General features: G+C 46.5%; 200 protein-coding genes, 7 pseudogenes and 2 riboswitches. Of the genes and pseudogenes, 37 read left to right on the top strand and 170 right to left on the bottom strand.

Annotation, left to right across the window (positions count from 1 at the left end; translation table 11 throughout):
* The first annotated feature begins 173 nt into the window (after window positions 1–173).
* Entirely contained in the window at window positions 174–554 is a 381-nt protein-coding gene (locus IEW11_RS17335) for an SET domain-containing protein (RefSeq protein WP_188532318.1), read from the top strand.
* A gap of 865 nt (window positions 555–1,419) precedes the next feature.
* Here the strand turns inward: IEW11_RS17335 and IEW11_RS17330 are convergent.
* The 7 genes and pseudogenes from IEW11_RS17330 to IEW11_RS17300 all read right to left on the bottom strand — a co-directional run bounded on the left by IEW11_RS17330 (window position 1,420) and on the right by IEW11_RS17300 (window position 9,536).
* On the bottom strand, window positions 1,420–1,755 hold the full coding sequence (locus IEW11_RS17330) for an ATP-binding cassette domain-containing protein (RefSeq protein WP_188532317.1): 336 nt from the start codon (window positions 1,753–1,755) through the stop codon (window positions 1,420–1,422).
* A 64-nt stretch (window positions 1,756–1,819) separates the two neighbouring features.
* Window positions 1,820–2,134: pseudogene (locus IEW11_RS17325) on the bottom strand (ABC transporter substrate-binding protein); the annotation flags it as partial.
* Window positions 2,135–2,157: 23 nt separating this feature from the next.
* On the bottom strand, window positions 2,158–4,446 hold the full coding sequence (locus tag IEW11_RS17320) for a helix-turn-helix domain-containing protein (RefSeq protein WP_188532315.1): 2,289 nt from the start codon (window positions 4,444–4,446) through the stop codon (window positions 2,158–2,160).
* A 6-nt stretch (window positions 4,447–4,452) separates the two neighbouring features.
* Window positions 4,453–5,928 carry an extracellular solute-binding protein gene (locus tag IEW11_RS17315; protein ID WP_188532314.1) on the bottom strand — a complete coding sequence of 492 codons (1,476 nt, stop codon included), beginning with the start codon at window positions 5,926–5,928 and terminating at the stop codon, window positions 4,453–4,455.
* 174 nt (window positions 5,929–6,102) lie between these two features.
* Window positions 6,103–7,635: an extracellular solute-binding protein gene (locus IEW11_RS17310; RefSeq protein ID WP_188532313.1), complete on the bottom strand. Its 1,533-nt coding sequence runs from the start codon at window positions 7,633–7,635 to the stop codon at window positions 6,103–6,105.
* A 55-nt stretch (window positions 7,636–7,690) separates the two neighbouring features.
* The gene (locus IEW11_RS17305) at window positions 7,691–8,548 is read right to left on the bottom strand and encodes a carbohydrate ABC transporter permease (RefSeq protein WP_188532312.1); all 858 of its coding nucleotides are present in this window, start codon (window positions 8,546–8,548) and stop codon (window positions 7,691–7,693) included.
* Window positions 8,549–8,573: 25 nt separating this feature from the next.
* Complete coding sequence (locus IEW11_RS17300) at window positions 8,574–9,536, bottom strand: ABC transporter permease (RefSeq protein WP_188532339.1); 963 nt, start codon at window positions 9,534–9,536, stop codon at window positions 8,574–8,576.
* 632 nt (window positions 9,537–10,168) lie between these two features.
* On the opposite strand from IEW11_RS17300, the pseudogene IEW11_RS25470 reads away from it, so the two are divergent.
* Window positions 10,169–10,324 (top strand): annotated as a pseudogene (locus IEW11_RS25470) (IS110 family RNA-guided transposase); the annotation flags it as partial.
* Between the two features lie 12 nt (window positions 10,325–10,336).
* On the opposite strand, the pseudogene IEW11_RS25360 reads toward IEW11_RS25470, so the two are convergent.
* From IEW11_RS25360 to IEW11_RS17285, 3 genes and pseudogenes are all read right to left on the bottom strand, one after another.
* Window positions 10,337–10,645: pseudogene (locus IEW11_RS25360) on the bottom strand (L-dopachrome tautomerase-related protein); the annotation flags it as partial.
* A 372-nt stretch (window positions 10,646–11,017) separates the two neighbouring features.
* Complete coding sequence (locus tag IEW11_RS17290; RefSeq protein WP_188532311.1) at window positions 11,018–11,296, bottom strand: DUF2277 domain-containing protein; 279 nt, start codon at window positions 11,294–11,296, stop codon at window positions 11,018–11,020.
* 182 nt (window positions 11,297–11,478) lie between these two features.
* Window positions 11,479–12,198, bottom strand: coding sequence for a YebC/PmpR family DNA-binding transcriptional regulator (locus tag IEW11_RS17285; RefSeq protein WP_188532310.1), 720 nt, complete (start codon window positions 12,196–12,198; stop codon window positions 11,479–11,481).
* A gap of 372 nt (window positions 12,199–12,570) precedes the next feature.
* Here IEW11_RS17285 and IEW11_RS24965 point away from each other — a divergent pair, with 372 nt between their 5' ends.
* Together IEW11_RS24965 and IEW11_RS17280 are read left to right on the top strand one after the other, a co-directional pair.
* The gene (locus tag IEW11_RS24965; protein WP_229725382.1) at window positions 12,571–12,672 is read left to right on the top strand and encodes a YjcZ family sporulation protein; all 102 of its coding nucleotides are present in this window, start codon (window positions 12,571–12,573) and stop codon (window positions 12,670–12,672) included.
* A 105-nt stretch (window positions 12,673–12,777) separates the two neighbouring features.
* Window positions 12,778–13,002 carry a hypothetical protein gene (locus IEW11_RS17280; RefSeq protein WP_188532309.1) on the top strand — a complete coding sequence of 75 codons (225 nt, stop codon included), beginning with the start codon at window positions 12,778–12,780 and terminating at the stop codon, window positions 13,000–13,002.
* A gap of 322 nt (window positions 13,003–13,324) precedes the next feature.
* Here the strand turns inward: IEW11_RS17280 and IEW11_RS17275 are convergent, their stop codons facing one another.
* Window positions 13,325–13,516 (bottom strand): hypothetical protein, encoded by a 192-nt coding sequence (locus tag IEW11_RS17275; protein WP_188532308.1) that lies wholly within the window; start codon window positions 13,514–13,516, stop codon window positions 13,325–13,327.
* Between the two features lie 182 nt (window positions 13,517–13,698).
* Here IEW11_RS17275 and IEW11_RS17270 point away from each other — a divergent pair, with 182 nt between their 5' ends.
* Window positions 13,699–14,100, top strand: a complete 402-nt coding sequence (locus tag IEW11_RS17270) for an HIT family protein (RefSeq protein WP_188532307.1) — start codon at window positions 13,699–13,701, stop codon at window positions 14,098–14,100.
* Here IEW11_RS17270 and IEW11_RS24960 read toward each other — a convergent pair.
* The 7 genes and pseudogenes from IEW11_RS24960 to aroC all read right to left on the bottom strand — a co-directional run bounded on the left by IEW11_RS24960 (window position 14,083) and on the right by aroC (window position 22,028).
* Window positions 14,083–14,376, bottom strand: a complete 294-nt coding sequence (locus IEW11_RS24960) for a hypothetical protein (protein ID WP_229725395.1) — start codon at window positions 14,374–14,376, stop codon at window positions 14,083–14,085. The genes IEW11_RS17270 and IEW11_RS24960 overlap by 18 nt on opposite strands.
* Window positions 14,267–14,575 carry a transposase-like zinc-binding domain-containing protein gene (locus IEW11_RS25465; RefSeq protein ID WP_444544002.1) on the bottom strand — a complete coding sequence of 103 codons (309 nt, stop codon included), beginning with the start codon at window positions 14,573–14,575 and terminating at the stop codon, window positions 14,267–14,269. The genes IEW11_RS24960 and IEW11_RS25465 overlap by 110 nt, the downstream gene beginning before the upstream one ends.
* 104 nt (window positions 14,576–14,679) lie before the next feature.
* Entirely contained in the window at window positions 14,680–17,913 is a 3,234-nt protein-coding gene (locus IEW11_RS17260; RefSeq protein ID WP_188532306.1) for a DEAD/DEAH box helicase, read from the bottom strand.
* Between the two features lie 29 nt (window positions 17,914–17,942).
* Window positions 17,943–19,457, bottom strand: coding sequence for a phospholipase D-like domain-containing protein (locus IEW11_RS17255; protein WP_188532305.1), 1,515 nt, complete (start codon window positions 19,455–19,457; stop codon window positions 17,943–17,945).
* Between the two features lie 79 nt (window positions 19,458–19,536).
* Window positions 19,537–19,716: pseudogene (locus IEW11_RS17250) on the bottom strand (bifunctional 5,10-methylene-tetrahydrofolate dehydrogenase/5,10-methylene-tetrahydrofolate cyclohydrolase); the annotation flags it as partial.
* Between the two features lie 195 nt (window positions 19,717–19,911).
* Window positions 19,912–20,874 (bottom strand): D-2-hydroxyacid dehydrogenase family protein, encoded by a 963-nt coding sequence (locus tag IEW11_RS17245; protein ID WP_188532303.1) that lies wholly within the window; start codon window positions 20,872–20,874, stop codon window positions 19,912–19,914.
* Between the two features lie 98 nt (window positions 20,875–20,972).
* Window positions 20,973–22,028: a chorismate synthase gene (gene aroC / locus IEW11_RS17240; protein ID WP_188532302.1), complete on the bottom strand. Its 1,056-nt coding sequence runs from the start codon at window positions 22,026–22,028 to the stop codon at window positions 20,973–20,975.
* 119 nt (window positions 22,029–22,147) lie between these two features.
* Between aroC and IEW11_RS17235 the strand changes: the two genes are divergently transcribed.
* Entirely contained in the window at window positions 22,148–23,044 is an 897-nt protein-coding gene (locus tag IEW11_RS17235; RefSeq protein WP_188532301.1) for a LysR family transcriptional regulator, read from the top strand.
* A 677-nt stretch (window positions 23,045–23,721) separates the two neighbouring features.
* On the opposite strand, the gene IEW11_RS17230 is transcribed toward IEW11_RS17235, so the two are convergent.
* The 3 genes from IEW11_RS17230 to IEW11_RS17220 form a co-directional block, all read right to left on the bottom strand.
* Window positions 23,722–24,630, bottom strand: coding sequence for an aldo/keto reductase (locus tag IEW11_RS17230; RefSeq protein WP_188532300.1), 909 nt, complete (start codon window positions 24,628–24,630; stop codon window positions 23,722–23,724).
* 90 nt (window positions 24,631–24,720) lie between these two features.
* Window positions 24,721–25,503 carry an SDR family NAD(P)-dependent oxidoreductase gene (locus IEW11_RS17225; RefSeq protein ID WP_188532299.1) on the bottom strand — a complete coding sequence of 261 codons (783 nt, stop codon included), beginning with the start codon at window positions 25,501–25,503 and terminating at the stop codon, window positions 24,721–24,723.
* Window positions 25,504–25,669: 166 nt separating this feature from the next.
* Window positions 25,670–27,226 carry an ABC-F family ATP-binding cassette domain-containing protein gene (locus IEW11_RS17220; protein ID WP_188532298.1) on the bottom strand — a complete coding sequence of 519 codons (1,557 nt, stop codon included), beginning with the start codon at window positions 27,224–27,226 and terminating at the stop codon, window positions 25,670–25,672.
* Window positions 27,227–27,431: 205 nt separating this feature from the next.
* Between IEW11_RS17220 and IEW11_RS17215 the strand changes: the two genes are divergently transcribed.
* Window positions 27,432–28,199 carry a hypothetical protein gene (locus IEW11_RS17215; RefSeq protein ID WP_188532297.1) on the top strand — a complete coding sequence of 256 codons (768 nt, stop codon included), beginning with the start codon at window positions 27,432–27,434 and terminating at the stop codon, window positions 28,197–28,199.
* Between the two features lie 132 nt (window positions 28,200–28,331).
* Here the strand turns inward: IEW11_RS17215 and IEW11_RS17210 are convergent.
* From IEW11_RS17210 to IEW11_RS17160, 11 genes and pseudogenes are all read right to left on the bottom strand, one after another.
* Window positions 28,332–28,613, bottom strand: a pseudogene (locus tag IEW11_RS17210) (transposase); the annotation flags it as partial.
* Window positions 28,529–28,753: a hypothetical protein gene (locus IEW11_RS17205; protein WP_188532341.1), complete on the bottom strand. Its 225-nt coding sequence runs from the start codon at window positions 28,751–28,753 to the stop codon at window positions 28,529–28,531. The pseudogene IEW11_RS17210 and the gene IEW11_RS17205, both read right to left, overlap by 85 nt.
* Before the next feature lie 250 nt (window positions 28,754–29,003).
* Window positions 29,004–30,458: a nicotinate phosphoribosyltransferase gene (locus IEW11_RS17200; RefSeq protein WP_188532295.1), complete on the bottom strand. Its 1,455-nt coding sequence runs from the start codon at window positions 30,456–30,458 to the stop codon at window positions 29,004–29,006.
* 38 nt (window positions 30,459–30,496) lie between these two features.
* Complete coding sequence (locus IEW11_RS17195; protein ID WP_188532294.1) at window positions 30,497–31,078, bottom strand: cysteine hydrolase family protein; 582 nt, start codon at window positions 31,076–31,078, stop codon at window positions 30,497–30,499.
* Window positions 31,079–31,273: 195 nt separating this feature from the next.
* The gene (locus IEW11_RS17190) at window positions 31,274–31,468 is read right to left on the bottom strand and encodes a hypothetical protein (RefSeq protein ID WP_188532293.1); all 195 of its coding nucleotides are present in this window, start codon (window positions 31,466–31,468) and stop codon (window positions 31,274–31,276) included.
* Window positions 31,469–31,595: 127 nt separating this feature from the next.
* Complete coding sequence (locus tag IEW11_RS17185) at window positions 31,596–32,813, bottom strand: hypothetical protein (RefSeq protein WP_188532292.1); 1,218 nt, start codon at window positions 32,811–32,813, stop codon at window positions 31,596–31,598.
* Complete coding sequence (locus IEW11_RS17180; RefSeq protein ID WP_229725380.1) at window positions 32,806–33,345, bottom strand: RNA polymerase sigma factor; 540 nt, start codon at window positions 33,343–33,345, stop codon at window positions 32,806–32,808. The genes IEW11_RS17185 and IEW11_RS17180 overlap by 8 nt, the downstream gene beginning before the upstream one ends.
* Window positions 33,346–33,487: 142 nt before the next feature.
* Entirely contained in the window at window positions 33,488–34,387 is a 900-nt protein-coding gene (locus IEW11_RS17175) for a DMT family transporter (protein WP_188532291.1), read from the bottom strand.
* A 6-nt stretch (window positions 34,388–34,393) separates the two neighbouring features.
* A complete protein-coding gene (locus tag IEW11_RS17170; protein WP_229725378.1) occupies window positions 34,394–34,660 on the bottom strand; it encodes an ATP-binding protein in 267 nt (88 codons plus the stop codon).
* 57 nt (window positions 34,661–34,717) lie between these two features.
* Window positions 34,718–35,770, bottom strand: a complete 1,053-nt coding sequence (locus IEW11_RS17165; protein ID WP_188532290.1) for a M42 family metallopeptidase — start codon at window positions 35,768–35,770, stop codon at window positions 34,718–34,720.
* A gap of 196 nt (window positions 35,771–35,966) precedes the next feature.
* Window positions 35,967–36,344 (bottom strand): VOC family protein, encoded by a 378-nt coding sequence (locus IEW11_RS17160; protein ID WP_188532289.1) that lies wholly within the window; start codon window positions 36,342–36,344, stop codon window positions 35,967–35,969.
* A gap of 569 nt (window positions 36,345–36,913) precedes the next feature.
* On the opposite strand from IEW11_RS17160, the gene IEW11_RS17155 reads away from it, so the two are divergent.
* Window positions 36,914–37,573 (top strand): CAP domain-containing protein, encoded by a 660-nt coding sequence (locus tag IEW11_RS17155; RefSeq protein ID WP_229725376.1) that lies wholly within the window; start codon window positions 36,914–36,916, stop codon window positions 37,571–37,573.
* 334 nt (window positions 37,574–37,907) lie between these two features.
* Here the strand turns inward: IEW11_RS17155 and IEW11_RS17150 are convergent, their stop codons facing one another.
* The 9 genes from IEW11_RS17150 to IEW11_RS17110 form a co-directional block, all read right to left on the bottom strand.
* A complete protein-coding gene (locus IEW11_RS17150; RefSeq protein ID WP_188532288.1) occupies window positions 37,908–38,057 on the bottom strand; it encodes a hypothetical protein in 150 nt (49 codons plus the stop codon).
* Window positions 38,058–38,138: 81 nt separating this feature from the next.
* Window positions 38,139–38,861 (bottom strand): metallophosphoesterase family protein, encoded by a 723-nt coding sequence (locus IEW11_RS17145; protein WP_188532287.1) that lies wholly within the window; start codon window positions 38,859–38,861, stop codon window positions 38,139–38,141.
* Window positions 38,862–38,939: 78 nt separating this feature from the next.
* Window positions 38,940–39,695, bottom strand: a complete 756-nt coding sequence (locus tag IEW11_RS17140) for an NRDE family protein (RefSeq protein ID WP_188532286.1) — start codon at window positions 39,693–39,695, stop codon at window positions 38,940–38,942.
* A gap of 114 nt (window positions 39,696–39,809) precedes the next feature.
* Complete coding sequence (locus IEW11_RS17135) at window positions 39,810–40,217, bottom strand: tellurite resistance TerB family protein (RefSeq protein ID WP_188532285.1); 408 nt, start codon at window positions 40,215–40,217, stop codon at window positions 39,810–39,812.
* 122 nt (window positions 40,218–40,339) lie between these two features.
* The gene (glpK, locus tag IEW11_RS17130) at window positions 40,340–41,878 is read right to left on the bottom strand and encodes a glycerol kinase GlpK (RefSeq protein ID WP_188532284.1); all 1,539 of its coding nucleotides are present in this window, start codon (window positions 41,876–41,878) and stop codon (window positions 40,340–40,342) included.
* 44 nt (window positions 41,879–41,922) lie between these two features.
* Window positions 41,923–43,584, bottom strand: coding sequence for a glycerol-3-phosphate dehydrogenase/oxidase (locus IEW11_RS17125; RefSeq protein WP_188532283.1), 1,662 nt, complete (start codon window positions 43,582–43,584; stop codon window positions 41,923–41,925).
* Between the two features lie 198 nt (window positions 43,585–43,782).
* Window positions 43,783–44,340, bottom strand: coding sequence for a glycerol-3-phosphate responsive antiterminator (locus IEW11_RS17120; protein ID WP_188532282.1), 558 nt, complete (start codon window positions 44,338–44,340; stop codon window positions 43,783–43,785).
* A 127-nt stretch (window positions 44,341–44,467) separates the two neighbouring features.
* Window positions 44,468–45,739: a S1C family serine protease gene (locus IEW11_RS17115; RefSeq protein WP_188532281.1), complete on the bottom strand. Its 1,272-nt coding sequence runs from the start codon at window positions 45,737–45,739 to the stop codon at window positions 44,468–44,470.
* Between the two features lie 252 nt (window positions 45,740–45,991).
* Window positions 45,992–46,492, bottom strand: a complete 501-nt coding sequence (locus tag IEW11_RS17110; protein WP_188532280.1) for a hypothetical protein — start codon at window positions 46,490–46,492, stop codon at window positions 45,992–45,994.
* 264 nt (window positions 46,493–46,756) lie between these two features.
* Here IEW11_RS17110 and IEW11_RS17105 point away from each other — a divergent pair, with 264 nt between their 5' ends.
* Window positions 46,757–47,860, top strand: coding sequence for a metallophosphoesterase (locus tag IEW11_RS17105; RefSeq protein ID WP_188532279.1), 1,104 nt, complete (start codon window positions 46,757–46,759; stop codon window positions 47,858–47,860).
* A 44-nt stretch (window positions 47,861–47,904) separates the two neighbouring features.
* Here the strand turns inward: IEW11_RS17105 and IEW11_RS17100 are convergent, their stop codons facing one another.
* Window positions 47,905–48,801: a LysR family transcriptional regulator gene (locus tag IEW11_RS17100; RefSeq protein WP_188532278.1), complete on the bottom strand. Its 897-nt coding sequence runs from the start codon at window positions 48,799–48,801 to the stop codon at window positions 47,905–47,907.
* A 126-nt stretch (window positions 48,802–48,927) separates the two neighbouring features.
* Here IEW11_RS17100 and IEW11_RS17095 point away from each other — a divergent pair, with 126 nt between their 5' ends.
* Together IEW11_RS17095 and IEW11_RS17090 are read left to right on the top strand one after the other, a co-directional pair.
* Window positions 48,928–50,004, top strand: a complete 1,077-nt coding sequence (locus IEW11_RS17095) for a branched-chain amino acid aminotransferase (protein WP_188532277.1) — start codon at window positions 48,928–48,930, stop codon at window positions 50,002–50,004.
* Window positions 50,005–50,224: 220 nt separating this feature from the next.
* Window positions 50,225–50,536, top strand: a complete 312-nt coding sequence (locus IEW11_RS17090; protein ID WP_188532276.1) for a hypothetical protein — start codon at window positions 50,225–50,227, stop codon at window positions 50,534–50,536.
* A gap of 49 nt (window positions 50,537–50,585) precedes the next feature.
* On the opposite strand, the gene IEW11_RS17085 is transcribed toward IEW11_RS17090, so the two are convergent.
* Window positions 50,586–50,813 carry a group-specific protein gene (locus tag IEW11_RS17085; RefSeq protein WP_188532275.1) on the bottom strand — a complete coding sequence of 76 codons (228 nt, stop codon included), beginning with the start codon at window positions 50,811–50,813 and terminating at the stop codon, window positions 50,586–50,588.
* A 180-nt stretch (window positions 50,814–50,993) separates the two neighbouring features.
* Between IEW11_RS17085 and IEW11_RS17080 the strand changes: the two genes are divergently transcribed.
* A complete protein-coding gene (locus IEW11_RS17080; RefSeq protein WP_188532340.1) occupies window positions 50,994–51,149 on the top strand; it encodes a hypothetical protein in 156 nt (51 codons plus the stop codon).
* 52 nt (window positions 51,150–51,201) lie between these two features.
* Here IEW11_RS17080 and murI read toward each other — a convergent pair whose 3' ends face one another.
* From murI to IEW11_RS17065, 3 genes are all read right to left on the bottom strand, one after another.
* Entirely contained in the window at window positions 51,202–52,002 is an 801-nt protein-coding gene (gene murI / locus IEW11_RS17075; protein WP_188532274.1) for a glutamate racemase, read from the bottom strand.
* Between the two features lie 159 nt (window positions 52,003–52,161).
* A complete protein-coding gene (locus IEW11_RS17070; protein ID WP_188532273.1) occupies window positions 52,162–52,572 on the bottom strand; it encodes a DUF2203 domain-containing protein in 411 nt (136 codons plus the stop codon).
* 159 nt (window positions 52,573–52,731) lie between these two features.
* On the bottom strand, window positions 52,732–54,294 hold the full coding sequence (locus IEW11_RS17065; RefSeq protein WP_188532272.1) for an NAD(P)H-hydrate dehydratase: 1,563 nt from the start codon (window positions 54,292–54,294) through the stop codon (window positions 52,732–52,734).
* Window positions 54,295–54,454: 160 nt separating this feature from the next.
* Between IEW11_RS17065 and IEW11_RS17060 the strand changes: the two genes are divergently transcribed.
* Window positions 54,455–55,048: a P-loop nucleotide/nucleoside kinase family protein gene (locus IEW11_RS17060; protein WP_188532271.1), complete on the top strand. Its 594-nt coding sequence runs from the start codon at window positions 54,455–54,457 to the stop codon at window positions 55,046–55,048.
* Between the two features lie 68 nt (window positions 55,049–55,116).
* Here IEW11_RS17060 and IEW11_RS17055 read toward each other — a convergent pair whose 3' ends face one another.
* The 4 genes from IEW11_RS17055 to IEW11_RS17040 all read right to left on the bottom strand — a co-directional run bounded on the left by IEW11_RS17055 (window position 55,117) and on the right by IEW11_RS17040 (window position 58,361).
* Window positions 55,117–55,758 carry a copper resistance CopC family protein gene (locus tag IEW11_RS17055; protein WP_188532270.1) on the bottom strand — a complete coding sequence of 214 codons (642 nt, stop codon included), beginning with the start codon at window positions 55,756–55,758 and terminating at the stop codon, window positions 55,117–55,119.
* A 150-nt stretch (window positions 55,759–55,908) separates the two neighbouring features.
* Window positions 55,909–56,715: an MOSC domain-containing protein gene (locus IEW11_RS17050; protein WP_188532269.1), complete on the bottom strand. Its 807-nt coding sequence runs from the start codon at window positions 56,713–56,715 to the stop codon at window positions 55,909–55,911.
* Between the two features lie 201 nt (window positions 56,716–56,916).
* Window positions 56,917–57,861, bottom strand: a complete 945-nt coding sequence (locus IEW11_RS17045) for a hypothetical protein (protein WP_188532268.1) — start codon at window positions 57,859–57,861, stop codon at window positions 56,917–56,919.
* Window positions 57,862–57,977: 116 nt separating this feature from the next.
* Window positions 57,978–58,361: a hypothetical protein gene (locus tag IEW11_RS17040; RefSeq protein ID WP_188532267.1), complete on the bottom strand. Its 384-nt coding sequence runs from the start codon at window positions 58,359–58,361 to the stop codon at window positions 57,978–57,980.
* A gap of 182 nt (window positions 58,362–58,543) precedes the next feature.
* Between IEW11_RS17040 and IEW11_RS17035 the strand changes: the two genes are divergently transcribed.
* A complete protein-coding gene (locus tag IEW11_RS17035) occupies window positions 58,544–58,750 on the top strand; it encodes a hypothetical protein (RefSeq protein ID WP_188532266.1) in 207 nt (68 codons plus the stop codon).
* A gap of 342 nt (window positions 58,751–59,092) precedes the next feature.
* Here the strand turns inward: IEW11_RS17035 and IEW11_RS17030 are convergent, their stop codons facing one another.
* Window positions 59,093–60,325 carry an aminopeptidase gene (locus IEW11_RS17030; protein ID WP_188532265.1) on the bottom strand — a complete coding sequence of 411 codons (1,233 nt, stop codon included), beginning with the start codon at window positions 60,323–60,325 and terminating at the stop codon, window positions 59,093–59,095.
* A 145-nt stretch (window positions 60,326–60,470) separates the two neighbouring features.
* Here IEW11_RS17030 and IEW11_RS17025 point away from each other — a divergent pair, with 145 nt between their 5' ends.
* The gene (locus IEW11_RS17025; protein WP_188532264.1) at window positions 60,471–60,644 is read left to right on the top strand and encodes a hypothetical protein; all 174 of its coding nucleotides are present in this window, start codon (window positions 60,471–60,473) and stop codon (window positions 60,642–60,644) included.
* 414 nt (window positions 60,645–61,058) lie between these two features.
* Here IEW11_RS17025 and IEW11_RS17020 read toward each other — a convergent pair whose 3' ends face one another.
* The 8 genes from IEW11_RS17020 to IEW11_RS16985 form a co-directional block, all read right to left on the bottom strand.
* Complete coding sequence (locus IEW11_RS17020) at window positions 61,059–61,460, bottom strand: rhodanese-like domain-containing protein (RefSeq protein WP_188532263.1); 402 nt, start codon at window positions 61,458–61,460, stop codon at window positions 61,059–61,061.
* A 21-nt stretch (window positions 61,461–61,481) separates the two neighbouring features.
* Complete coding sequence (locus IEW11_RS17015; RefSeq protein ID WP_188532262.1) at window positions 61,482–62,627, bottom strand: S1C family serine protease; 1,146 nt, start codon at window positions 62,625–62,627, stop codon at window positions 61,482–61,484.
* Window positions 62,628–62,650: 23 nt separating this feature from the next.
* Window positions 62,651–63,907, bottom strand: a complete 1,257-nt coding sequence (locus IEW11_RS17010) for an FxLYD domain-containing protein (RefSeq protein WP_188532261.1) — start codon at window positions 63,905–63,907, stop codon at window positions 62,651–62,653.
* Window positions 63,908–64,082: 175 nt separating this feature from the next.
* A complete protein-coding gene (locus tag IEW11_RS17005; RefSeq protein ID WP_188532260.1) occupies window positions 64,083–64,451 on the bottom strand; it encodes a hypothetical protein in 369 nt (122 codons plus the stop codon).
* Window positions 64,452–64,474: 23 nt separating this feature from the next.
* Window positions 64,475–65,959 (bottom strand): FTR1 family iron permease, encoded by a 1,485-nt coding sequence (locus IEW11_RS17000; protein ID WP_188532335.1) that lies wholly within the window; start codon window positions 65,957–65,959, stop codon window positions 64,475–64,477.
* Window positions 65,960–66,242: 283 nt separating this feature from the next.
* Entirely contained in the window at window positions 66,243–67,748 is a 1,506-nt protein-coding gene (locus IEW11_RS16995) for a LysM peptidoglycan-binding domain-containing protein (RefSeq protein WP_229725392.1), read from the bottom strand.
* 272 nt (window positions 67,749–68,020) lie between these two features.
* Window positions 68,021–69,505, bottom strand: coding sequence for a LysM peptidoglycan-binding domain-containing protein (locus IEW11_RS16990; protein ID WP_188532333.1), 1,485 nt, complete (start codon window positions 69,503–69,505; stop codon window positions 68,021–68,023).
* Between the two features lie 324 nt (window positions 69,506–69,829).
* The gene (locus IEW11_RS16985) at window positions 69,830–71,083 is read right to left on the bottom strand and encodes an MFS transporter (RefSeq protein ID WP_188532259.1); all 1,254 of its coding nucleotides are present in this window, start codon (window positions 71,081–71,083) and stop codon (window positions 69,830–69,832) included.
* Window positions 71,084–71,268: 185 nt separating this feature from the next.
* On the opposite strand from IEW11_RS16985, the gene IEW11_RS16980 reads away from it, so the two are divergent.
* Complete coding sequence (locus tag IEW11_RS16980) at window positions 71,269–72,111, top strand: AraC family transcriptional regulator (RefSeq protein ID WP_188532258.1); 843 nt, start codon at window positions 71,269–71,271, stop codon at window positions 72,109–72,111.
* Window positions 72,112–72,157: 46 nt separating this feature from the next.
* Here the strand turns inward: IEW11_RS16980 and IEW11_RS16975 are convergent, their stop codons facing one another.
* Window positions 72,158–72,682, bottom strand: coding sequence for a hypothetical protein (locus IEW11_RS16975; RefSeq protein WP_188532257.1), 525 nt, complete (start codon window positions 72,680–72,682; stop codon window positions 72,158–72,160).
* Window positions 72,683–72,883: 201 nt separating this feature from the next.
* On the opposite strand from IEW11_RS16975, the gene IEW11_RS16970 reads away from it, so the two are divergent.
* Window positions 72,884–73,945, top strand: coding sequence for a ParB/RepB/Spo0J family partition protein (locus IEW11_RS16970; RefSeq protein ID WP_188532256.1), 1,062 nt, complete (start codon window positions 72,884–72,886; stop codon window positions 73,943–73,945).
* Between the two features lie 194 nt (window positions 73,946–74,139).
* Here IEW11_RS16970 and IEW11_RS16965 read toward each other — a convergent pair whose 3' ends face one another.
* The 15 genes from IEW11_RS16965 to IEW11_RS16895 all read right to left on the bottom strand — a co-directional run bounded on the left by IEW11_RS16965 (window position 74,140) and on the right by IEW11_RS16895 (window position 94,581).
* A complete protein-coding gene (locus IEW11_RS16965) occupies window positions 74,140–74,505 on the bottom strand; it encodes a hypothetical protein (protein WP_188532255.1) in 366 nt (121 codons plus the stop codon).
* Window positions 74,506–74,610: 105 nt separating this feature from the next.
* Window positions 74,611–75,642, bottom strand: a complete 1,032-nt coding sequence (locus tag IEW11_RS16960) for an HD-GYP domain-containing protein (protein WP_188532254.1) — start codon at window positions 75,640–75,642, stop codon at window positions 74,611–74,613.
* A gap of 130 nt (window positions 75,643–75,772) precedes the next feature.
* Window positions 75,773–77,032, bottom strand: a complete 1,260-nt coding sequence (locus tag IEW11_RS16955) for an ATP-binding protein (protein ID WP_188532253.1) — start codon at window positions 77,030–77,032, stop codon at window positions 75,773–75,775.
* Window positions 77,033–77,320: 288 nt separating this feature from the next.
* On the bottom strand, window positions 77,321–78,949 hold the full coding sequence (locus tag IEW11_RS16950; protein ID WP_188532252.1) for a stalk domain-containing protein: 1,629 nt from the start codon (window positions 78,947–78,949) through the stop codon (window positions 77,321–77,323).
* Window positions 78,950–79,108: 159 nt separating this feature from the next.
* The gene (locus tag IEW11_RS16945) at window positions 79,109–79,648 is read right to left on the bottom strand and encodes a GNAT family N-acetyltransferase (RefSeq protein WP_229725390.1); all 540 of its coding nucleotides are present in this window, start codon (window positions 79,646–79,648) and stop codon (window positions 79,109–79,111) included.
* Between the two features lie 149 nt (window positions 79,649–79,797).
* Entirely contained in the window at window positions 79,798–81,045 is a 1,248-nt protein-coding gene (locus IEW11_RS16940) for an NAD(P)/FAD-dependent oxidoreductase (protein ID WP_188532250.1), read from the bottom strand.
* 123 nt (window positions 81,046–81,168) lie between these two features.
* Window positions 81,169–82,110, bottom strand: a complete 942-nt coding sequence (locus tag IEW11_RS16935; RefSeq protein WP_188532249.1) for an alpha/beta hydrolase — start codon at window positions 82,108–82,110, stop codon at window positions 81,169–81,171.
* A gap of 194 nt (window positions 82,111–82,304) precedes the next feature.
* Window positions 82,305–82,907: a DsbA family oxidoreductase gene (locus IEW11_RS16930; protein ID WP_188532248.1), complete on the bottom strand. Its 603-nt coding sequence runs from the start codon at window positions 82,905–82,907 to the stop codon at window positions 82,305–82,307.
* Window positions 82,908–83,002: 95 nt separating this feature from the next.
* Window positions 83,003–83,470 (bottom strand): NUDIX hydrolase, encoded by a 468-nt coding sequence (locus tag IEW11_RS16925; protein ID WP_188532247.1) that lies wholly within the window; start codon window positions 83,468–83,470, stop codon window positions 83,003–83,005.
* Window positions 83,471–83,619: 149 nt separating this feature from the next.
* Window positions 83,620–85,206 carry a family 10 glycosylhydrolase gene (locus IEW11_RS16920; protein ID WP_188532332.1) on the bottom strand — a complete coding sequence of 529 codons (1,587 nt, stop codon included), beginning with the start codon at window positions 85,204–85,206 and terminating at the stop codon, window positions 83,620–83,622.
* A gap of 356 nt (window positions 85,207–85,562) precedes the next feature.
* Complete coding sequence (gene rpmG / locus IEW11_RS16915) at window positions 85,563–85,712, bottom strand: 50S ribosomal protein L33 (RefSeq protein WP_188532246.1); 150 nt, start codon at window positions 85,710–85,712, stop codon at window positions 85,563–85,565.
* Between the two features lie 212 nt (window positions 85,713–85,924).
* Window positions 85,925–90,505, bottom strand: a complete 4,581-nt coding sequence (locus IEW11_RS16910; RefSeq protein ID WP_188532245.1) for an S-layer homology domain-containing protein — start codon at window positions 90,503–90,505, stop codon at window positions 85,925–85,927.
* 369 nt (window positions 90,506–90,874) lie between these two features.
* On the bottom strand, window positions 90,875–91,870 hold the full coding sequence (locus IEW11_RS16905) for an ABC transporter permease (RefSeq protein ID WP_188532244.1): 996 nt from the start codon (window positions 91,868–91,870) through the stop codon (window positions 90,875–90,877).
* Entirely contained in the window at window positions 91,867–93,387 is a 1,521-nt protein-coding gene (locus tag IEW11_RS16900) for a sugar ABC transporter ATP-binding protein (protein WP_229725374.1), read from the bottom strand. The genes IEW11_RS16905 and IEW11_RS16900 overlap by 4 nt, the downstream gene beginning before the upstream one ends.
* Before the next feature lie 69 nt (window positions 93,388–93,456).
* The gene (locus IEW11_RS16895; protein WP_188532243.1) at window positions 93,457–94,581 is read right to left on the bottom strand and encodes a sugar ABC transporter substrate-binding protein; all 1,125 of its coding nucleotides are present in this window, start codon (window positions 94,579–94,581) and stop codon (window positions 93,457–93,459) included.
* A 378-nt stretch (window positions 94,582–94,959) separates the two neighbouring features.
* On the opposite strand from IEW11_RS16895, the gene IEW11_RS16890 reads away from it, so the two are divergent.
* Window positions 94,960–95,634, top strand: a complete 675-nt coding sequence (locus IEW11_RS16890) for an AzlC family ABC transporter permease (RefSeq protein WP_188532242.1) — start codon at window positions 94,960–94,962, stop codon at window positions 95,632–95,634.
* The gene (locus tag IEW11_RS16885) at window positions 95,631–95,954 is read left to right on the top strand and encodes an AzlD domain-containing protein (RefSeq protein ID WP_188532241.1); all 324 of its coding nucleotides are present in this window, start codon (window positions 95,631–95,633) and stop codon (window positions 95,952–95,954) included. The genes IEW11_RS16890 and IEW11_RS16885 overlap by 4 nt, the downstream gene beginning before the upstream one ends.
* Window positions 95,955–96,007: 53 nt before the next feature.
* Here IEW11_RS16885 and IEW11_RS16880 read toward each other — a convergent pair whose 3' ends face one another.
* From IEW11_RS16880 to IEW11_RS16865, 4 genes are all read right to left on the bottom strand, one after another.
* Complete coding sequence (locus tag IEW11_RS16880) at window positions 96,008–96,796, bottom strand: arylamine N-acetyltransferase family protein (protein ID WP_373289337.1); 789 nt, start codon at window positions 96,794–96,796, stop codon at window positions 96,008–96,010.
* Window positions 96,797–97,169: 373 nt separating this feature from the next.
* Window positions 97,170–97,898, bottom strand: a complete 729-nt coding sequence (locus IEW11_RS16875) for a WbqC family protein (RefSeq protein ID WP_188532239.1) — start codon at window positions 97,896–97,898, stop codon at window positions 97,170–97,172.
* 29 nt (window positions 97,899–97,927) lie between these two features.
* Window positions 97,928–98,473, bottom strand: a complete 546-nt coding sequence (locus IEW11_RS16870; RefSeq protein ID WP_188532238.1) for a GNAT family N-acetyltransferase — start codon at window positions 98,471–98,473, stop codon at window positions 97,928–97,930.
* 23 nt (window positions 98,474–98,496) lie between these two features.
* Window positions 98,497–99,696, bottom strand: coding sequence for a glycosyltransferase family 4 protein (locus tag IEW11_RS16865; protein ID WP_188532237.1), 1,200 nt, complete (start codon window positions 99,694–99,696; stop codon window positions 98,497–98,499).
* A gap of 171 nt (window positions 99,697–99,867) precedes the next feature.
* Between IEW11_RS16865 and IEW11_RS16860 the strand changes: the two genes are divergently transcribed.
* Window positions 99,868–100,350: a DUF2306 domain-containing protein gene (locus IEW11_RS16860; RefSeq protein ID WP_229725372.1), complete on the top strand. Its 483-nt coding sequence runs from the start codon at window positions 99,868–99,870 to the stop codon at window positions 100,348–100,350.
* Window positions 100,351–100,808: 458 nt separating this feature from the next.
* On the opposite strand, the gene IEW11_RS16855 is transcribed toward IEW11_RS16860, so the two are convergent.
* The 5 genes from IEW11_RS16855 to IEW11_RS16835 all read right to left on the bottom strand — a co-directional run bounded on the left by IEW11_RS16855 (window position 100,809) and on the right by IEW11_RS16835 (window position 105,228).
* Window positions 100,809–101,501 carry a phosphatase PAP2 family protein gene (locus tag IEW11_RS16855; RefSeq protein ID WP_188532236.1) on the bottom strand — a complete coding sequence of 231 codons (693 nt, stop codon included), beginning with the start codon at window positions 101,499–101,501 and terminating at the stop codon, window positions 100,809–100,811.
* Window positions 101,502–101,614: 113 nt separating this feature from the next.
* Window positions 101,615–102,547, bottom strand: coding sequence for an LLM class flavin-dependent oxidoreductase (locus tag IEW11_RS16850; protein WP_188532329.1), 933 nt, complete (start codon window positions 102,545–102,547; stop codon window positions 101,615–101,617).
* A 150-nt stretch (window positions 102,548–102,697) separates the two neighbouring features.
* Window positions 102,698–103,855, bottom strand: coding sequence for a DUF418 domain-containing protein (locus tag IEW11_RS16845; protein WP_229725370.1), 1,158 nt, complete (start codon window positions 103,853–103,855; stop codon window positions 102,698–102,700).
* A gap of 84 nt (window positions 103,856–103,939) precedes the next feature.
* Window positions 103,940–104,836 (bottom strand): DMT family transporter, encoded by an 897-nt coding sequence (locus tag IEW11_RS16840; protein ID WP_188532235.1) that lies wholly within the window; start codon window positions 104,834–104,836, stop codon window positions 103,940–103,942.
* Window positions 104,837–105,006: 170 nt separating this feature from the next.
* Window positions 105,007–105,228 (bottom strand): helix-turn-helix domain-containing protein, encoded by a 222-nt coding sequence (locus IEW11_RS16835; protein ID WP_188532234.1) that lies wholly within the window; start codon window positions 105,226–105,228, stop codon window positions 105,007–105,009.
* Between the two features lie 88 nt (window positions 105,229–105,316).
* Here IEW11_RS16835 and IEW11_RS16830 point away from each other — a divergent pair, with 88 nt between their 5' ends.
* Window positions 105,317–105,490 (top strand): hypothetical protein, encoded by a 174-nt coding sequence (locus IEW11_RS16830; RefSeq protein ID WP_188532233.1) that lies wholly within the window; start codon window positions 105,317–105,319, stop codon window positions 105,488–105,490.
* 540 nt (window positions 105,491–106,030) lie between these two features.
* On the opposite strand, the gene IEW11_RS16825 is transcribed toward IEW11_RS16830, so the two are convergent.
* From IEW11_RS16825 to IEW11_RS16760, 15 genes and pseudogenes are all read right to left on the bottom strand, one after another.
* Entirely contained in the window at window positions 106,031–106,381 is a 351-nt protein-coding gene (locus tag IEW11_RS16825) for a c-type cytochrome (protein WP_188532232.1), read from the bottom strand.
* A 126-nt stretch (window positions 106,382–106,507) separates the two neighbouring features.
* Window positions 106,508–107,065, bottom strand: coding sequence for a cob(I)yrinic acid a,c-diamide adenosyltransferase (cobO, locus tag IEW11_RS16820; protein ID WP_188532231.1), 558 nt, complete (start codon window positions 107,063–107,065; stop codon window positions 106,508–106,510).
* A 92-nt stretch (window positions 107,066–107,157) separates the two neighbouring features.
* The gene (locus tag IEW11_RS16815; RefSeq protein ID WP_188532230.1) at window positions 107,158–108,564 is read right to left on the bottom strand and encodes a cobyrinic acid a,c-diamide synthase CobB; all 1,407 of its coding nucleotides are present in this window, start codon (window positions 108,562–108,564) and stop codon (window positions 107,158–107,160) included.
* Window positions 108,561–109,682, bottom strand: a complete 1,122-nt coding sequence (locus IEW11_RS16810) for a cobalt-precorrin 5A hydrolase (protein WP_188532229.1) — start codon at window positions 109,680–109,682, stop codon at window positions 108,561–108,563. The genes IEW11_RS16815 and IEW11_RS16810 overlap by 4 nt, the downstream gene beginning before the upstream one ends.
* Entirely contained in the window at window positions 109,675–110,472 is a 798-nt protein-coding gene (cobM, locus tag IEW11_RS16805; protein ID WP_188532228.1) for a precorrin-4 C(11)-methyltransferase, read from the bottom strand. Before cobM ends, IEW11_RS16810 begins: the two co-directional genes overlap by 8 nt.
* Window positions 110,469–111,188 carry a precorrin-2 C(20)-methyltransferase gene (gene cobI / locus IEW11_RS16800; protein WP_229725368.1) on the bottom strand — a complete coding sequence of 240 codons (720 nt, stop codon included), beginning with the start codon at window positions 111,186–111,188 and terminating at the stop codon, window positions 110,469–110,471. Before cobI ends, cobM begins: the two co-directional genes overlap by 4 nt.
* Window positions 111,189–111,238: 50 nt before the next feature.
* Window positions 111,239–112,462 (bottom strand): precorrin-6y C5,15-methyltransferase (decarboxylating) subunit CbiE, encoded by a 1,224-nt coding sequence (gene cbiE, locus IEW11_RS16795; RefSeq protein WP_188532227.1) that lies wholly within the window; start codon window positions 112,460–112,462, stop codon window positions 111,239–111,241.
* Entirely contained in the window at window positions 112,455–113,558 is a 1,104-nt protein-coding gene (locus IEW11_RS16790) for a cobalt-precorrin-5B (C(1))-methyltransferase (protein ID WP_188532226.1), read from the bottom strand. The genes cbiE and IEW11_RS16790 overlap by 8 nt, the downstream gene beginning before the upstream one ends.
* Window positions 113,559–113,576: 18 nt before the next feature.
* Window positions 113,577–114,227, bottom strand: coding sequence for a precorrin-8X methylmutase (locus tag IEW11_RS16785; RefSeq protein ID WP_188532225.1), 651 nt, complete (start codon window positions 114,225–114,227; stop codon window positions 113,577–113,579).
* Between the two features lie 15 nt (window positions 114,228–114,242).
* A complete protein-coding gene (gene cobK / locus IEW11_RS16780) occupies window positions 114,243–115,010 on the bottom strand; it encodes a precorrin-6A reductase (RefSeq protein ID WP_188532224.1) in 768 nt (255 codons plus the stop codon).
* Window positions 115,007–115,984 (bottom strand): sirohydrochlorin chelatase, encoded by a 978-nt coding sequence (locus tag IEW11_RS16775; RefSeq protein WP_188532223.1) that lies wholly within the window; start codon window positions 115,982–115,984, stop codon window positions 115,007–115,009. Before IEW11_RS16775 ends, cobK begins: the two co-directional genes overlap by 4 nt.
* Window positions 115,985–115,997: 13 nt before the next feature.
* The gene (cobJ, locus tag IEW11_RS16770) at window positions 115,998–117,632 is read right to left on the bottom strand and encodes a precorrin-3B C(17)-methyltransferase (RefSeq protein ID WP_188532222.1); all 1,635 of its coding nucleotides are present in this window, start codon (window positions 117,630–117,632) and stop codon (window positions 115,998–116,000) included.
* Between the two features lie 179 nt (window positions 117,633–117,811).
* Window positions 117,812–118,020: riboswitch (cobalamin riboswitch) on the bottom strand.
* Between the two features lie 15 nt (window positions 118,021–118,035).
* Window positions 118,036–118,737, bottom strand: a complete 702-nt coding sequence (gene bluB, locus IEW11_RS24955; RefSeq protein WP_229725388.1) for a 5,6-dimethylbenzimidazole synthase — start codon at window positions 118,735–118,737, stop codon at window positions 118,036–118,038.
* Between the two features lie 87 nt (window positions 118,738–118,824).
* Window positions 118,825–119,847, bottom strand: a pseudogene (cobT, locus tag IEW11_RS24950) (nicotinate-nucleotide--dimethylbenzimidazole phosphoribosyltransferase); the annotation flags it as partial.
* A 164-nt stretch (window positions 119,848–120,011) separates the two neighbouring features.
* Window positions 120,012–120,222: riboswitch (cobalamin riboswitch) on the bottom strand.
* 57 nt (window positions 120,223–120,279) lie between these two features.
* Window positions 120,280–120,567: a HesB/YadR/YfhF family protein gene (locus IEW11_RS16760; protein ID WP_188532220.1), complete on the bottom strand. Its 288-nt coding sequence runs from the start codon at window positions 120,565–120,567 to the stop codon at window positions 120,280–120,282.
* Between the two features lie 276 nt (window positions 120,568–120,843).
* Between IEW11_RS16760 and IEW11_RS16755 the strand changes: the two genes are divergently transcribed.
* On the top strand, window positions 120,844–121,545 hold the full coding sequence (locus IEW11_RS16755; RefSeq protein ID WP_188532219.1) for a PIG-L deacetylase family protein: 702 nt from the start codon (window positions 120,844–120,846) through the stop codon (window positions 121,543–121,545).
* A gap of 66 nt (window positions 121,546–121,611) precedes the next feature.
* On the opposite strand, the gene IEW11_RS16750 is transcribed toward IEW11_RS16755, so the two are convergent.
* Window positions 121,612–121,929 (bottom strand): NIPSNAP family protein, encoded by a 318-nt coding sequence (locus IEW11_RS16750; protein ID WP_188532218.1) that lies wholly within the window; start codon window positions 121,927–121,929, stop codon window positions 121,612–121,614.
* A 203-nt stretch (window positions 121,930–122,132) separates the two neighbouring features.
* Between IEW11_RS16750 and IEW11_RS16745 the strand changes: the two genes are divergently transcribed.
* Window positions 122,133–122,633 carry a hypothetical protein gene (locus tag IEW11_RS16745; protein WP_188532217.1) on the top strand — a complete coding sequence of 167 codons (501 nt, stop codon included), beginning with the start codon at window positions 122,133–122,135 and terminating at the stop codon, window positions 122,631–122,633.
* A 44-nt stretch (window positions 122,634–122,677) separates the two neighbouring features.
* Here IEW11_RS16745 and IEW11_RS16740 read toward each other — a convergent pair whose 3' ends face one another.
* From IEW11_RS16740 to rpoN, 5 genes are all read right to left on the bottom strand, one after another.
* The gene (locus IEW11_RS16740; RefSeq protein WP_188532216.1) at window positions 122,678–123,868 is read right to left on the bottom strand and encodes an iron-containing alcohol dehydrogenase; all 1,191 of its coding nucleotides are present in this window, start codon (window positions 123,866–123,868) and stop codon (window positions 122,678–122,680) included.
* A gap of 14 nt (window positions 123,869–123,882) precedes the next feature.
* Window positions 123,883–124,731 carry an AhlS family quorum-quenching N-acyl homoserine lactonase gene (ahlS, locus tag IEW11_RS16735; protein ID WP_188532215.1) on the bottom strand — a complete coding sequence of 283 codons (849 nt, stop codon included), beginning with the start codon at window positions 124,729–124,731 and terminating at the stop codon, window positions 123,883–123,885.
* A 19-nt stretch (window positions 124,732–124,750) separates the two neighbouring features.
* A complete protein-coding gene (locus IEW11_RS16730) occupies window positions 124,751–126,184 on the bottom strand; it encodes an aldehyde dehydrogenase family protein (protein ID WP_188532214.1) in 1,434 nt (477 codons plus the stop codon).
* A gap of 201 nt (window positions 126,185–126,385) precedes the next feature.
* Window positions 126,386–128,077 carry a sigma-54 interaction domain-containing protein gene (locus tag IEW11_RS16725; RefSeq protein ID WP_188532213.1) on the bottom strand — a complete coding sequence of 564 codons (1,692 nt, stop codon included), beginning with the start codon at window positions 128,075–128,077 and terminating at the stop codon, window positions 126,386–126,388.
* A gap of 41 nt (window positions 128,078–128,118) precedes the next feature.
* A complete protein-coding gene (rpoN, locus tag IEW11_RS16720; RefSeq protein WP_188532212.1) occupies window positions 128,119–129,426 on the bottom strand; it encodes an RNA polymerase factor sigma-54 in 1,308 nt (435 codons plus the stop codon).
* A gap of 487 nt (window positions 129,427–129,913) precedes the next feature.
* Here rpoN and IEW11_RS16715 point away from each other — a divergent pair, with 487 nt between their 5' ends.
* Window positions 129,914–131,224, top strand: a complete 1,311-nt coding sequence (locus IEW11_RS16715; protein ID WP_188532211.1) for a hemolysin family protein — start codon at window positions 129,914–129,916, stop codon at window positions 131,222–131,224.
* 189 nt (window positions 131,225–131,413) lie between these two features.
* Here IEW11_RS16715 and IEW11_RS16710 read toward each other — a convergent pair whose 3' ends face one another.
* The 28 genes and pseudogenes from IEW11_RS16710 to IEW11_RS16580 form a co-directional block, all read right to left on the bottom strand.
* Window positions 131,414–132,145 (bottom strand): YjjG family noncanonical pyrimidine nucleotidase, encoded by a 732-nt coding sequence (locus IEW11_RS16710; protein WP_188532210.1) that lies wholly within the window; start codon window positions 132,143–132,145, stop codon window positions 131,414–131,416.
* Between the two features lie 53 nt (window positions 132,146–132,198).
* Entirely contained in the window at window positions 132,199–132,816 is a 618-nt protein-coding gene (locus IEW11_RS16705) for an NUDIX hydrolase (protein ID WP_188532209.1), read from the bottom strand.
* A 27-nt stretch (window positions 132,817–132,843) separates the two neighbouring features.
* Window positions 132,844–133,518, bottom strand: coding sequence for a ribose-5-phosphate isomerase RpiA (gene rpiA, locus IEW11_RS16700; protein ID WP_188532326.1), 675 nt, complete (start codon window positions 133,516–133,518; stop codon window positions 132,844–132,846).
* 35 nt (window positions 133,519–133,553) lie between these two features.
* Window positions 133,554–134,072 (bottom strand): DUF6141 family protein, encoded by a 519-nt coding sequence (locus tag IEW11_RS16695; RefSeq protein ID WP_229725386.1) that lies wholly within the window; start codon window positions 134,070–134,072, stop codon window positions 133,554–133,556.
* Window positions 134,073–134,099: 27 nt separating this feature from the next.
* Window positions 134,100–134,273 (bottom strand): annotated as a pseudogene (locus IEW11_RS25355) (DUF4184 family protein); the annotation flags it as partial.
* Between the two features lie 156 nt (window positions 134,274–134,429).
* Window positions 134,430–135,170 (bottom strand): spermidine synthase, encoded by a 741-nt coding sequence (locus IEW11_RS16690; RefSeq protein WP_229725366.1) that lies wholly within the window; start codon window positions 135,168–135,170, stop codon window positions 134,430–134,432.
* 115 nt (window positions 135,171–135,285) lie between these two features.
* Window positions 135,286–135,744 (bottom strand): GNAT family N-acetyltransferase, encoded by a 459-nt coding sequence (locus IEW11_RS16685; protein WP_188532206.1) that lies wholly within the window; start codon window positions 135,742–135,744, stop codon window positions 135,286–135,288.
* 180 nt (window positions 135,745–135,924) lie between these two features.
* Entirely contained in the window at window positions 135,925–136,197 is a 273-nt protein-coding gene (locus IEW11_RS24940) for a hypothetical protein (RefSeq protein WP_229725364.1), read from the bottom strand.
* 1,003 nt (window positions 136,198–137,200) lie between these two features.
* Window positions 137,201–137,704: a hypothetical protein gene (locus IEW11_RS16680; RefSeq protein ID WP_188532205.1), complete on the bottom strand. Its 504-nt coding sequence runs from the start codon at window positions 137,702–137,704 to the stop codon at window positions 137,201–137,203.
* 124 nt (window positions 137,705–137,828) lie between these two features.
* Window positions 137,829–139,379 (bottom strand): sensor domain-containing diguanylate cyclase, encoded by a 1,551-nt coding sequence (locus IEW11_RS16675; RefSeq protein WP_229725360.1) that lies wholly within the window; start codon window positions 139,377–139,379, stop codon window positions 137,829–137,831.
* 232 nt (window positions 139,380–139,611) lie between these two features.
* Window positions 139,612–141,606, bottom strand: coding sequence for a methyl-accepting chemotaxis protein (locus IEW11_RS16670; protein WP_188532204.1), 1,995 nt, complete (start codon window positions 141,604–141,606; stop codon window positions 139,612–139,614).
* A 391-nt stretch (window positions 141,607–141,997) separates the two neighbouring features.
* Window positions 141,998–142,639 carry a nucleotidyltransferase family protein gene (locus IEW11_RS16665; protein ID WP_188532203.1) on the bottom strand — a complete coding sequence of 214 codons (642 nt, stop codon included), beginning with the start codon at window positions 142,637–142,639 and terminating at the stop codon, window positions 141,998–142,000.
* A complete protein-coding gene (locus IEW11_RS16660) occupies window positions 142,636–143,913 on the bottom strand; it encodes a molybdopterin molybdotransferase MoeA (RefSeq protein ID WP_188532202.1) in 1,278 nt (425 codons plus the stop codon). The genes IEW11_RS16665 and IEW11_RS16660 overlap by 4 nt, the downstream gene beginning before the upstream one ends.
* Window positions 143,914–143,973: 60 nt before the next feature.
* On the bottom strand, window positions 143,974–144,225 hold the full coding sequence (moaD, locus tag IEW11_RS16655; RefSeq protein ID WP_188532201.1) for a molybdopterin converting factor subunit 1: 252 nt from the start codon (window positions 144,223–144,225) through the stop codon (window positions 143,974–143,976).
* A gap of 73 nt (window positions 144,226–144,298) precedes the next feature.
* Entirely contained in the window at window positions 144,299–145,825 is a 1,527-nt protein-coding gene (locus IEW11_RS16650; protein WP_229725358.1) for a ThiF family adenylyltransferase, read from the bottom strand.
* Between the two features lie 3 nt (window positions 145,826–145,828).
* Window positions 145,829–146,836, bottom strand: a complete 1,008-nt coding sequence (gene moaA / locus IEW11_RS16640; RefSeq protein ID WP_188532323.1) for a GTP 3',8-cyclase MoaA — start codon at window positions 146,834–146,836, stop codon at window positions 145,829–145,831.
* A gap of 37 nt (window positions 146,837–146,873) precedes the next feature.
* Window positions 146,874–147,917, bottom strand: coding sequence for an XdhC family protein (locus tag IEW11_RS16635; protein WP_188532200.1), 1,044 nt, complete (start codon window positions 147,915–147,917; stop codon window positions 146,874–146,876).
* Window positions 147,918–148,006: 89 nt separating this feature from the next.
* Window positions 148,007–149,119 (bottom strand): acyl-CoA dehydrogenase family protein, encoded by a 1,113-nt coding sequence (locus IEW11_RS16630; protein WP_188532199.1) that lies wholly within the window; start codon window positions 149,117–149,119, stop codon window positions 148,007–148,009.
* A 108-nt stretch (window positions 149,120–149,227) separates the two neighbouring features.
* A complete protein-coding gene (locus IEW11_RS16625; protein WP_188532198.1) occupies window positions 149,228–149,683 on the bottom strand; it encodes an SRPBCC family protein in 456 nt (151 codons plus the stop codon).
* Between the two features lie 114 nt (window positions 149,684–149,797).
* Window positions 149,798–152,173: a xanthine dehydrogenase family protein molybdopterin-binding subunit gene (locus tag IEW11_RS16620; RefSeq protein ID WP_188532197.1), complete on the bottom strand. Its 2,376-nt coding sequence runs from the start codon at window positions 152,171–152,173 to the stop codon at window positions 149,798–149,800.
* A 40-nt stretch (window positions 152,174–152,213) separates the two neighbouring features.
* Window positions 152,214–152,762 carry a (2Fe-2S)-binding protein gene (locus tag IEW11_RS16615; RefSeq protein ID WP_308422749.1) on the bottom strand — a complete coding sequence of 183 codons (549 nt, stop codon included), beginning with the start codon at window positions 152,760–152,762 and terminating at the stop codon, window positions 152,214–152,216.
* Window positions 152,762–153,652: an FAD binding domain-containing protein gene (locus tag IEW11_RS16610; protein WP_188532196.1), complete on the bottom strand. Its 891-nt coding sequence runs from the start codon at window positions 153,650–153,652 to the stop codon at window positions 152,762–152,764. The genes IEW11_RS16615 and IEW11_RS16610 overlap by 1 nt, the downstream gene beginning before the upstream one ends.
* A 105-nt stretch (window positions 153,653–153,757) precedes the next feature.
* The gene (locus IEW11_RS16605) at window positions 153,758–154,522 is read right to left on the bottom strand and encodes an IclR family transcriptional regulator (RefSeq protein WP_188532195.1); all 765 of its coding nucleotides are present in this window, start codon (window positions 154,520–154,522) and stop codon (window positions 153,758–153,760) included.
* 95 nt (window positions 154,523–154,617) lie between these two features.
* Window positions 154,618–156,027 (bottom strand): dihydrolipoyl dehydrogenase, encoded by a 1,410-nt coding sequence (gene lpdA, locus IEW11_RS16600; RefSeq protein ID WP_188532194.1) that lies wholly within the window; start codon window positions 156,025–156,027, stop codon window positions 154,618–154,620.
* Between the two features lie 56 nt (window positions 156,028–156,083).
* Window positions 156,084–157,289: a dihydrolipoamide acetyltransferase family protein gene (locus IEW11_RS16595; RefSeq protein ID WP_188532193.1), complete on the bottom strand. Its 1,206-nt coding sequence runs from the start codon at window positions 157,287–157,289 to the stop codon at window positions 156,084–156,086.
* A 28-nt stretch (window positions 157,290–157,317) separates the two neighbouring features.
* A complete protein-coding gene (locus IEW11_RS16590; RefSeq protein WP_188532192.1) occupies window positions 157,318–158,292 on the bottom strand; it encodes an alpha-ketoacid dehydrogenase subunit beta in 975 nt (324 codons plus the stop codon).
* A gap of 13 nt (window positions 158,293–158,305) precedes the next feature.
* Window positions 158,306–159,253 carry a thiamine pyrophosphate-dependent dehydrogenase E1 component subunit alpha gene (locus IEW11_RS16585; protein ID WP_188532191.1) on the bottom strand — a complete coding sequence of 316 codons (948 nt, stop codon included), beginning with the start codon at window positions 159,251–159,253 and terminating at the stop codon, window positions 158,306–158,308.
* Between the two features lie 70 nt (window positions 159,254–159,323).
* A complete protein-coding gene (locus tag IEW11_RS16580; RefSeq protein ID WP_188532190.1) occupies window positions 159,324–159,794 on the bottom strand; it encodes a cupin domain-containing protein in 471 nt (156 codons plus the stop codon).
* Window positions 159,795–160,336: 542 nt separating this feature from the next.
* Between IEW11_RS16580 and IEW11_RS16575 the strand changes: the two genes are divergently transcribed.
* A complete protein-coding gene (locus IEW11_RS16575; protein WP_188532189.1) occupies window positions 160,337–160,864 on the top strand; it encodes a hypothetical protein in 528 nt (175 codons plus the stop codon).
* 29 nt (window positions 160,865–160,893) lie between these two features.
* On the opposite strand, the gene IEW11_RS16570 is transcribed toward IEW11_RS16575, so the two are convergent.
* The 21 genes from IEW11_RS16570 to IEW11_RS16470 form a co-directional block, all read right to left on the bottom strand.
* On the bottom strand, window positions 160,894–161,790 hold the full coding sequence (locus IEW11_RS16570) for a hypothetical protein (protein ID WP_188532188.1): 897 nt from the start codon (window positions 161,788–161,790) through the stop codon (window positions 160,894–160,896).
* Window positions 161,791–161,885: 95 nt separating this feature from the next.
* On the bottom strand, window positions 161,886–162,584 hold the full coding sequence (locus tag IEW11_RS16565; protein WP_188532187.1) for a PIG-L deacetylase family protein: 699 nt from the start codon (window positions 162,582–162,584) through the stop codon (window positions 161,886–161,888).
* A gap of 101 nt (window positions 162,585–162,685) precedes the next feature.
* A complete protein-coding gene (gene secD / locus IEW11_RS16560) occupies window positions 162,686–164,893 on the bottom strand; it encodes a protein translocase subunit SecD (RefSeq protein ID WP_188532186.1) in 2,208 nt (735 codons plus the stop codon).
* 43 nt (window positions 164,894–164,936) lie between these two features.
* On the bottom strand, window positions 164,937–165,302 hold the full coding sequence (locus IEW11_RS16555) for a hypothetical protein (protein WP_188532185.1): 366 nt from the start codon (window positions 165,300–165,302) through the stop codon (window positions 164,937–164,939).
* A gap of 207 nt (window positions 165,303–165,509) precedes the next feature.
* Complete coding sequence (locus IEW11_RS16550) at window positions 165,510–167,642, bottom strand: MMPL family transporter (RefSeq protein ID WP_188532184.1); 2,133 nt, start codon at window positions 167,640–167,642, stop codon at window positions 165,510–165,512.
* 22 nt (window positions 167,643–167,664) lie between these two features.
* Window positions 167,665–168,804, bottom strand: coding sequence for an NAD(P)/FAD-dependent oxidoreductase (locus IEW11_RS16545; protein WP_188532183.1), 1,140 nt, complete (start codon window positions 168,802–168,804; stop codon window positions 167,665–167,667).
* Entirely contained in the window at window positions 168,801–169,541 is a 741-nt protein-coding gene (locus IEW11_RS16540) for a methyltransferase domain-containing protein (RefSeq protein ID WP_229725356.1), read from the bottom strand. The genes IEW11_RS16545 and IEW11_RS16540 overlap by 4 nt, the downstream gene beginning before the upstream one ends.
* Window positions 169,534–170,688 (bottom strand): type III polyketide synthase, encoded by a 1,155-nt coding sequence (locus IEW11_RS16535; RefSeq protein WP_188532182.1) that lies wholly within the window; start codon window positions 170,686–170,688, stop codon window positions 169,534–169,536. The genes IEW11_RS16540 and IEW11_RS16535 overlap by 8 nt, the downstream gene beginning before the upstream one ends.
* Window positions 170,689–170,882: 194 nt before the next feature.
* A complete protein-coding gene (locus IEW11_RS16530; RefSeq protein WP_188532181.1) occupies window positions 170,883–172,451 on the bottom strand; it encodes an FAD-dependent oxidoreductase in 1,569 nt (522 codons plus the stop codon).
* 41 nt (window positions 172,452–172,492) lie between these two features.
* Window positions 172,493–174,310, bottom strand: a complete 1,818-nt coding sequence (gene kimA, locus IEW11_RS16525) for a potassium transporter KimA (protein ID WP_188532180.1) — start codon at window positions 174,308–174,310, stop codon at window positions 172,493–172,495.
* Window positions 174,311–174,397: 87 nt separating this feature from the next.
* On the bottom strand, window positions 174,398–175,327 hold the full coding sequence (locus IEW11_RS16520) for a VanW family protein (protein ID WP_188532179.1): 930 nt from the start codon (window positions 175,325–175,327) through the stop codon (window positions 174,398–174,400).
* Window positions 175,328–175,431: 104 nt separating this feature from the next.
* On the bottom strand, window positions 175,432–175,722 hold the full coding sequence (locus IEW11_RS16515) for a 4a-hydroxytetrahydrobiopterin dehydratase (protein WP_188532178.1): 291 nt from the start codon (window positions 175,720–175,722) through the stop codon (window positions 175,432–175,434).
* Window positions 175,723–175,753: 31 nt separating this feature from the next.
* A complete protein-coding gene (locus tag IEW11_RS16510; protein ID WP_188532177.1) occupies window positions 175,754–175,969 on the bottom strand; it encodes a hypothetical protein in 216 nt (71 codons plus the stop codon).
* 48 nt (window positions 175,970–176,017) lie between these two features.
* Entirely contained in the window at window positions 176,018–176,932 is a 915-nt protein-coding gene (locus IEW11_RS16505) for a DMT family transporter (protein WP_188532176.1), read from the bottom strand.
* 114 nt (window positions 176,933–177,046) lie between these two features.
* Complete coding sequence (locus tag IEW11_RS16500) at window positions 177,047–178,378, bottom strand: hypothetical protein (protein WP_188532175.1); 1,332 nt, start codon at window positions 178,376–178,378, stop codon at window positions 177,047–177,049.
* A gap of 573 nt (window positions 178,379–178,951) precedes the next feature.
* The gene (locus tag IEW11_RS16495) at window positions 178,952–180,259 is read right to left on the bottom strand and encodes a Ger(x)C family spore germination protein (RefSeq protein ID WP_188532174.1); all 1,308 of its coding nucleotides are present in this window, start codon (window positions 180,257–180,259) and stop codon (window positions 178,952–178,954) included.
* On the bottom strand, window positions 180,256–181,350 hold the full coding sequence (locus IEW11_RS16490; protein WP_188532173.1) for a GerAB/ArcD/ProY family transporter: 1,095 nt from the start codon (window positions 181,348–181,350) through the stop codon (window positions 180,256–180,258). The genes IEW11_RS16495 and IEW11_RS16490 overlap by 4 nt, the downstream gene beginning before the upstream one ends.
* Window positions 181,347–183,029, bottom strand: a complete 1,683-nt coding sequence (locus tag IEW11_RS16485) for a spore germination protein (protein WP_188532172.1) — start codon at window positions 183,027–183,029, stop codon at window positions 181,347–181,349. Before IEW11_RS16485 ends, IEW11_RS16490 begins: the two co-directional genes overlap by 4 nt.
* Before the next feature lie 301 nt (window positions 183,030–183,330).
* A complete protein-coding gene (locus IEW11_RS16480; RefSeq protein WP_308422748.1) occupies window positions 183,331–183,996 on the bottom strand; it encodes an HD domain-containing protein in 666 nt (221 codons plus the stop codon).
* Window positions 183,997–184,074: 78 nt separating this feature from the next.
* Complete coding sequence (locus IEW11_RS16475) at window positions 184,075–184,350, bottom strand: GNAT family N-acetyltransferase (protein WP_188532171.1); 276 nt, start codon at window positions 184,348–184,350, stop codon at window positions 184,075–184,077.
* 106 nt (window positions 184,351–184,456) lie between these two features.
* Window positions 184,457–185,119, bottom strand: a complete 663-nt coding sequence (locus IEW11_RS16470) for a carboxylesterase family protein (protein ID WP_188532170.1) — start codon at window positions 185,117–185,119, stop codon at window positions 184,457–184,459.
* A gap of 347 nt (window positions 185,120–185,466) precedes the next feature.
* Here IEW11_RS16470 and IEW11_RS16465 point away from each other — a divergent pair, with 347 nt between their 5' ends.
* From IEW11_RS16465 to IEW11_RS16455, 3 genes are all read left to right on the top strand, one after another.
* Window positions 185,467–185,886 (top strand): EamA family transporter, encoded by a 420-nt coding sequence (locus tag IEW11_RS16465; protein ID WP_188532169.1) that lies wholly within the window; start codon window positions 185,467–185,469, stop codon window positions 185,884–185,886.
* Window positions 185,887–186,009: 123 nt separating this feature from the next.
* Window positions 186,010–187,131, top strand: a complete 1,122-nt coding sequence (ytvI, locus tag IEW11_RS16460; RefSeq protein ID WP_229725354.1) for a sporulation integral membrane protein YtvI — start codon at window positions 186,010–186,012, stop codon at window positions 187,129–187,131.
* Between the two features lie 54 nt (window positions 187,132–187,185).
* The gene (locus IEW11_RS16455; protein ID WP_188532167.1) at window positions 187,186–187,383 is read left to right on the top strand and encodes a hypothetical protein; all 198 of its coding nucleotides are present in this window, start codon (window positions 187,186–187,188) and stop codon (window positions 187,381–187,383) included.
* On the opposite strand, the gene IEW11_RS16450 is transcribed toward IEW11_RS16455, so the two are convergent.
* On the bottom strand, window positions 187,378–188,706 hold the full coding sequence (locus tag IEW11_RS16450) for a hemolysin family protein (protein WP_188532166.1): 1,329 nt from the start codon (window positions 188,704–188,706) through the stop codon (window positions 187,378–187,380). The two genes, IEW11_RS16455 and IEW11_RS16450, sit on opposite strands and share 6 nt — an antisense overlap.
* 248 nt (window positions 188,707–188,954) lie before the next feature.
* Here IEW11_RS16450 and IEW11_RS16445 point away from each other — a divergent pair, with 248 nt between their 5' ends.
* Both IEW11_RS16445 and IEW11_RS16440 read left to right on the top strand, forming a co-directional pair.
* Window positions 188,955–189,713 (top strand): DUF1836 domain-containing protein, encoded by a 759-nt coding sequence (locus IEW11_RS16445; protein ID WP_188532165.1) that lies wholly within the window; start codon window positions 188,955–188,957, stop codon window positions 189,711–189,713.
* 17 nt (window positions 189,714–189,730) lie between these two features.
* On the top strand, window positions 189,731–190,546 hold the full coding sequence (locus IEW11_RS16440) for an undecaprenyl-diphosphate phosphatase (protein ID WP_188532164.1): 816 nt from the start codon (window positions 189,731–189,733) through the stop codon (window positions 190,544–190,546).
* A 148-nt stretch (window positions 190,547–190,694) separates the two neighbouring features.
* Here IEW11_RS16440 and IEW11_RS16435 read toward each other — a convergent pair whose 3' ends face one another.
* From IEW11_RS16435 to IEW11_RS16425, 3 genes are all read right to left on the bottom strand, one after another.
* Window positions 190,695–191,909, bottom strand: a complete 1,215-nt coding sequence (locus tag IEW11_RS16435; protein ID WP_188532163.1) for a GTP-binding protein — start codon at window positions 191,907–191,909, stop codon at window positions 190,695–190,697.
* Between the two features lie 157 nt (window positions 191,910–192,066).
* Window positions 192,067–192,426, bottom strand: coding sequence for a Lin0512 family protein (locus IEW11_RS16430; protein ID WP_188532162.1), 360 nt, complete (start codon window positions 192,424–192,426; stop codon window positions 192,067–192,069).
* Window positions 192,427–192,448: 22 nt separating this feature from the next.
* The gene (locus IEW11_RS16425) at window positions 192,449–192,757 is read right to left on the bottom strand and encodes a thioredoxin family protein (protein WP_188532161.1); all 309 of its coding nucleotides are present in this window, start codon (window positions 192,755–192,757) and stop codon (window positions 192,449–192,451) included.
* A 101-nt stretch (window positions 192,758–192,858) separates the two neighbouring features.
* Between IEW11_RS16425 and yxiS the strand changes: the two genes are divergently transcribed.
* On the top strand, window positions 192,859–193,161 hold the full coding sequence (yxiS, locus tag IEW11_RS16420; RefSeq protein WP_188532160.1) for a protein YxiS: 303 nt from the start codon (window positions 192,859–192,861) through the stop codon (window positions 193,159–193,161).
* Window positions 193,162–193,222: 61 nt separating this feature from the next.
* On the opposite strand, the gene IEW11_RS16415 is transcribed toward yxiS, so the two are convergent.
* Together IEW11_RS16415 and IEW11_RS16410 are read right to left on the bottom strand one after the other, a co-directional pair.
* Window positions 193,223–195,175 carry an ATP-dependent DNA helicase gene (locus IEW11_RS16415; RefSeq protein WP_188532159.1) on the bottom strand — a complete coding sequence of 651 codons (1,953 nt, stop codon included), beginning with the start codon at window positions 195,173–195,175 and terminating at the stop codon, window positions 193,223–193,225.
* Window positions 195,176–195,304: 129 nt separating this feature from the next.
* Complete coding sequence (locus tag IEW11_RS16410; RefSeq protein ID WP_188532158.1) at window positions 195,305–197,746, bottom strand: heavy metal translocating P-type ATPase; 2,442 nt, start codon at window positions 197,744–197,746, stop codon at window positions 195,305–195,307.
* A gap of 313 nt (window positions 197,747–198,059) precedes the next feature.
* On the opposite strand from IEW11_RS16410, the gene IEW11_RS16405 reads away from it, so the two are divergent.
* Together IEW11_RS16405 and IEW11_RS16400 are read left to right on the top strand one after the other, a co-directional pair.
* Window positions 198,060–198,818: a YheC/YheD family protein gene (locus tag IEW11_RS16405; RefSeq protein WP_188532157.1), complete on the top strand. Its 759-nt coding sequence runs from the start codon at window positions 198,060–198,062 to the stop codon at window positions 198,816–198,818.
* 29 nt (window positions 198,819–198,847) lie between these two features.
* The gene (locus IEW11_RS16400) at window positions 198,848–199,624 is read left to right on the top strand and encodes a YheC/YheD family protein (RefSeq protein WP_188532156.1); all 777 of its coding nucleotides are present in this window, start codon (window positions 198,848–198,850) and stop codon (window positions 199,622–199,624) included.
* An 11-nt stretch (window positions 199,625–199,635) separates the two neighbouring features.
* Here the strand turns inward: IEW11_RS16400 and IEW11_RS16395 are convergent, their stop codons facing one another.
* Complete coding sequence (locus tag IEW11_RS16395) at window positions 199,636–201,111, bottom strand: phospholipase D family protein (RefSeq protein WP_229725352.1); 1,476 nt, start codon at window positions 201,109–201,111, stop codon at window positions 199,636–199,638.
* 140 nt (window positions 201,112–201,251) lie between these two features.
* The gene (locus tag IEW11_RS16390; RefSeq protein WP_188532155.1) at window positions 201,252–201,881 is read right to left on the bottom strand and encodes a guanylate kinase; all 630 of its coding nucleotides are present in this window, start codon (window positions 201,879–201,881) and stop codon (window positions 201,252–201,254) included.
* Between the two features lie 180 nt (window positions 201,882–202,061).
* Here IEW11_RS16390 and IEW11_RS16385 point away from each other — a divergent pair, with 180 nt between their 5' ends.
* Window positions 202,062–203,000 carry a coiled-coil domain-containing protein gene (locus IEW11_RS16385; RefSeq protein WP_188532154.1) on the top strand — a complete coding sequence of 313 codons (939 nt, stop codon included), beginning with the start codon at window positions 202,062–202,064 and terminating at the stop codon, window positions 202,998–203,000.
* Between the two features lie 54 nt (window positions 203,001–203,054).
* On the opposite strand, the gene IEW11_RS16380 is transcribed toward IEW11_RS16385, so the two are convergent.
* The 3 genes from IEW11_RS16380 to IEW11_RS16370 all read right to left on the bottom strand — a co-directional run bounded on the left by IEW11_RS16380 (window position 203,055) and on the right by IEW11_RS16370 (window position 203,897).
* Complete coding sequence (locus IEW11_RS16380) at window positions 203,055–203,258, bottom strand: hypothetical protein (protein WP_188532153.1); 204 nt, start codon at window positions 203,256–203,258, stop codon at window positions 203,055–203,057.
* Between the two features lie 22 nt (window positions 203,259–203,280).
* Window positions 203,281–203,511 carry a YczO family protein gene (locus IEW11_RS16375; RefSeq protein WP_188532152.1) on the bottom strand — a complete coding sequence of 77 codons (231 nt, stop codon included), beginning with the start codon at window positions 203,509–203,511 and terminating at the stop codon, window positions 203,281–203,283.
* 125 nt (window positions 203,512–203,636) lie between these two features.
* Window positions 203,637–203,897 (bottom strand): YqkE family protein, encoded by a 261-nt coding sequence (locus IEW11_RS16370; protein ID WP_188532151.1) that lies wholly within the window; start codon window positions 203,895–203,897, stop codon window positions 203,637–203,639.
* A gap of 127 nt (window positions 203,898–204,024) precedes the next feature.
* On the opposite strand from IEW11_RS16370, the gene IEW11_RS16365 reads away from it, so the two are divergent.
* A complete protein-coding gene (locus IEW11_RS16365; protein WP_188532150.1) occupies window positions 204,025–204,240 on the top strand; it encodes a hypothetical protein in 216 nt (71 codons plus the stop codon).
* A gap of 37 nt (window positions 204,241–204,277) precedes the next feature.
* Here the strand turns inward: IEW11_RS16365 and rnz are convergent, their stop codons facing one another.
* Window positions 204,278–205,207 (bottom strand): ribonuclease Z, encoded by a 930-nt coding sequence (gene rnz / locus IEW11_RS16360; RefSeq protein WP_188532149.1) that lies wholly within the window; start codon window positions 205,205–205,207, stop codon window positions 204,278–204,280.
* A 108-nt stretch (window positions 205,208–205,315) separates the two neighbouring features.
* Window positions 205,316–206,116, bottom strand: a complete 801-nt coding sequence (locus IEW11_RS16355; RefSeq protein ID WP_188532148.1) for a polysaccharide deacetylase family protein — start codon at window positions 206,114–206,116, stop codon at window positions 205,316–205,318.
* A 159-nt stretch (window positions 206,117–206,275) separates the two neighbouring features.
* Here IEW11_RS16355 and IEW11_RS16350 point away from each other — a divergent pair, with 159 nt between their 5' ends.
* Window positions 206,276–206,881 (top strand): YitT family protein, encoded by a 606-nt coding sequence (locus IEW11_RS16350; RefSeq protein ID WP_188532147.1) that lies wholly within the window; start codon window positions 206,276–206,278, stop codon window positions 206,879–206,881.
* A 68-nt stretch (window positions 206,882–206,949) separates the two neighbouring features.
* Here the strand turns inward: IEW11_RS16350 and IEW11_RS16345 are convergent, their stop codons facing one another.
* Window positions 206,950–207,507 (bottom strand): NUDIX hydrolase, encoded by a 558-nt coding sequence (locus tag IEW11_RS16345; RefSeq protein WP_188532146.1) that lies wholly within the window; start codon window positions 207,505–207,507, stop codon window positions 206,950–206,952.
* A gap of 212 nt (window positions 207,508–207,719) precedes the next feature.
* Between IEW11_RS16345 and IEW11_RS16340 the strand changes: the two genes are divergently transcribed.
* The gene (locus tag IEW11_RS16340) at window positions 207,720–207,848 is read left to right on the top strand and encodes a DUF4023 domain-containing protein (RefSeq protein ID WP_188532145.1); all 129 of its coding nucleotides are present in this window, start codon (window positions 207,720–207,722) and stop codon (window positions 207,846–207,848) included.
* Between the two features lie 165 nt (window positions 207,849–208,013).
* Here the strand turns inward: IEW11_RS16340 and IEW11_RS16335 are convergent, their stop codons facing one another.
* Complete coding sequence (locus IEW11_RS16335; protein ID WP_188532144.1) at window positions 208,014–208,388, bottom strand: hypothetical protein; 375 nt, start codon at window positions 208,386–208,388, stop codon at window positions 208,014–208,016.
* 48 nt (window positions 208,389–208,436) lie between these two features.
* Window positions 208,437–208,670 (bottom strand): hypothetical protein, encoded by a 234-nt coding sequence (locus IEW11_RS16330; RefSeq protein ID WP_188532143.1) that lies wholly within the window; start codon window positions 208,668–208,670, stop codon window positions 208,437–208,439.
* Between the last annotated feature and the right edge of the window lie 381 nt (window positions 208,671–209,051).

Genomic DNA, 209,051 nt, shown 5'->3' with positions numbered 1-209,051 from the left:
GTCCCATGGTGACATTATCTCAGAACAGTTATGGGGTGACATTATCACAGAACAACGACAGTTAACTGATTGTTTCGCTTGCCGTTTTACCGGGAATGCGTTAAAATTATAATTTCAAATGTTATCAAACGAGTAAGAAGAATCCATAGACTAAAGAGTGCGCAGGTGACCAGATGATTGAGATAAAGATTTCTAAACTTAGCAATGGGGAGTTCAATAGAGGGGTATTTGCGACACGCGATATAGCAAAAGGTGAGCTTATTCATGAAGCACCGGTCATTCCTTATCTTAATGAAGACCATGTTTTCATAGAGAAGACAATACTTGCAGATTATGTGTATGAGTATGGTGCTAACCACACGGCCATCCTCTTGGGATATGGCAGCTTATTTAACCATTCCTATACGCCTAATGCCACGTATGAAATTAACTTTGAGAATCACACCTTTGACTTCTATGCCTATACAGATATAAATGCAGGAGATGAGATTCTGATCAACTATAATGGTGAAGTTGATTGCAACGATCCACTATGGTTTATTAAAGAAGATTGAACATGCTTTTAGCCATGCTCCCCAATAGCTCAACAGGCTGCCGACCCAATACTTTCGGTAGCCTTTTTCTGATGTCTGTCGAGTTCTCGTTACGGGCATCACGTAAACCTTCGAAATAACCCTGTATCTCGTTAGTCACCAGTAGAGCCTCCACGCACTCTCGGAATACCTGGGTATGCGCTTCAATGACCGCCGTAGACGTATGGAGGAAATCAGCACCATGTTGTGAAACGGCGTCATGAGGATCCCACGGTTCAGCGCAGTCAGATGCATGTACCAGTCCAATTCATAGTCGACGGCAGCGGCGACTTCCCCGCCATTGCGAGGGGATGTGTCTCGGAACCAGTATTCGGACCGGCAGCCTAATCGTTTAACGATCCATGGTAATTCATATTCCCGGATCACTGACAGGACCCCGTCGGCAAACCGCTCCGCCATCTACGTGCTGCGGTCGGTCCAGTCTGCTCATCCTACCTGCAATAAATCACAAGAAAAACATCACATGAATGAATGGTGAGGTTCTAAGCCAAAATAAAGATGTTCCACATCATTCATAAGGCGGTGAGCTCTCATGCAGATGTTTCAGACACTAATGGGAAGACTGAATAATCGAAGAACCATCATGTCTATATTGGCGGTGGGGCTTGGAGCAACTGCCCTTGGATTAACGCGGAACCGTCCAAACAGAAATGTGACTAACAATATGTTCCGTGCATTTCAAAGGATGTTTCGAGCAAGGTAACTGTATCTGCTGAGAATCAACAGCCGGACAGATCGCTGCCCGGCTGTTGATCGTTTCAGAAGGATACAGGGTTTCAGCCGCAAATTCCAATGTTGCAGGGATCGAGATTTTTAAACCCCACGTTCATCCATTGACAGTGACGTGCTGCCTAAAATTTATAATCCTGGCGCATAGTCTTTTCAATAGACCAGACTCATGGCTCCCCACCCCATCCCTCATAATGTCCCGTATACGCCAACGCGGATTAACTGCCTTCTCCGGATGCTGCGATACGAGCTGGACAGGATGATATCCCTTCCCTTGCAAGGTTATGGCTCCCTCCTGCAGCTTTAAAAACCCTGACAAAATGCGCGATAATGTTGTTTTGCCGCTGCCGCTCGAACCAAATAAGCCGACAATTTCTCCAGGTTCTATAGTCCGCCTCGAACCTGCTGTTTCTTCGGCTGTCTTGCTGCGCATTCGGGAGCAGCTAGGTGGCAGAAGGGCTCAAACAAACAACCGGTTGGTAAGGCATTGGGAGAAGGTTATGGTAAAAACCAGGGTTGTAAAATTCTACTCCCGCATTTTTGCTGCTGTATATACTATACATTTCAAGTGGATCATGGCTGCCCCAGCCCAAAAGGACTGCGCTGGAGTTCATCATTTTGCCGATATCGTCCCAGCTTTTTCCTACAACAATCATATTGATCCCTAAGGGTCTAATCATGTCGGCTGCCGCAATCGCCAAGGATTGACGGGTCACGTCACTTGACGGATATATCAAGATAAATTCGGCTTTTAAGGAGCTCTTCTCTACAATACCATCTCCATCCCGATCTTCCCAGCCAGCATCCTTGAGCTGCCTTTGTGTCTTAGACATTTTTAGCCCTTAATTGATGCATGACTTTTCTTGTATTGACCTGGTGTCATGCCTTCCATATTGCGGAAATAGCGGATGAATGAAGCTGAGCTGTTGTAATGAAGCCTTTCGGCAATTTCAGAAACCTTCATGTCCGTCTCTCTCAACCACTTCTTGGTCATCTCGAGCCGGTATTGTGCCAGATAGTCACTGAAGCTCAGATTCATGTCTTTTTTGAATACGCGGCTGATATAGCTCGGATGAAAGTTCATCCTGGCCGCGCAGCTCTCAAGCGATAAATCGGTCTCAAACTCATGTTTTATCATCTCTTTTATATGCTCGGTGATGTTGAAATTTTGGGATTCCTTTCTTTGTTCCAGAAAGTCTATAATCGGTTCCACGATCGAACGCTTGAAAAAAGCTTCAATATCATCATTGGAATTCAGTTCAAGCAGTTGCTCTACTATTGATTTTTCACCGAATAAGGAAGTAACCGATTCCCCGCTCTCCTGAACAATTTCCAGTAATTTCGCGAGCAAATGGATGATAATGAATTGATATTCATGATAGTTTGGCTTTTTCTTAAGCGTTTCTGCAAAACACTGCTTGACATTTTCTTCCGCTTTACTCCGATCCATCCTTCTGATCGATTCGATAAGCTCTTGGATTGTATGTTTGGAGAGATAAGACGGATCCGGACGCTGCGAAGTAATATTTTCGATGCTCAGTATAATGCTGTCACCTAAGCGAAAGCGATATTTAAGCGCATCTTTACTTTCTTCATAGGCGTTAACAATATCTTCCAAGTCCTTAAATGGACGGCTGATTCCGATACTCACCTTGATTTTCAAATAATGAAATACCGAATTCCTTATCGTTTCTGCGAGATGCTCAATATACTTCTTGTATTCCTGTTCATGTTCAATTGAGCTGACATGCAGCGTGATTTGGTCATTGTTAATCAGTATCGGACTAAACCGTTCTTTGGAAGGGATTAATTCGTTTACAATATTATTGATTGAAAAGAGCAGAAGCGCCTTATCCTGCTTCCGGAATTTCGTGCCTTCCAAAGAATCGATTTGCAGCGTCAGCACACTCAGCCATTTCCAGGTGGACGGATACCCGAAATACCGGATCTTCCCGTAGGCCTCTTTGATCGTAATTTGTCCCAAGAACAGCTTCAGAACAAACAGTTCTTTCATCAGCTTAACCTGGCTTTGAAGCTCGTGCTCCAGCTGGGTTCCATTGTTCACTAAGGCCTGTATACGTTCCGCAATATATGAAAGCTCGCAATTCTTGGCGGAGGAGCCATCTTTGCGGGCGTCTTTAGATACCGCGCTGGCAGACAGTTGAATCGATTGATATAGCTTGCGAATGGGATAATAGATTCGATTGGCACCCAAATAGGCAATGATACTTACGATACCGAATATCACAATACAGGAAAAGACGGTTACTAATCCGATCGCTCTTGATTCTTTTGTAATTTCATTAATGGAGACGGCCGATATATAGGTCCAGTTATTATAAGAAGATTTGCGGTAGGTGATCCCTGCCTTCATCTTGTTGATATCCATCGTAAAGTGTCCCTGATCGGCTGCGGAATCCGCGAGCTGTTCAGCAATCCGGGTTAATAATAAATCATCGTCGGCGTATGATGGGTAACGTCCGGACACAATGCGATGCTTTTCGTCCAGGATCAAGACATCTCCCAAGCGTTGGTTCTGGGATAAGAGCTCATTGATGTTGTTTTTGTTAATATTCAAGACGATCATGCCCTTGGGATGGGTGGAAAAGGTGAGGATGGGTAATTTTTTGACAAGACGGATCCATGGGCTGTTTTCTTCGTTTACCCAGGCTGAGGTTGATGACAGCAGCGCATACTGCTGAAATAATGAATGCAACTTAAAATTACTATATTTTTCTACGCTTTCGGTACGGATGATCCAGTCTTTGTCGATATTGACTAAATAAATCTCATCAATGCCTAATTTTTTCAGCTGCAGCTTTCGCAGACTGTTCCCCAGCTCCCGGTACATTACAAAATCCTCAGGTGAAATGGATTGTTCCATGGCAGCTTGAAGGATCGAGGAACTGATAAACTGCGTAACCGAGTAATCAATGGTTTCAAACACCTGTTCAACCCTCATTTGCGTCTGCAGGAGGATTTGCATATTGCTTTCATTGACTTTCTCACGGATTATTTCTGAAGATTTGATATAAGAATAGCTGCCCAGAATGATAAGGGGCAATGCGCCGATTATTAGGCTAAAAAGCAGCAGTCTTTTAAAATACTGTGGAAAATGAGACATCAAAGTTCATCCTCCTGCCTCCGTGGATTGCCCGTTTAATTTGACATACTCCTCCGCGTACTCTTTGGCCATTCGATCTCCGCCGATCCTTCTCCATCTCTCAATCTCACTGCGCCAGCCTTGTTCATCCAGCAATCCCATAATAAACCGGGTATTAGCATCCGAGATAAGCGTGTTCAACTGGGAACCAATCTTTATCTCGGTTTCAGAAGTTAATGGCAGAGCCGGATTTTTCACAGCATAGGGTTCATTCTCGATCGATATTTGAATTTCTTGTAACTCTAAGAGGGATGCATGTCCAACAAGCGCATTCTCTTGGACGGGAATAATACTGAGCGGAAGCTGGTAAGGCAGGAACACCTCATTATGAAGATCAGCACCAGCGATCGGTACAGGCTTCCCGTTTACCAATTCGTAATGTTTGCCCTCAATGCCCCATTTCAACAAGGTTGCCATCGGCTCTTCACTTAATTTCTCAAAAAAATCCAGCATTTCTTTTAACTCTTCCTCCGTTTGGAGGGATGATTTCGGAAACACGAAGATTCCATTATGCCCGTTGCCAGCCGCTAATTGAGTTCCTCCCGGCCCTTCCAGCAAGGAAAACATGCCAATCTCCGCATCAGGAAAATTTCGTTTAATACGTTTGTACATCCGAGCCGCTGCATTGCTTGTATCCGGCCATACCCCTGCTTTTCCCGTCGAGAAAGCTTCCTCCCACTTCGGACGCCCGATCAAGGCAAAATCCTGAGAAATTAGTTTTTCGTCATACAAAGCTTTGAAAAATTCCAATGCCTCGAAATAGACTTCCGTTGTAACGGATGCCATGAATGCTTCGTCGCCGGCTTTCCATTCATTAGGTGCTCCAAACATGGTCGCGAATCTTGTCTGGATTCCAACGCCCGAGACCGTCATTCCGAATGTATCATCCTGTCCGTTACGGTCGGGATCATCGTACGTAAACGCTTGCAACATTTTATAAAATTCTTCCAGCGTGTCGGGCTCTTTCATGCCCAGGTTGTCCAACCAATCCTTCCGGTAAATGTACACATCCCTGGCCAGAGGCCGAACCTTCGGCAGCCCGTAAATTTTGCCGTCGATTGAGGTATTGGCATAGGTGTCGGCGGGAACACGGGACAAGTTCGGATAATCCTTCAAAAAGGGGCCGATCTCCCAAAAGACATCACCGCGGAAGGCATTAATCATATAGGCTTCCTTGAACCACGAGCTGGAAATCACGTCAGGCGTATCCTCGGAGGCGATCATAACAGGCATAATCTCCTCCATCGTAGATGCCGGTATTGCCTCAAAAGTGAGCCGCTTTCCGGTATAAGCTTCGATCGCCCGCTCGATTTCATTGCCCGGAGGCGGGAATTCGATTCCGTCAAAATGCGTATAGATCGTGTATTCCCGGTCTTCTGGTGTTGTTGGGACATGTTCCTTCTCAACATAAATCGCGTTTCTTGTGAGCTGCCAGTACCCCAAGCATAATGCAATCAGAAACAGAATGATTAACGTTATGAAAGGCCTTTCAAAAAAATTTTTGAAGTCGACACCCCCTTCTTTATCTTTATCTATTCTATCGCAATTACACGGGGAAAAAGAATAAAAAAATAGAGTAACCTTTAGAAAAGTTACTCTATTATATCTTGAGCTAGATTATTTCTGGACTTTGCCGGCTTCCTCACTATACTCCTGAGCGACGAGGTCACCGCCAGCGGAACGCCATTTTTCGATCTCTTCCAGCCAGCCTGCCTCATCGAGCTCACCCATGATATATTTGGTGTTGACATCGGTGATCATCGTATTTAGCTGCGCCCCCCGTTCCGACTGTGTCGGTGAGATCAGATTAATTGCCGCATCGTGAATGGCATACGGTTCATTCTCTATCGGAAGCCTTTCTTCCAATATCTCCAGCTCTGTTATATCACCTTGCAGAGCGTTTACTTCCGCAGGTATAATCCCCAAAGGCAAACGGTAAGGAAGTATGACGTCATTATGAATATCCGATCCTTCGATTGGAACAGGCTTGCCGTCCACCAGCTCATAGTGAGTGCCTTCAACTCCCCATTTGAACAAGGTATGCATCTGTTCTTCCTGAAGCTTCTCGAAGAAGCCTAAAATTTGCCTCAGCTCTTCTTCCGTTTTTATCGACGATTTAGGGAATACGAAGATGCCGTTATGACCTCCCCCTGCAGGCACCCTATTCCCATATGGACCTTCGAATAAGCTGAAGGCGCCCAGTTCCACGCCGGGTGTACTTTCTTTCATACGGTTGTACATCCGAACAATCGCATTGCTTGTATCCGGCCATACGCCTGCTTTGCCGGAGGTGAACGCTTCCTCCCACTGCGCCCGCTGAAGCACGGCAAAATCCCGAGATATAAGCTTATCGTCATACAGCTTTTTGAAGAAATTCAGTCCATCCAAATATTCTGGCGTGGTCACTGCATGCACGAACTGTCCGTCGCGCTCTTCCCAGTTATTCGGGGAACCGTAGAGCGGGCCAAACCGGTTTTGCATCCCTACGCCGGAGACAGCCATGCCGTACGTATCGTCTTGGCCGTTGTTATCCGGATCATCGTAGGTGAACGCCCGCAGCATTTCATAAAAATCTTCGACAGTTTTTGGTTCTTCCAAGCCTAGATGATCAAGCCAATCCTTCCGGTAGATATATACATCGCGCGCTAACGGACGGACCCTTGGAAGACCATAAATTTTTCCGTCAATCGATATATTGTTGTAAATAATCGGGTTGATGGAAGCCAGGTTCGGGAAATCCTCCAAGTAAGGGCCGATCTCCCAAAACACATCACCCCTGAATGCATTGATCATATAAGGATCCTTGAACCAGGAAGATCCTATCACCTGCGGCATATCGCCGGAAGCTACAATAGCCGGAAGCTTCTCAGCCGTTACCGAGCCTGGAGCGGCTTCGATCGTCAATTCGGTATTTGTGTACTCTTCCATCGCTGTTTCAACGGGATTGCCCGCTTGAGGAAATTCAATGCCGTCAAAATGCATGATGATTTTGATGTCGAGCGGCCCGGCCGGCGCATTTCCTTCCACGCCGTCCTGACCAGCTTGGCCTGGTTGATCACCCGCATCATTGGAGCAGGCAGCCGTAATCAATAATAGGAACAGCGACAGTGCAATCAGCTTGGTGACAGTACTCCAGTGTAACTTTTTCATTCTTCGACCTCCTGGTTATATAAAATGGATTGCTGTCGATCACATGAATCGAGGTTCAGCCTTTGACCGAGCCGAGTAATACGCCTTTGGCGAAATGCTTCTGCAGAAACGGATACACGAGCAGAATTGGAACAGTGGAGATCACGATCACCGCCATTTTGATGCCTTCCCCGTACAACACGGTATCCGAGGCAATCTCGCCCGAATCCCCGATGGAACCCTGGGATAGAATGACCACCTGCCGCAGCAACACCTGCACTGGCCATTTCTCCGGACTATTGATATATAAGACGGCACTGAAATACTGATTCCAGAGGCCAACCGCATAAAACAAGCCGAAGGCCGCCATCGCCGGCAAGGACAGCGGAATCACGATGCGTAACAGAATGCCCAGCTCGTGGGCGCCGTCCATCCGCGCCGACTCCTTCAATTCATCGGGAATGCTCTGGAAGAAGTTCTTTAATATGATCAGATAAAAAGCGCTTATTGCATTGGGAATCATTAATGCCCACATCGTATTCATTAGGCCGGTCGCTTTCACGATGAAATAAGTCGGGATCATCCCTCCGTTGAACAGCATCGTAAAGACTACCATCAGCAGGATCACGCGACGGCCTGCCAAATGCTTATGCGCTAGGGAATATGCCATTAAGGACGTGAATACCAGGTTGATCATGGTACCGAACAGCGTAATATACACCGAAACACCCAGGCTTCGAACAAATGTACTCGTCGTAAAAATATAATTGTAGGCAGCTGTTGTGAATTGGGTCGGAATCAGGGCCGCCTCTGTAGAGAATGAGGATATGACTACATACATAAAGGGCAAGATCGCAGCGAGGGATACGAGAAATAAAAACAGGTAATTGGCGTAATCGAAGATTCGGCTGCCTATGGTATTATCCTGATGCATGGTTACACCTCCCTAGTCGATGTCATTAGAAAATTCCTTCTTCGCCATATTTTTTGGCCATCATATTTGCAAAGAAGACGAGGATGAGGCCCACTACGGATTTGAACAGGCCTACGGCAGCGCTGTAACTGAATTGCCCCTGCCGGATTCCAACCGTATATACGTAGGTGTCAAACACTTCCCCGACTTCCCGATTCATTGCATTCACCATCAGGAAGATTTGCTCAAAGCCCAAATCCAGGAAGTTGCCTAGGCGCAGGATAAGCAGAATGACGATAACACTGCGGATTGTCGGCAGCGTAATGTGCCATAAAAGCCGCCAGCGATTCGCGCCGTCGATACGTGCTGCCTCATATAATTGCGGATTTACGCCTGCTAATGCGGCAAGAAAGATGATCGTTCCCCATCCGGCATCCTTCCAGAGCATCTGCAGTATGATCAAAGGCCGGAACCAGTCGGAGCTCATCAAAAACGGAATTTTCTCAAACCCGAGCCAAGCGATCAACTCATTGACTACTCCCCCTTCCGTGGTCAGCAGAATATACGATATCCCAACAACGACTACCCATGATAAGAAATGAGGAACATAAACCAACGTCTGAACCCAGCGTTTAAACATCTCTCTTCTGATCTCATTCAATAGGAGGGCCAAGATAATAGTTGCGGGGAAGAAAACGACCAAATCCAGTAACGCGATGTACAATGTATTTCGTGAAAGCATCCAAAATGTGGGTTCACTGAAAAAACGCTCAAAATGCTGCGTGCCCACCCAAGAGCTGTTCCAAAACCCCAAATGAGGCTGATAGTTCTGGAAGGACATTAACACCCCCCACATGGGAAAATACTTAAAGACAATAAAGTAAAGCAGGCCCGGCAACAGGAATAAATACAGCCATCGATCTTTCCAAAGTTGTAATGTAAGCGGTTTCCTTTTTAGTGTCAGGTTCGGCAGTTTTTTCTCAGTTTTTGCCTGGGCAAGTGAACTCATGGACAATTGAAAACCTCCTTTAGTTAGGATCAGGGCCCGTGGTAGTCTCTGCCCTGCCGGCTTGGTTGCTTTTTTTGTTTATTGTAAATGAGCGCTGCACCCCCGTATACATCCACCTCCGTACTACTTCTCCGGGCGTTTGAAGCCTCGGTTTTACTGGAAAATTGACCTTCTTATATCCATTTCATAACCTCGATGCATCCATTGCTTAACCTGATGAACAACCATCGTATTACTTCACACTGGAATAACTAAAACTCGAGGAGGTGGGAATCCGGGATCAAAGGCGACCGCTGACGCTTCTCCAGAATCATTCAATCTGCTTCGTTTAGGCATAAACTTTTCTTATAAAATTAAAACGGGGTGTCCCTTAGGTCATATTCTGATGACCTTTTGGGACAGCCCCTTCGTATTATTAGGTCAACCAGATTTACTGGTTGGCCTTCTTTTTCGGTTGTTTTTACGATGGACGTAGCCGGGAGAACGTGACAGCCCCTGGGGTTTTACCCCGTACTCAAAACAGTTCTCCCACTGCCCCCGACCATCACGTTGGAGCTGGTTGAGGCTTTTGACCTCGTATCACAAGCGAAGCTGTGGAGTTGGAACTTGCCGCATTCTTGGCAGTTACTTGAGGTTTGCGCGGGGGAACAAACTTCCGTCTAAGGGAGTATTATGAAAAGAAAAAAAGTGAGGGCAAGCCCCATAAAGTGGCCGTGATCGATTGTGCCAACAAGTTATTACACCACGTCTACGCTATGCTCAAGAAAAGGCAGCCCTACACTTTTTAATCAAATCCAATAAATCCACATTCGATTGTATTCATCAATTTCATACCCAAGTACGGATTGGAGAACATTTGCATTTCCTGGTTCGTTCCATTCCCAACTTGGAAATGCTTCCAAAACGGCGACGCCATTTTTATTTACAATTCGATTCATTGTGGATGGGACTCCGAGGGCCCATCGCGGAACCGAGACATAAAAATTACCTCGTTGATCTACCTTAATTCCGGCAGGCATACATTTTTTCCAATACTGATTCGCCTCAAATTCCCGTTTCATTTCCACGTTGGGGAAGTTCCAATCCAAGCGTTTGCAATGAAATAACATTTGATATTAAGCCACACCAGGTTCCTCCTGCTTCCGAACAGAGGTTTTCCTCTCGCTATTCTGTCCAATGTTAGATATCAAATGTATATGCGATGGAAAATTGAGAAATCACTGGATAGCGGCGCAAGCGTAGTTTACTTCTTCCATACAATTTTTAAATCGTTCAGTAAGGCCATCTAATATGATTTCTCTTTGCTGCTTGCCTGCCATGCCGATTTTCCATAAAGACTGAAGGCAGTGTCATGCGGTAACGAACTGCTTGTTCTTTGTCAATTTCATTATTGCAGGAGAATCATTGTGGACCTCTGTCAAGATAGTAGACATGAAAGCCACCGTTTCCGGATTGGCTTTTGGGTTACATCAATGAAGCCCCTAATTTTCACCAACTCCGAATCTTTTCGCAGACCTGGCTCGAGCGCGTTCGATTTCGACTTCGCGATTGCGGGGATGGGCACTGGTTACCAGCGAGTCCATCAGTTGCCGGGCAGCCGTTGCAACCTCATCGACGGCGCGATTAAACGCTGCCTCATTGGCCTTCGACGGCTCGTTGAATCCCGAAATCTTTCTCACGAATTGGAGCGAAGCCGCCTGTATTTCATTATCTGTAGCTGAAGGTTCGAAATTGAATAATGTCTTAATGTTTCTGCACATAATATTCTCCTTTTAATTACCAATAATATATAATCTTACTACACATCAAATTCCTCATCCAGCCAAAGTATGACACCGGCCAGAGCCTGCGCAAGCACTTCTACAGCAGGGCTGTTACAATAAAAAAACCGCGCAAAGCGCGGCTTAGACAGACTTATGCTGTTTTTCGAAATGAATCCCGATTAATCTTCAAAATCCACATTGTGGTATACTTGCTGGACATCTTCCTGATCCTCTAATGCATCTATCATTTTATCAAATTGTGCCTGCGCATCTTCCGGAAGGGTGACGTAATTTTGTGCAAGCATGGTTAGCTCAGCAACCGTAAAATCAGTTACGCCCGCATTCTTGAATGCTTCTTGTACTGCGTGAAATTGATCAGGATCGGCATACACGATAACGGATTCTTCTTCTTCAAGAATGTCCCTTACGTCTACATCTGCTTCCATTAATATCTCTAAAACTTCATCCGGTGTTTTACCTACTAGACCAATGACAGCCGTTGCATCAAACATATAGGTCACTGATCCGCTAACTCCCATGCTTCCGCCGTTTTTGCTAAAAGCAGCGCGTACTGCTGAAGCAGTGCGGTTCACGTTATTTGTCAGTGCATCTACGATGACCATGGAGCCATTTGGCCCAAAGCCTTCATATCGAAGCTCTTCATAGTGATCATCAGAACTTCCTTTTGCCTTCTCTAGCGCCCGGTCAATGATCGCTTTCGGTACATTGTAAGTTTTTGCCCGTTCGAGCACGACTTTTAAGGCTCTGTTAGATTCTGGATCCGGCTCGCCCTTCTTAGCTGCTACATAGATTTCTACTCCAAATTTTGCATAAATGCGACTCGTATTTGCATCTTTTGAGGCTTTTTTTTCTTTAATATTATTCCACTTACGACCCATGCTCTTCCCGCTTTCTTATTTTTCTTGATTTTTTCACTTTGTTCATTATACCCCTTAAATCAGTACTTGAACAAGTTTCAACTTCATAAATATAGCGGCGGATTGCTAAATGTTATTGCAGATATTGCCATGCGAATAAAAGAAACCTATCACGCTCATGCCGAAATGGAGCAGCATTGACCGGCCTGAGTCCCCATCAGTTCCTACACTTGCCCTTTTTTTGACAGTCACTGTTTCCCCAGGAAGCGCAATAACCCTTGCGATATCGAACGTATAGTCAGGTGGATTTGAGCGAGTAGAGACAAGCGTACAGGCAACATCACTTTATCCGAAATATACTGTTGGTATTCCAGTTGAAGGAGGGAAACGCAAATGAGCGCATCTTGTGGATTCGGAAGACACTTTACTTCTGTCGGTGTGATCCTTGTATTGTTTATCTTGTTGGTCATTATATCCCGGGCAATTGTTTTGTAATGAACACGACAGCAATAGCATGAATGCCCCTCCTTGCAGAGGCCAATCAGTTATTCTGATTTGGCCTTTCTTTATACTCAAACATGGATAAAGGAGGTTATCGCCGTGGTAGAACATTATTATTTCTGCAGAAGCTGCCTGCATCGTAAAGTTATTGTTCATACGATCTGTGGTCAAGCTTACCAAGGGATTATCACTAATGTAGACTTCAACAATGTTTACTTGCAGGTTGGAGGCGGTGAAGTTCAGACAAGTGCATTTTTTGGCGCAAGAAATCAAATCTTAACCCTTTCTTTGTTTACTTTACTTGCCATAGCTCTTATCGCCTAAGTTGCTAACGAATAATGGTACAGTACGTGTTACTATTCGTTCAGCGGAGATACTTTTCTTATTTTCATTATTCGGATTTTAAGTTTCACAATAAAATGCACAAGATCCGATCTTTGGACTCCTGTGCATTTTTTCATCATTTGTACTTCTCCAGTTCGGATTCATTCAGAATTTCCACAAAATCAAGATCAATGCTGCCCCGACTATAACTGCCCCCGTTAACGGAGTTACTGGGGAACGATTCCCCTTCTCGATTATATGGGATCCATCCAATATACATAGAGCTATACGGATTATCATTTAAGAACATGCCACCAGATTGCTAGGTTTTAGCCAATCGATGGTTCTCGCTCATGATGTGAACCCAATCCTTGGGAAATTGGAGCACCCCGTAAGATTGCTCTTCCAGCTGTTTCATGAACTGACGGAATACAAGAACTAAAACTACATTCCAGCCCAGGATAGAGAATAAGATCGAAATGATGTCTACCGGCATTTCCCAATTAAACTGCATGATTCACCTCCTCAAACTGATAACGAGCCAGTTTAGCTTGGGACATTTGTTGCATTTACAACATTCATCCCTAAGCTCCCCCTGTTCCATTACTCTTAATATTTGGCTGTTTTCTTGAAAATTGTTGCTACTAAGAGTGGAAAATGTAAAAATGATACTAAAACATTAAGGTGGTTGTCTGAATGAAGGAATGTCCTTTTTGCAATCTTGATTTAGTTGAACAACAACAAGTGATAATTCAGAATGAACATTGTCTTTTCCTACAAACTCCACAAGAAGTTTTAATTGGTTCAGGACTAATAGTTCCAATTAAACATCGAGAAACAGTTTTCGATTTAACGGAAGAAGAATGGTCTGCAACATATTCTTTATTACAAGAAGTAAAATCTATCTTGGATAAAAAACATCAAGCCGATGGGTATAACATTGGTTGGAACTGTAATGCTGTTGGTGGTCAGCATATCATGCATTCACACCTACATGTTATCCCTCGATTTAGTGACGAACCCTATGCTGGAAAAGGGATTAGACACTGGCTAAAAAGCACAGATAACAAGCGAAATACATCAGCCCGTTTTAAATGACAATATTGTATTGAAATTCGGTTTCTGGCACGATGCCAATAGAATAGCATTTGAAACTGTCTTTTCATCCTGGTTTTTATTCAGTTCAAGAATTCCAAACCAAAACAAGTAATTATCCAAATAGCGAGTTGCTACACCGTCAAACCGTTTCAACCAATATTTCAGTTCACCATGATAACGAATTGTGTGTGCCACAGAGAGAAGTACCGCTAATATCATTGAAGCTTCTTCCGCAATTTTTGCAAAGGTAACGTTGTCTTTCTCGATACGTTCCATTTCGCTTCACACGAAGATTGCCACAATGGACACACGCTAAATCGTTTCTAAAACGAGATTGGCGAATCCCCTCATCTATTCCAATGATTTTCTTAGGTTCAGTATTCACATCGTTCTTTATCGCTTCGAACAACTGCCTTTTATCTTCATCACTCAAATCCGTAAACTGTGCGTAAAGGTTTAACCATGCCTTTGCCATGTGAAATCAGCCCCTATCTGAAAGCTATTTGTATATTATAGCAACTTTCGGACTACTTTCTCACAATAGCAACAATTTTCTAGAAAACCACCTTATATTTTTGTTTAAATCATCAGAAGCTCGCGAATTTCGTCCTCGGACAAGGCCGACAAACCGTCTTGGCCCGGCCCGATCACTTCATCAATCAAGTCCATTTTTCGCTGCTGGAGCTCATACATTTTGTCCTCGACAGTGCCCTGGCTAACTAAACGGATGACTTGAACTATGTTCTTTTGCCCAATCCGATGGGCTCGGTCCGCTGCCTGTTGCTCCACTGCTGGATTCCACCAAAGATCGTACAAGATCACGGTGTCCGCCCCGGTCAGGTTCAGCCCGGTGCCCCCGGCCTTTAATGATAGAAGAAATAAATCCCTCTCACCTTCGTTAAATCTGTTACACAACTCAACCCGTTCGGGAGCAGGAGTTTGCCCATCCAAGTAGAAATACGGCACACCCAGATAACCAAGTTCGCGGCCGATAAGGCCAAGCATTTCAGTGAATTGCGAGAAGACGAGTGCCCGTTTCCCCGTACTTCGGCACTCCGCCAGCATCTCCATCAGCTGATTGAATTTGGCCGAGCTTCCAGCATAGTCTTTCATGAACAAGGCCGGGTGGCAGCACAACTGGCGCAGTCGGGTTATACCGGCCAATATTTTAATTCGGTTCTTGTTAAAGCCCTCCGTGTTCAAATGTTTCAATGTATCTTGCTGCAGTTTAGCCAAATAGGCCACATACAGCTTCTTCTGGTCTGGCAGCAGCCGGGAAGTTTGCAACGATTCAATCTTCTCCGGCAGCTCCTTTAATACATCGGTTTTGAGTCGGCGAAGCAGAAATGGACGGATTCGTCTGGCTACCGCTTCCCTGGATAATTCGCCAAAAGCTTTTCTGTCCGGAAAGAGTTTAGGCAGCACGACATCGAAAATAGACCACAGTTCCTCAAGAGAGTTTTCCACTGGCGTTCCTGTGAGGGCAAATCGGTGCCGGGCTCTCAATGCCTTTACCGCTTGTGCCGTTTGCGTGTAATGGTTCTTGAATGCCTGGGCCTCATCCAGGATGAGTGTATGTAAGGAAAAACCGGCATAATGTGCAAAATCTCTCCGCAATAGTGGGTATGAGGTGATGATCACGTCTGCCTGAGATACATCACGCAGAGCACTGCCTCGCTCCTTCCTACTGCCATCGGCTATCATAACCCGAATTTCCGGTGCGAATCTCTTAATTTCATTGTGCCAGTTATACATGAGAGAGGAAGGCGAGACGATCATGGACGGCATTCCAGTATCTCGAATTTCAGGCAGCACAGAAACCAGAAAAGCAATGCTTTGGATCGTCTTGCCTAGACCCATCTCATCTGCCAAAATGCCGCCAAATCGGTAGTGGGCAAGCGTCTTCAGCCACTGGAAACCGTACTTCTGATAATCCCGGAGAGTTCGGTCGAGATCATCAGGGATCGGGAATTCCAGGTGATCCGGATTCCGCATGTTTTCTAAGAGTCGGCGGAATGACTTGCCTAAACTGACGGTGTTGCCCGTTTGAATGGTATCTATCAACTGGAGTCCGTAAACCACCGGAAGACGATATTCCGTCCCTTTTACATCACTTTTGTGTATACCCATATCGTTTAGAAAGCCAATAATTTCCTGAAAATCGGAACTTTCCAGTGGTAATAATGCACCGTTTGCCAGCCGGTGATATTTACGTTTCTCTTCGAGTGATTTAATGAGATAACGTATCTCTGATTCGGGTATCCCTTCCATCTCAAACTGAAATTCCAACCAATCGGTTCGTTCATCTACTTCAACCTTTACCTTCGGGTAGACATGTCCAATGTGCAGCTTGGATTTCACAGCTGATGTGGCATATACCTGCACAAGCTTCTCCAGCTGTGGAACTACATGATACAGAAAATAGTATTCCTCATCTTCGCCAGACATGGAATACCCGCCTTCCGTCTTCACGAAGCCGCTTTGCTCTATTAGTTCCAGAATTTGACGCTCCTGATCCCCATCCCGCAAGAGTAAGCGGTCCTCATCCTGTCTTTGTCCACTTGCTTCTAATGGATTGATGACAATGTCGCCGTATTGGAACTCCAATCCGGCAAGCAGCCGATCCTTCACGCGGTCCAAGAATAGACTGGCCTTTAATGGTGCTTGCACCATTCGATCTGAAACGGCTTGAGCGATGCGGACTCTGCCCAGATTCATCAGGCCGGGGATTACCTTTGCGATAAAAGATTCTGCTTGCTCCGGCATGACGTGTACTTGGTGTTTGTGAGACCCTTCGAATATTTGCTTTAATTCCAACAGGCGCTTGTACTGATCCTTTGTTGGTTTCAGCAGCTTCCCTTCAGTGATGACAACACCGTATGACTCCATAATCGTAATTTTATCCAGGCCTGCTACGTCCAATTGATAGCCTTCTGCCTTACCCTGTGATTGGCCGAAAGCAAAGACGAGCGGGATAGGCTCGTCCGATAAAGTGATCCCATGAAATGTGCTTTCTCTGTACACAAGTTTTACCGATGGAGCGTTAGTCAGCAAAGATAGAAGGTCTTCCCATGAAGCAGGGGGAATCAGAAGCAACCGGTCGGAATTGTGGCTTTCTACATCATTGTAAAAGGGTTCGTTGTCAGCAATATGGATTAATAATTGAATGATCGCATCATTTTCTTTTTGAAAGCTGTGGAGCTCCGGGTCGTAAGTGAAATGCTTGGAGATCATACAAGCTTCTCTCTTATCGATTCGACTGAGAAACTCCCTTATATTCTGAACGATATATAATCGTTTAGCTCCAATCTTTATCTCAATTCCGAACATGTACTTCTTATTATGGCAGTGATAGGGTTTGCAGATGAATTCCACATCTAGGATCTCCCTTGAGTCGAAGAAAGGCCTGACACTGGTAGGGCGCAGTGGTTTGTCGTCAAATAGCTTCAGTATTCTGCTTGTCAGTCCCATCTCTTCCGGTAACCAGGAAGTTCCGGAATTGGAACCCCTCGGTGATCCATCAATAAACCATGAATCTTTGATGTTGAAAAGAACAGCGGCGATATGTTTACAGTATTGGTCATCAGGATGAAACACGGGACAGGAACAAATGGCAGCAAGTTCCTCCCGCGAGTAATCGACGGAAACTTGAATGTTTGTTTTTTCTCCATCGATCGTCGCTTCGAATAGCGATATTTCGGGTTCTTCCCTCGTAAATGTAACTTTACCAGCACGGTAGATGGCTTCGCCATCCTCATAAGAGAATCTGCCGCACAACAATCTAACAACCTGATCATTCAACTGAAAGCTCATTACTTCCTCCCTTCCTTTACCTTAACGGCCTACAATAATGGAGAAAATAGGCGTGCTGCTTGCTCGAGTATGCGCTGTGAACGGGAGCGTTGCAGTAATTCTTCCATGCGTAAAGGTGTGGAATGAGTGAGATCACGCTCGAACTGCACTGTGAGTTCCTGCGCCACGCCTGCACTGTACAAGAGTTGGCACACCTCGTAATTCAGGCGGTAACTTCTTATATCGTAGTTTGCGGAACCCACCTCGGAAATTTCCGAATCGATAACCATTATTTTCGCATGCAGCATACCTTTGTCGTACATGTAGATATGAACCCCGGCTTCCAGCAATTCTCCGTAATAGGTGCGGCTTGCAGGGCCGACGATTTTGGGAATTACATGGCGAGGAACGAGCAATCTTACGATCACACCGCGTGCCACAGCTGTCTTTATTGCCATGATGATATCTGCATCCGGGACAAAGTAAGGGGTTGTTATGTCAATGGTCCGGTTCGCTTGTGTCAGGCAAATGAAGTAGGTCTCCCGGATAACTTGAGTAGGAATGCCTGGATTACCTTCGAACGTCTGAATGTACGCTTTGTGCAGCGTCTTTGTATTCGGCGCGCTGTTAACGTCATTGTAATCTTTTGTGCCGAGCTCCTCTCCCCATTCTGTCGATAATCCGGGTAGAGTAACTGCGCTGTTTTGTGACATATGCCTTGTATCCTGTAGTGATTTTCGTGTATCTTCACTTATTGTGCTCCTGCGTACCCTTGTCTTCGCCCTCTCGGGTGAAGACATTTTCCAATGGATATCGAAAACAGCCTGCAAATCGATTGCGGCTTCACCTGCAATTCGCATATGGGTATCGCGCCAAAAACCTATGTCCGACAATCCGGTATACTCATCCCCGACATTAATACCGCCTGTAAAAGCCTCCGTTCCGTCAACCACAACGATCTTACAATGATCACGGTAAGTTAAAGTGGACAGAATCCATGGGAAGCGCAACGGAAATATCGTTCGGCATTCAATTCCGGCATCAGTCATCCGGGTAATTTGTGATCGAGGAAATTTTCGGCTGCCCCAACCGTCTCTCAAAAAGCGGATTCGTACACCGGCATCGGCCCGTTCAATCAGCAAATCTGTAATGCGCCTTCCAATTTGGTCATCTCTGTATATGTAGTATTCAAGATCAATTGTTTTTTGTGCGTTCTCTAAGGATACAATAAGTTTCTTGTAAGTTTCAATTCCGTTCGTAAGCATTTGGACATTTCCGATCCGAAGCCCCTGCACGGTCAAATGCCGTAAAGATTGAGCAATAACCGATGCTGAACGGCTGAATGAATCAGGCAGCGTATCTGAATCATTTTTCGGAGAAGCCAGCCTTTCTTGACGAATGCGCACGGGATTCGAAGTTATGAGATATAATCCGAAACCAATAATAGGAAAAATGATCCCTATGGCCAGCCAATTTAAAGCCTTTGCCGGACGCCGCACCTCACGAAGCGCTACGATCAGCATGAAGATTGTATTCAGTATGTAGAGCCCAAGAATCCACTTCATAATGCACACCTCCTTTAGTGATACTAAATAAGATGTGCGTTCTGTTACGGGCTTATCCGCTTGGAATTAACGATTAGACCTATTTTTCAGCTGCTTCAACCGTATGTTTTAGCAATGTAGCAATGGTCACTGGACATACCCCTGCTGGCACCGGTGTAATAGAGGAAGCATTAATGCAGCAAGCTTCAAAATCGACCTCCCCAATATTGCCCTCATTGTAACCGGCTTCTAATATAACGGTACCAGGTTTAATCCAATCAGTAAAAACATAAAGAGGCAAGGGGAAATCCCCTTACCTCTGCCCAGGCGTACGGCTAATTATCTATGTGTTTTTTTCAACAACTTCACTGGTGAAATCAGCGTCCATCTTGATACGGTCAAGGCTGGGATCTACAAAATGAATGTTCCACGTCAAATGCACTCTGACCCCCTACTGTAACGAAAAAGACATGGTCTAGTTTTTCAATTCCCGGATGGGAGAACCGCCAAGGAAAGCTGCAATGTCTTCCACGATGCCCCGGTAAAAAGCCCGATAGCTCGCCTCCGTCACATAGCCGATGTGCGGTGTGGCGAGTACGCTCGGCAGCGTGCGAAAGCTGTCCTGCTCGGGCAAAGGTTCGCGTTCGAATACGTCGAGACCTGCTCCCGCGATCCGGCCGCTGCGGAGCGCTTCAAGCAATGCCGATTGGTCTACGATGGGAGCGCGCGAGGTATTGATCAAAAAGGCGGTTGGCTTCATGAGAGCCAATTCCGCTTCTCCGAGGAGGCCGCGCGTTCGATCGCTTAGTACCAGGTGGACCGAGACGAAGTCACTTTCAGCCAGCAGTTCTTCTTTTGATGCTGCAAGCCGCACCCCCAGTGAGCATGCTCTGTCTTCCTTCAAATTCTGACTCCATGCCATCACTTCCATATCGAAGGCTTGCCCGATCCGGGCGATCCGACTTCCGATTCGTCCCAAGCCCAGCAATCCCAGCTTTTTACCGTACAGATCTACTCCGATACTGCTTTGCCAAGGTCCGCCCGTGCGCAGTGCGGCATTTTCAGCTGTCAGATTCCTTGCCAACCCGAGAATAAGGGCCCATGTCAATTCCGCAGTCCCTTCTCCGGCGCCTTCCGTACCGCAGACGACGACACCATATCTGGCTGCCGCGGCCAAATCGATGGAAGCATTTCGCATCCCGGTTGTGATTAAAAGCTTAAGCTTCGGCAGACGAGCAAACATAGACGCGGGGAATGGCGTTCGCTCACGCATGATAACGATGATGTCGCAATCACCGACGGCCGAGGCTGCTTCTTCCTCCGTCTCGAAATGTCTGTTAAACACGGTCACATCCACCCGATCGGTCACTGTAGACCAATCAGCCATGGAAAGAGCAACATTCTGATAATCGTCGAGTACCGCACATTTATAAGTCATCAGATCCGGATCTCCTTGTTCTTATTAAGTCAATAAAATCATTTTGATAATAATTATAAGTATTCAATAAGCAAATTGTGATATCCTTTTTTGAATAACTATCCATGCATAGCTGCTTGACGTTTATATTGATCCTCTAAGACAATACAGGCCATGGCTTCCACGACGGGCACAATTCTCGGGCAAATACACGGATCATGTCGGCCCTTAGTCACGATAACTCGTTCATTTCCTGTTGTATCCATCGTTTTTTGGGGAACGGAAATCGAGGAGGTAGGTTTTACAACGACTCTAAATACAATCTCTTCTCCCGTGCTAATCCCTCCCACAATGCCTCCTGCATGATTGCTCAAAAACCCATGATTCCCCATCTGATCATTATGCTCACTACCCAGCATTTCGGAGGCGGCAAAGCCTGCACCAAACTCAATTCCTTTTATCGCCCCAATGGATAGCATTGCCTTAGCCAACTCAGCATCCAGCTTATCAAATACAGGCTCTCCAAGACCTGGACTTACCCCTCTTATTCTGCACTCCACGATGCCCCCGACGCTATCGCCAATGGATGCCAAATGCTCTATTTTCTCAATCATCGCAGCGGCCGCATTCGGATCGCAGGCCCGTACGGCATTTTTCTCAATTGTGGATTCATCCAATGTTGTGCACTTGATGCCGCCAATCTCGGTTGTATAGGCGACCACACTAACGCCTCTATTGTCCAGCAATTTTCGTGCGACTGCCCCAGCTGCCACTCTGCCTGCCGTTTCTCTTCCTGAGGCCCTGCCGCTGCCTCGATGATCGCGAATGCCGTATTTCTGTAAGTACGTAAAGTCAGCATGTCCTGGCCTGAATGCAGATTTAATGTCATCATACGCTTCGGGTCTCATGTCTTTGTTGTGCAGCATAATGAACAGCGGCGTTCCGGTTGTCCTTCCTTCAAATATACCGGATAAAATCTGGATGACATCATACTCTTTCCTGGGAGAGGTTACGGATGATTGTCCGGGTTTTCTCCGGTCCATCTGTACTTGAATATACTGCTCGTCAATGTCAATCCCTGGAGTAACCCCATCCACAATGACACCCACTGCCTCACCATGCGATTCCCCAAAAGTGGTTATTTTAAATACGTCCCCAAAAGAATTTCCTGCCATAATTGATGCCCTCCTGTTAAGTTGTTTTGCGTATACACTGTATTTCAATTATAATTTTGAAAGTGCGATAAATGAAATCAGAATAATAGCAGACTTCCATAGAGAGGATCTATATCATTATGATGAATATGGAATGGTATCGTATATTTCTTCATACCGCTAAATTAGGAAATCTAACGAAAGCTGCGCATGAGCTTCATATTACACAGCCTTCAGTAAGCTATGCCATCAAACAGTTAGAAGCGGAACTTGGGGTGAAGCTGTTTGACCGGATGTCCAAAGGAGTTGCCTTGACGACCGAGGGTTCGGCGCTGCTTGAATATGTGGAGAAATCCTTCTCCTTCATTGATGCGGGCGAGAACAAAATTCGTTCATTAAGGGAACTGACAGCCGGGGAGCTGCGAATCGGAGCAAACGGGCCGGTTATTAAACATCTCTTATTGCCGGTCTTGGATCAATTCCATGCGGAACACCCGGATGTCCGGATCCGTCTTACCCAAGGAAAAACCTCTGACATTAGAAACCGATTAAAAGAAGGCCGGATTGATCTTGGACTTGTTCATCTTCCGCTGCTTGATGACGACCTCAATGTTGATCACCTGCTTGCGATTCAAGATTGTTTTGTCGTCGGTCAAGCTTATCGTTCGTTAACAAAGCAATCAATCTCTACTGAAGACATGATAAAGATACCGCTCCTGCTGTTGTCTCAAGAGAGCAGCACGAGAGCGTTCGTTGAACAATGGTTATCCTCCCAGGGCTTGCATTCGGAAGTGGATATCGAACTAAGCAGCCTAGACATGTTAACGGAGTTTGCTCAGCGAGGCTATGGGGCGGCTTTTGTAACCCACTCTTTTGTACAAGATTTGCTCGAACAAGGAAAGCTCTTTGCATTGCAGACAAGAGAGCCGATTCCTACACGTTCCGTTGGAATCGCAACAAGGAGAGTAGGTTCTTTAACGCTTATTGCAAATCGGTTTAAGGAAATGCTGACTGCAGATCTCAATACTAACTTATAATAGACAAAGGAGCAGACCCGCGGCGTCTGCTCCGAGTTATAACATTTTTTGTTTAGCCGCAAACGAATTTCTATGATTACTTTTTTCATGATTTCTTTCTGATCCAGGAGCGGCTTGTGGAAAAAGCTATTCTCCTCGAACAGTACGAGTAACGTTTTCTTGGTTGCCGCGATGGCCAGATTCTCATCCTGCAGCACGTAAAATGCGATCTGATAACCGATTGTTTCGAGTTTTCTTAACGTTTCAATCTTTTTATATAATAACACTGATTCATGCATGTTTATTACCTCGCCTGTTCATTATAACGACGATACACAGAGATTTTATTTAATGTTATTAATATTTAATATTATTAATTAATTCATCTGTTCTTCCTTTTCCGATGCTGGACCCTCAAATCTCACTGCAAAATGTACGCCAGGTTCCCTTCAATTAACGCCGAGTTAACCGCATCAGCTCCAAGCTGCTCCAGACCTAATGAACGTATCCCCTCTTCTGTCTGGTTTGTAGCCAGATTATAACGTGATAACTTTATCGTCTCCGAATCTAGATTATTGTCAACAATTTCCATTAAGAAAGTAACAGATACAGTTCGGATAGGTGAGCAAAATAAAAAAATCCACGCTGAGCGCGGAAATAAAAATGTTTGTCGATTGCATCATCTTCACTGGTTCTAGTTACCGGTGCAGCGTATATTGATTCGGTCGGCTAATCTGCCGAATTTTTTCGTACTCATCCATCGTGAGCCGCTCTGAACCGAATGATGCAATGTTATGTAAGAGCTGATTCAAGGAACTCGCTCCTGGAATAGCTGCAGCAACTGCAGGATGATACAGCGGGTAGCGCAGTGCGAAATGAGCAATATCCCTGGTGCTGCCAGTCAGATTATGCAGTTGATCAAGCAGTGCCAGCAGTTCTTCCCTACTGTACTCCAAGTAGCCTTTTTCAGCTTTCATGCGTCCTTTATCTGTTAGGATACCGTTCGCTAATGGCCCTCGTTCGATCACACTGATCCCATGCTCTTGCAGCAGCGGCAGTATTTCCTCCTCAGGCCGTCTATCCAAAATACTATACTGGCTCATTACACTGACAATATTCGAACGCTTCACATATTCCCGAATGACATTGGGACGAATCGAGGAGATCCCGTAGTAACGAATCAAACCTTCTTCTTTAAGCTCTTCAAAAGCCTCAATCGTTTCGTCTATTGGATCATCCAAAGTGCCTCCGTGCAGCTGATACAAATCGATGTAATCCGTTTGCAGCCTTCTAAGGCTTTCCTTAACCGCCGTTTTAATGTATTGCTTTGATGGATCCCATGACCATCCTTCCACTCCTGCCTCTCTGCGGTTACCGACCTTTGTAGCCAAAATGACATCCGCACGCCGATTGTGAATGGCTTTACCTACAATCTCTTCATTTATACCGGCATCATACAAATCAGCTGTGTCCAAGAAATTGATACCTTGCTCCAAAGCTTCTTGGATGATCGGGATCGCTTTTGATTCATCTGTCCCTAAGGACATACACCCTAATCCCATTTCACTGATGTATAGTTCAGATAATCCCAAACGATTTTTGTTCAATGTTCTTCACCCTTCCTAAGCGCAGCCCATACTCTATGCACCATATTGAACATGTAATGCTCCATGAGATTATTCGTTCTCCTATAGCATTCACAGAGCCCCAGATGCGCCCCCGTCTATATTAATGGAGGTTCCTGTAACATAAGAAGCCGCTGAGGACACGAGAAATGTGATGACATTAGCTGCTTCATCCGTGTCCCCAATACGGCCTAAGGGAATCTGCTTGCCCATCTTGCTTGAGTATTGCTCCCATGTAAGTTCGGACGAGGTTTCTTGCCAGCCTCTTTCGATCTGATCACTCCGAATCAATCCGATGCAAACTGTATTTACGCGAATATTATCGGGACCCAGATCTTTACTCATTGCTTTGGTGAGAGCCATCCCTGCAGCTCTGCTGACTGTGGTGGGCAGTGATGAAGCAGATGGGGTTTTGGCACCGGATGCCGTAACATTCACGATCGCCCCGCCTCCGGCTTGACGCATATAAGGAACCGCATAACGGGAACAATGAATGGCACCGAATAATTTGAGATCCAGATCGTGCTGCCATGTCTCAGTCTCCACTTGTTCAAAAGGCTTAGCGGAGGAGGTGCCGGCATTATTGACTAGAATGTCTAGCCCGCCGTAAGTTTCAACCGTCTGCAATACGATTCGTTCACAGTTCTCTTCCTTCGAGACATCCGCCTTGATGCAAAGCACCTGTTTACCTGTCCGTTCTAATATTCGTCCAGCCGCTGCTGTAAGATCATCTTCATTTCTTGCACAGATTGCTACATTAGCTCCTTCGATAACTAATCGGAGAGCAGTTTCAAACCCGATCCCTTTGCTGGCTCCTGTAATTAAAGCAGTCTTTCCTTGTAAATTCAGATCCATGTTAACGCCTCCTGACTTCAATCACTATGAGAAAAACCACCCCATATAGGAGGAGGTTATCATTCATCATTTGTTAAAGCAACTCAAAAATGTATCGGAGGATCGTTCAGACAAAAAAAGCCTACCTAATCACTAAGGATTAGATAGGCTTTTTGTAGTTTATACTTTAAAACACCTTCGTCGTCCAAGATTCGCAGTTCCAAGTATCTGTAACGACGTCGCGATAAAATTCCGGTTCATGGGAAATCAGCAGAATGCTGCCTTTGTACGCCTTCAGGGCACGCTTAAGCTCATCCTTAGCATCTACATCCAAGTGGTTGGTCGGCTCATCAAGCACGAGCAGGTTCGTTTCGCGGTTGATCAGCTTGCACAGGCGTACCTTCGCCTTCTCGCCGCCGCTGAGTACAGCTATCTTACTCTCGATATGCTTGGTTGTGAGGCCGCACTTGGCCAGTGCGGCGCGCACTTCGAATTGCGAGTAAGAAGGGAATTCCTTCCATACTTCCTCGATGCATGTATTGTAATTCGCATCCTTCATTTCCTGTTCGAAATAGCCGATGTATTGGTTTTCTCCACGCTCAACGGTTCCGGACAGAGCTTGAATCTCGCCTAAAATACTCCGCAGCAGTGTCGTTTTACCGATCCCGTTCGCACCGACAAGCGCAATCTTCTGACCGCGTTCCATACGGAGATCGAGCGGTCTGGACAAGGGGCTGTCATAACCGATGACGAGATCTTTCGTCTCGAAAATAAGCTTACCGGAAGCTCTGGCATCTTTGAAGTTGAACTGTGGCTTCGGTTTTTCCTTGGCCAGCTCGATGACTTCCATCTTGTCGAGCTTCTTTTGTCTGGACATCGCCATGTTCCGCGTGGCAACACTGGCTTTATTGCGTGCTACGAAGTCTTTCAAATCGGCGATTTCCTGCTGCTGCCGCTTAAAGGCCGATTCAAGCTGCTGCTTTTTCATTTCATGGACCTGCAGGAAGTGATCGTAATCACCGACATAACGGGTTAATTCTTGATTCTCCATATGATAAATCAGGTTAATGACGCTGTTCAGGAAGGGTATGTCGTGTGAGATAAGAATGAATGCACTCTCGTACTCTTGCAGGTAACGCTTCAACCATTCAATATGCTGTTCATCGAGATAGTTCGTAGGCTCGTCGAGAAGCAGAATATCAGGCTTTTCAAGCAGCAGTTTTGCCAGCAATACCTTCGTCCGCTGTCCGCCGCTTAGGTCGTTGACGTCCTTATCCAGCCCAATATCGGTAAGTCCAAGACCGCGGGCGGTTTCTTCAATCTTGGCATCGATCATGTAAAAATCTTGATTCGTTAATGTATCCTGAATCGTCCCTACATCCTCGAGCAGCTGTTCAAGCTCCTCCGGAGATACATCGCCCATCTTGGCGTACATGTCGTTCATCTCTTGTTCCATATCGAACAGATACTGGAAAGCTCCCTTTAAAACATCGCGGATTGTCATGCCCTTGTTAAGCACTGCATGCTGATCGAGGTATCCGACACGCATACGTTTGGACCATTCGATCTTGCCATCATCCGGCTGGAGTTTGCCTGTAATAATGTTCATGAAAGTGGACTTGCCCTCGCCGTTAGCCCCGATGAGACCGATATGCTCGCCTTTGAGCAGGCGGAATGATACGTCGTTGAAGATCGCGCGATCTCCAAAACCATGACTAAGTCGTTCTACGTTTAATATGCTCATGAATGACACCTTTTCTTCTAAAATATTCTCGTACCATTATAAACGTAAGGAGAGAACAACTCAACATGGGATTCAGAGGTTCTCACGTCTTGCGCTTCTCTTATACATGCTTTTATGAATCACCATGCCCGGGCGATTTCAAAATAATGATCAAACGAGCCAAAAATGATACAATATCTCTGAACAACAGAAAGGCGGAGTATAGATGGAATATACATTCATTATCGAGCCGGGCATGTATAACACCTTTGAAAACGAAGCAGAGCAAATAGCAAAATGTAAAGAATGGGGCTTGCTATCTGAGAAAGCCAGCAAAACAAAAGAATTTTTCTACAAAGGATATGGCATGAATCTCTCCTGCAGTATTATCGGTTTTGCTGATAAAATAACTGCTGTCATTGAATTCGATAACAAACAACGTCATTGTATCCACCCCTCATTCCTGAAGGAGATGCAGGCATCGAATTACGGCCAGAAGCTATCGGCTGCAGCAAAGGAAACAGCAGATCCAGAAGAAGTAAAAGAAGAAGCGGTTAAGGTTGCAAGGCAAGAAGAAACCGAACCTATTGAGGAAACCAAGATCGAGGAGCCTAAAGTCGAAGCGGCTAAGGTTGAAGAACCAAAGGTTGAAACGTCCCCAAAGAACAAAACAAAAAAAGAAAAGGCACAAAAAGTTCAGCTTCCTGAAGACAAGGTTGAAATGACCGCTACCGTAAAGGAGTTTACAACGGTACCGAATCATTTCTCCGATAATGATGACGAAGTGGTCATCTATGAATTGGTTTCGATTACAGATCCTCTAACTGAAATCGGAACAGCCTGGTCGAGCCATAGCGCCACACTTAAGAAAATGGAACTGGAAATCGGGGACATGATCAGCTTTGTAGGGAAAATTGTAGCAAAAAAGCTCACTAAACATCCTGTCCCATACAAAATCAACAATCCTGCAAAAATCAAAAAGATGGATTCATAACTGTAAAGAAGAGGCTGTCCCAATAGGGATCTTCAATGAGATATTGAAGCTTGATAGGTACCTCTAAAACGGTAAAAATGGCGTCACAGGTCTCCTATCCGTGGCGCCATTTCTCGTCTTCGGTCAACTGCGGCCTTCTTCACTCTTCAAACGCTCTCTTGCCATTTGTTTATGGCGGAGATACTCCATGCTAGCCTTGATCTCCCGATTGCCTGCCGCTTTGGTGCAGCTAGGTTTCAGCGGGCATCCTTGGCAAACGCTGCTCCGGTAATGACGTTGGCGGATTTCATAACCGCGCTCGGTCCACTCTTGACTTACTCTTCGGAAGGTCAGTCGCTGACCCGCCGGGCAAACCCAGCTGTCTTCCTCAGCCATGTAGGTCCAGTTGTCGATCTTGCTAATAGCTGTCTTCCAAAGCGCGTGTGTGTTCCTTGGATCTTCATAGGTAGGCGATTGACGTCATCATTGATGACGCGGACGAGATGATTATCGGGGATATCTTCCTGCAATTCCATGGGCAAAGTAAGCTGGTCCATGGTATATTCGATGTACATAGGAAGCCTCTCCTTTGTTCATGTTTGGTTGTACTTACATGTTAACAAGGAAAGGCTTCTTTGGTTTGTTTGTAGGAAAGAAACGGTTACGCCTAAACGAAGCAGATCGAATGATTCTGGAGAAGCGTCAGCGGTCGCCTTTGTTCCCGGATTCCCACCTCGGCCTATTTATTCAAGGGAATCCGGGAACAACAGCGATCGGAAGAACATTCGACTGCGCAGTGATTGCGGTAAAACCAAAGCTTTTACCTCACCGGTCTACCCTCTCTTGAATCATTTTTTGCTTGGTGGAATAAAGTTTATCGCTCAAGCTTACGCGGTAGCGCGCCGGATTAATCGTGCGAAGGTATTCGCTCCAAAACTTTAGTTTCTCCTGTGCATGATACTGACGGCTGTCCGTTAACGATGGCAGCGTAATGAGTTGTTGACCACTCTTAAAAATAGGCTGAAGCATTGGCTGTACTTCATAGTGGTGCGGTTTCATGACTTTGGCAAACGTATGCTGCGGATCATAGAGAGTTAGGGGCTCAGACGGGTCAATGATTTCATCGTGAAGTGTTATATAATCGCCAGCATACTTACCCGTTTCCTTTTCGAATATGCGATAATAAGCTTTGTTGCCTGGGGTGGACACTTTCTCCGGCGTGCCAGATATTTTAATCGTTGGAATCCATACGCCGTCTTCTTCTTTTGCGACTAATTTATACACGCCGCCAAGTGATGGCTGATCATAAGCTGTGCTCAGCTTCGTACCGATCCCGAACTTGTCGTATTTAACGCCTTGATTTTTAAGGGATACGATTAATTGCTCATCCAGATCACCCGAAGCGATCATGCCCGAGTATCCAAGGCCTGCATCATCGAGCATCGCGCGCCCATTGAAATATTGATAAGCCAGATCCCCCGAGTCGATGCGCACATCTTTCATCCGATGCCCCAAGCCTTCAAGCTCTTTCGCTACAATGATGGCGTTCGGAATACCGCTCCGGAGCGTATCATAGGTATCGACAAGCGGTGTGAAGTTATCGCGATGTACTTGTGCATATTTACGGAATTGCTCCAGCTCGTCCCCATCTTGAACCCAGGCGTGGCTCATTGTGCCTTTTGTCGGGATTCCAAACCATTTTCCCGCGCGCATATTGCTTGTCGCATCAAACCCTGTGAGATAGGCCGCTCTTGCGCCCCATATGCTGGCATCAGCCTCATGAGCGCGGCGCAGCCCCATCTCCAGCAGCGTTTCGGTTTGTGCAACATGGCGAATACGGGCTGCTTTAGTCCCAATTAAGGTTTGAAAATTAATAAATCCTAATAGGGCGGCTTCGATGAGGTAGACCTGTAGCTTTGACCCTATGACTTTCATCAGCGGCACATTGGGAAAAACATAACTGCCTTCTTTCACCGCGTAAACATCCCCGGTAAACCGAAAAGCGCGAAGCACATCATAGAAACCCGCTTCGTATCCCTCCTCCTGTTCTTTTAAATACGCGATATCCTCTTCGGAAAACGTCAAGCTGCTTAGATACCGTACGACCCGCTCCAAACCAATAAAAACGCCGTACCCGTTTTGAAATGGATTATGGCGGTAATACAGGTCGAAGGCGCGTATTTGATCTCCTTCTCTCATTTTCCAGGCCGCATAGGCCATATTTATGGCATATTTGTCTGCATGCAGGCCGAAATCCTCGTATTCAGATACGTGAAACATGATGACAACTCCTCTGTTTAGTGGTTCGCTCGCCCTGATTATTCAATCACGGCAGTATGAAACGACATTCTCATCAGCTCAATCAGTAGATCTGCAGGAACATAACCATCTTTTAGCATGCCTGCAAGAGCGGGCACGTTATGAGTGAAAGTGGCAACACCGCGTTTATGTAATACCGTTCTAAAGCCGTGCGCATCCGCCCCGGCAATCGTGGCAAAATCGCAAATTTCCGTAACCACGCCTACGACATGAACTTCTTGGATGCCGCGCGCCATTAATTCTTCCGCCAGATCTGTTTTGAAAAAGGCGTTATAATTTATTTTTGGAATATAAAGTACATTGTCCTTGTGTTCATTTGCTACATACCATTCCTTCAGTCCGCCATATAATTGCTGCCCCCAAGTCCCGATGACGTTGTGTACAGGCCATAATTTAAAGTGATCGTCATTTTCCTGATGGGCGTCCATCGCGACAGCGACAACATCGTCATTAGCAAGAAAGGAATCGGCCAGATCAATAATATAAGGAACAAGCTCCTGAGCCGGTTTACCCGCGGTCAAGCCTCCGTCTTCATGCACGAAATCGTTGGACATATCCACGATAATTAATGCCTTATTCATTGTAACCCTCTCCTTTTTATTATAAAAGTATTTAAGCTTCGGTTGCGTTCCTACTGTCGAGTATTAACCATAGGAACGACATTATATCTCCTGATATTATATTTCGGGAAAAATAAACGGAAAAAGCTGCCGGCATCGAACGTCAGGCAGCCAAGTTAAAATGGATCCAGCTAACTATGGGGATAAATGTATGATTTATTTCACTCGAAATTCGCATTCAGCTTTCACATAGTTTACACCGTTTATTTTAACGGTTGCTTCGTTCTGGCTCTCGATCATACCACTGTCTTCGGTAAGCTTGCCTTCTATCCAGGCGGTGATTGTTGTCCTTTCATGAATAGCCGCTGCGATGTGGGCATCTGTTGAAAGAATAAAACCCGGTTTAAACATGGCAATCTCCCATTCATAACCATAGCCGTCGCTGCATTTGAAACACAAGTATTATCACTCTCCTAGTTTAAGTTACCTTACTTTCAATATTCGACACTAAGAATAGAAAAACCTTCACAGCAATCTGTCACGCGGGCTGACTGAGCGCCATCATTTTAACAAAACCCGCTTCGAAGTACAGATGAAATGTCAGATAATCGCCGGTTGCATAACTCCAGCATGTCTGTGTACGGTGATTCGGCATACCCAGCAGCTGTAATACCTCCTCCTCGCTGAGACCTACACCCACGCCATCGGTCGTTTTATAGTCACTGTTCAGAAAGACGATCAAACGGCTAAGCTGTATGATGCGGCCTTGCCCGTATTCCCGGACGCCGTCAACCCGCTCAATCACCGAATCATAATAAAGAGTCTCACTGTCGAATGCCATGCCTTTAAGTTCCATCTCCCAACTGTTATAATCTTTTCCGTCTATCTTCAGCTTCTCCCAATCAGGCAGCTTGCTCTCATCGGAGGAGCCGTCCTCAGCTGGCACGCGTGCTTGTTCCAATGTTTGATCCAACACAGCCAGTCTGCTATTAGGATCCATGAGCGACTTGATCAACAGCAAAGTTCGATCATCAGCGTAATACTGGCCCCCGCCCAGATCAAGTGCGTTATTATCAGGATTATAAGGTATTGCATACACATGGTTCTTCAAGTGGAAGCGCAGCTTCAGATCCGGCTCAGAACCAGCTGCTTCTTCCACGCGGGCCTTCGCAATATCCAGCCAATTCAAAGCTTGCGTAATCACATATTCACGCTCATCTGGAATGATGATCTCTTCGCCGATACGATTATTCCACAGCGAAATACTCTGCACTTCTTCGGTGTTAAATGGCAGATACTCCATTAGAAGTCCGTCCATCCTCTTCACATGCACACGGCCATCCGTTTGAGTTGGATCAGGCTTTTGCGTTTGGTTATCAGTCTCCGTTTGATCCGGATCAAACGGTTCTGGCTCAGCAGTATCTGGCCCAATCGTATCCGGCGGAACAGCATCCGGACCGGGCTTTCCAGCCGGCGGCGTGATAGAGCCCGGCTCGGTGGACCAGGTCGAACCGATATCTGACACCCATTTCCCAAGACGGTCATGCTCCAGGGAAATACCAAGCAGCAGAACGAGCAGTATAGATGCCGCGCACATGACGAATACACGGCGGATATGATTTGTCCTTGCTTTTCCGCGTTTTTCCCATTCCGCCCTTTTTTGTTCAATCCGGCGAATGCTGTCCACCGTAAATGTCTTTTCAACAAGTGGTTCGCCCTTCAATTTTTGGTACCAATCCGGCGTCTTGTCACTCATATGCGGCACTCTCCTTCCAGCTTATAGACATTTTGCGCCTGGCACGTGCCAGGCGGGATTTGACTGTACCCTCCGAAATGCGGAGAGCGTCCGCGATTTCTTTGGTCGTCATCTCGTATTTCACATGCAGCACCAGCACTTCCCGCAGTTTCAAGGGCAACCGTAGTACAGCCTCCCAAATTTCGTCCGACAAAGCGTGCGCCAGCACCACTTTCTCGGCTGACGGACTCGTTTCTCTAACGGATAATCGTTCGGTCAGCATCACTTTTCGGACGAATGCCGTGCGTAAATAATTAATGGAAATGTTCCGGGTAATCGATAACAGCCAGGTTCGAATACTGGATGCTCCCCGGAACGTACCGATCGCTTTATAGGCTCTCAGAAATACATCCTGTGTGATATCATCAGCAAGATGATGCCGTTTGGTCATTAAAAACGCCAAGTTCCATACATCCTGACCGTATGTCACCATGAGCTGCCGGAAACTTTCAGAATCCATGTGCTCAAGATATTTCCAATAGGCTTCTTCCACCGCGTTCACCTCCATAGATTAGACAATGCAAACCGGCAATTGGTTCTATTTTCCTTTGCTTTATTTTCCAGACAAAAAAGCAGGCCGCCGCGGCGCCTGCTCCTGTTGTCTTTATACAGCTAGCAATTCTCAAACAATTGTTCTAATTGATACGTGGTTTTAATGCTAAGGATTTCAGATAAAAATACATTCCCATCCCCATTATTGTGAGAACTCCTCCAAAAGCCTGCGAAAGCCCGATCGTTTCATGCAGGACGATGTATGCCATAATAATCGCAAGTATAGGCTCTCCAATAATCCCCATCGAGACAGTCGTGGCGCCGATGTGCTTCAGCAGCAGATTAAATATCAACTGCCCGAAAATCGTTGGGATAATCGCTAATAACAGAAAATACATCCATTCCGATGACGGATATCCGGTAAGTGGTACCTGGATCGCCAGATTGTAGAGAAACATAACGAATCCGCCAATAAAAAATACAAGCACGCTGTAGAGATAGGCAGGGATTTTATCGCTAATCTTTTGCCCGGCAAGCATATAAGCCGCTACGGCGATCGTACCGAGTAAGGATAAAATATCCCCCCAGATCGCTTCTTGTGAAAGGCCGATGTCGCCCCATGCAATCACAACCGAACCCGCGACAGCAATCGCCATACATATGCTAATCCCTAACGTTATTCGCTCTTTAAAAAGGAAATAGGCTCCGATCATGACGAAAAAGGGCTGTAAGCTTAGAATCACCATGGAGCTGGCAACGGAAGTATACCGGAGCGATTCCATCCACAACAGAAAATGTAATCCCAAAAAAAATCCCGCTGACAATAAAATCATCCATTCCTTGCCGCTGAGACGAATGGTTTTGATCAGCTTCCATGGTACAATGGGCAGCATAATCACTACAGTCATGAACAGCCGGTACATACCTGCAACTGAAGTAGGTGAAGAAGAAGCTTTAATCATAATTGAAGAAACGGCTACGGCAAGCACAGCGATAAGCAGTAAAATATATGGATGTACGATTAACTTTTTTGTACCTGACATAAGTTGTTAGTAGTTGTCTCCTATCCAAGCCGTTTGTTGTTGGCAAATCGAGCTCAATGATTGTTCCTTTATTTTTCCGACTATTGATCGTGATTTGACCATTTGGTCTTTGATGATATTATAACTGATCGTTAATCCAAGGCCCGTCCCCTTTTCCTTCGTTGTATAGAATGGATTGCCAAATATTTTGGAGATGCCCATTCCTTCGTCCTTTATTCTAATATGAATGGAATGGTTTGTCTCTTGCTTTTTTCTTAATTTGATTCTCGCCACAGTAATTAAAGGAATCTCCTGCGTATTTAGGATGCGCGAAGCGGCTTTTAATGGATATTAGGGCTCCAGGACATAAGCCAGCAGCAATGCGGCTGTGTTGACGATCGCATCCGCATGCGTGCGTTCCATCCCATGTGAAGCATGGACCCCTGGCCCGATTAAAGCCGCCCGAATATTGCTGCCACCCAGTAACGCTGCAGAGGCATCGGAGCCATAATGAGGGTAAATATCGACCGCATGAGGAAGTTTTTCTCGCTTGGCGAGCGCTATAAGCTTGGAGGTCATATTGTAATCGTACGGCCCTGTCGAATCTTTAGCACATATGGAAACATCCCGCTCTGTTGCTGAAAGATCATCTCCGATTGCACCCATATCCACAGCAATCAATTCGGTAATATCCGCCGGTATATAGGAACTCCCGTGGCCCACTTCTTCATAGGTTGACAATATTAGCTTGACCGTGTGAACAGGCTTCCTGCCCTCACGCTTCATCCATTCCAGGAGACCGAACAATGCAGCTATGCCGGCTTTATCGTCCAGGTGCCGCGATTTGATCCAACCATTGGTTAAGATTCGGGTACGCGGCTCCCAGGATATAAAATCACCAACCGCGATTCCCAGCTTCTCAACCTCTTCTTTCGATTTTACGATCTCATCGATGCGAATTTCCATATTCGCCTCTTCACGCTTCCAATCTCTTGCATCAGGATATACATGTACGGATGGTTTCGTAGACAATACGGTCCCCTCATATGTTCTGCCGTCTCGTGTATGAATGAGACAGTATTCGCCCTCCACTGTATGCATCGCATACCCCCCGACCGGTGTAAAGCGTATCATGCCGTTCGGCTTAATCGAGCGTACCATGGCGCCAAGTGTATCGAGATGCGCGGATAATCCAATTACTTTATCAGCATGTTGTCCCTGAATCGTAATGATTCCATTTCCTTTGGGCGTTATTTCTAATGAATATCCGAGCTTGTCAGCTTCATTCTGAATCAATTGCATGATGTCCATGCAGTAACCACTTGGACTTGGCGTTTTGAGCAGCCGTTCCAATAAGGTTACAATATATTCTTGATTAGGCTGTGGTTCTAATGGCGAAGGCATTGTTAAGTTTCCCCTTTCATAAAGACGCTGTAACGGACCCTTGTTCTGAGCTCTATTTTATACCCAATGTCCAATAAAGTGAAATTAAATCCCATTCCGCTCCTCCGGATTGGCGAGTTCCGAGCACAAAAAACCCGACCTATTGGGTCGGGTGAATCCGTCTGAGAAACAGTACTATCGTTGACGAGAACCTTGATTAGACTTGATAAAGCTGTATTAGATTGCCGCAAGTATCTTCAAATATCGCCTCTATGCCTACTTCCGTTTTCGTCGGCTGCTTTCTAAAAACGACACCGAGTTCACTCAGTCGCTCATATTCGCTTTGAATGTCCTTAACACCGAATACGATGACAGGATACCCGGCATTAAATAGAGCTTCTTGGTATGTCTTTGCAATCGGATTGTTGTTAGGTTCAAGAAGCAGCCCGGTACCATCCGGTTCTTCAGGTGAAGCAACTATGGCCAAATAAGCTTCCGGAATGTAGAGCCTTGAGATGAAGCCCAGCACTTCTGTGTAAAATTTAAAGGCTTCCAATGGATGATTTACATATACACTTGTGAGTTGAATTTTCATCTTAAACCCCCATTAAATTTAGTTGTAACCTCATAATCGGGACTCTCCTATAAATAAGTGAAAATGGGCATTGAACCCATATCTAATGATAACACATCTAACTATTCTAAGTTAAAGCTCGTATGACAAAGATGTTGGCTGATTCACCACCCTATAACAGCTGGATGCTTCAAAATGCCCAATTCGGTTTAAATAAAATGTGGCCAGGCAAATTGAAGGAGAGATTTTTAACAATGAATAAACGAAAAACTACATCCACAGCAAACTTTACGAGCATTGATGACATCATTAACTTTTATTCTAATTCCACGCAAGATCAGGATGAACACAAAAATGATGAGAAAGAGAAAACGACATCGCTCTCATCCGGCTTCGGTTTGTCCTGTTTTAAATAATTATAAATTCGCAGGTACTCATCGTAATATTCCCCTTTAACTGAAGTCCCCATTCAAGTTCTCTTGCCAATACATGGGCTGTTCATGCTAATAGAAATATGGGATAAGCGCTGCTCCGTTGGGCAAATATATTCTTTATAAATCACCATATTAACATACTGAGGTGTTGATTCTATGAAGAGACCCATGAAGAGTTATATTGCATTAGCCGCCGTTTTAGTGCTGGTCACAGGCTGTACGGTCAATGATAATGCAATACAGAAGCAATCCGTTCCTAAGCATGTAAATATGGATCATCCAGCACATGCTAAAGCGCCTGCATCTACAGTAACTCAATCATCGTCAACAGCTACGGCGGGAGCGCGGAAACCATCGATGTCGATGAAACAAGCTCCCAATACACTCCCGGATTGGTTAATAGGCCAACCTGGAACGACAGAAAACCCTGCGGATAAGAATCAGTCGACCTCTCAATTTGAGCAGCAGGTTCTGTCATTGGTCAACGCACAAAGAACAAATGCAGGCTTGAGTACACTGAGTATGGACGAGAATTTATCCAAAGTGGCTATGGTCAAGGCAAAGGACATGTATGATAATAATTACTTTGATCATACGTCTCCGACATACGGATCTCCGTTCGATATGATGCGAAACTTCCAGATCCCTTTCAATGCGGCTGGGGAAAACATCGCTAAAGGCCAACCCACCCCAGAACAGGTCATGAACGATTGGATGAACAGTGAAGGCCACCGAGCCAACATCATGAACAGCGGTTTTACCAAAATCGGGATTGCATATTACAATGGCACATGGGTTCAAGAGTTTACAGGTTAGGCGATCCGCCTAACTGCTCCTGTAATCGGTGCTGCATGCTCGAAGAAGCATAAAACATTTGCAGCTTTTCGTTTCTTCGAGCTATAATAATACAATGAAAAAACTACACATCCACCGTGCCGTTACGGTTATCGTAATCTTGATCATGTCGATCCTCTTATATACAAAGACGATATCGACTTCACTTTACTCGATGAGTGTTGCTGTTGTAGCGCTTTACTACTTTTGGACGCTGACGAAAAAGTAATTGTATCTTCAGGTGGAAACCTGCATGAAGAAGCCCGCCGGGCAAAAGGCGGGCTTTCTTGACGTTTCACATTTCATCCAGACACATTTAAATTCGTTCAGGAACAATATTTTTCATCCATACCAGATACTGCTCATAAACCGGGCGATCCAAGCTTAGGTTGGCTCTCATCTGATCCATTTCTTCCTGCGTCATCATATCCTGCAACAGACATTTTCGCAGCGTAATTGGAGACATAGTCGTTCCCCGTGCCGCTGCCTTGTTCGTGGATCCGATATTTCCGCTGCTGGAATCATTTATGCGGAGCTTCTACCCCATTTACTTCACACTCGCATGGTGGAGAATTCTTGCCATCATGTCCGAATTAGGATACCTCGCATCCTCATATTGCCGGATTACTTCTTCTATATCAAATGAAACTCGCTCTATCGATGTGCTAATTCTCCCCTGGTCTACTTCGACGATCGCATATGACGCTTTGTTCATACCGTCAAAAGGAAGGCCTACGCTGCCGATATTCATAATTATTCTACCGTTAATATAGCGAATGTACGGCCTATGGATATGAGCATATATGTACAGGTCGGCATGACTGGCTGACATCAGCTTTGTCTCCAGCAGTTCATCGTCTGCACTCCCAAGCACAACCTCGAACAAGCTCTCCGGGGTAGCATGAAATGCGCTGATTGACATGCCTTCCAGGTCAAGATTAAGCTCGGTCGGTAAACCTGCTAAATAATCAATGTCTTGTTGATCCAGCTGCGATACAGTCCAGTCACGTTCCCGGTTCATGATGTCGAGCACCGGATCTGGAACCTCTCCTTGTCGTACGCCTCGAACAACCCACTCATCCGCATTGCCCTTAATGACTTTCGTATGCAATGCTTGTATTCTCCGGAGAGAACCTTTCGGATCGGGTCCGCGATAACAAAGGTCGCCAAGCACATAGATTTGATTAACAGCCTTCTTGCTTATGTCCTCCAGAACGGCTTCAAGTGCGATGGAATTGCCATGAATATCCGAGATGAATGCTGCTCTCATCAGATCTCCCCCTTACCTCTACATTATGTCATGTTTACATCATATATATTATGTAAACTAATAATCAAAATCATGAACCTACAGTCTAATTGTATATTGTTGGTCGTTCAGCCCTTCCGTTGAAAAGACCCGCTCCCTTAAATGAATTTCATCCTCGGACATCAGCAGAACTGTAGAGCTTCTTGTTCCATAGCCATTACTTTGAATGAATATAGGAGAAAGAATCCGCTCCCACTCCAAGGAAACACCTGTTTTAGGCAGCATGTCATCGGATGCCGGGTCCGCATGCTGCAGAAGTGTCAGCAATTGTTCTGTTAGATCGCCTCTGTTTTCCGCGATGAGGTTTGACAGCCCCTCTTTGCCGCGTCTGACCTTTGGCCAATCGGTATTTAAGAGATGATTGCTGACTCCATATATGCCAGGCTCCAGCCTTTGAACCTCGTCCTGAATATTCGAATAGTAGTACAGCTCTTTTGTATCCCCTGCCAATAGATTGTAGCCCGGATATTGGGTGCGTTTTTTTGCAGCTTCGTGCATAAACGTCTCCGGAGACACATGATCCTTTAAAAAATCGGCAACCAGTTCTCCCCGGGAACGCTTTCCTTCAGATTGCTCCTCTGGATTACGGTAATTGGTTAACGATGCGAAGCGTCCCGTTGTTGTCATGCCCATCCATGTGCCCATTTTGGCTAAATCCCTGCCGGCAAGTATATAGGGATGGTCCTTCCAATAATGAACGGGTGCGGTCGGTCTTTCATAGAATTCATCGCGATTGGCAGCAACGATAAGCTTGTAGGTTTCATGGGCTTGGTATGCAAACAAGATTAAACACAAATTATAATCCCAGCTTTCTTTGAATGATGGATTCTCCTGCATTATCTTATAAAAAACGGAATAACTCAAAGGTTATTCCGCGTAAAATGCGCTCTTCATTGTTATCATACCCAACTATAAGTCCAAAATGAGCTTGATGCCCTCGATTTTCAGCTTGTCCATGCGGATCACCCAGTTTTTAAACGATTCGTAGGTTTCATCCGAAAAACCGAATAGCCGTTTTAATTCCCACACGATCTTCTTTTCTTCATCGTTGTAATCGCCGTCGGCGAATATGAGAAGCAGTATCTCGGCAAAAAAGATGTGCTTCACCTGTTCATCCTTCAGATCGCAGACGATGTCCGAGAGTTCCCTGCCTGATGAGAATTGATGCTCGGTCCCTTGCATATCCATCTCGGCCATAAAAGACTGTAAATATCCTTGTTCCTTCCGGTTTATGAACCCGTCAGCATTAGCGACGATATGCGCCAATTCCAAAAATGCCACTTTGTGTTCCTTCGTTTGTAGAAAATGCAAAAACAATGCTGTCGGCCTCCTGATTGAATAAAATATTTGCATCTTCCTATATTCGACAATTCGTGTTCATTTCCTACTGCTCCATACTTGTTTAACGATTTTTTAATAAATGATATAAGAATATCTCCCTACCCGAACTTTGTTTGGGCGTTAAATTCTGATTTGCCGTTGGTGAGCGGTTTATAGCCCATAGTAGATTGGACAGCGCATCTCCAGCCGTTATACAGCGAGCTCCGCTGCTCTTCCAGTATAGCAGAAGTGAACGTCCGCTCAATCACTTTATTGGCAAGGATTTCTTCTTTGCTTGACCAATATCCCACTGCAAGTCCCGCTAGATAGGCGGCTCCGAGCGCCGTCGTTTCCAACACGCGTGGACGGTCGACTGCAGTGCCGAGCAAATCCGCCTGGAATTGCATAAGGAAGTTATTCGCCACAGCACCGCCATCAACAGCCAGCTTTTGCAGCTTCATGCCTGAATCCGCTTCCATCGCTTTCAATACGTCTTTGGTTTGATAAGCAAGTGATTCCACTGCAGCGCGAATAATGTGATCCTGTGTTGTCCCGCGGGTCAAGCCTAGAATCGCGCCCCTTGCTTCCATATCCCAATAAGGCGCTCCCAGCCCGACGAAAGCCGGGACCATATATACGCCATCTGTACTTTGAATAGCGAAAGAATGCTTTTCCGAGTCAGCTGCTTTAGTGATTACTTTAAGGCCATCGCGAAGCCATTGGATCGCAGCCCCTGCTATAAAGATACTGCCTTCGAGCGCATACTCCACTTTTCCGTCTAAGCCCCATGCGATCGTTGTAAGCAGGCCGTTATCGGAAACGACGGCTTTCCCGCCTGTATTCATCAGCATAAAACATCCGGTACCGTATGTGGTTTTAACCATTCCTTCTTCAAAGCAAGCTTGTCCGAACAATGCCGCCTGTTGGTCGCCTGCGATCCCTGAGATGGGAATCCCGGTTTCCAAAATCGCGCTGGAGGTTTCCCCATATACTTCGCTTGATGACCTGACCTCAGGCAGCATTGATGCCGGAATCGATAATATATTCAGCAATTCAGCATCCCACTTAAGGGTATGGATATTAAACATCAATGTTCTCGAGGCATTGGAGTAATCCGTTACATGCACTTTTCCCTCCGTTAGCTTCCAGATGATCCATGTGTCGATCGTCCCGAACAGCAGATTGCCATGCTCCGCACGTTCCCTTGCGCCATCGACATGATCAAGAATCCATTTCACCTTTGTACCCGAGAAGTAAGCGTCGATCAACAATCCCGTTTTTTCATGGATCATACTCTCATAACCCTGCCGCTTCAATTCATGGCAAATGTCCATCGTTTGGCGGCTTTGCCATACGAGCGCGTTATATACCGGTTTACCGGTATACTTGTCCCAAACGACTGCTGTTTCTCTCTGATTCGTAATTCCGATGGCAGCGATTTGATCCGGACGAACATGATGCTGTAATAAAACTGCCTTTAGAACATCAAGCTGCGTCTCCCAGATTTCTTCGGCATTATGTTCAACCCATCCCGGATTTGGATACATTTGTGTAAACTCTTTTTGAGAGGTCCCGATTATCGAACCTGATTTATCAAATAAGATGGCGCGGGAGCTCGTAGTTCCTTGATCTAAAGAAAGGATATATTGTTTTTTCATTTGAAATCCTCCACTATCCGCTGTTTTACATAATTCCCCAGACCCTATTCGCTTGCCGGTGTTACCGCAGTCTTGAGTGCATGATCCAAATCCGCTTCGTACATGCGCAGCTCGGTCTCCGAATACCCTAACCGTTCGGCCATCGCCTGTATAATGCTGGTTTTATAACGTTTCACCCAATCCAGATCAAAAAACAGCGCGCCGGTTCTGCGGATCAAATAGTCGGCAGGCTTCACAACCATTTCATGCTCGATCCCATAGATCAAAGAGGCATACACTTCTACAGGCAGATCATAATGCGCTGACTCCCGGCGAAGCTCAGGGATCTGTTCGAATATCGCTTGAACATTCGTGCCGTAACGTCTGGCAAGCTGTTCCGCTGCATCCGGCGACAAGCCAATTCGAGCACCCTGTTCCTTCCTGCGGCGAATAAAAGACGGAAATTGCGCTGAGCCGCCCAGATCGCCTCCTGAAATCGGCATCCCCTTCGTCGAGCATGATTTATACGGCCCTTGCCCCTCAGAAGTTAGCTCGCGTACTAACAGATCCGTGACGGTCTCCGCCATCTTGCGGTAACCGGTCAGCTTACCGCCTGCAATCGTGAGCATCCCTGAAGGAGAGTGGAAAATTTCGTCTCTTCGAGACACTTCAGAGGGAGACTTCCCTTCTTCATAGATCAATGGACGAAGCCCTGCCCAACTCGATTCCACATCGGAAGCAGTTAAATTCAGTTCAGGAAACATAAAATTGCTTGCTTTCAAGATATAATCTCGGTCATCTTCCGTCATACCCGGATTAATCATATCGCCTGTATAATCCGTGTCCGTCGTGCCGACATACGTTTTCCCGTCACGAGGAATCGCAAATATCATGCGTCCGTCTGGCGTATCGAAATATATCGCTTGCTGCAGCGGGAATCGGCTGCCGTCAAAAACAAGATGGATCCCCTTCGTTAGCCGCAGCGTCTTGCCACGCTTGGAGTTGTCCAGCTCGCGCAGCGAGTCTACCCATGGTCCTGTCGCATTAACAATACGTCGCGCCATAATTGTACGTGTTGCGCCGCTGATTAAATCCTGCGTTTCCACGCCAACGAGCTTCCCATTATTGTGAATCAGCTGTTTTGCCATCGTATAATTCACGGCATTTGCCCCGGCTTCGACCGCTTTCTTAATGACTTCAATCGTTAATCGCGCATCATCCGTCCGATATTCGACATAATAACCGCTTCCTTTTAGCCCTTCCTTCTTCAACAGCGGTTCTTTGGTTAGCGTTTCATCACGCCCCAGCATCTTACGGCGTTCGCTCCATTTGACACCAGCAAGGAAATCATATAATCGCAGGCCAAGCGAGGTCGAGAACTTACCAAAGGTACCGCCTTGATATAACGGCAGCATCATCCACTCCGGGTTCGTCACATGCGGTCCGTTCTCATATACGATTGCCCGCTCTTTACCCACCTCAGCCACCATCTTGACCTCATACTGCTTTAAATACCGCAATCCCCCATGCACAAGCTTGGTAGAACGACTCGAGGTACCCGCGGCAAAATCCTGCATTTCAATTACCGCCGTCTTCATTCCTCGCGTCTGTGCATCCAAAGCGATCCCCGCACCGGTTATGCCCCCGCCAATAACAAGCACATCAAACATTTCATTTTGCATGTTGTTTAATCGATTGTTGCGCTCTTTACCTGAGAATGCAGCCATGTCATTCAATCCCTCCATATGAAAATGCAAAAAAACCACAATCATCCCTCGGCACCTGAATAGTCCCAAAGGAGTTGCGGTTTCTCACTGATCTCCAACCTTAGTATTAACTTATTTTTCACTATAACATAACATCCATGTTTTTAATAGTACAATATTCATTGCATTTTATTTGCAATGAACCCATCTATTCTTCGTTTATTTCTCAAAATGCTTCCACAGGCCTGAATTTGATGTGGTTACCGCGGTTGCTCCTGCATTCAGTGCCTGCTCCACATCATTAACCGTACGGATCAACCCTCCGGCAAAAATCGGTATGCCCGCCCGTTGATGAACCTCTGTAATAATATGCGGCATCACGCCCGGCAGCACCTCGATAAAATCGGGTTTTGTCCTTTCAAGCAGTGCATAGCTTTTCTCCAATGCATTCGTATCAAGCAGAAACAATCGTTGAATGGCCAGCAGCCCGTTCTGTTTAGTCTTGGCGATCACACCGGAACGGGTCGATATCAAACCCGCCGGCCTTACGACCTGGCACAGATATTCCGCCGCATATTCGTCGTTCTTTAAACCTTCTATGAGATCCGCATGCAGCAAGGGCTTCTTCCCGTGTGCCTTCGTCAGGTCAACGATCGATTTGATCTGGCTGATATGTGTATCCAATATAACGATATACTCATAGGACAACTTCATCAGACGCTCTACATCTTTTATTTTGCGGGCAGCCGGTAAAATGCGCTGATTATTAAAATCCATTCTTCTCTCACCGCCTTACTTGTTGATGTTAATAGTAGAATATGAACTGATTTTACTTTAATATTAGCTTGCAGTCATCAATAAAACAGGCTGCCTGTATTGACAGCCTGTTCTGTACTCTTTTCGTTTAACCGTTCCTCGTTCCATTCTTATCGCCTACTGTAACGGTTACTTCCTGTTTGACTCCATCGCGGATGATTGACAGCGCAAGCTGATCTCCCACCTTTGAAGACTGAATGATTGCGGTAAATTGCTCTGCGTTAGCGATTTCCTTATTGTTCACGGCCACAATCACATCATATTGGCGAAGACTGGAACTGTATGCTGGAGAGTTTGCCTGTACTCCTGCCACCAGTACCCCATCCGTGTTATCCAGCTTCAACTCGCCCAGCATGTTATCTGATATATCCTGGAGCCCTATCCCAATATAGGGGGATGGGATGGTTTCATTATTCATTAGTGCTTCCATTACAGCTTTAACAGTACTGCTCGGAATAGCAAAGCCAATGCCTTGTGTATCACTGCTGACGGCAGTGTTGATGCCGATCACTTCTCCATTCATATTCAGCAGCGGTCCGCCGGAATTACCCGGGTTAATCGCCGTATCGGTCTGGAATAAATGCTGATAGTTTCTGGTCCCCTGCTCGTCTGGAATGCTGATCGAGCGTTCATTGGCGCTTACAACACCCGTTGTAACCGTATAATCCAGATCGTAAGGATTACCGATCGCGATGACCCACTCTCCAATCTGCGTATTATCCGAATCTCCCAACGCGATTGCTGGAAAAGGACTGTCTCCTTCAATTTTCAGCACGGCCAAGTCCATATCATAGCTGCTCCCTACGAGTGTTGCTATGAATGGTTCATCATAGCCTTGAATCGTCACATCGATCTGATCCGCGCCATGAATGACATGCTCGTTCGTCAAAATGTATCCTGAGGCGTCATATATAAATCCCGTGCCGATTCCGCTGTCTTGCAGCTCTCCCGATTGTCCGTTATCAGAAGGCTGGCCGAAGAATGGTGATGACATTGCATTGCCCGAGGCTTTGATCTTTGTTTCGATCTTTACAACGGCCGGACTCGTTTGTTTTACAATATCGGATATCGAAGAAGTTCCATCTGATGATAGATTAAGCGAAGCCGTTTTCATCGCATCAGCTCCCGATTGGTCATAGACAACCGGCTCAGAACCGAATACATTCATTTTATCCGAGGCCATCATCAATCCCCCCACTACGAGTGCTCCTGCAAGAAAGGCCGGCAACAAGCCTCTAGGCAGACCCCGTTTCTGCTTTTGATACCTGATTTCATTTCCGGGCTGTGTTTCATGGATATCGCCGGAGCGGGCAGAAATCACATCAATCTCACGATTCGTTTCATAGTTGTCTTTCGTCATAATAACCTCCGAATGATTAATAGGGTCTGTTTATACGTAACATCAGCTTCCTGATGTATTGAAGTATAGGCCCTCAACCTGAAACGATTCTGAGCTAAAGCTTATAGCAGCTTAAATGTTTCCTGAATATAAGCTGAAAATACTGGAGCGATCAAACTCGTGGAGACCTCCGAATGCGGTTCGCAGCTGTACTATAAAACAAGCCGGCGCTGCAGCGCCGGCTTGTTTGTATGTATCGTTTCGAAGTTTTCCTCAACTCTCATCTTTGTCTGTATGGTTTTGCAACTGGTAATATTCCCGGTACAACTGCAGCAGATCCGCTTCCTTCTCTTGAATCATGGATGAAAGCTCTTCAAGCCTCGCTCTTGCATCATTGGAAACATACTCAGAGGCATCCTCAGAAGCATCAACCGGCACAACATTTGACAACTCGTTTAATTCATCGACTTGCAGCACGGGTACTTCGCAGCCCAAAGTATCACTCGCCCACTGATGGGCTGACTCTCTACCTTCCTGCCGGTAGATCTCAGAGAAAACCTCAAAAATAGCATTAATGTTTTGCCGCCGCTCGTAGCTTAGTACACCCAACCCGTTTTTTGCATAAGAAACTGCACGCATGAGCTGAAAGTCATTAAGTTTGCCCCGGACATGTTCAACACGGTCGATCTCCCCGATCAAATCCGGATATATGGATTGAAACAATTCTGATTCGGTCATCATCTCTTCCAATGATATGATAGGTGCATTCTGCATAACGCCACTTCCTTTATGATCCTAGTTTTATTATCTGATAAGCTAATCAATACCCTTAATTATAGTAAACTTTTCTCAGCATAAACGAAGTTCTGATAAATTCGCACATTAATTTTCTCTAAGTAACGAGGCCGGCCGATCATCCTTTCGGAGGCCTTGTCTCTTATCTTGACATAATTGCTAAAGCGTTCACAAATTCACTTGAAATACCGAAGTTTTCTCCTTTCTCAGTTGCTATAATTAAGTTAGTGAAAGGAGAATGACATGTTTATAATAATCGGGATTGGCATTATTTTGTTGTATGCTTTACTTGTCTTTTATGTCGGCTGGAGCGGTTGGAGCTGGATGAAACCTAAGGTTTCATTTCGGTTTAAGCTTCTCTATATAATCACTTTGATTATTGTATCTATATCATTTATTCTGGGACGCGTATTTGGCAATATTACGATTTTGAATGTGATCGGCGCCTATTGGATGGCTGTTTTTTATTTATTAATTCTGCTTTTGCCGGTTGCGCATCTCAGCGTTTGGTTATTCCGTTTGACCCCGCTTCCAAGACATCGGGTGGAGAAATGGTTCGGATTCATTACCATGTTCACGCTTATCGCATTAATCGCCTATGGTTCCTTCAACGCATATACCCCTAATGTTCGAACCTATGACGTTCATATTAACAAGGAAGTTCACGATATTGAATCGCTCAATATTGTAATGGCATCGGATATGCATTTTGGGCTGCTCTCCGGGAAAAATCATGCGATTCGAATGGTCGAACAGATCAATGCGCTGCAGCCTGATCTTGTTTTATTTCCAGGCGATATCCTTGACGATGATATTGATCTATATCTGGACAAAGGGATTGATCAGATCCTGTCCCAAATCCAATCCACCTACGGCGTATATGCTTCTTTAGGCAATCACGACCGCCATGATGGCAAGATGGAAGAACTGATTGGCGTACTCGAAAACAGCAATATGCAAGTGTTATACGACGATACAATGACGATTAATGACAGCTTCACTCTCATCGGGAGAAAAGATTACAGTGACACTGAAAGAACCGAACTCTCTGCTTTAGTGAAGGATCTGGATCCATCGAAGCCATTAATCCTGCTTGATCATCAGCCTTATCATTTGGATACTGCGCAGCAGAATGGAATCGATCTTATGGTCTCCGGCCATACCCATCGCGGTCAGATCGCTCCCGCGCACCTCATTACGGGATGGATGTACGAGAATGATTGGGGACATCTGCAGAAGGAACAATTCCATTCCATCGTTTCCTCTGGATACGGATTCTGGGGCCCGCCGATTCGAATCGGATCCCGCTCGGAGATCGTACAGATTCAGGTCACCTTTGGAGAGTAACCTATACCAGCAAAAAAGTCGCCTTGACGCGACTTTTTGTTTTTTCACTGCATCATCTGAAACCGTTCAATAAAATGCTGGGCACTCCTGGACAAATAACGATCCTTCAGCCACAAAATACCTACTTCTGATTGGAAGTCCGCATCTTTAATGTCGAGCATCTTCACAACGGTGGTCGGAAAAGAAGACATAACAGATTTGGGGAACACCGTAGCGCCGATCCCCTCCGCGATAAGTGACATGATGATCGCAACACTGGAGCATTCACAAATAATATTAGGCTCAAACCCGTGGCGTTTACATTCGTTAACAACCTGCTCATGCATCCGTGTTGTTTTATCCGTCTTTAAAGTAAGCAAAGGAAAGCTTGCCAGTTCTTTCATATTTATCGACTGATTTGCGGAATATTGCGTCCACGAGCTTGGGATTACGGTTACGAAGGGATCCGACGGCAGCGGTAGAATGGAATATTGCTGAGAATGAGTTTGCGCTTCAAACGGCAACCTCGCGATAACAAGCTCAATCGCCCTCTTCTCCAGCTGTTCCCCTAAATAAAAATGATCACCCTCTGAGATTTTAAACGTGACTTGAGGGAATTGTTTTCTGAACTGCTCTATCTGCTTCGGTAAGAGCGAGATGCAAGATACAACTGAACCGATGGATAAGACGCCCCTCACTCCGACCTCGATTTCCTTGACCTCTTTTATGGTTTCGTCAAATTGAAGAAGCAGCGATTCCGCTTTTTGTTTGAGCAGTGCCCCGGCATCTGTCAGTTTTAAACGCATTTTATCCCGATCAAACAGCTTCACGCCAAGCTCCTCTTCCATTTGTTTGAGCTGTCGGCTTAAAGGCGGCTGTTCAATATTCAGCCGTTTGGCCGCTCTTGTAACCTGCCCTTCTTGCGCTATGGCCAAGAAATATTTTAATTGACGCAGATCCAAGTCCAACACCTTCCTCTATCATACCTAAAAAGTATGAAGTATAAATGAAATAGATATTTTTAATATATCTGATGTAATGGTAACATTCAATTATCGATCACTATGGGCGAAGGAGAGATGGTCAGGATGGTTCAATCTTTGAAGATAGAAATCGAACGCAGTACAGCGAAGAAGGAAAAGCCGCCACAGGATCAGCTTGGCTTCGGCATTCATTTTACCGATCATATGTTTATCATTGACTATGCTGAGGATAAAGGCTGGCACCAACCTCGCATTGTGCCTTATCAGCCGATTGTCTTGGATCCTGCAGCAAAAGTGTTTCATTATGGACAAACCATTTTTGAAGGGCTGAAGGCTTACAGAACAGAGAATGGACGAATCCTCTTATTCAGGCCTCGGAAAAATATTCAACGCTTGAACCGTTCGAACGAGCGATTGAGTGTTCCTCAGCTTGAAGAAGGTATCGCACTTGATGCTTTGCAGCAATTAATAACAGTGGATGAGGATTGGATCCCAACCGAACCCGGGACTTCTCTTTATATCCGCCCTTTTGTCATAGCTACACAACCTGCACTCGGCGTGTCCCCTTCCACCCATTATCAGTTTATCATTATTATGTCACCAGTCGGGGCCTATTACACGGAAGGTGTAAATCCGGTTAAGATTTTCGTAGAATCCGAGTATGTCCGTGCCGTAACGGGCGGAGTCGGCGAAGCCAAAACAGCCGGAAATTACGCGGCAGGGCTAAAAGCGCAAGAAGGCGCTAAGGATAAAGGGTATTCCCAAGTGTTATGGCTGGATGGTGTGCATCGAAAATATATTGAAGAGGTCGGCAGCATGAATGTCTTCTTCAAAATCAATGGAACGGTTCATACACCGGCATTAAACGGCAGCATTCTGGCAGGGATCACCCGGGACTCCATTATTCAACTGTTAAAACATTGGAACATTCCGGTTGAAGAAAGAATTATATCCATTGAGGAATTGTACGAAGCCGGTAAAAACGGTTCTCTGGAGGAAGCGTTCGGTACGGGTACCGCCGCTGTCATTTCTCCGATTGGCGAACTGAACTGGCGCGCTGAAAAGCTTGTCATACGTGATGGGCAAACTGGGGAGCTCTCAAGGAAACTATACGAAACGTTAACAGGTATACAGACTGGAACGATCCCCGATCCGTTTGATTGGATGGTCGAAGTTAGATAACAAGTTCATCCCATGAAGTGAAATTGTCATTAAAGGGACCATCCCTAATGCTGAAACCGGCAGAAGGATGGTCCCTTATATCATTCCAGCTTCAATGATTCCATGGACAATTTCCCCATTTATATATAGTCAGGGATCATTTTGAAAATAATATTTAATTTATTCTATTAATATTTAATAGCATTAATTGGTTTAGAATAATATCTCAGGAGGGAATTGGATGAATGTGCAGGTTGGGCAGGCGTTAGACGTCACTTTAAACAATTGGGATGCCATGTCGGGATCGGAAGGCGATGAAGCAGAAGAAGCCGCGAATGCATTTGAAGCTTCATTTTACATTTTTATTGATACTTTAAGTGATTGGGTACTTGAGTTAGAGCAGCCGCCGCAAACGCTGGAGGAATTTTTAGAATTACCTATGATTCAAAGTATAGTCGAACGGCTGCCAGCCCCGCTCTATTTGAATTTTGAGACTGAAGCTGAACTCATTATCGAGAATAAAACCCGAATCGAAGAAGATAAGTATGATTAAGCCTTACATAAAAAAACGGGAGCCATTAACCACGCTCTCGTTCTTTTTTTTAGCCTATAAGCTGCAATAATTTTTCATTTCGTGCTTCTTGTTCTTCTTTGGAAGCCAGATCATATTTCTTTAAAAGGTGAAATAGCTCGTTTAATGTGTGCTGATCGTGTACATTCTTCAAAAAACGAAGTACATTCTCACCTAAAGGCTGCGGCATAAATTCCTTTTGGCTTTCGAGCTTTTGAATCACATCTTCCTGCGAATGATCGATATTGCAAGTTCCCATATGATATCACCTCTTATTGTTTTATTGTAGGCATTGAAAGCGATACTTCTATTTTACAGTAATCGTTTCGAATTAGACAAGAAAAAGGTTTATACAAGATGTCAACAATTTTTTGCGTGAATATAAATTTGGCGCAGTGAAAACATAACAATAAATATGAATCAGGAGGTGATGAACAACATGGCCAAATCAGGAAAACAAGCATCTAAAGCCGATGTACAAACTACAGAGTTGAACAAAATGCCTGTCTCAGGTGAAGCAGAAACAGAGTTTTCTGCGGAAGAAGCGGCGGAAGCCTTTAAAAACAAACAGTCCAATGTGCGTACATCGGAATGAAGCCGGCACAGCAGTAATGCAATATTACAATAAGAAGATCCTAAACCTAGGTTTAGGATCTAAGCATTTCCTCTCTCTGAATGTCTGTCTCCCTGATGTATGCCAATGCGGTCTGCATTTTATCGATATAAGCGGGATCTCCCCCGGAACACATGAACCTTACTTTCGCGCTTCCTCCGCCTTCCGGTATTCCATAACGATTCAGCAAAGCGGATAACCGTCTGACCGTACCTGCATTTCCGTCGACGATCTGGATGTGCGGCGGTAGTATCTCGCGAAGAATGTCCTTGTAAAAAGGATAATGTGTGCAGCCCAGCACGACGATCCCGTAATCGTTCAGATCGTATCGGGAAAGCTTGTCACGGAAGTATGCGCCCATAATCTGTTTGTCGAACTGCAATGCCTCACAATACACAACAAGCTCAGGCAGCGGCAGCGAGTCCACGATTCCCTGATCATCCACACGGGATACAAGGGCATAATACTTGGGCAGCTGCAGTGTTAATGGAGTAGCGAATACGAGTATTCGCTTCCCTGTCGCACGATTCATTTCCACTGCAGGTTTGACAGCCGGCTCCATCCCAACAATAGGCAGAGAATAAAGCTCTCTTAGTTCTGCTACGGCAATGCTGGTCGCCGTATTGCAAGCCACGACCAAGGCATCTATGCCTTCTCGCATCATTACGCCTACTGTCTCTAGAATGTAGGCTCTCACCTCATCCTTCGATTTGGTACCGTAGGGGACATGGAGCGTATCTGCCATATAGAGATAATCTTTGGCAGGGAGCCGCTGAAGTGATTCCGCTAGAACGGAAAGCCCGCCGATCCCTGAGTCAAAAAAACCGATTGTCATCTGTCATCGATTCCTTACATATGTAGTGTGTAGTAATTAGATATATCCAGCATATCGCGACATGCGCCTTTCGGCAATGTCAGTCTCTTCCAGTTACATTTCTTAGTGTGTATTCGTATAATCTATTAATAACTTGCATAAAATATACTCAAAACTAAATCATAAGTCAGGATGAATTTTTCGACCTTTGAACCCATCGTGCCAATCGTGATAGTGGGTGATGCGCTCTTCCCCTTGCTTCCAGCATAACAGGACGTCCTTCCCGTCTAATACCGCAGGAAAATCAAGCAAACCTGGATTAATCATCTTCAGGAGCACCCCTTTTCGAGTGAAGTTTTCTATTAGTAGATCAGCTTCGACCCGCATAAAATCAAGCTGTCCTTCAGCCTCGAAATACGGATCAGTACCACGATCCGTTGAGTAGACCGACTGCCCCTTCGCTTTTTTCTTCTGCAGCTCCAGATACTGATCCTCAAACTCGCTGATCAATGTCTGCAGCTTTAACAAATCCTCTGTTAATTGAGGCAGCAGTGCATTGGCTTCACTTAGTGTAAATGTTTTATTGTCCATTAGTATATTCACTCCTTACTCCAAAGTGTACTAAAAACCACCTACCATTGCTATCTGCAAAATGAATCAAGCTGTCTATGCTGTTTGCCCTTTGAGACAAAGCAATTGGTCGAAATCGAGTTCATACCTATTAGCTGATGATCGCATGAACGAGCATTTTCATAAGAAGTCAATGATATCGCTCGCGATGAGCGACGCGACGGAATTTCTCGCGGATGCTGCCCGGTCCCCTGTCAGGCCGTGCCAGTAAACGCCGAGTGCAGCAGCTTGAGTCGTCTCCATCCCTTGACCAAGCAGGCTTCCGATTATACCGGCAAGCACATCTCCTGTTCCACCCGTCGACATTCCCGGGTTCCCCGTCGTATTCACGTAGATCTCCCCATCCGGTGAAGCCACTATGCTATGGGCTCCTTTCAGAACAACGACAACATGATGCTGACTTGCATAACTGCTGGCAACGCCGATCCGATCTCGCTGCACTTGCTCGGTAGACATGCCGCACAACCGGGCCATCTCGCCGGGGTGCGGCGTAAGCACGGTGGCTGCGCTGCGGCGCGGCCAAGGGGTCGCAAGTCTGTCCTCGGCCATCATATTAAGCGCATCGGCATCGACTACAACCGGTATCGTGACATTCTCCCAAAGCTCGAGAAGCCACTCCGAATCCCCGTTCCATCTGCCCAAGCCTGGGCCGATAATAACCGCTTTTTTGCCTTCAGCTGCATCTATTAATGCTTTGGCTGTTGTTCCGCTCCACTGTCCATCACCTGCATCCGCGATGCCCCGAATCATGACCTCCGGTATCAATCCCATTAGTTTGACAGCCAATTGTTCGGGTACGGCCCAACTGACAAGACCGCTTCCTCCCCTCAGAGCGGCTTTGGCGCTTAATAAACCGGCGCCGCTCATGGAAGAAGAGCCGGCTGCGACAAGTACATGGCCGTAAGTTCCTTTATGGGTATCCGACTTTCTGTTCAGGGGGAATGAGATTCCAAAACGCCGTGATAACGTTGCTTCATCTAATTGATAGGTCTTAACCCCCATACTCCTTGCTAGATCTGCCGGGATACCGATTGACCGAACGACAATCTCACCTGCAGCTTCGCTGCCCGGATAGATCATTACACCTCGCTTGCAATAAGACAGCGCCACTGTGAGCGCTGCCTTGATGCATGTACCGGGAATTTCCCCGGTATCCGCATTTAGACCGCTTGGGATATCCGCCGATACAATTGGCAGATCGCTTGCATTCGCCTGCCGGATGATCGAAGCGTACGGTTCACGCGGCTCGCCTGACGTTCCGGTTCCTAAGAGCGCATCAATGATGCCGTCCCAGCGGCTCCATTGAGGCTCTTGCGCATTCGATTCTTCATTCGAATATAGGCTGGTTGTTATACCTAGCTTTTTTATAATATCGCGTTGTATTGCGGCTTCTCCGCGCAATTGGTCCGGATGCACTGCATACAGGATTTCGACGCCAAATCCCATCTCTGCCAGATGCCTTGCACTGACGAGCCCGTCACCGCCGTTATTTCCTTTACCGACGATAATGAGCCAGCGGAATCCGCGCTCGCTGCCCCTCGTATTACCCCTATGTGAGAACTGCGCCGCCTCTTCCGCGATTGCCCGGCCTGCATTCTCCATCAATACTAATGCCGAAATTCCGATTTCATGAAACATATGCTCTTCCATCGCTCTCATTTCTTGCGCCGTCACAATGTACATATAGACCTCCTGAGATCACATGAAATGTTATTGATCAATGGTTAGATTATACTGAGATTCTCTCTAATAAAATAATACACCATTTCCCAGATTGGAAACCCCATTTACTTTGGCTTTCATTTAAAATATAGTTACGATAACTCAGCAATGGAGGTTTACCATGCGGAAACTGATCTTTTTCATAGGCCCTGCAGCCGCAGGAAAGACAACGCTCGCAAAGGCATTCGCGAAGAAGCACCGAACGGCTTTACTCGATATGGATACATTGTTACGCCCTGCGGCAGAGACGATTATGACACTGTCCGGCCATGACCCGAATGACCGCGACTCGCCCGTTTACAAACAACACTGCCGGGATTTGGGATACCGGATTACGATGGATGCTGCGCTGGAAAACCTGGATCTTCATCTGGATGCTTATGTTGTCGGTCCCTTCACCAAAGAAATTAATGATCCGCAGTGGCTGGAGAATGAACTCGCAAAAATAGGGGCGTCATTAAATGATGTAGATATCAAAGCGGTTTTCGTATATCTTCCTGACGATCAGCACTATCATCAACGCATCACGCTTAGAGGCTCCTTATTGGATGTGTGGAAGCTGGAAAACTGGGACAGCTTCAGCCCGTCTCTGAAACGCCACGAAATAAAATGGAAGCTACCCCGCCATTCCATTCTTTATTTTGATAACTCAGGCCCGCTATCAGAATCGAAGTTATCCATTATTGAGCAGTTTCTAAATGGAAAATTGCAGTAAAAGCACATCAAAAAAACTCCCGAGTTGGTATCCAACTTCGGGAGTTTTTATCAGATGAGAAGCAAGTATCAGGTTCTACGTATATTCCATACCATGTAGAACAATAAGAGAACGCAAACCACAATTGCCGCAACCTTCCACCATGTCCCACTGTCCACGGCTGCTGTTGCCGTTAGTTGTTCCTGGCTTACAACCGGTTCAGCAGATACCGTCTCCGAGCCGTCTGAAACCTCATTTGAAAGCTGTTCAGCATCGTTTGCTGCAGGCTCATCTGAGGGATTCGAATTCTCTTCGGGCTCTTCAGCGGCTGAATAATTGATGTGGTTATTCGTTTCTTCCAGTGCTTGTTCTGTTGCTTGCACGATAAATGAATACGTTCCGTTAATTGCATGCCCGTCTTCACCAATAATTCTCCAGTTCACAGTATAGGTACCGTTCTGGAGGGGTGCTTCTGTTAACCCAACAATCGAATTTTTGCCTGTTTCGATCTTTTTAAGCTGAATCTCTTCCCCATTCCCGTCTTGAACGGTTATCCCGCTGAGCGGCTCTATCTTGGTATTAAACGTCAATTCAATCCGATCCACTTCACTAGTGACAACTTCAGCATTTGCCGGCGATGAGCTCTGTAGCCCCGTATGTGCCCATGCCGTATTGGGAAATAAAAAAATTAAGAACATAACGATAGCCAGCCGTGCTATATATTTATTCATGCGGTCCTCTCCTCTTTGCTAGGAAATTCATTGTGCACGATTATACCAGATTAGTCGGCTGTTGTGATGACGCTTAGGGGCTAGAATTTGTACATTTTAAAAATTATTGAAAGGGATGGCTCTCATGTGTTTACCATAATAATTATTTTTTTATTCAAATACAAGAGCGTCGCACCTGTGAATGCGCCCGCCTTGAAGAACTGCAGCGTAGACGCCAACAGCTCCCTCATTATGCTTAACCGCAGTACGAAGCACGTTTGGATCTTGAGGAAGATCGGCCTGTTCTAGCGTTGTCATGACACAGCGAACGGTAGGCTGCACAATCTGCAGCCTCACTTCGTTACCGAATCGCAAGGTTTTGCCGATCCAATCATTTTCGACAAACCCGTTTCCGTCAGGAACATCGATAACGATATTGGGCCGAAAGCGCCTGGCTTCAATTCGACTCTCAGGTGCCAACGCGCGTAATTGGTTGATTGTGGCTGTAGTCAGTATATGTATATAACCGATATCAAAAAAAGTGCCTTCGGGCGAGGTTCGGGTAAAGACGGTCTCGCGGTTTTGAAGCCCTTCGATATCAGGGATATATCCTTCGAACTGTGATTCTTGAGACAAGTCAGCAGTCAGCTTCACGGGTCTGTTAAAGCTCCCAGAAAGTCTTTCCCCTATATCGCTCTCTAAACTTGTACCGGACGAACCGTCGGGAAATGTGATACGTACTGGCGATTGTCCAGTGGCAACAGAGGCCGGATCAACATATGCAGCGCGATATTCGAACATTCGAGGCCATTTCAAAGGATTCTTTGCATTTGCCAATTTACCGGTCGAGATATCCAACAATGCATAGGTACGATCTCCCAACAATCCCTTAGGAGTGACATCGCACGCATTCATCTCTTCTCCCATCATCGATTTGACCGGATATCTCCACAGTGATACGACTCTCGATTGTTTCATCTTCGCATTCCCCCGCTTTTCTAAATGATAATTTAATATTGCTATATGTTTATATTATCAAACTTACGTGGCTTATGGCGAACCGGTTAAGTTTCAATACTAATTTGTGAACTCGGGCTTTCCATCGCCCACACCGGCAACCTATCGCTCCACACGAAAAAACCGCGATTAATCGCGGTTTTTAGACTGTTTATAAATGATTTATTCTATCGGCACATTCGTATCCCGGAATTTGCTTACTTCTGCCGTAAGCTTGTAATTGTTAGCGGCTACTACATCCATAAATTCTCTTAGTGTACCCAGAAATTCACTCGAATCTGTTTGATTCCACTTCAAGATCGCGGTATAGCCTCTTTTTGCATTTGGACGCATCTCATCATTCGGATAGTCAAACAGAGATGTATTGCTTGTTCCATAGAATGTAATATATTTGTAGTTCGTAAATAATTCGTTCATTTGGGCTGACCGGTTAGATGTTCGATACTGGGTAATGAATCGCTCCTGTGTTATAGCACGATTGAGAAGCTCCTGATACCCGATATAGATCGCAGCATCCTTAAGAGCGGCTTTTCTTGATTCCTCCGCCATAATATCGATATAAGCTTTAATATCGGCTTTTACATACGGCTGGTATTTCTTGAAAATCGAATAATTGATAATCGGGAAATACATCCCTTCTGCCGAGTCGAGCTTATAACCGCTTGCCGATGCCAGATTCATTAATGATTTCAGCGAGCTGTCTTTTGTAAGGTTTCTAATATGCGAAAAGTTATAACCCTCTTTGTATACTTGATAAATACCCGTTTGAACCGATGTTATAAAGAATCGTTCCTCCATCGAGGGGAGCGCCTTTTTAATCGCATTCTCCAAATGCAATACCATTAATGTCGCTTGATGCGTATTGGCTTTCTCAATATTGGCATTCAGATAAACGATGGCTCTTGGGAGATGGCTGGGGTTTTTGAGAAAACTTTGGAATTGGTAATACACCTGGTTGGACGAAGCGGAAGCGACAAACGTAGTTGGAGTCGCAGTTGTCCCCACAGAATTCACTGCCGTTGAAGCGGTACCTGCTTGAGCAGTTAGAGTCAGCGCGACAAGAGCTGCCAAGGTTAAGGACATTGTGTTAAGGATTCGTTTATTCATTTGTTATCACCTTTTCTTTCGTTATGATTGAGTTCATAATCGTCAGAATTACCTTGCTCACCTATAACGATTGTCCTGAAGGTATTTTCCTGAGAGGCCAGCAATCCTGCTCTACCCTACATTTCTTCTTTACTCATCGAAAGAATAAGAAGCTTATCCGGCGTTCCGCTCCCACCCTCCATGACAGGAATAATCTGTACTTTATGACCATTCTCCAGCTCCTTCCATGTGAACGTTTTTCCATCCTCATCCTCAATAATCGTGCTTGGGGTAATTTGTGCAGTAAACTCTGCCCCCCAATCGTTTATGTCTGGACCCTTCATGTCCCGCTTCATCCATTCGGTAATATCAAAAGTGATGGTTTGTTCTTGTTCATTCATATGGCTTATAAAGCCGATCATTTCATCGTCCGAATAGTGACCGTACGGTTTACTCGCACATCCGGCAATGACTAAGCTCAAAGCGATAAAGAAACAGAGAACGATCTTCATGCTTTTCATTCGATCAGCCTCCTCCTTTACTAATGTAAACGAGGGATAGCCGCTAGAAGTTACCGATTATAGAAAATATTCAAGATAATGGTTTCGATGCAAGCAGCAGCAGTTCTTTCTTCTTTCATGTTACAGTAAGAAGGAATAATCGGATTGTTATCGAATGCTCTTTAAGAATAGGAGGTGAAAGCATGTTGGAGAGCTTACAAGGCAAAGAAGTTATAATTACCTTTCTAGACGGAGCACACATAAGTGGGGGGGTCCTGGAGCAGGTGGACGACAAATTCGTTAAATACCGTACGGAATACCAAGAAGTTTATATTCCTATCTCTTCCATCCGAACCTTGGCTATCGATACCAAAGAACGTCAACGTCCCCGCGTAGGATTTGCCATATAAGGATTAGAGAGGGTTAATCACCCCTATGAGGCTGTCCCAAAAGGATCTTCATTGAGATATTGAAACTTGATAGGTGCCACTAAAACGGTAAAAATGGCGTCACAGGTCTCCTATCTGTGGCGCCATTTCTGCTGTTTTCAATTTCGTTTACTTCGATTTTTTCTTTGCTGCGGATCTACCCTGCTTTTTCGGGTCGTTCGACGGCGGTGCAACATGCTGAGAACCGTTGGGCTTTATAGAATCAGACATCTTCGGCGGGTGCTCCTTTCCTTTGGCTTCGTGTTCATTATTTGCCAATCGGAAAAAAACTATTAATCCCGCACACCCTTCATTAACGTCTGGCTAAAATGCCCAGTTGCCCTTCTTAAATACCGGCTCTTCCGTACCGTCCGCTGTCACGCCGTAAATATCCATCTGACCGGAACCGATCATAAAGTCTACATGCGTGATGCTCGTATTGAGGCCTTTCTCTTTCAGCTCATCCTGAGACATCCCTTTTCCTCCTTCAAGGCAGAAAGCATAGGCACTGCCGATTGCCAGATGATTGGAGGCATTCTCATCAAAAAGTGTATTGTAATAAAGAATGTTCGACTCCGAGATTGGTGATTGGTGTGGAACCAGCGCTATTTCTCCCAGATAATGCGAGCCTTCATCCATCTCGATCAAGCCCTTCAGCGTTTCCTCGCCTTGCTCGGCGGAGAAATCGATAATGCGCCCATTCTCAAAGGTCAGCGAGAAGCCGTCAATAATATGGCCTCCATAGCTGAGAGGTTTAGTGCTGGACACTTTACCGTTCACACCTCCTGCCAAAGGAGCGGTGAAAACCTCCTCCGTCGGCATGTTCGCTACAAAAGCAGTACCTTGCTCATTGATGCTGTCGGCTGCCACCCAGATATGGCCTTCTGGAAGTTCAATTGTCAGGTCGGTGCCCGGCGCAACATAATGCAGCTTTTTGTATTTCTTAGCATTAAGGTAATCGGATTTTTGGTTCAGGCTGCTGATATGCTCTTCCCATTTCTTGATCGGATCTGCTTGATCCACGCGCACGCTCTTAAATATTGCATCCCACAGCTTATTCACTTGCTCTTCCTCAGGAAGCTCAGGGAATACTTTCGCCGCCCATTCCTTTGAAGGAGCTGCAACCACACACCAGCTGAATTTATCAGACTGCACATACTGCCGATATTTGGCCATCGCTTTACCGTATGTTTTTTGATGATTAACAATCCGTTCTTTAGCCACGCCCTTGAGCAGGTCCGGATCCGAGGATACGATACTGACGACCGCCGCGCCTTTCTCGACAAGCTCCAGCATTTCTCCGGCGTACCACTTCGGCTCTTCCAAAAAAGCTTCATCGGCCGCTAGATCGTATCGTAAACGGGCGACTGTATCATCGCTCCAATTTACCTTTACCAGATAAGCGCCGGATTCATAAGATTTCTTCACGATTAAGCGAACCAACTCGGCCGAATCAATCGTGCCATTTACGACCAACGTCTGACCTTTTTGAATATTTACACCGACTTTAACGATCAGATCAGCATAACTGCTCAGTTGCTGCTGGAATTCAGGCATCGTCTTCCCTCCAATGGATTCATGGTTTCCATTTTATTGTATAGCAAAATATTCAAATTGCAAAAGCAGTCCTCAGAGTAAAACGCATCTGCTGCTGACACTATGTTATAATGCTAATTATCAAATTGCTGGAGGATTGTTCAAAATGAAACTTTACGTCATTCTCTCGTTCAACGAAGACGGGATGGAAAATGTTTATGTAGGAGAAGACGAAGAAAAGGCATTATCTCTCAAACCATCTGATTTTGAACAATGTGATGCCTTGTTCGTGGAAGTTTGGGAAGACGGGGAGAAAATTGACGATTATCGTCTGGAATAAGACTGGGTATACTCAAACAAAGCCGATCATCCTTGGGTGATCGGCTTGTTTGTTTATGAAAATGAATGAAAATGAAAGGAAAATGATGAAAAACTGGGAATATCAATCATGATGCACGCTTTCATTGATTTTTTATGGAAATGATTTACGTTTTCATGAGTGAATATCGACTTTGTGAATAATTGTCAAAAGTACGATAATAAAGATATAAGATTTAAGGGAGGGCATATAAAATGTTAAAAAAAATTATCGATGGTTTCAATACACTTCTGGATGCTTATGAAATCGCAGAACAAAAAAATAAAGCACGCCTCGTGAAGCATTAATCCAGCTTGTCTGTGCTCCTAATAAAAAACCTGCCGCCCGGCAGGTTTTTTTCTCAATAGAAAAGCAGGTTTAAATTACACCTCTATATTATTGCGAGACAACAGGCCCATGCCAGTTAATCATTCCACCTTCTACATTCACTAACCTTTCATATCCGTTCTCTTTTAACAAGTTAGCCGCTTGCATGCTTCGACTTCCACTGCGGCAAATAAGAACAATCTCTTTGTCTTTCGGCAGTTGAGCGTAAGTTTCATGTAGAGTGCTAAGTGGCATATTTTTCATTCCATTGATGTGGCCCGAATTAAATTCTTCCTCCTCACGGACATCAACAAAGATAACATCATCAGCATTTGAGTTCTTTAGCCGCTCTTCCAGCTCATCATTCGTAATTTGTTGGATTTCCGGTTCCGGCGCTGGCATTAGATTATACCCTAATAAAACTAATCCGATCGCGGCAATGACAATAATGCCCCAGCTTTTCTTGCTCATCTTATACCTCCCTTTCGCCTCTCATAGTTTTTTGCCTTTTCCGCTTATGATTTTCAGTGTGTCGTTCTCGGGCCTGATCGTGTAATCCAAGCTGTAGGAGCTCAATATATAGTCATCATTTTTGTTTTCCCAGGCTTCGATGACGACCTTGACTTCAGCGGAATCTTCAGTTACTGAAGTGACGGATATATTTTTTATGGCAACGCTCGAAGTGTATAGATAACCTTTCCGGAAATGCCCGTAATCCGTTTTAGTCTGCCAATTGCTGCCGAGCAGGCTGTAGGCCGTCACATAATCCCCCGCATTAATGTTTTCGTAGAAATATTCCAGAAGGTACATAGCCCCTTCCGACATCATTTCTTTGGTGTAATGATCTGCGGACAACTCATCATCAGTGCTTGACGTCAAAGCGATCAGCTCCTGATCGGGATTATTACTCCATTCCTCAAGCATTTCCGCTACTTGGTAGAATGGAATGCTGAAGCCGATGCTGCCTTGCTCGCTTCCGGCGGAATTGATGCCGATGACTTTGCCGCTGCTTTCCATGACGAGCGGTCCTCCGCTGTTGCCGTTTGTGATCGGTGCAGAGATTTGATAGACATTCCTATATTTTATATGATCCAGGTCAATATCGCGATCAATCCCGCTAATGATCCCTGTCGTGACCGTATTATCCAATCCGAGCGGACTGCCGAAAGCGACCACCTCATCGCCAATTTCAGCCTTTGTCTCTTTGTCCATAAGCAGCGGCTCTTTGCCGGCCAGAGCGTCTACCCGTATAACCGCTATATCATGCTCCTCATTCATGCCGATCACTATACCTGCGTGCAAGCTGGTATCGCTTGCTTTTACTTTTACCTGAGCAGCTCCGGAGATGACGTGCGCGTTGGTAACCACATCTCCTTTGTCATTGTACAGAAACCCCGAGCCTTGGCCGGAGCCGTCCGGAAACACCGCTTCGATGGACACTACGCGTTTTTGATGCTCACGGATCATTTCCTTTAGATCGGGTGTGGCCTCATCAGGATCGGCGGTGCTTCCGGGTGGGCCGAGTTTTGATTCTGCGGTGACAACAGGATTGTTCCAGATATCATTCAAGTAATAAATCGATACTCCGCCTGCTGCCAAAATACCGGCTGAAATGAGGATCGTCATCCATGTTTTCATAATAAATGCTCCCAGACCTTTCGCTAATTAATTTGCCATTCCATATAGGTTACATTGACCGTGTGCATCGTTTCATCATTGTAATAGTAAGTGTTAAAGCTGCCCGTCTTCCCGACATCCAAGTAGTAGGGCGAAAGATATATGGAACCCTGCTGCACTATATTTCCTGATTCATCTAAAATATCAAAGTAAACCATCACGTAGCTGATTGGCCGTGTTGCTTTGTTTTTTACGGTTCCTTCGATATTAAAGAAGCCATAGTAGTCCGTATAAACATCCAGGGAGAGAAGTTCAACCGCTTCGGTACGATTCAAGATATCTTCGCGTGTCGCCGCTTCGATCGCAAGCTGTATCCGCTGCTGCTCGGCTTCTTCAAACTCTTTCTTCTGCTGTTCGATTGTCGTTTTCAAGGAAACGAGTTTTTCATTACCCTCATCATGCTTCAACACTTCATCTACAGTAAGCAAAGCATCGGAGAAATCTTTATCAGCAAGCTCAGCAGAGGCTTTTTCATAAGCGAGCTCTACCATTCGCTGTTTGATCTGCTGCGTTGTCTTTTTTGCTTCTTCCCCTTCATAATCTTTCAGTGTATTAAGTAGAGGCATTAATTCCGGTATTGTTGTTTTGTTCGGGAAATCGTCGTTAACCTGATTAATGACGATACCTTCCTCTTTCACTCCAGCCAGATCCGAGAGCTGGTTATAGACGGGGCCTGTACGGGTTTTCAGGTCATCCTTAACACCTTTGACCACTTCCATAGCCTCATCAAATTTCTTTTCCTCGATCAGCGAGCTTGTTGCTGATAATTCATCCTGAAGCTCAATCGCGTCTAGAAGAAGCTGCCGGTTATTGACCAGTACCGGATGGTCCGGCCGTTTTTGTAAGGCTATATCGAATTTTCCCAAGCCCGCTGCCAGCTCTCCCTCAAGCGCCAGTGTCTCCCCATCGGCAAGCAACTGGTCTACGTCCTGGTTTATACCCATTTGAACCATATAAAGCACCCCAATAGCTGCTGTTGTAAAAATAAAGCTGCAGAGCGGCAGCAGCCAATGAATTTTACGGTGTTTCGTTTTTCCCCCTTGCATCTCAACAGAGGAATTCGAGACCTCTTCGCGGGCAATCTCGGTCCGCTGCCCACTTTCTTGTTCAATTTCCGTGTCATCGTTATTACGCCCTAATTCATCCTTTTCTTCATCGGACGCGCTGACTACCGGTGCCCCGCAATGATTGCAAAACTTGCTTTCTGACTGAAGCTTAGATCCGCATTGTGAACAAAACATGTTAGTGTCCCCTTTTACTGAACAATCTTAAAAATAGTACTACAGACACTAGAATTTCGACAAGAATCAACGAATCCCTTCAATTTTCCAATCGAGCTATTCCCATAGCAAAAAAAGCCCCGCTAACGGAGCTTTGTCACCGATCTGAACCTGCGCTATGGACGGGTTCTATTTATTATTTTGCGATCTCGCCGAGCACTTGATCCAATTCTTTGATTGATTTGTTTAACGCTTCCTGGTCTAGTGGTTCGATGCCTACGCCTGCTTCGATGGCATGCAGAGGCGTTTCCGCTTTATCATAAAGCTCTTTCGACTGCTCTTTCACATCGTCCTCGAATGATTCCCAAGCCTCTTCCAGTTTGCTCGTTTCTTCTTTGGCTTTTGCGGGATCGCCGGCATCAACGGACGCTTTCACGTCAGCCAGAACGTCTTTCATATTGTTGGCGCCGTCACCGATGTTATTTCCCCCGCCGCATGCCGACAACAAGAGCATTAACATCATCACAACTACTGTCATCCCCATCCACTTTGTCTTCTGTTGCATTTCTGAGACCTCTTTTCTGAATATTATTTATTTATCTCCAATTGCTTTTGCAATTTAAGATCCTTGTATTTATTCCACAACACAATGGCGCAAGCAGCCGCAATTAGCAGCAGCTGAGGGATTAATCCTTCCCATGTTGGATACATGGCCAAAATATCGATCGATTTCATGCCTTCAAATTGTGTGGCCGGGATTAATCCGGCTAATTGAAGGCCATGCACTCCCATCCCCATAAACTTGAAGCATAAATAAAACACCAGTATGCTGGAGATCAAGAAAAATGGCCTGATCGGGATTTTGATTCCTACTCGAAGCACGAGATAAGAGACAGCTAGCAATATAACAAGCGCAATTCCAATTCCGGCCAGCAGATCCGTGATGCGAATGGAGGAAGCCATGCCGATTAAGAACAGGACGGTCTCTGTACCCTCCCGAAACACTGCCAGGAAAGCAAGAATGGCTAACGACCATAAGCTGCCTTTTTGAAGTGCTTTCGTGCTTTGGCTCTTAATATAATAATTCCACTGCGTAATGCTTGCATTGCTGTGAAGCCAGTATGTCATGTAGAGAAGCATTGCCGCCGCAAAAATTCCCGTAAAGCCCGCAATCATAAAATTGTTATTTCCAAAAGCTCCTGACGAGAACAATACTTGAACGGTTACACCAAGTAAAACACTTAGACCGATTCCAGCTACAATGCCGCTCCATATCCACTTTTTCTTTTCTTCGTGACCTGATTTCTTCAAAAAAGCAAGCAGCGCAACGACGACCAGCAGTGCCTCCAACCCTTCTCTGAGCAAAATGGTCGTGGCATCCAGCATATTGTAGCTCGTTTTGCCAGCCAGCGGCTCGAGATATCCGATCATCGTATCAATTGCTTGTTGGGCCTCGATTGTTTTTGGAGGGGTGTTCGATAAGTAAGCATAGGTCAATACCATATCTCTTTCGGCGTCAGCGTAAACGTTTGCCGACTGTGTTAATACAATCCCTTCGATATCAAGCCAAGATTGCCGAAACGCTTCAATTTTCACCTTCGCCTGATCGGTATTATTTTGCTCTAGATCTTGATTAGCCTCTTTCAATAATCTGACTAGCGTTCCTATGTCGCTTGCTTCAGAAGCTATCTCCTCTTTGTCCTTTGTATAATTCCCGTCAATAAACCGCTGGTTAATATTCACCTGCTCGGATAATACTTCCGTTAAACTGGATCGCTTGACCGGATTTTGCAAAAAAGCAAACTCGATTCGCCCCATCGCATCTTCGATTTCTTTATAAGTATCTCTAGATTTTCCCTTTATCCCGTCTTCGATTTCAAACCATTGCGATTTGAAGGCTTCATATTCCTGCTTCGCACCATTGATATCGTTTTTCTTTACCAGCTCAATCGCGTGTAAGATGGATTGATTCGCTTGTTCAAGTTCCATTTCAGCTGTCAAATCTACTGCAAAAACAGAGGGGATATAGATACAGAAGAACAAACAAAAGATCATGCAAAGCTGTTTCGACATTTTAACCACTAAAAGCACCTCTTGAGCAATTTTAATTTTAGAATCAATATAAATAGTGAGAATGATTATCAATTAACTCGAATAGAATCATAACCTACTTATTAAAGCGACGTCAATAGGTAATTTATTACAGTTCTTTCATGCACTAATCGTCACATTTATCCATAAAAAAATCCCGTACTGTATACGGGATGAGCTTGTCGATACTCCCTTAAAATGATGAGTTAGAACAAATCACCGTCACGGAATCGGATACCCCGCCCAAAAAAAGTTCTAATTCTCATCAGGACTTGAATACACTCCAGACGTCTTGTGTCTCTGAACCCAGGTACCATGCTGAAATGCCGCGAAGCCGATACTGCTGGACCAGCGCATACCTCGCTTTAACGCTGTCCTTATCTTCCACCCAGATTTGATGTAACTTACCATTTACCGTGAATTGGACATAGTTTTGAGAAGCGGCCGAATGCCATGTTTTGGACAGGCGCCTGGCTTTAATGACAGCAGCCACCTCAGCCATTGTACAGTCATGACTGGTTATCTTTTGTGTGTCTATATCCGTCACCCACTCTCTTGCAAAAAACGGAATCGCCAGAATAATTTTATGAGAAGGCACTTCCTTCATCAGCTCAACGATCCCGCCCTTTACCCAGGAAAGGGATGCAACGGATCCCGTCTTGCCCCCGCCGGACCAATGCTCCTCATACCCCATCATAACGATGAAATCCGCTGCTTGGCCAAGGCCGGCACGATCGTAGCTTCCTGACCAATAGGGATCCTCGCTTGCTCTTGTCACGTCGACGGATACCAGCAGGCCATGCGGCTTCAGCGAATTTGTCAGCTCCTGTATGAAAACGACAAAATCTTGTTTGTTTTTTGGATTGAGATTTTGAAAATCCACATTGACACCATCGGCATCCGTTCGGATCAGCGATTCGCGAATTTGGAAAACTGCCTTCCTGCGTTTACCAGGGTCTGATAACATGATATCGGTTAATTCGGCATTAAACCGGTTACCCAGCAGCGGCCATACCCGCTTTCCCAGGTTGTGCGCGGTTCGCACAAATTCGGAATTTTCTTTGATTGTTATTACACTGGACTTATCGTTTAGCTCGAACCAACGGGGAGAAACAACATTAAGATTCGGGTTTTTGCTTTGCGTGAGATTCTGATTGACAGTGCCGCCAAAATTCCAGCCCATAATAATCCTATTCACTTTTCTGGATTGAACGAGTGATTTCTTGATCCAGCCCTTCTTTCCTTCCAACAACTGAATTTGGATATAGTAGTCCGGAATTTTCAGCTTTTGTCCGACCTGAATTTGCGTGGAATTCAAACGGTTGATTTGTATGAGTTCCGTTACCGTCACATCGTAAGCAGCGGCGATTTTCTTTAGATGATCTCCATCGGTCACCGTGTGTACCACTGTTTTCTGAGGGATTCTCAGCGTTTGTCCGATTTGGAGATCGGTGTTATGAAGAGTATTCGCTTGCTGCAATTCTTCGACTGTTAACCCGTAATGACTAGCGATTATAGCCAGTGTATCACCAGATACGACCGAATGAACCGCCTGGGATGCCGAATCTCCAGCAGCTGAGGCAATACGGGGATATTCATCCCCTTTATTTAATACAGTCAGTACAGCTGATTTTACATCTGGCGCCATATAGACATTGGCTTTCGCAGCAATGACCTTGGTTACATACAACGTAGTGTTGGCCGCTGCTTTTCCATGACCGCCTACACAAATAAAACTTAACGTGAACATCATCATGAAAAGTGAGAACATTTTCACGAATCCCCCACCCTTCTTTCTGAAGATTGTTCCGGTAGATCCGGGCAATGACGTTATTCTTCCCAAATAAATCAATTTTTATTGTTGACTCTCACGCTGAAAATTAAAGAAATTATCAGCAATCCATCATTCAATCGACAACAACAAGAAGGCCGATAATACCGGCCTCCCCTGCTAGAGTAACTCACCAAACACGGTGCCTTCAATACGCTCCGAGATGGAAAACATGAGATTTCCGAGCCTCCCTTTTCCGAAAGCTCGGTTATTCAATTGAAAACAGACCAAATATCATTCGTTTCAGAACCCAAATACCAAGCCGCTATACCTCTTAGACGATATTGATTAACCAGATCATAGCGCAGCTTCATGGATTGTTTATCCTCTAACCAGATTTCATGTTTGTTTCCATCAGCGGTATAACGAACGAGATTTTGTGAGACGGTTTTTACCCACGATTTTGTAAGTTTTTTTGTTTTTATGATTTGTTCAACCTCAGTCATAGACCGATCATAACTAGAAACCTTGCCAGTAGCAAGATTCGTCACCCATTCTCTCGTGAAAAATGGCACGCCAAGAATAATTTTGTGGGAAGGAACTTCCCTCATGAGTTCTTTGAGCCCCTGCCGCACCCATGGCAAAGAACCCACTGAACCCGGCTTGCCGCTGCCGCCCCAGTGCTCCTCATATCCCATCATGACGATATAATCCGCTGCTTTGCCAAGTTCCGACCGATCCAAACTGCCGGACCAAAATGGATCTTCATTCGTTCTTGTCACATCCACAGAGATGAGTAAACCATGCGGCTTCAGCGCAGCTTTCAATTCCTTAATAAAATCAACGAAATCCTGCTTATTTCTCATCTTTATGTTTTCAAAATCAACATTAATCCCGTCTGCGTCTGTTCTCAGCAATGAATCCCGTAGCAAGCTCACTGCCTGCTGGCGTTTGACCGGGTTTGATAGAAACAAATCCGTGAGTTCAGGATCAAATCGGTTGCCAATTAGGGGCCACACCCGTTTGCCCAGATTATGCGCCGTTTTTACAAAACGGGCATCCTCTTGAACCGTTAGATTATGGTCTGTATTTATATAATACCACCGAGGGGATATGACATTCAGGTTCGGCTTATTACTTTGTTTAAGGTTCGACTGGGTATTTCCGCCATGGTTCCAGCCCATAATAATCCGGTTGAGTTTTCTGGTTTGTAGATTAGATTTTCGAGCCCATCCCTTTTTCCCGTCCAACAACTGAAGCTGCACAAAGGAATCCGGAATTTTCAGTTTTTGGCCAATGGTCAGCTGTGTCGATTTTAAGGCATTGATCTGCATGAGATCTGATGTTGTCATCTTCAATGAAGCAGCAATCTTCCACAATGTGTCCCCTTTTACAACGGTATGTATACCGGTTTTTTGGGGTATACTCAGCTCTTGGCCAATTTCAAGGAAAGATGAGGAAAGTTTATTTCGCTTCTTCAGTTCACTGATGGAGACCTCATATTGACTGGAGATCGACCACAATGATTGGCCTGCAGCTACTTTATGAATGATAAGTGAAGAGTCTCCTGCCTTGGCAGTAATGACAGGATATTCTTCACCTCTACTTAATACAGTTAATACAGCCGAGCCTGAGTTCGGAGTTGTATATACGTTCGCGCTTGTCGTGTTGACTGTAGCGGCGGATAACTCAGATGCTGCCGCATCTCCTATACGCGTAAAAAAAATGAAGCTTAGTGTGTCAACAACAAGAAACATTGCAAACCATTTTCTCAAGGATAACCTCCCGCACTTTCCGACATGTTGATCATTTTACTCCTTTAATCCATTAATGCGACAGCGGGAGTTGTTGGAAACGAGGGATTTTTCCTCCCTTGAATAACAGGAATTCCTTTTTTCTATCGTTATGAAATCGCTTAATAAGGATAAGTAAATGCTCTATTAACACAAAATAGCAGTCTGGCTTTGAGTGCAGACTGCATACAGAGGATTATCCATATCACCGCCCATCTCGATTGCCCTTTTCTGAACAGCTTGGATCGCCTCAAAAATAACAACCTTACCGGACCGATCATACGTTATTCATATTTCGCTCGATGTGCCGAACGGTTCTTTGATCTTCGTATTTAGCCTATTAAAGTTGAAAAGAATGATTCCGCTCACCAATCCCGAGACACCGGCAACGATGAATACCGATTCGAAAGAAATGATATCGATTAAAAAACTGCTTCCCAGCGTCACTACTGCGGATACGATCAAGGTTAGCACGCTGTTCACGCTGACATACATCGCCAATCTTTCATGCTTTACATTTTCGATAATAAGAACTCCGCTGCTCAGAAAGAACCCGCAAAAACCTAATGTACTAAGAGCAAAAGCTGCATACACCGCGAATAGCTCATAGATGCTGACGATTAAAACGCCTGCAGCGACGGCGCAAAGCGACGAGACCAAAAGGACTAAGCGGTGGCTGTATTTGTCCGCGATGATGCCAAACACGATATTGCCGATAATGTTTATCAAACCCGTTATCGCCGTAAACAATACAGCTTGTGATGCGGAGATCTCATAGACGCGCACCGCGTAGAGTGCATAATAGGCCAGGCTCACTTGTGATATCATCATAAAACAAAAACTGATCACGATTGTTTTAAATGTTCGGTTCTCGCGAAAAGTGACAGGAATGGACTTGAAATATTGAAAGAAATTCATATCGATCGGTGTCACCTGATCAGGCTCTTCCTTCATTAGTGCGAAGCACAGCACATCAAACAATAAAATAATGGCTCCGATACCGAAGATGATCGTATAGTTGTAAGGATAAGCCACCTCATTAAGAATGACGCTGGCCGCATAAGCTGATCCGAGCGCCAGCAGATTACCGAGGCCTCCCGAGTACCCTCTTAACCTTCCGCGCTGCTGAACACCGACCATTTTGGCAAACAGGGTCATATAGAACGGGCCGTACGCTCCGACGAAGAAATTGAATAGCGCCCAGAAAACAAAAAATAACAGGATCATCAACTGAGGATTGGATACCGAAAAAACAGGAATCGTAAGCACAAATAGCAAAAATAATGTTCTCTGAATGAAAAGATATTTAACAAATGTATGAAGCTTGTAGGACAGATTCATTACCTTTTGGGCGAAGAAAGGCTGAGAAGCAATGGCTCCAATAGATACAAGGGCATTGGCCAAGCCAATCTCGAACGTAGCGGCTCCCAGTTCATTCAGAAAATAGGTCATGATCGCATTGATCGATAAAAAAGTCATGGCATTATGAAAAAAAATGCCGTCCATAAAAATTAAAAAATAGTTTCTTTTGTGAGAATCCATTCCGTGCGCCTGCTCTCTTCATGATTTCGAATCGTGTCTGCCGCAGCAATCCCCTTTCTTGTATAGACGCTTGCAGTTCATTCGAAAAGTTGTATGATATGGTTATAGAATAAGAATATTCTCGTATAAAATCCATAGTATAAATCACTTTCTACATCAACTATATTGCTATTGGGGTGTCATTTATGGAATCTGAGGTACTGGCATGCGGATATTCTTATCATACAAAACCTTTCACGACCACGACCACGAATACGACGACTTTTATTAACGGTCTGCCTACCTTTCTCTTTCGATTACAAACAGAAGGAAGCTGCCATGTTTTAATCAATGGGAAGATGAGGAAGATCAGTACGGGTGATTTACTCCTCTTGCGACCTGGAGACAATTATGAGCTAAGAATTGGCGGTTCAGAAGAGGACGACAGCATATCGAGCGGGGATTATTTTCTGTTCTGTGATGGGCCATGGGTCAGGCAATGGTGGGAGCGTTCGGCAAAACCTACGTTTACGACAATTAATAGCAATGAAAGAATGCTCTCCCTGTGGAAGCTGCTTTATCTGGAAAAGCAAAATGTAGAGGAAGAAAATACAGAGCTGCTTCATTACTTAATGCGCTCATTATGCCTAACTTTAGAGCGAGGAGTAACGGGAACTCACACGCTGCAAAGCCACCCGAATAAGTATCTAGTCATGACATGCAGTAAAATGAAAAATTATATTGAGGAACATGCAATCATTGGCTTCAAAATTGAAGAAGTGGCCCAACATGTCGGACTTAGCGTCTCCCGTGCAGTGCATTTGTTTAAAGAGGTGTCCGGCTTTACAATGATTCAATATGCGCTTGAGATCAAGCTTTCCAACGCCTTGGAGCTTATCAATTATAGTCATTTGAACCTCGAGCAAATTGCGCAGAACTGCGGATTTGGCACCTACGCATATTTTCATAAAACATTCAAAGCTAAATACCGGATCTCGCCCAAGCAATATCGGCTTCGCACAAAGGAAGAAATCCAACTTTTTGTTTAGAAAGCGTGTTATATTAAGACTCGATAAAATGAAGCTTAATCGTTCCTCAATGATCCGCTACTTGCCAACGATGCCGATATTTCTCAAGCAGGGGATGCAATAATCGTGGCTCCGATGACAGAATAAGCCGGATCTTTACAATCCACTCTTTGAAGGATGTATAGGAAGCGAACTGATTTGCCGTCTCCGGTGTGACATACAAGAAGTGAGGGCCGCTGTACTTTTCAGTCAAATGTCGAAGCGCATAATCCATCGGTGTGTATTTCTTTCGTTTTCCTTCCCAGCTTTCAATGACTGCAATCGAGCGTCCCCGATCCCGCTTCCACTCGTGCAGCCGATCCTCCCGCTTGTAAAATGAACTGACCGGCTCTTTCGACATCCGCTTAACCGTCTGCTCGTGGAGAGGATACAGTACGAGCTTGGCGAACGACAGTGACTCCGCAACCTCCACCGTAAGGTCCAAGTCTTGATCCGTCACCTGTTCAAATGCGTCGTAGAAAATTAACGTACCTTTTTGTTTTTCTTCCGGCGGTTCATAGCCATAGGTTACTTTTTGGATATCCCGGCTCAAGCGTTTCCCTCCTCACCTGCTTTAATAAGGTCTACATGTAGTTTACCCTATCATGGATGAAATTACCTAACGAATCTAACAGTTGTTAGCTTCATTCGTACAGCAAAAATATTTCCACAATCCCGACCTTGATATATAATACGTATGTCCCCAAAAGGCTGCTTTCGTTCAGCGGCCTTATTGCAAATTAGGAGGAATATAATGGAGATTACAGAAATCCCTATACATTTAATCGATGAAGATACCGATCAACCCAGATATCAATTTGATGATGAGCCCCTGCAGGAGCTAATGAATAGTATCGAGGAACTCGGCCTCTTATCTCCGATCAAGGTAAGGACGACGAATGAGGGGCGATACAAAATTATATACGGGAACCGGCGGTATAAAGCAAGCAAAATGCTGGGCCGCCCTACCCTTCCATGTATTGTGTCCACTACTTCGGATGAGAAGGAAATCTATCTGGAGCAAATAGCGGAAAATCTTACGAGAGAAGGTTTTTCCCCTATTGAAGAAGCGGAAGCCTTCAACAAGCTTTTGAATGATCCGAAGTTCAGCAGCTCGATCAAGTATCTCTCCAGTAAGCTCGGCAAGCCGGAAGCTTATATCAAAAATAAATGTGATCTGCTGAAGTTCAGCAATAGCGTTAAAAAGCTGGTCGTTAGCGGTACCGAAATTAAAAAAGACAAGCTGACGGAAGAGCAGCTAATGCCCATTAAGGATCTGCCGATCGAGCATCGCGACTCGTTGGCCTTGATCATCGCCAAAGATGAGCTGCCCGTTAGCGATGTCAAAAAAATCGCTCGCCTATTCAAAGAAAAAGGAATATCTGCCGGCACGAAAGACAAGTTATTATTCAAATCAGGCCGGGAATTGCTCGACACATGGTTTGTCTATCAACAAAACAAAGCCGAAAGAGAAAAGCTTGCGGCTGCGCAGAAAGAGGCTGAGGAAGCAAGCAAGCAACAGGTTGATCTGTCCGGGACTGGAGACGCAAGCAGAGATCAATCCGGTGCTGAGCCTGCGACACCAGCGGCAGCGGCAGCACCCATCGAGGTTAAGCTAAACAAGTTACTGTCATCGGTTCCCGCTTACATACCTTTATCGACAAAAGTGATCAACTCTCTAGATGAGATTAAACCTGCCGATAGCGAAAACTTTTTAGTTGGCGCGGACAAGCTTATTGAGAACCTTGAGAAGCATCTTGAGGAATGGAAAAGGGTCAGAGAACTTGTAAAGCGATCAAATGGAATAGATCAGTAGTTCTTGAAGCATGCCCGGCGCGGTAAATCTGGGTCAACCAGGCCTCGTGAAACTTCACGTATAATCTCAATAGCTCGTCAATCGCGCCCATATCGATTTCTTCGGCATTGCCCCAAAGCTGATAGGCTGCTATTTTGAATACAAAAAAACCGCGTCTCTATACTATAGAGACGCGAGCCGTAAGGAAAGATTAGTTATATTTGATATCCGCGCCAGCCAATCCCGGTTTGTACGCCAACGCCTTGGCCGCTCAGATGACCGCCGGCATGAACACCGACCCCTTTACCGCTAAAATGGCTTCCGGCATGGACCCCTAACCCATGACTGCCGAGATTGCCGCCTGCGTGAACACCGGCACCATGTCCACTGAGATGACCGCCGGCATGAACGCCAAGCCCATAGCCCCCAAAATGACCGTCGGCGTGAACGCCTATTCCATGAACGCCTTGATATCCGCCAGCCGGATATACCCATGGGTAATGCATCGGATAAGGATAGAAATAAGGATAGATGGACTGAGGAAACCGATTGTAACTGTACATGTTAGGATGAATCGCCATACAAAAAACCTCCGTTAGGTTGAATGTGAATGATATAACCTATTCACGATTCATTCAAACGTGATACTTGCCTTGTTGATTTGGCCACGCACTCAATGTATTCTGTTATGCCAGCACCGCTTCAATAAATACCGTTGTTTGCTTAGCCAGATCGATCTCCGTTACATCCAGCTGATCATCGTTCGTGCGTACAACGCGCACAACCGGTCTTCCGGGAAGTCCTCTATGCTGTCGCACGACAACTCCGGTTTCCTTCGTGGAAAGGCGCACAGCCATCCCATTGGGATAAACAGAGATAATTCGTGTGAACTGGACAAGCACCTCATGATCCAATTGCTTCTCCGACATGGCCATCAGTTCTTCACAGGCTTCATGCGGGAGCATGCCTCTATGATCCAATGGATTAATTAAGTTGTCATACGTATTAGCCACCGCTACGATTTTGGCAAAGGTATGTATTTTTTCCGCCTCCAGCCCGCGGGGAATGCCAGTTCCGTCGATCCGTTCATGATGCTGCAAGGCGGTATGAGCGATCAGCAGATTGAATTCGCGCTTGGATTTTATTAACTCAAAGCCGCGCCACGTATGATGCTCCTTCAAATCGACCTGCTGTTCCTCATCGCTTATAGTCATCCCATTCTTGCCTACGTCATGCAGCAATGCACCGATCGCCAAATCCTTCAATTGATTAATATTCAAGCCCATATTTACCCCGATCAGCGTAGAGATAAGACACACATTCATCGCGTGAACATACTGCGCATTGTCTTCCGTACGAATATCTGTCAGCTGGATCAACAGCTCTTTGTTGCTGAGCACATCCTCCATAATCCGGTTGACACTGACCCCGATCTTTTTCGTGCTCCATTCTTTGCCGGAACGAATTGCCTCAAACGTGCCGTTCATTTCATTAATTACGGTCTGTTTGGTAGCTTCGCTGAGGATATCTTCCGTTTCGACATCATCGAAGTCCGGATCTTGTATATACAGCATCGTTACTCCAATGCGGTTAAGTGTATTAATCATGAATACTGTTAATTGGACACCTGCCGACAGCAATGCCGTTCCATTTCCGGAATATACGGTTTTGCCAAGAAATTGTCCCGGCTCGACGCTCTCGATACTTACATATTTCATGAAACTTCCTCCACTATCAACTGACTGACTAACTTGGTAAGGTTATGAAATCATTGTACCACAGAATGGACAAGATGCCCCTATACATAAATTTCCACAAAAAAATCCCGCGATGCTCGCGGAATTCAGTTTAATAATCATGCTTTAAACTCGGTAAAAGAATGATAAATTTAGTACCGATATTCTTCTCACTATGGACCAGCACTTTCCCCTTAAAAGACCGAATAATTTGATAGCTAACCATCATCCCTAGCCCCGTTCCGCTTTCCTTCAAGGAGTAGAATGGCGATCCAAGCCGTTCAATTTGCTCTCTCGTCATGCCAACACCTTGATCCTTGATCATGATTTCAATATATCCATCTTCAGTTGAAGTACATGTGGCATGAATAACTCCACCGGTGGGCATCGATTCGATCGCATTTTTTATAATATTAATCAGACATTGATTTAATTTTTGGGCATTAGCAAGCACCCAACAGTTCTTATCTATGGAAGAGATGATTGTAACATCTTGAAAAGCGGCGTATGTTTCAAGAATTTGGATTACACGCCCTAACTGATGACCTGCATCAACGCCTTGCATGTCGTTAGTAGGCGGCTTACCAAGGGACAATAAATCGTTAATAATATCATTAGCCCGATCCAATTCCTCAATGGAAATATGGATATACTCCCTTTTCTTCTCAGATAAACCAGGTTCATTGAGAAGCTGAAGGAAGCCCCGTGTCACCTGCATCGGATTTCTTATCTCATGGGCGAATACACTGGTCAAATCACTAACAATTCGTTGTTTCTCCGAATTCTGTATCTCGATCCGAAGCTGATGAATCTCTCTTATATTTTCGTTGAGCACGGTAAAGAACCAAGTTATGACGGCGACAAATACGAGATGGATCATTTGTATTTTAAACGTTTCTATTGAAAACCCTCTTAAGATTAATGTCCACACGAGGCCAATTAAAATATAATACGAAACAAGCAGCACAGCGATTTTCACTCGTTTTCTTTTTTTCGCGCTGTCGAATGTTCTCTGGAAATACATGAACACAGGTACACCGCATAATACAGTAAAAATAGTCGTATATAATCCCAGATCGATTCCAATATACATACGATATAAGATCAACACAGCCGAAATAAACAGTGCTGTACTTACTCCTCCATACATTGTCCCAAGCAATAATGGAATAATCCGAATATCGAGGCGATAATCCGGACCAAAGCTCGCCGGGAATGTCATGCACAGCAGAGTCGAGATTCCCCACAAGCCAATCATAATGACTCTTTCATATTTGACATTGATTAAGCGGTCTGTAAAAAACGTATGATAGAAAAACAGGGGAATGGCAACAAACATAAGCTGAAGCACAAAATCTTTTATGACATCCATTTTCAATACCTTTCGTTAATTTACCTTGTTTTTATCCGTAAGAAACGTACTTGTTATCTTTCGCCTCATCCATCTGTCATTCCTTCTTTTTCTTAAAAAAAGGCCATCATCTATCTTATGCAATCAGGCAAACGCTTTCAACTGCTTTTGGCTCGATTCCGAATAAGATACGCATGATCAGAATAAAAGACACTTGCTAAGTGTGAGCGGATAAATCCGCCTGAGATAAATACATAAAAACAAGGGCGTACTCTCGGATTGAGATTACGCCCTCACTGTGTTGGTTATTTAACCCCTTATTCGTATCGTTTTCAGTTCCTTAATCCACTTCACATCCGCGCCCAATGACTCACTAACAAATCGTAAAGGCACCATCGTTTTCCCATTGATCACCACTGGTTCTGTCTGCAGCGATTTTTTCGTTCCATTCACAATTCCTTCTGTATGATCCAACCGCAGTTGGATATGTTCCTTATCCGTTTGCGCAGTTATCGTTCGTGTACTTGCATTCCAAGTTACGTCAGCGCCTAAGGCTTCAAAAATATCTCTCATCGGAACCATTGTCACTCCGTTTATCATTACCGGCTCCTGTTCAAAGCGCTGTTTATTTCCGTTGATGAAAACTTGAATTTCGTCAGGTATTCCAGCTTCTTCCTTCTCTCCTACAGCAATAAGCCCCATAACATGTGACAAAACATACACGACGCCGTCTTCGTCGACCATGATTTCGTTGAAGGAAGGCCCGTATCTATCCCATACCAGAATTAAGAACATTTCATTCCCGTTTTTGTCGATCGCATAGGTGTTCTGTGCATTATCCGAGAAATATACATTTCCATTATGGTCTGTCACTAATTCATAGGTGTAAGTATAATCCCACTTCATTTTGTATTCCCAGAGCACTTCACCGTCCTTGTTTACCTTTTGGACGCCTTTTTCTAATTGTATGTAGTAATTTTGTTCACCGTCATGAGGCAAGTAAGCATCTAAAATCTGCGGATCGGGTTCCTCTAATCGTTGTTTTTCCCCCGTTCTTGTATCAATCGTCGAAACGGTAAATACTTTTTCATACATGATATCATAAAGCGTTTCCCCATCCTTGGACAGGTACAGCTCCCCATTCGATAATGTGCTTTGCCATAAGAGATTCCCGTTCAAATCAAGCGCGTATACTTTATCGTCAAATGTAAGGGCATAAATATGGTTTTGGTCCGTAACAAGCTTGTAGATATTACTGGTTTTATTAATGAATGCATTGGGACTTTTTTCACACAAATAAAAAGTTTCTTGATCCCAGCAGTATTGTTCTTCTCTATATTCCGAGAATTCCCGGTTTGCCCAATTGATCTCGCCGTTGGAATTCACGGAAATGATCCCTTCATTCGATACGGTAATCAGGTTCCCTTCAGCATCTCCGGCAAAAATCGTGAAGTCAGGAAATTGAAGATCCGTCCGTTTGAGCGTTGTTTTCCAAACCAGATCTCCTTGAAGATTGAAAGTATAGATGTCTCCTACGAAATTACCGAAGAGATCCGAATCTTCAAAAGCAAATAACAGTTGATTCGGGCTCATTTCGGTGTACAGCAGCCCTACCGAGTCGTCATATTCATGTTCCCAAGTGATCCCGCCCGTTTTATTGACCTCAAAAAGCTTGTTCGTATCATTTACGATCATTCCGTTATCGTTTCGGTACAGCTCCAATGGGATTGACGAATCAACCTGCCATTTCAATTCATATTGATCCGCACCCCGTAATTCGACATATTTGCCATAACCATTATCAAAGGGTAAATCGATCCCTTGATCTGATGGCAATCTAGTGATCCCCTTTGCTGCAATGTCTGCGTGTGTCTGGAACAACATGATAAAAAATAACAAGATGATCGTTGCTTGTCTAACGAAGCGTGAATAATACATCGGTTTTCCTCCTGAGCTGTTCGGTGTTATTTGTTCAAATACTTCTGTCATTTGTATCCTTTTTAAGATTCTCCTCCCGCTCCGCTTTTACCTTTTTTTTCTTGCGCGGGTAAAATTAAAGGACAGTCGATGCGTCGACTGTCCGATTCATAGGTATTGTTATCTCCTGTTATAAGCTTGCCGATGAAAGGAAGAAATCATTTCGAACAGCTTCTCGCCGGACCTGGGCAGCTTGCTATTCGGTTGAAACCAATAATACATCGCCAGGTAAGGTTCAGGCACCCATATGTATTGATGAATATAATCCGTTCTTGTAAATCCACCCTTTTCCCAATAACGGATTCGTTGTTCGTTCTCCCTGGTAGGTTCCGCTTCGACTTCCACAAGCATTCCTTCCAGCCCAATGACACGGGCCCACTGCTCGATCTTCTGCAGAAATCGCTGTCCAACCCCCTCTCGCCTCCTTTGTGGAGACACAGCTAAATAATCAATCAGCAGCACCTTCCGGCCGGCGACGAGTCCGGATATCGCCATGGCGACCATTCCGTATTCATCGACTCCGACATGGAGATAACATATTCCTCTGTCAAGCATGCTGCGCAGCAGCTTTTCCGGTTTCCTTCCTTCCTCCGCAAAGCCTTGCTTATAAATATCCATCGCGTAAGGCCAGAGCGCTTCATCCAGCTTGTCATACGTCATGAACTCCACTTAAATACCCCCTAATTCATCCTTATTATGTGCTCCCTTTGACTATGTCATCTTGGATAACCCAATCATACTACCTCACGTTACCAAAACAAAAAAGACTCCCTCAGCCATCTGTCTGAGAGAGTCCCTAAGATACACCGTTAGATGATAATCGATATTTGTTCTGCAGCCGAGCGGCCAGGAGCCAGTAACGAAGTTAAAGGATGCTTTCTCCCATTCACATAATCTTTCAACATTTCTGCAGCGATCATGCCGTAGACGGTTCCGTTGCCGCCGCAGCCTAAAGCGTGGAATATTCCAGGCTGCTCCACATCCTCCCCAAGATAAGGAAGTCCATCTTCAGATTCACCGAACGTACCGCACCAAGCATATTCCGCTTCGAATCTCGAATCTGGAAACAGTTTTTGAAGCTCTGTTATCAATAGATCTGTTCTAACCTTTAATTCGTGTTCAGCCGTTACCGGATCCTGCCGCTCTTCATCTAACCCTCCTGCAATCACCCTTCCATCAGGCGTCGTCCGGAAATAAAAGTAAGGGCGGGCTGTCTCCCACATCATGTAATCACCTGGCCAAGACTCGGGTACAGCATTCGCTGCGGTAGTCATAGCATAGGAGCGTTGCAAGATCGGCTTTATTCTTGAAGGATTGTTGATTCCGGGAAGATACCCACTGGCACGGACGATATAATGGGCTGAGATCTCGCCACTTTCAGTATGAATGATGAATGCCCCATTTTTCCTTTGAATCTCCTGCACCCGCGTATGCTCAAATACTCTTACCTGATTCCAGGCCGCTTGTGCGATCAAGCCGTGAGCAAAGCGGACAGGATTGATCTCCGCATCTCCTCTTGTAACCAATGCTGCCTCTTTACGAAAGGGTATGCGACGCGCAAGCGCCTCCGGCAAGTCCCATCCGACAGGGAAAGCATACTTGCTCAGCAGCATATATTCCTTATACAGCTTGGCAGCGTCAATCACGTCATTTGCATAATAGAGGCTCTTGCGCACATGAAATCCGGTATCAAACGGAATGGAGGACGCGAGCTCTGCCAAGGCTTTTAATGCTCTTTGACATTCTTTGTAAAATTGCACGGCCTTCAGCTCGCCGATTTGCTCAGCTAATTCATATAACATGATGTCATTTGAAAATTGAAGAAGGCCGGTATTGGCGGCTGTACTGGCTGATGCGACCTTCCCCCCTTCAACCAGCACGGTAGAAATGCCTGTCTTAGCAAGCACGGCGGCGCATAGCGCACCCGTCATTCCCCCGCCGATAATCGCAACTTGAGTAGAGATCCGTTTATTTAAAGTGGGATAAGAAGGAACTTTCGAAATGGTATGAGGCCAATATAAGCTGCCGCTGTGCAATTGTTTTGATCTGGTTTCCATAGTCGATTCTCCCCTTTGCCGGTTAATGTTGTTATGGATGATTACACCGGCGTAGAGAGGATTGAAACGGAAAAATCCAGGATGCTGCGAAGCAAATTATTCTATGCCAAACATGACGTGATATTAATTCCGCAGCCACGCAATTGCAAGTGCCATCGCCCCACGGGCAGCATTCGTCTCCGCTAAAGCGTTAAGCATCACGAAGTCATGAATTATACCTTGGAATCGAGCGGCAGTAACAGGAACGCCTGCAGTCCGAAGCTTATTCGCATAAGCTTCCCCTTCATCCCGCAGCACGTCGGCTTCAGCTGTAATAATCAATGCAGGTGGAAGACCTTCAAGCTGATCTGTGCTTGCCCGCAGAGGCGAGGCCGTAATCTCCGCCCGCTCCTTCGGATCAGTCGTGTACTGATCCCAGAACCACATCATCGCATCGCGGCGAAGAAAATAGCCTGTAGCAAACTGATGATACGAATCCGTATCAAACGACGCATCGGTAACGGGATAGAATAACAGCTGCTTATGAATATCCGGACCGCCCCGTTGCTTGGCCATAAGGGTGACCGCTGCCGTCATATTGCCCCCGACACTGTCGCCGGCTACGGTGAGCTTATCCGTATCCATCCCATGATTCCGGCCATGCTCAGCCACCCACTTAACGACGGCATATATTTCTTCAATCGCTGTCGGATACTTCGCTTCAGGCGAAAGGCTGTAATTAGGAAATACGACCGCTGCTTGCGCACCGACCGCCAACTCGCGTATAAGGCGGTCATGGGTATGGGCATTGCCAAACACCCAACCGGCTCCATGGATATACACGATAACAGGAAGCTCATTCGGCGTATTTTGCGGCCTTACTATTTTTACGGAAATTTTCCCTCCCGGGCTGACCTCTATCGTCTTGTCCTCCACCCAGACCGGCAATTTATGGACCGGACTTGATTGAACCTCATCAACGGTCTCACGTCCCTTCTCGGGACCGAGATCGAACAAAAACGGCGGATTTGCAGTGTCTTGGGCGAACTTTCGGGCTTCCGGTTCAAGCTTCACTTGATTGGACATTATTCATTCTCCCTTTCTGTTTTGGTGTAATCGTGATCGCATGATTGCGATGACATCCACTCCTACAGCCGATCAGAAAAAAAGTAAGGCTGTTATTCCCCTTTTTACACTTTTTTCCTGACATATAAACATAAGGTCGATCATTCTTATTTGTACATGCCCTGTTACTGCGTTCTAACCAGATACCCGCTCTTTTATTGATGCCGCGCCAATTCTTTCTCAATAACAGATTCCAGCGCTTCTTTACTGCGCACACCTTGTACAACGGTATTTCCAATAATAAACGTCGGAACCGCGGAAATATTGGCTTCGTTATAAGCATGCTCCAGTGCTCTTTCATGGACTTCTTTGTACTTCCTTGTCTTCAGCGCCTCCCGATATTCCATGACATTCAGGCCCACTTTTTCGGCAAGTTTACATAGAACATCAATATTTCCGATATCTAATTCTTCCTGGAAAAAGGCTCTTAACATCCGGTCGTTATATTCATTGCCCTTCCCGTGTTCTTTGGCATATTGATACCCTTCGAAAGCTAAATGTGTATAAGGCTGCGGAGAAACCCTGGGCAGCACGATATGAATGCCCATCTTCTCTGCCATTGGATACACCGATTGCTTCCAAGTGGTCTGCAAATAACTTTCTTCCGGCAGAAGCGTTTTGTTCGGATAGGGGCGAAGCTCATAAGGCATCCATTCTACCTCAACATCCTTTCCCTGAATCGCTTCCTCCAGCGGTTGTTCAGCCAAGAAACAAAACGGACACACATAATCGGAATATACTTTAATCGTTAATGACATACAACTGCCTCCTTCCGCATCTCATGATGACTCACTTTAATCCCACATTATATCGAATACTGCCTAAAATACCAGACTTCAGTGCTGCACCCGTTTTACAGTATATCTTTATAGTCTCTCCCGATAAACTCCTCCAGTATTTTCTTATGGCTCTTTACAATATCCGCAGGCAGTCTGTCCGGATGAAAGTAGTCAAGCTTTAAAGCCTCTGCATGATCGTTGATAAGCTCTCCGGCAGCTTCCTTCGTATAATAAGCGGTTACGACAACATAAAACTGATCACCGTTAGCAGCGACGACAAAATTGTCAGGCCCGGAATATACATTGATTAAGTGGAGATGCCCGATTTTAAGGTTAGTCTCTTCAAATATCTCTCTTCTTGCGGTAATCTCGGTTGATTCTCCCAGCTCCATTAATCCCCCTGGAATCCCCCATTTTCCATAGGGATGCTTTCTTTGCTGCAGTAATATCCTTCCCTCGTTATCTACGATAATGACTACCGCGCCGACCAATATTAAGGGCCTGTGGCCGACAATCGCTCGCAACTCCTCTACATATCCCACTCGTAAACCTCCCGATCAATCGTTTCTTTATCATCCCTTTTAACGATTATACCCGCTAGTCCCTATTATAAAAAACACCTTAATCATAAGTAAACGCCTGCAGCTCAGACATTCACTTACAATATAAGGTGAATTTGATACGAATCTTTTTACTTTACTTCATAATAGGTACGGAGCGCTTCAATGAGGCCGAGCGGATTGCTTCTCAGGTTCTCTGCCCGGAAGAAGATATCCCCTTTTATTTCAGGATGAATCTGGTTATACCTTAGCTGATTAATAATTTCCTGCGAAGATTCCCATCCTGCTTCCTTACCGAGCTTATAAGGGGAGTGGCCGATATACAGATCAACACTTGTTCCCTTCACTTCGTTTGCCCACCAATCCGCAAGCTTGTCATACCGTGCCGGCGAGAAGGTCATGCTCCAATATAGTTGCGGTGCCACATAATCGATCCAGCCATTCCGAATCCAAGTACGGACATCAGCATGCATAGAGTCATAAGCCGTTACGCTTGCTCTCGTATCCGAGCCTGTCGGATCTACCGAGCTGTTGCGCCATACGCCGAATGGGCTGATGCCGTATTCCACATTCGGCTTCGCTTTATGAATCGATTCACCGAGCTGGCGTACGAACTGATTGATATTGTCACGGCGCCATTCATTGCGGTCAAGTACATTTCTGTTGTTGTACAACAGAAATGCCGCATCATCATTGAAAATCATATTCGAAGGATAGAAGTAATCATCCAAGTGGACGCCATCGATGTTGTAATTGTTCACAACCTCCATGATCGTGTCAATAATATGCTGTCTAGCCTCGGGAATACCGGGGTTAATGTAAGGCATCTTCTTTCTTTCCTTGTCTTCTCCCATAACAATCCAATCCGGATGCTGAAGCGCCACATGATTCTCGGCCAGCTTCGACGTATCCGCATTCACTCCCGCCCGGAACGGATTGAACCAGGCATGGAATTCCATCCCGCGGCGATGCGTTTCCTCAATCATAAATGCCAGCGGATCATAGCTTGGCGCTTGTCCCTGCACGCCAGTCAAATAAGCGGACCATGGAACTAATAACGATGGATAGAGCGCATCAGCGGCCGGGCGAATCTGCACAAATACCGCATTGATTCCCATCCCCTGCAAATCATCAAGCAGCCGTTTATAATCCTCTTTCTGCTGTTCTTCATTCCCGTATGATTTCGAAGTCGGCCAATCCAGGTTATAAACCGCGGAGACCCATGCGCCTCTCATCCCGGATACATCCGCATCCGGTACAGTAGGAACGGCTGTTTTCGATTTCAGTGAAATGGATCGTTCTTTCTGATTCCATATGACTTGGAGCCCCAGATGCACACTGACAAAACGAATCGGTACCATAACACGGCCTTGCCTAATTTGAACGCTGTTATCCAGCTTCACGCGGCTGCCGTTTACAACCGCCTCCGTTTGTCCATTTGTCATGGAAATCGTAGAGCCTTTGCCGGAGATCGTCACAGTTCTCGTCGTTTGAGACCAGGTGACGATCGCTCCTAGACCTTCGCTGATAACCCGCAGAGGAACCATTGTCACATTCACTTTAGGGATGATATACGGGGAGACATCGCTGTTAATCCTCTGTCCATCCAATGAAATCATGATGTCCTGGGCGGCATTGGCACGTATTGGCGATAGGATCGATAATAAGCACAGACTCATGATCAATATCGGCAATACCAGCTTCTTGCTGACCTTCATGTTCATTACTTCTCTCCTCTCTCTGATTAAAAACACTCAAGAGGTTAGACGACTTAAAGGATCGGTTTGTTGCGCTATATTTCAACCTTCCTGCATTTTCATCCAATACTTGTGTGGTTAAGGTTGGATACAACAGTGCTACTGCAATGCCATTGAATACCGCGGATACGTAAATGAATGGCCCCACCGCTTGCAGTGCACCCAATAATAATGAAATCTTCTACTTCAGAGAACGCATACAAGCTATTTTCTGAGGTTAAAAGTAAACATACGGTGACGATAGAATACCTTTTAGACGCTTCAACAGAAAAAACCGAACGCAAAGGTTCGGTTTATAATATAAGTGATAATGCCCATTATCTGGTTTCCCGGTGCAGTGTATGCCTTTTAAGCCGCGGGCTGTATTTTCGCATTTCCAACCGGCCGGTCTGCGTTTTTTTGTTCTTCGTCGTCGTATAATTACGATCCCCTGTTTCTGTACATGCCAGGGTAACGATAACTCTCATCTTGTTCACCTCCTTTTCTGCTGTTGTTTGATTAGTTATTCGCGGATTAAAAGTAACTATTACGATTTACTGATATCTTACAGCCGATTAATCGTAATGTCAACTATTAAGGTGACCACCCAAGTAATATAAACGGCCTCAGTCCAATGAAATACAGGGCCAAGGCCAGCTCAGATTCGTCCGGACACACCGGCTGCGGCGTTTTTAGCTGATTAATTCATAAATCCTGCGAGCTGCAGCAGTCTTTTCAAGACTACTACGCCTTCAGCCCGTGTTGTCGAGGCTTGCGGATCGAAGCTGTTGTTCGGGCGTCCTTCCATCAGCCCTGATTCTACGATCAGACTTACCGCCTCTTCGGACCAGGAGGCAATGGTATCACGGTCCCCGAAGCCTTGCAATGCATCATCTAGACTCGTATCAGACGATTCCGCCCCGGCAATATTCATCGCACGGAGCAGCATCACACTGATCTGTTCCCTCGTAATCTCTTCATCCGGCCGGAAATCCCCGTTTCCGAAGCCTTGGATCAGACCCTTGTCAGCCGCTGTACCGACCGCTCCGGCAAACCAATCTCCTGCATTCACATCGTTAAATACCGGAATTTGCGATTGTTCTTTCAATCCGAGCGACCGCACAAGCAGTGCTGCAAATTGTGCACGGGTCAGCGGCTCATTTGGCGCAAATCTGGATTCGCTCATTCCATCCACTAGCCATTTGGATGCGAGCAGCGACACATCATCATTCGCCCAATGCCCGCTCAGATCGGCGAATGTCTTATGGGCGGCTGCAATTATAAACATCCCCCCGTCTGCAAGCATCAATTCAGCCTGGTAACCTTCATCACCTGCTGTAAAGATTGCCGGTACAAAGGCTAGTTCACCGGTATCCGCATCATATGAGAGCGCCGTCGTGCGTGCCGGGTCTACATATAGCGGATTCGGCAGCGTAAATGTCAAATAACCGCCGCTCAGCTGGGCAAGCTCTCTCACCGTTCCGCCGTCCTGCAGCACAAGCCCGATTTCAAACATTTCGCCGATCTTCGAAGCCCCTTCCGCAGATAAGCTGCCGCCTGCCTCATCTTCCTGTTCGGCGTTTGTTTTGGCGATTCTTACTTCCAGTATACTGGCCTCCATATCCTCGGAGATCGCATCCTGCAGCACACGAATCGGGATATCAAGATTTCCCAGTGGCGTCTCGATCACAATCGTACCGTCAGTCAGAAGCTCTGCAGCTTTGCTAATACCGCTGACCGGCAGGTTTAATGTCAGTCCGTCACCAGTATCTTCCACGGAATACGTCAAAACTTTAGTGGAAGCGGCTAACAATTGCTCAATTTCCTCCAGCATCCGATCAAGATCAACGTCAACAACTGTCGATAATCTGCCATCCTCCCCGATCTCCGTACGAATAATTTCCCGCTCAGGTTCTGGAGGCGTAACAGGAGTCACTGGAGGAATATAACCGCCGCTTGACTCTATTCTTGTTATTTCCACCGTCTTGCTGTTCGTTTTCAATCCATCCACAATAACATCGACGGTAACCGTATTCTTGCCCATGGAAAGCGGCACATTAGCCGTAAACACGCCTCTCGCGTCTACCGCTGCCGGCTCCCCGTTCACTAACACACTGGCTTGGCCCGGTCCGAGCACTTCGATCTGTCCTTGCAATGAATAAGAGCCAGAGCTCGTCTCGCGTCCTTCATCGTCGAGTAAACCGCTTAGTACAGCTGCCCGAGCTTGATCTCCGATATTATAGGCATTTGCTACGAGCTGCCGCAAGGTACGGGTACCCGAACGATCCAGCGTGGAAATGACAAAGCCTCCTTGGGGGATGACGCTGTTATTTTCCTCAGGCGCTCCCCAGCTCCAATTGATGGCTTGATTCCGGTTAGCTACTCTCGTTACGTTACCTGCCGCATCCACCACAACCTCAACGCCGAACCGGTTTGTACCCGTGGAGTAGGCGAAGGCATCCGTCATCACGTTAAGATTGTCTTCGACCAGATTGACATTGTAATAATTGCCTTCCAGAAAACTGTCCGGATTGCCCGGCAAGCTCATACCCAGCTGATAATCCTTCACATACAACTCATCCCGCAGCGCCGCTGCTGCGATCGGCCAATTGATCTGGGATGCATCAAACAGCATCAAGCCATTGGTCGTATTCAGGCCTGCCTGGAATACTTCCCGCTGCATCGCCGGGGTCTGCACATTATTTAAAGCAATTCCGGCGTATAACGGTATTTCGCCATTGGTGACGACATTGCCAAGTGTAATATATTTTTCAATTTCCCTGGCCGTCGTCTGATAAGCGCCGATCATCAAGAAATCGAGGTATTCGATATAGCCGGTTTGATAATATCCCGGTGTATAAACGGCTTCATTATTCAGTCCCAATCTTGCGTCATAGCGGAAATTCGTGCTGCCCCAATGCACACCGTTCAAATAATACGTCTCAAACCAAGAGCCCACATAAGAAGAAACTTGAATAATTCTTCCCGTTGACACTTCATAGCTGTCAACAAGCTGTTTTACTTCTCCGAAAAAACTCTTTATCGTCGCAGAACGGAATTCCCACCAATCATTGATGAGCGGACCATCAACGCGTACGTTATTGACATAGCTATAAATGTCCGTGGGCCAATTCTGTAATGTTTTATTTCGGGCCTGGAGGAATGCTTCGAATTTCACCCGGGTCTCATTACTGAAATCAGCGCCTTCATTGTCATACCGTCCCCGGTCATGAATGACCCCATCGACGTTATAGTTTTTGATGATTTCCTCGAAGGTTTTAAGCTGATAATCCCTCACTCCGTCATTGGCAGGGTTCACGAACGCCACTAAGCCCTTTCTAGCGCTCTCACGAAGCCGCTTAATCTCGCCGTTATTCTCTGCATAATAGACTCTCTCTTCCCAATCAAGATGCTGGTCCAGAACGGCAAATTCATTATTGGCGATAGAGCCTTCGGCAAATACATTGATCGCCGCATGGATTTTCATGCCAAGCGCGTGTCCATGTTTGACAAATTCCTCGAGAAGGTCCAGATTCGGATTGGAGCCGGCCCTTGACGGCGTCTTAATCTCACTGATATAAGGTCGTCCGGTTAAATCACTCTTCTTATAGGAAGCAAATCCTTCGACTCCCTTCACGTCAATTGCAATGTCTGTAACTCCGCTGTCCTTCGCTTTCTTCAAGAAATCGTACACCTGTTCACTGGTTTGAAACTTCCTCGCGTTGGCTGCCTGATCGACCCACAGAATGACTTCCTTCTGCGGAGAGAACCCCGGCCTGCTGAAGATGACAAGATGGCGTACATCCTGTTCGATTCCATTCTTGGTCAATTTTACATCGACGTAATTCGTACCGTTCGAGAGTGGATACATATGCGAGAACGTCCCGTCTGCAGCGATTGATACCGCAGTATTATTCAGCGTCAAAGAGAGTGCGTTCAGATCATCAATATTCAAGATCATTCCCGAAATGACAGTCTGGTTGCTCGTGACCGTATAGAATGAATTATTATTCAGGGCAAGCCTCGCGATCAAGCCATTGCCGCTCATTAAGTCCTTAATCGAAACGACTTCATTGTTCTTGCGCAGCTTGATAATGTCGTTCACTTTAAAACTGGTTGCCAAAAACCGTTTAATATTGTTATTGGCATAGCTGGTGTCTTGGGCATAAAGTACGTAACCGCCCTCGGGTATTTCAAGCACCGTCGGTCCCGCCCAGTTAGGTGTTTTTCCGTCAATCGATGGATTAACAACGCTCAGCACCTGATTGTTCGCATCGACTTGAACAGCTACATTGAATTGCGGCACAATAATTGTATTTCCGTAATCTCGCGTAAAGAGTGCAATCACATTGGGGATCCCCGTGACATCTTTATCGATGACATCGATCTTTTGACGGGGGCCGCTGACACCGATGCTGATATCCTTCGGAGCCGCCTCTACCTCGATGTAATCACCGGATTGCCCGGAATTGTCATAGGTCACTGTTATTGCCGTTGTAGCTACCTGCTTATGCCCGATCCAAAGCTCGAGTGTTAATGTATTTGCTCCCGGAGCTAAAAAAACTGTCGGCATAAAGCTTCCGTTTGCCGTTATATTGGCCGCCTGCTGATTGACGGTAAGGCGTAGTCCAATTTCATCCGCGTAATTTGTCACATATCCATTCATCGAAAAAACTGGTGACGTAACCGTAGTTCCCGATGGCGTATTCACTGTCAATCCGGGCTTTGGATTCAAATAATCAACAGCGGTTACCGGCATGCCTCCTTTCTCCAGACTGACAGAATGTCCTTTCTGGTAATGAAGAAATAAAGGTTTCCTGTGAGTGGATGTATCCCATGAGCTGTCCCCCGCGAGCACCACATAACCGCCGGGCGGGATCTTCACATTCTGGTCAACGGCCCATTCTGTCGGCGGATCCGCATCGGGACCATATGCCTCAAGAACATTCCCGTAAGCATCCACTTGGATCGCCACATCATATTGTTTAACCAAGACTTCATCGTTGTACACCGTATTCGTGACATTTGCACCGCTTGTAAATAATGCGGCATAATCTGTAGTTGTAGTATCGATAGCCGTATTAATATAGTTCATTTCAAGCTTTTGCGTGCTGTCCTGTGATACAAGATAAACGCTCTCCGTTACTGTCGACTGCACAGTAGCACCGTTATCTGATACGATATCTTCCGCCGATACTCCCGCAGTAAACGGCGGAAGCAAAGAGACGATCAAGATGAATACAAGAAATGCGGATATGGGTCTCACGAACTGTTTTATCATCACTATAACCACCTTTCATTCCTTCAATTATTAGAAGCTTCAACCTGAGGTTGCTTCTTGCGATAGCAGTTATTCCGGCCATTTCTATTAGATTTTTCCGGCAGCATCACCGCCTTTCATGAAATTAGGGTTCACCATTGTCCATCCGCTAAACCACTTTCAAGCAAACGATTACTAACCTATAAATAAAATTGTAGTGTCAGACTGCTTTTATTAGTAGGCGAGAGTCATTACCATTTATGGTAGTTTGATGCTTGTTTTCTTAAAAACCAATCATTTTATCAAATAAAAAATTCGCCGCCCTGCTTCCGTAAACGGAAGTGGGCGGCGAATCTAACAACAAAGGCAGCTTTAGGAGACCTTAAGATATTAACGGCTTCTTTTGTAATAAGTGAGCGCCAAGGCTAACGCCAGCACGGAGCCTTTCACAATATCCATCGCATAATACGGTACAGACAGCATAATGAGACCATTCTGCAGGATACCGATCAGTACCGCTCCAACAAATGTACCCAGGGCGTTCGGCTTGCCTGCCCCCAATACGGAATAACCGATGAAAGCCGCTGCTACAGCATCCATAAGGTATGGGCTTCCAGCATTTACCTCAGCGCTCATTACGCGCGCGCCGAGAATAATGCCGCCGATTGCGGCGAATAAGGCCGATACCAAATAAGCGATCAACCGGTATCTGCTCACTGCAATTCCTGAAAGCTCTGCCGCTTCCCGGTTACCGCCGATCATATACATGTACCGGCCATGCTTGGTATACGTCAAGAACATATGCACTGCTGCCACAACGAACAGCATAATAAGAATGATCCATGGCACTTGGCCGATTTTCCCGAACAATACCGGAATCTGCCCGGTCGCAAAGCTTCCATCAGGCATGATCATGTTCTGTGAGACGGTAGCTCCTCTCGTATACGTAAGAGCAACGCCCTGAAACACAAACATGGTAGCCAAGGTCATCAGCATATCCTGAATTTTAAAGTTGATAACCAAAAACGCATTGATTAATCCAATGATCAAACAGAATAATACCGTTACAGCAATGCCGACGCCTACGCTCTGCCCATGCCATACAAATAGCGAGATGATGACTGCATTGGCAACGGAGGCGATGGAGCCGACTGATAGATCGAAGCCTCCGACAGTCAGCGAAACCGTGAGCCCGATTGCGATAATCGTGACAATCGAGATGGAACGCAATATATTAATGATATTGGTTGTACTCAGAAAACTATCTGTAATGGTGCCGAATACGGCGACTAACAGCAGAATCGTGATGATCGTTCCATACTTGTATAAAAAATCGAACAAATTAAAAGCAGCCTTATTCCTAACGGGTCCGGATGCCGTTGTCATGTCAACCCGCCTCCTGTGCTGTACAACAATATCTCCTCCTCATCGGTTTGCCGCGTTTCCAATTCCTTTTTGATCCCTCCGTCGTACATCACATACACTCTGTCCGTAATGCCGATGATCTCCGATAATTCACTGGAGGCGTACAAGATGCATTTCCCTCTACGCGCCAGTTCCGTTACAAGTTCAAAAATATCCCGCTTGGCCCCGACATCGACACCTTTGGTAGGTTCATCGAAGATATATACATCCGCATCCGCCAGGAGCCACTTGCCGATCGCTACTTTTTGCTGGTTTCCGCCTGAGAGATTTTGCACCTTTGTTTTTTCGCTTGGGGTTTTGATTCCTAGACTTCGGATGATGGCTTCGGACGCTTCCTTTTCTTTACGCAAGCTTAGCCAAGAACCCCAGCTGCAGAACCGGGAAAGCACGGCTGCGGTCAGATTAGCGGAAACAGGCTCTTCCACGAAAACGCCCTCCTTACGCCGTTCTTCCGGCACAAGTGCAAGTCCCTGCCGGACAGCTTGGTGCGGTGATCCGACGTGAAGCTTCCGTCCTTGAAGCCATATCTCTCCCGAGGCTGTCGGCGAAGCTCCAAATAACGCTCTGCACAGCTCGGTTTTGCCCGCTCCTACCAGTCCGGCAATTCCGACAATCTCTCCCTGGTGAATATGGAAATCGACATGGTTGACTTTGCCCGGATCATGAATACCGCGCGCCTCGAACCATTTGTCGCCAATTGATCGCTCTGTCTGAGGAAACTGCGCTTCCAGCTTCTCCCCAAGCATATACTCGACAACTTTAGGCTGATCCAATTCTGCGATCTTATCTCTGGTCACAAGCCGACCATCCCGCATAATCGTGATATCATCACAGATCTCAAATAACTCCGGGAGACGATGAGAGATGAAGATAATGCCGACCCCTTCCGATCTCAACGATCTGATCAGGCGGAACAATTGCTCCGTTTCATTGTGGCTTAGCGGGGCCGTCGGTTCGTCGAGCACAAGATAACGGCACTGCTTGGAAACGGCTCTGGCAATGAGTACCATTTGTTTCTCTGCAAGCGATAGCTCGTTAACCAGCTTTTTGGAGGATACCCTGACATTCATCTTATCCAGAATACCTTGTGCCGTTTGATGCAGCTGTTTCCAGCGAATGATATGCTTTCCCCGCATGTCGTGCACTGTTTGCTCAATCATAATGTTTTCCCCGACGGTCAAGCCTGATATAAGCGCTGTATCAACCTCTTGGTAAACAATCTGAATACCGTGATCCTTCGCGTCTTTAGGTGAACGGATGTCAACTTGCTTATCGCCAATCCAGATCTCACCGGTGTAATGGTGATACGCCCCGGACAGCACTTTCATGAGAGTGGACTTTCCTGCCCCGTTCGCGCCGATCAGGGCATGCGTCCTTCCGGGGTCCGTGTAAAAATCGACGTCGGTTAAAGCCTGAACGCCCGGAAAGGCGATCGAGATATTTTTCATATGTAAGCGGTATGCCTCCGAGCCATTCATCAAGTCCGCCATCCCTTCCAAACAGGATACGGCGCCCTTATCTGGATGCGATAAGAGCGCCTGAATTCATTATTTGCTGTTAGCTTCCTTCAAAGCTTTCATCCAATCTTCCTCGAATGCATCTGTTGTTCCCCAGCCAGGGATTACGTTAGCCAGATTAACCATATTCACAGCTTCGCCTGATTTTGCCAAGGTATCGCGGTCGATCAGAGCCGCTTCAAGATTGTAAGTTGCCGGCGTTTCTTCTCCAGCGATTTTTTTCGCAAGCAGCCGCACATTGACAGCGCCGATCATTTTCGGATCAACAGCTGCCGTAGCTACCCATGGGCTGTTCTCTTCTTGCATGATCTGCAAATCGGCATTCGAAACGTCGATACCGTAAATTTTGATTTCATCGCGGCCCGCTTCCTTTACAGCTCTAGCTGCACCGATCGCAAATGCATCCCATGTCGCGAAGATCGCGTCAATCTCACCCTTTGGATGTTTGGTCAGCATAGCGGCAACCGCATTTTGCGTTTGAACGGAGGTATCGCTTGCGGCAACACCGAAACGTTCAATTTCTTTCAGGCCGGGATGCTGCTGCAGCATATCCTGATATACTGCATTACGGCGTACCATTGGCGGAAATCCGTCTACCCATAGATAAATAATGTTTGCTTCTCCGCTCTGTTCCTCGACCAGACGATCCAGCGCAAATTGCGCCAATGCTTCGTCATCCTGGGAAGTAAGCGTCACGCCAGGAATGTTCGCCAATTCCGGAACCGAATCAAAGGCAACGACTGGAATTCCTTTGTCGTTAAGCTTTTGAACATCTTCTACAGTAGCCGGGTCATCACCATGTGAAATGATGAAGCCGTCATAGCCGCTTTCCATCGCTTGAGCAATCGCATCATGGAACTTGGCTGTATCGCCGTCTGCGGAGAACGTGTCCACCTGGAATCCAAGTGCTTCACCCTCCTGCTTAGCGCCGGCTAAAAATTGTGCCGTATGGTCATCGCCGCCGATTTTACGGACGACCATTAATTTGATCTGATCTTTTTCAGCAATCGCTGCAGGCAGCTGATCTACCACTTCAGATGGCAGATTCGCTGTTCCGCCCGCATTACCACCGGTGGAAGCTTGTCCGCATCCGGTAACGATCAGCACGACCGCCATCAGCAGTCCAGCCAGTGCACGCAAGTTTTTGTTACGCATTGTTTTCTCCCCTTTTACACTTCATATAATGATGTTTTTTAATATTAGTAATCCTATAGGATATTAAAAGAACAGTCAATAGAATCAAGGTCGAAAGAAAGAGAAAATTAGCGAGAATCCACATAAATTCGAATTTCTTAACATTATATCATAATATCACCCGATTGCAGCGATTGCAGTCCTATTCAGCAAAAGCTAGTAACGTTTTATGGAAATCGATGGTTTTGGTTTCGCCGATAAATGAGATAAAATATAATGTGTTAGTCAAAAATCACCTTCAGGAGGCCTGCCCAATGATTAAACAAATCGCAACCGTGGCGGTGTATGTTGAAGGGCTGATCTGTCTTGGATAGGAACCGGGAAGCATCACCCACATTCATGCAAGGAATCAAAGATTGCGTCCCCACTCTCTTGGGATACATCAGCATCGGTTTTGCAGCAGGGATTGTCGGTACCTCCGCTCACCTCAGCATATTGGAGATCGGGCTGTTATCTGCTCTGGTATATGCCGGCGCATCCCAGTTTATCATCTGCGCTATGCTGATCTCGGCCAGCCCGGTATCCGCGATCATTGCAACTACATTTATTGTGAATCTACGCCATTTTTTGATGAGTGCGGCGCTTGCGCCCCATTTTTCAGCTTATCCGCTGCTCAAAAACATCGGAATCGGTTCACTGTTAACGGATGAATCGTTCGGAGTTGCTTCCAATCGAATAGCCAGAGGTTTTAAGGTGAACGACCGCTGGATGAACGGACTAAATGTCGCGGCTTATCTGACCTGGATCGTCTCTTGCATGGCGGGAGGCTGGCTTGGGAGCTGGATCACCGATCCAGTCGTTTATGGCTTGGATTTTTCTTTGACGGCCATGTTCGTGGCGCTGCTCCTGCTTCAGATCTCAGCCATGCCTTCCTCCAAGCTGAGGTTCTATTTAACCTTAATTATATATGTCATTATTGCGATGTTCGTACTATCTTTCTTTTTCACTACTTATATGGCTGTACTTCTGTCTACCTTGATCGTGGCCACTATCGGGGTGGTGATGGATAAATGAAAGTCGATCTTTCCATACTGCTGATCATATTGGGCTGCGCGCTCGTTACATTTCTCCCCCGGATTCTGCCCTTTGTGCTTGTCCGGAATGTGAATTTGCCCAAGCCCTTCCTGAAGTGGCTTTCGTTTATCCCTGTTTGCCTGTTAACCGCGCTGATTGTGCAAGGGGTCATCAACAATACCGCATCCACTCCAACGATCGATTGGTTGAATCTTGCGGTGATCGTCCCCACCTTGCTTACTGCCTTACGGACGAAGAGCTTGCTGGCCACAGTGCTTGTGGGCATCGCGGCTGCCGCTCTGCTGCGTTGGATCTTTTAACTGATAAAGCACACTATCCTCTAAAAGGACAGCGTGCTTTTATTGAATGATTATTAATTCATATCAATGCCGAAATAAGTACGTAATGCTTCATTATACTCCTCTTGCGTTTCGGGAGTAAAAACGTTGGACCCTTCCGCTGTAAAAATGCGGAATTCCTTGCCGGCAATCGTGTTACGTCCGTCCTTCGTGCGCAGTGCGACCATGGCATCACGGTTGAAAATAGAGTCAGGCGCGTTCTCACACCAGTAGGTAGCCATTATGTAGTCTTTAGGCAGTTGAGGTTCCTCCGTAAAGGAGTATAATCGCCTCCATTCTCCGTGACTTAGCTCGCACAGCAACCATCCGAAATAAGGATCGCGTTCCATACGATAACACTCATCGCCCTGCCGATGTTCAAGCTTCTCTGCCATTTTAATCGGCCGACGCGGTACGATTCCACCGACACCGACATCACAGAGGTAGAAAATATCGCCCACTTTGACTTTCAGTACATGATGGCGGCGTTTTGGAGGAAGATTCGGTTCATCACGCCAGAAGCGGGCCATATAATCCGAGACGGAATACCCAAGCTCCCGCAGCAGCCATCCGAAAAGCGCATTAAGCTCGAAGCAATAGCCGCCGCGGCGCCGGACGACGATTTTCTCGAGGAGGACATCAATCTCCAGTGACAATGGAATACGCTGCAGGATATCCAGGTTTTCATACGGCACGGTATGGAGATGACACTCTTGCAGCTCGGCAAGGGTCGCGGCACTGCCGTCGATCGGCCCGTCATATCCTATGCGGTCCAAGTAAGCAAGAACTTCCGGTTTCAACTGACTACGATAATGGTTCATCATATCGATCCCTTTCCCATAGAATAACCAACTGGCATGATTAAGATAAGGATTTTAGTCTATTTATTTATATTAATTCGCGAGCTATTATCATTTACCTTTTTTAATCTGCATTACCACCTTTATTAATATTGTTTTTCTTCCGCTAAAGAAGGGTATTAATGTAGTAAGGCAACCTACCATACTATAGAGGAGGAATACACGATGAGAAAAATGCTGTGGACTGCAATTAGCATGGGAGCTGCATATCTAATGAGAAACAAAAAAGCCCGCGACAAATTGTTTACTCAGGTCCGTTCGTTTACTAAATCCAGACAAAGATAACAAGAAGAGAACCTCCATGGCCGGAGGTTCTCTTCTTGTTTCTTTATCCTATTCAGCTTAATCCATATTCCTTCCACTCTTTCATTCCATCTGAAACCAGTAATTTCCTCGCCTCTTCCAGATCCACGTTTGTCAGCAAATCCAAAATAGACAGATTCGCTATAAAATCTCCCTTCCCTTGAGGATAAACCGGGCTTTTCCATTCTTGTACATATATTGACAGTTTCCGGCTCCGGAAGTCTTGTAGATTCAAATAGTTCTGGTACCCTTCCTTTCCGCACACATAGTGCGTTCCTCTCAGCTGAAGCGTAATCTCTGCCATGCGTTCGGATGCCTTGACGCTGCCGGCCAGGCCGGAAGAGCTCATCACAACCCCCTGCCACCCAAACTTTCGCAGCATGTCCAGCGTAAATTGCTCGCAGAACAACCGGAAATCCGCGCCGTTCCAACGATGATGGTTGAAATAGGATGCGGTTAGCGCTCGAATACGTTCAAAATAGGGTCTTTTACCGTATGCATGCTCCATCGTCTTTTGTGCCTTGGCTATCCATTTCAAGTCATACGAGATAACTGCATCCTTGATATTGACTCGATTACCTCCGAATACCGGTACGACAATGGTATGCTTGCGGCCGTTTAGCTTCACTGCAAAGCAGGTTTGTCCGACTCTTCGATTCAACTGGACATCATCCAGCATGACCCATACGTCACTGTTCAAAATCCGGTTAAAGTAGTGAAGCCGCGGAAAAACATTGGGTTGGTAGATACATATTTTTTTCACCAATCGGATCGCTTCCTCTCCCCCACCTCTTATTTTTGAATAAAAATCAGGACGTAACGAACGCCATATTCATCTTCGAAATGTTCATCGAATAGCTGTACGTTCTTTCTGCCCAATCCCTCAAAGAATCGCGACATGAACGCCTTGTCGGCGATCCGGGCACCGAGCAGCCTTGCGAAGGGCATTGATAATCTATGATCTTCTCGAATGATCGCCGTAATCGTTTTATACTGCCGCATATTCTTCCATTCCAGATAAGCCTTAATCATCAGCTTTCTGCCTATTTTCCTTCCAGCGTACAGCGGATGCACCGCAACGCGGTGTACATGATTCATCTCCGGGTACGGAGTAGAGCAGATCAAAAAAGCAATAAGCTTATCCCCTTTAACCACAGCCCAACTTGTCTCGAATTTACCCGGGATATCAAGCAAGAACTGACTCTCATCCCATTTTTCAGTTGAATACAAACGACCTCTCTTCTCATAGACGAGCTGCTCCACTTCAATGAGATCGGATAAATAATAGAGTGTGGCATCCCGATCCAATCGAATAACGGTTAATCCATTTCCTAACATATTAACCTCACCTCCAATCCGTCTTATGATGTTTTCAAAACCTCATGATAGACCTCCAATACTTGCCTCATCATATGATCAAGTGAGAGATATTTCCTTCCCCACTCCTTCGTTTCTCTGCTAAGTCGTTGCTGCAAATCGGGGTGATCCAGCAGTTTCTTTAACTGATTGCAAAGCTCATTGCTGTCACCTGGTGGAAATAGAAGCCCGGTTTTTTCATCCATGACCATCTCTGTAATGCCGCCGACCCGTGAGGCGACAATCGATTTCCCGGCGATCTGCGCTTCTGCCAATGAATACGGATAATTATCCTGAATACTCGGAATGACAAAAATATGAGTTTGCTTCAATAAAGCAGGAATATCTTCGCGCCTACCCAAAAATTTGACCGATTCGCCAAGCTTAAGCTGCTCATGCTGCTTCTTTAGCGCTCTTTCTGTTTTGCCGTTACCTGCAATCCAACATACCCAGCCTTTTCGCTGCTTCTTCAGCTTAGCCAGTGCATCCAACAAACAATGTTGTCCCTTTGATTCTACCAACCGGCCGGTGCAGATGATAATCTTCTCGTTTGACGGACTCTTCAAGTCGGTTTTTTGGTTCATTTGCGCTTGAAAGGATGGGATATCAATGCCATTATGGATCACCTTCATATTTCCCGTCGGTATGCCGCATTTTTTATAAATTTCCAAAAGCCAATTCGACGGGACAATAATCCGGTCACACTGTCTGATGACATCTGATTCAAAGGCGGATATGAGCTTCCAACCCGCCGTTTCGGGGCTTATCAACCCATAATAATAATACTCAGCCGTCACGCAACCGTGCACGGTAATAACAAGCGGAACTAGACTAGGCTTGAAATGCTTTAATACCCTGGCAGAAATAATATCCTGGGCATGAATAACCTCATATTGCTTAAGATCCAACGATTGAATGGCATCCAAAAAATTCATTGTATTTTCCTGCATTTTCTCAATGTGTGCTTGCAGCAGCTTGCTTCCCATTCCATTTGACACGAATGACGACAGACCATTGGTACCTTTTTTTTTAATTTTCATAGGTATACGCCGGTTCTCTCTTGTAATATAGTAATGATCATTGTACCTGCCCAAAATATCCACTTGATGCCCTTGCTGCTTAAGCCCTTTAGCCAGATGTTCCATATAGACGCCTAAACCGCCTCTGGGGGGATAGGAAAAGATGGTAGCAATCAATACTCTCATAATAGTCTCCCTCCTTTTCGATTCAAGAATGTGTTATATCGTATGCTGCAGTTGATAGCTTTGAAAGGTATAAAGAACCCCTCTCTACCAATTTTTAGCTAAAATTTAGCAATACTTTTCTAAGCGATCATATATAATAAATTTATTCAATGAGAGGATGACGACTCGTAAATGAAAGATACAATCGACATGATCATGCTTATTATGCACATCATTTCAGGCTATCTTGCGCTGGGCATAGGAATTGCGGCTATGCTTGCCCCCAAAAAGCGGGGACGGCACACCACATCGGGCAGTATATACTTCTGGCTGGTAACGGTGGTTTGCGCTTCTGCCATTGTCATGTCCATTATGAATTGGGAGGTAAGCAGCTACCTGTTCTATGTGGCAATCTTTAGTTATGTATTTGCACTTTTTGGATACATAGCATATAAGATGAAATGGAAGAATTGGATGGTATCCCACATCGCGGGAATGGGCGGATCATATATTGCTATCGTAACGGGATTTATTGTCGTAAATCAGAGCAACGCTCCCTTTTTGGCTGAAGTCCCTTCGCTGGTATTGTGGCTGCTGCCGACCATTGTCGGCACACCAATTCTTAGAATGGTGGGCAATAAATATGATACAAGAATGAAAAAGAGGCATCCCTAAGTCATTATCGACTTTTGGGATTGCCTCATTATTTGCGATGACCATTATCTATAGAGCCACACCTTTAACAACGAAAACGATTGGTCCGAAAGGATCGGCTTGTCCATCAGCCAACTTATCGATAATCGAAGAAATGCTATGAACGCCATTAGCCATGCCTTTTAGAATCCAGCCCAGAAAAACAAGTCCGACTATCAGGCCGGATGTGATTGATTGACAAACCTAAAGGTCTGCGGGCAACATCCGTTCAACATTATTTCGAATATTTCGATTTTATTTTTTCTAACAAATTCAAAGCACCTACAAATAACACAAACAATATGAACAACGGTACCGTTTTCTCAAAATGAGAAAGGTTCAGAAGCGGTGCTGCAACTGCCACTATCCCGACAATAAGAATTCCGATCAATGAAAATCTCCAGCCCTTAAACATGCACTTCATCCCTTCAAAGTCCAGATTAATTCGATCCTGGATATTTGACTTTTCTTTTCTTAATATAACGGTAAAGTTTTATCATCAGAATTAACCAAACTCCGCTAATCAAATATGCTCCTGCAATGTCACTGGGATAATGTACACCCAAGTAAACCCTGCTAATTCCAATAAGCACAATCATGAGGGAACTGAATCCGAGAAGAAGGCTTTTTGCCCGCTTACTCTGAATACGCCGCCAAAACAAATAGGATACAATACCATAAAAAGTAAATGCGTTCATGGAATGCCCGCTGGGAAAGCTATATCCGGTCTCTGTTATAAGGGTATGAAGATCCGGCCTTTCCCGTTGAAAATATAATTTAAGCAAAATATTTAAAAGGGCCGAACCGATTACGGTAACCAAGAAAAACAGCGCTTCAGTACGGCGCTTATACAGGTTAATCAGGAGAAGCGCTGCAATTCCCGAGAAGACAGTAACGATCTGGCCTGACCCAATAAAAGAAAGCAGCTTCATGAACCCGGTCCAAAACGGAGCTTCTTGCTGTTGGATGCTCTGAATGATCCATCCGTCGATCACACCAACGGCATCCAGCTGGAATGTCATAGCAATTGCACAAAATCCGATAAAGCTAAACAATCCTATCAGCGTAAGCCGTGTTATCCTTCTTTCTTTGTCTATCGGCATTGCTTCTCTAACAGGTACGTTCTGTGCCACTTACATCACCCCTAAACAAAATGAAAATATTCAATTGTTCTTCGTTACCCGATAAAGACATAAAAAAATCAAAAATACTGCCGCCATGACATGGCGACAGTACCCGGATTCCTCTACGCTTCCCAAAAAGCCTGTGCCAGCAATTCATAAGAACGAAGCCGCTTCCGGTAATCCTGGATCATCGTGACAATGATAAATTCATCAACGCCGTATAGAAGCGACAACTGTTCCAGGCGCGACTTTATCTGCTTCGGCGTACCGACAAGAAATTTGCGGTCCGAGAGCTCGGATCGTTCTTCTGCGGCAGCTTCCGAATGAGACAAGTCAGCGCTGGTTGACGCTAGACGCTTGGCCTCTTCTTCGGTGTCTGCACACACCACGCCTATGGCGACGATGACGTGCGGCGATGGGCAAAGTGCCGAGGCATTGAATGCTTCACTGTAAGCGGGCAAAATCTCCTCTGCGCCTACATCACTCATGAATTGCCCGAAAACATAACCTGTCCCAAATTCCGCGGCATACGCCGCGCTTTTGCGATTCGTGCCCAGCATCCAGAGCTGGGGCGTTACAGGGGGAGCTGGCCGGGCGGATACCGGTTCTCCTTCCCATTCATAATTCCCTTGCAGCAATGCGGTTACCCCTCGCAATGATTCCGGCAGCTGCCGGATGTTTTCCAGAAAGTTACCGCTTAGTGCCATGCTCACATGAGCCGAGCCGCCCGGGGCACGGCCAATGCCGAGATCAACGCGCCCCGGATACAGGGTGGCGAGCATATGATACGACTCTACCACCTTAAGCGGTTTATAATGAGGCAGCAAGAGAGCGCCGGAGCCGATCCGGATACGCTGCGTCCGCGCTCCCACATGCGCCAGCAGCACCTCCGGCGATGTGCATGCCAAGCCTGGCATATCATGATGCTCGGCAACCCAATAACGGTTGTAGCCGAGCCGTTCAGCAGTTTGGGCCAGCTCTACAGCATGCCCTAAGGCGATGGTATCCTCCACGCCGTTTATGACAGGAACCAAGTCCAATACGCTTAGTTTCATAGATGGTTCGATCTTGACCCCTCCTGTATAGTCGGCCGCTCTCATATGTCTTAAGACTGACTCCAAGTAATGAGTTAACCATACCAAAAATACGAGCTTTCCTCAAATAGCATAAGGGACAGTATCGAACTGTCCCCCTTTGTTGATCGTCTAGTCTTGTGATACGGCCGCTTTCTTGCGCAGCGGCGGCAGCTGCAAATACGTAACCGTACGCCATGCCCATTCCAGCGGTCCCAGGTTGTAATGGCGAAGCCATAACAGGCTCCACCCGGCCTGCAGCATGAACAGCAGCAGCGCATAGTTGAGGTTGGCCCACAGCGGCCACGAGCCCGCATCATGCCAGACAAGATTAAAGAGCAGCATCGTGATGAGGGTCTGGGTCAAGTAATTGGTGTAAGCCATTTGTCCGCAAGCCGCAAAGCTGTTGAAGCGCAACGCTCCGAACACACGGATAAGCCGCAGCAGCGTACATAAATAGAATATTGCCATTGTCTTACCGGTTAAAAACGTATAATGATATACATATCGGGAATAGTATTCCGAACCGGAAAGGTATTGATTCACCATCGGTATGAACAACAAGATCGATAGGAATATTGAGCCCCACTGCAATCGTCGCAGAATCGTATCCGAAAGACCTTTACTCGTAAACCATCCTCTCTTGCCTGCGTAAAGGCCCAATAGAAATAAGCCTAAAATCTCCGGACCTATCCATAATAAGTTCAAGCTGCTGTAGTTTAATAAGTAGCCGGCACGCTCTTCCCACTCCGGTATACCATGAAAGATCGGTTCATTAAGCGCTTCTGGAGCAACCATAAGCGCAAGCAAACTTGATGTTACAACAATGAGCACGGAAAAACTAAGTAGACTCAAACTCCAGATTAGAATGGCCTTCCCGGTTCTTTTATAGAACAGCAGCAGGAAAAAACCTAATATAGCATATGTGTGAAGAATATCCCCGAACCAAAACAGTACACCATGAGCCACTCCAATAACGAGCAGCAGCAGCAGCAGCAGCCTTCTGCTCATTGCCCGCTTGGCGCTTAAGCCGCGCCGCTCTGCGCTTTGCATAAACAGATAAAAGCTGATCCCGAACAAAAAGGCAAACAACGTATAAAACTTGGTCTGTACGAACATATCATACAGCAGCCGTATGAATGCATCGGAACCGGTAAACACGGACTGAAAAGCAAGGCCTTTGCCAAACATCTCCGGTACATTGACCAAGCAAATGCCCAGTAAGGCAAACCCCCTTAGAATATCTACCTCCCTTATTCGCTCCTTGTGATCCATTTGCAAATCATTCATGTGTGGTTTCCCCTGTCGATTCGTTCCTAAAATAATGAAACATTCCTGTAATTCTTTCGGATTTGAATAATAAATTTTCATGAATTAAGCTTTATTAGCTTGTTTACGATTGGTAATGTAAATACCGGCAAGGATTAAGGCTGCACCTATTACATGATACAAACGGATCGACTCTCCAGTAAAGCTTGTTGCAAAAATAGCACTGAACAGAGGAATCAGATTAAGAAATCCGGCGCAGCGTTGTGGGCCGATTAATTCGATCGCCCGATTCCACGATAGAAATGCGACAATGGATGCAAAAATTCCAATATACATTACACCCAGCACAAGCGGCGGGGTCCAATCCATCTCTGGGGAATCAATGATCAACTCAATCGCAGATAGAGGAAGAAGCAGCAGTAAAGCTACTACTACCTGTACGAGCAAAAATGGACTGGCGGGGAACATCCCTGCCATCCTTTTCATCCCGACTGAATATAAAGACCAACAGAAAATAGCGAGCAGCATCCAAAGATCGCCTTTGTTAAAGGAGAGACTCAATAAGGCATCCAGGCTGCCATTGCCGATAATCCAAAGAACACCTGCCATGGAAACCAAGATGCCTGGAATCGCCGACCAAGCGATGCGTTCTTTGATCATCAGCCAAGTAAGGATAACAACCATAATCGGGGTGGCCGAATTCATCAGCGAGGCATTAATGGAACCTGTATATTGGACGGCAATATATGTTAACGTATTAAAGCCTGCCACGCCCGTTACAGAAAGGAATAGGATCATTTTCCAATGCCGGAGAAAATCAGCCCCCAGACGCCAACCCTCCTTCCCGAAAAAAGGAAGCAGACATACAAAGGCGATGCTCCATCTTAATGCAGCAAGCGTCAACGGCGGTATGTGCGTTACAAGCGCCTTCCCTGCCACAAAATTGCCGCCCCAGATACAAGCGGCTAACACAAGCAATATGTAAGGCGAATTTCGAATCACTGGACAACAAGCTCCTTTTCAACCATTTCATTACCGCATCATCAAACAAAGTATATCCTGTTAAGTAAAGATATTGAACCATTTTGTTTTGAACAGTTAGGTTCGGCTTACTGCAATCGAAAGCCGGTCTTCGCGATGAAGGCCGGCTTTTTCACTGGGGAGATGAGGTATCATGAAGTCTCTGCCATAAATAATTCATATAGATCCTCCACGCGGCACCCGATCGTATCCGCAATGGATATGGCTGTCTTAAGGGGCATGACCCGTTTGTTTTCCATATAATCGGTTAGGCGCTCCGGTTTATAAAATAACAACTTAGCAAGTTCTTCAACGGTCTTGCCGGATTCGAGCAGCCGTTCGTTAAGCAAGCACCTTCCAAGCTCTATTTTCATCCTGTATTAGACCTCCTCATGAGGAATATTGTATGAAATTATAGCAATAATAATCATGTGAATTTATCCCTGTAAAAGGAGTGGACTTATGTCAGATCACAAACCGAAGGGACATGTTGAATTCAGTCAATCTCGTGTGAAGCTTGTCGCAGACATGCCTGGAGATGAGGAGCTGCGGGAAAATTTAGATGAAATGATCCATAGTGACGGATATCCCGGAAGCTGTGCAGTGTTCAATTCTCAAAAAAAGGATGATAAGTAACATCAAGAGGCTGTGCGCAGCTGAAACAAAATCCGTCCGCGTCCGTGGTGCTTCTCGCTCCGCGGCTTCGCCGCGTCAAAAATGCTTTACAAGTGAGCTAACAAGCGGGGTGATTCAGGAAATTAACAAGGATTTGAGGCGCAGACCCAGTTGCTTGAAGCAGGCTCTCCTGGAAAACCTCCGGCTAATTTATCCTTTAAGGCTTCCTGAAGTAGTAGAGATGGAAATCCTCACGCTAAATTTTATCGGTTGAGCTCATCTTATCGCTCAAGCGCCGAATTAGAAGGAGGAATTCCAGTTTGATGGGTCAATTCGTACGTCTGCAAATAAATTTAACGGGAGGAATTCCCGCTAGTTTGACCCCTCACGATTACAAACCATTATAAGGCTCGTCTGCCCATACCTAAATCGGATGAGTCAGCTATTTTCTTTATGAAGACGAAATTCAAGAAAACAAAGCCGTCCTGCGTAGTTAAAAACTACTTTTGGGACGGCCCCATCGTATTATTATTTTCATTTTCCTTACATTGTCAGCTGCAGCTACTTTTTCGAAGCAAGCCAGGCCGCGAGCTCGTGTATCTCTTCGTCCGTGAGCACTGTTTTAAAAGGAGGCATTCCACCGCGTCCGTTCGAAATATAACCTGCTATTTGCTCCTCATTCAACGAACTTCCGATCTTCTGCAGATTTGGACCCCTTTGCCCTTGAAGATCCGCTCCGTGACAGGTCATGCAGTTTTGTTTATAGATTTTTTGTGCTGCGGCAAATTGCCCGGTTTCCACTGCATCCGTTCCGGTCTGCGGCTCAGATTTATCAGTGCTGGCTCCGCATCCTGACAGCAGCATTGCTGCTGTCATCACAATTGCTGCTTTCTGTTTCATATGGTTCAACATAAACACGACACCCCTTTATAAGGTTTGTCTTTATCTTACCCAATTCATTTGTTATTAATATAACAAAATGAATACGATTACGGGCGCCAAGCTTTTTAATTTCATCCCGGATCGCCCGGGTGATCTCTAAAATTCAATACCTAAGACCGCAGGAACGCCTTCATTGTAATAATGCTTAATGACTTGAACTTCAGACACCAAGTCTGCTTTATCCGTGATCTCTTGTTTTGCACCACGCCCGGTTAAAACAAGGTGAAGATGGTTCGGCTTGCGATCGATAACCTCCAGCACTTCATTCAACGGCAAAACATCATCAACAGGGAACTTCTCGATCGCTAAAGCATTATTGATCTCATCCAGGATGACCACATCCCAATCGCCGTTCAATACTTCTTCTTTGGCAATCGCCCAGGCCTCTTGAAGTGCCGTGCGATGCTCTTCAGGCGTTTTTGTCCAGGTGAAGCCAATCCCCAACTGGCGCATCTCGACGCCTAACTTGCGCAGGGCAATCTGCTCGCCATAGGTGCGCTGCGGGGATTTGATAAATTGAAGAATTAATACCTTATAGCCCCTTCCGACCGCCCGTACAGCCAAACCGATGGATGCCGTCGTTTTCCCTTTTCCGTCGCCCGTATATACAAGCGTATAACCCTTCCGGTTCGCTCTTCGATCCTTCTGTTCCACGATCGGCACCTCTTCTCTTCGAATGATTTACTTCTATAACCGGGTGACTAACCGGGTGACTAACCGGGTGACTAATCGTCCGATACTTAAAACTACGAATTTTCTCTAGCAAGACGCACGTTGCGATATTCGCTGCATTTTTCAATCCATCGTGACGCCGATTCCGGGTTGGAGGAGAAGTGTACATGCGTGTATCCGGCCAGTACATTGCCGCTGCAGTAGCCTTCTTTTTTTATGCCGCGCAATCCCTTTGTCTCGTAAGCATAAGGATAGGTATCTTCGTTATCCGCGGTAAGCGACGAATAATGAAACTCATGTCCCCGGATGATAGAATCACTAGGTAACAGCAGGCCATCCCGGATCGCCCTAGCCTCCCGGTACCCAAGAGCTGCAAGCTTCGGTTGCATTTCCACCTTCGCCGGTATGATTCCCGCCATCTCAAATGTCTGTCCGGAACGGTCCTTGATTGAACGGCACAAATACATATAGCCACCGCATTCTGCGTAAACCGGCATCCCTTCCAGAACGAGCGCACGCAGGTCTTCCTTTAAGCGAATGTTATTTGCCAGGGTGGATGCATACTCCTCTGGAAACCCTCCGCCGATATAGATGCCATCGGTACCCGCTGGGACAGTATCCCCGGCCAGCGGGCTGAAGGTTATTATGTTTGCACCTAAACCTTTCAGCAGCTCCAGGTTCTCCTCATAGTAAAAATTGAAAGCCGCATCGCGTGCAACTGCAATCGTAGGTCCCGATAATTCTCTGGAAACAAATAACCGCTCCACCGGTAATGGTGCAGAAGGCGTATCATTTGCGATGGCTAGGATACGGTCCAGATCAACGGTGGCTTCCACGCGCTCAGCGGCATGGTCAAACAACGGGTTCAATTCTCCCCTCTCAATCGCAGGCACAAGCCCAAGATGACGTTCAGGGATCTCCAAAGAATCATCGCGGCCCAGCCATCCGACAACGGGAATGCCGCATTCTTGCTCTATGGCGGATTTTACGATCCGGTAATGGCCTTCACTGCCGCATTTGTTGACGATAACACCTGCGATGCGAACATGTTCATCGAGCTTTTGATAACCTAATACGACAGCAGCGCTGCTGCGGGCCATGCTCTGAACGTTAACGACCAGAATGACGGGACAATCGAGCAGTGTGGCGATATGCGCGGTTGAACCTGCGTTGCTTAGAGGGTCTTTGCCATCATAGAGGCCCATCACCCCTTCGATCACCGATACATCCGCTCCGTCAGAGCCGCGCTGGAATACTTCCAGCATCGCATCGTGGGGCATCATCCACGTATCGAGGTTTCGCGATACCCGTCCTGTGACCGCACTGTGATAAGTTGGATCGATGTAATCCGGGCCGCATTTAAATCCCTGGACGTTCAACCCTCTCTTTCCCATTGCACGCATGATGCCGATCGTGACGGTTGTCTTCCCTGCGCCGCTGCTGGTTCCCGCGATGGCAATACGCGGCCGCTGGTTATTCATACCGCTGCCTCCCCGTCATTTCCGGCATCGTTATCAAACCGAACGCGCGTGACGGATATTGTGCAGTTGCCGCTCTTCTTTTTCTCGAGCAGCCAATCAGCTGCACCGGAGGAGAGCAGCGCTGCCGGCTCGCTTACGCCGTACGCGCCTGTATATCGATAGACCGTCTCTGACGGATTTTTAAGCGGGATGGTATTCAATTGCTCCGGTGTATAGGTTATGAGCTCCCAGCCGTATTTTGTACATACGTCTATCAATCCCTGCTCATCTTTTTTCAGATCAATGGTTGCGATATTGCGTACGCTTTTGACGGATAAACGAAGCTCAGTGAGCGTATCCAAGATGAAGGCTTCAATCTCATCCGCCGCTGTGCCCCGATTGCATCCGATCCCAAGAACAAGGCTTTTGGGGCGGTAGAGCACGCCATTGCGAAGCAGTGCCGCTTCCTCGTCAGCCTCTAATAGCCGATCCGCGATGACGAGTGCAGCGTCATAATCCGTATTCATCGCTTCGGCTGCGGATCCGTATACCTTGATATGCGAAGGAAGAGGCTTGTCATACATCCACCAGTTGGACTCCCCTGTCTCCTGCACGACAGCCACACGCTCCTCATTCACAACCGACGCACTGACCGGCGTCGCTTTTTCAAAGCTCTCAATGACCCAGCCGAATGCGCGGCCGAACATATCCACGGGAATCGTCTGCTGCACATCCGATGCGGTTGTGATAACCGGACGTGCACCGATGGCCGAAGCTACCTCCCGTGTCAATTCATTGGCGCCTCCGAGATGTCCGGACAATACGCTGATGACATGTTCGCCGCGATCATCGATAACAATAACTGCCGGATCTTTCTTTTTATCTTCCAAGATCGGTGCGATCATCCGTACAACGGCCCCTAAGGAAATAAAAAGAATGATGCCTTTGTACGCCTTAAACAGATCCGGCAGTATGAGCTTCACCGAGCCTTCAAAAAGGCGATAATCCTTAACCGCTTCATCCCCGCGCGCGAACTTGCTCATGTAATACAAATCCGCAGCCGGAAAGGTCTCCGCCAGGCTCCGTGCCATCTCCACCCCATGCTTCGTTATGGCTACGGCAGCAAACGGTTTATTCACCGGCCTTCACTCCCTTTCGATACCCGTGTGTGAATGCTTTATCATACAGCTTGGAGCGGTACGCGTCCCGCTGCGTAATCGTCGGATCCAGCGCCCATCCGGTCAAGATCATGGCATGCATCCGGATACCCGCTTTTCGCAAGTCCTCATCCAAATGTTTCAAGGTGGTACGGACGATCTTTTGGTCCGGCCAGGTTGCCCGCTGCACGACGGCAACAGGCGTTTCTTCGGACCACCCGGCTTCGAGAAATTCCCTGACAACCTTTTTAGCTAAAGTTGCACTTAAGAACAGCGCAACCGTACAGTGATGGGATGCCAGATCTTTAAGCTTCTCGCGCTCCGGCACCGGCGTCCGTCCTTCGGCTCGCGTCAGGATCACGGTCTGTGTCAGATCGGGAACGGTTAGCTCCGCGCCAATAACTGCTGCCGCTGCAAATACGGAACTTACACCCGGTATTATTTCATAGGTTACACCGTTTTGTTTCAGCAGAACCAGCTGCTCCAGCACAGCGCCATACATCGCAGGGTCGCCGGTGTGGACTCTCGCAACACTTTTACCAGCCTTAACCGCTTGCACCATGACCTCAACCATCTGTTCCAGATCCATGCCGGAACTCTGCATCACCTGTGTATGCTCTCCCGCTTGGGCGATCAAATCATCATTAACAAGAGAATCGGTATAGAGCACCAGATCCGCTTGTTTCAATATATTTAACCCTTTAACGGTAATCAGCTCGGGATCCCCGGGTCCGGCACCAACGATATAAACTTTCGGTTCCAATACTTTCATTTTCTCACCGCCATCAACGTCAAATATTCAAGCTCTTGGCCCTTTAATGCGCGAACGTCGCGCCAGATCGTCTCATACGGGGAAGTCGCTTTCGTAATGACGGAGGCTTTACCGGCCAGATCAAGCTCTTCTAGCAGATCAACCATCATATCGATTACTTTTGCAACTTTAATGAAAATCACCGTATCATGCTCTTCAATTGCTTTCTTCATCGCCGCGCGATTGTCGGTTGCCGGTATGATCGCAACCTGCTCATCGCCGTCCGCAAGCGTTATGCCAAGCTGTGCGGCCGCTCCGAGTACGGACGAGATGCCTGGTACCGTGCGGACCGGCACTTCAGGATGCAGCTCGTTCATGAGACGGGCCATATGAATAAAGGTGCTGTACAGATTCGGGTCGCCTTCAGTTACGAATGCGATATCCCGGCCCTCTTTCAGGTGCTCCCAGCATAAAGCCACCGTCTTGTTCCATTCTTTCTCCAGTACGGCCGGATCTTTGGTCATCGGAAAGATAAGGCCAAGCATCTCTTTCTCGGCCGGATCCACATAAAGCTCAACGATCTCAAGCGCATACGACTTGCCGCCCATCCGCTTCTTGGGATAAGCGATGACCGGACATTCTTTCATCATGCGAAACGCCCTTACGGTAATCAGCTCGGGATCCCCTGGCCCTACGCCGATGCCGTGCAGCGTTCCTATCTTCACAGTAGTTGTCACTAATTTGTTCTCCTCCCCGGTGCTCTCTCATTTTACAAATAGATATATTGCTAGGCTTTGAAGCCGGTTATAATATAGATTGGGTTCAGCCCTTCGAATCTTGTCATATCCAGGATTGGTTTGCTTCGCGATACTTGAACGAGCGTCACACGCGTCTCGTAGCCTTCTTCCTTCAGGGCACGGCAGCTATCCGAGAGCGTCTCGATCGTCGCCGCGTTGATGACGATGCGGCCTGCAGGCTGCAGCCGCCTGCAGCAGATCCGAATCAGTTCACGAAGCTCTCCGCCGCTTCCTCCGATAAAGACCGCATCCGGGTCAGGCCATTCTTCGAGGCCTTCAGGCGCTTTACCGTGCCTGATCGTGAAATCCGTCCGGAATTTGATGCGGTTCTGCTGTACGTTCTCAAGATCGCCTTCATTTTTCTCGATCGCAAACACTTGTCCGTTCGGGGCGAGCCGGGTACACTCAACGGCCACGGAACCCGAACCCGCGCCAATGTCCCATACAACGCTGCGCGGGTGAAGATTTAATTCGGAGAGACTAAGAACGCGAACCTCTTTCTTCGTAATAAGTCCCTTCTCCGGTTTACGCTGATGGAACTCCTCGTCTTCAAAGCCGAATCCGCTTCGCTTCACATACACTGCCTCTTCACGCTGCCGTAGGATGATCACATTTAAAGGAGAAAAGACGGTATCCGCCATCGCCTCCAAGGAATAAAAACCGCAGCGCTCCTGATCGCTCCCTAAATTCTCCGCCACGAACGCTTCGTATTCTGTCATACCGAATTGCAGCAGGTACGCTGCGATCGCAGAGGGTGTATTCGTATCATCCGTAAGCAGCGCCACCTTCGGCCTGCCGTCAATGCGCTGTGCCAGCCCTTGCAGCGGCCTTCCATGCACACTCTCTAATGCGGCGTCCTGCCAGCTATCGCCCATCCGCGCAAATGCAAGCTGCAATGAGCTCAGGTTAGGATAAATATCGACCGCATCACGGCCAAGCTTTTTGGCGATATAACCAGCGATGCCATAGAACATCGGATCGCCTGATGCAAGCACGACGATACGCTTATCGGCACGCAGCTTTCCTAGCTGTGCTGCCGTTTCCGCTAAACCGCCCTTTATGACAATCAAATCCCCATGGAACTCCGGAAAAAATGCAAGATGCCTCTCTCCCCCGGCCAACACATCCGCATCCTTTACCAAAGCCAAACATGCAGCAGCAAGACCGGCTGCCCCTTCGTCGCCAATACCAATAATAGAAATTCGATTACCCAACGATTTCCGCCCTCCCCAATACGTCGCCTTTCATCGTTACCAATACCGTCTCCACACGAATCCCGCCCCCGACATGGTCGACAGCATGCTGCGATGCGTAACGGCATAATCGTTCAAAATAAGTATGCAATCCGGCTTCAGCCGCCAGATCGGCCGCCTGCGATGCCGTATTTGCTTCCAAGATCGATTGTCTTACCGATTCCGCTCCTCCGGCTTCCTCCGCCACATCGGCTAGAAACTGAAAATCAACCGGCGCACTCTTGGAATGCACCATCATCACGCCTTGCGCCACCTTCGAGAATTTCCCCATCATGCCCACCAGGCTAACCCTCTCAGCGCCCAGCCGTTTTGCATGCTGCAAAGAAAACCCAACAAAATCGCCCATCTGCACGAACGCCTCTTCAGACAGCTCCGGAAGCAGCTTCATCGCGTATTTCTCGCTGCTGCCCCCGGTTGTAAGCACGATATGTTTGCAGCCGGAGGCCTTGGCCACCTGAATCGCTTGAATGACGCTCGCCTTATAGGCTGCCGTAGAGAATGGCACGACAATGCCTCGGGTTCCGAGAATCGAGATGCCGCCTATAATCCCAAGCCGTGAATTGAGTGTTTTCTTGGCGATCTCCTCGCCATCAGGAACTGAAATGACAACACGGACGCCGCGATCCACCGCATATTCGTCTAATACCTCCTGCACCGCACGCAATATCATCCGCCTCGGCACAGGATTGATCGCCGCTTCCCCGACCTGGACGGGCAGTCCGGGCTTGGTTACCCTGCCTACGCCGACTCCTCCGTCCAGATCAATTCCGCTTTCGTCCCTCCAAGTGACCGTTGCAACGATTTTCGCCTTGTGCGTAGCATCAGGATCGTCTCCGCCATCCTTGATCGTCGCACACTGCGCCATATCGCGCGTCAGTTCGCACTCGATCAAATCAAAGGTATGAAAAAAACCGGCAGGAAGCCATATTTCCGAATGCTCAAGCTTTTGCTGCGTGATGAGCATCGTTACGGCAGCCTTGGCCGTTGCAGTTGCACATGCACCGGTGGTATATCCATGGCGAAGCGGTTTGTTTTCCGTATCGACAACGTCGCTCATGCTGTCATCTCCTATTCGTTATTCCTGGTTGGCCGCCATAATGGAAAGTGCGTTGATGGCTGAAACAACGATCGTGCTGCCGCCCTTGCGGCCGATGTTCGTAATAAACGGGATATCCAGCTTTCTCAGCTCATCCTTCGATTCCGCCGCCGACACGAACCCGACAGGCATCCCGATCACGAGACCAGGTTTTGCCTGACCTTCCTTCACAAGACGGATTAACTCAAGCAGTGCAGTCGGTGCGTTACCTATCGCATAAATGCCGCCTTCCACTTCACGAATCGCTTTGCGCATGGAGATAATCGCTCTCGTCGTGTTAAGGCGCTTCGCTTCTTCCATTACATCCGGATCAGAGATATATACCTTGAGGCCGCCGCCGAACCGCTCCAATCTTTCCTTGCTCACGCCGGCTTGAATCATTTGCACATCCGCTACGACGCTTTTCCCTGCACGAATCGCTTTAATGCCCGCCTGAATGGCGTCGGGGTGAAAGACTAAGCTTCGCCCCAGCTCGAAATCGGCGGAAGCATGAATGATCCGCTGTACGATCGGATACTGCTCCGGCGTAAACGGATGCTCCCCCAGCTCTTCGGTAATGATCTCAAAGCTTTTCCCTTCAATTTCTTGCGGTTGTACAGTTAACGGTTTAAATTCTGTTTTGAAATCCATCCATATACCCCTCTCTTAATAAAGAAGCTCTTTGAGCCGGCCCATTACACCGTCAAAATCGGTAAACACATCGCCGAATTCCAGCTCCGGGCGAGAAATGAGAATGACATCGATATCCATCTCCAACGCTGCGTTTACTTTCTCGTCAACGGCGCCGATCTTCCCGCTTTCTTTCGTAATCATCACGGTCGTGCCGAACTGCCGATACAGCGCTTCATTCATCTCGCGCGTAAACGGCCCCTGCAAGGCAATGATGTTCTTTTGTTCTACACCAAGCTGTTCACACAGCTCCATATTATCTTTACGCGGCAGCATTCTTGCGACGAGCCGGGTCGCCGGATCACCGACTAGATGTTTGGCGAAAATAGGCAGCGTCTTGCTTCCTGTCGTCAGCATGACCGAGCCTTTACGTTCCTTGGCTTCAAGTGCGGCTTCCTCATAAGAGGAAACGACTGTCAGCTTCGGATGATCGTCGTACACCAAGGATGCGCGTTCAAACCGTATGTAAGGCAGACCGGCTTCCTGCGCCGCTTTCATGGCATTTTTATGCGCCTCTTCAGCAAAAGGATGGCTTGCGTCAACCACGGCTTTGCAAGACATTTCATGCAGTAATGCCGCCATCTCTTCAGCCGTCAACCGGCCGGTTCGAACTGTGATGTCGGCTTCCTGCAGGCTTTTTGCCGCATTGTCCGTAACGACCGAAGCAAGCAGCGGGTAACCTGACTTTTGCATCCGAACCGCCAGCTCCCGCGCATCGCTTGTCCCGCATAACATAAATATCACAGTTTCACCTCCTGATTTCTCTTCGGGCTGACGTGATCATGGCCGTGATGTTCATGATCATGGTCATGGTCATGGTCATCATGAGTGTGATGCTGCTCAGAATGGTTATGTCCGTGATCATGATGTTCATGGTGATCATGATCGTGATGGTGATGATGGTGGGCATCTGCTGCCTCCAACCGGTATTTACACATATCGCAATTCATCAAAGCACGGCCTTCCAGCGCCTCATCCACACGGTCCAGCAGCAGCTGCACCAGGCTCGGATGAAAACCGAAATAACCGGCCAGCTCCACGTTAATATCCGGATGTGCCTCCGCAAACTCTGCGGTCATGATTTCAATGCGTTTAATTAACACGCCGGTAAATAAAAAATAAGGCAGCACATATATATTTTTCGCGCCAAGCAGCTTGCAGCGCTCCAGCCCTTCTGAATAAGAAGGCTCCGTGACACCGATAAAGCTGCTCTCCACCCATTTGACGGGCAGCTGTTCCCACAAAAGGCGCGCCATTTTAAGAAAATTACTGTTAGCATCCGCATCGCTGCTTCCTCTGCCAAGGAGCAGCACTGCCGTATCAGGATTGCGTTCGCTTGCCTGCATATTATCGCTGTATCCCGCTTCCGTCAAGCGGGATGTTAAAATGTCCAGCACCTTCTGGTGAATGCCAATGGGCTGACCGTAAGCAAAGATGACGTGAGGATATTTTGCCTTGGCGCGATCGATCTCTAGCGGAATATGAATTTTTGAATGGCCTGCCGCAAATAAAATGATCGGAATCAGCACAATACGCGTAGCGCCGGCTTCAACGCAGTGTGCGATTCCTTGCGGGATATTCGGGCTAGCCAACTCCAAAAAGCAGGTCTCCACCCATTTCCCATTCGCATGAGCCTTTACCGACTCCGCAAAACGGAGCATCTCTTCGTTTCCTTCCTGATCCCGGCTGCCATGGCCGATTAACAATATCGCTTCCATACTAACTCCCCCTTTAATCTCCGCATACAGCATCAACAGCTACAGGCGCAATATATTCCTTGTAATTAAAGCCGGCAACATGTCCGACGCGTTTGAAAAATTTATGGAATCGTTCTCCTGGATGTCCTTTTTCAGTGAACTCCTGCAAAACCGCCTCTACTGTCTCCACGATCCGCTCGGCCGGGATTCCCTCCGCTGCGCTCTGGCCCGCATGGGCATTGCGGCCAATTTGTTTTCCACCCAGGAATAGATCATATCCGCCCTTGCGGTACACGATGCCGATGTCCTCCATAACGGCTCCGTAACATGCCATGCCGCAGCCGTTCACACCGACTTTGATTTCTTTAGGCGCTTGTCTTCCGCCAAACATCAGGTTTAACTGCTCGGCTACCGGAATCGCTTCGTCCTTCTCCAAATTGCAAAAATCGCACGCTTTGATCTGCACGGTATCGCCGATCGGAAAGACGAGCAAGCTGTGCTGCTTCAAGCGGGCCACAATCGTCTGCGCATCATCCGTCGGAACGCGCAAAATCACTTGATGATGGGGCGTATATTCCAGCTCTCCCTGCTCGCCAGCCAGCTCGGCTAACAACCCCATTTGCCGCGCTGAAAATTTCTTGTTCGCGATTCCCGGCGATACGCCGATTTCAAATATGGATACGGTTTTGCTGCGCACTGCCGGCTGCTGCGGCAGCGCTTGCTGCGTTGCCGATGCCAGCCCTTTCACGCTCAGCAGCTGCAATGCCTCTGCAGCAAGCTCCGCCGGATTCGTAGCTTGCGCTTCCACTTCTTCGCTTTCAAGCCCTTCCTCCTGGGCATTCAAAGACCATGGCTCCGCTTCGTTTCGCAGCCGCTCATGCGGTTTCAACGCTTGTTCGTCCGTGTGCAGCGTGTATTTGCGCTGGTAACCGCGAGGCGTGATCATTTTCCCGTCATACAGGAAGGTTGTTGAATTGCCGATGATGACAGTTGTCAGCATGCCGATATCATGCTCCAGCATACTTGCAAGCGTTGTTAACACGACATGCTCGCGGTCCCGATAGGCGCTTTTCACTAATCCGACCGGTGTATCCGGTGACCTGTACTTAAGCAAAATACGCTGTGTCTCAACGATTTGCCGAGTACGTCGGCCGCTTCTGGGATTGTACAATGCGATAACAAAATCGGCGGAAGCTGCAGCTTCAACCCGCTTTTCTATCACCGTCCATGGAGTAAGATGATCGCTAAGCGAGATCGTGCAGGCATCATGCATGACAGGTGCTCCGAGCAATGATGCACATGAATTGATTGCGGATATGCCCGGTATGACCTCAATTTCGACGCCCGCTGCTTCGGTCCACCCCTTTTCGATTAATACCTCGTACACAAGGCCTGCCATACCATACACGCCGGCATCACCGCTTGAGATGACCGCGACTTTTTTCCCCAGCTCCGCTTGTCTCACCGCTTCACGCGCCCGGCTTACCTCCTCGGTCATGCCCGTCCGAACGATCTCCTGATTCGTAAGCAGGCCGCGTATCAAGTCTACATAGGTGTTGTAACCGATAATGACGTCGCTCTCCTGTATGGCTTCCCGGGCCCGCTGCGTAATATGTTCAAATGAACCGGGGCCAAAGCCGATCACCAACAGCTTTCCTTTCATGCTCATCGGCGTTTCTCCTCCTTCTCCATTTTGCTTTCTCATTTTTTAACATAAAAAAAGCATTTCCAGCCCAAGAGGCTGGAAATGCTCACGAATGCACATCGATGTCTCTAGAATGCCTTACGCATTCCAGTCTACGTGTGACGCTGGCCTAATTCCAACACTCTCCTATTCCTCGTAGGATTTCGTGTGATATGAAATAGGCAGGTCTCCTGACTAAGGGCTCTTGTTTTCTCGTCTTCCCAGGGTTAACCCAGTGACTACAATAGCTGAAAACAAGGCTAAATGCCCATTACAGTGGCGGGACCGTGTCGGATTTTCACCGAGCTTCCCTTTTTAAGTCTGCTTCTTCTGTTCATCCTCCGAAGCAAACACCCATTTCATCGCTATTTAATTCATCTTCCAGCTTTCACTTGCTCTGCGTACCCCATTCTTCTGTGTAGATCAGTTCCTCTAAGCTCAATCTTTTCCGCCATCCGGATGATTCCAATATCGGCTGCTTAGGAAAATGATCCGTATAGCCGATCGACAGAAGCGCTACGGGATCCACATGAGGCGGGATTTGGAGAATCTGACGGACGTCCTGCTTCTTATAAAAGCTCACCCAGCCAACCGCCAGACCTTCCGCCCGGGCCGCAAGCCAGATGTTCTGGATTGCACAGGAAACGGATGCCAGATCGGTCTCGGGAATCGAATTACGTCCCAAAACATGCAGTCCCCCTCGCGTAGGGTCCAACGTAATGCATAACGTAACCGGCGCCTCCGTCAATGCCTCAATCTTCAGCTTGGAGAACTTCTCCGCTTTCTCTCCTTCATAATGAATCAACAAAGCGCGCCGTTCCTTATCTGCCGCCTGTTTGAGCTGAAGCTTCGTTTCCTCCGAACGGATGACAATGAAGTTCCACGGCTGCATAAAACCAACTGAAGGGGCATGATGACCCGCTCTCAGCAGCCGCATCAAAAGCTCGTCAGGCAGCGGGTCCTTTTTGAATGAACGAATATCCCGGCGCTCCTCGATGGCCCTGTAGACAGCCGCCTTTTCTTCTGCCGTAAAAGCGTGATGGGCAGCGGATTCCGCAGCACTCCCATCGTTCGACGATGCTGCAGAGATGACGGTCGTTCGTTTGTCTGTTAACGCTAAGGAAGGCAGTGTATACGTTTCAAGCTCAGGCGCAGGACTAGGCAATCCCAGCTCTGAGAAGGTTGCCATTTCCCTCGTAAGCCGGAGTGCCGACTCGATCATTGGAAATGCAAGCGCCGCACCGGTCCCTTCACCAAGACGCATGCCCGCATGCAGCAGCGGCGTCAGGCCCAATTCATCCAGGATGAATCGGTGTGCAGGCTCAGCGGATAAATGAGAAGCGATCATATAGTCTCGGCAGCGCGGTTCGATCTGATAAGCAACCAGAGCGGCCGCCCCGGTAATCACGCCATCGATAACAATTGCAACTTTGCGGGAAGCGGCGCCAAGAATGACACCGACTAGGCCGGCTATCTCCATGCCGCCTAATTTGGATAATACATCGACCACATCATTAGGATCCGGCCTGTTCGTCCGTATAGCCTGTTTAATCACTTCAACCTTTTTATCCACTCCATTATGCTCCAGACCGGTTCCTCTGCCCGTCAATTCTTGAACCGGCTTGCTGAGCAATACCGCCGCTATAGCGCTGCTGGCCGTTGTATTTCCAATCCCCATCTCGCCAAGTCCGATGACATGCGTGCCTTCTTCGGCTAGCGAAACGGCTGTTTCGATTCCAATATGGATCGCTTCGACGGCTTCCTGCTTTGTCATGGCCGGACCTTTGGCCATATTATTTGTACCGCTGCGGATTTTCCGATCGATAACCCCTTCGGGTAATTCCTGCAAATAACTTCCGATGTCCACAACAATTACTTTGGCGCCGCACTGCTTGGCCAGTACATTTACGGCAGCACGTCCTCTGGAGAAATTGCCCATCATCAGCCCTGTAACGGCTGATGGATAGGCACTGACTCCTTCCTCGGTCACGCCATGATCGCCGCACATGACAACAATCGCTTTTGCATCTATCTTAGGCTCCGGGACGGCTTGAATGCCTGCCATCCGAACAGCAAGCTCTTCCAGCGCTCCTAAGCTGCCCACCGGTTTGGTCAGATTATGGATACGCTCCTGCATTTTCCGCATGGACACAAGATCAGGCCGGGCAATCCGGTTAATCACTTCCAACAATTTTTCCATTGATGTCTTCCTCTCCACACTTGCGGCTATGGACACGTCCAAAACAAAAAAACATCTCTGAACTGTGTCAGAAATGCTCGCCTCAAAATTAAAGGACAAAACAGTCTGCCTTACAGACCGTTTATATTCTCGCTTTCTAACACCACTCTAATTCCTCGTAGACGCCAGTGTTAATCAAATAGGCAGGTATCCTGACTTGGAGCTTGGCCGCTGCGCCTTCCCGGAAATCTCCAGTGGCATACTGCAGCAGCATGTTCGATCTCTGTATCCATCGAAACTCATTACAGTGGCGGGTCCGTGCCGGCTTTTACCGGGCTTCCCTATTAAGCCGAATGACATGAAATGTTATGCGGCACCTATTTAATGTTATTCAGTTATCAGTAACTATAGCACTCTCTTATAAGAATTGTCTATATAGACAGCCCTAAAGCCCTAAATCACCTCGAACTGGATATCATCCAGCTGCTCGTCAAAGCGGATATGAAGCGCTCTACCATCCAAATACCATAGATTATCTTCTTCCATATAAAAGACAATGCCTTCAACCTCTTGGCTAAGCCCCGGATTTCTTGGCGTTTCTTTCATAACGCCGAGCGAAAACCCGGGCTGTACGCTGCCGCACCCTCCAAGCCGCACAAATACTCTAAGGCTGTCACCATCGGATAACGACATTTCCTGCTTATACCAGCGTGCCGCCGGCTGCTCTACTATGATGTTCATGATCTCAACTCTCCTTTACCTCTCAACCATTGATTGAAAGCCAGCCAACTGCCAGTGTTTTGTCCGTCTTGCATTGCCTTGCACTTATTATATCGCACCATGCAGCAGATTTACACTCACCGGGAAGCACATGTAGAGATACCCATAAAAGAATTACTCCGCTTGCACGGCAGAATGCTCAGCAAAAAAATAGCTAATAACATAGGAGAATGAAAGCCCTAATTCATAGAATATGAAAAGAAACTTTTAATGAAGGCAAAAAGGAAGGTGAATAAAATGAATTCGATTGATTATAACAACCAACGCGTGCTGGTGCTTGCTCCTCATGCCGATGATGAGACATTGGGTTGTGGAGGTGTTCTTCAGAAATATCTTGGCTGCAAAAGCCCGGTTCGAGTCGTAATCGCCTGCTTTACCTTAACTTTCTCCAAACGATACAAAAAAGAGATTGGTGCTTACAGCTCCTATCAAGGGAATAAACGTATAAAAGAATTGCAGAAAGCCATGCAAATTCTGGGCGTGGACGATTACCACATCTTATATCAAGACCAATCTGTCAAACCTCGTTATGATAGCAAATTAGATACTATTTCACGCGCAGAATTGGTAGACCACATTGAAAGGCATATAACAGACTTTTGCCCTACAGTTATCTTCATTCCGTCCATAACAAAACATCAGGACCATGAAGCCCTCCATCAAGCAGCTGTTGCTGCTGCTCGTCCCTATTTTTGGAATGGCTCTGTATACATCTATGAGACAGATGGGGAGCTCTCTTTTACCCCAAACCTATATGTCTCGCTGACCAAAGAGGAAATCACCCGCAAGCTGGATGCGTTAAAGGCGTATGTTACACAATTAGGCTCGAACAAACATCCTGTGAATGAGGAAAGCATCTATTATAAAGCGAAATTTCGGGGCAATCAAATCTATGAGGAATTCGCGGAAGCATTTCAAATTCTTCGTCTTCGCGGCTAATAAGGGACCACGCAATTGGATATCCGAATCCTTTTGCATGGCCCCTTTTGCTCGTAACCTATTACACTAACGCCTAAAAAAATCTGCCCGATGCATAAAGATTTCTTCAATCTGCTTGACAATCGGACCGTTTTCTTCCGACTTTTGTTTCACTTCTTTCCATTCTTTATCTTCCCTGAATAGATCCCACTGGCGGTTTCTTTCCGCGAGATCATTGTATTCCATAATGTAGTACAGCTTAGGTTCATCGTTTGCATCTATCCAAAAATCGTTCACCTTCATCCCTAACCGTTCAAAGATGCCGAGGGTGTGGTTCGAGAACCGTTCATGTATGGCGCTTAATTTTTCCGGATGCATCGTGTAGATCCTAAGTTCGAATAGCATGACAATTCACTCCCGTTACGTTTTTTGGATCTTCCCTCGTTTGTTTGCGAGCGGAGGAAATTTCACCCATGTTATCACAAAAAAAGAACCTCAGCAAGAGCAAATGACCATCCCTACTAATCACAGGATACAAGGTGTGCATTAGCCGGGACGATGGGTTTCCTCTCTACATATCCTAATAGAGTAGATTGGAGGTGCCGGGATTGAAAAGCCTATATTTAACGATTGATGATTTGATATCCATAAGGTACTGGGTTTCAGAAATGCTTAAGTATCGAACACGCTCGGCAGAAAAGAGGGTTAAACGAGCCGTCAAGTCTTTGCAGCTTCCTTATAAATTACTCGGTTCCGGCAAGAGCAGGATTGTCTATGATCTGTTGAACGGGTATGTCCTCAAAATTCCAATAACAAAGGATGGCTTGCAATGCAACCAGATGGAATACGATATTTATGCCCATTGTTCAAGTAAGCTGCGAAAGTATCTTTGTCCGGTCATGGAGCATGGCGATGGATGGATCATCATGAAGAAAATGATTCAAAGGGTGAATCTGACAGAGGATGATGAAGATAAACTGTTAAAGATGAAGAAACGGTTTTCGCAGGAACAAGTCCTTATCTTTAGTCTTAAGGCAAAAAATCTAAGACTTTACAAAGATCGAATCATTATCATCGACTACGGTAACTTTCAGTTGAAACAGAAATGATCAAAACCGTCACAAAAAGGTTGTGGCGGTTTTGATCTATTAGGTTAAACCGTATGTTTAGCCTCCGTAATCACGCCGTCGTAAGCAGACTGATAAATGATCCGGATATCCTCTTTCTCCAGCAATAGAGGACTGCGGGCCAACAGGCGTTTCTGCTTCACACCATCTTCCGTGAGGCTCGCCAGCGCACGCTCAGGAATGTCAAATCCCTTCAGCGTGCTTGGGATGCCGACATCGCATACCAATCTCTCCAACTCCTCAACGCATTTGAGGGAAGCCTCTTCCTCCGACATATAACTCGCATACCCGCCCATCGCTTCCAATATGTCAGCCATTCTCTTCGAACAGCTTCTGCGGATATATCCCATGACATATGGCAGCAGTACGGCATTGGATTCTCCATGCGAGATATGGAACTGGCCGCCAAGCGGATAAGCAAGGGCGTGAACCCCGGCAACGCCGGCATTGAAAAATGCAAAACCAGCAATATTGCTGCCATAGCTCATATCGATGCGCGCTTGCCGGTCCTGACCGTTCTTCACCGCTGTTCGAAGTGCGCGGCTGATCAGGCGAATCGCCTGCAGTGCCAAACCATCAGTGATTGGAGTGGCATTTACAGAGACATAGGCTTCAATCGCATGGGTAAGCGCATCCACCCCGGTTGCAGCGGTGACACGCGGCGGAACGGAAACGGTTAGCTGCGGATCAATGATTGCAACGTCAGCCATAAGATAATCGTGCGTCACCACATCCTTTGTGCTTTCCAATGAAAGCACTGAAATGTTCGTCACTTCCGAGCCGGTCCCGGAAGTGGTTGGGATCATAATTTTGGGCAGCCCTTTATGCTCGAGCTTTTTCGTTCCCGTCAAATTTAAATAATCGGCTACTTTACCCTCATGCGAGGATAATACAGCAGCGAGCTTGGCCAGGTCTAAGGCGCTTCCGCCTCCGACGCCGATGACCAGGTCAAATTTCCCGTCACGAGTGTAGCTAACCAGCTTCTCTCCGATTTCAAGCGGCGGTTCAGGGACAACATCCGTATAAACGACGACCTCGTATCCCTCTTGCTCCAGCTTAGAGGAGATTGGTTTGATCATACCGATTTTCTCAAGTGCCGAATCCGTTACGAGCAATATCCGAGATGGCGCATATTTGGCCACTTCAGGCCACAACTGCTCTAAAGCCCCCCATCCCATATAGTTAAGCGGAGTAAATACGAGTCTTGAAGAAGTCATGAGCTGCACCTTCTTTATTCATAGTAGCCTTCAGTCGATTTGCGGAACTGCTTGAATTGGTTAGAATCATGTCCGAACCATACCTGGGATTCCGTACGCTGTGCAAGTCTTCTTATTTTCTCCACGGTTTTGCCATATCCGATGGAATCATAGATAATGCCCGGAGGTTTGACCGGCGGACCATAGCTTTCAGCCGTATAGATTGCATCGGAAGCCAAGATAATGCCGCCCGTCTCAGGCATCTGGATATGCAGGCCTAACATGCCCCAGGCATGGCCGCTGCCGAAGTTAAGCACTTTTATGCCTTCGGCGAGTTCCAGGTTATCCTCTTCCCTTTTGACAGTACGCCATTGAAGTTGATTTTTGATCCACGCATCAATGTCTCCCCAGATGTAGGCCCCTTCTTTCTGATTGCGGGCATAGGTTTGAAGCGTACCGTTCAATTCATCCTCATGGACGATGATCGTTGCATTGGTGAACATTTCCAGGCAGCCCGCGTGATCAAGGTGGAGATGGGATGCAATGACATATTTAATATCCTCCGGCCTTACCTTCAGCTGTGCCAGCCGGTTGTGCAGATAACATTCCTCGTTGGCTACCCAAGGGAAAGCCTTCTGTGTAGAATCGGCCCAGCGGCCTTCAATGCCCATTGAGTCTGGATTGCAGGACGTATCAAACAGAATTTTTCCTTCGGGATGATCGATTAGAACCGTGTAAATAGGAAATTCCACAAATTGTGTAGGCGCGTTCGGATTGTCAATGGTTGCCGGATTATGCATCGCAATCATCCAGTTTTTATCCATGCTCATACGGCCGTTATCCATTACATAAAGCTTAGGGCGTGCTTTAATAATATTTGACATGTAGAATTCCTCCCTGAAATTAAAATTGAGTTTTTATCGATACAAATTTCAATTCCGTCATCTCTTGCACCGCATATTTGATGCCCTCGCGGCCGTAACCGCTTTCTTTCACGCCGCCATAAGGCATGTGATCCACGCGAAAGGTAGGGATATCATTAATGATGACACCGCCGGATTGAATCTCCCGGGCAGCCTGGAACGCATTAGTAATGTTTTGCGTATAAATTCCCACATTCAAGCCATAGTTCGAGTCATTGGCCATCGAGATCGCTTCATCCAAATTTCTGTAAGGCACGATCGATACAACGGGTGCGAATACCTCCTGGCACGAGACTGCCATATCCTGCTTTACATCAAGCATGACGGTTGGCAAGTAAACCGAATCTTCTCGCCGGCCGCCGCAGCCAATTCTCGCTCCTGCCTCGACCGCCTCTTTCACCCATGTGTCGATGCGCTCAATCTCTCGCGTGTGGATCATGCTGCTTATATCCGTTTGTTCGTCCAGCGGATCGCCGACCCGAAGCTGTTCCGTTCTGCGGATGAATTGCTCCGAAAACGGTTGATAGATCGATTCATGCACATAGATACGCTGTAGAGAGATACAAACTTGTCCGGCGAATGCGAACGCGCCTTCCACGCATCTTGGCACGATTTTCTCGATCGGAACATCCGGCTCCACAATAAGCGCTGAATTGGAACCAAGCTCTAATGTTACTTTGCGCAGCCCGGTTTTTGATTTAATCCGTTTGCCTACCTCCACGCTTCCTGTGAAGGTGACTTTTTTCACGCGGTCATCGCTTACCAGCGCATCGCCAAGCTCACGGCCGCTACCTGTAACGACCTGAAGAGCTCCTGCAGGCAATCCGGCTTGCTGGAACATTTCGGCTATTAATAGTGAACTTAGCGGGGTTTGCTCCGCCGGTTTCAACACGACTGTATTTCCCGCCGCGATAGCAGGTCCGAGCTTGTGGGCAACTAGATTAAATGGAAAGTTAAACGGACTGATTGCAACGACAACGCCAAGCGGTTCCCTCCATGTGAACCCGAGACGGTCTTCTCCGCCGGGTGCAGCATCCATCGGGATTGTTTCCCCGTAGATCCGTTTGGCTTCCTCAGCGGCAAATTCGTACGTGGTAACCGTACGGCCGATCTCCGCTCTCGCCGTGCGGATCGGTTTACCGGCTTCCAGTGATAACAATCGTGCTGCTTCTTCTTTTCTTTCCTTTAACTGCTGTGCTACCTTGAATAAGATCTCAGCACGCTTATGGGCAGGCAGCTTGCGCATCGTTTCATAAGCTTGATGCGCCCCGGCAATCGCCTCCTGTACATCCCCCTCATCCGCTTTGCTTATATGCGCCAGCAGTTGGCCGTCATAGGGAGCGTACAAAGGATAGCCGCGATCTTTTACCTTCCAGCTGCCATTAATAAATAATCCCTTTGTTACCGTTTCCAATTAAGCACCTCCTTCTATTGTTATACTAAATATATAAGCAAAAATCGTGCCAATCTTGAAATACCCGTCCTGCTGTGAAAAAGCACTCCTGCTCTTTGTGCTTGTGGTGATAATAATCACCACTTTTTTCGCTACAATGGCTCGTAAACAACAATGAGACGGTGAATTAATTCACCGTCTCACAGAAAAATTTCACCAATGCTACTTCGATTGTTCCCAACGCTGCATTTTCTTTACTAATGTGGAATGATCGACCCCTAACTGCTCAGCGGCTTTTCTTAAGGAACTGTATTTTTCGACGACTTCGCTGATAATTCTCTGCTCGAATTGCTGAACTTGCTCTTTTAATGAAGAAGGCGATTCAGAATAACTCCGGTCATGGACATGCAAAGGCAGATGAACGGGTTCAATTATATGTGCCGGGACAGAAACCAGCATGTTCTCAATCAGATTGCGCAGTTCCCTGACATTGCCTGGCCAGTGGTACGCCTTCAATATGGCTTTGGTTTCCTGCGACATCTGTTTGTCGATTCGGAACTGGCGGCAAAAGAATGAAAAATAATGATCGATTAATGGAATGATATCCTCTTGGCGTTCGACAAGCGGCGGAATCGAAATTTCAATAACGGCTAACCGGTAGTAGAGATCTTCCCGGAATTTCCCCTCTTTAATCCGTTTTCTTACATCCTGGTTCGTTGCGGATACGATTCGAATATCCAGATTACGGGGTTTTGTGCCTCCTATTCTCAGCATCTGCTTTTCTTGGAGCACACGCAGCAGCTTCACTTGCAGTGCGAGCGGCATTTCTCCGATTTCATCCAGCATGACCGTTCCTTTATCCGCCAGCTCCAATAAACCGATCTTTCCGTTTCGGTTCGCACCGGTAAAGGCTCCGGCCTCATACCCGAACAATTCGGACTCCAGCAGCTGCTCAGGAATCGCGCTGCAGTTAATTTTTATAAACGGTTGTTCTCTTCGGTCGCTTAGATCATGTATCAGATTGGCCATTACTTCTTTTCCTGTACCTGAAGGGCCATTAAGCAATATACTCGTCGGGAAAGGGGCCACTTGTTGAATTTTTTCATATACCTTCTTAATCTGTGAGCTGTATATAATGAAGTTTTGTTCGGATTCTCCACTTTTGATCGCATAACGATTATTTTGGATTGTTGATAAGCGCTGGGCTTTCTCCAATTCTTTTTGCAATTCATTAAGCTGTGTAATATCCTTCACGCTGGTTACAACAAGCTCTAGCTCCCCAAGCTCATTGAATATGGGGTTGCCGGTCACAACCACATCCTTCTTGCCGCCGATTCGTTGAATGATGGAGATGCGTTGTTTTTGCTCCAGCACGAGCACGGAGACGGATTGGTCAAAATAACCCTCCGACATCAAGTCAGTCATGCGTCGGCCCACTAATTCTTCCCGGTGGAACCCGGTAAGCTCCTCATAGGCTGTATTAACCTGTATCGTAATCCCTTCCCGATCAACAACATAAGTGGCGTCCGTTGAAAATTCGATAATCGATTCCATTTGCTTGACTAAATTCCGGTAATGATCCATCTCTGATATATCCTGAATCACACCGATCGCACCGATCATCTCGCCATCTTGATAAAGCGGAGTGCGATTCACCATGCAGACCCGGCCTGAAATGACCATTTTCTGTCCGATTGAGCGCTCTCCCCCATCCAGTATTTCATGCATACGTGAATTTGGGATGAGTGTTTTTATATTTTTGTTCTTCCAGTCCTCATCCTGGATGCCCAGCAGTCGCCGGGCGGATTCATTCATCAGCAGAATCTGGTTATGGACATTAACCACGATGACACTATTATGCATAGAGGAAAAAATATTTTCCCATAGATCGATGGTTACGGATTCATGAAGCATGTTTGAATTCCCCCTTTTGTGTGGCGATTGATGCAGCGAGCTTAAAAACACCTTAATCGAGAAGACGGGATATTCAGCGCCTCTCTATATTTCATCACTGTTCTGCGTGAGATTTGCACTCCTTGGGCATTCAGAATGTCAGTGATCTGCTGATCGGACAAAGGCCTGCTTTTGTTCTCTTCCTCAATCAGCTGTTTGATTTTTGCCTTTACGCTCTGTGATGAAACCGCGGTAGCTTCATGAAGTGAATGGAGTTTGCTCGTAAAGAAAAACTTTAACGGAAAAACCCCGCGCGGTGTTTGGACATACTTATGTTTGATGGCTCGGCTTACAGTCGAGATATCGATCTCCAAATTGTCTGCAATCGTTTTCAAATTTAACGGTTTTAACTGATGAATACCGTGGTTTAAAAAGAGATGCTGTTCGTCGACTATCGATGTAATGACTCTGCTCAGTGTTATTTTTCGTTGTTCGATATGATCCATCATCCATTGAACCGGCCTGGCGTGCTTGCCGACAAAAGTTCTTAGCTGTATGGAATCGCTTTCAGCTCTAAGCTGTAGATAATAGCTGTTTATAGAAACGTTCGGATATACCGCCTCATTCAAGGATACAATATAACGATCTTCTTTTACATGGACAAATGCGTCCGGAACGATATAGGAATCGGTATGATTGTTGTAAGCCAGACCGGGACGCGGGTTCAACGTTTGGATGTATTCCAGCGAAGCCTTTACCTGATCAAGTGAAATATTCAGCTGCTCCGCGATTCGTTTAAACTTTCCTGCTGCAAGCTCATTGATATGCTCATTTACGATACGGAACGCCCATACATCCGCACTCGAATCTCTGGCAATTTGAATGGATAAGCATTCCTGCAGAGATCTTGCGCCGACGCCATGTGGCTCCAACGATTGCAGCACCTCTAATGCGGCTTCTACTTCTTCCAGAGACACTCGAAAATAATCGCATACCTCTTCCAGTGTGATGGCCAAAAAACCGTCGTCATTTAAATTACCTGCTAAAAAAGCAGCGATTTTATAGGTTGTTTCAGCTGCTCTATGAAAGCGCAGTTGATTCACGAGCATCATTTCCAGCGATTCATCCTGCCTGCTGGCTAATTGAAGCAATGGGTCAAAGGATTGATCTTTGTTTGCCGGTGATTTCGAGCTTCTCTCACGCGGCAATTGGGAAGCAAATGATACCTCCATCAATGGATTTTCTGCGGATTGCTGAATAATATAATCAATCAATTCCACAGAGGACATCTGTAAAATCGTCAAAGACTGCATAAGCTTCATATTCAGCTTTAGAGTTTGCGTCTGGAGCAAGGCATGATCTAGCTGCACCCGGAATCACCTACCTCTGATGATAATATTACATCTGCTGTCATGATATCGCATTTCATGACAGGGTTTCAACTCTCCATATTATCCCTTTATCCATAGTTGAAAACAAGCAGGTCGTCGTTTTGCGGCCTGCTTGCTTGTATTGGTCATCATTATACTTTAAGCCGTTTGATTAGTGCTGTCAGCTCACTCGACATGACCCGCAATGATTCTGATGATGCGCTTACTTCATTCACGAAACAATTATGCTTTCGCCATTCAAATTCGCAGGATCAATGACTGGGGTATTTTAATCCTGATCCTGATCCTGATCCTGAGATTGCATTGTTAAATGAAAGATTTGACCCTGTAAAAAGAGAAATTTGACCCTTTTTATCATTATTTCGTCAATTATTCAGAAAAATCCGGATTGCAAGTTCTTAAGAACTTTTGTATTATAGGTTCATTAAAAGATGTGGCATATGATTAGCCACTAAAGGAGCTATGGATGATTGCCCTTAATTTATTTCTCATTGTTGTTCTGATTCTAGGTACCGCCTTATTCGTTGCAACTGAATTTGCGATTGTAAAACTGAGGCCCAGCAGAGTGAATCAGATGGTTTTAGAGGGTAAGAAAAACGCGATTGCCGTTCAAAAAGTAACAAGCAATCTAGATGGATATTTATCAGCCTGTCAGTTAGGGATTACAATTACTGCTCTTGGACTTGGCTGGTTAGGTAAACCTGCTGTTGAGAGCCTGCTCTATCCATTGCTTGAAGACCGGTTGCCGGCAGAGCTCGTTTCTTTCATCTCCTTTATTGTTGCTTTTTCGGTCATTACTTTCTTGCATGTGGTGGTCGGTGAGCTTGCCCCCAAAACGATGGCCATTCAAAAAGCGGAATTAGTCAGTACCATTTGCGCCCCACCCATAATTTTCTTCTATAAAATCATGTATCCTTTTATATGGGTCCTGAACGGTTCAGCAGGTCGGTTGATTCGCTTGTTCGGAATGCGTCCTGCCAAAGAACACGAGGATAGTCACTCGGAAGAAGAGCTGCGTATTATTTTGTCCGAGAGCTATAAAAGCGGCCATATTAATAAATCGGAGTACGGTTATGTAAGTAAAATTTTTGAGTTTGATGAAATTCTTGCCCGTGAAATTATGATTCCACGCACCGATATGGTATGTCTGGAAGTGAATGATTCTCCTGAGAAAAGCTTACGCATAATTAAAGAAGAGCAGTTCACTAGGTTTCCTGTCATGGAGAATGATAAAGATCATATCATTGGATTTATCAATACGAAGAAGTATTTTCTGCAGCGCAGCGTCAATACAGACATAAAGCTTTCCGACATTTTGCAGCCTATTCTCTCTTTCTCTGAAGCAACTCCGGTTAAAGAGCTGTTGACTACAATGCAGAAGCAGCATGTTCATATGGTCATTCTTGTCGATGAATACGGCGGCACTTCCGGATTGATCACGATTGAGGATATCCTTGAAGAAATCGTTGGTGAGATACGAGATGAATTCGACAGCGAGGAAAAACCTGACATCGAAACAATCAATGTCAATCATTTCATTGTAGACGGAAAAATCCCCCTCTCCACTGTAAGAGATCTATTCAATATTGAAATGGAAGATCATGAATTGGAAACGATCGGCGGATGGCTGTACAGCAAAAACGGGGCCCTTAAAAAGGGAGGCCGGCTTGAATTTAACGGTTTGACTTTTATCGTCAGAGAAAAAGATCATACTCGGATCCGGAGAGTAGAAATCATGAAGTCCTCTGCAGAAGAGGTTACTGAAGTAACGCATTAGATTAGAAAAAAAATGAAAATCACCCCATAACGGGGTGACTTGACTGTCAATAAACCTCTTAATCTGTTGAGTTAGAACATATAGGGCTGAGGGGTGTCCGATAAGCATATGATTACGAAGCGAGTTTTCCTTTGGAAAACTTTCAAATAATTCTCAACATTCGGTTTTATCGACAAGCTGAGCACACCGTCATGGGGTGCTCTTTTTTCCTCCTGCGAGATGATAATCTTCCCCCAGTATGGCTAATAGCTCTTCCAGCTTATGAATTTCATAGGTAGATTGTATTCCGGAAGCATTTATTTTTCTATGCGGGTTAAACCAGCAAGTGTCAATGCCATAGTTAATGCCGCCTTGAATATCTGAGCTTAATGAATCGCCTACGATGAGAACGCTGCTCTTATCCTGAATATTTAGTTTATTAAATGCATAATCGAAAATCCCTTTATTCGGTTTCTGAAACCCGGCATCTTCCGATACGATAATCTGCTCGAATGAGTTCGACAGCTCGGATCTATTGATCCTTTCGAATTGAACCACTTTGATTCCATTTGTAATGACAGCAATCCTGTATCCATTAGCCAAAAGATAACTGCATACACTCACTGCGCCATCCAATACAAATGAGCCTTCACCTAAATACTTCAAATAAGTATGGCTGAATTGTTCTGCATCGATTGTTATATCGGGTTGATGAACTGTGAAGAGCCGTCTAAATCTTTCCGTCCTTAGCAGATCCAGTTTAATCAGTCCTGTCTCAAATTCACGCCATAACTGTTGATTAATCACCCTATAGCTTTCTACATAGGCAGAATTACACTCCATGCCCATTTCTATGAATGCATGCTCTAAAGCATGTAATTCTGATTTAGCATAATCAAATAATGTGTCGTCAGCATCGAATAATATGACTTGGTAAGACAATCGATTTGCCCCCTGTACTTCATTTGTTATTCAGTTGATCTTTAATCATTTCATTAATCAAACATGATTTCACTTTTAGAGTCTCTATATAATTCGAATAGCTTATGAATCTGTTTCTTTGTGTTTCGCTCCGTTGATAAGTGCGGTAACTGATCTTCCTCAAAAAATTTAACTGCTAAAGTTTCCATGCCTTCCATCGCCTCGCCTCCAATTATTCCACATAATATAAAAATCTTGTAGACATGGAATGGCGAAGGCGGATGATCATGAAATTTTTTATCTACAATGCCTAATAAGCGGATCGGCTCAACATCATATCCGGATTCTTCTTTAATCTCTTTCACAGCTACTTCTTTAGGAGATAAACCGATATCTGCCCATCCACCGGGTAATGACCAGGCACCATCCTCCTTTTCTTTGACCATTAGAAGCTTCCCATCTTTAAACACGACGCCGCGGATATCGACTTTCGGTGTCGCATAACCGATCTCGCTTGCAAATAAAGATTTTAATTTTTCAGTCTCGACTTCCGTGTATTCATTAAGTATTTCAATACTGAGTGCTCTTAACTGCTCAAATCTCTCCAGATCATAGATATCCTTTGAATAGGCAAGTCCAACTTGACTGATTGCTTGAATCTGCTTAGCCCACTCCAGCCATTTTAGCTGCATGAATACTCATCCTCTTCCGTTCGTTTTTTATACCATTCTGCGCAGTTCCTTTACTGACCCATCTTCGAAACCAACGATCACTTGATCTGCCATATGTATAAAAAGGCCGTTGTCCACAACGCCTGGAATCATGTTGATCTCTTTATGAAGCTCCACTGGTTTTTCTATACTTCCAAATTCACAATCAATGATGTAATTGCCGTTGTCAGTCATAAATGGCTTCTTATCTTTTTCACGTAAAATGGGACGACATCCGAGCTCTGTCAGCTTATGCATAGTCATCTCATATCCAAACTGAACGATCTCCACGGGTAATGGAAATTCACCTAAACGATCAACCAACTTTCGTTCGTCAATAATGATGATAAGCTGTTTGCTCGCGGCCGCAACGATCTTCTCACGCAATAAGGCCCCTCCACCTCCCTTGATTACATTCCATTGTCGGTCTACTTCATCAGCGCCATCAATCGTTACATCAACTGCTTTAATATCTGAAAAGCTCACCAAGCTTATTCCTATTGCCTTTGCCAAGCTTTCAGATTGGTTGGATGTAGCTATTGCTCGAATATCAAGCCCTTCTTTCATCCTCTCCCCTATTTTTTGTATGGCCCAATATGCCGTCGAGCCCGTCCCTAATCCAACAATCATTCCATCCTCTATGTATTCTACAGCACGCTCGGCGGCTATTCTTTTTGACTCCATGTCATCACCTGTTATCATTAGTCTTTACTCTTTCTTCATTTTTTGCTATGTCGGTTCAGTTTCCAGTTTTCGTTTAAAGCGTTATATATTTTTTCAGCGTTCCTGCTGCTGATCACAAGGGATTTTCCATTGCTTATACCGATCTCAACACCTTCATCCCCTTGCATAATTAACCCCTGCTTCTTTCCATTCCAACGAATTCCCCAGCCACCAAACTCTTGAATTGGCTTGATTCCAATTTGTTTGATGTATGTAATGCTCTCTAAAATAATACTTTTCTTATATATAGGCAATATGCTTATGATCATTTCGTGTTTTGTGATGACTATTCGAGCTTTCATACATACGAGTAAGCCCGGTATCAGGAAACCAAACAACAAGGTCATAATAATAACGCCTGTATCAGACATGGGTTGATTCCCTATTTCCCGATCTAATACGATTTGCACATATGCAATCCCCGAAAAGAGAAAAGTCGGCAAAAGGAAGAAAATCCATGTCCACTTTGGGAGCTGTTGTGTTTCTGTATATATGATTTCATGATCAGTAATCATGAGGTTCACCTCTGTCATTGCAAATGATATGCTTAATGATAATGCATGTAAAATAAGTCCTTCCGTTGTATGGCCAATGCCTTGGAAAGGTTCCAGTACAATAAAATATTCAAAATCCGGGGACATACTTCCAAGAATCAAACCAGTTAGACCTATATATTTTGGACTTAATAACTTTAAAGGTACGATATACAATGGATGTGAAAAGTAAAAGGCATATTCGTTTTCTCCTCGATCCGCCTGATTCGTCGGATTTTCACATTGTGCCGCGCATCGTCATCTTGTCATACATTTAATGTATCATGTCATTTATGATTTGGAAATATTAGTATAACGCCTCCCGTGTTGACCCTTTGTTTATTTGTCCATTATGATATGCCCTTGCCCTAATTCGATCTCGAAAAATCCCGCCATGGCCCATGATTGGAAATTAACGGCTTTATTACAACCGATAATAATGAAATTCCGTATGTCAGCCGCATCCTCTCCGGGCAGTGAAAAAGCTTTTGTGTAAGGATACGTTTGTCTCAGCGTAGTATAAATAGCGTTGATTAATTTGTCGTTCTTGATTTTTCCCATAAGATTCAATATCATAGATCCCCTGGCGTCGAGCTTTTCTTTGGTTAATTTGAAGAACTCCATCGTTGATAAATGAAACGGAGTACCCGCTTTGGTGAAGGCGTCCAAAATAATATAATCAAACTTACCGGATTCTTCATTGCTAAGGATCTGCCTCCCATCTCCAACCACAACATTATCCAACTTATAATTAAAAAAATGCCTGCTTAACTCCACTACTTTCTCGTCGATTTCGGCTACTGTAAATTGCTTATCCGGATAGTGGCCAGCGATGGTCCCAATTCCGTGCCCGATCATAAACACTTTTTCAAATGACGGATTGTTGGACTCCATTAAATGTATAATTGCCCTCGGATATTCCAGTACGATCCGCTTCGGATCCTTCAAGTCTATTGCACCTTGAACAGCATGATCTGAAAACTGCAAAAATCGATATTTTCCTTTTTCCCCATATAACTGGGCAGCATCATAGACTGTAATCTCTTGATACAAGCTGAACTCCTTGACTAATTGATGCAAGTGATCGATCTCCTTCGGCCTCCGGTACTTGATTACGCTCCAAAGCAAATAGTATACACATATTTTTAACAAGTTGAGCAAGTTTTTTTGAAGTTGTCTTGACATTCATTTTAATTCACAAATCCTTTTTTAACCTTATCATATCCCTGCATTGTATCCCGTCTTCATAAATTTCTTCTTCATAGTTTCGGATAAAGAAATCAAAATCGATACCATGTACTCTAAATCCACATTTCTGATAAAGTGCAAGTTGTTTTAGACTAGAGTTTCCCGTCCCAATTTCAATCCTGTTTGCATGTAACTTCCTTGCTTCTTCTAGAGCTCTCTCTACAAGTTTTCTTCCTATACCCTTACCTTGAAAATCTTCTTTTACTGCTATATTTACTATTTCAACAGTACGTGGATGAGTATGAATTAAAACAAACACCCCCACTGTCTTATTCTCAATCGTTGCAACGAAACAAAGACCTCTGCTAAGATAGTCATCCACCAGATGTTTTGCCGGATCAGCGAGCAACAAGAGATGATAAGGGATTTCATCTGTAATTTTTAATGGTCTAATTACGATATCCATATGTTTTGCTCCAGTCATAACAAGCATTTTTATAAGTATTATTGATCCAGATTAACGATCTGCAGTCTATCCAAACGGTAATCCTCAATGAATTCAATAGCAGTCTTGTTCTTCAAATATATCTTTGATGGGAATCCACTTTACAGCTGACTGATGAGGATCTGGAAGGAAAACTCTTCATTATTCCGGGTCGCGTTCAATTGTTTTATGCTTGCCGGGGACGGGTGTTACATCCTCGGCCGTATTCTCAATTGCTTGGATGCCAGGCTTCTCATTATAAGACAAGTAGACATCGCAGAGTGGCTTCAACTCCTCGTTCTCCAGAATGTATTCGACTTGTTGGTACACTTGAAGCAGTTCGATCCGTTTTGCACCGAAGTCTGGGTCGCGGGGCTGTAGGTAGCACCGGACTTTATGCGGTTGAAGTTCTTGCGCGGCTAAAAGCCGGGACATGCTGCTCGAGTGTTTTGTCTATACAACGATTGACTTTGGGCATTCCCTGCTCTTCTTCGGTTTAGAGTATACCATAGTCAATCGAAATATAGTTACATTATCTAGGGATCGTTCCACTAGATGTGTATGGTAAATTTTTCGCCTTTTGAATTCAGGAAAAAAATCGCAGCAGGCGAGTTTCGTCTATTCGTGATAACGTTTGAGAAATAAAATGCAACTTTATGCAAATTTCTGGATAAATAACCTGGACTCAGAAATTCGGGTGTTGAACCGTTTTTACTATATGTCTGGACTAATCCCTATCATGCAAAATTACATCTCGGTTTTCCTGTATATGTAAGAAACCTCCGCACGAACGCGGAAGCTTCTCGTAGGAAGGTTAGTCGACACATGGCTTACGCTGGCGGCAAGTGTGCTAGATGTAGATATGCGGTGTTTGTACTGAATTATGATGAACAACACTGGCAATTGTAGAAGCAGTATATGACCTGCACTTCATGAGGCGGGTCTTTTTCGTTCGAGATATTAGTAACAAGACCGCAGAATGATTACAAGCAGAATGTAGAGGACCAAGATAATACCTATACTCGTTGCCAAACCACATCCTGCGCAAGACCCAGCAACTACACCCATTTTCGTTCACCGCCTTTCCATGGAGAATGATACTACACTATATTGTATGGAATTCGATTTCTTTTGATTGGACTCCCTCCCCATCTATGCATATTCATAGCGAGGTCTGTGTATAAAAGATTCTAAAGGTTCATAGGGACAATCATACAAGATTATCTTTAATGGAGTATCCGCGTAAACTCGCTAAATAACTGTGTAGTCCGTGCGTCGAATCAATTGTGGGGAATGGACTTTGTTCCTCTAAGAGGCCGACATGTCCGTTATCAAAAATTGTTACATTTTATGAATTGAAAAGAAGGCCTCAAAGTCGCTCTGACTTTGAAACCTCCCGATGCTTGTGATATCCGATTTAAAACCATCATCTATCCATTCAGCCCACTTGAACGAGCACTTTTACTGCTTTCTCTGCTTTCTCTGCTTTTTCTGCTTTTTCTGCTTTTTTGGCTATTTTCCATTCAAGTGTCTGGTTCATAACATGAACAAAGGCCGGCATCCGCTTTGTCGGAATGACCCAGATCGTTTTATCTTTAATGATGGACCGGGGAAGACGATAAGTGGTTCGCGGTAAGGCCAACTTATCGCGCTGCGAATCAATCTTCGTGCGCAGCAGCAATTGGATCGAACCCTGTACCTTAAAAAGGTTGCTATTCTCCGAAAAGGCTGCGTCCGTCCAATCAATGGATTCTACCTGATCCACCATAAAGGGCTGTCTGACCCCTGATTCATCGATCAGATTCACCTGATCAAGCTGGATACTGCCTTCATTAAGCTGATAATAAGCATACTCAATGGCCTGCAATTTACCAAGGGCAGGCACAAGGTAAGACACGGTGACGTTCAAAGTCGCATAAGCATAGATTTCTCTGTTTTCCATGTGTTTGACAACAATCTCCTTCTTTACACCAAATTTTCAAAGACGCTAATCATTATATGCGTGCCTTTGTTCATTCATGCCAAGAAAAGAACCTATCTAACACTAAATCAGCTGCTTGCACCGCTTATTTTACTGCAGAAAATACCGTCGTCTTATTTCTTCCCTCTGCTTTGGATTGGTAAAGAGCGGTATCCGCCATTGCAATCAATTCCTTTGGTTCAATGACCATATTGTCAGTGGTAGAAATCCCTATGGAGATTGTGATCTGATCACCCGTAGGGCTTATTGAGTTCTCCAGCTTTTCTCTTAATCGCTCTGCAATAAGCAGGGCTGCTTGGAGATCGCAGTTGTTCAATAAAATACCGAACTCTTCTCCCCCATAACGGAAGCATAAATCCTTATCTCTAGAGGAAGTTCGCATAGTCGCAGCCACATACTTCAATACCTCATCGCCGATCAGATGTCCGAATGTATCGTTAATACGTTTAAAATGATCGATATCCAAGAGGATAAGTGAACAAGGCACTTTATTATCCAGCCAATCTTGTATCGCGATGTCAAATGTTTTCCGATTTGCGAGCGCAGTTAAACCATCCATTTGTATTTCTTCACGGATAAGCTTAAAGTGATTATTCACGCCCTGTTGAAGCTGCTTTACTTCATAGATCCGTGAATCGATCTTTGGCGTCTTGGAGGGTACTGCTTTTCTTTGCAGGAGCGCTTCTTCGGAAAATTTGGCAAGCTGGTGAAGGGGCTTGGAAATCCGGTAAGAAACGAACCAGGCTAATAATACAATGACAATTAACAACGGAAAGGCTTGTATAACCGCCCTTATAATCAGGTTTTTGATCGGTTCACTTAGAACCGAGGTAGGTGTCTGTGACACAATTCCCCAACCGCTGTTAGGTTCATACGCATAACCGGCAAAATATTCGATCCCTAATGAGTTAATCAATTTCAACGATCCATTCTCGCCGGATATTACCTTTCGGATCATTGGATTATCTGCTGCAGCTTCATTGAGCCGAGCTTTGTTAGGATGCGAAATAAGATGTCCATTCTTGTCCACTACAAAGACATAGGACCCGTCCCCGTAAAAATGCTCGCCGAGCAGCCTGCTTAATCCATTATCTTCCTCCAGATAAATCGTACCGCCGGCAAATCCGGCATAATCTCCTGTCTCATTAAAAATAGGAGATGAGATTAGCAATATTACTCTTCCCGTTTCGGAAATATAGGGCTCTGAAATAAATGAACGCTTCAGCTCGGCAGCACGGACCGCAATCTCCGAGGTTAACCGGGTTCCCGCTGCCATTCCTGCGTCATCGGGACTGATTGCTTGGATACTGAGACTTGCATCAGCAATGAAAATGGAATTAAAATTTTGCCGATTGGCATGATACCAAATATCTAACTGCTGTTGAGTAAGAGAATGGCTGCCTGTCATGGCGGCAATCGACTCGATATTTTGCTGCATGCCTTTTAATAAATCATTTGCATTTAAAGAAAGCTTCCTTGCATATTGATAATTATTCTCCAGATAGATTGCAGAAAGTGATGTTATATTTGCTTGCACCGCGGTATAACCTGCGGCAAGAGCTGTTATCAGTACGGATACGGTAACTAACATACTTAACATTAATCGAAGTGAAAACCCTTTGCGCCCAACCATCATGTCTAATCTCTCCTGTAGATCTAATCCCGCATCTTACATTTCATCGGAATTGCGGGCTTACTGAGTCGTCCAAAATCCCTAATGTGCTTTACATATTACGATAATTTCCAAGGATTGTAAATGAGAAATTTAACTAAAATGAACGATAAAAATATTAAACCCCTGCAGCATAAAAATCATTGCGTGCAGAGGTTTAAAGAAACCTGTTATTGAATATTAAACCCTCATATCTTTACAATTTGAACGTATTTATCATGGCTTGCAAATCATTTGCCAGTACACTCAACCTTTTCGCGGATACCGCAATTTCTTCCATAGATGCCAGCTGCTGCTCGGAAGCTGATGCTGCATTCTGGGAACTGAAAGAAGCGCTTTTTGCGATTACAGACTGTTCTTCAACGGATGCGGCAACCTGCTCGGAGCTCGCCGAGACCTGCTGGGCAGCAGCCGAAACCTCCTGAATCTGCTCGGCCACTTTTTCAATCGATGCCAGAATTTTAATGAATGTTTCACCGGAATGCTCAGCGAGCGCCAATCCTTGCTCTACTTCCGTTGTCCGATTATTCATGCTCTCTACAGCGATGTTTGTGTCTCTTTGGATTTCTTGGATCAATGCCGTTATCTGTCCGGCCGAGCTTCGGGATTGCTCCGCCAGTTTTTTGACTTCTCCAGCCACCACCGCGAACCCTCTTCCGTGCTCACCCGCACGGGCAGCCTCGATGGCCGCATTGAGCGCCAGCAGATTCGTTTGTTCCGATAAGTCCGTAATGACCGAAACGATCTGGTCAATCTCCCTCGACCGTTCACCCAATTGGGCGATCATGCCGGCAGACTCTCCGACTGACCGATGAATGAGCTGCATTTGGGATACGACTTCATTTACGGATTGCTGCCCTTGCTCTGCCATCGCGGTCGCATCGATTGAGGATTGTGAGACGACGGAGGAAGACTCCGCGATCCGTCCGATGCCCGCCGCGATCTCACCCATTGCTTTGGTGCTCTCTTCGCTGCCTTGTACTTGTCTCTCCGCTCCGGATGCAACCTCCTGCATGTCAGAAGAGATCTGAGTTGTCGCCTGTTTGGTTTCTTCGGCCCCCGTCGCTAACTGTGCGGAAGACGCCGTTACTTGAGCTGCAGTCTCATTGGTCCTGGTAATAATATCGCGCCACTTGCCAACCATGGCATTGATAGCCAAGCCCAGGCGACCCACTTCATCCTGCGAGCCCGTCACAATATCGCTCCCGCGCAGATCGCCGCCGGCTACCATCTCAAGACGGCTCGTCATCTGTGTAATCGGCTTTGCGATTCTCTTTGCAATCAAGTATGTAAGGATAATACATAACACGATCAGTCCTAATGCGATCGAATACAATAAAATCTCACGCTCACGGGCTTGATCTGCAATCTCTTGTTTCGCAAGCGCTACGTCCGGAAACCGGGTCACATATGTACCTACCGTTTTTCCGTCGTACGTGATAAACGGATTAAATTGCATAACATAAGGCTCGCCTTCAATCATAATGGTTTCCGTAAAGGCTTCAGCAGAAGTAACGGATTGCTGGATGAACGGCAGCATATCGGCATATAAGGCATTATTATCGGCTAACTCAGATAATTTGGCAGCCTCAGGACCCAGCTTCTCATGCGAATCTTCAAAGAAACGATTACCAATCTCATCGGTTAAGGAATCCGTCATGACATAGATTTGTTGTTGGTCGGGCGTGAGGAATAAGGTAGCGGATGTATTGGAGGCCTCCGCGATATTTTTCACAAAGCCTTGATAGGTCTGCTGGCCCACGACGATCGCGCCAACCACTTTTTCTTCATCGAAGATCGGTGTCGTTACCTGCAGTTTCCCATCTTCCGCATTCACTTCCCAAGAAGCCACCGTTTCTCCAGAATCCATGGCTTGATTCGTAGAGGTGTAATTCAGTTGATCAAAACCGTCGAAGGCCGGGTTCGAAGGACAAGCAAAAATGGGCGTGAACCCGTCGCTCGTTCGATCTTCAATGCGGGTGAACCAGATCAAGTCAATGTTTGCTTTTTCATTTGCCGTCTGAACGGACTTCTCAAGCGCTTCATGAATGAGTTCCGGTTTATTTTCCTTGAAAGCCTGTATGACCTGGGGATGGTAAGAGAGCTGCTCCGCAAGAAGGATGCTGGCCTCAATGGTACTGTCCACTTTATCCTGCGTGATATTGCTGACAATACCCTCTTTCTCTTCCATTTGCTCTTCTAGTTGGTTCATTGTATACAATGATGATGACGACAAAATCCTTTCTGACAAAATCAAGTTCGTCAAAATTGCTGCTGCGAGCAGGACTCCAAAAGGCAATGTGATTTTCCAGACAATTGTTTTAAGCTGAAACCTTCCCTTTACCAAACGATAACCCTCTTCCATGTCAATTTTGTCGTCATTATTTATGAAATTTCGACATAAATCTATTCTATTAGCAACTGGAAGGTTTTGCAATGATATTTTAGCTAACATCTCAAATCGTCTGAATTGAAGATCAATTGCAAAAAAATAAAAGGGCGTGATATACACGACCTTTCATATAACCCATATATTAACTTATAACCCTGCATACTGTTATTATTTGGTATACCATTTTATATTATTCCAAGTTTGTTGTTGTGTCAGATGATATCGAGTAATCGAAGCTCTTTTTCATCTCTTCCAAATCTTCGGGAGAATCGATATCCTTCCCCCACTCGCTCTTTTCGAATGAAACCAACTTCAGCCGAGCGTAATGGCGTTTAATAATTGCTTTCCCGCCCTCATCCCCCTGAATAGCTTCAAATTCATGAAACAGCTCTTTATCAATTAAGACAGGATGTCCAGGTACGCCGTCATATGCAGGCCGGATAATACGGATTCCTTCCTTCTGACACGCGTTATAATGCTCCATCATTTTTCGTATTACCAGCTCCGGAACAAACGGCTGGTCAGCTAAACAGATGATAGCGGCATCGACACGTCCTGTGATCGCCTTCATGCCTAATCGAAGGGAAGAGGCCATACCGGAAGCGTAATCTCTGTTTTCTATCACTTCAAGCTCAGGCAGATCAACCGTATGATTTCTTAGCTCAGCGGCATGCTTTCCTGCAACCAACACAATCGGAGATAATCCGGCTGTGACTGCGGTATTCACCGCATAACGAAACAGCGGTTTGCCGGCTAGAGGAAGGAGCTGTTTCGGTTGACCCATGCGCGTGGACATGCCGGCTGCTAATATAACTGCGCCGATTGCGTTCATACGGTACCCATTCCTACCCGCTCGCCAAGCGTGCCTAACAATTCAACTTCAACAGGCTCATCTGCTTCAAATCCCTGTCCACCAGGTATTTTAACAAGGCAGTTGCTCTCCAGAAAGCTGGACAATACATTGGATGATTGCTTAGCTGCGATCTTCACTCGTAATTCACCCGTCTGGGAGGTGTACACAAAACCGCGTAAAAAACGGGTATGCGGCATTTGCTTTGCTTCGATTCTTTCGTCACATCGTGCCATTACATGTTTAGACAGCGGGTCCCTCCAGCCGCAAATACGCCGAATGGCGGGCAGCAGATAGAGCCGGGCGTTGACATAGGAAGAAGCCGGATTGCCTGCCAGGGCAAAAATCGGTTTATGATGCCACATGCCGAATAGGACTGGCATTCCAGGCCGGACTAATGTTTTCCAGAAGATGACCTTTGCCCCGATCTTTTCAAATGCCAATCCGAGGTAGTCGTAATCGCCCATCGATACGCCGCCGCTCGTCACCAGAACATCTGCTTTCTGCAGGGCTTTCAGCATTTGCTCCGCCAATAAGTCCGGATCGTCCTTTACGATTCTAAGATACGTTGGATTACCGCCTGCCTCGCGGATTTGTCCGGCAAGCATGACACCGTTGCTATCGCGGTGTTTACCTGGAGACAGAGGTTGATCCGCAGCGACTAATTCGCTTCCCGTGGATAGAATGCTGACTTTCGGCTTTACATGCACCAAGACAGAGGAAACGCCAAATAATGCGAGCAGGCCCACTTCAACAGGCCCTAGTAACGTTCCTTCCGGAAGCAGCATCGTTCCTTTGGCCATGTCCTCTCCCTTGCGGGTTATCGCTTCCCCAGAAGACACTGATTGGTAGATCCAGATATCGCCCGTTCCGTCTTCAGCGATTTTGGATTCCTCTACCTTTACGACCGCAGTGGCTCCCTTCGGGATCGGCGCACCCGTCATGATCCGGCTGGCCGTTCCAGGTAGAATCGTCTTCGTTGGAATTACACCGGCTGGAATCTCTTCCAAGCAGTGCAGCTTAACCGGATTCGACCGGTTTGCCATTCGTACATCCTTCACCTGCAGCGCATAACCATCCACGCTGGAGCGATCGTACTGGGGAACGTCATGGACCGCTGTCAATTTTTCCGCAAGACAATATCCATGCGCTTCGGATATCGGGATCCGAGTAACAGTTAGAGGCTGCACGGCAGACAGGACAAGGCGCTGCGCTTCCTCTAGCGGAATCGGAGCGGAATTGGGGATTTCTAACATGCCATCACCGCCTGTATGGGTTGTTAGGAGCTAGATTCATATATACTATTTAATCATTGATTATCCACCGCTTACCGGCGGAAAGAAAGCGATTTCATCAAGAGGTTGCAAAACAGGGTTGCCCTTCACGTATTCTTGATTGACAGCAACATGACAGATCGACAGCAGCTCCGCGCTGTGCGGAAACGTCTCGATCACCATTTGTTTTACGTCTTCTATCGTTGCTGACGAAGGCAAAGTGGATGCCCAGCGGCTTGTGCCGGTGCGATCCGCCATAGAAGCAAAAAACAATACATTCACTTGCAAAGTCATCGCTCCCTCTCTACAGAGTTTCAACGCTAGTATATCTACCAAGATGCCGATATATACCAATATATGGCGTATTTCAGCCGCCAAGATATTGAGCGTACAATCCTCGAGCTACCGATTCTTCCGATGTGCCATGAACGAGAACGCGCCCGTCTGGAAACACGGAGAGCTGATACGGATCTTTGTCAAAACGCATAAAATACGGACTTAGCCGAACGTTACCAAGCGGCGAAAGCTCCTTCGCCAACAGGACCAGATCCAGCTGCTTCGTTTCCTTCGGCCTTACCTGCACGGTATCGCGCCCACATAGCAAGGTAACCGAGTCTCCTTCATCATCTTCCAGATAAGGAAATCTCCGATCCCCGCATACCCGGCAGGATAGGTTAACCGGCAGCTTGAGCTCGTGCTGAGCATAGGTCCACATCTCGACATGCAGCATGCTTTTCCTCACACTGTCAAAATCATGGATTAATATTTTCATCGCTTCAGCCGCTTGGAAGGCGGCAATCAATTGCACGATCGGCGCGATGATGCCAGCTGTATCACAGGTCGGCAGTTGGCCAATCTGCGGAGAATTCGGATGAAGACAGGCAAAGCATGGTCCTTGCCCCGGAATAAATGTGCAGGTCTTCCCCACATCTCCGACAATGCCGCCGTAAATCCAAGGGATGCCGGTTTTCTGGCTTACTTCATTCATTAAGTAACGCGTTGAGAAATTATCGCTGCCGTCAAGGATCAGGTCGACATCGCCGAGCAATGCTTCAGCGTTATAAGCGTTAACATCCTGAGACAATGCTTCGATAACAATCGTGGAGTTAATCTGCTGGAGATAGGATTTGGCGGCAGCCGTCTTCGGCAGCCCGAGTGCGGCATCTCTTTCATTGTACAGCGTCTGGCGCTGCAGGTTGGAAATATCAACGACATCACGGTCAATAATACGCATAAATCCTACACCAGCGCGGGCTAGATGATTGGCAATCGCGCCGCCCAATGCTCCGATCCCTACAATTGCTACCCGGGATTCGAACAACCGGTTCTGGCCTTGCTCTCCGATTGGCAGATAGCGGATCTGGCGCGCGTAACGTTCCTTGCTGTCCCATTGTGCGTGATGATGGTGCCCGGCAGCAGGATCGTTCTCCATCCAAGCGGTCTCATAGATGTGGCAACCCTCGACCCATTCCACGCCATCCTCATAAATTTCTTTTTTCCAGATCGGCACGGTCCGCTTTAATTCTTCGATCGCATAACGTGAAGCGGCATAGGCCTCGGGCCGGTGAGGCGAAGAAAGTGCGATCGCCACGCTTACATCGCCAATATCCAGCGCCCCTAAGCGGTGGGTAATGGCAATGTCGGTACCTGGCCACTGCGCGGCTACGCCGTCCCCTATCCGCTGAAGCTCTTTAATCGCCATAGGCTCGTATCCTTCGTAGGACAGGGCGGCCGTTCGCTTGCCATGCGTCCAATCGCGGACGGTTCCCGCAAACAGGAGAACTGCGCCTGCCCCGGGACGTTCTACTTTCGCTATAAGCTCCTGCATATTTATCGGATCATTCGTGAGCTGAAACGGATCTTCCACTTGACAGGCAGAATCTCTTTTTCCCATTTATTATCCTCCGATATAGGACATCTCGATCTTCTTCTTTTTATTGGCTAAGTTCGTATTCAAAAGCCGCTCGTCCGAATAGCGGTCATTCCGCTTGCTCCATACCTCCTGAATCAAGTTCGTCAATTCCGCATCTTCTGCCCCGGATTGAAGGACCGAACGCAGATCCGTGCCTTTAACAGCAAACAAGCAGGTATACAAGTGGCCGTTCGCCGACAAGCGGGCACGGGTGCAAGTGGAGCAAAAGGATTCGGTCACGGAAGAAATGACGCCGACTTCGGTGGAAGTGCCGACATAACGGTAACGGGAAGCTACCTCTCCCAAGTAGTCGGAATCGACGGGCTCCAAGGGCAGTTCGGCATGAATCCGGTCGATGATTTCCTTCTTAGAAACGACCTTATCCAGATTCCAGCCGTTGCTGTTCCCTACATCCATAAACTCGATGAACCGCAGCGTATGACCGGTCGGATGAAAATAATGTGCCATAGGTAAAATATCCTGATCATTCAAACCTTTTTGAACGACCATATTCACCTTGACCTGCAATCCGGCCTTCTCCGCCGCTTCAATTCCAGTTAATACCGTCCGGACATCGCAGCGTCCGCCGTTCATTTTGTGAAAGGTATCATCGTTCAGGCTGTCAAGACTTACATTAATACGATGCAGTCCGGCTTCCTTCAGCTCCTTTGCAAATTTGGTCAGCAGCGAGCCGTTTGTCGTTAAAGCGATATCTTTAATGCCTTCTACTGAAGTCAACATGTGGATCAACCTTGGCAGCTCTTTGCGCAGCAGCGGTTCGCCGCCAGTAATCCGAAGTTTTTCAACGCCTAATGATGCAAAAATCCGTGCCATGCGAGTGATTTCTTCAAAGCTTAACAGCTGGTCTTTTGGAAGAAATTCATAATCAGGACCAAAGACTTCCTCGGGCATACAATAACGGCAGCGAAAATTACAACGATCGGTGACGGAGATTCGTAAGTCGCGTAGTGGACGCCGCAGCGAATCGGTCATTTTGTTAGTAGTTGTCACCTTTAACACGCTCCCGTCTTTATTTTTTGTTCCTCACTTTCAGAAGCTCAGCCACGATACTGATACTGATCTCTTCCGGACCCTCCGCTCCGATCTGCAAACCTAATGGAGAATGGATATGATCGGATAGTGGTTCAGGTGCCATCAAACGTTCCGTCCTGCGTCTTGGGCCCAATACGCCCAAATAACGGAGCGGCGTTTGCGCCAGCGTGCGCAGTATATGCTGATCCCTCTGAAAGCTGTGCGTCATAATCAGCACATAACTTTTATCGGAAAATTTTTTTTTTGTCAAATAAGAATCCGGATGTTCGACGATTAATTGATCGGCCGTTGGGAATAAACGCTCATTGCAATGGCTGCTCCTTGGATCTATGATCGTAACGAAGAAATCCAAGTCGGACGCCAGCCGGGCTAAAGGCTCCACATCAGGCCCCGCTCCGAAGATATACAACTGTTCCCTTGGCTCGTACAGTTCGAACAAGAAATCATCGGCGTAATCCTGCACCTCTACAACCTCGATCTTTTTCTCTCCATTTATAAATCGCTGTAGCTCAGGCAGCAGCTTCTCTTTTATGTCTTTATCCGCATCACCAAGAACGGTGCCCTTTTCCGTATATAAAAGATGGACTCTATTCTTATTATTATCACTCACACTTCGCGCACTTGCAACCTTGTTCCCCGATTCTAATTCAGCCTCCACCCGGGGCCAGACCGGTTCATCATGTTTATCCGGCTGATACCCCCATTCGTAAGGCTCCACATACACCTTCACGCTTCCGTTGCAGCCCGCTCCCTGCCCCCACGTCAAATCATCCTCGGATCTCAGATCGTATACGAACGTATTCGGTTCTTTGATTGTCATCACCTCTTGGGCGTGATAAGACAAATCATCCTCCAGACATCCCGCGCTGATCGTTCCATATCCGCTTCCATCCTCTGAAAACAACATTTTCGCACCAGGATGCCGATAAGCGGAACCATCCACATTGATAATCGTCGCCATGGCGAATCCGCTGTTACCCTTCTCTTTCATCTTCTTCAGAACTCTATAGAAATCATTCATCGCCATTTTCACCTCTTTTGATTGAGTGCAAAAGATAAAAAATCTATTTCAATCCGAATGCAGCTTGCCATAGGAATATATTTTCAAAGTCACTTTTTTGCTCGTTCCATCCCAAGCGCCATCAGGCATCTCTGGATATTCGGCGGCAAAACCCGCGTTGCGTAAGCATTATTTCTTAAAGCGAGAAAATTGTTCTTGGACATCAGACCTTCGATGCCTGAATATTGAACAGCGCCTTCCGTGATCTCCTGAATCAATTGATCAGAAGCTGCTTTGGCGCGCCGCAAGCACACGCCCGATTGTTCATCGTTATGGGGTCTGGAGAGAATCGCTTCATTCAGCAGTAACTCCGCACTCCGGCAATAAACATCCATCCGCCCCAACCATCGTACCACTTCATGGTTGCTCGCGGTTTTGTGATTGAGCTTTCTTTCATGTTCAATAAATTGATCTGCCGCATACTCCGCCATGCCCAGATTAATCGCGCAAAACCCTAACGTAAGCAGGTCCGGGTTGATGAGATGGGACATCGATCCGGGTTCACCGATCAGATCCACAGGCGACAACTCATACTCGGTAAAACGCACGCTGTATGTTGAGGAAGCAGCCATGGCCTCCAATCCGTTGGTCTTCATCACTTCCACTGCGCGGTGCTTGGCATCGGCTACACATACCTGCAGTGAGTCCATACTGGGAGCTGAATCCGTTGTTTGTGCGAACACCACATAATAATCCGCTAAGCCTGCGAGGGTACAAAAGTCTTTTTGTCCGCTTAATAACAAAGCTTTCTCCACGCGGACAATCCGGGTTGCAAAATCATACCGGTAATCCCGCCCGTGCTCTGACCGGGCTAATGAGACCATACTACCCTGATCCAGCCAAGCGTTTAACCGCTGCCTAAATTGTTCATTTCCCAATTCGTTTAAAATGTAAACTGCAAAATTATGGACATGGACGGCAAGCGCAATCGCTCCGTCTCCATAGGCGAGCTGCCTTATAGCGCTAATGTATTCCCTTAATTCAAGCCCCTTGCCGCCATACCGGGAATCAATCAGCATACGGTGAAAACCGTTTTTTGCAAGAAGCGGCCACATCGCGGATAGCGCCGGTTCATTCGGTTGGATGTGGCCTGAGCGAATCACATGGACGATATCGTTTATGAGTTCAGTTACGTTTTTGTTTACATCGTTTTGCAGTATCACACGCTCTCCCCGCTTCCGCGTTAGCCTATGAATAGGTCTTTTGATAAACGAATGCCTCCCGGCTTTGATCCCATGCGCGGGATTAACCGGGAGAGCAAAATTGTGTTCCTAACTGGCATTCTTCGCCTTGCTGGCTTCTTTCCTCATCGCGGTGAAAAATTGTCCCATCAGCATGCTTGCCACACCGGACATCATGCGTTGGCCAATTCCAGCAACAACGCCGCCGACCGACGCTTCCCCTTCGCAATGCACTTTTGTCTGCTGATCCGAAGTCTGTTCCAGCTGTACGAACATATTCATCTCCACAAATCCCAATGGACCTTGTCCGTTCATGACCAGCCTGAACTGTTCGCCTGCGATCTCATCCTCCAGCTTGACGGTGCCTTTATAACGTCCTTTTACAACGGAGATGCCCACTTCAAGCTCAGCTTCATAGTGATTATCTCCGATGGACTTCAATGATTTCAAGCCTGGCATGGTCCGGACCAAAACATCGGGATCAGTAAGCAATTCATAGGTCGTGATGGCGTTTGCCGGAATATCATAGGTTCCATTCACTTTCATCTCTACCGCACTCCTTTGAAGTCTCTTTGAATTATATGATGATACCAGGTCATTAAATCGGAGCGGGGGTGCCTGCTATCGCTGTTTCCCCCGCGTCCTTCGCTGTTCATCTCATCAAGTCGGCACTTTAGCTTCGTTTATCGAACGCCAGATGCTTTCAGGTGTTATCGGTAAATTGAGAATTTTAAACCCTGGAATATTCAACGCATCCGTTATTGCGCTCGCCAATGTGGCCGGCACCGGTCCGGGAATGCCCTCTCCCTTTCCTTTTGAACCGAGAGGCGTATAAGGTGTCGGCACGTTGTACTCAATCACTTCGATATCGGGCACATCAGCCGCTGAAGGCATATGATATTCCATCAAGGTGGTGGATAATGGCTGCCCCGCTTCATCGAACGCATATTTTTCAAATCGCGCATTTCCCATGCCCATAACGACTCCGCCATGTACCTGTCCGCGCACAATCATCGGGTTGATCGGAACACCGCAGTCATCTACGACAACATAACGCAGAATTTTAAAATCCCCGGTATCCGGATTCACCTCTACGACAGCGCCGTGAACGCCGATGCTTAACATGCCGGCAATATCCGCCTCGAAATAGGCTGTCGCTTCCAAGCCGGCTTCCATGCCGCGCGGAAGCTTTGTCGGTCCCAGTATCGCCGCATCGGCAATATCCCGGAGCGCGATTTTCTTGCTTGGATCTTTCTTCCACACGATTTCTTTATTGGCAAACGTAAAGTCATTGCCATCCGATTCCACACCTAAAAGATGGGCTGCGATTTGCTGAATTTTCGGTCTTAATTTCCTGCAGGCTAATACCGCAGCGCTAAACGTGTACGACGCGCCCCGGTTGCCAAGCGTCCCGGAAGCAAAGGGGGTAACGAACGTATCGCCGTAGCTAATGTAGATATCGTCCATCGTCACGCCAAGCTCATCGGCGACAACCTGGGACAGCGTCGTTTCATGGCCTTGTCCTTGAGGGGAGTCGCCTTCGAACACTTGAATCATGCCATGCGTATCAATCTTGACCGTGGCCGCACCGTAACCCGGCTGATTTTCCATCGGGACGAAGATTTGCGAGCCTAAGCCGGACATTTCCGCTCCCATCGCAAAGCCGACGCCAATCAAGCGGCCGTTCTTGCGCGCCTCCGCCTGCTCTTGTCTGACACGGTCATAGTCCAGCGCTTCGATCAAGGTTCTGAAAGCCCCTTCATAATCGCCGCTGTCATGTGTAATTCCCGTTGCGGTCACATGCGGGAATTGTTTGATGATATTTTTCTCGAATACATCTCTGGGATCCAGCTTCAATTCTCTTGCTACCAAGTGCATCGCGTAATCCATCGCGAAGCGGCCGGGGAATTCTCCGAACGCCCTGCTCGGTGTCAATGACGGCTTGTTCGTCACTACGCAGGAAACGTCGATCTGAACATTGGGAATATCGTATGCATTGGACAGATATGCCGCGCCTAACCATGGCATAACGAAGCCGAGGTATACGCCGATTCTTCCATCGCCGGAATCGGCGATCAGACGGTCTCTAAGGCCTATTATTTTGCCTTCCTTCGTTACGGCAAGCTCAAGGTAGTGGATCTGGTCGCGCTCCTGACCGATCGTCATCAGGCTTTCCATCCGGTTCTCCACCCATTTGACCGGGCGTCTTAATTTCATTGCGATATAACTGATGAGCAGTTCTTCCCTGTAGATCGGCGCTTTTGTGCCGAAGGCCCCGCCGACATCCTTAGGCGCGATGACCCGCACCTTGTCGTACGGCATGCTCATAATTTGCGAGATCGCCATCCGCAAAATATGCGGCCGCTGCGTATTCACATGAATCGTCAGCCCGGTAAATTCATCATATGACGCGACAGCTCCGCGCGTCTCCATCGGAGCCGCTCCGGTACGGTGCCCATAGAACCTTTCGGAGAGTACATAATCGGCTTCTTTAAACGCCTTATCCACATCACCGCTGGCGAGTTGGCCTTTCCACAACATATTATCTTTCCAGTTGTCGTAGATCTTCGGAGCATCCGGCTTCATCGCCTCCTCCGGATCGGTCAGAACCGGCAGCTTTTCATACTCGATCTCGACAAGCTGCGCCGCATCCTCTGCAATATACTTGCTCTCGGCAATGATCGCGACGATCGGATCCCCTACCCACTGCACCTTATCGATTGCCAAAGGGTATACCGTCGGAATCTGCAGCTCTCCGCCCAGATTCGGGATAATCGAGGATACGAGCATCGGTTTCATTGCATCCGCAACCTCTTGCCCGGTAATGACGGCTACTACGCCGGGGTAGTCTTCCGCCTTGCTGATATCGATATTCAGTATTCTTGCATGCCCGTGAGTGCTTCGCACCACATGAAGGTAAGCCATGCCCGGTATAGAATAATCGGCGATATATTTACCCGCTCCGACTAACAAACGAGGGTCTTCGCGCCGGCGTATCGATCTGCCAACCCATTTCGATTCCGTTACACTAGTCATACAATCAATCCTCTCCTTGGATAACTATTAATTGCTGATCCTAGTAAGAAAATATTTCGTCGCGTTCCTCTTTTGACATCGCAGCCACCTGATCCGCCGCATACTGAACCGCTTGAATGATATGCTCATAACCGGTGCATCGGCACAAATTGCCGACCAACGCGTCTCTGATCTCATCAATCGAAGGATGCCGGGTCGTTTTTAACAGGTTATAAACGGACATCATCATTCCCGGCGTGCAAAAACCGCATTGCAAGCCGTGCTTTTCCCAGAAACCCTGCTGAATCGGGTGGAGCTTATCGGTCGTTCCAAGGCCTTCCACAGTCATGATATCGGCTCCATCCGCTTGAACGGCTAACATCAGGCAGGACTTGACGGCATCTCCGTTTAACACAATCGTACAAGCCCCGCATCTACCTTCCACGGAGCAGCCCACATGCGTACCGGTCAAAGCCAGCTCTTCTCTGATAAAGTCCACGAGCAGCATTCTGATCGGCACTTCTTTTTTTGCGATTTTACCATTGACGCGGACTTGAATTGTCTTCATGCCATTACCGACGGTTTGCTGAGCTTCTTGTATGGGTTGCATTAGATGTTGTCCTCCTTCGCTCTTTTAATCGCTTTGGATAACACTTTGAAACCATGCTCTTTCAGCAGTATTCTGCGGTACTCGGCAGTTGCCCGCATATCAGTTTCCACCGGAATCTCATCCGCCAAAATATCGGCTGCCTGCTGCAGGATGTCATCGGTGATTGCTTTTCCTTGCAGGAACGCTTCCGTCTGAACCGCCCTTTGCGGACTCGGATATACCCCGCCCACATAAATACGCGAGGAGTCGCAGCTGTCATCCGTCATCGTTACGCTCGCTCCGACGCTTATAATGGCGAAGTCCCCATAGACGGCACAGCATTTGTAATAAGCGGCACCTGTTCCCGGCAATGGCGCAGGAATATCGATGTTCACAAGGATTTCATTTTGTTCCACAACCGTCATCATGATCCCGAGGAAAAAATCATCCGCTGAAACGGTGCGTTCCCCTTCCCTGGATACAATCCGCAATGTGCTGTCCAGCACCAGAATGGGAACCGGCAGGTCTGCAGCCGGATCGGCATGGACGAGGCTGCCGCCGATTGTGCCCCTGTTCCGTACCTGTACATCACCTATAAATTTGGCTGCATCCGAGAGAATCGGATATTTCGATACGACTAACGGATGCGTCGCCAATGTCTTATGTTTAGTTAGTGCGCCAAGCCGCAGGATACGCTTTTGCGATATGTTTTTCTCACCGAATTCCTGTAACTCAATAATCCGGTTAATATCGATGACAATCGAGGTATCCGTCATTCTAAGCTTTAACAAAGGAACGAAACTTTGGCCGCCGGCGATTAGCTTCGCTTGGCTTCCATGCTGTTCTAACAACTGTATGCATTCATCTAAGGTTGTTGGAGCCATATAATCCGTTATCGTTGCCGGATACATATACTTTCCACCTCTTTTTCGATGTATTTACTTACGTTTGCTGTTCAAGCTTTGCTTGGGCTTGCCAGGCCAGTTGTTCTTTTTCTAACACCCCCTTTACGCGTATTATGAATACCCTAAATATTGCGAAGCCTTCTTAGCTGTTGTACACACTTTTTCCAGGTAATCGTCGCGGTTCTCTCTGTATCTTTCATAAGGCATCGTTACGCTATAAGCGGAGACCGGCACCTTGCTAGCATCAAATACAGGGGCTGCAATGCAGCAAATGCCCTTCGTAAAGCCTTGCTCGTCAATGCTGTAACCATGCTCTCTTATCTGGTGTAACTCCACCATCAATTCTTCTATATTTGCAGGGGTCGATTCAGTTAACCGCTCGAACGTTTGTCCTGCAAAGTATTGATGGATTTGGGATTCCGGCCAGAAAGCCATGATCGACTTGGGCAGTGCTCTCGCATAAGGGTAGTCCTTATAACCGATATAAAGCGTTTTCACTTTTATCGCTTGCGGACAATCAATGATCCGCTGCAGGATGACATCATTATCCTGTACCATGCCCAGATAGGCAGTTTCCAGTGTAATATTGGAGAGCTCCTGCAAAAACTGATTCAAGATCGTATCGGGAGCCATCGATTGCAGAAAAGCGTTGTTCAAGTACGGAATTCGGTACCCCAGCGTGTACATATCCTCTTTGGTCTTATTCACATACCCGAGCTCCAACATTGTATTAATGAGGTGATACGTGGTGCTGATGTTCAATTTCAGTTCAATGCTAATCTCTTTGACAAGCAGTCCGTTTGGATGTTGTCCAAGTAAATCCAGAATTTGAAGCGCTTTCAATACTGACTTGATCGTTGTTTTATTTTTATCCATTCTCTTCACCTGAACCCAATATATCAAGATAGGTATTGAGCGTCAATGAAACATATTTCATAATATGAAAGAAAAAAATGTCGTTTTTTCTGCGCTCAATGCAGCGAATGTATTCCCTGTCCAAGGCCGTTTTCCGCAGCTTCCATGATCATCTCCCCAAGCGTTGGATGAGCATGAATCGTCAGGGCAATGTCCTCGAACGACGCACCCATTTCAATCGCTAACGTTATTTCAGCGATCAGATTCGACGCCTCAGGCCCGGCGATCTGCGCGCCCAGCACGGCACCTGTTTTCTTATCGCCTACCAAGGTCACCATGCCTGCCGCGGCGTTCAACGTCAAAGCTCTGCCGTTCGCACCGTAGGAAAAATTCCCGACCATCGCGTCATACCCGCTCTTATGCGCCGCTTGCTCTGTCAAACCGACCGCCGCAAGCTCCGGATCAGAGAACACAACTGCAGGAATGCAGCGATAATCGACATACCGCCGCTCGCCGGCGATCGCTTCAGCCGCCACCTTCCCTTCATAAGCAGCCTTGTGGGCCAAGGCAGGGCCGGGAACGATGTCGCCGATTGCATAGATATGAGATACATTCGTCCTGCATTGACGATCCACTTCAATATAACCTTTGCCGTTCGCCTCCACTCCAGCAGCCTCCAGGCCCAATTGATCCGTGTTCGGCATACGGCCTACCGATACGAGTACATAATCGGCGGTAATTTGCTTCTCCTCCCCGGAATGATCAAACATGACGATCACTTCCCCGTCGGCCGTTGTTATGCGCTTCACATTCGCGCCGGTATATATATCCGCGTGCGCCTTTTTCATATTCCGGCTCACCATGTTTGCCATCCGTTTGTCGAATCCGGGAAGGATCGTTGCTCCGGCTTCAAGCGTGGTCACCTTGGTGCCTAACTTGGCAAAGGCCTGGCCCAGCTCAATGCCAATATAACCTCCACCGACAACGATCAATCGCTCGGGCAGCTTATCCAAGCTCAGCGCATCAGTCGATGAGAGCACCTTGTCCCCGAACGGAAGCCCCGGCAGCTCTGCCGGACGGGAGCCAGCGGCGATAATGCAATGGTTAAACCGGTAGCTTGTCGAATACTCGCCATTGCAAACGATTAATTCTTTGCTGCCGATAAACCTCGCTTCTCCATGGACAACCTGGACTTGATAACCTTTCAGCAAGCTGCCGACACCGCTTGTCAATGTTTGGATGACATTATGCTTGCGTTTCAGCAATTTGGAGAAATTGAAGGATACCTGTTCCGCTTCGACTCCCATCTCATCCGAATGGGATAATAACTCGAATCTTTCCGCTGCCGTAATGAGGATCTTGGAAGGGATGCAGCCTACATTCAAGCATACGCCGCCCAAGCTGCCCTTCTCGATCACAAGTACCTTCCTTCCTAGCTGCGCTGCGCGGATTGCGGCTGTGTAGCCGCCTGGCCCCGCACCGATCACGACAACATCGATTTCTACAACAGCATTACCTGCATCCATCGCTCACAACTCCATTCCTATAAAACGAGCGAACGTTCCACTCTTCCAGCACGCAATCAGAGCATTAAGCCTGGCGTCTCAAGATATTCAGCCACAGACTTCATAAATTGCGCTGCCGGATAACCGTCCACCGCTTGGTGGTCCCATGTCAACGACAAGGACACGATAGATCGGATCTCCAAGTTATCTTGAAACACCCAAGATCGTTTAAGGATTCTTCCCACGCCGAGGATGCCGATTTGTCCCGGATACAAGATTGGCGTAAATGTATCCACACCGCTCGCTCCAAGGTTCGTAACGGTGAAGTTGCCGGTTGCATAATCATCCGCCTCCAGCTTGCCGCCCCTGGCTTTGTCCACGATCCGGGCAAGCGCCTCGGATACAGACAGCAGCGATTTGCTCTGCAGCTCTCGAATGACAGGCACCAGCAGTCCCTGCTCCGTTGCGACGGCAACATTAAGGTCGACATTCTCTCCGATGATAATTTCCCCGTTTTTCAATTTACCGTTAAAGCGCTTGTGAACCTGCAGTGCCTTGCACACGGCCAAAAGGACAACGGCTGTAAAGGTGATCCTGGCCTGCTTCGCACTTTTCAGCGAATCCAGCAGAGCCAGCGTCCCGGTCACATCCACATCTCTGCTGAGCGTCAGCTGTGCCGTTGATTGAAGGCTTTGCAGCATACGCTCACCGCTCAATTTTTCGATACGGGTGAGCCGATACGATTCAGCTTGCTCCCGTTGGACGGAAGGCTCTGCAAGCACTGTCGGATCCGGTGTATTACCGGAAACCTGGGCTTGCTCCGGCAGTTGGCCAGCCGCTTCTTTCTTCTCGCCCGCCGCTTGCTCCGAATTGGCGTAACGCATAATATCCTCGCTTACAATCCGCCCTCGCGGTCCGGTGCCTTTCACTACAGAAAGGTCGATGCCCATTTTATGCGCTAATTTCCTTGCGGATGGCGAGGCTGCAAGCTTGGCGTCCTGTTCTGGCGCTGCGGCCTTATTCGGCTTAGCCGGATCAGGTGATTGCTGAGCAGCCGACCCGATCTCGGCGATCACCGCCCCTACCGGCACATCATCGTCTTCTTTAAAATACTGCTTCACTACTATTCCGTCCTCTGGAGCTTCAATCTCCATGGTTACCTTATCCGTTGAAATTTCCGCGACCGCATTGTTTTTCTCAACCGGCTCGCCCTCTGCTACCAACCATTTGGTTAGCACTGCACTATCCATGTTTGCGCCTAATTTGGGCAATATAATCTTCATCACGTACCTCCAAACCCGGGTTCAGCCATCAAACCATAGACAGAACGGCTTGCTCTATTTTCTCCGGCGACGGAATCGCCGCATCCTCCAGTGGTTTGCTGTATGGAATCGGGACATTCTCCGTTCCGATCAGCTTTGGCGGAGAATCCAGGTAATTAAAAGCCTGCTCTACAACCTCATGGATGATGGATGCCCCGATAGAGCCCCATCTGTGAGACTCTTCCACCACAATTAACCGCCCGGTTTTTTGAACGGATTTTGCCACGGTCTCCAGATCAAACGGAACAAGTGTGCGCGGATCAATGATTTCGCAAGAGATGCCCTGTTGTGCCAGTTTTTCGGCTGCTTCCTTTGCAAACTGCACCATTCTGGATACCGCGACGATCGTGACATCCTCCCCGCTTCTGACGATATTTGCTTGGCCGAAAGGAATCGGTTCCCGGCCGACTTCAACCTCGTCCCTTATCCCGTAAAGAAGCTTATGTTCGAGAAAGATAACCGGCTTGTTATTTCTTACCGCGGTTTTGAATAAACCATACGCATCGTTAGGACTCGAGGGCAGTACGACCTGGATACCCGGCATGTTGCAGAATAAGGATTCGAAGCTTTGCGAGTGCTGTGCCCCGTTCCCTCGTCCGGCCCCTTGCTGTCCGCGAAAGACAACGGGAACAGGAAACTGGCCGCCTGACATATAGGTCAGCTTATTGGCTTGATTGATCAGCTGATCCATCGCCACCGCACAAAAGTCCATATACAGAATTTCAACGACCGGCCTTAATCCGGTGAGCGCCGCGCCAATCGCCATGCCGAAAAATCCCGTTTCCGAAATCGGCGTATCCAGAACGCGGTCCGAGCCGAATTGCTCCCACAGCCCCTTCGTCACTTGAAAAGCTCCGCCGGGCTTGCCGATATCCTCGCCGAACAACACGATCCGGTCATCCCGTTCCATCTCTTCTTTTATTGACAAATTGAGCGCTTGCGTATAGGTCATCTTCTGAGCCATTCGACGTTACCTCCTATTCTCCGAAATATACGCCTTCATACAACCGGCTCGGATCCGGCCAAGCGCTTTCTTTCGCAAAGCTCACGGCATCTTCGATATCCCTTTCTACCGATGCATTGATCCCGTTGATATCCACCCCCATCGCTGCCAGCTTGTCAGCCGTTGTGCTGAGCGGGTCTCTGACCTTCCAGGATTCTACTTCTTCTCTTGACCGGTAGATTTCTTGGTCGCCATACATATGGCCTACGAGCCTGTACGTTTTCATCTCCAGAAATACAGGGCCTTTCCCGGAACGTATATCCTCAATCGACTTTTTTACAGCTCCGTAAACTTCCTCAACATCGTAGCCATCGACGATAAACGACGGAATCCGGTAGGCTTCCGCACGTTCTGCCATGTTGTCGACCGGCACGATTTCTTCGATCGGCGTCATCTCCGAATAAAGATTGTTCTCGCATACAAACAGCACGGGAAGCTGATAGACCGCGGCCAGATTCAGCGCTTCATGAAAAGCCCCCTGGTTCGTTGCGCCATCGCCGAATATCGTGACCGTTACAAAATCCTCCTTAAGGTACTTCGCGCTGTAGGCTGCTCCAACCGCATGAGGTATCCCCGCCGCGACGATCGCGTTAGCGCCGAGCACGCCCCGGCTCACATCGGTAAAATGCATCGAACCGCCGCGCCCTTTATTGATTCCCGTCTCCCTGCCCAGCATTTCGGCCATTAAAAATCGGATGGGCGTTTTTCTGGCGATAACATGACCATGACCGCGGTAAGTCGTTGTCAGCTTATCCTGAGGCGCCATTGCCAGCCCTACGCCGGCTGCTACAGCCTCCTGACCGATCGACAAATGGATCGAACCCCGGATAAAATTTTCCGCATACAGGTCATTCAACGTTTCTTCGAATCTCCGGATTGTTCTCATTACAGTATAAGCTTCAATTAATCGTTCTTTATCCATAGTACCTCCCACCTTCTAGAATTTGGATCATTCCGTAAGGTACCGATTTCGCTTCAGAACCATCCGTGAATCAAGCATTCCGATGATTGTTCGTATCCGTCACATTGGAGAGATTTTCCTTTTTATCAAAAGCGGCTCCCTCGGCTTCCGCGCTGGAGTGCAGCACCAGCAAGCGCCCTGTTCCTGCCCCAACGTTGTTGAACCCTCTTAACACCCCGGGCGGAACCGTGATCACGTCCAAAGGTCCCAGAGTCGCTCTCTCTTCACCGTTCGGCCCCCAGAAAAATTCCCACATGCCTTCAAGCGGCATGAAAATCTCTTCGATCTCATGATCGTGCAGCCTGGCTTGAGGACCGGGGCCCGCTTCGATAATACCTAACGAAATGTCGCTTTCCATTAAAACCGGGGGAATCTTTGTCTCCGTGGATGCCATCGTTCCGATATACCGGTAAGTCGCTTTCTTAAAATCCGGAAATGCATCCCAATTGGCTGGTACATCCTGTCTGCGAATGACACGTTTGTGGATATCCTTCAGATTCATAGTACATTCCTCCAATGGTTGTTTTTTGAACGACATAACCGATGTTTGACCTTCTGTAATACCATTTGTTCCAGAGCTTTTATCCCCCCTTTAAGTAGTCAATGGGTGAAACTTTCTAAAAAAGTGCATTTCGAAAAAGCTGAGAGCTGGTTCACTTTTTTAAAATCCCTCAATCCATTTTCTGAATATTAAGTTTATAAGCGCTTACATATTAAATCTGGCTGTAATTCGGAAATAGAATGGGAAGTTAGCGTGAGGTCTGCTGAAATCAGAATAGTAGTAATGGGTCGATCAACGGGTCACTTAACAAATTAGAGTATTTCACTTGAAAAGCGTGATGCGATCGTGTGGTGTGTGGATTGGATCTTCTGAAAAAAGTATAACAACCCCTCCATTTGATTTCAATGAAATTGATTTCATATTATGAAACACGTGAATGCATCGGTTTAACAACCCCCTTGCCGCATCGATATATGTTCGCCGAGACAAGACCTCTCCCCGCTGCATAAGCTGTTAGTAATCGATTAGTTGGGGGTGACAGGTTGGCTAAAACGGTGAAAAGCAAGTATCTGTCCGAAAACGAGCAGAAGACGATTCGGCGGTGGATACCCATTATGATCAAACAGAAATCGCGGACAGAAGAACAAAAAGAAAATCGGGCCAAAACGTTCTTGAAGCTGCGCTACAAAATACTTGGCTCCGGAAAAACAAGAATCGTTTATGATCTTAAGAACGGTTATGTGCTCAAAATCGCAATATCAAGAAGAGGCTTACGAAGCAATCAAAGGGAATATGACATCTACACCCGCTGTTCAAGAAGAATGCGAAGATACTTATGCCCGGTAATGGAGCATGGACATGGGTGGATCATTATGAAAAAGTTAAAACGGAGGGCGGTATTGTCGGACAAGGATGAAATGACGCTATCTAAAATCAGAAATCGTTTCTTGAAGGAGAAGATCGTCGCGCGCAGCCTTCGCGAGAAAAACCTGGCGCGTTACAAAAAACGCTTCGTCGTCATTGATTACGGAAGCTTCCGGTTTATCAATCAATATGCTGAAGAGGCATAACCGCTGATACGGATATGCCTCTTCATTCATTAGGATAAGCTTAGGCGCTGATGTACCATAGCAGCCAGTTCATCCGTCGTCTCCCATACTAATGGACGAATGAGCTCCGAGTGAACAGGCAAGCGGTTCGCCTCGCCGTGCGGCAGGGTCCATATCACCGTCTTGTTCATCCCGAGCGCTAAACCGGCCGCAAAATAAACCTCCGGAGAATGTCCGGTCAAATCAGCGATCACCAGCTTACACTTGGACAGGAGCTGTTCCATGTGATCGCCCGTTTGACCGGCTTCCGCCTTTTCGATCACATGAGGGAGATAACCGCACTGCTCGATCGTCGGAAGCACATTTACCGACCATTCCGGGCGCTGCTTGTCCACATCGGGCAGCAGCACAACACAAGGCTTGTACGACCTGCCTCTGCCGCTGGCTACCGCTTCCCTCCACCCTTTCTCCGTAAGCTTGAAGGTCGAGCCTTCCCGCTCAAGCGATTTCTCGTCCATCAGTTTGGTAATAATATATACGAGTTCCTGCAAATTAGGAGAATAAGTCAGGTTGAAGCTTTTGGAAAGCTGCCTGATTACGACAGGCTCGCCCGGCTTGCTGGTATGTCTGTGCAAATATTGAAGCAGGCGATACCCCTTATCCTCGATGGTAACCGGCCTGCGCGGATCGGTCTCAATCGCGTTCAGATCCTCCCCGGCAAGAGCTACCGTTTCACCGCAATCCGTCTGCTCCCGTATATGAGCGGAAATGATCGGGAACATCTGTCGTTTCGTCTCATAGGAAAGCGATTGGTAAAACTCAAAGCTATGATTATGGAGTCCATAAGATCCGTCAGGAGAACAGCAGCAGCTAATGTACCAGTCGCAATCGTCTATCGTTTCTACTTCTACGGTTTCATTACAAAATAAACAACGTTTCTTTTCCAAGAACGATCACCCCTTCCCTAATACATTCGCACATTTTACAGGATTATAGGGTGATAAGGTCATTAATATTTTCTAATTGGGAAATGTTGCATCGGTTACATACCGTCAAATAAAGACTGTTCGGCTTTATTCGGCCAGTCTGCTCCTCTCTCCCAACGCAGCGTGAAAGCTTCGTGCCGCCTGTTTTCCGGACATGCGTTAAGGTCGCCAAAATACCGCTCGATCGCGAAGATCTGGGATTGGTGTGCGCGCAGCGCCTCAGCCTTCACGTTCCATTGCGGATTTGTATCCACTGTTATAGCCGGCTGTCCCTGAATCGCATCGATGTCTTCACGGATTCCAGCATAGTACAGCTTCTCTACGGAAGGGCATCTTCCACTCAATACGGCTGAAGTTGTAATCTGAGAGATCGCGATATGATCGGGATGATAGTTCCCTCCGTTTTCAGGAAATGTCACGATGACCTTCGGGCGATGTTCGTTGAGAAATCGGACAACCTGATCCACGAACATCTGCTCATCTACCGTGTTCAGCTTGCCATCAAGGTAATTCAAATACGTAATATTCGAAATGCCCAAAATGTCTGCCGCTTTCTCCATCTCCTTCTCCCTCATCACCGCCAGCTCTTCATTTGAAAGATGCGCGGCACGACCATTCTTTTTGCCTGCATCGCCTTTGGTTGCAAGCAGAAGGACCGGTATATGGCCCTCATCCGCCAATTGCCTTATCAAGCACCCGCTAAGAAAGGTTTCGTCGTCGGGATGTGCATAGAGAAATGCTACCGTTTGCTTCATTGCTGCCCTGCCTCCTTGTGTTCATTATTCATGTTTGAAAAAACACCACCTGTCCCGACTGTATAAGGTACAGAAGGTGCAGATGGTGTTCTATGCCTCTTCTACTCCTGCTCTGGAGTAACAGCGGTTTTACTGTTTAACGATCTTTTCTTCAGGAGCAGCCAGATTTGGCTGGCAATAAAAATCGACGAGTACATCCCGAAGATCAATCCCAGCGTCATGGCCAGCGAGAACAGCTTGATCGATTCACCGCCCATAATAAAGAGGATAAGCGAAGCGGCCAATACGGTCAAGCCGGTATTGATCGAACGCGCCAATGTCTGCGAGATGCTCGTATTCACAAGATGTGAAAGGTCTTCAAAGGTTTTAACTTTGGCAAATCGAAGATTTTCACGAATCCGGTCAAATATTACGATCGTATCATTGATGGAATAACCAATGATCGTAAGAACGGCGGCGACAAAAGGCAGATTAACCTCAAGCCGGAAGATCGAAAATACGCTGACAACCATGAACGCGTCATGCAGCAGCGCAACGATCCCCGCCAGTGCAAAACGCCATTCGAAACGTAAGCTGACCAGAATGATGATGCCCAGGCTGGCCACAGCCACAGCGATGATCGCTTTGACCCCCAGCTCCTGCGCGATCCCTGGATCGACCGTATTCTCCTCAACCGAAACTTTTTCGCCATAAACCTTCTTGAACTGCTGAATAATGCGGTCCACATCACCTTTATCCGAGCTTAATACCTGTTCGAAACGGGCCGAAATGCGGCTGTTGTTATCGCCGCCGATCGTCACCGACGCTGGTGTAATGCCTGCGTCAGTAATGAGCTTCTCCGCTTCGTCGTGCGTGATCGACTGCCCGATGGAGATGTCCAAGCTTGTGCCGGCTTTGAAATCCACGCCATAATTCAAGTTGAACAGCAGCAAGGTCACAATGCCTAGTACTGTGATCAGCGAAGAGAGCGCGAAAAAGAAATTACGGCGTTTCACAAAGTCATACAGCTTGTAATACGGCTTCTCATCAGCTTTGTTTTTGGACAGCGGCCTGACGTCCGCTTGCTTCACCCCGAAATATTCCGGTTTGCGGATGAGTTCGCTGCGGACCAGTAAATGAAGCAGAAGCTGTGAAAACGACACGTTCGTCACCATACTAAGCACATTACTCAAAATCAGGGTTAACGCAAACCCTTGGATGGCACCTGTGCCGACATAATATAGAACAGCAGCCGCCACGATGGTCGTAAGATTCGCATCCAAAATGGTACGGAACGAATTTTTAGATCCCGCCCGCAGTGACGACAACAGGCTTTTGCCGCTTCTCAGCTCTTCCCGTATTCGTTCTGCAGTAATGATATTGGCATCTACCGCCATCCCGATTCCGAGCACAAAGGCTGCAATTCCAGGCAGCGTGAGTGTCGCCTGCATCCAATAAAACAGCAGCAGCAGGCCCCAGCTGTAGACGATCAAGGTTATGCTGGCAATCAGGCCCGGTACGCGATATACGACAATCATGAATAACAGAATGAAAATGGACGCTATGGTTCCCGCTAACAGCGTTTGCTGCAGCGACAGCTGGCCTAGCGTAGCCCCTACGGATTGGGTGTACTTTTCCGTCAGCTTTAGCGGCAGTGCGCCAAGATTGATCACATCCGCCAAATTCCGCGCTTCCTCATGGGTGTAATCGCCCTCGATAATCGCCTGGTCGCTGTTGATTTCCTGATTTACAGCAGGCGCTGAAAGCTGTGTATCATCCAGATAAATGGCGAGTTTATTGTTGGGTACATTCTTCGCAATCTCTCTTGTAACCTCAGCGAATTTTTGGGCATCCTTCAACGAGATCGTGATCGTCCATCTGCCTAATTGATCCTGATAGATGTCCGCCCCGCCCTCTACGAAATCACTGCCCCGCAGTTCTACTTTGCAGAACTCTGCTCCTTCCTTACAGCCTCTCATACTGCGAAATGTAAGCTCCGCAGGTTTTTTCATAATTTCCCGAACCGTTTTTTCATCCGAAACACCGGCAATTCTCGCTCTGATCCGGTTGCTTCCCTCAGGAGTTACCTCGGGTTCGGCAACGCCGAAGGCATTCGCCCTTTTTTCCAGGCTTTTGGCTGTCTCCCTTAACGCTTCTTTCGTAATGGTGCCGCCTTCTACAACTGGCTGCGCTTCATACAAAATTTCAAAGCCGCCTTTCAAATCAAGGCCCAATTTGATGCCGTTAATAATCGTTGGCATCGTCGTAATGACGATTGCAGATGTGAGGATAATCGTTAACACAAAAGCCAGTATTCTTTTCATATTCATGTTGTTTGTTTCCCTTCTTCATTAAATATCGCTTAGCTGTGCGTTATGAAATGGAGCGGAAGAAGAAAACAACATAATTCGATGTAAATTTCACAGGATCCAGCATTAAATGCTTTAACCGCAAGGCAATCGAATTGTTCAGATGCTTCGCGGAAATCACATACAATAAAACGAATTGAAGCATCAAAATCGCATATTGATAAAATCCGGAGGAAATGAATTTTTGTCCCCCATGCTGCCTGGTTATCGTTTCGAATTGGCCTTCGTGGACTGCGGAAATAATCGGGGAATCGGGCAAGTACACTTTATCCCCGTCAGCAGCAAAAGGCACAAGGGTTGAATAAGCAAGGAGGAAGATAACAAAGAATATCCCTAGGGTCCGTTTATCGATCTGGTTCCAATAATTCATCGTTATCCTCCTTTGCACTGGTCTTCGAATATAAACACAAAAAAAAGCACTGGTAACCCAATGCTTGTAGGCCGTGAGTCCTGTTCAGTAAAGCCTGCGAGGTGAGCAAAGTAAACTTATGGTTCCCCCGTTTTCCAAGAAGATTCAGCTCTTATGTCATTCAATGAATACGATTATACCCCTTTTTTCTTTAAAAGAAAACCCGTTTTACGGCGCCCACCAATTCCATCTTCCAAGCAGTCTCATTAGGGAGGGAACCAAGATCATCCTGATGATGGTTGCATCGATAAAGATGGCCGACGCGATGCCAATTCCAAGCTGCTTAACGCCCGCAACGTCTCCAAATGCGAAGGGAATGGTTACCGCGATCATGATCGCAGCAGCGGAGGTGATCATCCTGCCCGTTGTGGCCAGTCCCATCCATACTGCTTGGTCATTATCCTGTGTTTCCCGGTATACCTCATAAATTCGCGAGATCAGGAACACGCCGTAATCCATACTGATGCCAAATACCAAGCCGAAAATAAACACGGGGATCATAATGGCGATGCTGCCAGACTCCATTCCCAGGTGCCCGCCTTCAACAATCCACGCTAATATACCAAACGAAGCCCCCAAGCTCAGGAGATTCATGGCCATTATTTTAATTGGAATCAGTACGGAACGGAAAGCGATGAACAACACAATAAAATTGGAAATCAACACAAATAAAAGGACATCCTTTACATGTTTAAAAATCGCATCAAAAACTTCCTGCTGGTACTTTGCCTCTCCTCCGATTAGAAAACGGATGGCTCCCGTCTCCCCTTGACGCTCCCAAGCGCTGATCCAATCCTTCGCTTGCTTTGATGACGGTGCACCCGCTATCGTCACATGAACAAGCATTCGGTTTCCATGAACAAATCGCTGCAGCACCGGTTCATATTTTCGTTTCAAGTCCGGCCTTTGCAATAAGAAATGAAGCTGCTCGGGCGGCATTTGCATATTGCTGAATACAGAATCCACGCGTTGTACATCCGGATCGCGATTTAACCTTGCTATGAGAGCAGCCGTTTTGATCCAATCGGCTTTGGTAAAGGAATAAGCGCTGCCCTGAACAATGAGATGAACTTGCGAGACAGAAGCTGAGACGAAATAAGACTGATATGCCTCATCAGCCCTGCGGGATTCATAACCATGCGGTAAGGAAGCGGCATCGGGAATACCTAGTGTCATCCGGCCCAAAGGCAGCAAACAAGCGATTAACAGCAAAGAAGCCAGCAGGCCCATTCGAACAGGCCTTCTCATCACATACCGGTAGAAAGAATGCCGCCTAACCTTGTGCCGACCGGCGGCGAGCGGTTTGCTCTCTGCTTGAATGGCAGGCCAGATCATCGACAGAAGCGCCGGAAGCAGAGTCAACGTCAACAGTAATGAAACCGTTAATACCGCCATCGCCCCTAGAGCTACAGTAGTAAAGATCGGCAGCGGAATAAACAAAATCCCAGTCAAGCCTAGAAATACGCAGGCCGCTGATAATACAACGGCTCTTCCGGCAGTCTTCATTGTCACAGCTAATGCCGGTTCAACAGCGCTTTTTGTTAATTCCTCCCTAAACCTGCTGACCACGATCAAAGCAAAATCCAGCGTTAGCGCAAGCCCCACCATGGGAATGACATTCAATACAAAGTTAGACAGCTCTACCTTTGTCCCCAGCCCATACATTAGTCCCATCGTTCCGGTAACCCCGATGATCCCCATGACAATGGGGATCAAAGCGGACACAATCCCTCCGAACGCCCACCATAGGATAAGAAAGGCAGCCGGGATCCCGATCAGTTCCGCCTGCCTCATGTCATGGCGGCTGGCCTGGTTCACATCCGCCTGTACGACGGATTTTCCCGACATTTTCACGGTGATATCCCCAGATCCAGGCAGCCGCCTCCGAATCTCCTCCAGCACGGGTTCGATCTCATAGGAGGGCTGCTTAAAAACAAGCAGCGCATAAGCGGCATTCTCTTTCAGCATCCCCTCGATCTCGAGCGGAGAGGCCGCTTGCGGCAGGCCCTCGATTCCGTGGAGCTGCTGCAGCGCTGTTTGTATAAACCGGCGGAATTGCTCCTGGGAAACGTGATCCTCTTTCTCAAACAGAAGCAGGACCGGGTCCTCCGGAATATGAAAATCGGAAACAAGAATCTGCTGAACCTCCCCATAAGCGCCATCGGGGGTCAAGCCATGATCCTTCAGCACATCGGGCAGTTTAGGGGCGTAATAACCGAAACAGACGAAGAACAACGCCCACAGCAATATAATGGGCTTTGCATATCGCACGGAGATGAGGGCAAGCAGATGATATCCCATATCGTTGCTCCTCTGTAATCATCTAATCGCTGTCTTTTAGACGTGTCGCGCGTATCAAGCCTGCCGCCAGCCCTGGCGAAAGCCGCGCTAAGCTTAAAAGCAGACGGGGCAGGACAGGGACGCCCGACAGTCTTTGGAGGAGGCTTCCCCACCGCAGGGGGGCGCTGAATTCCCGCACGATCGATCTGCTGTATCCTTGCTTCCACTGAGAAAGCGAGATCTGACCGCGCAGGTAGCTGTCTGCGTATGCGGCGCATAATTGGGAGGAGCGCAGCGCCATCGACATGCCATCTCCGCAGAGCGGAGGAATCATTAACGCCGCATCCCCGACATGGGGGAGTAAGCCCCATGCAGCCGGCTTGCGGCTTAGATTAACCGGGGCTGTGGCTGCTTGAGTCCCGGGGATTGGAACGGCTTGCGCCAGCCTGTCGTAAAGTTTCGGGTTTCTGCGCGCCGCGCCGTCGATCATGCTCAGAATCGTTTTCCCTGAATTCTTAAATGCTTGTTGTTTTAACAGTGCCGCGACATTGAAATGTCCGCCTTCAACCGGGGAGATACCTAGGTACCCGCCGGAAAAAAAATAAAGCTCCACAGCCGGCTGCATATCAATGCCGCTAAAGTGCGATTTGACGCCCATATACGCATTCCGTGCGGAATGACGGCGATCATCCCGGAAGCCCGAACGAGGATTGGCTCCCCAGGCGGCAATAACCGCTCGTGCTTTAAAGGTCTGAATACCACTGTGCCGTTTCGTCACTATATGATATCCCTCATCGCCTGAGGACACCGAAGTGACCGTTGTGCCTGCAAGCAGCTGTACCCCTGAACTTACAGCCGCATTGTGCAACATGGGATCCAAAACATAACGGCTTACCCCCAGCGCTGTGCCGGGCAAAGGAATTTCCAAGTCCTCCCCCTCGCTGAAGCGCAGCCTCACATAGTTAATACTGCTCGGAAGCAGCGCTTCCACCGGATCACGCAAGCCGAATCCGTTCAACATCCCCTGTGCTTCCGGGGAGATAAATTCTCCGCAGACTTTATGCCGCGGGAACGCTTGCCGGTCGATTAGTAAGGTTCCCCATCCCTTATCCGCCAAAGCTTTGGCCAAGCTGCCGCCAGCGATTCCCGCTCCGATCACCACCGCATCCAGGTTATGGTTCATACCAATCCACTCCGTTGATTAATATTGACCCTGTTATTCCGGATGACGGCGGCATACCGGAATAACGGTCGCCAGGCAACAGACATCTCCGGTCCGCCAAGTTCATCTCTAAGCTGCTGCCAATCAGCCAAGCGAAATCCTTTTGCAACGGACAGCGGCCCGTCATGTCGAATATACCGATTCGTTGAGATCATCCGTACCGCAAGCCATACTGCAGACCAGGCGATCCAATGCCGGTGGATATCATTAATGACTACGCCTAACCGGGATCGGCGCAGCATGTTAGCTACCACGCCACAAAGCTCATGCGATGCGAAATGGTGGATAAATTGCGTCCCGGTAATGATGTCCGCACAAGCTTCCGGCAGCATAAACAGATCACATCTCATCACCTGAACCCGGCGTTCGTGATGAAAGATCCGCCTTGCCTCTTCGCAAGCCTCTTCAGTCCGATCGACTAATGTAATCGTAAGGTCTATGTCCTGCCTATCCGCCCAGCGCAAAAGCTCCCGGTTCACTTCTCCGGATCCCGCTCCGATATCCATGACGGACAAATGCCGCGGTTTTTCCGCTTCGCCCCACAATCGCTGTACACCGTAAAGCGTAGGTGCCGCAGCACCGAAAATCCGGTTAAGCCGTCGAAGATGGGCAAAGGCTTCGCTCAGCTCCGGACCGCCCTGCGAGAAATCATCCATCAATTCGGGCTGCTTGGCCCGCTGCTCAAGTCCTCTACACACAGGCACTGCCGCCTAACAGCGGCTCTGGTATCTTTACCGGAGCAAGATAAGTGAACTTGAGCAGTTCGGCGGTAAGGCCGGGCCCGAATGCCAAAGCGATCCCGTTCGCCGCTTCGGTGCCCAGCTCCTTCAACTCGCGTCTCATCTCGTTAAGCACGAATAAGATCGTAGCAGAGGACATATTTCCGTAATTGCGAAGCACGCAGCGGCTTGACCGGCTTTGTTCATCGGTCAACCCGAACATGTCCTGCAAAATATCGACGATCCCTTTGCCTCCAGGATGAATTGCCCATAGCTCAGGTTTGTCATCTCCATCTATTAATCGTTCCACCTCTGCAGGAATGAATCTCCCGATCAGCTTTGGAATGTTAGGGGAAAGATATAGATCAAACCCATGATCGCCTACCTCCCATACCATCTCATCGCTCGAATCCGGCAGCAGAACGGAATGATCTGTCCCGAGCTTAAAGATGCCGTTATGGCTCGATCCTGCCCGTCCGACCACGCAAGCCGAGGCACCGTCGCCGAACAGCGCAGCCGCGAACAAAGCCTTCCGCCCTCCGCCCGGCTGCATGTGAAGCGTGCATAACTCCACACAGACGATTAATACTTTAGCAGACGGGTTGCCTAATACGAGGTGCCGCGACAAGCATACCGCCTTTAAACCGGCAGCGCATCCTATAAATTGAAGCATAATCCGGTTCACATCAGCAGCTAACCCAAGCTGTACGGCCAATGCAGCATCTATGCCCGGAAGGAATTGCCCGGTGCAGCTAACTGTAATCAGATGTGTAATGTCAGAAGCATCCGCCTTTGCATCCAAAAGCGCTTTTCTCGCCGCATCCAGCCCAAGCGGAACCGACTCCCTCTTGTAGGTTTTCATTCGTTCGGAGGTTGTCGGAACCCCTCTTAATGAAGTATGCGAAAAATACCGGCAATCAGGAGTGGATTCAAGCAAATTAGGCTCACAGGTATAGCGGGACTCTACAGCACACTGCTTGAAAATTTTTTTTGCCCAACGTGAGGAGCTTGGATCTTCCCTTAATGCGTCTGCTACGCGTTCCGCTGTTTCGGCCTGATCGATCCGAAAGGCCGGCAGCGCCGTACCAATGCCCAAGATCGCTATGCTTGAAGACATATGTTCCATCCTCCATCCATCCCCTCTTGTTCTATTTTAAAATCCAAGTACTGGGTACTTGAAGCTCGGACAAGGCTGTTGCTTTAAACATGTCTATTCATCGATTTATCTCATTATGACGACAGCCCATAGCCGCAATGCAAAAAAACAGCCCTTTATTAAGAGCTGCTGTGTACGAAACGAATCCCTGGTGAATGACAAGCTTATAAGGGTTCTGTTGTATAAATGTGTGCGAAGGTGATGTTTTTTAAAGGCTTAGCGGCCGGCCCTTCCAGCACTTCTCCGTCGAAGGAGAATCTTGAACCGTGGCAAGGACAATCCCATGTCCGTTCTCCATCATTCCACTCCACCTCACATCCCATGTGTGTGCAGGTTGTATCTACGATATGTAATTGGCCTTGTTGATCCCGGTATGCGCCGGCTCTCTTTCCATTTACTTTAACAACCGCCCCTTCATCGTCCTTCAGCTCTTCCGGCTTTTTGTAGGTCATTCCCAGTTTGCCTGTAATGTAATGTTTGGCCACATTTGCATTTTGGACGATGAAGGTTTTCAGGCCCGGATCGGCATGAAATTTTCTCGAAGGATTGAACAGCTCCTGATAGGGGCTGTCTGCGCCGGTGATGAGCTTCTCCAGCAGCAGCGCCGCTGCCGTGCCTGTGGTCATCCCCCATTTTTTGTAACCTGTAGCAATATAGATATTTGGAGTTCCTGAAGTCGACTGCCCGATATAAGGAAGCTTGTCTAAAGTGATTAAATCTTGCGCAGACCAACGGTAACGGATCTCTTTCAACCCGAAATGCTCTTCTCCGAACCGCTTCAACGCTTCGTAATGCTTGATTGTGCATATGCCCTGACCCGTTTTATGGCTTTCCCCGCCGATCAGCAGCATGTTCTCTCCGTCAATCGACGTTGCCCGAAGGGAACGTTTGGGCTCGTCTGCGCTCAGGTACATTCCTCCGGGAAAAGCCTTGTTCGTCTTCACTCCGAGCACATAAGACCGTTCCGTATGCATTCTCGTGAAGTATAAGCCGCCGCCTTCATAAAAAGGAAAATGGGATCCCATAACAACGCGGCTGCATGTGATCACATACCCTCCGTTGGTGATGACAGAAAAACGTTGATTTTTGGTGATATCCACAGCTGTGGTATGCTCGTAAATCCGGCCTTCCCGCTTGATTATCTGCAACACTAGATGGAACAAGTATGCGACCGGGTTGAATCTCGCCTGTCCTTTCATCACAACGGCCGCTTTTGTCTGAAAGGGCAGCGGTGTCCGGTCAACATAAGCACCGGGTATGCCCAGCGTTTCATAGGCTTTATATTCGTTCGTGATTTTTTGGATGGATTTATCGGCATTCGTGTACACATAAGCATCTTCCATATGGAAGTCACAATCGATCTGGTGCGTTTCGATCTCATTCCTGATGAATTGCAATGCTTCCACATTAGCCTGATAATAATGCTGAGCCTGTTCGATGCCAAAGTGAGCCATCAATTCATCATAGATCAGGTCATGCTGAGCCGTGATCTTGGCTGTCGTGTGTCCTGTCGTTCCGTTCAGGATTTGTCCAGCCTCAATCAGGGCGACCTTGATTCCTTGTTTTGAAAGCAAATAAGCAGTCGTTATGCCGGTGATTCCTGCTCCGATGATGGCCACATCCACCTTGATATCATCTGAGAGCTTGGGGAAGTCCGGGAGGCTTGCAGAAGCCAGCCAGTGGGACTTTGGATACTGCGGCAGGTCTGCTTGCCGGTCATGGCGTTTGTCCATTCTGTCATCCCTTTCTCTTGATCTGTTTGCATGTGATCCGGTCATCGCTGCAGATGATATGGAACCGTCGCGATCACTACGTCTTTTTGATTGAATAAGTAAGCTCTGAGAAGCAAGCTGGTCTGATTGTGCAGGATATAATGCCACCAGTGCTTGGTGATGAATTGCGGAATCAATACGGTGATATGATCGGTTTCCGCTGTTTTCCACTCGACCGTTTCGATAAATTTCATGATAGGCCGAATAATGCTCCGGTAGCTTGAGCGCAGTGTGATTAACCGCACCCCCGGATTCCATTCCTCCCATTTTTTCTCCATGCGCTCGATGTCATCATCGTCAAAGCCTACGTATACGGCAACCACATTCTCCGTAAGCGACTTCGCATAGCTTAGTGAATTCATCACCACCCGGGTAATGCCGGCGACGGGAACGACAATCGTGCTGCCTTTAATGACCGGCTTGTCTTGCTGCATATTAATTCTTAGCTCACTTGCTATATTCATGTAATGACGGTGAATCTGGAAAAAGAGAAGGATGACAATCGGTAAAAAAACAAACACTGTCCATACTTGATTAAATTTAGTGAAAATGAAAATGAGCGTGATTGCCAGCGTGGTTAACATCCCGATCGTGTTAATGGCAAAACGGAACACCCAACCTGACGTCTTCAGCTTAAGCCAACGAACCATCATGCCAAGCTGGGATAAGGTAAAAGGAATGAACACCCCTACCGCGTAAAGCGGGATCAAATTTTCCGTATGACCATCAAATGCAGTGACAAGGATCGCTGAGAATATGCCCAGAAAAATAATGCCGTTGGAAAAACCCAAGCGGTCACCCCGTATCATGAAAGCATTAGGCATATATTTGTCCTTAGCCAGCATGAAAGCAAGCAGAGGAAAAGCCGAGTATGCCGTATTGGCAGCGAGAAACAATATTAATGCAGTAACGCCTTGCACGGCGTAATAGAGGATGCCGCGGCCAAAGGTCGCCGCTGCGATCTGGGATACCACTGTATTTTCCGGATCCGGCTTAATCCCATACCAGTAGGCAAGCAGGCTGATGCCGATAAACATGGTCCCGAGTATCGTACCCATCATCACCAGTGTTGCTGCTGCATTGCGTTCGGCAGGCGGCCGGAAGTTAGGAATTGCATTGGATACCGCTTCAACCCCGGTTAATGCGGAACATCCGGAACTGAATGCCTTGAGAAGCAAGAACAAGCTAACGTTCGATACCGCCGTCCCGATCTCCGGCACTTCGGCATGAATGCCGCCGGTTATATATTTGAACACTCCGGAGACGATAAGCACAAAAATGGCTATGACAAAAAGATATACGGGAATAGCAAGAACGGATGCAGACTCGGTAATGCCGCGAAGATTCATGATTGTCAGAAACAGAATCATAGTCAGCGCAATAAGCACGCGATCATCATGCAATGCCGGAAAGGCCGAAGTAATGGCGTCGGTTCCCGCAGAGGAGCTCACCGCCACAGTCAATATGTAATCAACAAGCAGCGAACCGCCTGCGAGCAGCCCGGTCGAAACACCCAGATTATCTTTCGCTACAATATAAGCTCCGCCGCCTGCCGGGTAAGAGAAGATCGTTTGGCGATACGACAAAATTAAGATCAGCAACAGACCCAGAACTGCGAGGGAGATCGGAATGGAATACCAAATCGCTGCAAATCCTGCCGTCACCAGTACAATCAGAATTTGCTCGGTACCGTAAGCGACCGAAGACAGGGCATCCGATGATAAGACGGCTAGAGCCTTAAGCTTACTGAGCTTTTCAAGCTCAAGTTCAGTACTTTTCATTGGACGTCCGATCAACAAACGTTTTAACCTGCTGGGCATCGCGTATCACCTCTTCCTCATCATTTACTCGTCACGTTGTGTAGGGTTTCCTGTTTCAGGGCCCATTATGTTATGACGCTGCTGAGGTTAGCTGACGTATTCTGCCAGCAGTGCAGTGATGGAAATCTCCTCGGGAAGCCTATGCCCTGAAATGCCGGGTATCTCCCTCGGCTTATATTCGATCAGATCGGAGGAATAGATGGACACAAACATTCTTCCTCCAGCCGCATAAGCCCGTATCAATATGGGTTGGTTGTAGTGGTTTTGAAATACAAAATCCGGCCCATACCAGCTTACTGTGGCATCGCGTCCGGGAAGCACGTACGGAACATTCCTGCTGTGCGAATATCGTTGTACAATTTTCAATCCTGCACGGTCCGTGGCATTAAACAGCGTGGAGGAAACCTGGCAGATTCCCCCGCCGATCCCTTCGGACAATTCCCCTCGTACGATAACCGGCGCTTGCAAATATCCCTTCTCCTTGGTGCGCTTGCCGACAACCTGATTAAATGAAAAAGTCTCCCCGGGAAAAACAACCACATTATTAATGGCCTTGGCTGCAAGCGTAATATTGTGAGAACGGTTTTTGTTCCTCATATTAAAATAAGTTACATATTGGCCGATTGGCTTTTCCCTAATTTGCGCAAGCAATTCCTGATCCACTTTTGGATATATTGTTTCCCGGGGAACAGCGATCACAGAAAATCCTTCACCGAAGTAATAGTTGAAAAACCGCTGTGTAAACCGCTTGCGGTCCAACCGCTGCCCAAGCTGCTCGGGTATGATTTGCCCTTGGCCGTTGATATGGGCGTTTTGCGGTTCTTGATAGATGCGCTTATCCAGCAGGTTTAACAATGAATCGAGTTTTTCCAGGTCAATCATCGATGTTCCGGGTAAAGTAAATTCATCGCGGTCAACGGTAATGGCAGCCTGACCTTGAAAGGTAATGATGAGCTGGTCAGGCCCATTTCCCGAAGGGAGCAGCAGCAATAATCCGGCCAACCATAGCAATTTCAATCACCGCACCTCGCATATCATTCATTTCATTGCCTTGGACTATTATGGGCAATGTTGTCGTTATTATGCCCCATAAAAAAAAGAGCTGCTATGAAAGCAAGCTCTTAATGGTTAGTAGAATATATCCGGTCAAACTCTGCAGCTGCAGTAAAATCAAGCTCAGTCAATCCGCCGGCATTCCATGAAGTAAGCCGAAGCGTGATCAGCTTATAATCGATGGATATAAACGGATGATGATTGATCCTCTCAGACGCTTTCGCCACTTGATTCACGAATTCGATGCCATCCAAATAACTGCGAAACCGGTATTTCTTGACGATCCACTTCACGTCCTCCAGACGCCATCCTTCGGCTGCTGCAAGCCTTTCATCCACTTGATAGCCAGACAATTTCATTCCGTTCCCTCCCTGTTTCTAATCTCTCGATTTACTTAGGAACGATGTACGTCACTTGAAATTCAATCCGGAGCATTTCCGTATTACGCTGGGTATTCCTGTCCGCCCTCTGCTGTGCCTCCATAATATCAAAATACTTAAAGTACAGCTCTGCATCCTCAAGATTTGGGGTAATAAACGGTGATTCTTCGATATAATACGTGCCGTCCTCAAACTTAAGCACGTGTCCGGTTCTGATTTTTGCCATGAATTGCATCCCCTCGTCTCTTCACTCGTATTTGTTGTCATTTTATCATTATTTCTGTGTAAGGAACTGTTTTTTTTCGAGTAAAGCCAGCCTGCCCGGCGTCCGGTTCACAAAATAGATGCTGACCAGAATTAATACCAAACCTGTTAACAGTGAAAAGGTAAACGGTTCGTTCAAAAAGAGGGTACCAATCAGAATGGCTACAAGCGGAATAAGAAAAGTAAAAGATGCCACCTTGCTTGCCTCTCCCGAATCAATGAGCTTGTAGAATACAAGCCAACCGATTGCAATGACAAATACCGATATAAACAATAGGCAAAGAACAAAGGGCAGGGTCCAGTTGATATCGGACCAGCTCTCCATGCTGGAACCTGCAGCAGTCATAAACAGGCCGCCTGCAGTCAGTTGAAGCGACACAAGCCAGATCGGATCTACAGAAGGCCCCTTTTTCTTTACATATACGGTTCCCAGTGCCCACGTTAACGCCGAGCCCAGAGCAAGCAAGATGCCTGCAATGGATATATGGCCGGACAATCCTCCAATGCTGATAATGCCAACACCGGAAAAGCCAACAATAAGTCCCAGTATTTTTAAGCCGTACATGGCCTCCCCGAGCCACATCCATGAAAATAAGCCAACCATGACCGGCTGCAGGAACACGATGGCCGAGAACAAACCGGCCGGCAGGTAATTTAACCCGATCGTTTGCAGACCGTAATACAGCACGACATTAAACAAAGCGGATATCAGATAGATGCCCCATGTTTCTTTGAAATGCAGCCGCTTGTATCTGGGAACCGCGATAAATAACAAAAGAAAACCACCCAACAATGTTCTCAAACCCGAGAAAAGTACCGGTGGCGTGTAAGACAGTGCAATTTTTGATAAGGGCCAATTGATTCCCCATACGGCAACTAAAAAAGCGATCAGCAGCACTGTTTGCGGCCGAGTAAGTTTTTCCATGAATGTTCTCTCCTTGTTGTCTCTATCCACTTTATTATATCAACTCACTATAAAAAAGAAAGAGAACAACAATTAAAAACCGTTTAATATAATGGCATTCGCACCAGAAAAAGCTTAATGGACGAAATTAAGAATCGCGATGCCGATGGCGCAAACAACGAGCACATATAAGCCGTTATCGCGGAGCCCGACCTCCAGACTTGATTTTTTTAATAGCGTACTGACCAGGAGATTGATCGGATTAACCGGACTCAGTATAGAAGAGGCTGACCATGCGAGCATGATCACCATTGCCAAGATCTCTTTCGAGGTCCCGATCATGACCGGGTCCATCTGCGTGGCAAGCACGGTAACGACAACCACCTGATGGATGCCTACAAAGGTAACGCACACCATCGTGACAAGAATAAATAAAGCAAATAATAGGAATGAGGTTTGCGCCACATTCGCCATAAAGACATTGATACCTTCGCCAAAGGTGGTGCCTCTAAGTGATTGCCCGAAAAATCCGGCACTGATATACATGATGATCTCATTGTTCATAATGGGCACTGCTTTGTCTTTATATTCCACGAGATGATGTTTAAAGGGACCCCACTGCCTGGAGTACAGCATCCATACAGCCGGAAATAGAAGCGATAGAAGACTTACCAAAACAAGCATGGACCAATTGGTTATATACTCAGCAGTAATGGTGACGGCCATTAACGTAAGAATAATGAAAGGAAGCGCCTTGAGTTTTTGGCGGTGAACGGCGGTAACCTCTTCGACTTGATAATCTTCCGCTTCAAGCTGCTGCTTCTTCGACCAAATGCCGAACATGACAATGCCTACCAGCAAAAATAACACAGCTAATCCGATGCCGTATGACATATAGTCTACGACAGACACCTGCAGATACAATAAAGTAATCCCCACTGCCGCATAATAAGGCGACCAGAGGATCGTCGTAGAGAAACCTACAAGGTACGCTTTGGATAAAAACGTTGCCTTCAAACGCAGGTCCTTGATTAAGTCATGAATGACACGAATGGAGCCCAAATTCAAGATCGGGCCTAGAAAAAAGAGAACCGATGTAATCCCCGTGAACAATTTTATCGGGCTATTATGTAATCTTCTAAGGTAAACTAGTATGGAATCAAAAAAACCGCCCATTTTAAAAGGGATCGACAGCAATGGGACAAGCACGATTAACGTAAGCAAGGGCAGATTGGATGTGATGCCTTGAGCGGCTGCCTCCAATCCTTCTCCTTTTAGCCATGTTAACACGATGCCCGCTGCAAACATGATAAGGCTAAAAATCCGAGGCGTCGTCCTGGCCAGTGTAATGCTTCCAAAAAACGCAACGGCAGCAAAAACCGCCAAAAGAAATAACAGCCAATCCGATGGAACAAAATATTGAATTAAAAACAAAAGACACATGAGTAAAATAAAATAACTTCTCATTCCGAGCACCCCTATCGCTATCCAAAAGTTGATTTTTATATGCTTGGTATATTGTATACCTTAATTTGTCAGGGTTGTCTGCATGGAATTCAAGTTTCATAGGACTTATCGGCGTTAGATTAGTTACCACTTCATGTTTGGTATACCAAAATTCTCAATCTTAATACTATAGAATATCCACAAAATCGTCAATACCAAGAAAATTGAAAAAGAAGCCTTGCACGTTCAACCGCAAGACTTCTTCTTCAAACCGTCTTAATGAGCAGCTGCCGCGGTTTCCTTGGTTTTTGACTCATGGTACAATGTCGCGACGGATTTTGCCGTGAAGCCGGCTTCTACAGTTTGTTCCTGACTATTTCAGCACGATTACTACGCGTTACAAATTGTTATAATGACTTTGCCCGTACCAAGTCATCAGCGTTGGAAGGATAAGGGTACAACACGCAAGCACAGTCATGCCGATCGCCCCCCTGTAGTTTTTTTGCTGCCAAAGCTTAGGAATTAAACTCCCTGTGTAGACGGTTCCCCATATGGAACCCAATATAACAAACCCATAATTTGTTATTGTCTGAATCAATGCATTTTATCCCCCTCTATGGCAGGACCTACTTGTCCGCCGTGCCCTCGTAACTTGAAGCTGGTTTCCACCTCATAATGAACATCCTTTATTCGATCCTTCCACCTGAAAGCTTCCCATTCCTTCCATGTGGAGAACGTTGACTTTACGTGGTTATTAATTCGATAGCAATCCGTCCCCCACTGACGAAGTGTTTTATTAAGGAGTTCAACCGACTGGTTCTCTAATTGGCTTTGGATGGATTGCTCCAGTTTTTCGATACTTTCCGGCAGTGTGTAGTCCACCGGTGTCTGGACACTGATCAACTCTCCTTCCATTGCTGCATGAAAGCTGACGGTTACTTCATCGCCGCTGCGCGTTACTTTGATCTGACACTGCTTTTCGGCTCTCATATTGACGCTCAGCATTAACTTTTCATTGGACGGATCGCGAAAATCCCAACTCGATCTAATAAATTCACCGCGAAGCATGTTAAGAACACGAGTTTCTGAACCGCTGAGGAACCCTTCCAGAACAGCGCTCTTATAAACCGCCGTCCCAAAAAACTCCACAGGCACTTCCCCTTTTCTACGCAGGCGCCCTGCATATACCTTGCTGACATCCGGCTGACTTGCTTCTGCATCGGATTCATCATTTTCAGAAGACAGCTTTACGCTGCCCTTTTTTATGTCCGGCCGTGGCGCTGACAGAATCGTAATCGCGCCGGCCCCCATATTTTCAATATCGACAATAAACTCATGAAATCGGGCTCTGTTCGGTATGATGTCCCCAATATTATTAGGGTCCAATTCCAGCTCGAACCATAAACTTATATCCTGCTCTGTCGTTGGAAGGATATTTTGGATGTAGGTCTCCGCCTTGCCTCTCGTCGTAATAATATTTACGGTTCTCCGAAATTCGCGATTACGCACCGCTTCGCTCAGCAGCGGCATAACGCCCTTGCGTCCCATATCTTCGCCTAGTATAAAAGCTTTCGAATGAATAAGGGTTAGCCTGCGCGCAATAAAGCTCTGGCTTACCCGCAAGGCCGATGCGATATTAGAGCCTTCCACAGTATGTACCGCAATCGTTTTCTTCGGGCCCCCATCAGAGCTTTGTCCTCCGCCGCTGGAGCCGCCGCTTGGCGTTTTTGGTACGGCAAGGGCAAATGTGAACAAGTAATCGTTTTGTGGTCCGGGATCAACGCCAATCGCGATGACAAAAGCCATATTTTCCGGATCCAGACGATCCCAGCAGCCTGTAAGCAGAGGCAGCGACACTAGGATAATTAACCCTATATGAAACACTTGCTTATATCGTCTCATAGCTGCCTCCATTTGTTCCGGACAATACCTGCTAGCCATGTCATTAATGGCAAACCTATGGAAAAGATGGAACCATAAGTTCTAAGAAGATCACGATCCCACATTACCGCAGTCATCACACTGGGCGGCAGCATTGCAAAGCTATATATGGAGATGGCCAGCGGAAAGACAAGCGGCTGATGTTTGGGCAGGCGCATCATTTGCGATAATGTAGCAGCCGTACAATAAAGCGCTACAGAAAGCTTTATCACAATACTAATAAGCCAGACAACTAGAAATATGCTTTCTACTCTTTGGATCCAACGCCCTAAAATAATGATCCGGCTGATTTCAAGAAGTGGAACGTTAATTCTCGTAGCGCTTGGATACGGAAAGATGTAAAGGTAAACTATGGTTGTACAAAATAAAATCACGGAAGAAACCGCGATACACCACCATGCTGCTTTCCCCCACTCCTTTGCTTTTCGCATTCTTGGCATAAGAAATCCAAAGACAAGCAGCTCTGAAAACAGGGAGCTTTTCACAACTCCCATCGTCAGCACACGAGACTTGCCCGTCCCCCAAAAAGGGGATAAGGCATGCGGTTCCGTATGGGTCATTAATCCGCCGATAAGCATAATGACCACACTTGCCACAATTAATCCGACCGTTAACCAGCATATGCGCCCCAATGTCTCGATTCCGGAATGAGCAATTGCCGCAACGGGGATAAGAAGCGTTAACAAGATGATTCTCAGCGGGGTTCTGGGCAAAATATCTGTCACTAAAATTTCCGAGAATTCCCGAAGAACGATAAATGTGATCATAAAGAAAAAACCAAAGTAAGCAAAATTGACCACGCTGCCCAGGAAGGTACCTAATATCTCTTCAGTTGCAGTGATTAAAGTCGAGCCTTTGGAGCCGTTCTTGATCACGCCGCGAATTGCCCACCAGCACAATGGGCAGAACAAGACAGCGATAAGCACAATTATCCAGCCGGCTGTTCCCCCAATTTCTGCCATCGATCGCTGAAACGGAAGGAATATTTTCGTAATCACAAAAATAATCCCTATGGCCGCCGCCTCGCGAGCTCCGATGTGATGTATCCTCACTTCTTCGCTCCCCCTTGATCCTTGGTTGGGTTTTCCGATCCACCTTCGATGTCGGATACTTTTCGTATCTGTTTGGGACGAATTGTAATCGGGCGGTATTTTTGTTTCTTAATTGATCCCCTAATAATCGTGTCGTTGCTGGGCTTGTGAGGCGTGATCGGAGAGAGATTCGGCACGCCGAACGAATTGCTTGCCGCCCGAAAGGACCACAGAATAATCGATACCATGACAATTCCGATCAAACCGAGAAACGAAGCAGAGAGCAAATATATAAAACGAAGTATCCTTGTTGCAAACTGCATGTTATAATTCGGGATCGTATAGGATGCCAAAGCTGTCGTCGAAGTAATAATGACCACGATGGGACTTACGATGTTGGCCTGAACTGCCGCTTGGCCGAGAATTAGCGCTCCCACAATGCCGATCGTTGGACCAATGACGCTTGGAATTCGGACACCGGCCTCACGAATCAATTCAAACATCGACTCCAGCATGAAAGCTTCCGCTGCTACAGGAATCGGCACGCTCTCTCGGGTACCGGCAATGGCTAGAATCAATGTTGTGGGCATCATCTCCTGATGATAATTGGCTATTGCGACATAGACAGCGGGCAGATACAACGAAATAAAAAAACCGATCGTCCGAACGATGCGAAGAAACGTGCTGTAAGGCCAGCGAAGATAAGCATCCTCCGCAGTTTGCAGGAAAAGCGGAAAATGACCGGGAACAATCAAAGCAAAGGGTGAATTGTCAACAATGATCCCCACAAATCCTTCGGCAATTTGTGCTGACACCCTGTCAGGCCGCTCCGTACTCATTATGCTTGGATAGAATGAGTTGTTATTTTCCTCGATCAGCTGTTCGATCGTTCCGCTATCGCCGATGTAATCATATTGAATGGCAGCGATGCGTTGACGTACATTTTCAACAAGCTCGGCATTTGCAATCGATTTTATATATACAACAGCGATCTCTGTCCGCGAGAGTGTGCCTACATAACCCATTTCAACAAGGAGATCGGGCGTACGCAGCCTGCGCCGGATCATCGACAAATTCGTTTGAATATCTTCCGTAAAGCCTTCATGGGGTCCGCGAACGACGATTTCGGTTTTCGGATTATCAATCGCCTTTTTCTCCCAGCCTTTGACTTCTACGATAATCGCAGCGTTCAAACCGTCCACGAGTAAGACTGCGGAACCCTTCAAAATATCGTTTGCGATTTGCCGAAGTTGGCTGCTTTCAGATACCTGTCCTTCCGTGACAAATTGTTGAATGAGCATACTGGCATCCGGTTGAAAATCCTCCTGTACGTCCATTGTCATCAAAGGGACCAGAACGCTTCGGTTTAAATGCGCCCAATCCACCAGACCTTCGAGGAAGATGACGGCCGCTTGAAAAGACGTATGGCCGATTACTACCCGGCGAACGACGAGCCCGCGGTTTTGGGGATAGGAAAAATGCAGCTTGAACCAATCCACGCTGGCTGTGAGATTCGAAGGAAGCGTGCCAAGATCCTCGATCAAACTGTCGATCTGAGGCAAGCGTTCAGTCTTTACATCCGCTTCTCCCTTTTGTGTTCCATCCCTAGGCTTATCTTCCCAATGTCCGAGCGAAAAAGATGGCTGCTTCTCGGATAGATCCGTAATGATGTATTTTTTGAATGTTTTCCAATTTATCATTTCGCTCATTCTCCTGTATCTCTTGCTGCGGGTTATGCTGTTTAACATTACCAGTTGTTAGGGCTGCTATACAGTTGAATAAGTGTTAACGCAATACCGACAAGAAATCAGCCACATAATCAAAAGCATTTCTACGGCCTCCTGAGTGACTGGCTAGTTCATTTGAAATAATTGGGTTCATTATTTCCTATTTTCACGTACATTATGAATGGTTTACCCAAGTGAAGAATCTTTATTGAGAATAAGAAATAGCCCGTTGAGATTTCTCAACAGGCAATGCGCGTGTTAGTAGAACCTTATTCTAATAAATATGCGGCGTTTGCCCTGTCTCCAGCTCTTGATCAAACGTCTTTAGGAATAACTCCATAAACTGATGCCTTTCCTCTGCAAGCAGGCGGGCGGTCTCTGTGTTCATCAATGCTTTGAGCTTGAGCAGCTTTTCATAAAAATGATTGATAGCTGTCGTTTGCCCATTGCGGTACTGCTCCTTGGATAGCTGATTTCTGGGCTGCAGCCCGGGATCGTAAATCAGTTGACCCTTCCATCCGGAATAAGCAAATGTCCGGGCGATGCCGATCGCACCGATCGCATCCAGCCGATCCGCATCCTGAACAATCTGTCCTTCACGCGTGGCCATCGGTTGTTTATTGCCGCCTCCAAAGGACATTGTAGATATAATCTCCATAATATGCGTCTGATCGGATGCTTCTAAGCCAGCTGACTCGAGCCAGTCGGCAACCTTTCTCAGGCCCGCTTCCTTGCTCTCGTTCAATTTCTCATCGGCAATATCATGCAGCAGCGCTGCAAGCTCGCAGATATAAACATCTGCCTGTTCTACCTCTGCGAGCAGCTTTGCGGTACGCGTAACCCGTACGATGTGCCACCAGTCATGTCCGCTGCTATCATGCTCCATCCGGCTTTTCACATAAGACCTTGCCAGTTCAAGCGTTTTTATACGATCAGGCAACTCGCTTCATCTCCTCATCCGGCATGACATTGCTTTGCTCATGAATTTATAATCAGAATGCTAATTCACTTCAATGCGTTACCGGGCCCATACATCATGATATTCCTTGCGTCTTCTGAACTGCGCATCTGCATATGTGCAAGCCGGCACGATTTTTTTGCCTGCTTCCCTTGCATAATCGACAACCCGTTTTACCAAGTCTTCCGCGATTTTCTGTCCGCGCAGCGCCGGATCGACGTAGGTATGGTCAATCTTTAACGTGTGCTCGTCAAGTATTACGTAGGTTATCTCACCGATTACTTGCCCGTCTTCAATAACGTGAAAGCCATTGCCTTCCTGAATCGTTTCTCTCATCTTTACCGCCTCCTTATTTATTCTTATACCCGTTTTAAGACGTTAATATAGGTTTTCATTGCCAATTTATCAGGAATACGCTGGAGCCAGACGTTATATGGATTGTTTATCTCTGAACCTTTTTATGCTGTAATAACCAATGATATAATTCCGGATGATTATACACTTCGTTCATAATACTATGTTTAAGCCGTGGAAATGTCGTCATTCTAACATGGCCGCCCATACTTTCCAGGGCTGCTACCATTTCTTCCGTTCTTTGAACCGGAATCACATCGTCTGCTTCACCATGAAAGGCCCATACCGGAATATGCTTTAATAACTCCGTTTTTTCGGCTACTAACCAACCGGCAATCGGAACAACAGCTGCAAAAAGTTGAGGGGCATTGACGGCTAGATCCAAAACACCGTTGCCCCCCATACTAAAGCCGGTTAAATAAATTCTTTCCGTATCAACCCGTTCGTTTGTTACAATTTCATTCACTAGAGCAATGACGGCATCACGTTCCATTGGCCAGGTTGAGAAAAAAGGGCATTGAGGTGTAATAACAAGGAATTCAAAGTCTTTTTTGCTCTTAACAAACTCATTCAACCCGTATACGTCCAGACTGTGAATATCATCCCCGCGTTTATTCATACCGTGCAAAAACAAGATGACCGGCCACTTTTTGTCCGTCCTTGCCTCATACGCCGAAGGCTTAAACAATTGATAATGAATGCTCACCTTCTTCATGACGACTGTTTCTAATTTGTGATGTTCTACAGGCATTGGATGAACCCCTTTTCTTTATTCAATATAAAGAGTCTGCCGCCTTCCAAATCCATTGCGGGTCGATATTTTATTACAATTCATCAATGATACTGGACTTCCAAAAAACAATACCCTGACTTTTTACTGTCAGAGCAAGGATATTCTTTATTGAAGTTTTTTCTTTTTTTGGCGCTTCTTCCTATGAATTGATTTTAGTATACCCTATTATTCTGTGATTCTCCAATAAAGAAGCTGAACAGGCCTCTTTCAACGTTAAGCTGAGAGAGGCCTGTGATAACATGTCATAGATTTCCATCGCAAACATAAAATGAAATGTGGACAAGAATGCTAAAGGAGCAGACGCCGTGTTGTATGTCATCATTCTTACAGTTACCTTCATTTGGGGCATTAACGGACTGATCGACCGCCAAGCGCTTACAACCGGACATCCGCTGGAAGTGAACTTTATTACGACCGTTACCATGCTTGTAGTGGCATTTATTTATTTGCTCTCAGCTAAGCTGGCGGGAATACCGTTTCATTTTCATAAAAACACGGTCATTTTTGCGATGACTAACGGCATACTGGTGCCAACGGCGTATGTCGTTTTTTTGTACGCTCTTTCCCGGGGCGCATTAACGACCGTCGTGACGATAACCGCCACATACCCCTTAATTACTTTTATACTGGCAGTCATCTTCATGAACGAAGCCATCTCGATAAATAAATTGACGGGAATGGCCTTAATCGTTATCGGACTCTATGTATTTGTGAAGCAGGGCTGATCTGTTGTTTTTGAAACGACCGGCTGCGATACATTCACTTTATTTAATGTGCTTAAACTTGCTTCAGCATACTAACAAAACATATAATATTGACATATGTTTCTAGCGAACGGAGGAAAGCAGTTGAATCGGACCCATCGGCAGCGCTTAGTTCGAACCCTGATTGTCATTACAGTTGCAATTGGATTATTTACACTTTTTTATTTTGTTATCCCTCTCATCTACCCTTTCTTGCTAGCCTGGCTTCTTGCCTATTTGATGAACCCCCTTGTGCGATTTCTTCAAAAAAAAGCCCGTCTCCCCAGGTGGCTGGCCGTTACATTAACCTTGCTGCTTTTTCTTGGCTCTATAATCGCAGTTGTCACGGCTCTCATTACAAAGGTTGTAACTGAAATCATGGCGTTATCACAATCAATGGATGGCATAATTCGATTCTGGCAAGAAAGATACGAGCAATTCATTCAATCCGCTGAAGTACAAGGCGTTATTAATTGGATCAGCACCATTTATGATGAAAACCCGGATTATCAGCAGACGATCAATACACGATTGAACGAAAGCGCCGATACTGTAGCACAAATAAGCTCCGATGTGCTTGCCACATTCTTTAACGGAATTATTAGCTTTATCGCTGCGTTACCAAGCTTTGCCACGATTCTGATCGTTATCCTGCTTGGCGCCTTCTTCATCAGTAAGGATTGGAGCCGCCACAAGGAAAGGTTCAGCAGCTTGCTCCCCGAGGGAATCCGCAAGACGACAGGCATCGTCTGGAAAGATCTAATACAGGCTTTATTCGGTTATTTGCAGGCCCAATTCATTATGATCTCCATTACGGCAGTAGTTGTCATTATTGGATTATTCGTCTTAGGCGTTAACTATGCGATCACAATTGGCCTCTTGATCGGGCTTGTCGATCTGCTCCCTTATCTGGGCGTTGGGGCTGTCATGGTTCCATGGATTGTTTATCAATTTATATATGGTGATCTTTATTTGGCCATTGGCTTAACGATCTTGTATGCTGTTATTTTCATCGTGCGTTCCTTGATTGAGCCTAAAGTACTCGCCAGCAGCATCGGATTGGATGCATTATATACCCTTATCGCCATGTTTGTTGGACTCAAATTATTCGGTGTACTGGGACTCATTATCGGTCCGGTATCGCTTGTTATTCTCATTACGTTAAATCGTGCTAATGTGTTCAAAGATATTAAACGATATATAAAAGGGAGCCCTTCGGCTCCCTGATTGTATGTATACTTTGTATTGGTAAAACTTCATTTATATGCAAGAGGTGATGTAATGGTTAGATATTTAAGGCTTCTTGTCGGACTATTTCTGTTTGCCGGCCTCATTTACTTTTCGATCTCGCTCGGAATTAAAATTTTTAACGAAGTTCCGTCACATGAAGAAGATTTCTATACCCCTCTGCTTGGAACGATCATCTTTGCATTTACATTCCTGTTCTTTATTCTATGGAATCGCATGAATAAGCTATAGCTGTTGCGGTTCCTTCTCATCCTCTTCCTGGACCAGCTTCTCGTCATGCTTGATAATTTCGATCTTACGAATCCGATTTTTATCCCTTTCACGTACGATGAAGGTGAATGAGTCATAATGCCACTCTTCCCCTTTTTTCAATTCGGGTTGTTTACTGTACAGCCAGCCGCCGATCGAGTCGACATCTTCATGCTCCAGGTTTGTTCCCAACATATCATTAAGTTCATCAATCAGCAGGATCCCATCTACCAGGTAGTGGTTTTCTCCGATCGTTTCGAACTCTTTCTTCTCATCCTGGTCAAACTCATCGCGAATTTCGCCTACAATTTCTTCTAAAATATCTTCGATTGTGATAAGGCCTGACGTTCCGCCGTACTCATCCAGGAGCAGTGCGATATGGACTTGCTCCAGCTGCATCTTTTTGAGCAGCGACTTAACCGGCATGACCTCAGGCACCGTCATAACGGGTTGAAGCAGCGATTTAAAATCGAAATCCGGATTGTTATCATAACGCAGAAAAAATTGCTTCGTATTCACAGTACCAATGATATTATCTTTGTTCTCCATTGCAACGGGAAACCGGGTGAACTGCTCTCTTTTGATGATAGCGAGATTTTCAGCAAGTGACTTGTTCGCATAAAGACACGACATATCCGTACGAGGCACCATAATTTCACGTGCTAACAGCTCATCAAAGGTAAAAATCCGGCTTACATAACCGAACTCCGTCTTATTGATCTTACCGCTTTGGTAGCTTTCCGACAAAATAATGCGGATCTCTTCCTCGGAGTGCGCTTCTTCATGCTCGCTTGCAGGACCCATACCGAACAACCGTACCAGTTTGTTCGCCGATCCATTTAATATCCAGATGAAAGGGTACATAATTTTATAAAAGAAAATAATAAGCGGCGCAGTAATTACAGAGATCAATTCCGCCTTTTGAATCGCCACTGTTTTCGGTGCGAGCTCACCAAGCACAACGTGCAAATATGTAATGGAGGCAAAAGCAATACCAAAGGACAAAAGAGAGGTTACATTTTCTCCAAGGCTCATTGCTGCGAACAACGGATGGAGAAGCTTCTCCACTGTCGGTTCACCAAGCCAACCAAGTCCCAGGGCCGTAATTGTAATCCCAAGCTGGCAGGCTGATAAATATCCATCCAGATTCGTTGTAACCTTCTGTACAGCAATCGCGTTCTTGCGCCCCTCTAACACCATCTGATCCACCCGGCTCGGGCGAAGCTTAACTATGGCGAATTCCGTTGCGACAAAAAATGCAGTTAGTACAATTAAAATCGCAACCAAAACCAAATTGAAAACCATGGCTACCTTCCTTCATACATAATTTTTGTGAGATCTTAATTGCCAGTTCTTGTGAACTTATACCTATTGTAAATGTAACGGAATACATACACAATGTGCTGTGTCGTTCATTTTCGGTTGTTTTTGACGTTAATAACGTTGTTTCAAGTTAAAACAAGGCAAGATCTTTCATTATTGGGCTTTGACATGTGCTCAGCATCATTTTATGATAAGTTCATAAGAACTTTTTCCTGAATAGAGGCGTAAAGATGGAAACATTAACATTCACCCGAAAAGAGATGGCCAGTCTCCTCCTTTCTTTAAATGGAACGTCACCTAAGTCACCGCTTGGAATGATTCAAGACATATGGAGACTAAGACATCAACATGATTTGAATCAAGGAACGCCTATGACGGCTTTTATCTCGATGGATCTCCCTCCAGTGTTGGAACGCATGATTAAATCCGCTGTGACTCCGGCCTTTTCACTTCATGAAATCGTGTCATTGGGAGCTCAGATCGAATATACACATTTCTCCGCTACATCCATCCAAAACTGGGTAAAGCGGGATTTCAAAGATTACATCGGCCTTGCTGAAGAAGGGAAGAAGTATTCCTTGCAGCAAGTCGCTTTGATCTTTATTATTGAGGATCTTCGTTCTGCGCTGGACTATGAATCCATTCGCAAGTTCTTTGACATTGTGTTTCATGTTTGCGATAAAAAACGTGACGCATTAATTCAACCTCTGGACTTCTACGCGACTTACTCCGATTTGTTCGAGGATTTGGATGCCCGCTTCAACATCTTGTTTAATGAACGGAATGATACGATTAATAAATGGGATCATTTGATCAATGAAGTGGCCAAGGAATACGTCGCATTACGAACCGAGTTAACAAATGACAACCAAAAGGCTACCTTGCAAAACGCTATCCATATTGCCATGATTTCGGTACACACGTCCAGTTTTCACTCACTGGCTCGCCGGTATGTCAATGGAATGGTCTTTTTACATGATTTACACTAGGGAGGTTTTATAGAAACATGGATGAGGTTTGGTTATTGGTTAAATTTGCATTACTGGGACTATTGCAGGGCTTTACGGAACCGATACCGGTCTCCTCCAGCGGACATGTTGTCATTGCGCAAACGTTATTTGGAATGGAAATTCAAGGTTTAGGCTTCGAAGTACTGGTTAACTTCGCTTCTTTACTGGCAGTCTTGCTCATCTACAGAGCAGATTTGATTCGGTTGACACGAAATGGCTGGTCATACGCGCTTCATCGGGATGAAGCCTCAAAAGCTGATTTCCGTTTTATTGTCTATTTAGTCATTGCGACAATTCCCGCCGGCCTGATCGGTTTTCTATTCAGTGACGTGATCTCCGATACATTCAAAGGATTGACAACGATTGGCGTCACCCTTCTGATTACGGGAGCAGCTTTATGGTTGATCAGAAATATGCGGGGCAAAAAAAATGATGCGGAATTAAAGCTGAGGGATGCCTTTATTATTGGTTTGGCCCAAGCAATCGCATTGATTCCGGGCATTAGCCGCTCCGGAGCAACAATCGTCGCAGCGATGGGACTCGGATTGAAACAATCCACCGCTTTAAGGTTCTCATTTCTTATGTTTATCCCGGTTAGCATCGGCGGCATGATTCTGGAAGGAGCGGACTTGATTCGCGATCCGGAGCTTTCAACCTTAGCTCTACCCTACGCAGTATCTTTTATCTGTTCCTTATTCGCATCATACTGCGCTTTGCGATGGTTCATGGGAATTATGGAGCGAGGCAATCTCAAATATTTCTCGTACTATTGCTTTGCCGCCGGTGCAGCAATCCTATTGTTCCTGGCGTGAGGAAAAGAAGCAGCCTGTCACGGTCTGAGCCGCGCAGGCTGCTTCTTTATTAATCCATTCTAAAACCGCCGTCAGAGTGAATGATCTGGCCCATCATCCCCTGCGCTTCATCACAAGAACCGATAATCGAATCGCTGCTCGACATTCATTATGAAAGAGCCATTTCAATCTGCTCAGCCGGCATATTCGGAAGGTCATCCGTGAATAGCGACCAGTCCAACTTCATCTCTTCCTCCGTTAGCAAGCATGCATCAAGCTCAGTAACGATGTGCTCGCGATCCATATCAATGCCGATAAATACAATCTTGTTTATCCGGTCGCCGACCTTCGCATCCCACTGCTTCTGCAGCTCCTCGTCCTCCCCCAGCAGCTGGGCCTGCTCCTCTTCCGGGAGCGCAGCGATCCAATAGCCGGCTGGCCCGAATTGTATGGAGGGCCCAGCCTGGCTTATATTTTGCGCCATTTGATTGCGGGTTGCCAGCCACATCATACCTTTGGCTCTGACAACCTCAGCCGGCCAATCACTCAACCAGTCCAATAATCTTCCTGGATGGAAAGGCCTAATACGTTCATATACGAAGGAAGTAATCCCGTACTCTTCTGTTTCCGGGATATGATGGGATTGCTGCATTTCCTTCATCCATCCCGCTGAAGCACTTGCCTCCTCGAAATTGAACAGCCCCGTATTCAATATTTCATGCGGCTCTATCATCCCACGGGCCGTCCGGATAAGCTTTGCACGGGGCTGCAGCTTTCGCATGACCTGCTCCAGCTCCTGCAATGCAGACTCTTCTACAAGATCGGTTTTGTTCAGAATCAGCACATCGCAGAATTCGATCTGATCGATAAGAAGATCGACAACATCACGCGTATCCTCTTCTCCGACGGCTTGATTTCGCTCCAGCAGGCTCTCTCCGGACGAATAGTCATGCCAGAAACGATAAGCGTCAACAACAGTAACCATCGTGTCCAATCGGCAAAAACGGGACAAATCGATGCCGTGCTCCTCATCGATGTATGTAAAGGTTTGTGCGACAGGAATCGGTTCACCCACGCCTGTCGATTCGATCAGGATGTAGTCAAATCGATTCTCCTTCGCCAGACGTTCCACCTCCCGCAGCAGATCCTCCCGCAAGGTACAGCAGATGCAGCCGTTTGACATTTCGACCAATTGTTCATTCGTACGGGATAAACCGCCGCCGTCTTTGATGAGTCCGGCGTCTATGTTCACTTCGCTCAGATCGTTGACGATTACAGCCGCCCGCAAGCCTCCGCGATTATTCAGCACATGATTAAGTATCGTTGTTTTACCTGCACCAAGATATCCGCTTAGTACGGTTACCGGAATTTTCTGTTGTGACATTGAAAGCCCTCCATTTGTTTACATTCTCGACTCCTTTATACGTAATCATTACGCTTTTATGAAAAAGAAAAAACCGAGAAGTTTCGGCTTTAATAGTAATAATTACGCTTTGCTTAGTTTATCAAGGATACTAGCTTACGTCAATCTTATTTTTATCTTAATAGCCTACTTCAACTGCCGCCACGACAACATAGATCAGATCATTTTTATCCTCTTTATCCGGCAGCACCACACCGCTAGTTGTCAGCATACCGCCATCAATCACTTCTATCGTTACTTGGCCGTAAGGAAGCGCCGCTTTGACCTGTTCCATATCCAGCAGCTCCCGATCGCAAGGGACAGCCAATTTGACATGGACCTTCATGTTATCCAAGCTGTTCCCTGGAAGTATGGAGCGCAAGCCCGGCATTGAATTATGATGAATCGCATTTTGAACGGCACGCACGGACGCTTTCGTCACGTTCTGTCCATGAAGATCTGTTCCCATTCCGATTTCAACAAACATTAATTTTTCCATATCATTCCCTCTTTTCATTCGATTATTTTAACATGCCGTACACATGGTCAACCGAGCGCAGCGCATATTCGAAATGCATTGGTACCCCATCCTGCAAAATGACTAGACACGGCACGCTTGTTATCTTCCAATCATCGCGAAGCAAAGGCGCGTAGTTGATATTGACTTTATGAATAACGGTAGAAATGGAGGTCGATTGGATGATTTCAAGCATTTTTTCCGCCAACTTGCACGTTCCGCAAAACGGCGTAAAGAAAAATACAGCAGCTTTGCCTGTCTGTTCGTTTATAACCTTCTTTAACTCCCGTTCGCTTATTTCCTCAATCGCCATCTGCTCAGCCCCTTTCACCAATCATTCATGACTTCGTTATTGTGAACCGAATTTAATATCGTTATAATGAACGCAGTTTACTAATTAAAAGGAGAATCGCAATGAGCCGCAAAGATATAGAAGAACAGATTATCCGCGATTATGAGCGCGACGAGCATATGATGATTCTCGTATTTGCACAGTGGTGTGTCAATCATGACCTCGATCCGCACGAGGTTTATCTGCGGGCCTATCCGCAGCAAGCCGCCAATCCTGCCCTGCAGCAAGCAATAACATTAACCGTATCTAAAGATGAGTCTGACGAGATTCTCGATGATACCCTGCTTGGCGTCCTGTCGCTGTTCGGAAACGAAGAGCTCGCATTTGTCGTCACAGAAGAGATGCAGAATCGAAAGAAGAATTAACCTCGAACAGAATGGGGCTGCCGCCGTTTTTGGCAGGCAGCCCTTTATTATGCCGGGATGCTCAGGCAATCGTCTCTTTCAGCTTCACTCCCTGAGGCAAAATTGCTGTAACCTGATCACGCACCGTTTGCACTTCATGAAGCTCTGAGCTGAGAATCGCTACGATTCCCCGGTCCTCACGCGAGCGGATTAACCGTCCGATTCCTTGCCTAAGGCGCAGCAGCATATAAGGCATGTCTACCTCATCAAACGGGGATTTCACGATTAACCGCTTTGCCATAAACACTGGATCCTGGGGCGGGAACGGAAGCGACCATACGATAACGTTTGTCAAAGCTGGTCCGGGAACATCAAGCCCCTCCCATAAGCTAACCGCGCAAAGGATGCTCGCTTCGTCGTGTTGGAAGGTATGGATAAGGTGGCTGATTTCCTGATCCCCCTCATATAAGAAACGCATCTCCGCGCATTCCGGATATTGCGAGATGTCCTGCTTGAAACGCTGTAAATCATCTTCTGCCGGGAACAAGAGCAGGGCGCTGCCTTTCGTTCGCACAAGCAGCTGCACGGCTGCCTCCATCTTCTCTTCAAATGTGCCGCCTGAGGCCCAATTGGGCGCCGTGACCTCCATCTGCTGTTCATAATCATAAGGGGATGCCACGGAAAATGACAAATACTGCTCAATTCCCAGACTATCGGCTACATATTGAAAAGAACCATCTGCCGATAAAGTCGCCGAAGAGAAAATGACGGGCATCTTCAAGCTGAATACCTGTTCTCTTAACACTTCTTTAACCGTCCTGGGCATGATAGCCAGTGACAGTCCTTCTTCGCTTTCAGTCACCCAACAGATCAACGTATCCGATTGATGGAATAAACCCAGCGCCTTTTGCATCATTTCGATATGTTCTTCGACAATCCTCAGCTGATAATCATTTAATGTATAAAGCCCGCTCTCGAACACCAGCTCTTCTTCAATCGCTGAAAGGACATTTTGAAACGTACGCACTTCGTAAAGAAGCCGTTCATTTATAATCACTTGCTTTCGTTCAGAACCGGAAATCGTCATGCTCTGCCTGCCAAGGATCTCAAACATCAGCTCGCTTTGTGTGATTGCCTCATCCACAAGCACGGCCAACGATTCACGGATTTCGCCCTGCAGCAGCCTTGTAATCAGCTCTTCGAATACAGCATGCTTAAGCTTATAGGTCAATGCTTTCTGAGCAGCCGATTCGAGCAGATGCCCTTCATCAAAAATAACCGCGCAGTGCTCCGGAAGCAGCGGCAGTTGGCCTTCCCGCTTTCTTCCCTCATACGTCCATACATGCTCCATATAAAAATCATGCGAGCAAATGATTAAATCACCTGAACGGCGATAATGATCGCGGGATAAGGTTTGTCCACAGCGGTGGCGTTTATCGCACACAAAACAATCCTGGAACGCATCCCAATTGATCTTGTTCCACTGCGAATCATTTAAATGCGGATATAACTTGCGATCTCCGTATGCATAGAACGATTGCATGCCGCCAGGAGAACGAACGAAATCAGGCAGCTCTTCATATATCCCTTCAAACAGCTCAGCTTCCTCGTCCTTCACTCTCGCTTCGTCAAGCTTAACGAGGCAAACGTATTGATCGGGAGATTTGCCAAGCCGCGCATCAATCGCCAGGCTAAGATGCTCGGCCAGCTTTGCCAGATCGCCTTCCGGCTTAACCAGTTGCTCGATCAACGATTCATCCGCGCAGGCGATAATCGCAGGTTTTCTAGTATAGCGGGCATAACAGATCGCGTATAACAAGTAGACGAGTGTTTTCCCGGTCCCCACGCCTGCTTCCGCGAACATCGTCCTTTTCTCGGCAAATGCCTTCTCAAGTTGAAATGCCATATAGATCTGTTCATCACGCACTTCAAAGCCGGCCTCCGGCAAAATATCATAAAACACATCCGCAACCCATTCGCCAACTTGCTGTAAAAAGGGCTGCGAAGGATTGTATTCAAAAGGATAACGATCCACTGAAATAAAAGCCTCCATACACTCGAATTCAAAAGTTTATTATCTCATGATTTGCGGTGGAAGTATAGCTATACCTGACCAGCAGCAGCAAAAAACGGCTGGCTTCTCGCACCAACCGTCACTTTTGCTTTATATGGCTTTACGAATTTTCACGCGCTGCAGGCGCAAAGCGTTCAAAACGACCGATACCGAGCTTAATGCCATTGCCGCCCCTGCTACCCAAGGCGCCAGCAAACCGATAGCCGCTACCGGTATGCCAAGCGAATTGTAGGCGAGCGCCCAGAACAAATTCTGCCTGATATTGCCCATAGTCCTCCGGCTCATATAGATTGCGTCGGGAATGCTCGCCAGGTCGCCGCGCATCAGTGTTACGTCTGCCGCTTCCATCGCTATGTCGGTACCTGTGCCGATCGCCATTCCGATGTCGGCCGTTGCCAGAGCCGGCGCGTCATTAATGCCGTCACCGACCATGGCTACTTTCTTGCCCTGATCCTGCAGTTTTTTCACTTCTTCCGCTTTGCCTTCAGGCAGCACTTCTGCTAACACGCGATCAATGCCAACCTGTGAGGCAATTGCCTTTGCAGTGCGTGTGTTGTCGCCCGTAATCATGATCACTTCGATTCCCATATCCTTAAGGCGTTTGACTGCTGCGGCAGAGGTTTCTTTGATCGTATCGGCTACAGCTACCATACCGGCATACTCATTATTCACAGCAACCAGCATCGCTGTTTTGCCCGCCTCTTCAAGCAAGGACATCGTGTCATAAATTTCCTTCACATCGATGTCATACTTCTCCATTAACCGGCGCGTACCGATAAGCAGTTCATGGCCTTCTACCGCAGCACGGATACCATAACCCGGGAGGGCTTCAAATTCTTCCGCATTTCCCAGGGAGATATCTTTACTCTGAATCCCTTTTACGATGGCTTCAGCCAGCGGGTGCTCCGAATTTTTCTCCGCACTGCCGACTAGCCGCAGAAACTGCAGCTCATCCCCTACTGCAATCACATCGGTCAGCTCCGGCTTCCCTTTTGTGACGGTACCCGTTTTATCGAGAACAATCGTATCGATCTTATGGGTAAGCTCTAAGTGCTCTCCCCCTTTGAACAAAATGCCAAGCTCTGCCGCCCGGCCCGAGCCTGCCATTATGGAGGTCGGTGTTGCTAAGCCAAGGGCGCATGGGCATGCGATAACAAGAATCGCAATGGCGATTTCGAGCGATCCGGCAAAGTCACCCGGCGTGATAAAGAAATACCACACCGCAAAAGCAGCGATCGCAACGCCTACAACAATCGGGACGAATATCCCCGAGATGACATCGGCTACCCGTTGGATCGGCGCCTTCGAGCCTTGTGCTTCTTCGACGACTTTAATAATCTGCGCAAGAGCCGTTTCTTTTCCCACCTTCGACGCTTGAATCTTCAGCACGCCATTCTTATTAATCGTAGCCCCGATTACATGGTCTCCCTGACGCTTCTCAAGCGGAATACTCTCCCCGGTTAGCATCGATTCATCAACCGCAGAAGTGCCTTCCAGTACGACACCGTCCACCGGCACCTTCTCACCCGGACGCACAAGCACGATATCCCCTACGATCACTTCCTCAACCGGCAGTACCGTTTCCTGTCCATCCCGGATGACAAGTGCCGTTTTGGCTTGCAGTCCCATCAGCGATTTGATTGCTTCCGATGTACGTCCTTTAGCAAGCGTCTCGAACAATTTTCCCATAACGACAAGCGTAATTAAGACGGCACTGGTTTCATAATACAACGCAGGGCCATGATGGGCTGAAGCTCCATCCAGATACCACACGATTGACAAATACAAACTGTAGAAATAAGCGGCGGATGTACCTAACGCGATGAGAACATCCATATTTGCGCTCCTATTGCGAAGAGCTTTATAGGCACCAACATAAAACTGCTTGCCGATATAGAATTGCACAGGCGTGGCGAGAATGAGCTGGAACCAGGGGTTCATAAAAATTTCCGGCATATAGATCCATGATGTGAAGGAGAAATGACCGACCATCGCCCATAACAACGGTAATGAAAGGATTCCGGATAAAAGCAATTTTTGTTTCTGTTTTTTCAATTCAAGCCCGCGGCGGTTCTGAGCGCCGCTCTCTTCTTGTTTCGGCGTCGCTTTGTATCCCAGGTTATGTACCTTTGCTTGAATATCGGCAACAGAGACATCTCCTGGCGAATATTCAACATGAGCCGTTTCCATCGCGAGATTAACGGTTGCATTCGAGATGCCAGGAAGTTTGTTCAACCCTTTCTCGATCCTTGTAGCGCAAGCGGCACATGTCATTCCCTCGATGTTGAAATCAACTGCCTCTTTCACGGTTCCGTAACCTAACTTTTCAATGCTGCTTTGCAATATGGGCAGATCCACTTTAGCGGGATCATACGAAACACTGGCCTTCTCAAGTGCAAAGTTAACATTAGCCGAGCTCACGCCATCAAGCTTGCCTAGTCCTTTCTCAATTCGATTCGCACAAGCGGCGCAGGTCATGCCTGTAATTTGCAAGGTGGTTTGTTTCTCATCCTGTCTCTTGTTCGTATCCATCATTCCCAACTCCTTACTAGGGGTCAACGCTGTTAAATTATTTCTTAACTTGATCCCAGTATACCCCCCTCCCCTATTTTAGTCAAGTATTTTTACTATACCCCCCTTATGTATGTTGAAAAGAGGTGCTGCCCATTCCTTCTCACACCTGCTTTAGGCCACATCGACAAGCACAACATTTGATATCCGGTGTTATTGTTGACGGGGCAGGCTATCGCTGTGCCGCCATCAGTAATAGCTCATACAATGGATCTATGCGATGCCTCTATAATTTCTTATGAAAATAATGATCTAAAAGAAAGGAAATCAGCCCTTGAACAGAAAAACTTCCCTCCAATGGCTGGCCAGCAAGTGGCATAAAACACAGCTATTGTGCAAGAACCCGTTATTTAATTCCTATATCCCGACAACAAAAAAATTTAATTCTAAAACGCTGTACTCATTACTGAACACATATGGCATGGTTTACGTTAAGCCTAATCGGGGAAGCTTCGGCCAAGGCGTGATGAGGATCGAGAAAACCGGCACCGGATTTCGTTACCAGCACAGGGAGCGGCTCAACGTTTTTAACACGTACGATGCCATGTATCATTCGATCGCCAAGGAAATCGGCAAACGCGAATATCTGATCCAGAAAGGTATCTCCCTTTTAAAGTATAAGGGCAGACGATTCGATATCCGTGTTATGGTCCAGCGAAATCCTTTCGGGGAATGGGAAACGACAGGCATCATCGGCCGTCTTGGACACCCCAAAAAAATCGTAACCAATTATCACAGCGGCGGTACCCCTATGTCTGTTGATATCTTACTAAAACCCCATTTGAATCCTACACAGATCAAGCAGTTTAAAACGCGATTAAACAAATTAGGACTGCAGGTTGCCGAGCAATTCCAGCGAAAGTACAGCGGCATCAAAGAAATCGGTATCGATATCGGCATTGACCGCAGTGTATTTCCGCAAATCCTGGAAGTCAATACAAGGCCTGATCCGTATATTTTCAATCAACTGCCTAATAAAAGCATGTATCGTAAAGTGATCCGTTATGCACGAGCCTACGGAAGAATTAAATAATTCGGCCTAGTCTACTGGGGGGGAGATAAATGTATGTAAAAAAGTATCGCAGCAATTCGTTGAAAGGAAAACTCCGGGTGTGCCGATACTTATTAGACAATCCGGATACGAAGCGGCTTGTCCCAAATACCGTTTCCTTCTCCAATAAAAATCTGACAAAAATGTCTGAAAAATATAAATCGCTCTACATTAAACCGGATATCGGCTCCCAAGGCATTGGCATTTTCAAATTGATACGCGTTTCCACTGGTTATGACTTATTTTCAATTCAAAAAAAAGAACAGAAACGGCAGCATTTTTCAAATTTGCCGTCCCTGTTTCAGTATTTAGCCGCGCATATACAGAAAAAAATGATCATACAGCAAGGCATTTCTCTGGCTAAAACAAATGGCCGTCCGTACGATATCAGGGTCATGGTCCAACGTAAACCGAAAGGCGCTTGGACATGTACCGGATTATTGGTTAAGGTCGGAAGGCCAAAGAAAATCGTAACGAACCATTATCAAGGCGGCAAAGTGATTACCATGGACACGCTTTTGAAACAAATGGGCTTATCTTTAGATCGTCGCAAAGCCCGGATCCGCCATCTATCCGATAAAGGAGTAACGGTTTCACGAGTGCTGAGCGCAAAAAAAAGCGGCATGTATGAAATGGGCATCGATTTTGCTTATGATAACCACCATCGAATCTGGATTCTTGAGGTCAACTCCAATCATCCGCAATTTTTTCCGTTAAAAAAGGTAGACCTCTCCGCCTATAAGCGAATCCGTTCCTTCGCACGCAGCTACGGCAGGTTTGATGATTAAGTAACCGCTCGTTAAAAAGTCGTAAACCCGAGTATATTCTGAATTGTGTATACTGTCTGTTTTAAGAAAGGAAGCTTTTCAGCTTTTGTCTCATACGGCAGCGTATATTCTCCATCCTGATTCGACCACAATCGTTCAAAATAACTTTTCACCTCTTCGATGAACATCGAATCCGTCGGCGCTGATACCATTAGATTCGTCTCCAAATTCAGATCATCAACATTGCGGCGGGTAAAGTTTGCTGAGCCTCCAATAACAACGCTGTTCTTCTCGCCTTCTAACAGCAGCAGCTTCGTATGATACTGGTCCTGATCCGCATTGAACCAACGAATGTCAATCGACTCGCCGGAACGCTGTTTTAACTCCGCGGCAACCGGTTTATTAGGCAAGCCGCTCTTTTGTTGACCAAAGGCATTATCATTAGGGTCGAGAATAAGCCTGACATCTGTTCCGCGCTCCGAGGCTTCCAGCAGCGCTCTGACGATACTGCGATCCGCCAGGTAGAACATGCCAATCCATAGCCTGTTCGTCGGCTCAGCTTGCTCGATTGCCTCAATCACCCTTTGTCCAATGCGTCCTTCTGTCAATACGCGCACGGCAGCCTCGTCATTCGTATCAGACTGTTTCGCCTCAATAGAAAACTCATTTTCATCGATTGAAAGCTCGGTCCCGCCCGACATCCGAATGACAGCCTGCTCGGCACGCCATACTTCACGAAGTATATCACCGCTGAATCGGAAAGCGATATTGCTGTGATAGGCACTTGCATCATGCACGTTCGCGGAAGCGATGATACCGGTTTTCTCCGTTATTAGAACCTTTCGATGGTTTGCCTTGACATTCAGAAGCTTCAGATAGGATCGTACTGTCACCTTCGGTGCCATATCGGAAAAAGGATTTTTTATCCAACCGGGCCCCTTCTGCCCAAACCATTGGAAGAACATCCTCCACATCCCTGAATAGAGCGGATTAGAATCTCTGAGCTTGTCCAAATCAGACATCACGATCTGCGCGCCGGCTTGCTTCAAGCGTTCCAGCTCAGGCGAAGGATGTGAGCCATAGGTTGTATTGATCTCATCCGTAATAAGGATCACCTTGAGCTGCGGATACCTTTCCATCTGGCTGATTAATCGGTTTACAATCTGCTCGCTAAGAGCAGGAAAGCTCTGTCCCTGGTTGTGAAAGGTTGTAAACATAAACATATCGAATACGATGAAGCGTTCTGCCTCTTCGATCGCTTGATACCAGGCTTGATAGATCTGATCTTCGAATTCGCGTTTTCCATCGTTATCGTATGAAATATTGTACAAAAATTCGAGGTTTTGGGCCGGATACCAATCACTTTCGTACGAAATTCCTTCGGGAAGCTTTTTGTTCGTATGGAACAGGATCGTTGACAGAAACAGCATAAGCACCAAGCCAACGATGATCCATTTTCTATAGCGGATCCATTTTTTTTTAGGCATAACCGGAACTGGATTCGGCATGCAGCATCCCCCTTCATTCATCTTATCGTCTCTACCGATGCTGTCACTTTATTACCCTGCCGGGTATACCCTTGAACCACGCAAAAAGACACTGCGTCGAAGCCGGCACAGTGTCTTTAAATAGATAAGAATCTATTGAATTAATGTTTGATGATCCCTATTATTTCTTTGATCTTCTGAATCGTTGCAATGTGATCTGAATTTTGTACGCGATGCTCACATTCACGTTTAAAATGGACCTCTTCCGTGAAATGATCGAGGTATTCCTGAATCACATCATACGGCGTCAGCTCCTGCTGCATTCGGACGATGACATCTTCTTTGGTGGAATAAATGAAAATACGAACGGCACGATCGCCGAAGTGCCGCTTAAACATTAAGGAGCCTTCACGGTTGACGACGACAATAGCAGCCTGCTTAGCTTGTATAGCTCCCATCAAATCAGATGATGCGATGCCATATTTCCCCCGCTCCAGCTGTACCGATTGAAAAAATTGGCCGTTCTTCTGCATTCCATCAAATTGCTCTTCAGTCACAAAATGATAATGGATGCCTGTTCTCTCATTCGGACGGATTACTCTTGTCGTATAAGGCCTGATGTAGGGAATGTCGGTTTCTCTACTAAGCTGATAGGCGAGCTTTTTCCGTCCGGACCCGCTGGAACCGGTGATGACGATGACTGCCGCTTCCTTTTCCGCCTGGTTTGCAGGGAACGCCGGTTGATGTACAGGTACTGGTGTTTCGCGGCGCTTGCTTGACCAACTCCACATGCGAATCAACCTCCCATGTCGTATCTGCAAGATGTCATTTTGATACTTTTAGTATATCAGACAAAATAGAGACTGAAAACGCCTACAATGGCGCATCTTCACCTCCTTCATCAGAAATAAGTGAAACCTTCAATTCCGAACTAACGTTTATACCTGTATAGTAAACTGGGAGGTGGCTTTTTGTTTACAGATATGAATGAGCGGATAGCACAATTGAAACTAAATATACGGTATAAGTCAAACTGGGAGCAGCGGCTAGAAAATTTGAAGAACGAATTAGAACGTGAAAAGCATAATCGGGAGCAATGGCAGCAGCAGTTAGCTATGGAAGAGCGGGATGTCGAAAGGCTTAGCAGACTTACATTAGGTGCTTTATTTTATAACATGATCGGAAAAAAAGAGGAAAAAATCTCACAGGAAGCCGAAGAAGTGCTTCTGGTTAAGCTGAAGCTTGAAGAAGCTGAGGAAACGGTTCAGGATCTGGAATCGGAAATCGAAGATCTGGAATATATGCTCGCTGGAATCCGTTCTTCGGAAAGTGATTTGGAGCAGCTGCTGGTTGAGAAAAAGCAGCTTATTCATGAACGGCATCCCGAACTCGCCGGAAAATTAAATGAGCTGACCGATCGCGAGACAGAGATTCAGACGAATAATAAGGAATTAATCGAGGCCATTCGTGCAGGACAGTCTGTCGTCATTGACCTGGAGCATGCCCGAGAGCAACTTGGCTCGGCGCAAGACTGGGGCACCTGGGATATGCTGGGCGGAGGCATGATTTCTACAGCAATTAAACACGGACGCATCGATGATGCGCGCTCCGCCATCCATTCCGCCCAACGAAGCTTACGACGCTTTGAAAAAGAGTTAACGGATGTGCAGCGGGATCTCTCTATTCAAATCGATATCGGAGGATTCCTTACATTTGCCGACTTCTTCTTTGATGGGCTTATATCAGATTGGATCGTACAAGGGCGCATTTCCGAATCACTGGAACAAGTGAACAGCAAGCTTGAACAAGTCCGCAGGATCGTAGCGGAGCTGAATACCCAGCAGCGCAAAGCGGAATCTGAGCTGTATGAAGTTCTCAGAATATCCAGCTCACTCATAGAAACCGCATAAAAAAGAGGGGATTTTCTTCCCCTCCCGGCTGTGGATAAACCCAAATGATGAGAATTAAAACTTGGCAGAATCCCATAAACTTCCCGTCCACAGCAGATCGTCGCCTTGGTTGACTCCAGCTGCAATTTTGTCGCCCGGAATTTCCATCCTCTTTCCTTCTACGTCGATAATCGCTTTATTGTGATCCAATCGGATAAAAATAGCCTGACGTCGGATTGTGCATTTCGCCTTCTTTTGATGCTCTTCCTGCTTGCTCATTTACATAACCCCATCACATCAGCTAATTGTCATACGGCCTATATTTATTGTCGCTCGAAGAATGATGTTTCGTTTCCGTTTTTCTTCTTTCTTCCTCAGCCTCAAGCTTCAAATCTTCCATCGGAATTTGATCAACATGCCGCTCGCTTAGATAACGGTCGGACATGCTTTCCTTATCTGAGGGGTATTGTTCAGGATTGTCCCGCTTTCCTGTTTGTTCAACCTTATCCGGCGTTTTCTCCCATTCATTCATAACGTCCACCTCTCCTCGGTTAGGTTATACGTTATTAATCCTCAGAAGATAAGACTAAACATTTTCTTATGGCTGAGGCTTCACCATGGCTTCGATATCCTCTATGTCAGCCATGGCCGGAATGGTTATTTGAATTTTCGCCAATCCATTTTGCTGTTCTCAAGAAGGTGGGAGAAATCCTGCTCAAGTCTCTTCTCCTCTGCTTTGCGGGCGTGCTCCGCCTGTTTTCGCTCTTCTTCCTTGCGTTTTGCTTCATCGGTTTTAAGCTGTTCCGATTGTTCCTTCAGTTTATTCAAAATTTCAGGATTCAACAAATCCTTCAATGTTGCCGGCTTGTCCTGGTTAGGCCCACCCGAAGGTTGCACAGGTCTTTTCTTCTTTGGCATCCTTGTGTCACCTCAGTTCGTACTCTTTTCATACCTACCTTCCATTATATCTTGACTCCGTGCTGTTGTCAGTAAAGGGAGTTATGTTACAATGAATCTCTAACCCTGAATACTAAGGAGTACAATAATGGCACATAACCGCAAATTAATAACAGACCAAGATTTTAATGAAGCTATGGAAGCCCAATCTCGCATACGTGTCTTCAAAGATGACCAAATCGTCGATTCAGGCGGAACGATTACGCGTTTTAACGACACGACGATTGTGACCCAATCCGGTGTCAGCGATATCAACTATCATGAAAGAGAATCGTGTGAGTTTTTTGCTATGAAAAAAAAGTAGATACATCTCACCATTCGAATGAGCACAGCTAGATTATTTATTCCGGTTTCGTTCGTCTAATGGGCATAACCATCATATCATACGCGGCTGCTGTGAACGGAAAGATTGATTTCGCTTCATCAACCAGCGGCGGGAGGTCTTCTGCACTGTATCTGGTGCTGAAATGTGTCAGAATGAGCTGCTTTGCCCCTGCCCTTTGTGCGGTCTCCGCTGCATGAAGCGTTGTGGAATGCCCGTATTCCAACGCTTTCTCTGGAAGCGAAGCATTAAAGGTCGCTTCATGAACAAGTATATCCGCATCTCGCGAGATGAGCAGGGCATTGTCACAAGGACTTGTATCGCCGAGAATTGTTACGACACGCCCGGGAACTGCTGGCTCGGTAACCTCCGCCGCTTTGACCGTTCTCCCATCCGGAAGCACGATATCCTCGCCATTCTTTAGCTTTCCGCACATCGGGCCCGATACGACTCCCATGGCGCTTAATAGTTCTGCTTTTAATCGTCCGACCCTAGGCTTTTCCGTCACCCGATAGCCGAAGCTCTCGATTCGATGATTTAACTTAGCCGCTTCTACGGCATAATATTCATTCTCAAATATAACGCCCTCTTCTATTTCCTGGATATGAATGTCATAGGTTATGCGCGTAGCAGTCAGCTTCAATGCTGTCTCCACCCACTCACGAATCCCTTGCGGACCGAATAGTTGCAGTGGTTCTTCTCCCCCAAGAAATGCACGACTGCTTAGAAGTCCGGGAAGCCCGAATGTGTGATCGCCATGCATATGCGTGATAAACACGTTGTCAAGCCTGCTTAATTTATATGCTGTGCGCATAAGCTGATGCTGCGTACCCTCTCCGCAATCAAACAGCCAGAAATTTCGGGATTGCGAAATCTGAAGGGCAATCGCCGAAACATTTCGCTCCTTGACAGGCCTACCCGCCCCTGTGCCTAGAAAGATTAACTCCATGGTAAGCCTCCTCTTTTTCATCGTTGTTAAGTCATACAAAGATTATTATCCGATCAAGAGCAGGATAAACCTCTTAAGCATGAAATAAAAGCTGCAAGCTGGCTCGGTCTAGACCAGACTCACCTGCGTACCGCCTTTAACTTCTCGAACCGCTCCATCCACTTCCAACCATACGGAAGCAAAGGAAGGATTGTAGACGAATGCCATCGAAGCGGAAAACTGCAGTCGCCCAAAGGCATTTATATAATGAATGATTTCAATATTTGTCGCGAACCAGATATCTTCCCGCATCCCTATCAACTCACAAAAACGCTCCATGAGCTCCCAATTATGATCAAGATCAAACTCATAGCTATGACCCCAGACATACATCATATAGAGATATTGTTTCTTATGAAGCCGGATAAAATCCTCAGCAAGCTTTAACAGATTGGATTTATGATGGCAGGTTGGTCTCCATTCCATGTAATCGTCAGGCATCATAAAGCTTCCATGGCTTTCCACCGATCTAGCGTATTCAATGCCCAGATGAGGCAGCATTTCTTTAATCTGTTTGTTAAATGAACCATTCGGATAAGATAACCCCTTTACCGGATAGCCGACGATTCGCTCCAAATTTGTTCTGTCCTCCACGATTTCAAAAACAATTTGCTCATTAGGGCAGCGTGCAATTGTCGGATGAGTCAATGTATGTGCAGATACCTCGTGTCCCCGGTAGAGCGCTTCCAATTCTTCGCTTGGAATCCGGTCACCCTCGCCGAGCATGCCTGAATTAATATGGAATGTTGCTTTTATCCCATACTTATTGAATAGATCAACCAGCCTTCTATCGGCTGCCCTCCCATCATCATAACTCATCGTAAGCACCTTATGTTTCCCTTCCGGGAATGTCATCGTTACTTTAGGCAATGTATCACACCTCCGGGTATATAAGCATTCTTTAACATCATATCGCTAACTTCCATTATAATACAACTTTAAGCCGCTGCTCGGCGGCATCATTTTTTTGAGATAACTCCTTGTTTAGCTGCATACAATGGACATGACTACATAATTTGGAGAGTTGGAATGAAACCAATATCACGAAAAATCGTTTCTGTATGCGGCGGAAGTATACTTATCGCATCCGCAGTTCATTTCTTTATATTGCCTTATCAAATTATTGAAGGCGGCATGATCGGCATAGGCTTGCTCACCAGCTATGTATCGTCCATCCCCTCAGGGGTAGCCATATTTTTGTTAAGTATACCGATCTATACCTTTACGTGGTTCGTCAACAAGTCACTTATCTGGTATAACCTCACTGGCATCATCATCATCACAAGCTTACTAAACGTCCTCGATGTGCTCCCTAATCAGCCGTTATTTTCCCCTTTAAACAGCGCATTGATCGGCGGCCTGCTGATTGGAGTTGGGGTTGGCATATTGTTAAATTGCAACATTACAACGGACGGGATCGATTTATTGGCGAACTTGTTCAGCCACAAAACCAAGATTAATGTAGGCATTCTTATCTTTGCCCTGGATATCATAATCCTGTGTGGGGGCATGTTTGTTCTCAATCGAGATGAGATCATATTATCCGGAATAACCGTTACCGCAGTAGGCTTTGTTACCACACTGCTCACAATGAACAATCATAAGGTCAACCACACTCATAACATACCATCATAGAAAACCCAACCGCCATGGCGATTGGGTTCACATTACTAAACACAGCATTAGCTGAATCTTCAAAATCCTTACACCCGGAACAATCCATGTCCTTCAAGCGACACGATTGGCTCCATATCCGCTATTAAACCTGGATCCTGAGATTGAAGTGCAACATGAACTAACCATTTGGTAAAGCTCGCTACGTTCATGGTCTCCATCTCCTGTAAACTGAAAAACCCGGCATCATCCACTTCAAAGCCGTCCGGTTTTGGTTCGCCGCCAACATATTCCATAGAAAAAGCGATATACACATTATGGATGGATCTTGGCAGATCCCTTACAGCAACAATGCTTTTTACATCCGCATCAATTCCGGCTTCCTCGAGCACTTCTCTGCGGACCGTTTCGTGAATCATCTCAAGCTGTTCAATATATCCCCCGGGATTGGTCCAATAACCTTTCCCAGGCTCTTGAGCTCTGCGAACGAGCAATACTTTATTATCCCTTAGAACGAGTGCGCCAACACCTACGCTGTAATTGCCCCAGTGCACATAACTGCATTGCGGACATGCCTTCCTAGGAAAACCGTCCACCTCTCTGACCGCCAATTTCGAACCGCACGAAATGCAAAATAATGCTTCCACTTATACGTCACCCTGTCTGTATGTAATGTCAAAGCTAAGATAATTAATTATATTTCATCAAAACCTATTTCGATAACCTGCGTTTAAATTCCTTTATCTCACCTGGATCAAGCTGAAACCATTATTTTCAAGCCATTTCACCTTGAATAATCTTCCTTGGCAAGTGGAAATCTAAAACATGCTTACTTAAACTGTATCACAGGAGGCCGCTTATGGATACCAAGGCATTTGTTAATAAAGTGAAGGACACGCAAATGAAGGACCAAAAAAATCGCGAACATCAAGGCAAGGGGACGCCATCCGCCAAGCTTCCAACGAAGCAGCACAGCAACAATCCTTAATCGTTAAAAGGCTGCCGCCGGCAGCCTTTTAAAAATTCTAATCGAAGTCTATACAAACACTCTTAACGCATTGGACCAATTTCAACCATTTCCTTAAATAGCATGCAAAAATCCACTGAGCCAATTCAGTGGATTTCAGTGAAGATTGTCAGTGCAAAAACTGGGTTAAACCAATGCGCCTGCATCACGTACAATTTGCATAGCCTGTTCAAAATCTTTTTCCTCAACGACAACAGTGAGGAGAATATCTTTTCCTGTGGTTTCGTTGTCAGAACCGCCTGAGCTCATTCCACTGGCACTCACACTAGCTGCAGCGAGAATACCTTCATCGCGGTCAGGAAAATCGCCGCCCAGCGTAAGATACCCTAAACCCTGAAAATTACCCGTAATCGGATTTTGAATATGGTCGCTCCCTTCGCCGGGGTACCCATCAAATCGATCGATAGAGCTGTCTACCAAACTTAGATTTTTCATTATGGATAAGGCCTGTTCCGCTTGCTCCGGGCTGTTAAAGAAAGCCAGAATATTTTTTTCAGCCATAATGCACCCCACTTACAAGTTTTCGTCTTCCCCAATACTCTGCACTTTTTATGCTTGTTTATTTTCTTCATGATCAAGCTTGATTTTTCGATTGCCGAGCTGTTGTACACCATCACTTGTACCCGCCATGTATACATCTGCGAGTTGCACTTGAATTAACTCATTGCCTTTTACATGACGATCCCTCGCAGCGTTTTTCTTATTCTTGTTTCTCACCACACACTTATATATAAGTTCTTTACCTGTCGGCAATTCGTATTTAAATGATTTACAAAACAACATCGACTTATACTCTTTGCGTCATGCTAACTGTTACCATGATGAACAACAAAAATCATCGTATTTGGCAACGCACAAAGTACAATAGAAGCAGCCTTGTCATTCCTCTGGATTCTGTTGCACGAACTGTAATAGTATCAGCATGCGAAAAACTTCACGGCATTTCACTGTGGGAAAGTTTTCATGAAGTTCGCAGTGACCCTTGATACTCTAGAACATTAAAAAAACCTGCTGAGGGTTCCTCAACAGGTTAAAGCTGCAGCCTATCAGCTGAAAGCTTTATAAATAAAATAACTTACACCTTAAAAACCGGATGCGAAATTCATGAATTACCTTAGCTGTCTTGCTGTTGTTTAGGATAAGCCCTCGACCGATTAGTATTCG

The sequence above is a fragment of the Paenibacillus abyssi genome (assembly GCF_014640295.1).
In the GTDB taxonomy this organism is placed as follows: domain Bacteria; phylum Bacillota; class Bacilli; order Paenibacillales; family Paenibacillaceae; genus Paenibacillus_D; species Paenibacillus_D abyssi.
The sequence above is the reverse complement of the archived record's forward strand: the minus strand, read 5'-3'. Positions and strand labels throughout refer to the sequence as shown.

Bases quoted from the DNA above. Each gene is read 5' to 3' on its own strand.
- IEW11_RS16555 (WP_188532185.1), bottom strand. From the start codon at position 165,302: ATGAATTATTGGAACCAGATCGATAAACGGACCCTAGGGATATTCTTT.
- yxiS (WP_188532160.1), top strand. From the start codon at position 192,859: ATGAGCCGCAAAGATATAGAAGAACAGATTATCCGCGATTATGAGCGC.
- IEW11_RS17320 (WP_188532315.1), bottom strand. From the start codon at position 4,446: ATGTCTCATTTTCCACAGTATTTTAAAAGACTGCTGCTTTTTAGCCTA.
- IEW11_RS16605 (WP_188532195.1), bottom strand. From the start codon at position 154,522: ATGGATAAAAATAAAACAACGATCAAGTCAGTATTGAAAGCGCTTCAA.
- IEW11_RS17260 (WP_188532306.1), bottom strand. From the start codon at position 17,913: ATGAGCTTTCAGTTGAATGATCAGGTTGTTAGATTGTTGTGCGGCAGA.
- cobM (WP_188532228.1), bottom strand. From the start codon at position 110,472: ATGAAAGTATTGGAACCGAAAGTTTATATCGTTGGTGCCGGACCCGGG.
- IEW11_RS17145 (WP_188532287.1), bottom strand. From the start codon at position 38,861: ATGAGAGCAGCATTCATCTCGGATATTCATGGCAATTCCATCGCACTT.
- IEW11_RS16445 (WP_188532165.1), top strand. From the start codon at position 188,955: ATGGAAACATTAACATTCACCCGAAAAGAGATGGCCAGTCTCCTCCTT.
- rpiA (WP_188532326.1), bottom strand. From the start codon at position 133,518: ATGGAGTCAAAAAGAATAGCCGCCGAGCGTGCTGTAGAATACATAGAG.
- IEW11_RS17255 (WP_188532305.1), bottom strand. From the start codon at position 19,457: ATGAAGTGGATTCTTGGGCTCTACATACTGAATACAATCTTCATGCTG.
- IEW11_RS17290 (WP_188532311.1), bottom strand. From the start codon at position 11,296: ATGTGCAGAAACATTAAGACATTATTCAATTTCGAACCTTCAGCTACA.
- IEW11_RS17040 (WP_188532267.1), bottom strand. From the start codon at position 58,361: ATGAAAAGCATGAAGATCGTTCTCTGTTTCTTTATCGCTTTGAGCTTA.
- IEW11_RS16375 (WP_188532152.1), bottom strand. From the start codon at position 203,511: ATGAATGAATGGGAGAAAACGCCGGATAAGGTTGAACAAACAGGAAAG.
- IEW11_RS17205 (WP_188532341.1), bottom strand. From the start codon at position 28,753: ATGTACATCGAATATACCATGGACCAGCTTACTTTGCCCATGGAATTG.
- IEW11_RS17160 (WP_188532289.1), bottom strand. From the start codon at position 36,344: ATGAAAATTCAACTCACAAGTGTATATGTAAATCATCCATTGGAAGCC.
- IEW11_RS17155 (WP_229725376.1), top strand. From the start codon at position 36,914: ATGAAGAGACCCATGAAGAGTTATATTGCATTAGCCGCCGTTTTAGTG.
- IEW11_RS16750 (WP_188532218.1), bottom strand. From the start codon at position 121,929: ATGCTATTCGAACTTAGGATCTACACGATGCATCCGGAAAAATTAAGC.
- IEW11_RS16400 (WP_188532156.1), top strand. From the start codon at position 198,848: ATGTATGTAAAAAAGTATCGCAGCAATTCGTTGAAAGGAAAACTCCGG.
- IEW11_RS16685 (WP_188532206.1), bottom strand. From the start codon at position 135,744: ATGGATATCGTAATTAGACCATTAAAAATTACAGATGAAATCCCTTAT.
- IEW11_RS16450 (WP_188532166.1), bottom strand. From the start codon at position 188,706: ATGGTTTTCAATTTGGTTTTGGTTGCGATTTTAATTGTACTAACTGCA.
- cobJ (WP_188532222.1), bottom strand. From the start codon at position 117,632: ATGAGCATGAAAGGAAAGCTGTTGGTGATCGGCTTTGGCCCCGGTTCA.
- IEW11_RS17025 (WP_188532264.1), top strand. From the start codon at position 60,471: ATGAAACTTTACGTCATTCTCTCGTTCAACGAAGACGGGATGGAAAAT.
- IEW11_RS17110 (WP_188532280.1), bottom strand. From the start codon at position 46,492: ATGCAGAATGCACCTATCATATCATTGGAAGAGATGATGACCGAATCA.
- IEW11_RS16660 (WP_188532202.1), bottom strand. From the start codon at position 143,913: ATGTTAGAAATCCCCAATTCCGCTCCGATTCCGCTAGAGGAAGCGCAG.
- IEW11_RS16650 (WP_229725358.1), bottom strand. From the start codon at position 145,825: ATGGGAAAAAGAGATTCTGCCTGTCAAGTGGAAGATCCGTTTCAGCTC.
- IEW11_RS17015 (WP_188532262.1), bottom strand. From the start codon at position 62,627: ATGAAAACATGGATGACGATCCTCATTTCAGCCGGTATTTTGGCAGCA.
- IEW11_RS17115 (WP_188532281.1), bottom strand. From the start codon at position 45,739: ATGACGAAAGACAACTATGAAACGAATCGTGAGATTGATGTGATTTCT.
- IEW11_RS16935 (WP_188532249.1), bottom strand. From the start codon at position 82,110: ATGTCCAATCAAGTGAAGCTTGAACCGGAAGCCCGAAAGTTCGCCCAA.
- IEW11_RS17305 (WP_188532312.1), bottom strand. From the start codon at position 8,548: ATGCATCAGGATAATACCATAGGCAGCCGAATCTTCGATTACGCCAAT.
- IEW11_RS17125 (WP_188532283.1), bottom strand. From the start codon at position 43,584: ATGGCTGCATTCTCAGGTAAAGAGCGCAACAATCGATTAAACAACATG.
- IEW11_RS17285 (WP_188532310.1), bottom strand. From the start codon at position 12,198: ATGGGTCGTAAGTGGAATAATATTAAAGAAAAAAAAGCCTCAAAAGAT.
- IEW11_RS17005 (WP_188532260.1), bottom strand. From the start codon at position 64,451: ATGCAACAGAAGACAAAGTGGATGGGGATGACAGTAGTTGTGATGATG.
- IEW11_RS16980 (WP_188532258.1), top strand. From the start codon at position 71,269: ATGGAATCTGAGGTACTGGCATGCGGATATTCTTATCATACAAAACCT.
- IEW11_RS16365 (WP_188532150.1), top strand. From the start codon at position 204,025: ATGGCACATAACCGCAAATTAATAACAGACCAAGATTTTAATGAAGCT.
- IEW11_RS16830 (WP_188532233.1), top strand. From the start codon at position 105,317: ATGTCAGATCACAAACCGAAGGGACATGTTGAATTCAGTCAATCTCGT.
- IEW11_RS17225 (WP_188532299.1), bottom strand. From the start codon at position 25,503: ATGGATCTGAATTTACAAGGAAAGACTGCTTTAATTACAGGAGCCAGC.
- IEW11_RS17275 (WP_188532308.1), bottom strand. From the start codon at position 13,516: ATGCAGTTTAATTGGGAAATGCCGGTAGACATCATTTCGATCTTATTC.
- IEW11_RS16850 (WP_188532329.1), bottom strand. From the start codon at position 102,547: ATGAAACTAAGCGTATTGGACTTGGTTCCTGTCATAAACGGCGTGGAG.
- IEW11_RS16940 (WP_188532250.1), bottom strand. From the start codon at position 81,045: ATGGAAACCAGATCAAAACAATTGCACAGCGGCAGCTTATATTGGCCT.
- IEW11_RS16990 (WP_188532333.1), bottom strand. From the start codon at position 69,505: ATGTTTCTTGTTGTTGACACACTAAGCTTCATTTTTTTTACGCGTATA.
- IEW11_RS16985 (WP_188532259.1), bottom strand. From the start codon at position 71,083: ATGGATTCTCACAAAAGAAACTATTTTTTAATTTTTATGGACGGCATT.
- IEW11_RS17300 (WP_188532339.1), bottom strand. From the start codon at position 9,536: ATGAGTTCACTTGCCCAGGCAAAAACTGAGAAAAAACTGCCGAACCTG.
- IEW11_RS16885 (WP_188532241.1), top strand. From the start codon at position 95,631: ATGAAAGTCGATCTTTCCATACTGCTGATCATATTGGGCTGCGCGCTC.
- IEW11_RS16680 (WP_188532205.1), bottom strand. From the start codon at position 137,704: ATGGAAAACAGAGAAATCTATGCTTATGCGACTTTGAACGTCACCGTG.
- IEW11_RS16430 (WP_188532162.1), bottom strand. From the start codon at position 192,426: ATGGAAAAATTAATGTTTGTTGAAATCGGAATGGGAACAGATCTTCAT.
- IEW11_RS16485 (WP_188532172.1), bottom strand. From the start codon at position 183,029: ATGATAAATTGGAAAACATTCAAAAAATACATCATTACGGATCTATCC.
- IEW11_RS16675 (WP_229725360.1), bottom strand. From the start codon at position 139,379: ATGATGGTTGGGCGCAAAGGGTTTTCACTTCGATTAATGTTAAGTATG.
- IEW11_RS16425 (WP_188532161.1), bottom strand. From the start codon at position 192,757: ATGGCGATTGAGGAAATAAGCGAACGGGAGTTAAAGAAGGTTATAAAC.
- IEW11_RS16610 (WP_188532196.1), bottom strand. From the start codon at position 153,652: ATGTATCCGGCAACGATAACGGATTATATGGCTCCAACAACCTTAGAT.
- IEW11_RS17335 (WP_188532318.1), top strand. From the start codon at position 174: ATGATTGAGATAAAGATTTCTAAACTTAGCAATGGGGAGTTCAATAGA.
- IEW11_RS17150 (WP_188532288.1), bottom strand. From the start codon at position 38,057: ATGTCTCCAATTACGCTGCGAAAATGTCTGTTGCAGGATATGATGACG.
- IEW11_RS25465 (WP_444544002.1), bottom strand. From the start codon at position 14,575: ATGGCAAAGGCATGGTTAAACCTTTACGCACAGTTTACGGATTTGAGT.
- rnz (WP_188532149.1), bottom strand. From the start codon at position 205,207: ATGGAGTTAATCTTTCTAGGCACAGGGGCGGGTAGGCCTGTCAAGGAG.
- IEW11_RS16965 (WP_188532255.1), bottom strand. From the start codon at position 74,505: ATGGCGATTCATCCTAACATGTACAGTTACAATCGGTTTCCTCAGTCC.
- IEW11_RS16725 (WP_188532213.1), bottom strand. From the start codon at position 128,077: ATGCTTCATGAATCCGTAACCATCGATCTATGGGAAAATATTTTTTCC.
- IEW11_RS16890 (WP_188532242.1), top strand. From the start codon at position 94,960: ATGCAAGGAATCAAAGATTGCGTCCCCACTCTCTTGGGATACATCAGC.
- IEW11_RS17175 (WP_188532291.1), bottom strand. From the start codon at position 34,387: ATGTCAGGTACAAAAAAGTTAATCGTACATCCATATATTTTACTGCTT.
- aroC (WP_188532302.1), bottom strand. From the start codon at position 22,028: ATGGCAGGAAATTCTTTTGGGGACGTATTTAAAATAACCACTTTTGGG.
- IEW11_RS16380 (WP_188532153.1), bottom strand. From the start codon at position 203,258: ATGAGCAAGCAGGAAGAGCATCAAAAGAAGGCGAAATGCACAATCCGA.
- IEW11_RS17215 (WP_188532297.1), top strand. From the start codon at position 27,432: ATGGAATATACATTCATTATCGAGCCGGGCATGTATAACACCTTTGAA.
- IEW11_RS16900 (WP_229725374.1), bottom strand. From the start codon at position 93,387: ATGAATGGCTCGGAGGCATACCGCTTACATATGAAAAATATCTCGATC.
- IEW11_RS16945 (WP_229725390.1), bottom strand. From the start codon at position 79,648: ATGACGTATGACAAGCTGGATGAAGCGCTCTGGCCTTACGCGATGGAT.
- IEW11_RS16495 (WP_188532174.1), bottom strand. From the start codon at position 180,259: ATGAGACGATATAAGCAAGTGTTTCATATAGGGTTAATTATCCTAGTG.
- IEW11_RS16870 (WP_188532238.1), bottom strand. From the start codon at position 98,473: ATGTTAGGAAATGGATTAACCGTTATTCGATTGGATCGGGATGCCACA.
- IEW11_RS16515 (WP_188532178.1), bottom strand. From the start codon at position 175,722: ATGAAATTGTCTGGCTATCAAGTGGATGAAAGGCTTGCAGCAGCCGAA.
- IEW11_RS16740 (WP_188532216.1), bottom strand. From the start codon at position 123,868: ATGACTTCTTCAAGACTCGTATTTACTCCGCTTAACTATATGGGATGG.
- IEW11_RS16510 (WP_188532177.1), bottom strand. From the start codon at position 175,969: ATGGCAAAAATCAGAACCGGACACGTGCTTAAGTTTGAGGACGGCACG.
- IEW11_RS17020 (WP_188532263.1), bottom strand. From the start codon at position 61,460: ATGAGCAAGAAAAGCTGGGGCATTATTGTCATTGCCGCGATCGGATTA.
- IEW11_RS17090 (WP_188532276.1), top strand. From the start codon at position 50,225: ATGAATGTGCAGGTTGGGCAGGCGTTAGACGTCACTTTAAACAATTGG.
- glpK (WP_188532284.1), bottom strand. From the start codon at position 41,878: ATGAAAAAACAATATATCCTTTCTTTAGATCAAGGAACTACGAGCTCC.
- rpmG (WP_188532246.1), bottom strand. From the start codon at position 85,712: ATGAGAGTTATCGTTACCCTGGCATGTACAGAAACAGGGGATCGTAAT.
- IEW11_RS17045 (WP_188532268.1), bottom strand. From the start codon at position 57,861: ATGAATAAACGAATCCTTAACACAATGTCCTTAACCTTGGCAGCTCTT.
- IEW11_RS17190 (WP_188532293.1), bottom strand. From the start codon at position 31,468: ATGTTTAAACCGGGTTTTATTCTTTCAACAGATGCCCACATCGCAGCG.
- IEW11_RS16950 (WP_188532252.1), bottom strand. From the start codon at position 78,949: ATGTATTATTCACGCTTCGTTAGACAAGCAACGATCATCTTGTTATTT.
- IEW11_RS17095 (WP_188532277.1), top strand. From the start codon at position 48,928: ATGGTTCAATCTTTGAAGATAGAAATCGAACGCAGTACAGCGAAGAAG.
- IEW11_RS16860 (WP_229725372.1), top strand. From the start codon at position 99,868: ATGAAAGATACAATCGACATGATCATGCTTATTATGCACATCATTTCA.
- IEW11_RS16715 (WP_188532211.1), top strand. From the start codon at position 129,914: ATGATTGCCCTTAATTTATTTCTCATTGTTGTTCTGATTCTAGGTACC.
- IEW11_RS16435 (WP_188532163.1), bottom strand. From the start codon at position 191,909: ATGTCACAACAGAAAATTCCGGTAACCGTACTAAGCGGATATCTTGGT.
- IEW11_RS16880 (WP_373289337.1), bottom strand. From the start codon at position 96,796: ATGATGAACCATTATCGTAGTCAGTTGAAACCGGAAGTTCTTGCTTAC.
- IEW11_RS17105 (WP_188532279.1), top strand. From the start codon at position 46,757: ATGTTTATAATAATCGGGATTGGCATTATTTTGTTGTATGCTTTACTT.
- IEW11_RS16845 (WP_229725370.1), bottom strand. From the start codon at position 103,855: ATGAATGATTTGCAAATGGATCACAAGGAGCGAATAAGGGAGGTAGAT.
- IEW11_RS16505 (WP_188532176.1), bottom strand. From the start codon at position 176,932: ATGGAAAAACTTACTCGGCCGCAAACAGTGCTGCTGATCGCTTTTTTA.
- secD (WP_188532186.1), bottom strand. From the start codon at position 164,893: ATGAATATGAAAAGAATACTGGCTTTTGTGTTAACGATTATCCTCACA.
- IEW11_RS16550 (WP_188532184.1), bottom strand. From the start codon at position 167,642: ATGGGATATCATCTGCTTGCCCTCATCTCCGTGCGATATGCAAAGCCC.
- IEW11_RS17035 (WP_188532266.1), top strand. From the start codon at position 58,544: ATGTTGGAGAGCTTACAAGGCAAAGAAGTTATAATTACCTTTCTAGAC.
- IEW11_RS16755 (WP_188532219.1), top strand. From the start codon at position 120,844: ATGAATTCGATTGATTATAACAACCAACGCGTGCTGGTGCTTGCTCCT.
- IEW11_RS16835 (WP_188532234.1), bottom strand. From the start codon at position 105,228: ATGAAAATAGAGCTTGGAAGGTGCTTGCTTAACGAACGGCTGCTCGAA.
- IEW11_RS16785 (WP_188532225.1), bottom strand. From the start codon at position 114,227: ATGGATTTCAAAACAGAATTTAAACCGTTAACTGTACAACCGCAAGAA.
- lpdA (WP_188532194.1), bottom strand. From the start codon at position 156,027: ATGGATGCAGGTAATGCTGTTGTAGAAATCGATGTTGTCGTGATCGGT.
- murI (WP_188532274.1), bottom strand. From the start codon at position 52,002: ATGACAATCGGTTTTTTTGACTCAGGGATCGGCGGGCTTTCCGTTCTA.
- IEW11_RS16665 (WP_188532203.1), bottom strand. From the start codon at position 142,639: ATGAACGCAATCGGCGCAGTTATATTAGCAGCCGGCATGTCCACGCGC.
- IEW11_RS17070 (WP_188532273.1), bottom strand. From the start codon at position 52,572: ATGGACAATAAAACATTTACACTAAGTGAAGCCAATGCACTGCTGCCT.
- IEW11_RS16500 (WP_188532175.1), bottom strand. From the start codon at position 178,378: ATGAGAAGTTATTTTATTTTACTCATGTGTCTTTTGTTTTTAATTCAA.
- IEW11_RS17120 (WP_188532282.1), bottom strand. From the start codon at position 44,340: ATGGATTTTAATAATCAGCGCATTTTACCGGCTGCCCGCAAAATAAAA.
- IEW11_RS16920 (WP_188532332.1), bottom strand. From the start codon at position 85,206: ATGAAGGTCAGCAAGAAGCTGGTATTGCCGATATTGATCATGAGTCTG.
- IEW11_RS17030 (WP_188532265.1), bottom strand. From the start codon at position 60,325: ATGCCTGAATTCCAGCAGCAACTGAGCAGTTATGCTGATCTGATCGTT.
- IEW11_RS16930 (WP_188532248.1), bottom strand. From the start codon at position 82,907: ATGTCATTAACGATTAAAGTATATTCCGATTATGTGTGTCCGTTTTGT.
- IEW11_RS16910 (WP_188532245.1), bottom strand. From the start codon at position 90,505: ATGATAAAACAGTTCGTGAGACCCATATCCGCATTTCTTGTATTCATC.
- IEW11_RS24960 (WP_229725395.1), bottom strand. From the start codon at position 14,376: ATGGAACGTATCGAGAAAGACAACGTTACCTTTGCAAAAATTGCGGAA.
- IEW11_RS16470 (WP_188532170.1), bottom strand. From the start codon at position 185,119: ATGCCTGTAGAACATCACAAATTAGAAACAGTCGTCATGAAGAAGGTG.
- IEW11_RS16970 (WP_188532256.1), top strand. From the start codon at position 72,884: ATGGAGATTACAGAAATCCCTATACATTTAATCGATGAAGATACCGAT.
- IEW11_RS16960 (WP_188532254.1), bottom strand. From the start codon at position 75,642: ATGAAATATGTAAGTATCGAGAGCGTCGAGCCGGGACAATTTCTTGGC.
- IEW11_RS16590 (WP_188532192.1), bottom strand. From the start codon at position 158,292: ATGGCTCAGAAGATGACCTATACGCAAGCGCTCAATTTGTCAATAAAA.
- IEW11_RS16705 (WP_188532209.1), bottom strand. From the start codon at position 132,816: ATGCAGCTAAAATGGCTGGAGTGGGCTAAGCAGATTCAAGCAATCAGT.
- IEW11_RS16695 (WP_229725386.1), bottom strand. From the start codon at position 134,072: ATGATTACTGATCATGAAATCATATATACAGAAACACAACAGCTCCCA.
- IEW11_RS16615 (WP_308422749.1), bottom strand. From the start codon at position 152,762: ATGCAACCCATACAAGAAGCTCAGCAAACCGTCGGTAATGGCATGAAG.
- IEW11_RS17185 (WP_188532292.1), bottom strand. From the start codon at position 32,813: ATGAGTGACAAGACGCCGGATTGGTACCAAAAATTGAAGGGCGAACCA.
- IEW11_RS16455 (WP_188532167.1), top strand. From the start codon at position 187,186: ATGGTTAGATATTTAAGGCTTCTTGTCGGACTATTTCTGTTTGCCGGC.
- IEW11_RS16370 (WP_188532151.1), bottom strand. From the start codon at position 203,897: ATGCCAAAGAAGAAAAGACCTGTGCAACCTTCGGGTGGGCCTAACCAG.
- IEW11_RS16440 (WP_188532164.1), top strand. From the start codon at position 189,731: ATGGATGAGGTTTGGTTATTGGTTAAATTTGCATTACTGGGACTATTG.
- IEW11_RS16620 (WP_188532197.1), bottom strand. From the start codon at position 152,173: ATGACTAGTGTAACGGAATCGAAATGGGTTGGCAGATCGATACGCCGG.
- IEW11_RS17080 (WP_188532340.1), top strand. From the start codon at position 50,994: ATGGCCAAATCAGGAAAACAAGCATCTAAAGCCGATGTACAAACTACA.
- IEW11_RS16635 (WP_188532200.1), bottom strand. From the start codon at position 147,917: ATGAATGATTTCTATAGAGTTCTGAAGAAGATGAAAGAGAAGGGTAAC.
- IEW11_RS17060 (WP_188532271.1), top strand. From the start codon at position 54,455: ATGCGGAAACTGATCTTTTTCATAGGCCCTGCAGCCGCAGGAAAGACA.
- IEW11_RS17330 (WP_188532317.1), bottom strand. From the start codon at position 1,755: ATGCGCAGCAAGACAGCCGAAGAAACAGCAGGTTCGAGGCGGACTATA.
- IEW11_RS17195 (WP_188532294.1), bottom strand. From the start codon at position 31,078: ATGAATAAGGCATTAATTATCGTGGATATGTCCAACGATTTCGTGCAT.
- IEW11_RS17165 (WP_188532290.1), bottom strand. From the start codon at position 35,770: ATGCCTTCGCCATTAGAACCACAGCCTAATCAAGAATATATTGTAACC.
- ahlS (WP_188532215.1), bottom strand. From the start codon at position 124,731: ATGTCAAATATTATTAAAGCACGCCCTAAGCTTTATGTAATGGATAAC.
- IEW11_RS16865 (WP_188532237.1), bottom strand. From the start codon at position 99,696: ATGAGAGTATTGATTGCTACCATCTTTTCCTATCCCCCCAGAGGCGGT.
- IEW11_RS17235 (WP_188532301.1), top strand. From the start codon at position 22,148: ATGATGAATATGGAATGGTATCGTATATTTCTTCATACCGCTAAATTA.
- IEW11_RS17270 (WP_188532307.1), top strand. From the start codon at position 13,699: ATGAAGGAATGTCCTTTTTGCAATCTTGATTTAGTTGAACAACAACAA.
- IEW11_RS16775 (WP_188532223.1), bottom strand. From the start codon at position 115,984: ATGGAAGCGATATTGTTAATCGGCCATGGCAGCCGGGATCAGGAAGGA.
- IEW11_RS24965 (WP_229725382.1), top strand. From the start codon at position 12,571: ATGAGCGCATCTTGTGGATTCGGAAGACACTTTACTTCTGTCGGTGTG.
- IEW11_RS16585 (WP_188532191.1), bottom strand. From the start codon at position 159,253: ATGGATAAAGAACGATTAATTGAAGCTTATACTGTAATGAGAACAATC.
- IEW11_RS16545 (WP_188532183.1), bottom strand. From the start codon at position 168,804: ATGAACCATAACCTGGATGCGGTGGTGATCGGAGCGGGAATCGCTGGC.
- IEW11_RS17200 (WP_188532295.1), bottom strand. From the start codon at position 30,458: ATGTTTCACGTATCTGAATACGAGGATTTCGGCCTGCATGCAGACAAA.
- IEW11_RS16815 (WP_188532230.1), bottom strand. From the start codon at position 108,564: ATGAATAACCAGCGGCCGCGTATTGCCATCGCGGGAACCAGCAGCGGC.
- IEW11_RS16625 (WP_188532198.1), bottom strand. From the start codon at position 149,683: ATGAAAGTGAATGGAACCTATGATATTCCGGCAAACGCCATCACGACC.
- IEW11_RS16535 (WP_188532182.1), bottom strand. From the start codon at position 170,688: ATGGAACATATGTCTTCAAGCATAGCGATCTTGGGCATTGGTACGGCG.
- IEW11_RS16955 (WP_188532253.1), bottom strand. From the start codon at position 77,032: ATGGATGTCATAAAAGATTTTGTGCTTCAGCTTATGTTTGTTGCCATT.
- IEW11_RS16790 (WP_188532226.1), bottom strand. From the start codon at position 113,558: ATGAGCGACGTTGTCGATACGGAAAACAAACCGCTTCGCCATGGATAT.
- IEW11_RS17220 (WP_188532298.1), bottom strand. From the start codon at position 27,226: ATGAGCATATTAAACGTAGAACGACTTAGTCATGGTTTTGGAGATCGC.
- IEW11_RS16995 (WP_229725392.1), bottom strand. From the start codon at position 67,748: ATGTTCTCACTTTTCATGATGATGTTCACGTTAAGTTTTATTTGTGTA.
- IEW11_RS17050 (WP_188532269.1), bottom strand. From the start codon at position 56,715: ATGAAACAATCGAGAGTCGTATCACTGTGGAGATATCCGGTCAAATCG.
- IEW11_RS16670 (WP_188532204.1), bottom strand. From the start codon at position 141,606: ATGGAAGAGAAAGAGGGTATTGTCAGCAATATCACGCAGGATAAAGTG.
- IEW11_RS17055 (WP_188532270.1), bottom strand. From the start codon at position 55,758: ATGAATAAATATATAGCACGGCTGGCTATCGTTATGTTCTTAATTTTT.
- IEW11_RS16760 (WP_188532220.1), bottom strand. From the start codon at position 120,567: ATGAACATCATAGTAGAGCAGCCGGCGGCACGCTGGTATAAGCAGGAA.
- kimA (WP_188532180.1), bottom strand. From the start codon at position 174,310: ATGCCCAGCAGGTTAAAACGTTTGTTGATCGGACGTCCAATGAAAAGT.
- IEW11_RS17000 (WP_188532335.1), bottom strand. From the start codon at position 65,959: ATGTCGAAACAGCTTTGCATGATCTTTTGTTTGTTCTTCTGTATCTAT.
- IEW11_RS16330 (WP_188532143.1), bottom strand. From the start codon at position 208,670: ATGTTGTTTTGTAAATCATTTAAATACGAATTGCCGACAGGTAAAGAA.
- IEW11_RS17245 (WP_188532303.1), bottom strand. From the start codon at position 20,874: ATGACTTATAAATGTGCGGTACTCGACGATTATCAGAATGTTGCTCTT.
- IEW11_RS16395 (WP_229725352.1), bottom strand. From the start codon at position 201,111: ATGCCGAATCCAGTTCCGGTTATGCCTAAAAAAAAATGGATCCGCTAT.
- IEW11_RS16895 (WP_188532243.1), bottom strand. From the start codon at position 94,581: ATGCGTAACAAAAACTTGCGTGCACTGGCTGGACTGCTGATGGCGGTC.
- IEW11_RS16565 (WP_188532187.1), bottom strand. From the start codon at position 162,584: ATGAAGCAAACGGTAGCATTTCTCTATGCACATCCCGACGACGAAACC.
- moaD (WP_188532201.1), bottom strand. From the start codon at position 144,225: ATGACTTTGCAAGTGAATGTATTGTTTTTTGCTTCTATGGCGGATCGC.
- IEW11_RS16825 (WP_188532232.1), bottom strand. From the start codon at position 106,381: ATGTTGAACCATATGAAACAGAAAGCAGCAATTGTGATGACAGCAGCA.
- IEW11_RS24940 (WP_229725364.1), bottom strand. From the start codon at position 136,197: ATGTCCCGGCTTTTAGCCGCGCAAGAACTTCAACCGCATAAAGTCCGG.
- IEW11_RS17065 (WP_188532272.1), bottom strand. From the start codon at position 54,294: ATGTACATTGTGACGGCGCAAGAAATGAGAGCGATGGAAGAGCATATG.
- IEW11_RS16340 (WP_188532145.1), top strand. From the start codon at position 207,720: ATGGATACCAAGGCATTTGTTAATAAAGTGAAGGACACGCAAATGAAG.
- moaA (WP_188532323.1), bottom strand. From the start codon at position 146,836: ATGACCGATTCGCTGCGGCGTCCACTACGCGACTTACGAATCTCCGTC.
- IEW11_RS16475 (WP_188532171.1), bottom strand. From the start codon at position 184,350: ATGAGAGAAACGATTCAGGAAGGCAATGGCTTTCACGTTATTGAAGAC.
- IEW11_RS17085 (WP_188532275.1), bottom strand. From the start codon at position 50,813: ATGGGAACTTGCAATATCGATCATTCGCAGGAAGATGTGATTCAAAAG.
- IEW11_RS17310 (WP_188532313.1), bottom strand. From the start codon at position 7,635: ATGAAAAAGTTACACTGGAGTACTGTCACCAAGCTGATTGCACTGTCG.
- IEW11_RS16595 (WP_188532193.1), bottom strand. From the start codon at position 157,289: ATGAAGATTATATTGCCCAAATTAGGCGCAAACATGGATAGTGCAGTG.
- IEW11_RS17010 (WP_188532261.1), bottom strand. From the start codon at position 63,907: ATGTTTTGTTCACAATGCGGATCTAAGCTTCAGTCAGAAAGCAAGTTT.
- IEW11_RS16410 (WP_188532158.1), bottom strand. From the start codon at position 197,746: ATGGATACGAACAAGAGACAGGATGAGAAACAAACCACCTTGCAAATT.
- IEW11_RS16530 (WP_188532181.1), bottom strand. From the start codon at position 172,451: ATGGACAAACGCCATGACCGGCAAGCAGACCTGCCGCAGTATCCAAAG.
- IEW11_RS16905 (WP_188532244.1), bottom strand. From the start codon at position 91,870: ATGACAACGGCATCCGGACCCGTTAGGAATAAGGCTGCTTTTAATTTG.
- IEW11_RS16350 (WP_188532147.1), top strand. From the start codon at position 206,276: ATGAAACCAATATCACGAAAAATCGTTTCTGTATGCGGCGGAAGTATA.
- IEW11_RS16335 (WP_188532144.1), bottom strand. From the start codon at position 208,388: ATGGCTGAAAAAAATATTCTGGCTTTCTTTAACAGCCCGGAGCAAGCG.
- IEW11_RS16390 (WP_188532155.1), bottom strand. From the start codon at position 201,881: ATGTGGAGTTGGTCAAGCAAGCGCCGCGAAACACCAGTACCTGTACAT.
- IEW11_RS16580 (WP_188532190.1), bottom strand. From the start codon at position 159,794: ATGAATCTGAAGGATATCCACAAACGTGTCATTCGCAGACAGGATGTA.